Annotated in this window: 207 protein-coding genes, 3 pseudogenes, 2 CRISPR repeat arrays and 2 other annotated features (1 of these 214 cut by a window edge); of the genes and pseudogenes, 60 read left to right on the top strand and 150 right to left on the bottom strand. The window is 36.0% G+C overall.

Going from position 1 to position 230,686, the window contains the following annotated elements; all coding sequences use genetic code 11:
* From IGJ55_RS11185 to IGJ55_RS11205, 5 genes are all read left to right on the top strand, one after another.
* Nucleotides 1–80, top strand: partial view of a TrkA C-terminal domain-containing protein gene (locus IGJ55_RS11185; RefSeq protein ID WP_430606499.1) — the 3' portion only. The gene continues 556 nt to the left of window position 1, outside the view; only the last 80 of its 636 coding nucleotides appear in the window; its start codon lies beyond the left edge, outside the window; it ends in the stop codon at nt 78–80.
* A 115-nt stretch (nt 81–195) separates the two neighbouring features.
* A complete protein-coding gene (locus IGJ55_RS11190; RefSeq protein ID WP_430606500.1) occupies nt 196–1,035 on the top strand; it encodes an AraC family transcriptional regulator in 840 nt (279 codons plus the stop codon).
* Nucleotides 1,036–1,057: 22 nt separating this feature from the next.
* Nucleotides 1,058–1,429, top strand: coding sequence for a GyrI-like domain-containing protein (locus IGJ55_RS11195; RefSeq protein WP_430606501.1), 372 nt, complete (start codon nt 1,058–1,060; stop codon nt 1,427–1,429).
* A gap of 494 nt (nt 1,430–1,923) precedes the next feature.
* The gene (locus tag IGJ55_RS11200) at nt 1,924–3,114 is read left to right on the top strand and encodes a quaternary amine ABC transporter ATP-binding protein (RefSeq protein ID WP_069639775.1); all 1,191 of its coding nucleotides are present in this window, start codon (nt 1,924–1,926) and stop codon (nt 3,112–3,114) included.
* A complete protein-coding gene (locus IGJ55_RS11205) occupies nt 3,107–4,822 on the top strand; it encodes an ABC transporter permease/substrate binding protein (RefSeq protein WP_430606502.1) in 1,716 nt (571 codons plus the stop codon). The genes IGJ55_RS11200 and IGJ55_RS11205 overlap by 8 nt, the downstream gene beginning before the upstream one ends.
* Nucleotides 4,823–5,383: 561 nt before the next feature.
* Here the strand turns inward: IGJ55_RS11205 and IGJ55_RS11210 are convergent.
* The 7 genes from IGJ55_RS11210 to IGJ55_RS11240 all read right to left on the bottom strand — a co-directional run bounded on the left by IGJ55_RS11210 (nt 5,384) and on the right by IGJ55_RS11240 (nt 12,298).
* On the bottom strand, nt 5,384–6,676 hold the full coding sequence (locus tag IGJ55_RS11210; protein ID WP_430606503.1) for a glucosaminidase domain-containing protein: 1,293 nt from the start codon (nt 6,674–6,676) through the stop codon (nt 5,384–5,386).
* Nucleotides 6,677–7,107: 431 nt separating this feature from the next.
* Nucleotides 7,108–8,181 carry an ABC transporter substrate-binding protein gene (locus tag IGJ55_RS11215; RefSeq protein WP_069639773.1) on the bottom strand — a complete coding sequence of 358 codons (1,074 nt, stop codon included), beginning with the start codon at nt 8,179–8,181 and terminating at the stop codon, nt 7,108–7,110.
* Nucleotides 8,178–9,014 carry an ABC transporter permease gene (locus IGJ55_RS11220; RefSeq protein ID WP_069639772.1) on the bottom strand — a complete coding sequence of 279 codons (837 nt, stop codon included), beginning with the start codon at nt 9,012–9,014 and terminating at the stop codon, nt 8,178–8,180. Before IGJ55_RS11220 ends, IGJ55_RS11215 begins: the two co-directional genes overlap by 4 nt.
* Nucleotides 9,011–9,820 carry an ABC transporter permease gene (locus IGJ55_RS11225; RefSeq protein WP_069639771.1) on the bottom strand — a complete coding sequence of 270 codons (810 nt, stop codon included), beginning with the start codon at nt 9,818–9,820 and terminating at the stop codon, nt 9,011–9,013. Before IGJ55_RS11225 ends, IGJ55_RS11220 begins: the two co-directional genes overlap by 4 nt.
* 11 nt (nt 9,821–9,831) lie before the next feature.
* Nucleotides 9,832–10,917 carry an ABC transporter ATP-binding protein gene (locus IGJ55_RS11230; protein WP_069639770.1) on the bottom strand — a complete coding sequence of 362 codons (1,086 nt, stop codon included), beginning with the start codon at nt 10,915–10,917 and terminating at the stop codon, nt 9,832–9,834.
* 117 nt (nt 10,918–11,034) lie between these two features.
* A complete protein-coding gene (locus IGJ55_RS11235; RefSeq protein WP_430606504.1) occupies nt 11,035–11,577 on the bottom strand; it encodes a helix-turn-helix domain-containing protein in 543 nt (180 codons plus the stop codon).
* Between the two features lie 202 nt (nt 11,578–11,779).
* The gene (locus IGJ55_RS11240; protein ID WP_083244333.1) at nt 11,780–12,298 is read right to left on the bottom strand and encodes an FUSC family protein; all 519 of its coding nucleotides are present in this window, start codon (nt 12,296–12,298) and stop codon (nt 11,780–11,782) included.
* Nucleotides 12,299–12,576: 278 nt separating this feature from the next.
* Between IGJ55_RS11240 and IGJ55_RS11245 the strand changes: the two genes are divergently transcribed.
* From IGJ55_RS11245 to IGJ55_RS11260, 4 genes are read left to right on the top strand one after another with little or no spacing between them, the layout of a single operon-like run.
* The gene (locus IGJ55_RS11245; protein WP_069639768.1) at nt 12,577–13,569 is read left to right on the top strand and encodes an oxidoreductase; all 993 of its coding nucleotides are present in this window, start codon (nt 12,577–12,579) and stop codon (nt 13,567–13,569) included.
* A gap of 16 nt (nt 13,570–13,585) precedes the next feature.
* The gene (gene coaB, locus IGJ55_RS11250) at nt 13,586–14,356 is read left to right on the top strand and encodes a phosphopantothenate--cysteine ligase (RefSeq protein ID WP_430606505.1); all 771 of its coding nucleotides are present in this window, start codon (nt 13,586–13,588) and stop codon (nt 14,354–14,356) included.
* Nucleotides 14,356–14,898, top strand: a complete 543-nt coding sequence (gene coaC / locus IGJ55_RS11255; RefSeq protein ID WP_069639766.1) for a phosphopantothenoylcysteine decarboxylase — start codon at nt 14,356–14,358, stop codon at nt 14,896–14,898. The genes coaB and coaC overlap by 1 nt, the downstream gene beginning before the upstream one ends.
* 16 nt (nt 14,899–14,914) lie before the next feature.
* Nucleotides 14,915–15,559, top strand: a complete 645-nt coding sequence (locus tag IGJ55_RS11260; RefSeq protein ID WP_069639765.1) for an ECF transporter S component — start codon at nt 14,915–14,917, stop codon at nt 15,557–15,559.
* Nucleotides 15,560–15,601: 42 nt separating this feature from the next.
* On the opposite strand, the gene IGJ55_RS11265 is transcribed toward IGJ55_RS11260, so the two are convergent.
* Both IGJ55_RS11265 and IGJ55_RS11270 read right to left on the bottom strand, forming a co-directional pair.
* The gene (locus tag IGJ55_RS11265) at nt 15,602–16,807 is read right to left on the bottom strand and encodes an aminoacyltransferase (protein WP_430606506.1); all 1,206 of its coding nucleotides are present in this window, start codon (nt 16,805–16,807) and stop codon (nt 15,602–15,604) included.
* A gap of 160 nt (nt 16,808–16,967) precedes the next feature.
* Nucleotides 16,968–17,474, bottom strand: a complete 507-nt coding sequence (locus tag IGJ55_RS11270; protein ID WP_429949186.1) for a QueT transporter family protein — start codon at nt 17,472–17,474, stop codon at nt 16,968–16,970.
* A gap of 219 nt (nt 17,475–17,693) precedes the next feature.
* Between IGJ55_RS11270 and IGJ55_RS11275 the strand changes: the two genes are divergently transcribed.
* Nucleotides 17,694–18,653: a diacylglycerol/lipid kinase family protein gene (locus IGJ55_RS11275; protein ID WP_069639762.1), complete on the top strand. Its 960-nt coding sequence runs from the start codon at nt 17,694–17,696 to the stop codon at nt 18,651–18,653.
* Between the two features lie 48 nt (nt 18,654–18,701).
* Here IGJ55_RS11275 and IGJ55_RS11280 read toward each other — a convergent pair whose 3' ends face one another.
* The 3 genes from IGJ55_RS11280 to IGJ55_RS11290 all read right to left on the bottom strand — a co-directional run bounded on the left by IGJ55_RS11280 (nt 18,702) and on the right by IGJ55_RS11290 (nt 23,334).
* Nucleotides 18,702–19,817: a PLP-dependent transferase gene (locus tag IGJ55_RS11280; RefSeq protein ID WP_430606507.1), complete on the bottom strand. Its 1,116-nt coding sequence runs from the start codon at nt 19,815–19,817 to the stop codon at nt 18,702–18,704.
* A 276-nt stretch (nt 19,818–20,093) separates the two neighbouring features.
* Nucleotides 20,094–22,673, bottom strand: coding sequence for an SF1B family DNA helicase RecD2 (gene recD2 / locus IGJ55_RS11285; protein ID WP_430606508.1), 2,580 nt, complete (start codon nt 22,671–22,673; stop codon nt 20,094–20,096).
* Between the two features lie 34 nt (nt 22,674–22,707).
* Nucleotides 22,708–23,334 (bottom strand): histidine phosphatase family protein, encoded by a 627-nt coding sequence (locus IGJ55_RS11290; RefSeq protein WP_429949182.1) that lies wholly within the window; start codon nt 23,332–23,334, stop codon nt 22,708–22,710.
* 196 nt (nt 23,335–23,530) lie between these two features.
* Between IGJ55_RS11290 and gloA2 the strand changes: the two genes are divergently transcribed.
* Nucleotides 23,531–23,911: an SMU1112c/YaeR family gloxylase I-like metalloprotein gene (gene gloA2, locus IGJ55_RS11295; protein WP_069639758.1), complete on the top strand. Its 381-nt coding sequence runs from the start codon at nt 23,531–23,533 to the stop codon at nt 23,909–23,911.
* A gap of 79 nt (nt 23,912–23,990) precedes the next feature.
* Here the strand turns inward: gloA2 and trmL are convergent, their stop codons facing one another.
* Together trmL and IGJ55_RS11305 are read right to left on the bottom strand one after the other, a co-directional pair.
* Nucleotides 23,991–24,497, bottom strand: a complete 507-nt coding sequence (gene trmL / locus IGJ55_RS11300) for a tRNA (uridine(34)/cytosine(34)/5-carboxymethylaminomethyluridine(34)-2'-O)-methyltransferase TrmL (protein ID WP_430606509.1) — start codon at nt 24,495–24,497, stop codon at nt 23,991–23,993.
* 241 nt (nt 24,498–24,738) lie between these two features.
* Nucleotides 24,739–25,584, bottom strand: coding sequence for a methyltransferase domain-containing protein (locus IGJ55_RS11305; protein ID WP_069639756.1), 846 nt, complete (start codon nt 25,582–25,584; stop codon nt 24,739–24,741).
* Between the two features lie 139 nt (nt 25,585–25,723).
* Here IGJ55_RS11305 and IGJ55_RS11310 point away from each other — a divergent pair, with 139 nt between their 5' ends.
* A complete protein-coding gene (locus tag IGJ55_RS11310; RefSeq protein ID WP_069639755.1) occupies nt 25,724–26,356 on the top strand; it encodes a copper homeostasis protein CutC in 633 nt (210 codons plus the stop codon).
* A gap of 107 nt (nt 26,357–26,463) precedes the next feature.
* On the opposite strand, the gene mgtE is transcribed toward IGJ55_RS11310, so the two are convergent.
* Genes mgtE through IGJ55_RS11330 form a run of 4 tightly spaced genes read right to left on the bottom strand, consistent with a single transcriptional unit; the run spans nt 26,464 to nt 30,233 of the window.
* Nucleotides 26,464–27,825: a magnesium transporter gene (gene mgtE, locus IGJ55_RS11315; protein WP_069639754.1), complete on the bottom strand. Its 1,362-nt coding sequence runs from the start codon at nt 27,823–27,825 to the stop codon at nt 26,464–26,466.
* Nucleotides 27,826–27,844: 19 nt separating this feature from the next.
* A complete protein-coding gene (locus IGJ55_RS11320) occupies nt 27,845–28,738 on the bottom strand; it encodes an RluA family pseudouridine synthase (RefSeq protein ID WP_069639753.1) in 894 nt (297 codons plus the stop codon).
* 6 nt (nt 28,739–28,744) lie between these two features.
* Entirely contained in the window at nt 28,745–29,542 is a 798-nt protein-coding gene (locus IGJ55_RS11325) for an NAD kinase (RefSeq protein WP_069639752.1), read from the bottom strand.
* 10 nt (nt 29,543–29,552) lie between these two features.
* The gene (locus IGJ55_RS11330) at nt 29,553–30,233 is read right to left on the bottom strand and encodes a GTP pyrophosphokinase (protein WP_069639751.1); all 681 of its coding nucleotides are present in this window, start codon (nt 30,231–30,233) and stop codon (nt 29,553–29,555) included.
* A 195-nt stretch (nt 30,234–30,428) separates the two neighbouring features.
* On the opposite strand from IGJ55_RS11330, the gene IGJ55_RS11335 reads away from it, so the two are divergent.
* Nucleotides 30,429–31,013 carry a CYTH domain-containing protein gene (locus IGJ55_RS11335; RefSeq protein WP_069639750.1) on the top strand — a complete coding sequence of 195 codons (585 nt, stop codon included), beginning with the start codon at nt 30,429–30,431 and terminating at the stop codon, nt 31,011–31,013.
* 117 nt (nt 31,014–31,130) lie between these two features.
* Complete coding sequence (locus IGJ55_RS11340) at nt 31,131–31,781, top strand: ClpXP adapter SpxH family protein (RefSeq protein WP_069639749.1); 651 nt, start codon at nt 31,131–31,133, stop codon at nt 31,779–31,781.
* Nucleotides 31,782–31,841: 60 nt separating this feature from the next.
* Here the strand turns inward: IGJ55_RS11340 and pepF are convergent, their stop codons facing one another.
* The 4 genes from pepF to spxA form a co-directional block, all read right to left on the bottom strand.
* Nucleotides 31,842–33,659 (bottom strand): oligoendopeptidase F, encoded by a 1,818-nt coding sequence (pepF, locus tag IGJ55_RS11345; protein ID WP_430606510.1) that lies wholly within the window; start codon nt 33,657–33,659, stop codon nt 31,842–31,844.
* A 36-nt stretch (nt 33,660–33,695) separates the two neighbouring features.
* Entirely contained in the window at nt 33,696–34,886 is a 1,191-nt protein-coding gene (locus IGJ55_RS11350; protein ID WP_430606511.1) for a competence protein CoiA, read from the bottom strand.
* 93 nt (nt 34,887–34,979) lie between these two features.
* Entirely contained in the window at nt 34,980–35,630 is a 651-nt protein-coding gene (locus IGJ55_RS11355) for an adaptor protein MecA (RefSeq protein ID WP_069639654.1), read from the bottom strand.
* Nucleotides 35,631–35,884: 254 nt separating this feature from the next.
* A complete protein-coding gene (spxA, locus tag IGJ55_RS11360; RefSeq protein WP_010760718.1) occupies nt 35,885–36,283 on the bottom strand; it encodes a transcriptional regulator SpxA in 399 nt (132 codons plus the stop codon).
* 364 nt (nt 36,284–36,647) lie between these two features.
* Here spxA and trpS point away from each other — a divergent pair, with 364 nt between their 5' ends.
* Complete coding sequence (trpS, locus tag IGJ55_RS11365) at nt 36,648–37,664, top strand: tryptophan--tRNA ligase (protein ID WP_207120834.1); 1,017 nt, start codon at nt 36,648–36,650, stop codon at nt 37,662–37,664.
* 36 nt (nt 37,665–37,700) lie between these two features.
* Here the strand turns inward: trpS and IGJ55_RS11370 are convergent, their stop codons facing one another.
* Nucleotides 37,701–39,416: an ABC transporter ATP-binding protein gene (locus IGJ55_RS11370; RefSeq protein ID WP_069639652.1), complete on the bottom strand. Its 1,716-nt coding sequence runs from the start codon at nt 39,414–39,416 to the stop codon at nt 37,701–37,703.
* Between the two features lie 1,065 nt (nt 39,417–40,481).
* On the opposite strand from IGJ55_RS11370, the gene IGJ55_RS11375 reads away from it, so the two are divergent.
* Nucleotides 40,482–40,997: a hypothetical protein gene (locus IGJ55_RS11375; RefSeq protein WP_430606512.1), complete on the top strand. Its 516-nt coding sequence runs from the start codon at nt 40,482–40,484 to the stop codon at nt 40,995–40,997.
* A 536-nt stretch (nt 40,998–41,533) separates the two neighbouring features.
* Here IGJ55_RS11375 and IGJ55_RS11380 read toward each other — a convergent pair.
* Entirely contained in the window at nt 41,534–41,827 is a 294-nt protein-coding gene (locus IGJ55_RS11380) for a hypothetical protein (RefSeq protein WP_429949164.1), read from the bottom strand.
* A gap of 303 nt (nt 41,828–42,130) precedes the next feature.
* On the opposite strand from IGJ55_RS11380, the gene IGJ55_RS11385 reads away from it, so the two are divergent.
* Nucleotides 42,131–42,841, top strand: coding sequence for an HAD family hydrolase (locus tag IGJ55_RS11385; RefSeq protein WP_207120833.1), 711 nt, complete (start codon nt 42,131–42,133; stop codon nt 42,839–42,841).
* A gap of 59 nt (nt 42,842–42,900) precedes the next feature.
* Here IGJ55_RS11385 and IGJ55_RS11390 read toward each other — a convergent pair whose 3' ends face one another.
* From IGJ55_RS11390 to IGJ55_RS11405, 4 genes are all read right to left on the bottom strand, one after another.
* A complete protein-coding gene (locus IGJ55_RS11390) occupies nt 42,901–46,098 on the bottom strand; it encodes an SNF2 helicase associated domain-containing protein (protein ID WP_430606513.1) in 3,198 nt (1,065 codons plus the stop codon).
* A gap of 17 nt (nt 46,099–46,115) precedes the next feature.
* Nucleotides 46,116–49,259 (bottom strand): AAA family ATPase, encoded by a 3,144-nt coding sequence (locus IGJ55_RS11395; protein WP_430606514.1) that lies wholly within the window; start codon nt 49,257–49,259, stop codon nt 46,116–46,118.
* A 1-nt stretch (nt 49,260) separates the two neighbouring features.
* A complete protein-coding gene (locus IGJ55_RS11400; RefSeq protein ID WP_430606516.1) occupies nt 49,261–50,400 on the bottom strand; it encodes an exonuclease SbcCD subunit D in 1,140 nt (379 codons plus the stop codon).
* A gap of 159 nt (nt 50,401–50,559) precedes the next feature.
* Nucleotides 50,560–51,180, bottom strand: coding sequence for a lysophospholipid acyltransferase family protein (locus IGJ55_RS11405; RefSeq protein ID WP_429949158.1), 621 nt, complete (start codon nt 51,178–51,180; stop codon nt 50,560–50,562).
* A gap of 169 nt (nt 51,181–51,349) precedes the next feature.
* Here IGJ55_RS11405 and IGJ55_RS11410 point away from each other — a divergent pair, with 169 nt between their 5' ends.
* From IGJ55_RS11410 to IGJ55_RS11420, 3 genes are read left to right on the top strand one after another with little or no spacing between them, the layout of a single operon-like run.
* Nucleotides 51,350–51,766, top strand: coding sequence for a GNAT family N-acetyltransferase (locus IGJ55_RS11410; RefSeq protein ID WP_083244328.1), 417 nt, complete (start codon nt 51,350–51,352; stop codon nt 51,764–51,766).
* Nucleotides 51,767–51,786: 20 nt separating this feature from the next.
* Nucleotides 51,787–52,521: a tRNA1(Val) (adenine(37)-N6)-methyltransferase gene (locus IGJ55_RS11415; RefSeq protein WP_429949155.1), complete on the top strand. Its 735-nt coding sequence runs from the start codon at nt 51,787–51,789 to the stop codon at nt 52,519–52,521.
* Nucleotides 52,511–52,801: a GIY-YIG nuclease family protein gene (locus IGJ55_RS11420; RefSeq protein ID WP_069639644.1), complete on the top strand. Its 291-nt coding sequence runs from the start codon at nt 52,511–52,513 to the stop codon at nt 52,799–52,801. The genes IGJ55_RS11415 and IGJ55_RS11420 overlap by 11 nt, the downstream gene beginning before the upstream one ends.
* A gap of 269 nt (nt 52,802–53,070) precedes the next feature.
* On the opposite strand, the gene IGJ55_RS11425 is transcribed toward IGJ55_RS11420, so the two are convergent.
* From IGJ55_RS11425 to IGJ55_RS11445, 5 genes are all read right to left on the bottom strand, one after another.
* Entirely contained in the window at nt 53,071–53,619 is a 549-nt protein-coding gene (locus IGJ55_RS11425; RefSeq protein WP_429949154.1) for a cysteine hydrolase family protein, read from the bottom strand.
* 31 nt (nt 53,620–53,650) lie between these two features.
* Nucleotides 53,651–54,343: a 5'-methylthioadenosine/adenosylhomocysteine nucleosidase gene (locus IGJ55_RS11430; protein ID WP_429949152.1), complete on the bottom strand. Its 693-nt coding sequence runs from the start codon at nt 54,341–54,343 to the stop codon at nt 53,651–53,653.
* A 16-nt stretch (nt 54,344–54,359) separates the two neighbouring features.
* Complete coding sequence (gene macP, locus IGJ55_RS11435) at nt 54,360–54,656, bottom strand: cell wall synthase accessory phosphoprotein MacP (protein ID WP_430606517.1); 297 nt, start codon at nt 54,654–54,656, stop codon at nt 54,360–54,362.
* Nucleotides 54,653–55,237: an NUDIX domain-containing protein gene (locus tag IGJ55_RS11440; RefSeq protein ID WP_069639640.1), complete on the bottom strand. Its 585-nt coding sequence runs from the start codon at nt 55,235–55,237 to the stop codon at nt 54,653–54,655. The genes macP and IGJ55_RS11440 overlap by 4 nt, the downstream gene beginning before the upstream one ends.
* Before the next feature lie 229 nt (nt 55,238–55,466).
* Nucleotides 55,467–56,165: a hypothetical protein gene (locus IGJ55_RS11445; RefSeq protein WP_069639639.1), complete on the bottom strand. Its 699-nt coding sequence runs from the start codon at nt 56,163–56,165 to the stop codon at nt 55,467–55,469.
* A gap of 275 nt (nt 56,166–56,440) precedes the next feature.
* On the opposite strand from IGJ55_RS11445, the gene IGJ55_RS11450 reads away from it, so the two are divergent.
* Nucleotides 56,441–57,112: a 5-bromo-4-chloroindolyl phosphate hydrolysis family protein gene (locus IGJ55_RS11450; protein ID WP_207120825.1), complete on the top strand. Its 672-nt coding sequence runs from the start codon at nt 56,441–56,443 to the stop codon at nt 57,110–57,112.
* A gap of 100 nt (nt 57,113–57,212) precedes the next feature.
* Nucleotides 57,213–58,400 carry a toxic anion resistance protein gene (locus IGJ55_RS11455; RefSeq protein ID WP_207120824.1) on the top strand — a complete coding sequence of 396 codons (1,188 nt, stop codon included), beginning with the start codon at nt 57,213–57,215 and terminating at the stop codon, nt 58,398–58,400.
* A 44-nt stretch (nt 58,401–58,444) separates the two neighbouring features.
* Here IGJ55_RS11455 and IGJ55_RS11460 read toward each other — a convergent pair whose 3' ends face one another.
* From IGJ55_RS11460 to IGJ55_RS11485, 6 genes are all read right to left on the bottom strand, one after another.
* A complete protein-coding gene (locus IGJ55_RS11460; RefSeq protein ID WP_429949148.1) occupies nt 58,445–59,596 on the bottom strand; it encodes a mannitol-1-phosphate 5-dehydrogenase in 1,152 nt (383 codons plus the stop codon).
* Nucleotides 59,593–60,027 (bottom strand): PTS sugar transporter subunit IIA, encoded by a 435-nt coding sequence (locus IGJ55_RS11465; RefSeq protein ID WP_429949146.1) that lies wholly within the window; start codon nt 60,025–60,027, stop codon nt 59,593–59,595. Before IGJ55_RS11465 ends, IGJ55_RS11460 begins: the two co-directional genes overlap by 4 nt.
* A gap of 1 nt (nt 60,028) precedes the next feature.
* Nucleotides 60,029–62,107: a BglG family transcription antiterminator gene (locus IGJ55_RS11470; RefSeq protein WP_207120822.1), complete on the bottom strand. Its 2,079-nt coding sequence runs from the start codon at nt 62,105–62,107 to the stop codon at nt 60,029–60,031.
* A 34-nt stretch (nt 62,108–62,141) separates the two neighbouring features.
* On the bottom strand, nt 62,142–63,587 hold the full coding sequence (locus tag IGJ55_RS11475; protein WP_429949144.1) for a PTS mannitol transporter subunit IICB: 1,446 nt from the start codon (nt 63,585–63,587) through the stop codon (nt 62,142–62,144).
* Nucleotides 63,588–63,886: 299 nt separating this feature from the next.
* A complete protein-coding gene (locus tag IGJ55_RS11480) occupies nt 63,887–64,201 on the bottom strand; it encodes a CHY zinc finger protein (RefSeq protein ID WP_239574239.1) in 315 nt (104 codons plus the stop codon).
* A 1-nt stretch (nt 64,202) separates the two neighbouring features.
* Complete coding sequence (locus IGJ55_RS11485) at nt 64,203–64,748, bottom strand: biotin transporter BioY (RefSeq protein WP_207120820.1); 546 nt, start codon at nt 64,746–64,748, stop codon at nt 64,203–64,205.
* Nucleotides 64,749–65,103: 355 nt separating this feature from the next.
* On the opposite strand from IGJ55_RS11485, the gene IGJ55_RS11490 reads away from it, so the two are divergent.
* Both IGJ55_RS11490 and IGJ55_RS11495 read left to right on the top strand, forming a co-directional pair.
* Nucleotides 65,104–65,931, top strand: coding sequence for an NUDIX domain-containing protein (locus IGJ55_RS11490; protein WP_069639631.1), 828 nt, complete (start codon nt 65,104–65,106; stop codon nt 65,929–65,931).
* Between the two features lie 39 nt (nt 65,932–65,970).
* A complete protein-coding gene (locus tag IGJ55_RS11495; protein ID WP_069639630.1) occupies nt 65,971–66,492 on the top strand; it encodes a GNAT family N-acetyltransferase in 522 nt (173 codons plus the stop codon).
* Between the two features lie 71 nt (nt 66,493–66,563).
* Here IGJ55_RS11495 and IGJ55_RS11500 read toward each other — a convergent pair whose 3' ends face one another.
* The 7 genes from IGJ55_RS11500 to IGJ55_RS11530 all read right to left on the bottom strand — a co-directional run bounded on the left by IGJ55_RS11500 (nt 66,564) and on the right by IGJ55_RS11530 (nt 76,291).
* Nucleotides 66,564–68,435: an acyltransferase family protein gene (locus tag IGJ55_RS11500; protein ID WP_429949142.1), complete on the bottom strand. Its 1,872-nt coding sequence runs from the start codon at nt 68,433–68,435 to the stop codon at nt 66,564–66,566.
* Nucleotides 68,436–68,816: 381 nt separating this feature from the next.
* Nucleotides 68,817–70,073 carry a threonine ammonia-lyase IlvA gene (gene ilvA, locus IGJ55_RS11505; protein ID WP_069639628.1) on the bottom strand — a complete coding sequence of 419 codons (1,257 nt, stop codon included), beginning with the start codon at nt 70,071–70,073 and terminating at the stop codon, nt 68,817–68,819.
* A gap of 116 nt (nt 70,074–70,189) precedes the next feature.
* A complete protein-coding gene (ilvC, locus tag IGJ55_RS11510; protein WP_207120817.1) occupies nt 70,190–71,185 on the bottom strand; it encodes a ketol-acid reductoisomerase in 996 nt (331 codons plus the stop codon).
* Nucleotides 71,186–71,240: 55 nt separating this feature from the next.
* Nucleotides 71,241–71,723 (bottom strand): acetolactate synthase small subunit, encoded by a 483-nt coding sequence (gene ilvN / locus IGJ55_RS11515; protein ID WP_069639626.1) that lies wholly within the window; start codon nt 71,721–71,723, stop codon nt 71,241–71,243.
* Between the two features lies 1 nt (nt 71,724).
* Complete coding sequence (ilvB, locus tag IGJ55_RS11520) at nt 71,725–73,419, bottom strand: biosynthetic-type acetolactate synthase large subunit (RefSeq protein WP_207120816.1); 1,695 nt, start codon at nt 73,417–73,419, stop codon at nt 71,725–71,727.
* Between the two features lie 13 nt (nt 73,420–73,432).
* The gene (gene ilvD / locus IGJ55_RS11525) at nt 73,433–75,124 is read right to left on the bottom strand and encodes a dihydroxy-acid dehydratase (RefSeq protein WP_429949139.1); all 1,692 of its coding nucleotides are present in this window, start codon (nt 75,122–75,124) and stop codon (nt 73,433–73,435) included.
* Nucleotides 75,125–75,775: 651 nt separating this feature from the next.
* Complete coding sequence (locus IGJ55_RS11530; protein WP_069639623.1) at nt 75,776–76,291, bottom strand: hypothetical protein; 516 nt, start codon at nt 76,289–76,291, stop codon at nt 75,776–75,778.
* Nucleotides 76,292–76,506: 215 nt separating this feature from the next.
* Between IGJ55_RS11530 and IGJ55_RS11535 the strand changes: the two genes are divergently transcribed.
* The 3 genes from IGJ55_RS11535 to IGJ55_RS11545 all read left to right on the top strand — a co-directional run bounded on the left by IGJ55_RS11535 (nt 76,507) and on the right by IGJ55_RS11545 (nt 78,349).
* Nucleotides 76,507–76,983 (top strand): TM2 domain-containing protein, encoded by a 477-nt coding sequence (locus tag IGJ55_RS11535; RefSeq protein WP_069639622.1) that lies wholly within the window; start codon nt 76,507–76,509, stop codon nt 76,981–76,983.
* 154 nt (nt 76,984–77,137) lie between these two features.
* On the top strand, nt 77,138–77,734 hold the full coding sequence (gene clpP / locus IGJ55_RS11540) for an ATP-dependent Clp endopeptidase proteolytic subunit ClpP (protein WP_069639621.1): 597 nt from the start codon (nt 77,138–77,140) through the stop codon (nt 77,732–77,734).
* Between the two features lie 93 nt (nt 77,735–77,827).
* A complete protein-coding gene (locus IGJ55_RS11545; RefSeq protein ID WP_429949137.1) occupies nt 77,828–78,349 on the top strand; it encodes a DsbA family protein in 522 nt (173 codons plus the stop codon).
* Between the two features lie 18 nt (nt 78,350–78,367).
* On the opposite strand, the gene IGJ55_RS11550 is transcribed toward IGJ55_RS11545, so the two are convergent.
* The 7 genes from IGJ55_RS11550 to uvrB all read right to left on the bottom strand — a co-directional run bounded on the left by IGJ55_RS11550 (nt 78,368) and on the right by uvrB (nt 87,480).
* On the bottom strand, nt 78,368–78,610 hold the full coding sequence (locus tag IGJ55_RS11550; RefSeq protein ID WP_429949135.1) for a hypothetical protein: 243 nt from the start codon (nt 78,608–78,610) through the stop codon (nt 78,368–78,370).
* A 6-nt stretch (nt 78,611–78,616) separates the two neighbouring features.
* The gene (gene whiA, locus IGJ55_RS11555; protein ID WP_069639618.1) at nt 78,617–79,552 is read right to left on the bottom strand and encodes a DNA-binding protein WhiA; all 936 of its coding nucleotides are present in this window, start codon (nt 79,550–79,552) and stop codon (nt 78,617–78,619) included.
* A 27-nt stretch (nt 79,553–79,579) separates the two neighbouring features.
* The gene (locus IGJ55_RS11560; protein ID WP_429949133.1) at nt 79,580–80,578 is read right to left on the bottom strand and encodes a gluconeogenesis factor YvcK family protein; all 999 of its coding nucleotides are present in this window, start codon (nt 80,576–80,578) and stop codon (nt 79,580–79,582) included.
* Nucleotides 80,575–81,459 carry an RNase adapter RapZ gene (gene rapZ, locus IGJ55_RS11565; RefSeq protein WP_429949132.1) on the bottom strand — a complete coding sequence of 295 codons (885 nt, stop codon included), beginning with the start codon at nt 81,457–81,459 and terminating at the stop codon, nt 80,575–80,577. The genes IGJ55_RS11560 and rapZ overlap by 4 nt, the downstream gene beginning before the upstream one ends.
* 430 nt (nt 81,460–81,889) lie before the next feature.
* The gene (locus IGJ55_RS11570) at nt 81,890–82,096 is read right to left on the bottom strand and encodes a hypothetical protein (RefSeq protein WP_069639615.1); all 207 of its coding nucleotides are present in this window, start codon (nt 82,094–82,096) and stop codon (nt 81,890–81,892) included.
* 433 nt (nt 82,097–82,529) lie between these two features.
* Nucleotides 82,530–85,346 carry an excinuclease ABC subunit UvrA gene (gene uvrA, locus IGJ55_RS11575; protein WP_429949130.1) on the bottom strand — a complete coding sequence of 939 codons (2,817 nt, stop codon included), beginning with the start codon at nt 85,344–85,346 and terminating at the stop codon, nt 82,530–82,532.
* A gap of 139 nt (nt 85,347–85,485) precedes the next feature.
* Complete coding sequence (gene uvrB, locus IGJ55_RS11580; RefSeq protein ID WP_069639613.1) at nt 85,486–87,480, bottom strand: excinuclease ABC subunit UvrB; 1,995 nt, start codon at nt 87,478–87,480, stop codon at nt 85,486–85,488.
* Between the two features lie 448 nt (nt 87,481–87,928).
* Between uvrB and IGJ55_RS11585 the strand changes: the two genes are divergently transcribed.
* From IGJ55_RS11585 to IGJ55_RS11595, 3 genes are all read left to right on the top strand, one after another.
* Complete coding sequence (locus tag IGJ55_RS11585; RefSeq protein WP_430606518.1) at nt 87,929–90,076, top strand: amino acid ABC transporter substrate-binding protein/permease; 2,148 nt, start codon at nt 87,929–87,931, stop codon at nt 90,074–90,076.
* A 1-nt stretch (nt 90,077) separates the two neighbouring features.
* A complete protein-coding gene (locus IGJ55_RS11590) occupies nt 90,078–90,815 on the top strand; it encodes an amino acid ABC transporter ATP-binding protein (protein WP_069639611.1) in 738 nt (245 codons plus the stop codon).
* Between the two features lie 130 nt (nt 90,816–90,945).
* Complete coding sequence (locus IGJ55_RS11595; RefSeq protein WP_429949126.1) at nt 90,946–92,049, top strand: SLC13 family permease; 1,104 nt, start codon at nt 90,946–90,948, stop codon at nt 92,047–92,049.
* A 55-nt stretch (nt 92,050–92,104) separates the two neighbouring features.
* Here IGJ55_RS11595 and IGJ55_RS11600 read toward each other — a convergent pair whose 3' ends face one another.
* Together IGJ55_RS11600 and IGJ55_RS11605 are read right to left on the bottom strand one after the other, a co-directional pair.
* Nucleotides 92,105–93,046: a rhodanese-related sulfurtransferase gene (locus IGJ55_RS11600; RefSeq protein ID WP_069639609.1), complete on the bottom strand. Its 942-nt coding sequence runs from the start codon at nt 93,044–93,046 to the stop codon at nt 92,105–92,107.
* Between the two features lie 259 nt (nt 93,047–93,305).
* Complete coding sequence (locus IGJ55_RS11605) at nt 93,306–93,677, bottom strand: VOC family protein (protein WP_069639608.1); 372 nt, start codon at nt 93,675–93,677, stop codon at nt 93,306–93,308.
* Between the two features lie 108 nt (nt 93,678–93,785).
* Here IGJ55_RS11605 and IGJ55_RS11610 point away from each other — a divergent pair, with 108 nt between their 5' ends.
* Complete coding sequence (locus tag IGJ55_RS11610; protein ID WP_069639607.1) at nt 93,786–94,595, top strand: MBL fold metallo-hydrolase; 810 nt, start codon at nt 93,786–93,788, stop codon at nt 94,593–94,595.
* A gap of 77 nt (nt 94,596–94,672) precedes the next feature.
* On the opposite strand, the gene IGJ55_RS11615 is transcribed toward IGJ55_RS11610, so the two are convergent.
* The 10 genes from IGJ55_RS11615 to IGJ55_RS11660 all read right to left on the bottom strand — a co-directional run bounded on the left by IGJ55_RS11615 (nt 94,673) and on the right by IGJ55_RS11660 (nt 102,818).
* On the bottom strand, nt 94,673–96,064 hold the full coding sequence (locus IGJ55_RS11615; protein WP_069639606.1) for an L-cystine transporter: 1,392 nt from the start codon (nt 96,062–96,064) through the stop codon (nt 94,673–94,675).
* 226 nt (nt 96,065–96,290) lie between these two features.
* Complete coding sequence (locus IGJ55_RS11620) at nt 96,291–96,677, bottom strand: DUF1149 family protein (protein ID WP_069639605.1); 387 nt, start codon at nt 96,675–96,677, stop codon at nt 96,291–96,293.
* A 133-nt stretch (nt 96,678–96,810) separates the two neighbouring features.
* A complete protein-coding gene (locus IGJ55_RS11625) occupies nt 96,811–98,154 on the bottom strand; it encodes a PFL family protein (RefSeq protein WP_429949124.1) in 1,344 nt (447 codons plus the stop codon).
* Nucleotides 98,155–98,325: 171 nt separating this feature from the next.
* On the bottom strand, nt 98,326–98,595 hold the full coding sequence (locus IGJ55_RS11630; protein ID WP_069639603.1) for an ACT domain-containing protein: 270 nt from the start codon (nt 98,593–98,595) through the stop codon (nt 98,326–98,328).
* Nucleotides 98,596–98,802: 207 nt separating this feature from the next.
* A complete protein-coding gene (locus tag IGJ55_RS11635; RefSeq protein ID WP_069639602.1) occupies nt 98,803–99,234 on the bottom strand; it encodes a hypothetical protein in 432 nt (143 codons plus the stop codon).
* 496 nt (nt 99,235–99,730) lie between these two features.
* On the bottom strand, nt 99,731–100,132 hold the full coding sequence (locus IGJ55_RS11640; RefSeq protein ID WP_207120808.1) for a DUF3224 domain-containing protein: 402 nt from the start codon (nt 100,130–100,132) through the stop codon (nt 99,731–99,733).
* An 87-nt stretch (nt 100,133–100,219) separates the two neighbouring features.
* On the bottom strand, nt 100,220–100,750 hold the full coding sequence (locus tag IGJ55_RS11645; protein WP_430606519.1) for a hypothetical protein: 531 nt from the start codon (nt 100,748–100,750) through the stop codon (nt 100,220–100,222).
* A gap of 350 nt (nt 100,751–101,100) precedes the next feature.
* Nucleotides 101,101–101,766, bottom strand: a complete 666-nt coding sequence (locus IGJ55_RS11650; RefSeq protein WP_429949118.1) for a hypothetical protein — start codon at nt 101,764–101,766, stop codon at nt 101,101–101,103.
* Nucleotides 101,750–102,454 carry an ATP-binding cassette domain-containing protein gene (locus tag IGJ55_RS11655; RefSeq protein WP_430606521.1) on the bottom strand — a complete coding sequence of 235 codons (705 nt, stop codon included), beginning with the start codon at nt 102,452–102,454 and terminating at the stop codon, nt 101,750–101,752. The genes IGJ55_RS11650 and IGJ55_RS11655 overlap by 17 nt, the downstream gene beginning before the upstream one ends.
* Nucleotides 102,447–102,818: a GntR family transcriptional regulator gene (locus tag IGJ55_RS11660; protein ID WP_083244365.1), complete on the bottom strand. Its 372-nt coding sequence runs from the start codon at nt 102,816–102,818 to the stop codon at nt 102,447–102,449. The genes IGJ55_RS11655 and IGJ55_RS11660 overlap by 8 nt, the downstream gene beginning before the upstream one ends.
* 288 nt (nt 102,819–103,106) lie before the next feature.
* Here IGJ55_RS11660 and IGJ55_RS11665 point away from each other — a divergent pair, with 288 nt between their 5' ends.
* Together IGJ55_RS11665 and IGJ55_RS11670 are read left to right on the top strand one after the other, a co-directional pair.
* On the top strand, nt 103,107–103,721 hold the full coding sequence (locus IGJ55_RS11665) for a Crp/Fnr family transcriptional regulator (protein WP_429949114.1): 615 nt from the start codon (nt 103,107–103,109) through the stop codon (nt 103,719–103,721).
* 228 nt (nt 103,722–103,949) lie between these two features.
* Complete coding sequence (locus tag IGJ55_RS11670) at nt 103,950–104,915, top strand: endonuclease/exonuclease/phosphatase family protein (RefSeq protein WP_429949112.1); 966 nt, start codon at nt 103,950–103,952, stop codon at nt 104,913–104,915.
* A gap of 137 nt (nt 104,916–105,052) precedes the next feature.
* On the opposite strand, the gene IGJ55_RS11675 is transcribed toward IGJ55_RS11670, so the two are convergent.
* Genes IGJ55_RS11675 through IGJ55_RS11690 form a run of 4 tightly spaced genes read right to left on the bottom strand, consistent with a single transcriptional unit; the run spans nt 105,053 to nt 107,567 of the window.
* Nucleotides 105,053–105,307, bottom strand: a complete 255-nt coding sequence (locus IGJ55_RS11675) for a metal-sensitive transcriptional regulator (RefSeq protein WP_069640224.1) — start codon at nt 105,305–105,307, stop codon at nt 105,053–105,055.
* Entirely contained in the window at nt 105,297–105,602 is a 306-nt protein-coding gene (locus IGJ55_RS11680) for a rhodanese-like domain-containing protein (protein ID WP_207120801.1), read from the bottom strand. The genes IGJ55_RS11675 and IGJ55_RS11680 overlap by 11 nt, the downstream gene beginning before the upstream one ends.
* Entirely contained in the window at nt 105,595–107,253 is a 1,659-nt protein-coding gene (locus tag IGJ55_RS11685; RefSeq protein ID WP_429949109.1) for an FAD-dependent oxidoreductase, read from the bottom strand. Before IGJ55_RS11685 ends, IGJ55_RS11680 begins: the two co-directional genes overlap by 8 nt.
* On the bottom strand, nt 107,253–107,567 hold the full coding sequence (locus tag IGJ55_RS11690) for a rhodanese-like domain-containing protein (RefSeq protein WP_069640221.1): 315 nt from the start codon (nt 107,565–107,567) through the stop codon (nt 107,253–107,255). The genes IGJ55_RS11685 and IGJ55_RS11690 overlap by 1 nt, the downstream gene beginning before the upstream one ends.
* A 237-nt stretch (nt 107,568–107,804) precedes the next feature.
* Between IGJ55_RS11690 and IGJ55_RS11695 the strand changes: the two genes are divergently transcribed.
* From IGJ55_RS11695 to IGJ55_RS11710, 4 genes are all read left to right on the top strand, one after another.
* Nucleotides 107,805–108,374 carry a glycoside hydrolase family 73 protein gene (locus tag IGJ55_RS11695; protein ID WP_207120799.1) on the top strand — a complete coding sequence of 190 codons (570 nt, stop codon included), beginning with the start codon at nt 107,805–107,807 and terminating at the stop codon, nt 108,372–108,374.
* Between the two features lie 121 nt (nt 108,375–108,495).
* On the top strand, nt 108,496–109,140 hold the full coding sequence (locus tag IGJ55_RS11700) for a response regulator transcription factor (RefSeq protein WP_069640219.1): 645 nt from the start codon (nt 108,496–108,498) through the stop codon (nt 109,138–109,140).
* A complete protein-coding gene (locus IGJ55_RS11705; protein ID WP_429949106.1) occupies nt 109,124–110,530 on the top strand; it encodes a sensor histidine kinase in 1,407 nt (468 codons plus the stop codon). Before IGJ55_RS11700 ends, IGJ55_RS11705 begins: the two co-directional genes overlap by 17 nt.
* A 329-nt stretch (nt 110,531–110,859) precedes the next feature.
* Complete coding sequence (locus IGJ55_RS11710; RefSeq protein WP_430606522.1) at nt 110,860–113,193, top strand: glycoside hydrolase; 2,334 nt, start codon at nt 110,860–110,862, stop codon at nt 113,191–113,193.
* A 233-nt stretch (nt 113,194–113,426) separates the two neighbouring features.
* Here the strand turns inward: IGJ55_RS11710 and IGJ55_RS11715 are convergent.
* From IGJ55_RS11715 to IGJ55_RS11735, 5 genes and pseudogenes are all read right to left on the bottom strand, one after another.
* Nucleotides 113,427–114,317, bottom strand: a pseudogene (locus tag IGJ55_RS11715) (IS3 family transposase); the annotation flags it as partial.
* Nucleotides 114,305–114,835, bottom strand: a complete 531-nt coding sequence (locus IGJ55_RS11720) for a helix-turn-helix domain-containing protein (RefSeq protein ID WP_430606523.1) — start codon at nt 114,833–114,835, stop codon at nt 114,305–114,307. The pseudogene IGJ55_RS11715 and the gene IGJ55_RS11720, both read right to left, overlap by 13 nt.
* A gap of 78 nt (nt 114,836–114,913) precedes the next feature.
* Entirely contained in the window at nt 114,914–115,990 is a 1,077-nt protein-coding gene (locus IGJ55_RS11725) for a hydrolase (protein ID WP_069641067.1), read from the bottom strand.
* A gap of 96 nt (nt 115,991–116,086) precedes the next feature.
* The gene (locus tag IGJ55_RS11730) at nt 116,087–116,491 is read right to left on the bottom strand and encodes a MerR family transcriptional regulator (RefSeq protein WP_069641066.1); all 405 of its coding nucleotides are present in this window, start codon (nt 116,489–116,491) and stop codon (nt 116,087–116,089) included.
* Nucleotide 116,492: 1 nt separating this feature from the next.
* Nucleotides 116,493–117,344 carry an SDR family oxidoreductase gene (locus tag IGJ55_RS11735; protein ID WP_429949100.1) on the bottom strand — a complete coding sequence of 284 codons (852 nt, stop codon included), beginning with the start codon at nt 117,342–117,344 and terminating at the stop codon, nt 116,493–116,495.
* Nucleotides 117,345–117,746: 402 nt separating this feature from the next.
* Between IGJ55_RS11735 and IGJ55_RS11740 the strand changes: the two genes are divergently transcribed.
* Nucleotides 117,747–118,118: an iron chaperone gene (locus IGJ55_RS11740; RefSeq protein ID WP_430606525.1), complete on the top strand. Its 372-nt coding sequence runs from the start codon at nt 117,747–117,749 to the stop codon at nt 118,116–118,118.
* A 1,503-nt stretch (nt 118,119–119,621) separates the two neighbouring features.
* On the opposite strand, the gene IGJ55_RS11745 is transcribed toward IGJ55_RS11740, so the two are convergent.
* The 4 genes from IGJ55_RS11745 to IGJ55_RS11760 form a co-directional block, all read right to left on the bottom strand.
* Complete coding sequence (locus IGJ55_RS11745) at nt 119,622–120,008, bottom strand: GNAT family N-acetyltransferase (protein ID WP_430606526.1); 387 nt, start codon at nt 120,006–120,008, stop codon at nt 119,622–119,624.
* Complete coding sequence (locus IGJ55_RS11750) at nt 120,005–120,205, bottom strand: hypothetical protein (protein WP_242551059.1); 201 nt, start codon at nt 120,203–120,205, stop codon at nt 120,005–120,007. The genes IGJ55_RS11745 and IGJ55_RS11750 overlap by 4 nt, the downstream gene beginning before the upstream one ends.
* A gap of 35 nt (nt 120,206–120,240) precedes the next feature.
* Nucleotides 120,241–120,951, bottom strand: coding sequence for a DNA alkylation repair protein (locus IGJ55_RS11755; protein ID WP_430606528.1), 711 nt, complete (start codon nt 120,949–120,951; stop codon nt 120,241–120,243).
* 319 nt (nt 120,952–121,270) lie between these two features.
* Entirely contained in the window at nt 121,271–121,846 is a 576-nt protein-coding gene (locus tag IGJ55_RS11760) for an HAD hydrolase family protein (RefSeq protein WP_430606529.1), read from the bottom strand.
* 154 nt (nt 121,847–122,000) lie between these two features.
* Here IGJ55_RS11760 and IGJ55_RS11765 point away from each other — a divergent pair, with 154 nt between their 5' ends.
* Nucleotides 122,001–122,369 (top strand): MerR family transcriptional regulator, encoded by a 369-nt coding sequence (locus tag IGJ55_RS11765; RefSeq protein ID WP_069641061.1) that lies wholly within the window; start codon nt 122,001–122,003, stop codon nt 122,367–122,369.
* 113 nt (nt 122,370–122,482) lie between these two features.
* Here IGJ55_RS11765 and IGJ55_RS11770 read toward each other — a convergent pair whose 3' ends face one another.
* From IGJ55_RS11770 to IGJ55_RS11815, 10 genes are all read right to left on the bottom strand, one after another.
* Entirely contained in the window at nt 122,483–122,611 is a 129-nt protein-coding gene (locus IGJ55_RS11770; RefSeq protein ID WP_010765698.1) for a hypothetical protein, read from the bottom strand.
* A 1-nt stretch (nt 122,612) separates the two neighbouring features.
* Complete coding sequence (rlmD, locus tag IGJ55_RS11775; RefSeq protein ID WP_430606530.1) at nt 122,613–123,983, bottom strand: 23S rRNA (uracil(1939)-C(5))-methyltransferase RlmD; 1,371 nt, start codon at nt 123,981–123,983, stop codon at nt 122,613–122,615.
* Between the two features lie 108 nt (nt 123,984–124,091).
* Entirely contained in the window at nt 124,092–124,733 is a 642-nt protein-coding gene (locus IGJ55_RS11780) for a deoxynucleoside kinase (RefSeq protein ID WP_430606532.1), read from the bottom strand.
* A 329-nt stretch (nt 124,734–125,062) separates the two neighbouring features.
* Nucleotides 125,063–126,121, bottom strand: a complete 1,059-nt coding sequence (locus IGJ55_RS11785) for a diacylglycerol kinase (protein ID WP_430608161.1) — start codon at nt 126,119–126,121, stop codon at nt 125,063–125,065.
* A 16-nt stretch (nt 126,122–126,137) separates the two neighbouring features.
* The gene (gene gatB / locus IGJ55_RS11790; RefSeq protein ID WP_207121552.1) at nt 126,138–127,568 is read right to left on the bottom strand and encodes an Asp-tRNA(Asn)/Glu-tRNA(Gln) amidotransferase subunit GatB; all 1,431 of its coding nucleotides are present in this window, start codon (nt 127,566–127,568) and stop codon (nt 126,138–126,140) included.
* Nucleotides 127,568–129,037: an Asp-tRNA(Asn)/Glu-tRNA(Gln) amidotransferase subunit GatA gene (gatA, locus tag IGJ55_RS11795; RefSeq protein WP_430606533.1), complete on the bottom strand. Its 1,470-nt coding sequence runs from the start codon at nt 129,035–129,037 to the stop codon at nt 127,568–127,570. The genes gatB and gatA overlap by 1 nt, the downstream gene beginning before the upstream one ends.
* A complete protein-coding gene (gatC, locus tag IGJ55_RS11800) occupies nt 129,037–129,342 on the bottom strand; it encodes an Asp-tRNA(Asn)/Glu-tRNA(Gln) amidotransferase subunit GatC (protein ID WP_430606535.1) in 306 nt (101 codons plus the stop codon). The genes gatA and gatC overlap by 1 nt, the downstream gene beginning before the upstream one ends.
* 229 nt (nt 129,343–129,571) lie before the next feature.
* A complete protein-coding gene (ligA, locus tag IGJ55_RS11805; protein ID WP_069641055.1) occupies nt 129,572–131,629 on the bottom strand; it encodes an NAD-dependent DNA ligase LigA in 2,058 nt (685 codons plus the stop codon).
* 43 nt (nt 131,630–131,672) lie between these two features.
* On the bottom strand, nt 131,673–133,913 hold the full coding sequence (pcrA, locus tag IGJ55_RS11810; protein ID WP_429950025.1) for a DNA helicase PcrA: 2,241 nt from the start codon (nt 133,911–133,913) through the stop codon (nt 131,673–131,675).
* A gap of 170 nt (nt 133,914–134,083) precedes the next feature.
* Nucleotides 134,084–134,588: a CRISPR direct-repeat array (repeat unit 33 nt; unit sequence ATTTCAATCCACTCACTCAATAAAGAGTGAGAC).
* 255 nt (nt 134,589–134,843) lie between these two features.
* Nucleotides 134,844–136,349, bottom strand: coding sequence for an alpha-amylase (locus tag IGJ55_RS11815; protein WP_429949087.1), 1,506 nt, complete (start codon nt 136,347–136,349; stop codon nt 134,844–134,846).
* A gap of 185 nt (nt 136,350–136,534) precedes the next feature.
* On the opposite strand from IGJ55_RS11815, the gene IGJ55_RS11820 reads away from it, so the two are divergent.
* From IGJ55_RS11820 to IGJ55_RS11835, 4 genes are all read left to right on the top strand, one after another.
* Complete coding sequence (locus tag IGJ55_RS11820) at nt 136,535–137,287, top strand: DeoR/GlpR family DNA-binding transcription regulator (protein ID WP_069641053.1); 753 nt, start codon at nt 136,535–136,537, stop codon at nt 137,285–137,287.
* The gene (gene pfkB, locus IGJ55_RS11825; protein WP_069641052.1) at nt 137,284–138,198 is read left to right on the top strand and encodes a 1-phosphofructokinase; all 915 of its coding nucleotides are present in this window, start codon (nt 137,284–137,286) and stop codon (nt 138,196–138,198) included. The genes IGJ55_RS11820 and pfkB overlap by 4 nt, the downstream gene beginning before the upstream one ends.
* Nucleotides 138,199–138,265: 67 nt before the next feature.
* The gene (locus IGJ55_RS11830) at nt 138,266–140,188 is read left to right on the top strand and encodes a PTS fructose transporter subunit IIABC (protein WP_430606537.1); all 1,923 of its coding nucleotides are present in this window, start codon (nt 138,266–138,268) and stop codon (nt 140,186–140,188) included.
* 213 nt (nt 140,189–140,401) lie between these two features.
* A complete protein-coding gene (locus IGJ55_RS11835; protein WP_069641050.1) occupies nt 140,402–141,148 on the top strand; it encodes an SDR family NAD(P)-dependent oxidoreductase in 747 nt (248 codons plus the stop codon).
* Between the two features lie 165 nt (nt 141,149–141,313).
* Here the strand turns inward: IGJ55_RS11835 and IGJ55_RS11840 are convergent, their stop codons facing one another.
* From IGJ55_RS11840 to IGJ55_RS11865, 6 genes are all read right to left on the bottom strand, one after another.
* Nucleotides 141,314–142,645, bottom strand: a complete 1,332-nt coding sequence (locus IGJ55_RS11840; protein WP_430606539.1) for a hypothetical protein — start codon at nt 142,643–142,645, stop codon at nt 141,314–141,316.
* Nucleotides 142,646–142,918: 273 nt separating this feature from the next.
* A complete protein-coding gene (gene allB, locus IGJ55_RS11845; RefSeq protein WP_430606541.1) occupies nt 142,919–144,286 on the bottom strand; it encodes an allantoinase AllB in 1,368 nt (455 codons plus the stop codon).
* Between the two features lie 50 nt (nt 144,287–144,336).
* The gene (allW, locus tag IGJ55_RS11850) at nt 144,337–145,794 is read right to left on the bottom strand and encodes an allantoin permease (RefSeq protein WP_430606543.1); all 1,458 of its coding nucleotides are present in this window, start codon (nt 145,792–145,794) and stop codon (nt 144,337–144,339) included.
* Nucleotides 145,795–145,947: 153 nt separating this feature from the next.
* Nucleotides 145,948–147,168 carry a dicarboxylate/amino acid:cation symporter gene (locus tag IGJ55_RS11855; protein WP_430606545.1) on the bottom strand — a complete coding sequence of 407 codons (1,221 nt, stop codon included), beginning with the start codon at nt 147,166–147,168 and terminating at the stop codon, nt 145,948–145,950.
* A gap of 72 nt (nt 147,169–147,240) precedes the next feature.
* Nucleotides 147,241–148,518, bottom strand: a complete 1,278-nt coding sequence (locus IGJ55_RS11860) for an MFS transporter (RefSeq protein ID WP_207121560.1) — start codon at nt 148,516–148,518, stop codon at nt 147,241–147,243.
* A 212-nt stretch (nt 148,519–148,730) separates the two neighbouring features.
* On the bottom strand, nt 148,731–149,939 hold the full coding sequence (locus tag IGJ55_RS11865; RefSeq protein WP_069641045.1) for a pyridoxal-phosphate-dependent aminotransferase family protein: 1,209 nt from the start codon (nt 149,937–149,939) through the stop codon (nt 148,731–148,733).
* Between the two features lie 456 nt (nt 149,940–150,395).
* On the opposite strand from IGJ55_RS11865, the gene IGJ55_RS11870 reads away from it, so the two are divergent.
* Complete coding sequence (locus IGJ55_RS11870) at nt 150,396–152,036, top strand: PucR family transcriptional regulator (RefSeq protein WP_429949077.1); 1,641 nt, start codon at nt 150,396–150,398, stop codon at nt 152,034–152,036.
* 57 nt (nt 152,037–152,093) lie between these two features.
* Here IGJ55_RS11870 and arcC read toward each other — a convergent pair whose 3' ends face one another.
* The 8 genes from arcC to allC form a co-directional block, all read right to left on the bottom strand.
* On the bottom strand, nt 152,094–153,032 hold the full coding sequence (gene arcC, locus IGJ55_RS11875) for a carbamate kinase (RefSeq protein WP_069641043.1): 939 nt from the start codon (nt 153,030–153,032) through the stop codon (nt 152,094–152,096).
* A 12-nt stretch (nt 153,033–153,044) separates the two neighbouring features.
* A complete protein-coding gene (locus tag IGJ55_RS11880; RefSeq protein ID WP_429949075.1) occupies nt 153,045–153,893 on the bottom strand; it encodes a DUF2877 domain-containing protein in 849 nt (282 codons plus the stop codon).
* Between the two features lie 13 nt (nt 153,894–153,906).
* The gene (locus tag IGJ55_RS11885) at nt 153,907–155,175 is read right to left on the bottom strand and encodes a DUF1116 domain-containing protein (protein WP_430606547.1); all 1,269 of its coding nucleotides are present in this window, start codon (nt 155,173–155,175) and stop codon (nt 153,907–153,909) included.
* Between the two features lie 136 nt (nt 155,176–155,311).
* Nucleotides 155,312–157,069 carry an acyl-CoA synthetase FdrA gene (gene fdrA, locus IGJ55_RS11890; protein ID WP_429949073.1) on the bottom strand — a complete coding sequence of 586 codons (1,758 nt, stop codon included), beginning with the start codon at nt 157,067–157,069 and terminating at the stop codon, nt 155,312–155,314.
* 119 nt (nt 157,070–157,188) lie between these two features.
* Complete coding sequence (allD, locus tag IGJ55_RS11895) at nt 157,189–158,238, bottom strand: ureidoglycolate dehydrogenase (protein ID WP_430606548.1); 1,050 nt, start codon at nt 158,236–158,238, stop codon at nt 157,189–157,191.
* Nucleotides 158,239–158,534: 296 nt separating this feature from the next.
* The gene (allD, locus tag IGJ55_RS11900) at nt 158,535–159,602 is read right to left on the bottom strand and encodes an ureidoglycolate dehydrogenase (protein WP_430606549.1); all 1,068 of its coding nucleotides are present in this window, start codon (nt 159,600–159,602) and stop codon (nt 158,535–158,537) included.
* Between the two features lie 23 nt (nt 159,603–159,625).
* Nucleotides 159,626–160,411, bottom strand: a complete 786-nt coding sequence (gene allE / locus IGJ55_RS11905) for a (S)-ureidoglycine aminohydrolase (protein ID WP_429949072.1) — start codon at nt 160,409–160,411, stop codon at nt 159,626–159,628.
* A 21-nt stretch (nt 160,412–160,432) separates the two neighbouring features.
* The gene (allC, locus tag IGJ55_RS11910; RefSeq protein WP_430606550.1) at nt 160,433–161,659 is read right to left on the bottom strand and encodes an allantoate deiminase; all 1,227 of its coding nucleotides are present in this window, start codon (nt 161,657–161,659) and stop codon (nt 160,433–160,435) included.
* 263 nt (nt 161,660–161,922) lie between these two features.
* Between allC and IGJ55_RS11915 the strand changes: the two genes are divergently transcribed.
* Nucleotides 161,923–162,786 (top strand): alpha/beta hydrolase, encoded by an 864-nt coding sequence (locus IGJ55_RS11915; protein ID WP_430606551.1) that lies wholly within the window; start codon nt 161,923–161,925, stop codon nt 162,784–162,786.
* Between the two features lie 76 nt (nt 162,787–162,862).
* On the opposite strand, the gene tig is transcribed toward IGJ55_RS11915, so the two are convergent.
* The 7 genes from tig to IGJ55_RS11950 form a co-directional block, all read right to left on the bottom strand.
* A complete protein-coding gene (gene tig, locus IGJ55_RS11920; RefSeq protein ID WP_069641035.1) occupies nt 162,863–164,146 on the bottom strand; it encodes a trigger factor in 1,284 nt (427 codons plus the stop codon).
* A 306-nt stretch (nt 164,147–164,452) separates the two neighbouring features.
* Nucleotides 164,453–165,157 carry a 5'-methylthioadenosine/adenosylhomocysteine nucleosidase gene (locus IGJ55_RS11925; protein ID WP_430606553.1) on the bottom strand — a complete coding sequence of 235 codons (705 nt, stop codon included), beginning with the start codon at nt 165,155–165,157 and terminating at the stop codon, nt 164,453–164,455.
* Nucleotides 165,154–166,020, bottom strand: coding sequence for a MetQ/NlpA family ABC transporter substrate-binding protein (locus IGJ55_RS11930; protein WP_430606554.1), 867 nt, complete (start codon nt 166,018–166,020; stop codon nt 165,154–165,156). The genes IGJ55_RS11925 and IGJ55_RS11930 overlap by 4 nt, the downstream gene beginning before the upstream one ends.
* A 33-nt stretch (nt 166,021–166,053) precedes the next feature.
* Nucleotides 166,054–166,527: an S-ribosylhomocysteine lyase gene (locus IGJ55_RS11935; protein ID WP_429949067.1), complete on the bottom strand. Its 474-nt coding sequence runs from the start codon at nt 166,525–166,527 to the stop codon at nt 166,054–166,056.
* Nucleotides 166,528–166,551: 24 nt separating this feature from the next.
* Nucleotides 166,552–167,673: a 5-methyltetrahydropteroyltriglutamate--homocysteine S-methyltransferase gene (locus IGJ55_RS11940; RefSeq protein ID WP_430606556.1), complete on the bottom strand. Its 1,122-nt coding sequence runs from the start codon at nt 167,671–167,673 to the stop codon at nt 166,552–166,554.
* A 64-nt stretch (nt 167,674–167,737) separates the two neighbouring features.
* Nucleotides 167,738–167,994, bottom strand: a binding site (T-box leader).
* A gap of 99 nt (nt 167,995–168,093) precedes the next feature.
* Nucleotides 168,094–168,684 (bottom strand): hypothetical protein, encoded by a 591-nt coding sequence (locus IGJ55_RS11945; protein WP_430606557.1) that lies wholly within the window; start codon nt 168,682–168,684, stop codon nt 168,094–168,096.
* Between the two features lie 1,369 nt (nt 168,685–170,053).
* Nucleotides 170,054–170,224, bottom strand: a complete 171-nt coding sequence (locus IGJ55_RS11950) for a hypothetical protein (protein WP_429949061.1) — start codon at nt 170,222–170,224, stop codon at nt 170,054–170,056.
* Between the two features lie 149 nt (nt 170,225–170,373).
* Between IGJ55_RS11950 and IGJ55_RS11955 the strand changes: the two genes are divergently transcribed.
* Nucleotides 170,374–171,279, top strand: a complete 906-nt coding sequence (locus tag IGJ55_RS11955; protein WP_430606558.1) for a helix-turn-helix transcriptional regulator — start codon at nt 170,374–170,376, stop codon at nt 171,277–171,279.
* Between the two features lie 67 nt (nt 171,280–171,346).
* A complete protein-coding gene (locus IGJ55_RS11960; RefSeq protein ID WP_430606559.1) occupies nt 171,347–171,889 on the top strand; it encodes a ClbS/DfsB family four-helix bundle protein in 543 nt (180 codons plus the stop codon).
* A 288-nt stretch (nt 171,890–172,177) separates the two neighbouring features.
* On the opposite strand, the gene IGJ55_RS11965 is transcribed toward IGJ55_RS11960, so the two are convergent.
* The 9 genes from IGJ55_RS11965 to IGJ55_RS12005 all read right to left on the bottom strand — a co-directional run bounded on the left by IGJ55_RS11965 (nt 172,178) and on the right by IGJ55_RS12005 (nt 180,422).
* On the bottom strand, nt 172,178–172,675 hold the full coding sequence (locus IGJ55_RS11965) for a hypothetical protein (protein WP_430606560.1): 498 nt from the start codon (nt 172,673–172,675) through the stop codon (nt 172,178–172,180).
* Nucleotides 172,676–172,707: 32 nt separating this feature from the next.
* Nucleotides 172,708–173,307: a hypothetical protein gene (locus IGJ55_RS11970; RefSeq protein WP_207121573.1), complete on the bottom strand. Its 600-nt coding sequence runs from the start codon at nt 173,305–173,307 to the stop codon at nt 172,708–172,710.
* Nucleotides 173,308–173,460: 153 nt separating this feature from the next.
* Nucleotides 173,461–174,429 (bottom strand): DUF1002 domain-containing protein, encoded by a 969-nt coding sequence (locus tag IGJ55_RS11975; protein WP_069641024.1) that lies wholly within the window; start codon nt 174,427–174,429, stop codon nt 173,461–173,463.
* A 241-nt stretch (nt 174,430–174,670) separates the two neighbouring features.
* A complete protein-coding gene (locus IGJ55_RS11980; RefSeq protein ID WP_069641023.1) occupies nt 174,671–175,909 on the bottom strand; it encodes a dicarboxylate/amino acid:cation symporter in 1,239 nt (412 codons plus the stop codon).
* Nucleotides 175,910–175,926: 17 nt separating this feature from the next.
* Nucleotides 175,927–176,649, bottom strand: a complete 723-nt coding sequence (locus tag IGJ55_RS11985; RefSeq protein WP_069641022.1) for an aspartate/glutamate racemase family protein — start codon at nt 176,647–176,649, stop codon at nt 175,927–175,929.
* A 22-nt stretch (nt 176,650–176,671) separates the two neighbouring features.
* A complete protein-coding gene (locus tag IGJ55_RS11990; protein ID WP_069641021.1) occupies nt 176,672–177,583 on the bottom strand; it encodes an ABC transporter substrate-binding protein in 912 nt (303 codons plus the stop codon).
* Nucleotides 177,584–178,063: 480 nt separating this feature from the next.
* Complete coding sequence (gene ptsP, locus IGJ55_RS11995; RefSeq protein WP_069641020.1) at nt 178,064–179,791, bottom strand: phosphoenolpyruvate--protein phosphotransferase; 1,728 nt, start codon at nt 179,789–179,791, stop codon at nt 178,064–178,066.
* Nucleotides 179,791–180,057 (bottom strand): phosphocarrier protein HPr, encoded by a 267-nt coding sequence (locus tag IGJ55_RS12000; RefSeq protein WP_010760596.1) that lies wholly within the window; start codon nt 180,055–180,057, stop codon nt 179,791–179,793. The genes ptsP and IGJ55_RS12000 overlap by 1 nt, the downstream gene beginning before the upstream one ends.
* Before the next feature lie 173 nt (nt 180,058–180,230).
* Complete coding sequence (locus IGJ55_RS12005) at nt 180,231–180,422, bottom strand: hypothetical protein (RefSeq protein WP_069641019.1); 192 nt, start codon at nt 180,420–180,422, stop codon at nt 180,231–180,233.
* Between the two features lie 330 nt (nt 180,423–180,752).
* On the opposite strand from IGJ55_RS12005, the gene IGJ55_RS12010 reads away from it, so the two are divergent.
* The 4 genes and pseudogenes from IGJ55_RS12010 to IGJ55_RS12025 form a co-directional block, all read left to right on the top strand.
* A complete protein-coding gene (locus tag IGJ55_RS12010; protein WP_069641018.1) occupies nt 180,753–183,008 on the top strand; it encodes an ATP-dependent Clp protease ATP-binding subunit in 2,256 nt (751 codons plus the stop codon).
* 204 nt (nt 183,009–183,212) lie between these two features.
* Nucleotides 183,213–183,527 (top strand): DUF1827 family protein, encoded by a 315-nt coding sequence (locus IGJ55_RS12015; protein WP_069641017.1) that lies wholly within the window; start codon nt 183,213–183,215, stop codon nt 183,525–183,527.
* 209 nt (nt 183,528–183,736) lie between these two features.
* A complete protein-coding gene (locus tag IGJ55_RS12020; RefSeq protein ID WP_429949422.1) occupies nt 183,737–184,267 on the top strand; it encodes a helix-turn-helix domain-containing protein in 531 nt (176 codons plus the stop codon).
* Nucleotides 184,255–185,145, top strand: a pseudogene (locus IGJ55_RS12025) (IS3 family transposase); the annotation flags it as partial. The gene IGJ55_RS12020 and the pseudogene IGJ55_RS12025, both read left to right, overlap by 13 nt.
* Nucleotides 185,146–185,493: 348 nt before the next feature.
* Here the strand turns inward: IGJ55_RS12025 and IGJ55_RS12030 are convergent.
* Both IGJ55_RS12030 and IGJ55_RS12035 read right to left on the bottom strand, forming a co-directional pair.
* Nucleotides 185,494–186,921, bottom strand: a complete 1,428-nt coding sequence (locus IGJ55_RS12030; RefSeq protein ID WP_069641015.1) for a 6-phospho-beta-glucosidase — start codon at nt 186,919–186,921, stop codon at nt 185,494–185,496.
* A gap of 34 nt (nt 186,922–186,955) precedes the next feature.
* A complete protein-coding gene (locus IGJ55_RS12035) occupies nt 186,956–188,842 on the bottom strand; it encodes a beta-glucoside-specific PTS transporter subunit IIABC (RefSeq protein WP_069641014.1) in 1,887 nt (628 codons plus the stop codon).
* A gap of 188 nt (nt 188,843–189,030) precedes the next feature.
* On the opposite strand from IGJ55_RS12035, the gene IGJ55_RS12040 reads away from it, so the two are divergent.
* Nucleotides 189,031–189,726, top strand: coding sequence for a GntR family transcriptional regulator (locus IGJ55_RS12040; RefSeq protein WP_069655535.1), 696 nt, complete (start codon nt 189,031–189,033; stop codon nt 189,724–189,726).
* Nucleotides 189,727–189,958: 232 nt separating this feature from the next.
* A pseudogene (locus tag IGJ55_RS12045) lies at nt 189,959–191,256 on the top strand (ISL3 family transposase).
* Between the two features lie 152 nt (nt 191,257–191,408).
* On the opposite strand, the gene IGJ55_RS12050 reads toward IGJ55_RS12045, so the two are convergent.
* The 3 genes from IGJ55_RS12050 to IGJ55_RS12060 form a co-directional block, all read right to left on the bottom strand.
* Complete coding sequence (locus IGJ55_RS12050; RefSeq protein WP_111247004.1) at nt 191,409–192,986, bottom strand: peptide chain release factor 3; 1,578 nt, start codon at nt 192,984–192,986, stop codon at nt 191,409–191,411.
* A 379-nt stretch (nt 192,987–193,365) separates the two neighbouring features.
* Nucleotides 193,366–194,742: a hemolysin family protein gene (locus IGJ55_RS12055; protein WP_069641009.1), complete on the bottom strand. Its 1,377-nt coding sequence runs from the start codon at nt 194,740–194,742 to the stop codon at nt 193,366–193,368.
* A 166-nt stretch (nt 194,743–194,908) separates the two neighbouring features.
* The gene (locus IGJ55_RS12060; RefSeq protein WP_430598176.1) at nt 194,909–196,045 is read right to left on the bottom strand and encodes an AI-2E family transporter; all 1,137 of its coding nucleotides are present in this window, start codon (nt 196,043–196,045) and stop codon (nt 194,909–194,911) included.
* 395 nt (nt 196,046–196,440) lie between these two features.
* On the opposite strand from IGJ55_RS12060, the gene IGJ55_RS12065 reads away from it, so the two are divergent.
* Complete coding sequence (locus tag IGJ55_RS12065) at nt 196,441–196,875, top strand: GNAT family N-acetyltransferase (protein WP_069641007.1); 435 nt, start codon at nt 196,441–196,443, stop codon at nt 196,873–196,875.
* Nucleotides 196,876–197,105: 230 nt separating this feature from the next.
* Here the strand turns inward: IGJ55_RS12065 and IGJ55_RS12070 are convergent, their stop codons facing one another.
* The 4 genes from IGJ55_RS12070 to recX all read right to left on the bottom strand — a co-directional run bounded on the left by IGJ55_RS12070 (nt 197,106) and on the right by recX (nt 206,592).
* The gene (locus IGJ55_RS12070; RefSeq protein ID WP_430606563.1) at nt 197,106–200,717 is read right to left on the bottom strand and encodes a Cna B-type domain-containing protein; all 3,612 of its coding nucleotides are present in this window, start codon (nt 200,715–200,717) and stop codon (nt 197,106–197,108) included.
* Nucleotides 200,718–201,601: 884 nt separating this feature from the next.
* Nucleotides 201,602–202,135: a biofilm phosphatase Bph gene (gene bph / locus IGJ55_RS12075; protein WP_010773241.1), complete on the bottom strand. Its 534-nt coding sequence runs from the start codon at nt 202,133–202,135 to the stop codon at nt 201,602–201,604.
* A gap of 609 nt (nt 202,136–202,744) precedes the next feature.
* A CRISPR array of direct repeats spans nt 202,745–204,462; the repeat unit is 33 nt; unit sequence ATTTCAATCCACTAGCTCTAAACAGAGCTAGAC.
* A gap of 164 nt (nt 204,463–204,626) precedes the next feature.
* Entirely contained in the window at nt 204,627–205,802 is a 1,176-nt protein-coding gene (gene mutY / locus IGJ55_RS12080) for an A/G-specific adenine glycosylase (protein ID WP_069641005.1), read from the bottom strand.
* Nucleotides 205,792–206,592 (bottom strand): recombination regulator RecX, encoded by an 801-nt coding sequence (gene recX / locus IGJ55_RS12085; RefSeq protein ID WP_430606564.1) that lies wholly within the window; start codon nt 206,590–206,592, stop codon nt 205,792–205,794. The genes mutY and recX overlap by 11 nt, the downstream gene beginning before the upstream one ends.
* A 163-nt stretch (nt 206,593–206,755) precedes the next feature.
* Between recX and rlmD (IGJ55_RS12090) the strand changes: the two genes are divergently transcribed.
* Nucleotides 206,756–208,126, top strand: coding sequence for a 23S rRNA (uracil(1939)-C(5))-methyltransferase RlmD (rlmD, locus tag IGJ55_RS12090; protein WP_430606566.1), 1,371 nt, complete (start codon nt 206,756–206,758; stop codon nt 208,124–208,126).
* A gap of 70 nt (nt 208,127–208,196) precedes the next feature.
* On the opposite strand, the gene IGJ55_RS12095 is transcribed toward rlmD (IGJ55_RS12090), so the two are convergent.
* The 4 genes from IGJ55_RS12095 to IGJ55_RS12110 are packed head-to-tail and all read right to left on the bottom strand — an operon-like array spanning nt 208,197 to nt 211,579.
* On the bottom strand, nt 208,197–209,621 hold the full coding sequence (locus IGJ55_RS12095; protein ID WP_430606567.1) for a glycoside hydrolase family 1 protein: 1,425 nt from the start codon (nt 209,619–209,621) through the stop codon (nt 208,197–208,199).
* Between the two features lie 17 nt (nt 209,622–209,638).
* Nucleotides 209,639–209,980 (bottom strand): PTS lactose/cellobiose transporter subunit IIA, encoded by a 342-nt coding sequence (locus IGJ55_RS12100; protein WP_069641001.1) that lies wholly within the window; start codon nt 209,978–209,980, stop codon nt 209,639–209,641.
* 4 nt (nt 209,981–209,984) lie between these two features.
* Nucleotides 209,985–211,238: a PTS sugar transporter subunit IIC gene (locus tag IGJ55_RS12105; RefSeq protein WP_430606568.1), complete on the bottom strand. Its 1,254-nt coding sequence runs from the start codon at nt 211,236–211,238 to the stop codon at nt 209,985–209,987.
* A 20-nt stretch (nt 211,239–211,258) separates the two neighbouring features.
* Complete coding sequence (locus tag IGJ55_RS12110) at nt 211,259–211,579, bottom strand: PTS sugar transporter subunit IIB (protein WP_069640999.1); 321 nt, start codon at nt 211,577–211,579, stop codon at nt 211,259–211,261.
* Nucleotides 211,580–211,794: 215 nt separating this feature from the next.
* Between IGJ55_RS12110 and IGJ55_RS12115 the strand changes: the two genes are divergently transcribed.
* A complete protein-coding gene (locus IGJ55_RS12115) occupies nt 211,795–213,693 on the top strand; it encodes a BglG family transcription antiterminator (RefSeq protein WP_430606569.1) in 1,899 nt (632 codons plus the stop codon).
* A gap of 75 nt (nt 213,694–213,768) precedes the next feature.
* On the opposite strand, the gene IGJ55_RS12120 is transcribed toward IGJ55_RS12115, so the two are convergent.
* The 7 genes from IGJ55_RS12120 to IGJ55_RS12150 all read right to left on the bottom strand — a co-directional run bounded on the left by IGJ55_RS12120 (nt 213,769) and on the right by IGJ55_RS12150 (nt 217,691).
* The gene (locus IGJ55_RS12120) at nt 213,769–214,011 is read right to left on the bottom strand and encodes a GlsB/YeaQ/YmgE family stress response membrane protein (RefSeq protein ID WP_010765775.1); all 243 of its coding nucleotides are present in this window, start codon (nt 214,009–214,011) and stop codon (nt 213,769–213,771) included.
* Between the two features lie 213 nt (nt 214,012–214,224).
* On the bottom strand, nt 214,225–214,488 hold the full coding sequence (locus IGJ55_RS12125; protein WP_069640997.1) for a hypothetical protein: 264 nt from the start codon (nt 214,486–214,488) through the stop codon (nt 214,225–214,227).
* A gap of 154 nt (nt 214,489–214,642) precedes the next feature.
* Nucleotides 214,643–215,008, bottom strand: a complete 366-nt coding sequence (gene rplL / locus IGJ55_RS12130; RefSeq protein WP_025872833.1) for a 50S ribosomal protein L7/L12 — start codon at nt 215,006–215,008, stop codon at nt 214,643–214,645.
* A 62-nt stretch (nt 215,009–215,070) separates the two neighbouring features.
* A complete protein-coding gene (gene rplJ, locus IGJ55_RS12135; protein WP_069640996.1) occupies nt 215,071–215,571 on the bottom strand; it encodes a 50S ribosomal protein L10 in 501 nt (166 codons plus the stop codon).
* Nucleotides 215,572–215,698: 127 nt separating this feature from the next.
* Nucleotides 215,699–215,826: a sequence feature (ribosomal protein L10 leader region), on the bottom strand.
* A gap of 79 nt (nt 215,827–215,905) precedes the next feature.
* Complete coding sequence (rplA, locus tag IGJ55_RS12140) at nt 215,906–216,595, bottom strand: 50S ribosomal protein L1 (RefSeq protein WP_069640995.1); 690 nt, start codon at nt 216,593–216,595, stop codon at nt 215,906–215,908.
* A gap of 111 nt (nt 216,596–216,706) precedes the next feature.
* Nucleotides 216,707–217,129: a 50S ribosomal protein L11 gene (gene rplK / locus IGJ55_RS12145; protein ID WP_010760576.1), complete on the bottom strand. Its 423-nt coding sequence runs from the start codon at nt 217,127–217,129 to the stop codon at nt 216,707–216,709.
* 253 nt (nt 217,130–217,382) lie between these two features.
* Nucleotides 217,383–217,691: a hypothetical protein gene (locus IGJ55_RS12150; protein ID WP_069640994.1), complete on the bottom strand. Its 309-nt coding sequence runs from the start codon at nt 217,689–217,691 to the stop codon at nt 217,383–217,385.
* 204 nt (nt 217,692–217,895) lie between these two features.
* On the opposite strand from IGJ55_RS12150, the gene sdaAB reads away from it, so the two are divergent.
* Nucleotides 217,896–218,564, top strand: a complete 669-nt coding sequence (sdaAB, locus tag IGJ55_RS12155; protein ID WP_069640993.1) for an L-serine ammonia-lyase, iron-sulfur-dependent subunit beta — start codon at nt 217,896–217,898, stop codon at nt 218,562–218,564.
* Nucleotides 218,565–218,588: 24 nt separating this feature from the next.
* Nucleotides 218,589–219,461, top strand: a complete 873-nt coding sequence (gene sdaAA, locus IGJ55_RS12160) for an L-serine ammonia-lyase, iron-sulfur-dependent, subunit alpha (RefSeq protein WP_429949033.1) — start codon at nt 218,589–218,591, stop codon at nt 219,459–219,461.
* Nucleotides 219,462–219,504: 43 nt separating this feature from the next.
* On the opposite strand, the gene IGJ55_RS12165 is transcribed toward sdaAA, so the two are convergent.
* From IGJ55_RS12165 to IGJ55_RS12175, 3 genes are read right to left on the bottom strand one after another with little or no spacing between them, the layout of a single operon-like run.
* Nucleotides 219,505–220,347: a M55 family metallopeptidase gene (locus IGJ55_RS12165; RefSeq protein WP_069640991.1), complete on the bottom strand. Its 843-nt coding sequence runs from the start codon at nt 220,345–220,347 to the stop codon at nt 219,505–219,507.
* Nucleotides 220,348–220,362: 15 nt separating this feature from the next.
* A complete protein-coding gene (locus IGJ55_RS12170; protein ID WP_430606571.1) occupies nt 220,363–221,448 on the bottom strand; it encodes a M42 family metallopeptidase in 1,086 nt (361 codons plus the stop codon).
* Nucleotides 221,449–221,459: 11 nt separating this feature from the next.
* Nucleotides 221,460–223,079: a peptide ABC transporter substrate-binding protein gene (locus tag IGJ55_RS12175; RefSeq protein ID WP_430606572.1), complete on the bottom strand. Its 1,620-nt coding sequence runs from the start codon at nt 223,077–223,079 to the stop codon at nt 221,460–221,462.
* Between the two features lie 87 nt (nt 223,080–223,166).
* On the opposite strand from IGJ55_RS12175, the gene IGJ55_RS12180 reads away from it, so the two are divergent.
* Entirely contained in the window at nt 223,167–223,865 is a 699-nt protein-coding gene (locus IGJ55_RS12180) for a MurR/RpiR family transcriptional regulator (RefSeq protein WP_430606573.1), read from the top strand.
* Nucleotides 223,866–224,118: 253 nt separating this feature from the next.
* Here IGJ55_RS12180 and IGJ55_RS12185 read toward each other — a convergent pair whose 3' ends face one another.
* The 5 genes from IGJ55_RS12185 to rpmG all read right to left on the bottom strand — a co-directional run bounded on the left by IGJ55_RS12185 (nt 224,119) and on the right by rpmG (nt 226,288).
* Nucleotides 224,119–224,283 (bottom strand): LacI family DNA-binding transcriptional regulator, encoded by a 165-nt coding sequence (locus tag IGJ55_RS12185; protein ID WP_239574115.1) that lies wholly within the window; start codon nt 224,281–224,283, stop codon nt 224,119–224,121.
* A complete protein-coding gene (locus IGJ55_RS12190; RefSeq protein ID WP_430606575.1) occupies nt 224,258–225,124 on the bottom strand; it encodes an alpha/beta fold hydrolase in 867 nt (288 codons plus the stop codon). The genes IGJ55_RS12185 and IGJ55_RS12190 overlap by 26 nt, the downstream gene beginning before the upstream one ends.
* Nucleotides 225,125–225,236: 112 nt before the next feature.
* Complete coding sequence (nusG, locus tag IGJ55_RS12195) at nt 225,237–225,779, bottom strand: transcription termination/antitermination protein NusG (protein WP_010773265.1); 543 nt, start codon at nt 225,777–225,779, stop codon at nt 225,237–225,239.
* 168 nt (nt 225,780–225,947) lie between these two features.
* Nucleotides 225,948–226,118, bottom strand: coding sequence for a preprotein translocase subunit SecE (gene secE, locus IGJ55_RS12200; RefSeq protein ID WP_069640986.1), 171 nt, complete (start codon nt 226,116–226,118; stop codon nt 225,948–225,950).
* A gap of 17 nt (nt 226,119–226,135) precedes the next feature.
* The gene (gene rpmG, locus IGJ55_RS12205) at nt 226,136–226,288 is read right to left on the bottom strand and encodes a 50S ribosomal protein L33 (RefSeq protein ID WP_010760564.1); all 153 of its coding nucleotides are present in this window, start codon (nt 226,286–226,288) and stop codon (nt 226,136–226,138) included.
* Between the two features lie 147 nt (nt 226,289–226,435).
* On the opposite strand from rpmG, the gene cbpA reads away from it, so the two are divergent.
* Nucleotides 226,436–227,080: a cyclic di-AMP binding protein CbpA gene (cbpA, locus tag IGJ55_RS12210; protein ID WP_069640985.1), complete on the top strand. Its 645-nt coding sequence runs from the start codon at nt 226,436–226,438 to the stop codon at nt 227,078–227,080.
* 37 nt (nt 227,081–227,117) lie between these two features.
* On the opposite strand, the gene murB is transcribed toward cbpA, so the two are convergent.
* The 4 genes from murB to IGJ55_RS12230 form a co-directional block, all read right to left on the bottom strand.
* Nucleotides 227,118–228,020, bottom strand: a complete 903-nt coding sequence (murB, locus tag IGJ55_RS12215; RefSeq protein ID WP_207120663.1) for a UDP-N-acetylmuramate dehydrogenase — start codon at nt 228,018–228,020, stop codon at nt 227,118–227,120.
* 71 nt (nt 228,021–228,091) lie between these two features.
* Complete coding sequence (locus tag IGJ55_RS12220) at nt 228,092–229,006, bottom strand: Gfo/Idh/MocA family protein (RefSeq protein WP_430606576.1); 915 nt, start codon at nt 229,004–229,006, stop codon at nt 228,092–228,094.
* A 313-nt stretch (nt 229,007–229,319) separates the two neighbouring features.
* Nucleotides 229,320–229,931: a TipC family immunity protein gene (locus tag IGJ55_RS12225; protein ID WP_429949022.1), complete on the bottom strand. Its 612-nt coding sequence runs from the start codon at nt 229,929–229,931 to the stop codon at nt 229,320–229,322.
* Nucleotides 229,932–230,558: a TipC family immunity protein gene (locus IGJ55_RS12230; protein ID WP_429949020.1), complete on the bottom strand. Its 627-nt coding sequence runs from the start codon at nt 230,556–230,558 to the stop codon at nt 229,932–229,934.
* Between the last annotated feature and the right edge of the window lie 128 nt (nt 230,559–230,686).

Below are 230,686 nucleotides of genomic sequence, written 5' to 3' on the forward strand. Positions count from 1 at the left end.
CTTCAGGTGATACGATTTATTTTGTTGGTCATGAATCAACACTACAACGAGTTCAGAATTTTTTCTATCCAAACTCTTAATTTATTTATAATCGTTTATCTTTACTTTAAAAGAAATAGCGACAATTCTTGTACAAGAATTGTCGCTATTTCCCTTCAAATGTTTGCTATTATTTTGTCATGTGGAGGAATAAAAATGAATTTTTCAGATTCAATGGAAAAAGTACTGAACTATATTGAAGATAATCTAAAAAGCACAATTGAATTAGAAACACTAGCTACATACATGCATTGTTCCGCTAATGATCTTCAACGGCTATTTTCATTAGTCTTTGGACTATCGCTCAAACAATATATCCGCAAACGCAGATTATCAGAAGCAGGAGCAGAACTTCAAAATAGTTCACAAACAATCCTTTCCCTTGCCTTAGACTATCAATACGAATCATCTACCTCTTTTACGAGAGCTTTTAAATCAATGCATGGAATAACTCCTTCAAATGCCCGTAAAGAAAAGAATAAGTTAGTTTTATTTTCCAAAATAAGATTCAATATGTCAGTCACTGGGTACCAAATACTGCATTATACGATTGTATCTAAAGATTCCTTTAAGCTTATCGGACAAAAAGAGCGTGTCACCCGTGATCAAATTCCTAAAGTTTCTCAAGCTATTATTCAAAACTTGAAATCAAAATTTTCGAACGAATTTAGTACTCCCTTAGAGATTTATCAAGGATGTAGCGCTATTCACTCAGATATCTTTGATTTTTTTGTCGCTTTAAAAGTGTCTGAGCACTATCAACTACAAAAAAACTGTCAACTAGAAGAGTTCATCATTTCAAGTGCAAGATGGGCGATTTTTTCTTTTGAATTAGACGAATTAAATCAGCTTCGGTATGTATGGGAACAATTGCTTACTACCCACTCTTCACTTAAATTTTTACCATCTGGCTTACCAGAACTTGAACGCTTTACTAAAAAAAACGAGTCTTCAAAATTCATTGGAGAAATCCATATTCCACTAAACATAATCTAATCTTACAGGTGGAAAATACAATATGGATATAACTTTTACTACAATACCACCTAAAAAAATAATTGGTCTAGCCATTACAACATGTCTAGAAAAGGATTCAGAAGTAACTAGCCAACTCTGGAGAAATTTTATAAATAGAAAAGCAACAATACAAAATCAATTAAATCAAAATAGCTTGTCCGTAAAAGTAACGGATACGCAATTTTCTTTTAAGGATTCAAAAAGCTCTTATCAAAAATTGGCCGTTGTAGAAGTATTTGATTTTTACAACATAGAAAAACCATTAGCATCAACTACTTTAGCCGGTGGACAATATGCTGTATTTACATTTAAAGGACCTGTTCAGAACTTTCCAACCGTATTTTTCAAAGTTATCAACGACAGTTTGCCCTAATCAGGTTACCAAATTGATTTAAATAGAGAACAATTTGAAGTTTTGGATGTAAATTATCATCCTTATGATATAAACGCTCAAGAAGAAGTTTGGATTCCAATAAAATAAAAATAACTACTTTTACTTAAACTATATATAAAACCGTTATGACTACTCTTGTTAGAGTGTAATTATATCGGTTTTTTACATGGGTTATCTTTAAATCTATGCTTCTTTTAGTAACTAATTGGATTAATTCCTTTGCCAATATAAGTTCCTAATTTGACAAAGTGACTACACGATGTTAATCTAGAATGGTCACTTTTTTTACAGAAAAGAAAATGATTTTCATTACATGTAAATCATGTTGTAGCATTATCTAGCTTCACATGTTAGTCTTTCGGGAAAAAGATAAAAACTGAATGAGATAACAAACGTCTCAGCCTATTTTTTACTATTTTCCTGTCAAGGCTAAATAAGCTCGTTTAGCTTTTAAAATAAGGAGGAATTTTGTTTTGCCCAAAGTAAAAGTATCGCATTTAACAAAAATATTCGGTAAGAAATCAAAGCAAGCACTGGATATGATCAAAGAAAACAAAGATAAAACCGAGATCTTGAAAAAAACGGGCGCTACCGTTGGGGTTTACGATGTGAACTTCGAAGTAGAAGAAGGAGAAATTTTCGTGATCATGGGTCTTTCTGGTAGTGGTAAATCAACGTTGATTCGTCTTTTGAATCGTTTGATCGAACCAACTTCAGGAAATATTTTTATCGACAATCAAGACATCTCAAAATTAGACAAAGAAGGACTTAGAGAAGTTCGTCGCAATAAAATGAGTATGGTCTTCCAAAATTTTGGTCTCTTCCCTCACCGCACCATCTTAGAAAATACTGAATATGGTTTAGAAGTTCGTGGTGTTCCAAAAGAGGAACGAACAGCAAAAGCCGAACAAGCTTTAGAAAACTCAAGCTTACTCGCTTTTAAAGATCAGTTTCCTAATCAGCTATCTGGTGGCATGCAACAACGTGTCGGCTTAGCTAGAGCTTTAGCTAACGATCCAGAAATTTTATTGATGGACGAAGCCTTTTCTGCTCTTGATCCATTGATTCGTCGGGAAATGCAAGATGAGCTAGTCGATTTACAAGAAAATGTGAAAAAAACGATCATCTTTATCACCCACGATTTAAATGAAGCTTTACGCATCGGTGATCGAATTGCTTTAATGAAAGATGGTCAGATCATGCAAATCGGTACTGGTGAAGAAATCTTAACGAACCCAGCTAACGATTATGTACGAACCTTCGTTGAAGATGTCGATCGTTCAAAAGTCTTGACTGCTCAAAATATCATGGTTCCAGCACTAACGACCAATATTGAAATTGACGGTCCAACCGTTGCGCTAACACGGATGCGCCAAGAAGAAGTTAGTATGCTTTTAGCTGTTGATAAAAAACGTCAACTAAAAGGTGTTGTCCGAGCTGAACGCGCTCTAGAAGCACGTAAAACAGGTAAACCATTAACTGACTATGTGGATACAGATATTACTTCTATCGACAAAGATATGCTTGTCAACGATATTTTCCCAATCATCTATGATTCACCTACACCAGTTGCTGTAACGGACAACAATAAATTGCTTGGTGTCGTCATCAGAGGTAGCGTTCTTGAAGCATTAGCAGAAACAGAGGTGAATATCAATGAATAATTATCAATTACCAGTAGCAGATTGGGTCGAAACAATTACAGAATGGATGACGAATACTTTTTCTGGCGTTTTCAGTTTCTTCCAATCAACAGGTCAAAGCTTAATGGACGGAATCACTTCCCTATTAGTTGCCATTCCTCCTGTACTATTTATTATCATTTTAACTGCCATTGCATTCTTTATTTCAAATAAGAAAATTGGTTTAAGTTTATTTACTCTGATCGGCTTGTTTTTCATTTATAATCAAAATCTATGGACAGATTTAATGAGTACTGTGACTTTAGTTTTACTTTCCAGTGTGGTTTCGATCGTCATTGGTGTGCCACTTGGAATTTTAATGGCTAAAAGTAACAAAGCACAAAGTATTATTACCCCTATTTTAGATTTCATGCAAACAATGCCGGGATTTGTTTATTTGATTCCTGCCGTTGCCTTTTTCGGAATTGGGATGGTTCCTGGAGTATTTGCCTCAGTGATTTTTGCTTTACCACCGACTGTTCGTTTTACGAATCTTGGAATACGTCAAGTACCGAAAGAACTCGTTGAAGCTTCTGATTCATTTGGTAGTACGGGTTGGCAAAAATTATTCAAACTGGAATTACCATTAGCTAAAAATACCATTATGGCGGGTGTCAATCAAACAACCATGCTAGCACTTTCTATGGTAGTTATCGCATCAATGATCGGAGCGCCTGGTCTTGGTCGTGGCGTTCTTTCTGCCTTACAACGTGCTCAAGTCGGAAATGGTTTTGTTAATGGGGTTGCTTTAGTTATCCTAGCCATTATCATTGATCGTTTTACTCAAAACTTGAATAAGAAAAAAACAACTCCAGCTAAGTCAAAATTATCTAAAAAACAAAAAATTGGTGGGACTGCTGTTGCTATTGTAGCGATTATCGCTTTGATCGCGGGCTCTACTCTTTTCTCTTCTGCAAAAAATGGAGAAAAAAACATTTCTCTTTCTTATGTAGAATGGGATACAGAAGTTGCCTCAACTCATGTTGTAGGCGAAGTATTAAAAGACGTTGGTTACAATGTCTCACTAACACCGTTGGATAATGCCATTATGTGGGAATCAATCTCAAAAGGAGAGACAGATGCAATGGTTGCCGCTTGGTTACCCGGAACTCACGGTGAGCAATACAAACAATACAAAGATAAAGTGGATGATTTAGGTGAAAATCTAAAAGGTGCAAAACTTGGTATCGTTGTTCCACAATATATGGATGTCGACTCGATCGAAGACTTAAAAGATCAAGCTGGTAAAAAAATAACTGGGATCGAACCTGGTGCAGGTGTTGTTGCAGCGGCTGAAAAAACACAAAAAGCTTATAACAACTTATCTGATTGGTCAGTTGAAACTTCTTCTTCAGGTGCCATGACTGTTGCATTAGGACAAGCCATCAAAAACAAAGAAGAAATCGTGATTACTGGTTGGTCCCCTCATTGGATGTTTGCTAAATATGACCTTAAATATTTAGAAGATCCAAAAAGCACGATGGGCAAAGAAGAAACGATTCACACAATGGCTAGAAAAGGATTGGAAAAAGAAAATCCTGAAGCCTATAACATCTTGAAAAATTTCCATTGGACAAAAGAAGATATGGAATCTGTGATGTTAGAAATCAACAATGGAACTGACCCAACACAAGCTGCTAGAAATTGGATTGATAGTCATGAAAAAGAAGTAGCTGAGTGGAAAAAATAATAAAAAGTGCTGACCATAATTTCTATGGTCAGCACTTTTTTATGTATATCTAAAGAACTAATTGGATAGATTAGACTTTTATAGTTTTAGAATATGAACCACTTCACTCACTTTCGTTCGACAAGTATTGTTCAGCATCTGCTCAGGCTTTGCCAGATTTAATACTTTTTTTCTACTTTCCCCTTTAGAACTTATCTTCCATCTTTTACTCTTGGTGACGAGATAATATGGTAACTTCGCTCACTTTCGCTCGCCAAGTATTGTTCAGCATCTGCTCTGGTTTTGCCAGTCGCAGTGATGAACATATAAATACCGCTCGGCTGGGTGACCGAGCGGAAAGGAGTTCTTTTTACTTGAGGAGTAAAAATGAAAAAGTGTTTTGTTTGGATTTGTTATTGGGTATGAATAGATAATAACCGGAAAATTTGAAGAAACTATGCCTAAATCATTTAGGTTTTCTATAGAATAGTTAAGAAAACGTTAATAGCTATCCACACCAAAGAAAATCAATGATCATACTTAGCTTTTCAGCCGAATATGATCATTGATTTTTTATTTTGCTTATTTAGGTGTTACATAAGCTAGAATATTTGCTGTATCTTTGTCGATTACTCTAAATGAAACCACGCCTAAGCCTGCAACATTCATTTCTGAGATCAAAATCGAGCCATCCTCATAAACATGTTCTACAAATGCCACATGTCCATAAGTACCATCTGCACCAGCCACTGTTGGTTGGAAGCTTACGGCAGTTCCTGCTTTAGGTTTGCTAGATACTTCATAGCCATTCGCTTTTCCTGTAACGCCCCAGTCCATTCCGTTACCCATAGTTGTTTCAACGTAACCGTCTAATTGAACGATACGGTTATAAACGTATTGCGTACAGTTTCCTGCGGCATAGGCTTCTGAACCAGAATAAGTTTCCCCTGAATATTCTCTAAAGTCGCTATCTGGATGACTGTCAGAAACAATGATACCACTTGTTGATGTGGATGGTTTCTCTTTGTCATATTCAGTTAAGTCATATTCTTCGATAAAAGCATTCAGTTTTTGATCATAGCTAGTATCCGTTGCGTAGACACCCGTTAAAGCTTTCGTCGCTTCACGATAGCTCACAGCGTTTGATTTCCATGTACCAGAATAAATCGTTTCGTTTGAATCAATGCCTTCTTTCATTAGCTTGGCATAATCTTCAAATGACTCTTTATACCCCGGATACTTCTTGAACGCGGCATCAATCGTATACCAGTTACCTGAGCCATCATCTTCTTGTGTAGAAAAGACAACTTTCTCACCTTTATACTCTCCTTTGATTCCAAAGAGATTATGATAAGGTTCTTGGCTTAAATCACTATTGCCAGAACCAGTTTCCAAAATTGCCTGAGCAATCATTACTGAAGCATATAAATCATTTTTCTGACCCACTGCTCGTGCTTTTTCACCAATTCTGCGAATAAAAGTTTCTGTCGGTTCATTTTTTACAATTTTAATTGCTTGATCCAATTGCTCTTGTGTAGGAGCATGGTCGACAGTTGACTGAACAGGTTGTTCTGGTACGGCTTCAACAGGAGCATCTGGTTGAGGTGCTACTGGTATCGCTTCATGACTATTTGAAGGCGTTACTTCTGTTGAAGACTCTGTCGTTGCACTTGTTGAATCAGTCGTTTCAGAAGTCGCCGAATCAGTCGTCGTAGTTGTCTCTTCGGTCGAAGAGCTTTCAGTTGTTTCCGATGTCCCTTCTTCAACAGTACCTGACCCAGACTGAACTAATTCATCTGCATGTCCAATGACTGGTACTAAATTCACACTAAGTAGTACACAAATCATCTGGAGCGATAATAATTTTCTTTTCATTCATTTTAGTTCCTCTCACATGTATTAAAGATCCCATCACTTGCGTCAATAGAACCCAGCACTCATTTGTTAGGTTTATTTGTTCCCTTTAGGCTATCGAGATACTTTGCCTTCAGATCAACTTCTTGTAATTTTTAAAGGACTGCATCACATGTTCAGTGGTTCCAGCTAGTAAAGCATTTGGAATGTGAATTTGATGTTTTTCCATAAAGCCACCTGCCTCTTATCTCTAAAAATCGTTTTTAACCTTCTATAAGTTGAGTTTATTTTACCATAAGTATAACGGAAAATCTGCTACTTGACTCGAAAGTTTCAAAAGTTTCGAAAAAAGTTCATGTTTCAGACAAAAAATGAGAAATTATCCGTATGAAATAGCATTTTGAACCAAAATTTTTGTTGGGTAAGATAAAATTTGCTGATAAACGTTTTATTTATTTCCGATACATCTTAAATTCAAGAAACAAGTCATTATAAATCCCCAAATATTTCGCCCCTAAATCTTCATAAACTTCTAAATGCTTGATCACTTCATCATTTGGATAAAACTGTTCATCACTAGAAATTTCCTTAGGCAATAATTTCTTTGCTGCTTTATTCGGGGTTGAATAACCAATATACTCTGCATTTTGAGCAGCATTTTCAGGTCTTAGCATGAAATTGATAAATTCATAGGAACCTTTAATATTTTTCGCTGTTTTAGGAATCACAATATTATCAAACCAAAGATTAGAACCTTCTGATGGAATCACATAATGCAAGTGCTCATTATTATCCAACATTTCAGCCGCTTCACCAGAAAACGTTACAGCTGCAGCACTTTCTTCGTTGATCATATACATTTTGATTTCATCAGCTACGATCGCCTTGACATTTGTAGTAAGTTTGTTTAGCTTATCAGTTGCTTTACGTAGTTCTTGATTGTTTTTACTGTTTAAAGAATAGCCTAAACTATTCAATGAAAGACCCAATACTTCACGTGCCCCATCAATCAACATCACGTTATCTTTTAATTCTGGTTTCCATAAATCATCCCAATGCTGAATTTGACCTTCATCAACAAATTTATCATTGTAAATGATACCTAACGTTCCCCAAAAATAAGGAATCGAATATTTATTTTGCGGATCAAAATCAAGATTTAGAAATCGTTCATCAATATTTTCCATACCCTTTAATTTAGAGTGATCGATTGGCAGCAACATTTTTTCTTTCATCATTTTTTGAATCATATATTCAGAAGGAATCGTAATATCATAGGCTGTACCACCTTGCTGGATTTTCGTAAACATCGCTTCATTGGAATCAAATGTTTCATAATTGACCTTGTAGCCTGACTCTTTTTCGAATTTACGTAATAAATCAGGATCAATGTAATCACCCCAGTTGTATATTGTTAAGGTATCAGCTCCTGCCATACCGCTGGCTTTTTCCAATTGACGAACTCCTAAAAATAAAATCAGAATGATCGCTAAAATGCCAATAAGCAAAGATTGTAGTTTTTTCATTTAAGATTCGCCACCTCACTTTGTTCACGGCGCAGTTTTTTCAGTCGTTTTGACGTATTATCTTGGCTGATAAAATAGTAGCCGATCACTAAAATCATAGAGAAAATGAAAACTAAAGCACTTAACGCATTGATCTCTAAACTAATGCCTTGTCTTGCTCTAGAATAAATCTCAACTGAAAGTGTTGAGAATCCGTTTCCTGTAACGAAAAAGGTCACAGCAAAGTCATCCAACGAATAGGTAAACGCCATAAAATAGCCTGCGATAATACCTGGTGATAAAAACGGTAAAATGATATTCTTGATGACCTGGAGATTATTCGCCCCCAGATCACGAGCTGCATCTACCATCGAGTCATTCATTTCTTGTAATTTTGGTAGCACCATCAAGACGACGATCGGAATACTAAAAGCAATATGAGACAATAACACACTGGCAAAGCCCAAACTAATAAATCCAATAGCCGTAAAAAAGATCAAGAAACTAGCACCAATAATGACATCAGGGGATACCAGTAAAATATTATTAAAACTCATTAAAGCTGTTCTCGTTTTTCTTCGTCTTGTATAATAGATCCCCATTGCACCAAATGTTCCAATGATCGTTGCTAGTAAAGCAGATAAAAAGGCCAACAAGAAAGTATTTAGCACAATGATCAATAAACGGGTATCTTCAAAAACCGCTGTATAATTGGCAAGCGTAAAACCAGTAAATTTATTCATTGTATCAGTATCATTGAATGAGTAGAAAATGAGATAAAAAATCGGCGCATACAATAAAGCAAAAACGATGATCAGATACATGTAAGACCACTTAAACTTTTTCTTTGTCATTTCGCCCGCCCCTTTTTCTTCTTCTCACCTGTCAACAACATCACGATAAACATCGCCACAATCAAAATCACACCGATTGTTGAACCCATACCCCAGTTTTGTGTCACCATAAAATGCTCTTCAATGGCCGTTCCAAGCGTAATCACTCGATTTCCGCCGATCAAACGGGTCAACATGAACAATGAAAGTGATGGAATAAACACTGCTTGAACCCCACTTTTCACACCATTTAATGAAAGTGGAAAGATCACCCGTTGAAAAGTCTCAACACTATTGGCACCAAGATCACGACTAGCACTGATCAAAGAAGGATTTAGTTCCTCTAATGCGTTAAAAATCGGTAAGATCATAAAGGGAATTTCAATATAGGTCGCAACAAATAGAAAACTAAAATCCGTAAATAAAATTTGGTGTGGTCCAATCCCAAGAAAACTTAAAAACTGGTTCACATTCCCATGGATACTAAAAATCCCAATAAAAGCATAAGCTTTCAACAACAGATTCACCCATGTAGGCAAAATCACCAACATCAACCACAATTGTTTATGCTTTAACTTTGTTAAAAAGTAGGCTGTCGGATAACTGATCAAAAACGTAAATAACGTGATCAAAAAAGCATACCAGACCGAGTTTAAGGTCATACTCAAGTATGTGCCAGAAGTAAAATACGTTTGATAATTCTCTAACGTAAAATGCCCATTCATATCAAAAAAAGATTGGTAAATAATCATTAACACCGGAGTGATCACAAACAGCAAAAGCCACATTGTATAAGGAATCGAGTAGATTCGACGCATTGTTTTCAAGATGATTCCTCCTATTCTTCGTAGCTTTCTAGACGAGCGTCAAAGTCTTCCTCTGACTCATTGAAACGCATCACATGAATATCTTCTGGTTCAAAAAAGAGTCCGACTTTTGCACCTTCTTGCGCTTTTTTCGTTGAATGGACCATCCATTCATTATGGTCTTCATCATGACAGATGATTTCATAGTGAACCCCACGGAATAATTGTGTATCCACTGTTACAACTAATTTGCCCTTATCCGCTGTCGTGATCGTCAAATCTTCTGGACGCAACATTATTTCAACAGGTTCCGCCTGACGCATTCCGCCATCCACACATTCAAAACGTTTGCCGACAAATTCAACTAAATTATCTTCGATCATCGTACCATTAACGATATTACTTTCTCCCACAAAATCTGCCACGAAATGATTGATCGGTTCATCATAAATATCTACAGGCGTACCACTTTGCACGATGTGTCCTTTGTTCATGACAAAGATTTCATCACTCATTGCCAAAGCTTCTTCTTGATCGTGGGTGACAAAAATAAAGGTGATCCCTAAACGTTGTTGCAATTCACGCAGTTCATACTGCATATCCGTCCTCAGCTTCAAATCCAAAGCAGATAACGGCTCGTCTAATAGCAATACTTTGGGTTCATTGACGATGGCGCGCGCAATCGCTACACGTTGGCGTTGACCGCCAGACATTTCACTGATTTCTCGTGTTTCATACCCTGGTAATTGAACCATCCGCAAGGCATCTTTCACTTTCTTTTCAATTTCCTGCTTCTGTATTTTTTTGATTTTCAACCCAAATGCCACATTATCAAACACATTCATATGAGGAAACAGGGCATAATCTTGAAATACGGTATTCACTTGGCGTTTATTCGCAGGAATATCATTGATCCGTTGTCCATCAAAATAAATATCGCCTTCGGTTGCATCCACAAATCCTGCTAAAATTCGTAAAATCGTTGTCTTACCACAACCTGAAGGGCCCAAAAGAGTGTAAAACTTCCCTTGTTCAATTTCAAAACTAACATTTTTCAACACTTTCTCATCATCATATTGTTTGACTACATTTTCGAATGTAATAATCTTTTTTTTCATCCGCTGATGCCTCCTCTATTAAAATTGAACTGGGTTTATTTAACACAGTAACAACGTTCTGTTTGCTATATCTTGTTTTTCTTAACATCAGCCCATTTTACTTTGATTAACGTATCATTATAAATAAGATTCTGTTGCTACGATCAATACTCGACTTTTTCCTTTTGAATGATTGATCAATTGATGGGGTTCTGCTGCTTGATAATACATTGCTTCCCCTTTTTTAGCTGAGTAAGTTGTTTCACCTAGTATTAATGATACAGAACCATCGATCACATAAATGAACGTTTCAGATAAAGAAGGCTCAAACGTTTTATACTGACCATCCTTATCAAAAGTTAAAACAATGGGTTCCATCTCTTTTTCATTTGATTCAGGTATCAACCATTTTAACTCATAGCCATTTTCTTCATCATAATACAGTGTACTATCTTCGCCTCGATAAATAATTTTTTGTTCCAGTGTTTGTTCACTGAAAAATTGTTCAGGCGTGATGCCCAACACTTCTAAAATATTAAAAAAAGTTTCCATTGAAGGGGAGCTCAAATCACGTTCTAATTGAGAAATATAGCCTTTGGTTAAGTCAGTTCGCTCGCCTAGCTCTTCTTGTGTTAAATTTTTTTGCACACGTAAATTACGCAGTTTCTCACCAATTTCCATCTGACCACCTCATTTCTATTATTTAAAATATATAAAAAGTTTGCTAATACTAAACTACAAGTTTAATTTTACCTTTTCTAGTATACGAATTTTTTGAAAAATAGCAACAATTTTTGCAAATAAATTGTTACTTTTTTAATTTTATCTCATTCTTTTATACTAGCATCGATCAAGCAATTTTAACAAAATAAAAAAGCATCTGTTATCCAGACACTTTCTTACTTTCTACACGCTTGGTAAATCGCTTATTTCCTATTTTAAGTGGAATGAAATAATTCACTAATAATGCGATCCCCATACCAATGAAGCTATCGACCACTCTAGCAAATGCATAGCCATATGAGCGGTCTGCTGGAATCATAAAGACAATTGTCAACAACGTAGCACATGCTCCAACTGTTCCTTCGTGGTACCCTAAACTCGCTAACAAGGCGATCATCAAGGTAATAATCAGTGGAATGAAAATCAACTGCACTAACTCTGTTCTACCCAGCCAATTGAACACGGCAATGACTGCTACTGACATGATTGCACCTAGCACATTACCGATAATTCGATGCTTACCGTACTTCAATGTATTTTCCATATCTTCTCTTAAAGTAAAAACCGTTGTGATCGCTGCAACCACATATGTTTCTCGCCTTAATAAGATACTGACCAAAATACAAAAAAAGACACTTAATCCTGTTTTAAATGTTCGCATACCAATTTTAAATTTCAACAAACTGAATTCCTTTCACTTTTTAGCAAAAAAATGGCTAATTATTTTCTTCTTATTGTCCAATAAAAGACATCATCTTCTATTTTAACTCATTTCTCTGCTATTAAGAAGAGGGCTTCAAGAAGAATTTGCTAAAGAAAAAAAGAGAATATGTTATGATAGTAACAATAATAATAAATTTACCTTCTTAGAAAACTTTTTTTATCATTAGGCTAAGGGGTAGGATAAGAGGATGATTTTATTGGTAAATCATCAATTGTTAATCAAGGAGGATCTATATGGAAAAGTTTTCTGGTTATATGGTAAAAAAAGAGTCTGAGACTGTCTTTGCAGCGTTAGAAAAATTGGAACTTAGTGAACTATCTGAAGGAAACGTCACAATTAGAACGGCGTACTCTTCAGTTAATTATAAAGACTCACTTGCAGCCAAACAAAACGGTGGTGTTATTCGCGATTATCCGATGATACCAGGTATTGATTTAAGCGGAACCGTTATCACCTCTCAAGACGCACGCTTTAAAAAAGGACAAGAGGTTTTAGTAACTGGTTATGGTTTAGGGGTAACACATACAGGTGGTTTTTCAGAAATTGCTCGTGTCCCAGCAGATTGGATTGTCCCAGTACCCGATGGCCTAAGTTTAAAAGACACAATGGTTTTTGGTACAGCTGGCTTTACGGCCGCCTTGTCTGTTCAGGCGCTTGAGGAACATGGCGCTACTCAAGATAAAGACGCTGCGATTTTGATAACCGGTGCTTCAGGTGGCGTAGGAAGTTTAGCAATCGCAATGTTACACCAGTTGGGCTATCGGAATATCTATGCATTAAGTCGCAAACCATCAGCAATTGATTCTTTAAAAAAAATCGGTGCTACCAAAGTGCTTTTGCTAGATGAATGGATGCCTGAAAAAATCAAGCCTTTAGCCAAACAAACCTTTGACTTTGTAATTGATACCGTTGGTGGTGAGATTACTGCTGCTTTGTTATCACAACTTAAATACGGCGGCAGCATTGCTATTTGCGGAAATGCCGCTGGAATCAAATTGACTGCCTCTGTTTTGCCTTTCATCCTAAGAGGAATCAATCTCTTAGGTATCGATTCAGTTAATGTACCTATGACACAACGATTAGTCATTTGGCAACGTTTAGCAACTGATTTGAATGTGAGCACTCATGAACTCATGAATGAAATTACTCTAAAAGAACTTCCTCAAACCTTGAATCAACTACAAGCAGGAACACACATTGGCCGCACAATCATTAAAATGAAATAAAAGGAGCTATTTATAGATGAATATCTTAATTACAGCTGGTGGAACGTCTGAAAGAATCGATAATGTCCGCTCAATTACAAATCACTCTACTGGTCGGCTAGGAAAAGCAATCGGTGAACGTTTTTTAGCCCAAGGACATCATGTTACTTATGTGACAACCCCTCAAGCTGTTCGACCTGTTAACCAAGCTAACCTATCTATTATTGAAATCGAAACAACCAAGGAATTAGCATCAACCCTACTTAATCAGTTTGAGCAACAAAGTTTTGATGGTATTATTCATGGCATGGCCGTTAGTGACTTTACAACTGAAACTACCTTATCAGAAGATATTTTTATTGAAAAACTCGCTGCTAAATTAACTAATGATAATACTTTAAATGATCTAACTAGCCTTACGGAAGCTCTTTACCATAGTTTAGATGAAATTGGGCAAACAGTTCAACAAGCAAAAAAAATTCCTTCTGGAACAGATCGTCTCTTGCTTTTTTTGAAAAAAAACCCTAAAATAATTGCTATGTTGCGCGACCACCAACCGCAAGCAGTTTTGGTTGGTTTTAAATTGCTAGTAGGCGTTTCCTTCGAGGAATTAGTTCATGTTGGAAGTGCACTACTCACCAAAAATAACTGCGATTTTATTTTGGCAAATGACCTTGAACAAATTCACGATAAGCAACATGTTGGAACCTTGATCGATGCTACAGGACAAACAACAACCGCACAAACAAAATCTGAAATTGCTCAATTAATTGTAAATAAGGTTGAAGAAAAATGGAGGAGCCAATAATGAAAACAATATTATTAGGGATTTCCGGCAGTATATCCGCTTATAAAGCTGCCGATATCACAAGCCAATTCACTAAATTAGGCTATAATGTTGACGTGATCATGACCCACAATAGTACAAGGTTCATCACACCGTTAACCTTACAATCATTATCTAAAAATCCAGTTCATACTGACGTCATGGAAGAGATTACTCCAGAAAAGATCAATCATATTGAATTAGCAAAAAAAGCAGATCTCTTCTTAGTGGCACCAGCGTCTGCCAATATAATAGCCAAACTCGCTAACGGGATTGCAGATGACATGCTTTCAACTGTGGCACTAGCCTTAAAAGAAGAAGTTCCAAAATATATTGCCCCAGCAATGAATACCTATATGTATCAAAATCCGATTACCCAACGGAATTTAACAACTTTAAAAGAAGTGGGCTACCATGAAATCGATCCCCGAGAAGCTTTACTAGCCTGTGGGGACTTCGGTCGAGGTGCTCTTGCAACGGTTGAGAGCATTGTCGCTACTATCAATGAAAGTTTAGCGAAATAATTTTGAGGAGTCATTTATGAAAAATACAAAAACATTTACGTTAACTGCTATGTTTTTAGCAATCCTAATCCTATTATCAGCCGTTCCATTCCTAGGATTTATTCCAATTGGACCTATCAATGCCACAACAATGCACATTCCTGTCATTATTGCATCCATTGTGTTAGGCCCAAAAATCGGGGCCTTTTTAGGCGGCGTTTTTGGGATCATCAGTATGATTCGTAGCACTGTAGTCTTATCCCCTTTATCTTTTGTTTTTTCTCCTTTTATACCAGTGATTGGGACAGATCAAGGGAGCTGGAAAGCGATTATTGTTGCAATGGTTCCTCGAATTTTAATTGGTATCGTTCCTTATTTCGTTTTTATGGCGTTGAAAAAACTGACGAAAAACAACCCTACTTCTCAATCATTTAGTTTGTTTATTGCGGGTTTCCTAGGCTCTGCTACCAATACAATTCTCGTGATGAACTTGATTTACTTTTTATTTAAAGATTCCTATGCTCAAAGCATCGGCGCTAGTGGTACAGCAATTTATACAGCAATTTTGACCGTAATTTTTACTAGTGGCGTTGTTGAGGCAATCGTTGCTGCTATAGCTACGGTTGGAGTTACTTCGGTGTTGTTGCGTTTGGTGAAGAATAATGCGACACAGAAATTATAAAAAAAAGATTGAGATAGTCTGCCAGGCTATCTCAATCTTTTTCTATTTCTTTTGTTTTTTTAGTTTGTAGGCATACTCACTAGCTTTGAAAAGTAAGCCATTAACAGGTAAATCAAATTCACCAATAAATTCATTCACAGTCGGGTTAAAGTTCGATTTAAATTTGATCAAACCATCATTCAAACTGCCTTCTAACCCCCCCATATTACACGATGTACAACCACGTTCAAAACATTCATTGATTGCATCAAACCACGTTGGATAAGCTGGCATATATCGTTTATAGCGATCGTCCATCCCAGCATAAAGAATCTCACTAGTCGAGCCAAACGTAATGGCTAAAGCACCTGCTACCACTGCAACATCACCAGAATGAGCAATATTTTCTTCAAGCTCAGTCATTTCACGTGTTAGAGAAAAATCAAGCTCTTCTAAATTATGACGTTTCTTCACTTGATTTTCTTTTAGATTCGCTAAGTCTTCTTTATTTTTATCAAAGCGCTGTTTAGTTTCTTCAAAGCGTTTCTTCAAATCAACCTGAGCTAACATGATAAACGAATTTTCAGGATAGATCGTTAATAGTTTTTCAAAATAATCGCTATTTCTTAGAGAGATATTTTGGCGCTCAGTCGTTAGTTCGATCACTTTAGCAAAATCGTTTACTAACTCTTTGTGTCCCATTTTTATAGTAACACCTTTTTTCTGCGCTTGTTTCATCATTTTTTTCGTGCTTTTTGATAGTTGCTCTTCACTAAAATCTTCTTTGTAAATATTCGCTTGAAAGCGTGGTTGGATCGTCGCATCCATCGCCATTGTTAAGCCTTGATGTTTTGCACCACTTGCAATCATAATATCGATGATTGGTTGGGCCGTTGGATCGATCATTTGTTCTTCTCCTAGATGGAAATCTTTATAATGGATCGTTGGGTCCATTTTTACAAATAAAGCACGTTTTTTCTTACCGAATTGCTTTAACTCTTTGAAAAAGAACGCAACAAGCTCTGAATTAGTGTAATCCATGATGGGACCTCGTGGTGTATAAAGCATTGAAAATTTCATTGGTAACGGTCTGATCAATACCAAGCTAGAGGCTACTAAAGTCCCATTTTCGTAAACACCAACAATTTCTGATCCCCAGTTATCCTTTACTTTGGCCCAAGCAGACGATTGTAATAAGTTGCATAAGGGATGGCTTTCTACAAATTTATCATGCTCTTTGGCATCGATGCCAATTTTAAATTCAAACATTATATAAAACTCCTCTACATTTTTGCTTCTGTATTACCATATCATAATTTATTAAACAGGAACAGTAAATTATTTCATGAAATTGGTTAGAAAACTTTAAGAGACTGACCCAAAACTTTTTTAGCCTCGAACCAGTCTCATATTGATAATTTCCTATTGCTTAACCTCTTTTTTCAAAATGAACGGATTTATCGATCCAGTACATCACTGGTGCGGCTAAAGCCATTGTTGCAAATTCGCTGAGTGCTAAAGTTGCATAGTTGCCCCAAAAAGCTGCTCCGCCGTTTGGCGCCAACATAAAGGCGATGATGCACATTGTCGCTGTAAAGAATAGTGTATTCAAGGCTAAACGAGCAATCACATTTGGAACTCTTTTTTGCAGCAAAGCAGTTAAGCCCAATGCAATAAACGATTGCGTGCCGCCGTATAAAGCATCAATGGCACCAAAGCCAAAGAAAAAGTTATACACAACTACTCCACCTAAAACGCCCCACATCAATTTCCGGTTGAAAACCACTAGGTGATTTAAACTTTCAGAAATTCTAAATTGAATGGGTCCTGACGAAACAGGTGCAACTAAAATCGTTAGCCCTAGATATAACGCCATCACAATGCCATTCATAGTAATTGCTTTTACACTACTGTTTGTTGTAACAGTTTTTTTCATAGTTTTCCCCACTTTCTCCGAGTTTTTTTACAAGGGATGGTTGATGAACCTTGTTGAGGATTCGTTTTCCTCAAAAAAATGATACGTAGGCATTATATCTCATAATCAATCGTTGTACAACGAAAAATAGTATTAGACAATTTTTCATTTTTCAAGCATCCAGCATTCTTAATTTTTCTGTTGTCTGTTATAATAAGACTTTGTACAAGGAGGAAACAAATGAAGAAACATTTTTATCTCGTTATCAATGAAAATGCCGGTAGCGGTACTGGGAGGAAAGCTGCTGAAAAGATCATCAAACAGATGCAGACTGCCAACATTGATTACACGACTTATTATACAGATCATGCTGGTCATGAAATAGAAATCGCACAAAAATTAGCTGAAGACACGTTGATTCCGTGGTCAGATGATTTGGAAATCGACTGTTTCCCACTTTTGGTCATTTTTGGTGGTGATGGTACCTTGCATAGTGCGCTCAATGCTTTGCAAACGTTTGATCCTAATATCCCGATTGGCTATATTCCTTGTGGCTCTGGTAACGATTTTGCCCGTGGCGTGGGGATTCCTAGACAAACAGAAAAAGCTTTTCTGCACCTACTAAAAGCAGATGTTCCAAAAGAAATTCAAGTGATCACATATACTGAATCAATCCAAGATGAGATAGGACTTGCAGTAAATAATATTGGCATTGGTCTAGATGCAGCAATTGTCAACGCAGCAAATACGTCAACATCCAAAAGGACATTGAACAAGTTTAATATGGGCTCTTTTTCTTATATTTTTTCTATTTTAAAGGTATTATTCACTCAAAAAGGCTTTCCGATTCTTGTTGAAGTTAATGGGCAAACACTCGAATTTGATCGCGCTTTTTTATGCACCATAACTAAACATCCTTATTTTGGCGGTGGTGTTTCAATCGCGCCCATGGCTGACCCACGTAAGCCTATCTTAGATTTTGTTTTAGTGGAACGGGTCAATATGTTTAAGATTTTTTGGCTGATTTGTTTATTGATTCAACAAAAACACATCCATTCAAAATACTTTCATCATTTTCAATCTAGTAAATTTCGAATCGTTTCTACTGTTCCTCAATACGTTCATGCAGACGGTGAAATTTTAGGAAAAAGAAGTACTGACCTTTCATTCGGAACAGCAACAAGATTATTTTGGTTTTAACTGTAAAAAATAAGGTTGAAAAAGGAGGTCCTTTTTCAACCTTATTTTTTATTCTAACGATGCTAAGGCCTGTTGCAAATCTGCTATCAAATCTTCACTCGCTTCAATGCCTGTCGAAATCCTTAACAAATCCGCAGTTAATCCATAAGATTCTCTTAGTTCCTCCGGAATATCCGCATGTGTTTGAGTCGTTGGGTACGTAATTAAGCTTTCTACTCCGCCTAGACTTTCTGCAAAGGTAAAAATCGATAAATTTCGCAGAAATGCTTTGATTGATTCTTGCTTCTTGATTTTAAAACTCAACATTCCCCCACGCCCAGGATACAGAACCTCTTTAATCTGTTTATGCGTTGTTAAAAAAGCAACAACAGCTTGAGCATTTTTTTCATGTCTTTCCATTCGCAATGATAAGGTCTTCATTCCTCTAATCAACAACCAACAATCAAAAGGGGATAATACGGCCCCTGTAGTATTTAAACTATACGCTAGTTTTTCTCCCACTGCTTTTGAGCGCGTGATAACCGCTCCAGCCAGCAAATCATTATGTCCGCCTAAATATTTTGTGGCACTGTGCACAACCACATCTGCCCCTAAATCTAAAGGACGTTGAATCAATGGCGTATAAAAAGTGTTATCAACAATCAACTGCGCTGCATAAGCCTTTGTTAAACGAGCGACTTTTTCTATCGAAACCTCATTCATCAGTGGATTCGTTGGCGTTTCAATGAAAACAGCAGCCGTTCGATCTGTAATGGCTTTTTCAAAGCCAATTTCATCCTCAACATAGGTAAATTGATACAGTCCTTGTTTTTCTAATTCTTTAAAATAACGATAACTACCGCCATACAAATCTCTAGATGCAACGATCTGACTTCCAACAGGAAATTGACTAAAAACTAATTGGATCGCACTCATCCCTGAACTCGTTGCCAAACCAACTGCACCATTTTCTAGAACAGCCAATGCTGATTCCACAATTTCTCGTGTTGGATTTTTCGTTCTAGTATAATCATAGCCCGTCGACTCACCTAGTGTTGGGTGCTCGTACGTCGTTGAAAAATAAATCGGCGTATTGATCGAGCCTGTTACTGGGTTTTGATGATTACCAATTTGTGCCAAAAATGTATCTGTTTGAACATCTCTTGCTTGTCCCTTTTCTTCCATTAACTTCCCTCTTTTCTACCAAAATTACGTACCTTCTTTTGTATAACAACACCTGTTGTGTTCTTTCAATTATATACATCGACCGATTCTTAAAGCAAGCAATAGTTATAGAAAGTAAAAAACTAGTTGAAAAATAAAGAGTCCAGGCAAACGGTATGAAAAAGTCAGGTGCTTCGCCACTATAAAAAACCCGTACAATGTAGAAAAAACATTGTGCGAGTTTTAGTTCAATTGCTCAATCCTAAGCAACTTTTGTCACTTCCTAGTTAGTAAATATTACATAAATTCATAAGGCGTTGTTTGATTCATACCGATCATTGGATCGATCGTTTGGGCAATGACAAGTTGCGGTGTTAATAGGCGCTCAATTTCATTTTCAATTTGCTCTGTTGTTTCTTGATCTGTTTCATTAAATAAGGAAATTGCCTCAGCTTTAGGTTTGTCTGGTATCGGCTGTACGGCTTCTTCTACCACTGGATTTTTCGCTTCCTTAACGGACTCATACAAAGCAGGTTTGTTTTCTGTATTATCCGAGAATGGAGATTCCTTATTTAAACCTTCTTCATAGGCTTCTAACTGTAATCGTATCGTTAGATTCATCTCATCTGCACTAGTGATTCTTTCTTTCAACATTGTCAAACGACTAGCAGATTCATGTGCAACACACGTATTGAAAGCTTGTACCTCACCTAATAAAATTAAAATATCTTTACTTCTTGTGACTGCTGTATACAGTAAGTTACGCTGCAACATGCGATGATATTGATGGACCATCGGTAAAATCACCATCTTAAACTCGCTACCTTGCGCCTTATGGATTGAACAGCAATAAGAAAGCGTGATTTTATTCCATTCATTCCGTTTGTAACTCACTTCGTTGTTATCGAATTGAATGACTAATTCATCTACTTTATCTTCTGAATCTTTCGCTAAAATGATTCCAACGATTTCTCCCATATCGCCGTTAAACACGTTAAGCTCAGGTGTGTTAACTAGATGAAGGACCTTATCACCAATTCGATAAACGGATTCATTCCATTTAACTTCTTTTTTTGAACCATCATTAGGGTTAAAAATTTCCTGCATCATTTTATTCAATGCATCGATCCCTGCAGCACCTCGATACATTGGGGCCAATAACTGAATATCTTGTGGTGAAAACCCTTTGGCTTTAGCTTTCGTTACGATTTGGCGGACGTAGGTCTCAATATGATAGACATCACTTGGAAAAAACGAGCGATCTTTTTGATTAACAGTGAAATCTTGTGGCAGTTTTCCTTGCTTGATTTCATGAGCTAAAGGAATGATACTTGAACCATCCCCTTGTCGATAGATTTCTGTTAATTCTTTTTGAGGAATCTCATTGATTTGAAGTAGATCATGTAAAACTTGACCTGGGCCGACAGAAGGTAATTGATCTTTATCGCCAACAAATATTACTTGCATATTAGTTGGGATTGCTTTAAATAAGGTATTGGCCAACCAAGTATCCACCATAGACATTTCATCAACGATCAATAATCCGCCTTCTAATTCTTTGGCTGTCATACTCGGATTCTTTTCACGCCCTGTCAATCCTAATAAACGATGAATTGTACTTGCTGGCAGTCCTGTCGTTTCATTCATACGCTTCGCTGCACGACCTGTTGGAGCTGCTAATAAAATTGGAAACATTTCCTGTGTATAATCCTTTACATCTAAAGAAAGACCATTTAATTCTGCAAATAATGAAACGATGCCATTGATCACTGTTGTCTTTCCAGTACCCGGACCACCAGTTAAAATGAACAACGGCGCTTTAATCGCTTCTTCGATTGCGGCTTGCTGGGAGTCACCATATAAAATGCCCAAACGTTTTTCGATCCCACGAATATTTTTTTCAATTTCTTTTTTATCATACTTGATTTCTTTTTTCCGTGACAGTAAACGTTGAATTGAGGTTCCGATTCCCCATTCGGAAAAATACAAACTATTCTCAAAAAGTTTGGTAACTTCTTGCTGGATTTTTCCTTCTTCCACCAAATGAATAATTTGTTCTGCTACCTGATCCAACGAAATTTCAACTGGTCGACTAGCTTCTAGAGTATTGATTGTTTCTCTTAACAACATCTCGGCTTCAACATAGGTATTACCAGAACGAACAGAATGCTGGAAAATTTCGTGCGTGATTGCCGCTCGCACGCGTTTATCTGAATCAGCTCCAATGCCCAGTTGCTCCGCAATATTATCTGCTCGTTTAAATCCAATTCCTTCAATATCCTCTACTAATTGATAAGGATTTTCATGTATGATATCCAACGTTTCTTCTTTATACGTTTGATAGATCGCAAATGAAAGCTGACTCCCAAAACCATAGCGATTCAATCCAACGATCACTTGCTCCATACCGTGATTCAAACGAATGGTTTCAATGATGGTCTGTCGTTTTTTTTCATTTAGTTGAGGCACTTCTTCTAAGACGTCAGGTGCTGCAATAATTCGATCAATTGCATCTTCACCTAAAATTTCAACGATTTTTTCAGCAGTTCGTTTGCCAATCCCTGGAAACTTTTCACTGGAAAGATAATTGACAACGCCACTAGCAGATGTTGGACGCTCTTGTTGATAACTGTCGACTTGAAATTGTTTGCCATAACGAGGATGATCAACGAAATGCCCAAAAAAACGATACACTTCTTCCTCTTGAATTTGACCAAAGCTGCCAGTCGTTACGATTTCTTTCTCTAAATAATCAGTATTTGTATCCGTGATTTTCACTAATAATACTTTATAAAAATTGCTAGGGTTTTGGAAAAAAATCGCTTGGACTTGACCGACGACATATTCCTTTTCCGCTTCTCCAAACAATGTCTCCATTGATGTCACCTCGCTTCTTTGTTACCATTGTCTGCTATTGTAAAAATGAATCGTCATTCCATAATTTCAATTTATATCTTTGATTGGGCGTATCAGCTGTTTCTAAAATCGATAAACTATTATTTTTTAGTCCGCCCATACTGCGTAGCTCAGCTAAGTCTTTTCCAGAAAGAGCTTGGATTGCTGCGGTCAATGATGCACCATGTCCAACAAAGAGATACGGTCCATCCCCTTTTTCTACAGCTTTTTCTACAACTGAAGAAATACGTGAAATGGCTTGTTCGATTGGTTCCCCTTGAAATACTTCTGGGTTATAGCGATCCAAACGATAGCGCATATGATCCATTTCTTCACTATATATTTTTCTCATTTCGGCGATAGATTGACCTTCTAATTTTCCTAAGCCCAATTCTTTTAATTCATCTGTGTAGCAAATATCAACTGGCTGCTTTAATTCCTGATTGATACCTTCTGCCGTTTTTTTAGCCCGAAGAGATGTACTTGAAAATATTTTTTCAAAAGGAACATCCTTGATTGTTTGACCTAATAACTTTATTTCATCATAGCTTGTTGGAAGTAACGGCGAATCTCCGGTCATTCCTTGAAAACGAAGCTCTTGATTCCATTCCGTTTTTCCGTGACGAGTAAAATATAATTTCATGTTTATGCTCCTCTGATTCTGAATTATTCCTGGCTCATTTTCATTATTTATCTTATCTAGTGTATCATTTTCACTATGAAAATTCCATTTAACGACAAATCTATCATTAGAAAATTAAAACAGTCTGATTGCGCTTCTAAAAAAAAGTACGGTATAATGAATCAGAAAGAAAATCTATCAAAGGAGGCCGCTCGCTTTGTTTTTTAAAACGATTCATCATGTGGCTATCAACTGTTCTGATTATCAAAAAACGAAAGAATTTTATGTTGAGAAGCTGGGGTTTGAAATTATTAGAGAGAACCCGCGAACGACGAGAAAAGATATCAAACTGGATCTGAGATTGGGTAGTCATGAATTAGAAATTTTTATCTCTTCTGATGCTCCAAAACGTCCAACTTATCCTGAAGCGCTTGGGCTGCGTCATTTGGCCTTTAAGGTTGACAATATTGAAGAAGCCATCTCCTTTTTAAATTCTAAAGGGATTCCCTGTGAAGATATTCGGACTGACACATTTACAGGTGAAAAAATGACATTTTTCTTTGATCCTGATGGCTTACCTTTAGAACTACACGAGTGATCAATGAAGCAATCCAGCTATCACATAAAAAAACTGTTTTCTTTAAATAATAAAGGAAACAGTTTTTTTATGATTAGGTTCAATCTATTTTGTCATTTTCATAATGATGCTTTAATTCCAACGCCGGAAAATCTTGTTGTCGTAATGCTTCATAAACGACTAAAGCCACTGTATTTGACAAATTCAATGAACGAACATGCTCGTCGTTCATCGGAATACGCAGACACTTTTCTTCATTTTCACGCATGAATGTTTCTGGTAAACCCGTTGTTTCTTTACCAAACATAAAATAATGGTCCTGATTGTCTGTATAATCGAGTTGACTGTATGTTTTATTCGCAAATTTAGTAATCAGGTGTAATGGACGATCTTCTAGATAGGTTAAAAAAGCTGCCAAATCTTTATGATACATGATATTTACATCATTCCAATAATCTAATCCAGCTCGTTTCAAATGTTTGTCATCCGTTTCAAAACCTAACGGCTCAATGAGATGTAAGGGCGAATTCGTTGCCGCACAAGTACGAGCAATGTTTCCCGTATTCGCAGGAATTTGAGGTTCAAATAATACAATATGATTTGTCATGGTTACAGTTTCCTTTCAATTGAATGACACAACTATTTATTCTTTGTTCATCAAAAAACATAAAAAAAACGTATCGCCTCGGTGTCAATCACTGCGAGTCGCTACGTTAGTGAAGCTCTTTTCACTAACTTTTATCAGAACAGGAACCTGATAAAAACCAACGAAAAAACAACTTGTATGTAATATAACACCATTACCGTAGCTTTGCAATACCTTTTAGCAAATTAACCGTTTGTAAGCGCTATTTCACTTTTCCTTTTAACATGCGAACGTCAATTGTAATGTCTGTTAATGGATTTTTTTGTAATTTTTCTTTGATCTGTTCTGTTGCTCCCCATTCTAACGGAGACATCTCCAATAAATCGAGTTGATTCTCTTTTGGAATAGCAAAAGTAAAGGTCACACGTTCATTAACTAAAATATCCATTTCGTTAGAAAACTTCGTTAAAACTTTTTCATTAGAATAATGTTGTTTTGCTTCATCTTCAGGATAAAACGCAGCTCTCAGCTCTTTTAAATAATTTGTTTCTGGAATAACTTTGATCACAGTGCCCTCTTTTTTTAAAACACGTTGAAATTCTTGATAATGAGATGGCGAAAAAATATTTAAGATCGTATCCATCGATTGATCTGCAAAGGGCAAATTCGTTAAGTCAGCTACACACCAAAAAGCTTCAACTTCCTGATTACTAGCTAAGTAAATTCCATCTTTTGAAATGTCAAAACCTATTTTTGAACCTGATAGCCCTAATTTAGAAAGTTCTAATAGGAAACTGCCTTCTCCACAGCCAACATCCAACGTATTTCCCATAAGCGGTATTATCCCGATCATCTTTTCTAATAATTCTTGATACATTCCGCTTTGAATCATATTTCCTCGGTGAACTAACATTTTTTTATTATATTCCGTCTGAATACTATGAGAAAGAAAATAAATCGTTCCTTTTTTTGATAAATCAAACTGATGATTATTTTGGCAAATTAAACTGTAATCCTTCAACTGAACTACTTCTCTACACACTGGGCAATGAAATTGGTCTTGATGTTTTTCTAAAAAACTACGAGCAAAATCAATTTTTTTCAACATACTATTACTTCCTATTCATTATAAATTCTAAAGTTCAGCAAATAAACTATCGTTATTTATCTTACAACGGGAAGAAGACTTTAGCAACTGTCAAAATTATGGTACAATGCCTGTGAAGAAAAAACAAGGAGTGGAACGAATGATTAAAGAATTTTGCGCTGAAAATTTCACCAATATTCCCACTGCCATCCGCAATGGTGCAGGACGAATCGAATTATGCGACAATCTGGCTGTAGGCGGCACAACACCTAGCACTGGTGTTATTGAAGAAGTCGTTTCCTATGCTGGTGAAAAATCAATTCCTGTAATGACAATCATCAGACCTCGTGGCGGCGATTTTGTTTATAATGATATTGAACTAAAAATCATGCATACAGACTTAATAGAAGCAAAAAAAATAGGGACAGATGGTGTGGTTTTGGGCTGCTTGACAACTGATGGCAAGCTCGATGAGGAGGCGCTAGAATTACTGATCGACACAGCTGAAGGCTTGCAGATCACTTTCCACATGGCCTTTGACGTATTAAGTAAAGAAGAGCAATTAAAAGCGATCGATTGGCTAGCTGAACACGATGTTCATCGTATTTTAACCCATGGTGGACCAGCTGGAACAAAAATCGAAGATAATTTCGATCATTTAAAAGAATTAATTGACTATGCCGATAACCGAATCATTATCTTACCTGGCGGTGGTATTTCTGATAAAAATGTAGCTGCAGTAGTCGAAGTACTACAGGTCAAGGAAGTTCATGGAACAAAAATTGTAGGATAATCAGTAAAAAAGAAACGTTCAACCTTGAAATAATTCAGGCTGATCGTTTCTTTATTATTTTTCAAATATAAAGTCACTCATGTTATTGATTGGAGCAATACTCTCCCTCAAACAAAATACTGCATAAAAAGACTGGCAATATTAAAATAAATCAAAACACTAGTCAAATCACTCAAAGTGGTAATGAATGGACCACTGGCGACAGCTGGGTCAAAGCCCAATTTATCCATCAGCATTGGAATCAAACTACCTGCCAGATTAGCGACAGTAATCGCACAGAGCATCGCCATGCCAATGACAAATCCAAGCGGGAAATTATGCTGCCAAATTCCCACAACAATAAAAATTGCCACACCTGTTACGGCACCTGTTACCAAACCAGTCAATACCTCACTGATAATCAAACGGCCAAAGTTATTATCCTTTTCATCCGTTACCGCTAGACGTCGGACCGCTACAGCTAATGATTGTGTACCAGCATTTCCAGCAGTCCCTGTGATCAATGAAATAAATACAGCCAAGATACTTGCTTCACTTACTAATTCTTCATAATGGCTAATTAAAGTAGCTGTAGACATTCCCAAAAATAATAATGTAATCAACCAAGGCAAACGCTTGGATGCTGCTTTGATTGGATTTTCACTGACTTCTTCTACATTGACCCCAGCTAATCCAGAATAATCACTAGCTGCCTCATCATCGATAACATCAATAATATCGTCAACTGTAACAATTCCTAATAAATGGTCATCATAATCGGTAACTGGCAGTGCTAGAAAGTCATAGTCACGAATTGTTTGGGCAACATCTTCCTGATCATCACCTACATGAACCGAAATCACCCGCTCACTCAGTACATCGGAAATCATTGTATCATCGTCGTTTATAATCAAATCCCGTAACGAGATAACTCCTACTAGATGGTTTTCCTGATCTACCACATACACGTAATATATTGTTTCGGCCACATCAGCTTGATTCTTCAAGACATACATAGCAGAACGAACCGTTTGATTGGCCACAATAGAGACAAACTCTGTAGTCATGATCGATCCAGCAGTATCGTCTTCATAATGCAGCAACTCTTTGATTTCACCAGCGTCTTCTGTACTCATCAAACTCAAGTATTTGGCTTTTTGACTTTTGTCCAGCATATTCAACAAATCAACTGCGTTATCCGTGTACATTTCTGATAACATTTCAGCAGCATAACTTGGCCGCATTTCAGCAATATAATCTTTCATATTCTCATTATCTTCTTCGATAACATCAAACATATCTGCCAACTCTTTTGGCGATAAATAACTGTAAATTTGTTTTCTATCTGCTTCATCAATTGATTGATAAAATTGTCCCTGTTCATAAATATGAAGTGCTAAAAATAACTCTCTAAATTCAGCCATTTGCTGTTCTTTCAACTTGTCTAACAGTAACGAGAAATGCTCTTCCATTTCTTGCCCTTCATTCACCCAAACCACTCCTTTCAATCTAAAGTTGATCTACGATTTTCTTCATATCTTCTGCTAAAGGAGAAGTTAATTCTAAACGTTGCTTTGTAAATGGATGGATAAAACTCAATTGACAGCAGTGTAATGCCTGACGCTCAATCCCTTTATTCATTTTACCACCATACATGTCATCACCCAATAGAGGACACCCAATCGCTTCAAAATGGACTCTGATCTGATGTGTTCTTCCAGTATGTAGTTGAATATTCACTAAGGCTACATCATCCTTGCCTTTCATCAACCAATATTCTGTTTTAGCTTGTTGACCTGTTTTGACGATTGTTCTTTTTATGATAGAAGATAAATCTCGGCCAATCGGTAATTGGATTGTCTCGTGTTCTTTCAAATCAGATACCCTTCCGCCAACCAAGGCCTGATAAATCTTAATCACTTCTTTTTTACGTAGTTCCTGATCTAGCATTGCATGTGCAAAACCATGTTTAGCAAACAACATTAGACCTGTAGTGTCACGATCTAAACGCGTGACCACATGAATGACCTGATCTTGATAGTTTTGTGCTTTAAGATAAGCTTTTACCCGATTAGCCATGGTCCCATTGGGGTGATACTGAGCTGGAATTGATGCAATGCCGGCCGGTTTATTGACTACTAAATAATGCTCATCTTCAAAAATAATTTCGATTGGCACATCATCGACAAGCAAGGTCTCATGTTCCTTTTCATCTGGAATCGTAATTTTGACTTGATCGCCAAAGGCTAATTTATATAACACATTCTCAACCGAATGATTAACTTCGATCTTTCCACCTTGAAACTTGATTTTTGCTAAAAGACCTTTTGAAACTCCTTGCTCTTTTAAAAAAGTTTTTACTTGCTGCGGCTCTTTTTTTTCAACTGTCCAACTAAATTCCATTTTTTACTAATCCTCACTAATAAAGGCATCTTTTACGCGATGCCAAAAATGCATATGCCGATATGAGGCAAAATGAATACGCTCATCTGCAATTCGGTAATAAATTGCCTTGATATCATCTTGGTAGATGTCTAATTGATCGACTGTAATCAAATAATCATTACTTTCTTGAAGCTTAATTTCAACCCACTCTGTATGCGCAATGACGATCGGTGAACCTAACGTCCTGAAAACTCGATTATTTAGCGAAGCAATTTCCGCTAGTTGAAAGGCATTGATACTTGGATGAAGTACAGCACCACCAATACTTTTGTTGTATGCTGTTGATCCTGTTGGCGTAGATACAGATAATCCGTCTCCTCGAAATCGTTCAAATAATTCATCTTTGATGAAAACATCTGCAACCATGGTACGATTCGCCCGTTTGATCGTTGATTCATTCAATGCTAAAAAATGCTTATCTGGTTTAGTTCCGTGGAAACTTATTTTTACATCCAACAAAGGATAACTGATACTTTTTTCTTGATGAACTAATAAACTTTGGACTAATTCTTCAAGCTCATAATCACGCCAATCTGTATAAAAACCAAGATGTCCCGTATGAACACCTAAAAAACTAACTTCGTCCAATCGATGACTGAAACGATGGAACGCTGATAACAATGTACCATCTCCACCTACAGAAATCACAAGATCTGGTTGATGGTCATCAATTTCGATTTTACTTTTCTTCAAAAGCAGGAGTAAACGGCGTGTAACTTCATTTGATTTGTGTTCATGATTATGAACGATCGCAACTTTCATCCTACTCCTCCTAATCTTTATCTAACGTCTCTTTATTATCATTGAGTTTTTGATAGTAATTATCTTTCGACTTACCTCGTCCATGCGAAAACAGATGTTGCGCTTCTTGAATTTCTTCTCGAATGGTGGACATTTCTTCGTCTAATTGGTAGGCCGCTTCAGCTGCACGTTGCAACCGTTCTTTCATTTCTTCTGGAAAAGCGCCTTGATACTTATAATTCAATGAATGTTCGATCGTAGCCCAAAAATTCATGGCTAATGTTCGAATTTGAATTTCAGCCAAAATCTTTTTTTCACCAGTTATTAATTGGACCGGATATTCAATCACCAAATGATAGGAACGATAACCGCTCTCTTTTTTATTTGTAATGTAATCTCTCTCTTGAATGATTTTCAAATCTTTACGATTGCGAATGATATCTACTACTTGCCGAATGTCTTCAACAAATTGGCACATAATCCTAAGTCCTGCAATATCTTGCATTTCTTCTTCCAAACGATCAACAGAAATATTCCGCAAGGCAGCCTTTGTTAAAATACTATCAACAGGTTTCACTCGCCCTGTTACAAACTCAATAGGTGTATGTTTATTTTGTTCTCGAAACTGCTTACGGATACCGCGCAGCTTAACTTTCATTTCTCCAACAGCCTGTTCATACGGTGCCAGAAAAAGCTCCCACTCTTTCTCCATCCTAATCCCTCTATTTCTTTGAATTTGATTCACAGCTTATTTTACCATAGAGCTGTCAAAAATAGGGTAATTTGAGAAATTGTCTATAATTTTTCGACAATAGCGAATTTTTTAACTTATAGTTCACTTTTCTTGACGTAAATAGGTAAAGTATGCAAAAATTGAATTAAATTAAAGAAAGTGGGTCAAAAACAAGTGAGCGAGAATTTAGAAATAGAATTTAAAACGTTACTCTCTATTGAAGAGTTTTCACGAGCTGTTGACTACTTTCAGCTAAAAAAAGAACATTTCTTTACACAGACCAATTATTATTTTGATTCTACCGATTTCCAATTAAGAAAACGGTACATGGGTCTGAGAGTTCGAATACTATCAAATCATGCAGAAATCACTTTGAAAATACCTGAAAAAGTTGGCTTGTTGGAAATCAACGATGCGCTTTCAATCAAGGAAGCACACTCTATCGTTGAGTCAGCGACTCTTCCAAGTTTTGGAAATGTATACAACAAGTTGAACTCTTTAGGCATCGACCAAAATGATTTGCGTTTAATCGGCGATCTAACAACTAAACGAGCAGAAAAAAAACTTCCCCAAGGTTTACTCGCGCTAGATGAAAGTTGGTACAATGAGCAGCACGATTTTGAGTTGGAATTAGAAGTAAGTGATGCAGATAAAGGAAGAAAAGATTTTCTTGTCTTATTGGATACTTTGACTATCAAAGAATCCCCTGCACCAAACAAAATCCAACGAATGATGCTAAGCTCAAAAGCAAAAGATTAAGAAGTTATTATAGGAAAAACATATCATTTCATTTTTACCTGATTTTCTGATAGATTAGGGACACTTAGTTGAGAAATGATGTCTAGTTGCAAAAGGGTCAAATTGGAGGAAGTATGAATGATTGAAATCTATCTGTTCGTTAATCCTTTGGGGGGCATTTGTCTCAACGTAGAAAAGGATATTTTAAAACTGGTTGAAACTGAGAATAAAAAAATTCAATTTCGTTTCATTCCGTTAGTTAACATGCGGACCATAAACCATCTTATAAAATTATTTGAGATTCCATCACATGATATTGAACGACGCAATCAATTGTTTGAAGATATCTATTCCGCTGCATTAGATTATAAGGCAGCTCAATTACAAGGAAAGAAAAAAGGCAGACATTTACTACTCGGTTTACAACAGGCAGTAGCAGTAGATAACATTCCTTATTCTTCAGAATTAGCTGAAAAATTAGTTGTAGAAGCTGGTGGTGACATTGATATGTTCAAAGCTGACCGACAATCTGATTTTGTAAAAGAATCTTTCCAAACAGATCAACAAATTGCACGTGAAATGGGGATTGAGAAACATCCCTCTGCTGTGGTTTACAATTATACATGTGACCGCGATTTTGGGGTACTTGTAGAAGATTGTGACTCAATGGATGAAATCAAAAGACTCTGTGAAACTTCTGAAGATAGTCTTCAATACTTTCATGAGCAATTTGAATTAAATCATTACAATGAGCCTCGTGTTCCACATGGACATTTACACTTGTTATAATCACACAATAAAGAACCTCATCTTCTAACGAATCAGAAGATGAGGTTTTTTTTCTGTTTCTTATGACTCTAAAGACAGCACAAGTTGCTCTAGTTCATTTAGTCTTGCTTCAAAAATAGTCATCGCATCTTCAATATATTGTGGCTTGGTCATATCTACTCCTGCTTTTTTCATGACTGCTATCGGATAATCACTACTACCTGATTTTAAATAGGCCAAATAATTTTGCAATGCTAAAGGTTCATTCGCTAATATTTTATTTGCTAATGCGGATGCTGCTGAAAATCCTGTAGCATACTGATAAACATAATAATTGTAATAAAAATGAGGGATTCGGGACCATTCTAATGAGATTTCCGGGTCTTTTTTCACTTGCGGACCATAGTATTTCTGATTTAGTTTTCCATAATACTCACTTAAATATTCACTCGTTAAAGGAATTCCTTTAGCATCCTCAGTATGAATAAAATGTTCAAATTCGGCAAATTGAGTTTGACGGAAAATCGTTCCTTTAAAACCGTCTAGATAATGATTCAATACATATGCTCTGATTCGCGGGTCTGTTTCCGTTTCTAGTAAATATTCTGTTAAAAGATTTTCGTTCGTTGTTGAAGCTATTTCAGCTAAGAAAATTGAGTAGTCTCCATAGACATACGGTTGATTACTTCTAGTGAAATAACTGTGAACACTATGTCCCATTTCGTGAACTAATGTGTAGAGTTGATCTAAGCTATCATGCCAGTTCATCAAAATATACGGAACTGTATCATAGGCTCCAGATGAATAGGCGCCACTGCGTTTGCCTTGATTTTCAACTACATCGATCCAACGATCTGTAAACGCCGTTTGAACTATATTTAAATATTCGTCTCCCATTGGCTTCAATGCTTCAATAGCTTTCTCTTTTGCCTCTTCATAGGAATACTTGATTGAGGCTTCTCCTAAAATCGGTGTGTACATGTCATACATATGAAGTTCATCTAGTTTTAACAAACGTTTCCTTAGAGACACATAGCGATGAAGCAACGGTAAGTTTTGATTGACTACATCCAATAAAGTATCATAAACACTTTCTGGGATATGGTTATTGCTCAAAGCGGCTTCTCGTGCCGAAGAGTATTTACGAATCTTGGCTTTATAATTGTGTGCTTTGACGTGCGAACTCAAGGTTTGAGCAAATGTATTTTTGAATTGTTCGTATACCGTGTATAACCCTTTAAATGCTTCTTCACGAACACTTCGATGCGTATTTTCCATTAATTGTCCGTAAACACCATGAGTCAACTGAATCTTTTCTCCCTGCTCATTTTCAATCACCGGAAATTTCAAATCTGCATTATTCAAAATTGAAAAGGTATTACTAGATGCTTCAAAGATTTCACCTGCGCCAGCCAACAAAGCTTCTTGATCAGCAGATAATATATGCGGCCTGTCGCTCAAAATATTTTCTATAAAATGGCGGTAGATTTCAAGCTGGCTGTTTTCGTTAAAGTACCCCCATATTTTATCGTCACTTAACGATAGTACTTCAGGTTCAAACCATGCTACCGCTTCACTTGTTTGAGCTAATAGAGAGCTTGCTCGTGCATACAAAGCTTGATAAGCCGTATTCGTCGTATCTTGATCATTTTTTAAATGAGCATATACATAAATCACTTCAATTTTACGATAGATATTTAATAGCATTTCAATACTATTTAAAAATGTATCACTATCTTTGTCTAATCTACCTTTGAAGTGCTCAACTTCTTTTAATTCATCAACTAACACTTGATACGCTTCATCAAACGCTTCATCATTTTCAAAAATTTTTGTTAAGTCCCATGTCTTTTCAATAGGTAAGCTAGAACGTTCTGGTAGTTGTTTTGCTTCACTCATTACATCTGCCCCTTTTCAAATTATTCTTATATAGATTTATCTTATCACATTTCTAATTGGAGTAGCAGTGATTATACGTTTATTTTTAATTATTTGCAGCCATGCTTTAATACTTATTGGGCTTTGATCCGGATTTCCAGCTCTCACTTCCCAACCATTTTGTACTTTGGTTAAATGCCCACACGAAATCAAATAGATAAATAGTTGATTCAAACAAATAGCTTGAATTGATTTCATCGGTACATTAGGTAACTCATAAAACAGTTCAGATGATTCTTCCAATTCTTTTGCCAAAACATTTATTAAGGCTAGATGTCCAATAACATTCTGATCAAAAAACTGTACCCATTTCCAGATTTTAACTTTTAAAAGTATGTCTGATCCTCTGCAACAAAATATACGGAGACCTGGATAATAAAACCAATTAGGTAGTTGAAGTAGATGAAAATGATTGTTATATAATTCAGCCTGGACTACTCTGATCCTTTCATCACGTACTAATAATCCTTTGTTCAACTCAAAATAATAGTTCTGTATTAATTCTCCAATTTTGATTTCTCTTTGAATATAAATTTTAGATTCCTTTGGAAAATCGAAAATTTGCTTTAATGAATGACGATAAAATGACCATGTCTTTTTTGAAGAATAAAGTCTTTTTTTCCAATCCTCTTCTATATGAAAATGTAATGACAATTCTTCTTGCTCCCAGTCTACTGCCCATAAATAAAATCCAATTTTATCAGAATAATAACATAAATTTTTAGCTAGTTCGCTTAATACTTGGTGATTTGAAAATATTTTTTTTCCGCAAATCCAAATAGGGATATAACCGTTCTTTTGATAGTTTTTAGTTCGTTCTACCAATCTTTGAATACTCAGCGGACTGCACTGAATTTCCAAAGCAATATTTCCTATTAAAAGGTCTGGACGTTGATTTAAGTCTGGTAAATATTTTTCTAATTCATAACAGATAGACTGCCTCTCACACCATTTAGTAAACATTTTTTTTAAGGTTAAATGCTCAAGGGTCTCTCCTTCAGCATGAATAGTACAAGCACTGTGACTATAATGAGAAAAATGTGGTAATTTAACTTTGCCATTTTTTATTCGAACCGGATGCTTACAGGCAGGGCAAAAATACGGCTGATCTCGCAACTGTTCTACTTCTGCTCTAGATAAATGTAATAAGGTTACAATTTTATCGTCTTTTGAATATGCATTCAACATCTTAATCACCTCATAATTAAGATACGCATAAAATTAAAAAAATCATCAAAAAAACTGAGCTAAAACGATCATCGCTCTAGCTCAGTTTTCCAACTATTCAAAGTAATATCTTGTTAATTCTAATGCGTTACGTTCCATAATACAGGTCCCATATTCATTCAATGTTTCAGGTGTCACAGCAGATAAATTAGCATATTCCAATAATTGAGCCATTTCATTTTCTACATTGTTTTTCCCTAATTCATCCAACAAGAAAATAGTTTGGAGATAATATGTTCCTTTAAATGTATATAAATTCGCTATTACAGATTGTAGGAATACTTCATTTGCCAGTTGAACCATCGTGTCAAAATCGTTAAGCTCAAAGACTAAATTTTTAACTGTGTTATCAGAAAATTCCTGTGTTTCATCAGCAAAATCCTCTTCAATTTGTTTACGAATTATATTACTTACTTCTTCTGAATTTAAATCGTTGAAGCCTTCAAAATTAGACACTTCATCGATTGATGCATTCTTACTAATAAATAGTTCTAACCCATCGCTTTTTGGCAGAACCTGAAAGGTAACAGCTTCACTGCCTTGAAATTCATCTTCCACATCAACTTCTTCTAAAATACTATAGAAAAAATTTTCTACTTCTTTATGGTTGCCTAGCAAATCTAAAAATGTGATTCCTCTATCAGCTAAATCTTCATTGCCAATCAACACACGTATGGTATTTTCATTGATATGTTCCATTTCCATGTCGCTACACCTCACTTTTGCTAATCAGGAAACTTATTCTTACGTACATTGTAGCGGAATCACGCCAAATGTAAAGGGAAAAGTCACAATCTTCCTAAATAATCTGTTGTCTTAGGATATTCCTTAAATTTCGATTCTTATACATATATGTTCTTTTTTTATAATATCCTATAAAAAAAGCAATAACTTACTATGTAGGGATTAATAGAAAAAGAAAACCTCTGTCACAAGGACAAAGATTCTCCTCTTACCTTTTATAAACCTGCCATCAATTGCGCTTGACGTAATTCCAACTGCCGAACTCCTCTTGGCAAGAAGCGTCGAATTTCATCCTCATTAAAACCAACTTGTAATCTTTTTTCATCAATCATTATTGGTCGACGCAACAATCCCGGATTCTCTTTAACTAACTCTAACAAGTCCTGCAACGGAAGTTCATCCAAATCCATATTAAGTTTTTGGAAAACCTTAGAACGAGTGGAAATAATTTCCTCTGTTCCATCTTCTGTCATTCGCAAAATTGCTTTCAATTCAGAAATATTCAATGGTTCTGAAAAAATATTTCTTTCCTTGAATGGAATCTCGTGTTCTTGCAACCATGCACGAGCCTTACGGCAAGACGTACAACTTGGGGAAGTATAAAGTGTCAACATGTGCACCACTCCTTTTTGTGACTTGGGTCACTTTTTTGAAACAGGAAATCTAACTGTTTTCCTATTTAATTTAAGTATACCCAACTTCTAATAAAAATACTAGTTCTTTTTCCAAAAAATTATATAGTTTTTCGTTATTTTACGTGTTTTTTTTTAAAAATAAAATAAAACTTGTCTTTTTACAACATAAAATTATAACGTTTTCAAAACGAATAAAACTGATACAGCTTCCATAAAATTCTACAACTGTATTAGTCTAAAAATTCTGACATTTTATTTTTTTTTAGTAATCCTGTTTTTTTTTACTTTTAGCTGTATAATGATAGCAATGAGTTTTTTATTAATTGATTAAGGTGGTTACTTTATGGAAACTATATTTTCTGGCATTCAACCCAGTGGGACACCAACGATTGGAAATTATATTGGTGCGATGAAACAATTTATTGATTTACAAAATCATTATAACTGTTATTTTTGTATTGTAGATGAACACGCTATAACAGTCCCTCAAGATCCATTGAAGTTACGGCAACAGACACGCAGTTTAGCTGCCTTATACCTAGCTGTTGGACTAGACCCTGAAAAAGCGACGATCTTCATCCAATCAGAGGTTTCCGCACATGCTGAAGCGGCTTGGATCATTCAATGCAACACAACAATTGGTGAATTAGAACGGATGACTCAATTCAAAGATAAATCACAAAAAAATGGACGGACAGGAGTTAGTGCTGGGCTTTTAACGTATCCACCTTTAATGGTTGGTGATATTGTTTTATATAATGCAAACCTTGTGCCTGTTGGCGATGACCAAAAACAACACTTAGAATTGACTAGGGATTTTGTTGAACGCTTCAATAAACGCTATGGTCAAGCGAATCAAGAAATTCTGGTCCTTCCAGAAGTAAAAATCGCCAAACAAGGCGGACGTGTGATGAGCTTACAAGATCCAACTAAAAAAATGAGTAAATCTGATTCAAATACTAAAGGCTTTATCTCTATGCTAGATGAACCTGCTGTTATACGTAAAAAGATTAAATCAGCTGTCACAGATTCAACAGGTATTATTGAGTACGATCCTGAGAATAAGCCTGGTATTTCAAATCTACTAAGTATATTTTCTTCCGCTACGGATCGTCCAGTCGAGGAAATCGCTCAAGCCTATGAAGGAAAAGGCTATGGAGAATTTAAGACTGACCTGGGGGAAGCTGTTGTGGCACTATTGGCCCCAATCCAAGAGCGTTATCATGAACTATTAGCTTCTGATGAGCTAGATAACATCCTTGATCAAGGAGCTGAACAAGCACGCCTAGTAGCAAATAAAACCTTACAACGCATGAAAAATGCGATCGGTTTAGGAAGAAAACCGCGCAAAAGAAACTAATAAAAAAACCAAGCTGAACAAATCAGCTTGGCTTTTTTACTCTCTAAACTGAGCATCATGCAAACGACGATAGTGTCCACCTTTTGCAAGTAATTCTGCATGCGTCCCTTCTTCTAATATTCCTTTATCACTAACAACAATGATCCGCGTTGCATGTTTGATTGTTGCCAAACGATGAGCGATAATCAGCGTTGTTCGACCTTTTGCTAAAGAATTTAAAGATTCTTGGATCACTTGTTCTGTCTCCGTATCCAATGCAGAAGTCGCTTCATCAAGGATTAGAATCGGTGGATTTTTTAGGAACATTCGAGCAATTGCCACTCGTTGTTTTTGCCCACCTGAAAGTTTCACACCTCGTTCACCAATTATCGTATCTAAACCTTCAGACATTTGATCGACTACTTTTTCCAAATGAGCCAACTGAACAGCTTTTTGAATTTCCGCTTCTGTTGCATCTAATTTACCATAAGCAATATTTTCTCGAATTGTTCCCGGAAATAAGAACACGTCCTGTTGAACGATACCAATTTGACTTCTTAGAGAAGCCAGTGTCATTTCTTGAATATTGATCCCGTCAATGGTAATTTTGCCTTCGGTTACTTCATAAAATCTTGGCAACAAGTTACATAATGTCGTTTTACCTGAACCACTTTGACCGACAAAGGCAACTGTTTCACCTGGTACAATAGATAAATCAATATGATTTAATACTTTTGTAGAATCCGCATAAGAAAATGAAACATCATCATAGACAATATCCCCATGTAAATGTTCAACAGCTACAGCATCGGGCTTATCTTGAATGGTTGGTTTTTTATCGATTTCTTCTGTAAACCGCTTAAATCCTGCAATTCCTTTCGGATAACTTTCGATCATGTTGTTGACTTTTTCAATTGGACGGACAAAAACATTCGATAATAAAATAAAGCCAACGAATTGCCCATCTGTAATCTCACCTCTAATTGTATAATACGCTCCGAAAATCAACGCAAATAGATTGATCAATCTAATCAAAAAGTAATTATACGCTGAGCTGATGCCCATTACTTTATAAAACAAAATCTTTGATTGACGATACGCTTGATTCAATCCTTCAAAACGTTGACGCTCAAAAGGTTCATTAGCAAACGATTGCGTCACCCGGATACCACTAACAGATGCTTCAACACCTGCATTAAAGTCACCCAAATTATCATAAATTTTTGTATTGACCTTGGTCATCTTTTTATTGAAGAAAACTAGTGCAATCGTAATAAATGGCAACACAATAAAAGTAGCTAGCGCTAACTGCACATGGATTCTTAGCATCAAATAAAATGAACCAATTATTGTCATTACTGTGATAAACACATCTTCTGGTCCATGATGAGCTACTTCAGAGATTTCAAATAAATCAGTTGTCAAACGACTCATCAATTTCCCTGTTTTTTGATTATCATAATATTCAAATGGCTGCGTTTGTAAGTGTCCATATAATTCACGACGCATATCCGTTTCAATATTTACCCCTAACTTATGACCAAAAAATACAACGATATACTGTAAAATTGTATTGAGTATATAAAATAATAGCAAACCTGCACAGGCTAACCCGATCAAACGAAAATTTCCTTTAGGCATGATTTTATCAATCACTTGATTCACAACAACTGGAAAGGCTAATTCCAACAAGCCAGCGAGAACTGCACAACCAAAATCTAAAATAAATAGGTACTTATACGGCCGATAGTAACTAAAAAATCGCTTTAACATAAACTCCCTCTTTCTTTGGACACTGTTACCATTATACGCAAAGTAAGGGAAGGATGCAAAATTGAAAACTGGTAAAAAATCGATAAAACAAGAAGCTATCACATTAGATTTCCACCGTTCATGTCTTGAAAAAATAGACACTAACTAAAATTTTATGTAAAAAACTATTCAAACAGCATGACAGAAATCTTAAAATACTTCCTATAAAGTTGCTTTTGGTGGCCAATAAGAACATCCGGTAATGATAGTTTTTTATAATAAGTGAATTTTATCTTGTATGTGGCGTTATCAGATTATTATTTTTAAGATGTTACGAAGCTTTGTCTATTGTATATGTATTATCGATTATTTTTCGAAATAATTTTTGATATTGTGGAGACCTAAAAAGAAGTAAATATTTAATTTAATTAAAAATCAATCAAATTTCAAACTTTGTTCAAGACATTCAATTCAGTTTTTTATACATTTTGAAAGTTCTAAATGCTGTTATATCAATCACTTGAAAAGATTAAAGCAATTTGTTAAATTATACATATACATGTACATCATAAAAAACACCGATGAGTTGCTTATGTCTTGGGGAAGATAGGCCTGATCGGTGTTTCTGTTTTTTATTATACTAAAAGTTATTTTTTTTACTACTTCAAAATTTTACTTTCGATCGTACTTTTTTGAAGAATAAACTAGCTAAATATGTTTTTTTATTCGCTTTCTGATTCATAAATTTCACGGTAGATGTCAAAATACTTCTAAAAATATTACTTCATATTTTTCTTATCTATTTGATGTTTTCTTATGCTAACAATATTTTAATTTCTACAAGTTACCTTATCGTTTTCTAACGGACTATATTTGAAAAATTTAAGTGTGACATCTATTCATACAACAAATTAGGCATGAATAGTTTCAACTTCAAAATAATTAGATAATACAAGTTAATATTTTGCCGATGGAATAGAAATTATCTCTGAATATCAATTTCTATCAACTTTTAATCGTCATCCCGTTGCATTAAAACTTACTTAATGTTAAAATTAAATTACTAAAAAAGGAGTGATCAATTTTATGTTAAAAAAAACTTTATTAATTCTAAGTTGTTTTGTGGGAATCGGGGTATTTGTGGGAAATAGCTCAGCTAACGCACAAGATTTAGAAACCCTCTCACCTATTACTTCTAATTTGTTACGAGGGGAACCGGTAAAAAAAGAAGCAGTCATTTCAAGTGGTCAAAAAATTGAAATTCAAGTCGGAAGCTTAAGAGCAAATGAACTTGTCTCAAAATACGTCATTAAATTTAAAGCTGAATCTGATAACAAAGAGAGTTTCCTCCTTGAAGAAGTATTTGACCATGGTTATCATTGGCAAGCTGGCCCTAAAAGATTTTTTTATACAAACACTACCGAAACAGTTAACTATAATTTGTTGGATGAGCCCGTAAAAGGCTGGACAAGCGGAACTAGAATCTTTAGACTATATAATTATTCTGCTAAACCTTTAAAAATTACCTTTGCTCTGAATTCGTCAATACATCCTAGAAGTATTGAATGTGTAAACTACAGCGACATTGATTTTACTTTATAAACTAGTTGGTGAAGATTATTCTCTCTATTGAGTTCAATTCAATATTCAGAATGATAGTTCAGCATTCTATCCAAATAATTAATAATTACTGTAAAAGTTGATTAGCGATTAGGTCGATCATTTATTGATGATCTTTTCTAAATAATCTTGAGAGTATAACTAGTTCATTCTATTTATTTACCCCAATCATTTGATCATAGAACCTGACTACAAAAAAATGGTTTTAGAAAAGGATGTAGTGACCCCAAAAAGTTAGACTTTTGGTCTAACTTTTTGGGGTCGGTTCACTTGGGGTATCTCCTTTTCTTGTATAATTATAAATCAAAATTAATGTCACTATAATCCACAATTTCTTGTGATCTCACATGTATGCCTGACGATAAGCCTATCTTTAAATTCACAGTAGTTGCAGAGGCGTTGATTACCTTGATACTCTCTTTACTAATAAAATTATTTCTAGTAGATAAATTATCATCTAGGTTTGTAAAAGTCACCGTTCCATAGGCACCATACGCTACGTAAGAACTATATCTGTTTTAATTTATTCTTGGATAGTAGCCGACTCTGTCAACAACGATTGTTTCAGGTTCACAGGTGTCCAATTTAAATTTCACTACAAATTTAGAAACCAGTGCATCACTATAGAAGCCTCCAGCATTAAATTCTAAAAACTCTCCTGATTTTAGTGTAACTTCTTGAATGTTTGGTAGCGCCCTTGTTGATAGATAATTCGAAGGACTGACAGATATTGCTTCTGCATTGCCTACATTATTTCCAGCAAATACTCCTAGAGCTATCAAACTTCCGGCTACTAATAATTTCATCTTCATAAAAAATATCTTCCTAACTTTGAGTAATTTAATAATAACATAAAGGTAAATAAAATGAAATAGATATCAAAAGTTACCTTCTCTACAAAAACTAGAGAAAAAATTTAACCATACTGATAAAAGAGGCCAATTTTTAAAACTCCTATGATAAAATTCCCTCCTTTTATGCACCCACAGCCTGTCAATGTCAGCATTCTAATCTAAATTAAAATTTTCTTTCTGTTATTTTGTGAAAAAGTTCGCTACAATGAAAAAGGATATTGAAAAATTTCCTGAAAATTATTAAGGGGTGCAATTGTTTAAATGAAAACCATTGTTTTTGATGTGGATGATACGATTTATGACCAGCAACAACCGTTTAGAAATGCGATCAAAACAGTCTTTCCTTGTGTAAAATCGGAGGACATGCATGCGTTATATATTCGCTTTCGTGTGCATAGTGATGAAACCTTTCCAAAAGTGATGTCAGATGAATGGACGCTAGAATTTATGCGTTTTTATCGCATCAATGAATCACTAAAAGACCTAAATTATCCAAGTGTTTCACAAGAAGACGGCTTATCTTTTCAAAAAACGTACGAAGATGAATTAGATAATATTGTAATGCATCCAGAAGTAACCAAGGTATTTGATTTCTTAAAAGAAAACAATATTCCTATGGGAATCATTACAAACGGTCCTACAGACCATCAATTTAAAAAAGTAAAACAACTTCAATTAGAAAACTGGGTTCCAACAGACAATATTATTATTTCTCAAAGCACTGGTTTCCAAAAACCAGAACGAGAAATTTTTGACCTTGCCGCTAAAGAGTTTAATATGGATTGCGAATGTACTTTGTATGTAGGTGATAGTTTTGAAAATGATATTGTAGGTGCCAAAAACGGCGGATGGCATTCGCTGTGGTTCAATCACCGATTAAGACAAATGCCTAGGGATGAAAAACCGCATCACATGGAAGAAGTAACTTCTTTTGAAGAGTTGCTTCCGACGATTCAATCAATATTTTCATAAAAGATACAAAAAATGCTGTACATTCCTTAATGAGAACATAAGGATGCACAGCATTTTCTTTATTCACCGATACTTAAAATCGTTCGGATATCCTCTTCAGTCATTTTGGCTAATTGTTCTTCATTTCCTTGGATTACTTTTTGAAACAACTCACGTTTTTCTTGTTGTAAGGAGTCCATCTTTTCTTCAACCGTTCCTTCTGCGATCATCCGCCAAACTTCCACAACATTTTTTTGACCAATTCGATGTGCACGTCCTGCTGCCTGTTCTTCCACCGCTGGATTCCACCATAAGTCATAAAGAATCACAGTATCTGCACCTGTCAAATTGAGACCTGTCCCCCCAGCTTTTAAAGAAATCAAAAAGACATCTTTTTCCCCGGAGTTAAACGCATCTGCCATTTCCATACGCTCTTTAGGCTTCGTGCTTCCTCTTAAATAAAATGTTGTTAAGCCAAGCTCGTGTAACTCTTTTTCAATGATTGATAACATACTTGTGAACTGAGAAAAAAGTAAGACACGTCGATTATTTTCTTTGGCAGCTACTAATAAGTCTTTGACTTGCTCTAATTTTCCTGATCCCCCTGTATAATCATCAATAAATAAACTTGGGTCACAACAAATTTGGCGCAATCGCGTTAAACCGGCCAAAATACTTAAGCGATTTTTCTTAAAGGTATCTTGATCCATTTGACTGACATCTTCTTGCATTTGTTTTAGATACGCTAGATAAACAGTCTTTTGCTCTTCAGTAAGAACACTGTACAAATTACTTTCGATCTTATCTGGTAAATCAGCCAATACTGTTTTCTTGTCTCGTCTTAAAATAAATGGTTGGATCATTTTTGCAATTTCTTCAGGTTTCATCGATCTAAATAAAGTTTTTGCCGGGAATAATCCTGGTAAAATCATTTGAAAGATCGACCATAACTCATCGATATTATTTTCGATCGGAGTACCACTCAAAGCAAAGCGTTGAGGAACCGTCAAACTTTTAAGCGCTTGAGCTGTTTTAGTACCGCTATTTTTCACCATTTGTGCTTCGTCTAAAATCAAATAACCCAAATTTAGTCCTTGGTACATATCAATATCTTGTCTTAAACTAGCATATGACGTGATCACAATATCTAGATCAGCTTGATTTGCTAATTTTTCACGTTCTGCTTTATTGCCTGCCACAACTTCTGCCTGTAACGCTGGAGCAAACTTTTTAATTTCAGCTGCCCAGTTATAAATCAAACTAGCTGGTGCAACAATCAAAGCCGCTCCTTTTTGAATCTGTTCTTCTTTTTCAGATAATAAATAGGTGATCGTTTGAAGGGTTTTTCCTAATCCCATTTCATCCGCTAAAATACCACCAAATTGATAATAACTAAGCATTTTTAACCATTTAAATCCATCAATTTGATAACTTCTAAGCGTTGCTTGAATGTTTGCAGGTAATTGCGCTTCAAATTTTTCTGGACGGGTCAAATTATCCACCATTTCTTTAAAAGAATCCGAAAAATGCGCACGGTGATTATTTCCCAACATATTTTCGATCATCAAACCTTGATTTCTTGGAACCTGTATCGTTCCTTGAACGTTTTTCATATTTTTTCTTAGCATAGTTAAGACTTCACTGGTTTGTTGAAATTCTTCTGAATCTAGTGAGAGAACCTCACCCGTTTCCAAAGTATAAAAACGATCTTTACGCAATAAACTGGCTAAAACAGCATCAATTTCTTGTTCGGCGATTCCTGTGATATCAAAACGGACATCTAGCCAGGAATCAGAGTCTGAAACTTCAATCATCGGTTGGTGATGCGCGGCATCTAAATACAGCTCCCGCAGCTTCTTGCCCATACGAACTTCTCCTAATCGACGAAACGTTGGAATTTCTGCTTTAAAAAAATAATATAAACGTTCACCTGCTGGTAATGTCTTTTCATAGCCAATTGACTCTTTTTGATAGCCAAATGCCGTTAGTTGTTCCAAAATCATTTGTTCCTTCTTAGCATCACGAACGACTTCTTGATTCGCTCCTGAGGCAATAGAATGTTCTTGATCCGTCGAAAATACAACTTCTCCATACATAAAGTCTACACGAACTTTGATCATCCCTTTGATTTTGCGAAAAATAAAGATTGTTTCTAAAGGATGATACACAACTTCCTGTGTCACCTCTTCACTAACAGTTACTGTTCCTATTTTTTTCAATAAAGGAATAACAGAGCCGAATAAGTCAGATAACTCATTTTTTTCATAGACAATCTCAGGTTTTTCCACGCGTTTTAGTAACTGTAATAATGTTGTATAGATTCCAGCTTGCTCTTGAGTAACCGTAAAAATTTTGTCTTTGCTAAAGGCCCACTGGTAATGAGATAAAAATGTTGTGAGCTGATCTGTGATCAGCAATATATAACGATTATCCGGTTGTTTACTAATATCGAAAAAGATAGGTAAGATACCTTTTGTGAACAATAAATGCCGGTATTTCTTTCCTTCATCATTTAGTTGAAAATAAGGAATTTTGTTCATTTTTTCAATTAATGATCGACCTTGATCAATCGGTAACACCAGATAGCGCTTATCAATTTTACCTTTTACTTGAATACCATTAGCTCCTAACAATTGACTCGTTTGATAAATTGCTGCTAGTTGCTCTAATAATTCTTGGTTCTCAATTGTAAACGCTTCTTTTACTAAATCAAAGTGATGTTGCTTATTGATCAAGAAGCTCCCCTGCTTTTGAAAAGTTTGAAAAAATTCTCCGATATTTTTAATGATATAGGTTTTAGGTTTGACTCCTTGATAGCCCAATCGTAAAGAAACACCTAAAACAGCTAATTCAGGATAATAACTATTGGTTTCGATCACATCAACAATATACTCCACAGTTAGCGGTGTAATCGTACTTTTCCCCTCTGCTTGGTTCAGTTTGGCAAACCCTTTTGTAAACATTTCAGAGATAGATAAAGAACGTTTTTCAAATGTAATTGGTTGATCTTCTTTTATGATGCGCGAGGTGCCTTTTTGTCTTAAAGATAGCTCCACTGCAACAGTATGCTTGCAATAGCCATGATCCTTCCAATAAGGACATTCACAAATATCATTTTCTTTTGCGGTCCCATCTAATTGGACCCGATACAGTTCATTACCTAAAACCTCGGCATGCCACATTTTCTTTTCTGGATCTTGAATGATGGACAATACTCGGCCTTCTTTCATATACTCTCTACCGCGTTCAACGATTCGTTCTGGAATACTCCATTTCATTCTCTCACCTCCTAGGCTTACGCCGTTTGATAGGTCACTTGGCTCTGACCATTTCCATTTGTTTGGATTTGTAGTTGTTGCGGGATTCTTGCTTTTAATTCACTTACATGGCTAATAATACCGATCATTCTTCCTTCGTTTTCGATTACTTCTAAAGCTTCCATTGCCATTTCTAAGGCTTCTTCATCTAGGGAACCAAATCCTTCATCGATGAATAAGGCTTCAATCAAAACACCACCTGCTTGCTCTTGAATCACTTCCGCTAGAGACAGCGCCAAGGCTAATGCGGCAATGAAACTTTCACCGCCTGATAACGTATGTGCACTGCGAGTACTGCCTGCATTATCATCGTAAACATTGATTTCAAGTCCTGTTTGATTCTTGTAACTCCCAGAATCTTGATTCAGTTCAAATTGGTAGCGATTGTTTGTCAGTAAGCCCAAACGTTGATTGGCTACCTTTAAAACTTCCTCCAAATAAGTCTGTAAAACGTATCTTTCCAAACTAGTTTTCCTTGGATTATCACCGTTGACTGTCGCAGCCAATTGGTGCAATGCGGTAACTTCTGACCACTGTTGTTCAACTGAGGTAATCAATTCTTTGACTTGTTTTTGAATGCTTTCATTGGCTTGGATTTTTTCAAGTTGTTGGTAATATCTGGCTTCTTTCGTTTGAAGTGAAATTGTCAATTGTTCAATTTCATCCGTCAAGCTGTTTGTCTCAGGTTGCTCTTTATTTTCTAACTTTTGCTCCAGTTCAGTCAACTGAAATGCTAGCTGATCCTGTTTTTTGTCGAAAGTTGTTAGTTCTTCTTTGATTGCGTCTAGTCTTGTCACTTCTTTTAACAACATTCGCACACTATTCTCATCCAGCTCGAAACTCGATTCTTGAATTGCTTTCATCAATTGCTGTTCTAATGACATTTTCTCTGTTAAATTTGTATCTTGCTCTTTCACAAGATGCTTTTCACTATTTTTTAACAATAATCGACTCTCTTTCACTTTCGCCATTTGTTCGTCGAGCTCTTGTTTTTGTTTTTCCCAGTTTATGATCTGTTGTTCAAGCTGTTGTTTTGTTGCAGTTATTTCAGCCAGGGAAAGTTGTTCATCGATCAATTGTTCAGAAATTGTTTTTAGTTTTGTCTCATTTGCTGTTTGTTCTAGTTGCTTTTCAGTGACGATTTTTTCTTGTTCCTGTACCTCTAATTGTTGCTCTTTCAATACTTTTTCTAGTTCAGTTATCTTGTTTTGGGCTATTTCAATTCGTTCTAATTCATGTTCAAGCTTAGCCGCTGTTGCCTGTAAATTCGCTGTTACTGATTCGATACCGTCAGAAGTGATTGGTGCTTTTAGAGTAATAATTTGTTTTTCTTGTAACTGTTCAAACAACGAATCAACTTTGTGTGTTTGTTCTGCCAGTTCTTGCTGCAGTTCTCGTTCAGTAAGCTTTACTTGGGTATACTGAGCTTGTAGTTTGGCAACTGTTACCTCTTGTTTTTGAGCCCTTTTTTCGATTTCATTCAGCTGATTTTCGATAGCTTGAATTTCCTCTAAAGTAAATTCTTGGTGCTCATTTTGTTTAGGATGCTCCACAGAACCGCAAACAGGACAAGGTTCACCAGCGACTAAAAATAAACTTAATCGACTAATTTGCATCTTTGCCCATTGGCTTTTTTGTTGCGCAACTTGTTCATAAATCGTCTCTTTTTCGACTGATGCTTCCTTTAGTTCAGCATCCTTAACAACTAGTTGCTCCACAATGCTATTTTTTTTGGTTTCAAGTTGTTCTTTCTTTGCCCAATTATCTATAAAAATCAGCCATTGTTCTCGATGCCGTTCTAATGTCAGTTGTTCTTTTTCGATTTGGGATTTTCCTTCTATCACGACAAGCTCTTGTTGATAGGCTTGCTCCGCATTCTGCTGCTTTTCTTTTGTCTCTGTAAGTTTCTTTGTTAAACTTTCTAACAGTAAATGATTTTTTTCAATCGTACTGTCTATACTTTCCTTTTCTTCATATAAAGGAATTTGAAATTGCAGCCTTGTTACTTGTTCTTTGGCTATTAGCATCTCAGCAGATCGTTGTTCATTTTCACTTTGTGTTTGTTCCAATTGTTGAAATAATTCTTGCTGTGTTTTTTGTTGTGATCGATTGCTTTTCAGCTCTTGCTCATAGGTAGAAATCAATTTAACTTTTTCATCGATCTTTTCAATCAAGCCTTGATGCTTTTGTACCCATTGCAGTTGCTGTTCTTCTGCTCTTAGCTCTTCGATCATCACGGCTGCTTGATCAAGTTCTTCCTTTTGTTTTTTGAGTTGATTTTGCTTGGTAAATTCATTTGCTAGCTCTTCTAAAGCAAACTTTTCTTGCTCCTTTTGTTGTTTTTGTTTTTGTAATACAGCTAATGCTGATTTTTCTATTGCTTGCTGTTTTTGCATCGTTTCTTGTTGCTGATCTAGTAACACTAATTGCTGCTCTACAACCAGTTCTTTTTGCAACGGCTCTTGCCAATAGAGTTGATCTAATTTAGCTTGGATCATTTGTTGCGTTGCCTCGATTCCTTTATTGACCGTCTTTAATTGAACTTTTAGTTGTTCATTTAAGGTTTGATATAGTTGAGTGCCAAACAGGTTTCTAAGAACTTTTTCTTTATCATTACTATTTGCAATCAAAAACGTTCTAAATTCCCCTTGAGGTAAAAGAACAATCTGAGCAAATTGATTAGCATCTAAGTGCAATAATTCTTGAATAAACGTGTCAACTTCACGGCGTTTCGTATATTCTCTAAGCTCTTTTCCGGTATGATCTTTCACAATCAATGAAATCTTAGCACTTTGAGTACGCGTTCCCTCACCCCGTTTTTTGTAAAGTTCTTGTTCTGGTTTTCTTGTGATCTCATAAAAATAGTCTCCATGAGAAAAAGTTAAATGGACTTCTGTAGGCTCCGAAGGATCAGCAAATGTCGAGCGCATTTCCTTTCCTTGACGCAACTTCCCCGAACTTTCACCAAATAAAGCATAGCTCATCCCATCAAAAATCGTCGTTTTACCTGAACCCGTCTTTCCACTTATCAAAAAGAGAGACGAATCTGCAAACTTGTTGAAGTCGATTGTTTCAGCAATATAAGGGCCAAAGTTTTTCAATGCTAATGTTAAAGGTTTCAACTTATTTCCCTCTTTCTGCTTGATAGATTTCTGCTAGATTTTCTTTGATCCACACTTGTTGTTGTCTCGTCAGTTCCTCTCCTGTTACATCAGAAAAAAATTGAGCGACTAATTCGTTTGGTGCTAACGTTTTGATTTCCTTTTTTGTTTCATTGTGTTTTTGTTGCACTTCTCTTCCAAATAAACGTTCGACACCGATTACTCGTGGATAAATTTTCCTTAGTTGATTCATCATGTTAGGAATCACTGCACGATCCGTTAATTGAATATGTAAATAATTCTCACGATCGATCGACTCGTAAAATTCTTGTGTTGTTAGTTCTTTGAAGCTACCTTCGATTTGTATCACATTTCTTAATGGTGTGATTTCTTTAAATTCAAAGGTCGTTTCGTTCGCTTTGGTATCGACGATCCAAACCCCTTTTTTCTGATTCATTTCAGATAAAGAAAATTTCAGCGGTGAACCACTATAGCGAGCATTTTCAGCTTGTAAGGCATTTTTCCCGTGTAAATGACCTAACGCTACATAATCGAATGATTCTAGTAACGATAAGGGTACTATATCCAATCCGCCTACCATTAATTTTGTTTCTGAATCAGATTTTTCACTGCCAGCTACAAAAAAATGACTGACTAAAACGTGTTTCATATCAGGTTTGAATTGTTTTTTCATTTCAGTTACAACTTCTTTCATCGCCTGTTCGATCGTCCGAATTTCTTCATTATCAAAATATAAACGAGCTGAAATTGGTTCAAAATACGGCAATAAGAAAAACTGAGTATTCTCCATCTCTACTGGCTGAAAAGCTTGATCCAAGCGAGTATTCAAATGAAAATTTGATTGAATAAACCATGGACCACCGGTTTCCAAACGTGTACTACTATCATGATTACCAGAAATCGCTAATACTGGGAATTTTTCCTGTAGATTCATTTCTATAATCATTTTATTGAAGACTTCGATCGCTTCAACTGAGGGAACTGAGCGATCATATAGATCACCTGCCACGACGATTGCATCCACTTGTTCTTTTTTTGCAATAGTCAAAATCTGCTGAAATGCATCCACTTGTTCCTCTAGTAAATCATACCCATGTAATTTTTTACCGATATGCCAATCGGCTGTATGTAAAAAACGCATTTTTCCACCACCTAAAAAAGTCCTTCTTACTATTATACCAAATTTAGGGAGAAATATATGGTTCAAACGTACAGAAATTTTCTGAAAGAAAAAAAAAGCCTGAAATATAACTCTTCGAGTTACATCCAAGCTAAAAAAATCAAAATACTTATGCGATTTCTATTCTTTCACTTCATATTTAAAATTTGGATCGATTTCTTGATCCAAGCTGTCAAAAGCCGCCTGCATTCTAAGCTCAACCTCAGCAATGCCTTCTTTATCCATCTTAGCAATATCACTGACGTCGATCGGTTCACCGAATCGAACAGTCACCCGACGCCGTTTAAATAAATCCTTTAACGTTAGTGGACCTTGATAAACAGCTGGAACAATTTTAACTTTAGCCATTTTTGCAATCAAGGCCACGCCGCCTTTTAACTCAGATGAATGACGGGTTCCGCTTGGAAACATAACTAAACTTAAATCTGTATTTTTTAACGTTTTGACAGGCGTTTTGATTGCACTTGGACCAGGTTTTTCCCGATCGACTGGAAAAGCATTGGCATGTTTTAAAATAAAACTTAAGAATGGATTTTTGAATAATTCCTTTTTCGCCATAAAACTAAATTTTTTCGGTGATCCACCGACAGCAAGGTACAAAGGCTCCCACCAGGTTCTATGAGGTGCTACTAAAATATAATTTTCATTTTGAGGAATGCGGTCTTTCTTTTCATAGTGAGCATTGCCGTTGATAATAAATAAAACGACCCGAACAACGCCACGCATAAATGTAAAAAACATGGTTTTTCTTCCTTTCTTTTCACTAGCTATAAGTATGCCGAAAACTGTTGCTTTTGACAAGTCTTTTTCACAGGTTTCTTCTAATCCTAATTGTAGTATAATATAAGGATATCTTCTGTTCCATCAAAGAGCTTTACTGTATAATTTTAGAAAATCGGAGGTTTTGTACATGATTGAGTATAAAAAACTGAATCAAGCCCAAAATGAAACACATTTGATTGCGCTACTTTCTGAAAAACAAGAAGAAGAGAAAAATATCCCCGCAGAAGAAAATACACCATTCTCTTTAGCTTTATATGATAATGATTTTTATATCGGAGGTATCACTGCCAATAAATGGATGAATGAGACACATATTTCATTACTTGCAATTAACAAAGAATATCGCGGCAAAGGCTATGGCACTGAACTACTCAAAAAAGCAGAAGACTTTGCGAGTGCATCAGGTACTAAATTAATCACAATCAATACCCAAGACTATCAAGCAAAAACGTTCTATGAACAATATGGCTATCAAGTATTTGGTCAATTAAAGGACACACCTTTCATAGGTACTACAAAATATTTTTTAGTCAAACGAATCTGAAAAAAAGGAATGAATGACACATGCTATTAAAAGGGGAACGAATCGATCAATTATTTGCAAATGATATTCAAATCATCCAAAGTAAAGAGGTATTTTCTTTTTCGATCGACGCTGTCTTGCTAGCAAATTTCCCAGCCTATCCAAAAAAAGGCAAGATTGTTGACCTTTGTGCTGGCAATGGGGCTGTTGGTTTATTTGCCAGTCGTAAAACGAACGCTCATATCACCCAAATCGAACTACAAGAACGCTTAGCAGATATGGGCAGACGAAGTATTCAATTAAATCATTTGGAAGAACAAATGACTATGCTTGAACTAGATTTAAAACTAGCAACAACTGCTGTAAAACCTGATTCTGTTGATTTAGTGTTATGTAATCCACCTTATTTCAAAGAATTACCAACAAGCCAAAAAAATCCGAATCCGCACTTAGCTATTGCTCGCCATGAAATATATACAACACTAACAGAAGTCATTGGGGTTTCTGCAAAACTGTTAAAAACTAATGGACGTTTGGCCATGGTTCATCGGCCTGACCGTTTTTTAGACATTCTACACGCAATGGAATCTGCCGATGTCGCACCCAAACGTGTTCGTTTTATTTATCCTAAAGCCGGAAAAGAAGCGAATACTTTATTGATTGAAGGGATCAAGCAAGGGAAAAAAGAAGGATTTCGTGTCTTGCCGCCATTGTTTACTTATGATGACCAAAACAATTATTTACCTGAAGTGAAGGCGATGTTATATGGAAACTAATCATTATTTTTATGTACTCCACTGCAAAGATGAGACTTTTTACGGCGGTTATACCACAGATCCAAAAAGACGTTTAAAGGAACATAATAGTGGAGTTGGGGCAAAGTACACTCGACTTCCCTCTAGACTCCCAGCAAAAATAATCCATGTTGAAAAATTTAGTAGTCGTAGTGACGCAACCAAAGCAGAGTACGCATTTAAAAAATTAACAAGAAAACAGAAAATCATTTATTTAAGAGAAATGGGGCAGATCAATGAATGGAGTGATCCGAAAATTTGATTCTGCTGATGTCACACAGGTCGTATTACTCATAGCAGTACAGATTATCCAATGGGCCAGATGGTCAAAATACACGACAGAAAAAATTTCACGGCTAAGGCATCAGTTCTGCAATTATGAAAAAAATAGAACGACAAACTCTTGTAAAAATAACTTGATAATTGTTTGTATACAACAATAATGTCACTCTTGAAGCTACCTTATAAGAGAATTCAAAAAAAGAGCTGTAAAAAAACTCATTAAGTCTTTCACAGCTCTTATAAATCAAGTTATTCAATTACTGTCGCACCTAATACTTGTTTAAAATGATTCAATGCCCATTCGTGTCCAACAGGATCGAAACTGGCAACTGCATTTTTATGAATAACAATCTTGTACCCTAAATTATACGCATCCACTGCGGTGTGCAGGACACAGATATCCGTACAAACTCCGACTAGATGAAGCTCCGTAATGCCTCTTTCACGCAGACGGATATCTAAATCAGTTCCACTAAAAGCAGAATAATGACGTTTATCAATCCAGTAAACATTGACTTTGTTTCGACTCTTTTCATAAACTTCTGCTAGTTTCCCGTAGAGTTTGCGACCGTTCGTACCAACAATGTTATGGGGTGGAAATAAATCATTTTCTGGATGCTTTGGATCATTATGATCATGGCGATCAATCGCATAAACTACAAAATCATTATTTTCAATAAACGCTTGAGTTATAGCAAGTAAAGAAGACTCGATTGCTTGCCCTGCGCCACCTGTTGTCAATGCACCATCTGCTGCAACAAAATCATTCGTATAATCAATTGAAATCAATGCTTTCATTCAAAAACCTCCATTTAAAAAGTAAGACAGATTAAACAAGATGCTCCACAAAATGGATAACCATCTGTGCTGACTTTTCTCCTGCTTCTTCAATAAATTCATCAAAAGTTTGAGATGCTTCATGATCAGCCGTATCACTGATTGCTCTAACAACTAAAAATGGAATATTAAATTGTGCAGCTGCTTGAGCGATTGCAGCACCTTCCATTTCACAGGCCAATGCTTCTGGAAATTCTGAAAGAATGTTACTCACTTTTTCCTTGTCATTGACAAAAGAATCTCCAGTTACGATCAGACCATGATGAATCGACATCCCTGTCTTCTCAGCTGCTTTTTTCATTTCAATTTTTAGATAATCACTTGATTCATAATATAACGGCATACCAGGCAATTGTCCCGGCTGATAACCAAATCCAGTAACATCTACATCAAAATAAGCTAATTTGTCTGCAATCACTACGTCACCAACAGCTAGTCCTTGTCCAATGCCGCCAGCCGATCCAGTGTTGATCACCATATTTACACCATACTGATGGATCAATAAGGTTGTCGTAACAGCTGACAATACTTTCCCGATTCCAGAACGAACAACAATCACTTCATGTCGGCCTAGCGAACCTGAGACAAATAATGCTCCAGCTCTTTCCCAAGATCGTGTATCAGATAATTTTTCTTTTAAGATTTTCACTTCTTGATCCATTGCTCCGATAATTCCAATTTTCATAGTGACTTCCTCTTCTCTATAAATTCAATACGATAAATATAACAATAGCCAACAAAATCGCAACAATAATAATCGCTTTAGTCAGCGTACTACTGCGCTCTCGGATTTTTGTTTGCTCATTTGAACGTGATTTGGTAATTTCTTTTTGCTTCTTATGTTCTTTTCGATAAAAGTTTGAGATTTCTTTTTCTTTTTCACGGTATGCTTTGTCAGCTGATTTTTGCTCTTGCGCAAATAACTTTTGTGCCTCTTTGTCAGCCTCTTCTTTTCGTCTCCGTAATTCTGTCCGAGTGACCAACGGACCTTTGCTCATTGTTTATCCTCCTTCAGCTGCTGTTTTAGCTGCTGTAGTTCCCAATACTGCACAGCAAAGATGGTTTTTGCATCACAAATCAGCCCACTAGCAATTTCTGCTTTCGCTTCATCTAATGTGATTGTATATAATTCTAAAATCTCATCATCGTCTTGCGGACGGGGATTAGGAACCTTTACTAAATCTTGCGCAAAATAAATATGAAGAAGTTCATTTGCAAAACCAGGAGAAACATACATAGACGTCACAAAAGTAAATTCATTTGCTCGATAGCCGGTCTCTTCTTCTAATTCTCGCTCTGCCGTTTCTTTTGGATTGTCCTGTTCACCAGGGTCGATTTTTCCAGCAGGAATTTCTAAAAGAACTTTTTCCATCGGTTTTCTGAATTGTTTGACCATGATCATTTTATTGTCTGCTGTTATTGGAATAATCGCAACTGCTCCAGGATGAAAAACAAGTTCACGTGTACTAGTTTCACCATTAGGTAATTGGACTTCGTCCAAAACAACCTCAATCATATGTCCTTTAAATATTTCTTTTCTGGAAATCGTCTTTTCCTCAAACTCTTCAAAGTTCATCATGCAAGTTCACCAATCTTTCTATGGATATCATACCTTAATTTTGAAATTTTATCACTTATCACTCTTTTTGTGAATCCTTTATTCACAGTATCTGGGAATTTTTGAGGTTATTTAACTATTTCTACAAAAAATGTAGCATGCTCTCATCAAAAAAGAGAGGAATAAAACTATGGCACTAGTTTTACTTCTCTCTACTATCTACAGCTTTTATCCTGCTCATCATTTAAAACTATTTATTTTCTAATTCAGCTAGAGAGTTCATGACTTTAATTAAATCTGATTCATTACTACTTTTCTTGCTATTTAAGGTCCAACTGATACATTGCAAATAATGATCTTTACCTTCTACTAAATCGTAGATGTAATAAACCTCTACTCCATCTTTACTTGCTGTAAAAGTACGGCGTTCACCTTTTAGTCCATTATAGTTGATTGCAGCTTTTTTTTCATTTGTAATCTCACCTAAATCAGACAAATCCACAGACTGTTTAAATACATCAAAACTATCAAAATCTTTTTTTGCTTCACTTAACACCATATAGTATTCTTCATTTGTAGTATTTTTTAAACTGACATCCGCATTATCACTTAATTCTTTTGCTTCAACAGATTGCCAGCCGTCTGTCATTTCTATTTTAAAGTTTCCATTCTTGGTTTTGATTACTTCGATTTTATTTTTTGAATCACTCGGTTGCTCTTTTGTCTCATCCGTTGCTACTTGGTTTTCATCTACAGTAGTGCTTGTTGTTGAGCGATCACGAGGTTCATAAAATACCTCATCATCTCCATAAGAACTTAATTCTTCCACACTCGAACTTGTTTCTTCTAAATAAGCATCGTCATCCTCTTCTTCTACGACACTACGTCCAGAACAACCCGTGACGACCAACCCCACTAATAATATAGTTATGATTTTAAATTTCTTCACAATGTTTCTCCTTTTATCCAGATCGTTGTCTTCTATTATACCTTACGTTTCTATTTTTTTCTCATCTTTCTTTTGACTTTTTTGTGAACAATTTATCTGATTCTACATCTAAAGTAGTAAAAAACCCCTTTTTCCCCTTGCCATTTCTTACATTTTCACTAAATATCAAAATCAACCTTTGGACTGATATTATTTATAGCCCAGAATGTGCTAAAATAACTTATGTAGCGGAGGTTAACAACTTTCGATGGAATGAATGATTGGAGGGAACTTAAATGAGAAAAGGAAAGCTTATCAAAATAGTTGCTTATTTATTTTTAGCAGGTTTAGTTCTACGTTTTATTACTGGTGTTCACATACCAGCAGTTGTCGTGATTCTTTTGCTTCTTGTCGTTCTGCTTTTTAATGGATCAAAAAAGAAAACTGGAAAAAAAGAAGAAGCATTGCCTAATCTTACAAAAACAAAAGAGGAACATTATGCAAATTTAGGTATGACGGATCAGGAAATCAATTTTTTCCGTGATACAATGAATACGACTAAAAAGCAAATCGTTCAGTTGCAGGAAAATATGAATGCCTCTACTAAATTAAGAGCGGTCGACTTGCGCAACGATACGTTACGAGTATCCAAAGCTCTCTTTAAAGAGTTAGTGAAAGAGCCTAAAAAACTGCATTTAGCGAATCACTTTTTATATACTCACTTACCTAATTTAGTCGATTTAACGAGTAAATACTTAGAAATCGATGACCATGAGATCAAAAATAAACAAACATATGAAAAATTGGAAGAAAGTGCTCAAATTATTGACCAAGTCTCTAAATTAATCAAAAAAGATTATGAACAGTTTGTAGCTGATGATTTAGAAGACTTAGATATTGAGATATCCGTTGCTAAAAATAGTTTAAAAAGAGATAATAGCAGTAATGAACGTAACGATGAATTTTAATTATTGTTTCACTTGATCACTCTACTTTGACTCATGTTTTATACTGTGTACTTGCATGAGCTGAAGTCTCGGTACACTTTCAAATTTAGGAGGAAATAAAATGGAAGATAAACCAAAAGATATCACCCCTGTCAATGATACTTTAGATGACTTATTGAATAACCCTTTTTCAACACCTATTGATTCATTAACAGCAACCCAACAAAGTGAGATCTCTGCTTTACAGGATCAGCAGGTTGCAACTCGATTAGTGGATAAATTGCCAGAAGATCGTCAAGCCCAAGCACGCGAGTTAGCATCTAAAATCGATGTACAAGACTCTCAAGCTGTGATCACCTATGGTTCAGCAGCGCAAACAAAGCTAGGCGAATTTTCTCAATCGATGTTAAATCACGTACAATCTCAAGATATCGGTCCTGTTGGTGATTCCTTAACAGATTTGATGTATCGATTAAATGAAGCGAACCCTGATGAATTACGAGCGGGCGAAGGGAATATTTTTCAAAAAATGTTTGGTAAAGTAAAACAATCGATTTTTGAGATCACTGCGAAATATCAAAAAATTGGTGCTCAAATTGATAAAATTGCGGTCAAACTAGAAAAAGAAAAAAATGGTCTTTTAAAAGATAATCTAATGTTAGAACAACTTTACAATAAAAACAAAGATTACTTTGATGCCTTAAATATCTATATTGCAGCCGGTGAGTTAAAGACTGAAGAACTGCAAATGAAGATCATTCCTGAAGCTATGAAGAAAGCTGAAGAAACTGGTGATCAAATGGACGTACAAATTGCGAATGACTATACGCAATTTTTAGATCGCTTAGATAAACGAACACACGATTTGCGTTTAGCACGTCAAATCACGATCCAACAAGCACCTCAAATTCGTTTGATTCAAAATACCAATCAGGCTTTAGCAGAAAAAATTCAAGCATCGATCAACACAGCGATTCCGCTTTGGAAAAACCAGGTAGTGATTGCATTGACTTTATTACGTCAAAAAGATGCTGTAACAGCCCAACGTCAAGTATCTGAAACAACTAATGATTTATTGAAGAAAAATTCTGAAATGCTTAAGATTTCTGCAATTGAAACGGCAAAAGAAAATGAACGTGGTATCGTTGATATCGATACATTACAAAAAACGCAAAACGATTTAGTTGAAACAATCCAAGAAACATTAAGGATTCAGCAAGAAGGAAAAGAAAAACGTCGTGCGGCTGAAATCGAATTAGGTCATATGGAAGAAGATTTAAAAACAAAATTATTAGAATTGACACAATAACAAAAAATACTTAACCAAGCTTTTCTCGCTTGGTTAAGTATTTTTTAGACTAACTCATGATAAGAAGTGCGAATCTTCTCAAACAATTTTGTATACGGTTTTAACCCTGTATATTGTTCAATCGTCTGATCTAAGCCTTGCTCTTTAATTGCTTTTTGAAGCGCACAAGCTTCTTCATCCGTCGGTTCTTCAAATTTCATCGCTGCAGCAATCGCAATTGCCAAAGCCTTAGGCGTTTCATTAAATGCTTCCACAAATTGTCTAGCAGGTTGAATAAATCGATCATTTTCACCTATTTTTCGGATCGGTGAGCGACCAACACGTGTTACATAATCTGAAACGTAAGGATTCTTAAAGCGCTCAATGATTTTATCAATGTAGGCTTGATGCTCGTGGTGAGAAAATTGAAACTTTTTTTCCAATAACGCTCCTGTTTCCTCTAGAGCACTTCGTACGATAAAGAGAACCTTCTCATTATGAATCGCATCTTCAATTGATTTTATATTTCTCATATGACCAAAATAAGCTGTGACTGCGTGACCTGTATTTACTGTAAATAATTTACGTTCAATGTAGGGCGTTAGGTCGGGTACATAATTTAACCCAGCAATTTCAGGTGCATTTTCTTCATTTAAAGGCTCCTCGACAACCCATTCATAAAATGGTTCTACAGTCACAGTCAACAGATTTTCATGATTTTGATTTGGAACAATGCGATCGACTGCTGAATTGGGAAAGGCTACAAATTTCTTAGCGTATTCTTTGGCTTCAACTGTTAACAATGGCAAGACAGCTGCTTGAAGAATTTCAGAACCACCAATCATATTCTCACAAGCAATAACGGTCAAGTATTCAGCAGAACCTACTCTTAGCTCAATTCCTTTAGCGATAACTTCTGCTACTCTTGGTAAAATTGTTGGTCCTACAGCAGTTGTAACTATTTTTGCTTTACTGATATATTTTGCTAATCGCTCCACTTCTTTACTGCTGTTGACAGCCTGTACCCCTTCAATCATAAATCGCTCTTGCTCTTCGTTAGCCAAAATAACTTCATATTCGCCTTGCGTGTTGATTGCCTCAACAATTTTTTCGTCAACATCGGCAAATATCACTTGGTACCCTGCTTGAACTAATAACCAGCCAATAAAGCCACGTCCAATATTTCCTGCGCCAAAATGAACTGCAATTTTTTTCATACAGTCACCTCTTCATTAAACAATTCAATAATCTGTTCTTGTGAGTCAGCTGCTACTAATTTTTCTACATTTTCTAAATCTGAACAAACTAAAGCAATCGCTGATAACAAGTCTAAATGCTCATCGTCAATTCCTGCAATCCCAATAATCAATTTCACTTCATTGCCATCAAAATCTACCCCTTCAGGTACTTGTAAAATAACGATACCTGATTTCTTGATTAGATGTTTCGATTCATCCGTGCCATGTGGAATCGCAACTAGATTTCCAATATAAGTCGTAGTTAATTGGTCTCGTTCGACCATCTTTTCAATATACTCTGGTGCTACGTAGCCCAAACTGGTCAACTGTTTTCCAGCTGCTTGGATAGCTGTTTTTTTATCAAAAAATTGCTGATTTAACGCGATATCTTCTTTCTTTAAACTAATCATTTTATCTCCTCATCTCTAAGTAATTTAATAATTTCTGAACAAAATAGGCGGATACTTCTTCATTTGTTCCATATTCTAAAATTTCAATGACTTGTCTATTATCAACAAAAAGCGTACTGATATAACTAATGATTTCCAAACCTTCTTGTGAAAATTTTTCTGGAACCAATAGTAACGCGATTCGATTGATCGCCATTTTTGTATGATCCATGGTTTCGATAAAAATCGATTTTTCTAACGAAAAAAGTTGAAAAAACGGTTCTTTTATTGATTCGTTACGTGCATGAAACAGTCCAATTTGTGTATTTGGAATACCAAAGGCTTTCTTATCCTCGTCGTTCAAAAAGATACTAACGACTGCCTCGATATCTAACTCTGCATCTTTCTCCAAAAGCTGTGTACAAATGACCCGAACCGTGTCTTCGATCGTTCCAAGATTTTCATTTAACTTAGAGTAGTTGAAATTTTTTAAAATTGCTAAAACAATCGATGTAAATCGTTGCTTTTGCTCTAAAAAATGTGTTGCTTCTAACAAAGTCAACTGAACTGCTTGTTCTTCATAGGTAATTTTTTTATGGTATTCACTATGCAGACTTTTCAAAAAGACACTGATTTGTGAAAGCTCTCTTTCTGTCAACATAGGAGATACCAAAAAATAATCAAAATCCACTGATCCTAGATCAATAGTCGAAATGATAACATGGTAATGTCCTTCTGCTTTTTTTCTACTCAGCTCAAATAAAGAGACTGTTTCTAATTTTTCTAATTGAGGAATTCGCTGACGCAAGCGAGTAACCAACATTCTAGATGTTCCTATCCCACTTGCACAGACAACTAATCCAGAAAAACGATTTTCACTCTCTAATTGTAAAAGGACCGCACCAAAGTGTAAAACTAGGTAACCGATTTCTTCATCAGGTACGTGACTTTTTTGATACACTTGGTCAAACGCTTGTCTGATAACTACAAATAAATCGGCATAATCTTGCTTGATAGAGTGAATTAAGGGATTGTAAATTCGCATTCCTTGTTGGAGGCGCCTTAATGTAGGTCGTAGATGTGCAATCAGCCCTTTGGTTAACAACTCTTTAGGTAACTCTTGTCCTAGTTTAGATTCAACTTGTTCAATCAGTTGCTTAACTAAAACCAAGACTTCTAATTCTTCATTTTCCATGAAGCCCATGTTACTTTTTGTAGTCTTCACACCTCTAAGATGTGTTGTGACATAGGCAGCTTCTCCATCTGGGACAACTTCTACTTCCATTTCAAGAATATCTGCTAACATTTGTTTTGCCACAACAAATTCTGGATAATTGATCATTTTATCATTATCTGTGTGTGCTTGAATAAAGTTTCCTGCAATCATTCGTTCTATTGAAATGGAAATATGCACAATTAAATTAGCATAAGCCTCATCACTGATTTCTTCTAGATTTTGTTTGCGCCAATTACGGACACTAAATTCTACTTTCTTCAATAATGTTTCATTGACTAAATCTAGCAAACGCCCTTCTACTCGATCATTAGTGGCTACTTCACGGGATTTTTCTTGAAAGAACTGTAATAATTGATAGTCTGGAAACTGTTGGCCAAAGAGCTCGCTCATTAAGCTTCTTTTTTGTGCTTCATCAGCTTGTAAAGAGACACCTGTGCCTCGTCTTCTTTCAATTTTTACTGTTTTAGGTAGCCGCTCTTCGATTTTAGTTAGATCATTACTAATCGTTGAAATCGTAACATTTAAATCATTTGCTAGTCCGGCAAGTTTTAAGCTTTCTTCTTTCAACAAAGTTTTGAGAATTTTCTGCTGCCGCTCTTCTGGACTAAATTCGTTATAAGACAGATCCATCAATTGCCATCGAAAATGTTGTTTATCTAAATCAACGCCTTCTAAAGATAAAATCCCTTGCTCCTTCACCAATTTAAGCTGATAAGTAGATAACGTTTCCTCTACTTCTTTTAAATCGCGTCGAATCGTCCGTTTACTAACATTTAAATCCTCTGCTAACTCATGAACAAAAACGGGACGATTATTAGTCAACAGCTGCTCCAAAATAAGTCTAACTCTTGCTGAAAGATACATGAGATTCTCCTCTCTAGAAAATGATTATTTTTATTTAAACAGATGTTTTAACAGCCAATAATTTTTCTACTAATTCATCATATTTATTACTACTTAGAAAATTATCAACTGAAACGTGATAGGCTTTTGGTAATCGCTCTTTTGCTCTCGAAGTTAAATCTTGATGTGTCACAACAATATCAGCATCATTAGGGAGTTGAGCTATGGCCGAATTGACTACTTCAATCGTTAATCCTGCTTTTTTTACTTTATTTCGTAAAACAGAAGCTCCCATGGCACTTGATCCCATTCCAGCATCACAAGCAAAAATGATTTTCTTAGTATTTGCAAGAATTTCTACTGCATTATTCATCTTTTCAGACGCAGAAAAACTTGTTACCACATCTGGATTAACTGTTTTTCGTCCTTTTAAAGCATTTGCTTTTTCAGACGCTGCTTCAATCGTTGTCTCAGTTTCTTTAGACGTTTTTAACACTACAGCTGAAATCGCAAATGATACCGCAGTTGCGACAATAATTCCCGCAAAAACACCTAAATAGCCATTTCGAGGAGTCATCGCTAAAATAGCAAAGATACTACCCGGCGATGCTGGCGCTACTAAACCAGCATTAAATAGTGAGAACGTCATAACACCAGCCATGCCACCACCAATGGCTGATAGAATCAAAATTGGTTTCATCAAAATATAAGGAAAATAAATTTCATGAATTCCACCTAAAAAATGGATAATAATTGCACCTGGTGCTGTTTGTTTTGCACTTCCGCGTCCAAAAATCGTATAGGCTAGTAAGATACCTAATCCAGGTCCTGGATTGGACTCTAATAAAAACAATACAGAACGGCCTGTTTCAGCGGCTTGTTCGATTGCAATCGGACTGATCACACCATGGTTGATGGCATTATTTAAAAACAATACCTTAGCAGGTTCAACAAAAACGCTTGCTAGCGGTAGTAGTGAGTTTTTAACTAAAAATCCTACACCTGTTGCTAAAAGATTATTTAAACCTTCTACCGCAGGACCGACGATCAAATAGGCAATGATTGCTAATATCGATGCTAAAATTCCAGAAGAAAAATTGTTGACTAGCATTTCAAAACCTGGTTTGATTTTGCCGTCTACTAATTGATCAAATTTTTTAATGCAGTATGCTCCTGCAGGTCCAACCATCATGGCGCCTAGAAACATAGGGATATCTGCTCCAGTAATCACGCCCATTGTAACCATTGCACCCACGACCCCACCGCGAATATCATAAACCAAACGCCCCCCAGTAAAACCAATCAGAATCGGTAATAAGTAAGTAATCGTTGGTCCTGTTATCTCATTTAATTGTTCATTTGGAAACCAGCCTGTAGGAATAAATAAGGCTGTTAAAATTCCCCACGCGATAAATGCTCCAATATTCGGCATAATCATTCCGCTAAGAAAGCTTCCGAACTGTTGAACTTTCACTTTTAGATCCCCTTGTGTTTGTTCCATTGTTTTCCTCCTTCTATTTAAAACAAGAAAAATTTTGAGTCATTCAATCTGCGCAGATCAATTCTCAGACAACCGCTTGGATGTCTTCTTTATTGTAATCGCTCACTTGTCACCATACAAGTGAATGAAAGCGCAAATTTGTCCAAACAATTTGGACAAATTATGAAGAAGGTTTTATTCACTTGACTTGATGCTTTTAAAATGTAAAAGAGTTGGAAGTAAAACTAAAGACTAGTTTTACTTCCAACTCTAAATTCTATTAAATCGTTTTCTACCATTCATTTTCTAAGCAAATTTATCTAACTAAAATAGATGTCACTATGTTTAGAACAGTTCGAATTAAATAACCGTCCGCAGTTCAAGCATTGTGCTTTTTTTTGATAGTCACTTACCGTCATTTCTAACTGACAAGCTCCGCAAAGAACTACTTTCGCATCCGGTTCAGTGGCAACCGGCCATGCTTCAAAATGATGTAATTCTTGTTCATCATGACATTGGTAACAAGCATAATATTTTTTACAAAGATAACATTTATTCGCAATGATATCCACAAGAGAGCTATAATGAGTACATCTACCTTCTTTATCAACCATTGAACCAAATATTTTTACCAACTCAAGACCCCCTTTTAGCAAGAGATTTCGAGATTCTTTTTGCAATAAATACTGTTAAAAATGCTTTAATGGTATCTCCAGGAATAAAAGCCAGACTGGCAAGCAAACTGTTTGATAAAGAGACATCGGATAATAGACTTACCCCAACAGCTCCACAGAAATCAATAAACAATGCCCCAAAAAGGAAAGTAATGCCAAAGCCATACATACTATTTTGATTATTTGGGTTGAATCTTTCAGTCAGCCAGCCAATCATAAATGTTGCAATAGGATAAGCAAAAAGATAACCTGCTGTGACACTAAAAAAGACGGTCATCCCTCCTCTACCACCTGCCAACAATGGAAAACCAACTGCTACAAGTAATAGAAATAACAAGGTTGCAATTGTCCCATTCTTTTTGCCGAGAAGTAAACCACTGAGCATAAACCCAGCGTTTTGAATAACAATTGGTACAGGTAAAAGGCTAATTGGAATTGGTGGAAAAAAACCTAAAACAATAATAATGCTGATCATAATGGCAATTTTAGTGATATCTTTTGTTTTCATGTGTTCCCTCCAAATGTTTAAACAAGATTTATATATTTAAAATACTATTTCAACCCACCTTTGTCAACCTTAATATAAAACAGGTTGACTTAAAAACAATAAATAAACATCTTAATGAGAAATAGACTTCTAACCGATTGATGATTAAACGATTTTTCACCATAGATCCCTTAACTTCATTCTAATCTTTTGATTAACATTCTAGTTTGAAAGAATTCAAGTAACGACTTGTAAAAATAAAGGGCGTAAGTTTATTTTTCTTATACTAAAGCTATGTCTTTAGTTGTTTTTCTTGATGAGAATGATACAATAAAGTAAAAAGTACTTTTATCTAACTTTAGGGGAGATGACTAATTTGACACGCTTTAGTTCAAAGGAAGAAGAAAAACAATATTATGAGCAACAAGCTACTGAAACTGACTTTTTAAAATGGTACCATCAACAAGAACTTCCTGAATATGAAAAACCTTCTCTGACTGTAGATATTGTTTTGATGTGCTATAACAAAGAAGAAGATCAACTGAAAATCTTGCTGATCAAAAGAAAAGGCCATCCTTATAGAAATTCTTGGGCATTACCAGGTGGTTTTGTAAATAGAAGCGAATCTACTGGGGAAAGTGTTTTGCGGGAAACACAAGAAGAAACTGGTGTCATCATTTCTAAAGATAACATCGAACAGCTTCATAGCTTCAGTCGACCTGATCGAGATCCTCGTGGCTGGGTAGTAACGGTTAGTTATCTCGCTTTCATTGGTGAAGAACCTTTGATTGCAGGAGATGATGCAAAGGAAGTTCGCTGGTTTACAATGAAGCGTAAAGAAAGCCTGCTTTCTCTTAATAACGGCGATGTGAATATTATTTTAGATTTAGATACAGGTGTTTCAACGGGAAAAGACACATTAGCTTTTGATCATAGTGAAATCATTCTAAAAGCTTTTAATCGTGTGGCGAACAAGATGGAACATGATCCACAAGTGCTGCAAGTCTTAGGAAAAGATTTTACAATCACTGAAGCCAGAAAGGTCTTTGCTAAATTTTCTGGAATCGATTATAAGACAATCGATCACTCCAATTTTAAAAAAGCTATGCTTCATCATTTTGAAGAAATTGGTGAACGTCCTGTGGGCATTGGTCGACCTTCAAAGATTTATCAGTTGAAACACGAAAATTCAAATAAAAAATAATCGTCAACAATAACTTAAACGGTAAGAAAGGCGGAGAACATGGTCGTTTATTTAAGAAGAGCTGTACCAGATGATCTTAGCACTATTATTGAAATCATTACCTACGCGCAAAAACTTCTGTATGATCAAAATATCCCTCAGTGGCAAAATAACGACGGCCCAAATCAAAAACTGTTAGAGTACGATATCAAGCTTCAGAGATGTTACGTACTCATTGTTGATCAAGCTATTGCTGGCCTAGGAGTGCTTTCATCAGAGATCGAAGAGCCCTACGAACAAATCAAAAATGGGCAATGGCAACTGACTTATGGGCATTACATGACGATCCATCGTGTTGCGTTAGCACCATTTTACCAAGGGAAAGGATTTGCATCACTTTTGATGAACTATCTCATTACCACTGCTAGATTGAATGACTTTCGAGATATTCGGATCGATACCCATCCGCAAAATACTGCGATGCAACGCCTAATAGAAAAAGTAGGTTTTAGCTATCAAGGGGAAATTTTACTACCAATTAGCAATGGGGCACGTTTCGCTTACCAAATGATCTTAACTTAAATAAAAACACGGAAACAAGTAACGCTTCAAAGCGTTTATTTGTTTCCATGTTTTTATTTAACTTCATAAATTCATTTTTCTACAATCTGCTTAGCAATAAAACTTGAGTATTTTACCTGACCGTCCACATTTGGATGAACCCGATCCTCGTAAAACCATTCTTCATGCTCATTACTATATCCATACCAGTCAATTACCACTAGATTTTTATATTTCTTTTTCATTGTTTCTAGCATCGTATTCACTTCATTTTGCCATCGACGAGTTGGTACACGAACATTGATCCAAAAGACTTTACGGTTGGAACCAATTGCTGTCATAAATTCATCGAATTGTGCTTCAGTAAACGAACCGTTCGTCCCAAGTCCCACTAATACGTTATCTTTCAATAATTTTTCTTTATCCAACTTTTCAATATTAGGCGTACTAGTATACAATTGTCTGCCGACTTCACCATCAACGATCATCTTCGGAAAAATTTCTTGGAGACCTGCTGCTGCGTCTAAAATAACTGAATCACCGAAAGCAGTGACTTCCATATTCTTGGCTTTCTTACTTTCTGCCTCAGTCAAATCAAAGTTCGTTTCGGGCGCTACATTTGTTTGATTGTTCGAATCAGTTGTTTTCCCTTCATTTTTGGCTTTTTCTTCTGCTTTTCTTTGTTCAGCTTGCTTTTTATTCGCTGCAATATTTTCTTGAAGTTGTTGTTGCTCTGCCGTAATTTCATTTGATGGTGCTACAGCCAAAGCAAAAAGTGCAAAACAAGTAAATACGACACTGATCAAAGCAGTCACTTTTGGAATCGTTAGCCAAGGTTTTCGGAAAAAATCTTTAATTGCAAACCATGTATATTGATAATAGAATTTGCCTAGCGGTTTTTCAATAAAACGATAAGAGAGCTCACTGATTCCAAGAATCAACGCAATCTCAATCAATGAGTGCAAAAATATATGATCACTTAAATTCTGAATTTTTGCTTCATAAAAAATCATGACTGGAAATTGATACAAATAAATACCATAGCTTCTTTTACCAAACCATGTAAAAACAGGATTCGTTAGCCATCGATTCAGATCAGCACCAGGATGCGCGGTCACAGCAACTAAGATCGTTGCAAATATACTGACAATAAACATCCCGCCATAGTACACAAATGCTAAATGATCAGCTAAAAATAAAAAGGAGCACACTAAGATTACTAATGAAGCAATTCCGACACCGTTCAGTAAATTTTTGGCTTTTATCGGAATCTCTTCCTTTAAACGAAAACTTGGCCAAACAAATGCTAGACTGCTACCCATCAATATTGAAAACAGTCTTGTATCTGTCCCATAATACACTCTAGTAGGATCTGCTCCAGGGGTGTATAAAACAGCCATCAAAATACCTGACCCCATAGCGAGCGCCATAATGATTCCAAAGATCTTACCACTATGTTTAACGTATTTTTTTAAAATAATAAATAACAATGGCCAAATCAAATAATTCTGTGCCTCGACAGCGAGAGACCAAATATGTGTAAATGGAGACTGTGTTGTGAATCGATCAAAATAAGAGAAACCCCTAAAAATTTGCCACCAGTTATTATAATATAGGACACTGCTGGCAACGACACTGCGTAAGTTATTTAGTAAATCTTTTTGAAAGAACACGATATATGCAGAGGATGTAATCAGCATTGCAACCAAGCCTGGATACAGCCGCTTCATCCTTCGAATATAAAAACCTTTAACATCGATTGTTTCCGTCTGAAGCCATTCTTGCCTCAGTAAGTCAGTAATCAAATAGCCTGAAACTGCAAAAAAAATAGGGACGCCTAAATAGCCCCCATGCATTATATTAGGGAACAAGTGATACAGAATCACACCAATGACCGATATTGTTCGAATCCCATCGAACCCGGTAATATAACGGCGATTTTCTAATCTTTTTTTATTATTCATTTATATTTTCCAACTTTACTAATATTCTTTTTTATATTTCGAGTAATTTTTAACAAAGGAAACATGATTTAAAAAATGACGATCGATAGAAAAAATAAGTCGCGTTTGACCAAAAAAAGGTGGCCTGTTGAAGTGTAAAAAAATTCCTATCTTGCTCATGTTCATTGACGGTCGTTGTTTTTTGACCGATTTAAAGTAGTAACTTAAATATACGTTCTTTCTACACAAATGGCAAGAACTCTCTCTTCAATTTTCGACTTTTTAAGTAAATTTTAGATATTCTTTGAGAATACAAAAATTGAGCTGAAAATCAGATTTTTTTCTGACTGACAACTCATTTTTTTTGATTTAATTTTAGACAGCTTTCAACGTAAATAGTTATTATACGAGTAGTGCATATAATGATGGATTATCACTTAAATCAATATATTTAGGATCAAATTCCGCCATTTTTGCTAATAAATTAGGAAGTTCCTCTTTTTCCTTTAATAAAATACCTAGAATAACAGGTCCTGTTCCACGATTAACTTTTTTGGTATATTCAAAACGTGTTATGTCATCATTTGGTCCTAGAATATCCGTTACAAATTCTCTTAAAGCTCCTGGTCTTTGCGGAAAATTAATAACAAAATAATGTTTTAATCCTTCAAAAATCAATGAGCGTTCTTCGATTTCTTCCATTCGATTAATATCATTATTACCACCGCTAATGATGCAAACAACATTTTTTCCTTTAATATCCTCTTTGACTAATTCTAAAGCTGATACACTCAATGCACCCGCCGGTTCGACAACGATAGCCTGTTTTGTATATAACTCTAGTATGGTTGAACAGACTTGACCTTCATCAACAGCTAACAATTCGTCGACATATTCAAGAGCATGTTCATACGTTAACGCACCTACTTGTTTTACAGCAGCTCCATCTACAAATTTTTCTACGCTATCTAGCATTACTGGTTTTCCCTCATCAAAAGCAGCCCGCATAGATTGAGCGCCAAGCGGTTCTACACCAAGGACCGCAGTTGTCGGACTACTATTTTTGGTATATGTCGCAACTCCACTGACAAGTCCACCACCACCAATAGCGGCAAGTAGATAATCCACTTGAAATTCAGATTTCTTAGCTTCTTGTAATATTTCTACTGCTACGGTTCCCTGTCCGGCCATAATATTTAAATCATTAAAAGGATCAATAAAGGCTTGATTATTTGTTTTGGCAAAGTTTTTTGCTGCTTCGGCAGAGGCGTCAAAAGTATCTCCAAACAATTTTACTGTTACTTTCTCCCCACCAAAAAATTTTACTTGAGATATTTTTTGCTGAGGAGTTGTTGTTGGCATAAAAATCGTGGCTGCTACATCCATTTCTTGACAAGTAAAAGCCACCCCTTGCGCATGATTTCCAGCGCTAGCACAGACAACACCGTTTTTTAACATCTCAACAGGTGTTTGCTTGATAGCATAGTACGCTCCTCTTAATTTGAATGAGCGAACTTTTTGCAGGTCTTCCCTTTTTAAATAAACATTACATTGATATTTTTGTGATAAATATAGATCATATTGTAGTGGTGTTTTTGTCACGACCTCTTTTAATACATCATACGCTTCTTCAACATTTTCCTTCGTAAGTTTTAACAAATACTCCCCACCTTTCTTATGTAAGTAAAAGAAGCTGAGATAAATGGTGCACTCCCATTATTGATTGAAGAAGGAATACAGCTCTTTTCTCAGCCTCTAGTTACTGAACGTATCTTTTAGTCTTCTCTTGATACAAAAGGCATCATTTTACGTAACTCTGCGCCAACTTTTTCAATTGGATGTCCAGCGTTCTCTTTACGCATTTGATTGAATTCTTTAAAGCCATTTTTATTATCATCGATGAATCCTTTAGCAAATTTGCCATTTTGGATATCAGTCAACACTTCTTTCATATTAGCTTTAGCTTCTGAGGTAACAACACGTGGTCCTGATACATAATCTCCATACTCTGCAGTATTTGAGATAGAGTTACGCATTTTTTCAAATCCTCCTTCATAAATAAGGTCAACGATCAATTTCAATTCGTGACATACTTCAAAGTAAGCTAATTCCGGTTGGTAGCCAGCTTCTGTTAAGGTTTCAAAACCTGCTTCGATCAAGCTAGTTAAACCACCACATAATACGGCTTGTTCCCCGAATAGATCTGTTTCAGTTTCTTCTTTAAAGGTAGTCTCCAGTACTCCGACACGCGTAGCACCGATTCCTTTGGCATAAGACAAAGCAACATCGCTTGCTTTTCCTGTTGCATCTTGATATACCGCAAATAATGCAGGTACTGCAAAACCTTCTGTAAACGTACGACGAACAAGGTGTCCTGGTCCTTTAGGAGCAACTAAGAAAACATCCACATCTTTTGGTGGGTTGATTACATCAAAATGAATATTGAAGCCATGACCGAATGCTAATGCATTGCCTGCTTCTAAGTTTGGTGCAATTTCATTGTCATAGAGCTCTCCTTGGATTTCATCTGGAGCTAAAATCATGACTACATCTGCTTTTTTAGATGCTTCTTCAACGGTCAATACGTCAAAACCATCGTTACGAGCTGCTTCTGCTGATTTTCCTTCACGAATTCCGATGATTACTTGATTGCCATTATCTCGTAAGTTTTGAGCGTGGGCATGTCCTTGCGAACCATAACCGATGATTGCAATTGTTTTTCCTTCTAATTGATTGTTTTCTACTGAATTATCATAATATACTTTTGCCATTTTTGAACCCTCCAAATTTTTTTATGCTTATAAGCGTATGCTTTAAGACCCTTTTTTAGTTATTGCCTCTTGTAAATCCAGTAACACCTGTTCGTGCTAATTGTTTAATGCCATATGGCGCTACAACATCGACAAAGGCACTGATTTTTTCACTAGTGCCTGTGACTTGAATCACGACGGTACGTGTACCGACATCGATCACGTTCGCTCTAAATGGATCGATCACTGAGAACAATTCAGCTCTAACAGTAGCTGGCGCATTAAGCTTGACCAATGCTAGTTCTCTTTCCAAATGTGGTTCATCTGTAATATCAGAAACTTTGATCACGTCGATTTGTTTATTCAGTTGTTTGGTCACTTGCTCTGCTTCATTTAAATCTGCTACTTGAACGATGATCGTTATCCTTGAAACATTCTCTAACTCCGTTGCTCCAACAGATATACTGTCGATATTGACTTGTCTGCGTGTCAACACACCACTAAACCGGTTTAAGACACCCGAATTATTATTGACTGTTGCGGTAATGATCCGTCTCATTTTAATCCACCCCCAGCATTTGATAGTTTGCTTTTCCAGCTGGAACCATAGGTAATACATGTTCCGTTGGTGAAACCATCACTTCAATCAATAATGGTCCTGTTTCTTTAAAGGCTTCAGTTAAATCTGCCTCGACAGTATTCGGGTCCTCTATTCTGATTCCTCTAATATGATAGGCTTCTGCCATTTTTACAAAATCTGGTTGTGTAGCAAAAACTGATTCTGAGCATCGACCGTTGAAAAAGCTTTCCTGCCACTGACGGACCATTCCTAATGACTGATTATTCAAAATCACGATTTTGATTGGAATATTGTATTCATTTAAAATTGCTAACTCTTGATTTGTCATTTGGAAGCCACCATCACCGACAAAGAGAACAACTTCTTTATCTGGACAACCCAATTTTGCACCGATTGCAGCTGGAACACCGTAACCCATTGTTCCTAGACCACCGCTTGTTATAAGCTGTTTTTCATTTTTAAATGGATAAAACTGTGCAGCCCACATTTGATGCTGACCAACATCCGTTGCAACGATGGCTTCACCCTCTGTCAATTCACCAATGAATTCAATGACCTTTTGCGGCTTGATTTCGGTCTTTTGTTCTTTATCATATTTGAATGGATGCAGTTTTTTTCGTGAAAGATTTAGTTTCTTCCAATCGCTCCAATCATTGCATTTTACTTCTGTTTTCAACATTTCTTTTAACGTTTCTTTCGCATCTGCTACGATTGGGATCTGAGTATCGATGATTTTTCCGATTTCAGCAGGATCAATATCAACATGAGCAATCACTGCGTTTGAAGCAAATTCTTTTGGTGCACTAGCCAAACGGTCGTCAAAGCGAGAGCCAATATTGATCAGCAAGTCGCAATCAGTCAATGCCATATTCGCTGCAAACGAGCCATGCATACCGCCCATGCCTAAGAACAGCTCGTTTTCTGTTGGAATTGCTCCAAGTCCTAACAGTGAACTTAGCGCTGGAACTTGATATTTATTGACTAACTCAACTAATTCTTGCCCTGCATCTGCGTGTAGTACACCTGCTCCGACTAATACCAATGGTTTTTTAGCTGTCGACAAGGCTTCCATAAGTTTTTTGATTTGTAGTTTATTTGGTTTCACAGTTGGTTGATAACTTGGTAAGTCTAGTTTTACCTCAATGTCTGCCTCAGCTTCCATAATGGTCATGTCTTTTGGTAAATCGATCACAACCGGGCCTTTTCTGCCAGTTGTCGCAATATGAAAGGCTTCTTCAATAATTCTTGGTAATTCTTTTGTTTCTCGAACTTGGTAATTATTTTTAGTGATCGGCATCGTTAATCCAATTATATCTGCCTCTTGAAAGGCGTCTTTTCCAATACCATCTGTGACTACTTGCCCTGTAAAGACAACTAAAGGAATTGAATCACTCATTGCATCCGCAATTCCAGTGATCGCATTTGTTGCACCTGGACCACTAGTTACGATAACAACACCTGGTTTACCAGTTGCTTTCGCATACCCTTCAGCTGCATGGACGGCTCCTTGTTCATGTCTCGTTAAAATATGCGGAATGTCTCCATCATATAACGCATCGTATAGAGGGAGGACTGCTCCACCAGGATATCCAAAAATCATTTCTACCTTTTGCTTCAATAACGAGTCAATTAAAAGCTTTGAACCATTTTTCATTTTTCTCTGTTTTTCTGCCATGAGCTTCCCTCCTCTAGTCTAGCAAATCTGCTGGAATCTGCATGATTCCACCTGTATGAGCTGAAGTGACCAACGCTGTATATCGAGCTAAGTATCCTGTTTTTACTTTTGCTTTGAATGTCGGCAGTTGATCATTTCTTTTCGCCAGCTCTTCTTCAGAAACATGTAATTCCAATGTCCGATTGGTTAAATCAATCTCAATTTCATCCCCATCTTCGATTAATGCAATGGGTCCGCCTGCTGCAGCTTCTGGAGAAATATGACCAACAGCGATTCCTCGAGTAGCACCCGAAAAACGCCCATCTGTGATCAATGCTACATCTTTGCCTAAACCTCGTCCTACAATACTTGATGTCGGTGCCAACATTTCCGGCATACCTGGTCCGCCTTTTGGTCCTTCGTAACGAATCACGACAACATGACCTTTTTTTACCGTATGATCATCGATTGCTGCCACAGCTTCATCATGAGAGCCAAAACATATTGCTTTCCCTACAAATTTTTTGATTGATGGATCAACCCCGCCGACTTTGATCACACTGCCTTTTGGCGCAATATTTCCATACAAAATCGATAGACCACCAACCGGACTGTATGGATTTTCCTTTGGATGGATAACTTCTTCATTTTTGATTACTGCATCTTGAACGTTTTCACGAATCGTTTTTCCTGTAACTGTGATACGATCTGGATGAATTGCATCGCCTAGATCGACCAACTCTTTCATAATTGCTGGAACACCACCTGCTTCATGGACATCGTGCATCGAATAGGCAGATGAAGGAGCGATTTTTGATAAATATGGAACACGCTCAGCAATCGCATTGACTTCTTCCAAGTTATAGTCGATTTCGGCTTCATTTGCGATTGCCAATGTATGCAAAACTGTATTAGTAGAACCGCCCATTGCCATGTCTAAAGCAAATGCATCATCGATTGCTTCTTTTGTGATGATATCTCTTGGTTTAATCTGTTTTTTGACTAGATCCATCAAATGAAAAGCAGACTGTCTAACTAATTCTCTCCGTTCATCTGATACAGCTAAAATCGTCCCATTTCCAGGTAAAGCCATTCCTAACACTTCCATCAAACAATTCATCGAATTTGCCGTAAACATTCCTGCACAGGAACCACAGGTTGGGCAAGCATTTTGCTCCATAAAATTGAATTCTTCTTCTGTCATTTTGCCTTCTTTAAATGTTCCAACTGCTTCAAACATATTCGAGAGCGTTGTAGTATGACCTCTTGGATCAACACCTGCCTTCATCGGACCACCTGAACAAAAAATTGCAGGAACATTTGTACGTACACTTGCCATCAACATACCTGGAGTGATTTTGTCACAGTTTGGAATATAGAAAACACCATCGAACCAATGCGCATTGATCACCGTTTCAGCAGCATCTGCAATAATTTCTCTACTAGGTAAAGAATAACGCATGCCGATATGCCCCATCGCAATCCCATCATCTACACCGATCGTATTGAATTCGAAAGGAATTCCTCCCGCTTCCCGAATCGCTTCTTTTGCAACATCGGCTAACTCTCTTAAATGTACATGACCCGGAACAATATCAATATAAGAATTACAAATTGCTATAAACGGCTTTTGCATGTCCTTAGCATTTTTCACTTGTCCCGTTGCATAAAGTAAACTTCTGGCGGGTGCAGCTTCAATCCCTTTTTTTATTTGATCACTACGCATTTTTCATCCACTCCAATTCAGTTATCGTCAGTAGCTTTTATTTTGCTGCTTCTGATTCAATTTTTTATTTACTCTGCTTCCTTACATTTTTTTTGAAAAAAAGACATCCCATTGAATAATGGGATGTCTTAGTAAGAATCCCATCTACGAAAGACAAACAGGACTCAAACATCTGCGAAATTTCTCAGTGTTCTAAGTCCTACACGGTAAAATAATGACTAATACGTGATTGTTTTTTGTCTTTTCCATAGTAACGGTCTCCTCATTTTTAAAAATCTATCGTAAAGATTAAAATAGCATGTGATAAATAAAAGCTTTTGTTAACTATAAACCTATTAAATGAGAATGTCAATAAAATTTGATAAAAAGATTCAGAAAATTCTAAAAACATAAGTTCTCTTTTTCTTACTTATGGTTTTTTTCTATCTAACGAATGGAAATTCAATGCTTTTGTTTTTTTCCCGTCGTTTATATTTATAGAATAATCGCTGCCACTCTTGATTTCAAATGAATGGTTAGAGCTTAATCTGGTCGAAGTAGTGTCCTTACTTTTATTTCATTGTTCATCTCATTTTAGGACATGAAAAATCCAATATACGTCTTATCATTTGCAAAAAAAAGACACTTGAAATCCTTCAAGTGTCTACTCTATTATCCTCTTTGAAAATAGTATAAAGGTTTATGTGTCAACCGTTTCATTTGTCTTTTCTTATCTTCAATGATTGAAAGTAGCTCTTCTGAAAAGCTTTCTAAAATCACACGCCCGCCTTTATAAGTACTACCACCCATTGAGATCACTTCATCTGGTGTTAAGATGACTTTTCTATGGGCGATTTTTTTGAAAAATTCTTCAATCAAATATGTTGGTAAGTAAAAATTATTTTGGGCCGAAAAAGATTCTAAATAAATAAAATCATCGATGCTGATATAACAATCGTCCATTGATATAAAATTCACCGACTTGTCTACATAGATATCTCTTTTTTGTAGAATCTCATTGATCTTCTTGTTTAGAAGGTTCAGTGTTTCTATTTCTTTAACAAAATTTTCTAATTCTCGGTAACGGACTGCCTTGCGTTCATCATAAGTGACACGAAGTGCCACGCCTATTGATACAATTACTGCACCAATTAGCACACCAGTCATACCTGCAATAAAAACCACCATTTGGATTCCCTCACTCTTTTCATTCTTGTTTTTTTAGTATAACATACTCTTTCACAAGGACAAAAAAATATGAAAAAAAATATTTATCTTACTAAACTTTTTATTTTTTTTTTAGCATTTTGTTTATTTCCTTTATTTATAGGTCTAGATTACTCATTCAATTGATGATATAATATAGCGGTAGTAATATTATTTGGAGAATTGGGGAAGTTGATATGGGGAAAAAAGTTATTAAGTTAGATTTTGATGATGTTGTTATTGCTAATGAAGATGGAAGCACAACTCGTGCTTTGTATGAGTGGTTTCATTTTAAGCCAGAAGTTGGGGATCAAGTTGATGTATTTGAAGATGGTGACGAATTGATCATCCACAAAGCAGAACAAGCTACAAATACAATAGACAATTTACAAGATAAGATCAATATTAACATTGTGAATGAAAATAACAATACACAGTCCGTTGGCGGCTATGTACAGCATGGTAGAGTTGTTAATAAATGGATTTATTTTATATTAGCCTTTTTCTTAGGTTGGATAGGCATTCATAAGTTTTATTCTGGTTTCACTGGAAAAGGCATTATGTACCTAGTATTCTCTTGGACAGCGATTCCTGCAGTTATTGCATTTTTCACTTCAATCATGACTTTACTTAAACCAGCTGATCAAAATGGAAATATTGTAGTCACTTCATAATACTCAAAAAAGCCTTAGTTTTCTAAGGTTTTTTTATTTAATTTAGTGCATTAAAGTTGACCTTTATTGACCAATACAGTATACTTTTTTTAAGCATTAAGTCTTGCTTTGTGATAAAATGATTTGAAGAGCTTTATTATAGGAGGAATATACTATGAATTTAATACCAACAGTTATTGAACAATCATCTCGTGGAGAAAGAGCATATGATATTTATTCACGATTATTAAAAGATAGAATCATTATGTTAAGTGGTCCAATTGATGATAATGTAGCAAACTCGGTCATTGCTCAGTTATTATTTTTGGATGCACAAGACTCTGAAAAAGATATCTATATTTACATCAACTCACCAGGTGGAAGTGTTTCTGCTGGATTAGCCATCTTTGATACAATGAATTTTGTTAAAGCGGATGTCCAAACTATCGTTCTTGGTATGGCAGCTTCTATGGGCAGTTTCTTATTGACTGCTGGTACAAAAGGCAAACGATTCGCATTACCTAATGCAGAAATCATGATCCACCAACCATTAGGTGGCGCTCAAGGTCAAGCAACTGAAATTGAGATCGCAGCGAAACATATTCTTGATACACGTGATCGCCTAAATAAAATTTTGGCTGAACGTACTGGTCAACCACTTGAAGTCATCGAACGCGACACCGACCGTGACAACTTTATGACAGCTACACAAGCGAAAGAATATGGTTTGATCGATGAAGTAATGGAAAATAGCAGCTCATTAAGTAAATAATGAAAAATGCCCAGAATTTTGGGCATTTTTATTTAAATTGATGATTAAAAGCGCTACACTTATAAGTATAAGAAATGAAAGGATGTTTGTAAAATGGATATTTCAGTTATTGATGCAACAAAAGTTACTACAAAAAATGGTTTAGCTATTGGAAAAGACTCGGCTCCAGTAAAGATGGTAGAATTTATGAATGTTCGTTGCCCTTATTGTAAAAAATGGTTTGAGGAATCCTTTGATTTCCTAAATGAGTATGTCAAACAAGGAAAAGTCCAACGAATTATCAAGCTATTAGACAAAGAAAAAGAAAGCCTACAACGAGGCAATGTCATGCATCATCATATCAATTATGACTTACCTGAAAAAGGGTTGGCTGATTTGAAACAAATGTATGATACCCAAGACCAATGGGGAAATCTTTCTTTAGAAGATGTCGCTGTTTTTGCACAAGATAATTTACAATTGTCTAAAAAAGAAGAACCTGCGATCATTCAAGCAGTAATTCTGGAAGCTGAAGCTGCCAATATCAAATTTGTACCAACAATTATTATTGGTGAGCATATTTTTGATGAATCGATTACTAAAGAAGAATTGATTGGTTATATAGAAGGGAAATAAAAAACGAGACCAAGCTATTTATTTAGGCTTGGTCTCGTTTTCTTTAGAGCTACGGTCAATACTCGATTCCTTAGCTGTTGCAGAATCTTGAATCTCTTTTTCAGCGTCTTCTCCAAAACTCAAAATCTTATCTACATCCTCCTTGCCAAGAAAATTTCCTAGACCTTCTCCGAGTTGCTTGATTTGCCTCATGATAAAATCTTTATCTTCTACGCCCATCATTTCCACCCAACTTTCTGCTATTCTCTCATAGCAATCCATAAAAGGTTACGCACTTTTTTCTCTTAGTTTATCTGCAAATTCATTGATTTTACGAATTCGATGATTGATTCCTGACTTTGAAATAGCACCTGATGGGATCATCTCGCCTAATTCTTTTAAACTTACTTCCGGATACTCTAATCTTAATTCAGCAATCTCTTGTAATTTCCCTGGTAAAGCCGATAAGCCAACTACACTTTCAATATACTGGATATTTTCAATTTGCTTCGAAGCTGCATCGATCGTTTTATTGAGATTCGCTGTTTCACAATTGACTAACCGATTGACTGAATTACGCATATCACGAACGATCCGAACATCTTCAAATTTTAACATTGAATTGGTCGCACCGATCAACGTTAGAAAATCAGCAATTCGTTCAGCACCTTTTAAATAAGAAATATACCCGTTGCGCCGTTCTAACGTTCGAGCATTCAAGTCATAATAGTTCAGCATCTGACAAATATCATCATTATGTTCTTCATAAATAGAAAATATTTCCAAATGATATCGGCTAGTTTCCGGGTTATTAACTGATCCAGAAGCCATAAAAGCTCCTCTTAAATAAGACCTCATTTTTTGTGCATTTCCTATAATTTCGTCCGACACATGAGTGTTAAACATCATACCATCTAAAATGTCTAAATCAGCTAATACACTTTTCGTATCTTGTTTTAATCTTACGATATAGACATTGTTCTTCTTTAGTTTCATCTTTTTTCGTACCAATAATTCCGAACGCACCTCATAATGATCTTTTAAAAGAGAATAGATTCGTCTGGCAATCGCTGCATTTTCTGTTTGAACATTCAAGACGAATTGCTGATTCACGATACTTAGTGAACCATTCATCCGAATCAACGCAGCTAATTCTGATCGAGCATGTTCCCGATGAACTTCTAAGGTCGTTAGTTCTTTTTTTACATCCGCTGCAAAAGACAATCTACCTTCCTCCTTTCTTCTTACTTTTTAATATCTTGGGCCAAATACGATACGGAATAATTCATCTACAACCTTATCCCCGTCATGAAAAACACCGCCGTCACGTAATTTCAAGAAATCTGTCGAAATCACACGACAGCCTTCATCTCTCAAACGCTGAAAATCATGCTCCACCTGAACTAGATATTCATCATAAATCTCCGGATCCATATACCCATCAGGAACATTTTCAGTATTGACCAAAACAGTATCAACAAATTTACTTTTTAAGTGTTCATGTAAAACACAAACATGATCAGCATCAGTAAAATGTTCCGTTTCGCCCTTTTGAGTCATAATATTACAGATATAAACGACTTCTCCTTTTGCATTAATGATCGCATCTCCAATTTCATTGATCACTAAGTTAGGCAAAATACTTGTAAACATGCTACCTGGTCCTAACACGATCATATCTGCCTCTTCGATAGCCTTAACGACTTTCCTAGCAGCTTTTGGTTGCTCATTATCATTCGTGTTAGTCACAAAAACATGATCGATTGTTTTTCGATCAACTGCAATACTTGATTCTCCAACTGCGATAGTACCATCTTTGAAAACGGCATGAAGCGTCAATGGTCTTTCTGATGAAGGATAAATATGCCCGTCAACATGCATCATTTTTGAAAGTAGCTGAATCGCTTCATAGGTACTCCCCCGCATTTCTGAAACAGCCGCAATGATTAAATTGCCAATTGCATGATTAGCAAAATATTTATCTGATTGATCGAAACGATATTGAAAAATATCTTCATAAAGCTGAGGCATATCTGATAATGCGACCAAAACATTACGCAAATCACCAGGAGGCGTCATGTTCATCGATTCTCGGATTTCACCGCTGCTTCCTCCATCATCCGCTACAGTTACAACTGCTGTAATATCCGCACTTTGATTTCGTAGACTTTTTAAAATAACCGGTAAGCCTGTCCCTCCGCCAACAACAACAATCTTGGGTTTTCTAATCCGATAAGTTTTCATTTTCATGAGCGATTTACCGTCTCTTTCCGTTTTCCTTTATCACGATGGGTAATATTCACATGATATTCTTGCCCTAACTCCTTACCGACACGTTCAGTCAGTGCGACTGATCGATGTTGTCCACCAGTACATCCAATGGCAATCGTAATGCTTGATTTTCCTTCTTTTTCATAGCCTGGCATCACGTTTTTCAATAAGTCGATAAAACGAGTATAGAAGCTCTCTGTTTCAGGAAAACTCATCACATAATCATAGACAGATGAATCTTGTCCGGTCAATGGTTTTAATTCTGGAATATAATGAGGATTCGGTAAAAAACGGACATCCATCACAATATCTGCATCGATCGGTAAACCGTATTTGAATCCAAAAGAAACCAACTCTACACGGAATTCGTGCGTATCTCTAGATTTAAATTCACTATTGATTCTTTCACGTAGTTGTCTAGGAGATAAGCTGGTCGTATCTATTACAACTTGAGCATCGCCTTTGATTTCTTCAAGAATTGCCCGCTCTTTCCTGATTCCTTCGGTGATTAAACCATCCATCGCTAATGGGTGCGCACGACGAGTTTCTTTGTACCTAGAAACAAGCTCTTCATCCGTCGCATCTAGAAACATGATCGTAGTATCTATTAAATTCGTATTTTCTAATTCAACCAACATATCTTGAATCTCTCTAAAGAAATTACGGGAACGTAAATCAATCACAAGCGCAATTTTCGTTACTTTTCCAGATTCTTTGATCAACTCCCAAAACTTTGGAATCAAACTTGGTGGCATATTGTCGATACAAAAATACCCCATATCTTCAAAACTTTGAATAGCAACAGTTTTTCCTGCACCACTCATTCCAGTGATTATTACTAATTGTAGATTATCGACCATTTTTAGCACTCCTTAGGAAACATTTTATTAATTATAACATCCCGGGCGTATCAAAGAAAGCTTTTCATAACATTCTTATCTGTGATTCAGACTTTCTTACGAATTAATTGGTAGGCTATATTTTATTAAATTTCAACTTTTTTTCAAAAAATTCTTCTCTTCATTCATTTTCTTTTGTATCAATAATATTCATAACAAATATTTTTTAAATATATTTATAAACTACAAAAAAAGCGTAGAAGAAAACTAATCACTAGTTATCCTTCATACGCCAAATTGAAATGTGAAATAAAAAAATGATGCACTATCTTTAAAATTGTGAAACTTTAGAACTCTGCTTATATCTCAGTGTTCATCTATTTTTTGATATATATGATTACTTATTAGAAGCAATTTAATAAGAACAAACTTAAATTTGGAAAGATCAAAATTACGCGTCTTCAATGACATTAAAGTAGTCTAGGTTTAAAATAGGATCATCACAATTTATGACTGGACGATCTGTTGGGTGACATTTTATCACTCTTACTTGTACATCATCATCTTCTTTAGAGATGGCTTCTCCTACAAAAAACCAAGAAAAATCTGATCCATGACAAACATAATGTGCGCCAATTTTTACTTCTCTTTTTTCCAAGAAAAAATCATCCTTCCATACACTTTTTGTATTTATAGGATATCATGATTTTCAATAAATAATCATTCAACTTACGTATAGATTTTTCCTTTTTTTGACTATTTTTAGATTAAGATTATTAAAAAACATATTTTTTCTTTTGTTTTATTATTTTTCACTCATTTTTATTTATTTAATTGTTTTCTTTACCCTTTATACTTATTGAAATTTATTCTTTTGATAAAAAAAAACAACCTTAAATAATTCAGGCTGTTTTCTTTTGAACGGATTATTTATAGAAGGAAAGATATATACCAATTTGGTTGAACAATATATCTATCTGAGTGTGATTCTACTTCAAGGAACGAAAAAAATCAATAGCAACAGATAATTTTACTCTAATCTTCAAACTTTCTTAAAAAAGTGTTATTCCTTTCAGATAGAGTATACCATTTTATAAAACTCGTTTGAGGTATTTTCCAGTATAACTCGTTTTGACTTTAGCAATTTCTTCTGGTGTTCCTGTAGCAACGATTGTTCCACCACCGTCCCCACCTTCAGGACCTAAATCGATCACATGATCTGCGGATTTGATTACATCTAAGTTATGTTCAATAACAAGAACAGTATTTCCCGCTTCTACAAGTCTTTCTAGTACGACTAATAAACGAGCGATGTCATCTGTATGCAATCCTGTAGTTGGTTCATCTAAAATATAGAAATTTTTACCATTGGAATTTTTGTGAAGTTCACTTGCAAGTTTCATCCTCTGCGCCTCGCCACCCGACAATGTAGTTGCTGGTTGCCCTAATGTGACATAGCCTAATCCAACATCAACGATTGTTTTCAATTTCCGATGAATTTTAGGGATATGTTGAAAGAATTCTACTGCATCTTCAACTGTCAGCTCTAGAATATCAGAGATATTTTTCCCTTTATAATGAACTTCTAATGTTTCCGAATTGTAACGTTTTCCATGACAAACTTCACAGGGAACGTACACGTCAGGTAAAAAGTGCATTTCAATTTTAATAATTCCATCCCCGCGACACGCTTCGCAACGTCCACCTTTCACATTAAAACTAAAGCGCCCTTTTTTATAACCGCGAACTTTTGCTTCGTTCGTTTTTGCAAACAAATCACGAATATCATCAAACACACTTGTATATGTGGCTGGGTTACTTCGCGGTGTTCGTCCAATTGGGCTCTGATCAATATCAATGATTTTTTCGATATGCTTATAGCCTGTGATACTTTTATGTTTTCCAGGTTTATTGGAGTTCCGATTAATTTTTTGTGCTAGAGCCTTTTTTAGGATTTGATTTACTAAGGTACTTTTCCCAGATCCTGAAACCCCAGTGACTGCGATAAATTCCCCCAAAGGAAATTCTACTGTCACATTTTTTAAGTTATTTTCAGAAGCACCGGTAACTTTTATTTTCTTGCCATTCCCTTTACGACGTTCTTTCGGGACAGGAATAACTTTATTACCCGAAAGATATTGACCAGTTAGGGAATTGGGATTTTTAGCTACTTCATCTGGCGTACCAGAAGCTACGATTTCTCCCCCTAAATGTCCAGCACCTGGTCCGACATCAATCAAATAATCCGATGCACGCATTGTATCTTCATCATGTTCAACAACAATCAGCGTATTTCCCAAATCACGCATTTTTTTGAGTGATTCAATCAATCGATCATTGTCTCTTTGATGTAATCCAATCGAAGGTTCATCTAGAATATACAATACACCTGATAAATTGGAACCAATTTGTGTTGCTAAACGAATACGTTGCGCCTCACCACCAGACAATGTTCCAGCTGCCCTACTTAGAGTTAAATAATCCAACCCAACATTTTCCAAAAAGTTCAACCGATCTTTCACTTCTTTTAAGATTGGTTTAGCAATTATTTGCTCTTGATCAGATAGAGTAAGTGTTTCAAAAAACGCCACAGCATTTTTGATTGCCAACCCTGTAACTTGACCGATATTCGTGTTGTCGATTTTAACAGATAACGCTTGAGGATTTAAACGGTAACCAGAGCAGGTTTGACACATTAGTTCAGTCATATATAGCCGCATTTGTTCGCGAGTAAAATCACTATTGGTTTCGTGATAACGACGTTTGATATTTGTTAAGACCCCTTCAAAGGGGACTTCTACATCTCGTACTCCACCAAAATCGTTTTCATAATGGAAATGAAACGGTTCCCCCTTTGACCCATTTAAAATAATATCTTGGTGTTCTTCGGGTAATTCACTAAATGGTGTATCCATATCTATATTAAAACTATCCGCTGCTTGTTCCAACATTTGCGGATAGTATTGAGAACTGATAGGGTTCCAAGGTGCAATTGCCCCTTCACGCAATGTTTTTGTTGGATCTGGAATGACTAAATCTCGATCGACTTCTAATTTTATCCCTAATCCATCACAGTCAGGGCAAGCGCCAAATGGAGCATTGAATGAAAATAATCTAGGTTCTAATTCACCTACTGTAAAGCCACAATAGGGACACGCATAGTGTTCGCTGAAAAGCATCTCTTCGCCATCAATCACATCTACCAAAGCATAACCATCCGCCAGACGCAGTGCTGCTTCAAAAGAATCAAATAAACGAGACCTGATCCCTTCTTTTACAACGATTCGGTCTATGACGATCGCAATGTCATGTTTTTTATTTTTTTCAAGTTCAGGAGCTTCTGTTACATCGTAGGTTTCTCCATCAACACGCATCCGAACATACCCTTCACGCTGAATCATTTCAAAAATCTTCTTATGTTGACCTTTTTTCTTAACGATCACAGGAGCCAATACCTGGAGTTTAGTTTTCTCAGGCAATTCTAAGACTTTATCGACCATTTGTTCAACAGATTGACTGGTGATTTCCGTTCCATCGTTAGGGCAAATGGGATGACCCACTCGAGCAAATAAGAGCCTTAAGTAATCATTGATTTCCGTTACAGTTCCTACTGTCGAACGGGGATTTTTACTGGTAGTTTTTTGATCAATCGAAATAGCGGGACTCAATCCATCAATACTATCTACATCAGGCTTATCCATTTGACCTAAAAATTGTCTGGCATATGCTGACAGACTCTCTACATATCGACGTTGACCTTCTGCATACAAGGTATCAAATGCCAATGAACTTTTCCCTGAACCAGATAAGCCAGTCACTACGACCATTTTATCACGAGGAATCGTAACATCTATGTCCTTTAAATTATGTGCGCGTGCGCCATGAATGACGATTTTATCATTTGCCATTACTACTCTCCTTTGCTGTGAAACACAGCGAGTATTATTTTGAGCGGATCTTGAACAGTGCGCTGAAAAAAAAATCTGTTAATCCGCTCTCGTTCCTAATCCATGTTTTTTACCAATCAAATGAAGCAGTCACTATACTTTAATCTCCTGCTTTTAGTTCTAAGATCGTATCTCTTAGAGTCGCTGCTGTTTCAAAGTCTAAAGCTTTCGCAGCATCTCTCATTTCTTTCTCTAGCTTCATTAATAGATCGGCTTTTTCTTGACGAGTCAACTCGTGATAGGACTTGTCAATCTTGAATGTTTCACCTTTTTCATTTGTCTTAGAAATAGAGATCAACTCACGAATTTCTTTAATGATTGTTTTTGGTACAATACCATGTTCTTCATTGTATTTTTCTTGGATCGAACGGCGACGTGCTGTCTCATCCATTGCTTTTTGCATCGAATCAGTGATTTTGTCAGCATACATAATGACACGTCCATCTGAGTTACGAGCTGCTCGTCCGATTGTTTGGATCAATGAGCGCTCACTCCTTAAGAATCCTTCTTTATCTGCATCTAAAATCGCAATTAAAGAGACCTCAGGCACATCTAGTCCTTCACGAAGTAAATTGATCCCAATCAATACATCAAATTCTCCTAAACGTAAATCACGAATAATCTCCGTTCGTTCAAGCGTCTTGATATCACTGTGAAGATATTTTACTTTGATTCCTAACTCTTTTAGGTAATCGGTCAAATCTTCAGACATTTTCTTGGTTAGCGTTGTGATAAACACTCGTTGATCTTTTGCTACTCGCTCATGGATTTCACCAACTAAATCATCAATTTGTCCCATGATCGGACGTACTTCAATTAACGGATCTAAGAGCCCAGTCGGTCGGATGATCTGTGGAATCACCGTATCTGTCTGTTCATATTCGTACGGTCCAGGAGTGGCAGAAACATATACCACTTGATGGACATGTTTTTCAAATTCTTCTAATCGTAAAGGCCGATTATCCAAAGCACTAGGCAAACGGAAACCATAGTCCACCAACATTTGTTTTCTAGCACGGTCCCCATTGTACATCCCACGGATTTGCGGCATTGATACATGGGATTCATCAATCACAAGTAGAAAATCATCAGGGAAGAAGTCAATCAATGTGTACGGTGGCTCTCCCTCTGAGCGGCCATCCATATGACGAGAATAATTTTCGATACCAGATGTATAGCCCATTTCTCTCATCATCTCAATGTCATAATTTGTCCGTTGTTCCAAACGTTGTGCTTCCAATAATTTATTTTCGCTATGCAGTACCTTTAAACGAGCATCTAATTCTTCTTGGATTTGAGAAATCGCATGCTCCATATGATCTTCATTGGTAACAAAGTGAGTTGCTGGGAAAATCGCTACATGCTCCGTCTCGCCAATCACTTCACCTGTCAATGCATCAACTTCTCTAATACGCTCGATCTCATCTCCAAAAAATTCAACTCTTAAGGCATGATCATCTCTTGAAGCAGGAAAAATTTCCACCACGTCCCCTCGAACGCGAAAGCGACCACGTTGAAAATCAATATCGTTTCGCTCAAATTGAATATTAACGAGATCTGTTAATAACTGGCTTCGGTCCATTTCCATTCCAACTCGAATAGACACCACTTGCTCACTATATTCTTTAGGATCACCTAACCCAAAAATACATGAAACAGACGCCACCACGATTACATCATTTCTTTCTAACAATGAACTAGTTGCAGAATGACGCAATTTATCGATTTCATCATTGATGCTTGCATCTTTTTCTATATATGTATCACTTGAAGGAACATAGGCCTCTGGTTGGTAGTAGTCATAATAACTAACAAAATACTCGACCGCATTATTAGGGAAGAATTCTTTAAATTCTCCATAAAGCTGTCCAGCTAAGGTCTTATTATGGGCAATAACCAATGTTGGCTTGTTCACTTCCGTTATAACATTGGAGATCGTAAATGTTTTCCCGGTTCCTGTAGCACCTAACAAAATTTGTGCTTTTTCTCCGCCTTCGATACCTTCGACCAACTTCTTAATTGCTTCTGGTTGATCTCCATCCGGCTTATATTTTGATACTAAGTCAAATGTATTGGAGGTCTCTCTTTCTATCATTTAACATCCTCCTTTTATTTAATTATTGTTCTTTTTCTATAAAAATCTCACTTTAATATAAGCTAGTGATCCAGATAAGTGATAGTCTCGGGAGCTTATCAATTCAAAGCTTCGTTTTAAACAATAAGGATTTCACAAGGTACATTTAAAAAGAAACTCTTAAAATTATTTTAACATACCGAACATATTTTCGCTAGTTATAGAGCAGTTTGCGTATACGCATTTTTTGCTAATTTACATTTTATTTAATATTTTGTTTGCCTTTAAAGGATTATCTAGAACTAGAGCTTATTAGCCATTTATATTTATTTTCTACCGCAAAATGTCATATTTCATCACATCAGATGTGAGAAAATGAGTTTTTTTTGATTTTATCATAGTGAATGACTTGTGCTTTTGCCTTTTTTTACTATATAATTATCAAATATGCAAATATAGGAGGTATTTTATGAAAAGGAAACACTTTTTACTTTCATTCATTGTAATGATGGCAAGTCTACTGACATTCTCACTTGGGCAAAATGCTCAGGCTGAAGAAAAAACATATACTATAGGAACAGATTTGACTTTTGCTCCCTTTGAATTTCAAGATTCCAAAGGAGAATATGTGGGGATCGATGTTGATTTACTTCAAGCCATTGCGGATGATCAAGATTTTAAGGTGGATTTAAAACCGTTGGGCTTTGACAGTGCAATCCAAGCCGTACAATCGAAGCAAGTTGATGGTATGATTGCCGGAATGAGTATTACAGATGAACGCAAAAAATCTTTTGATTTTTCTGAACCTTATTTTGATAGTGGCTTACAAATGGCGGTCAAAAAAGGGAACAATACTATCAAAGATTATAACGACTTAAAAGGAAAGACTGTGGCTGCTAAAGTAGGAACAGAGAGTGCAACTTTCCTAGAAAAGAATCAAGAAAAATATGACTACACGATCAAAAACTTTGACGATGCTACCGGGCTTTATCAAGCACTTGAAAATGGTGAAGCTGATGCCATTTTTGATGACTACCCTGTTTTAGGCTATGCTATCACTAATGGGCAAAAACTTCAGCTAGTTGGTGAAAAAGAAAAAGGGAGTTCTTACGGTTTTGCTGTTAAGAAAGGACAAAATAAAGAATTAATTGAACAATTCAATGCTGGTCTCAAAGAGTTAAAAAATTCAGGTAAATACGATGAAATTGTAAGCAAGTATATTTCTACTGGAGCTGAATCTGATACAACAATGAAAAAGATCCAGCCAAAAAAAAAGTCATACGTGATTGCTAGTGATTCTACCTTCGCTCCATTCGAGTTTCAAAATGCAGATGGAAAATATGAAGGAATCGATGTTGATTTAGTAAATCGGATCGCTGAATTGCAAGATTTCAATATTGAATTTAAATTTATTGGCTTTAGCTCAGCTGTTCAAGCTGTTGAATCTGGGCAAGCAGATGCAATGATTGCAGGAATGACCATCACAGATGAACGTGAAAAATCATTTGACTTCTCAACGCCTTATTTCAATAGCGGTATTCAAATCGCTGTAAAAAAAGGCAATGACTCGATCCATTCTTATGAAGATTTAAAAGATAAAAAAGTTGGCGCAAAAATTGGAACAGAAAGTGCTGATTTCTTAGAAGCAAATAAAGATAAATATGATTATTCGATCAAATACCTTGATACAACTGACGCTTTATATAGTGCTCTTGAGATTGGTGAAATCGATGCTATGATGGATGATTATCCAGTAATCGGTTATGGTGTGGCACAAAAGCAACCACTGGAAACACCGATTCCTCGTGAAGAAGGCGGAAAGTACGGCTTCGCTGTTAAAAAAGATAAAAATCCAGAATTAATCGAAATGTTCAACGAAGGGTTGGCTGAGTTAAAACGAACTGGTGAATACGATGAAATTATCGGAAAATATGTAAAAGATGGTTCTTCAGAAAGTAAAGTCGATGAATCAACCTTTATGGGTATGATCCAAAACAATTGGAAACGTCTGTTGAGTGGTTTATGGATGACGATTCAATTGACCTTGATTTCATTTATTCTTGCATTGATCGTTGGTGTGATTTTGGGATTATTCAGTGCTTCACCCTCAAAAGCGTTACGTATCCTTTCAACGATTTATGTGGATATTATCCGAGGAATTCCTTTGATGGTCTTGGCGTTCTTCATTTACTTTGGCTTACCAGGAATCTTAGGTTTCAATATTCCAGTATTCTTAGCTGGGATCATTACGTTGACCTTAAATGCTAGTGCTTATATCTCTGAAATTGTACGAGGCGGGATCAATGCTGTACCTGTTGGTCAAATGGAAGCTTCACGTAGCTTAGGTCTTTCCTATAATCGGACAATGCAAAAAATCATTTTACCACAAGCAATCAAAATCATGATCCCATCGTTCGTCAATCAATTCGTTATCTCATTAAAAGATACAACGATACTTTCGGCAATCGGTTTGATTGAATTATTGCAAACTGGTAAAATCATCGTTGCAAGAAACTTACAAAGTACGATGGTTTACTTCGTCATCGCAATGATGTACTTGATTTTAATTACTGCCTTAACGAAATTAGCTAAAGTTTTGGAAAAGAAGGTGAAATAATATGGCGGAAAAAATTCTAGTAGAACATTTAGTAAAAAAATACGGTGATAATACCGTTTTAAATGATATTAATGTATCCATTCAAGAAGGCGATGTGGTTTGTGTAATTGGTCCTTCTGGTTCTGGTAAAAGTACTTTTCTTCGTTGTTTAAATCAATTGGAAGAAGCAACAAGCGGTGACATTATCATTGATGGTGCGAATCTAACAGACAAAAATACAAATATTAATAAAATTCGTCAACATATCGGAATGGTTTTCCAGCATTTTAATCTGTTCCCTCATTTATCTATCATGGAAAATATTACCTTAGCTCCAACAGATTTAGGACGCCTTTCTAAAAAAGAAGCCGAAGAAAAAGCCCTCAAGCTTTTAGATACAGTTGGCCTAGCTGATAAAAAAGATAGTTATCCTGAATCATTATCTGGCGGTCAAAAACAACGTGTCGCAATTGCTCGAGCTTTAGCAATGAATCCAGACATCATGCTGTTTGACGAACCTACTTCAGCACTTGATCCAGAAATGGTTGGTGATGTGCTAAATGTGATGAAAAAACTTGCTAAACAAGGAATGACAATGGTCATTGTGACACACGAAATGGGCTTCGCTAAAGAAGTGGCCAATCGCGTGATGTTTATCGATGGTGGGAATTTCTTAGAAGATGGAACGCCTCAACAAATCTTTGAAAATCCGCAAAATGAACGGACCAAAGATTTCTTGGATAAAGTTCTTAATATTTGATCACTTATGCTAAAATGGATCACTCAGACTATTGAGTGATCCATTTTGTTGCTAGAGAGGTTGCTTTGTTCTTGATATTTTAGATTTTTTGAAGTAAATTTGAACAGACTATCGAAAGGAGCATTGTTGAATGAAACGAATGATTACTTTTTTTACCGATGATTTATTATTTACGATTTCTTTTGTGATTGCGATTATTAGTCTTTATTTCGGTGCGTTTTCATTGAAAACAATCGATTTTAAAGTCATTTTTTGTTTATTTGGTTTGATGCTTTTTGTAAAGAATGTTGAGAATCTTGGCATTTTAACTTTTTTTGCAGAAAAAATGATTGATTTCTCGGCGACAACTCGTAGCCTGATCAGAAATATCGTCCTATTATCGTTCTTTAGTTCAATGCTTCTAACAAACGATGTCGCGATACTGACCTTGATGCCTATTTATTTAACGATCATCAAAAAATTTCCAACAATGACAGATAAAATTGCCGGTGCTGTATTGCTAATTGTTGCTGCTAATTTAGGGAGTAGTTTTTTTCCTTTTGGAAATCCGCAAAATCTTTTCTTGTTCTCTTACTACTCGCTTTCAACGGCTGAATTTTTTGTATGGGCATCTGTGCTGCTCGTTTCTTCGCTTTTATTTCTATTGCTCTCATTTCTATTTATAAAAAAAACAACGATTTCTAATCAAAATAGTTTCCTTCCAATCATCAATAAGAAAAAAACATTTTTTTTAAGTTTGATCGGTCTATTTATTCTTTTAGGTGTATTTAATATTTTTCCTTATTTCATTATCATTCCTATTGCTACACTCATCCTTATTTTCTATGATAAAAAGACGTTTAGCAGTGTTGACTATAAATTATTGGGGACGTTTGTTTTTTTCTTCATTGCTGTGGGAAACTTTTCTCAAGTAGAAATGATTTCAACTTTTATAAAAGAGCAATTTACAACGAATACGCGTACTTTTTTTGGAAGTATCCTCGTTAGTCAAATGATCAGTAATGTTCCAGCAGCTATTCTAATAGCGCCATTCACCGTTCAATCTCAAGCACTCTTTTGGGGCGTGAATGTAGGTGGCTTAGGTACGATCATTGCTTCATTAGCTAATTTAATTGGGTTCAAATTATATAAAAAGTACTATCCTTCTCAATCAAAGCAGTTTATTTTACAGTTTACTTTAATCAACTTCGTTTTCTTGTTGTTCTTTATGCTATTTTTTATTTTTTTATTGTAAAAAAAAGTCTAAGGAAAATGAATCAATCATTTTCCTTAGACTTTATAATAGTTGTTTAATTGGCAATTGCTTCAAGCCTAGCCTTCACGTCTTGTTCTGAAAGTTCATTTCTCATCACATAACGATTCGCAGGATGATGGCGACATTCGTCTGAACAACTACCAAGATATTTTGCTTCGTTTTCTTCTGAAGCTAATATTTGTTTATTACAGAATGGGTTGGCACAATTAATGTAACGCTCACAAGGGCTACCATCAAACCAATCTTTTCCAATGATTTTTTTATCAACATGATTGATTTCAACACTAATACGTTCATCAAATACGTACATTTTACCATCCCAAAGCTCACCTCTTGTCTCGGGATCTTTTCCGTAGACCGCAATCCCACCATGAAGTTGTGCAACATCTTCAAAGCCTTCTTTTAATAACCAACCCGAAAATTTCTCACAACGAATGCCACCCGTGCAATAAGTCACAACTTTTTTATCCATAAATTGTTCTTTGTTTTCTCTGATCCATTGTGGTAATTCTCTAAAATTACGAATATCTGGGCGAACTGCACCTCTAAAGTGACCTAAGTCATATTCATAATCATTTCTAGCATCGATCACAACTGTATCTTCATCAAGTAATGCTTCTTTAAATTCAGCTGGTTCTAAATATTTCCCAGTTATTTCTAAAGGATTGACATCTTCCTCTAAGTTCAAAGAAACTAATTCTTTTCTAGGACGGACAAACATTTTATGAAAGGCATTTTCTGGCACTTCATCAATTTTGAAGTACGTATCTTTAAAACGCTCATCTGCTAACATCGCTTCCATATATGCATCTGTATCAGCAATCGTTCCTGAAAGTGTGCCATTGATTCCTTCTGTTGCGACTAGAATTCTGCCTTTTAGATTTAGCGATTTACAAAAATCTAAATGCTCCTTTGCAAATTCTTCAGGGTTTTCAATCGTCGTATATTTATAATAAAGTAATACGCGGTAATCCATTTTATCTTTCTCCTTTTTCTAAGAAACTGTTTTGCTATCTCCATAATAACTGTACAATCCCTGTTTTTTTCTTCATACATATTTAGTATATAAAAAAACAAATAAAAAAAGCGAGCTATTTGCTTGTGGAGTAATGCACATATAGAGGTGAACTTTTTTACTTCGCACTATCACCTCTTAAATTCATTATGTTTCAAAATAAAACGACCTAAGCTTTCTAAAAAAAGAAAAGCTCAGGTCGTTCATTTAAATAGGTTCCTTATTGTCCAGACACCGCAAAATAATTCTCATCATTATCAGCAAAGTTAAAAACTAATCCAGTAGGTAATTGCACTAATTCCCCTACTCGCACACCAGCATCTTTCATTTTTTTGTATAATTCTATTATATTATCCGCAAAAAACATCAATGATGGTGTATTCCCAGCAACCTCAGGTGAGTGCTGTTGAATAAATTCTAAATCGTATAAGACAATCATTGTTTCTGCCGTTTCACTTGGTGCAATCTCTACAACTAAGGTACCGTCAACTGCATCTCTTTCTTTTTCTACAAAACCAATTTTTTGCCAAAATCTACTTGATTCCTCTACATTGGTTACATATAACATAATTTTGATTTGATTTGTAAACATTATTTAACTCCTCTTCTTAGGTCATAGTTCTATCTTTCTATTATATACTTTCCATCATAGCTTATGGTATGATTTATGAAAATAATTTTGCTTCAAGAAGGAGAAAAAATGAAATTAACTGTTTTGGTGGATAATAATGTTTACATCGATCATTATTACTATGGAGAACCTGCTCTATCATTTTACATCGAAGATGGTGAGGACAAAATTCTTTTCGATACTGGTTATAGTGACATCTTTTTGAAAAATGCAGCTGGATTAGGAATTGACTTGAGTCAAGTAACAAAGTTGGCTCTCTCACATGGGCACAATGATCATACTGGCGGTCTAAGCATCATTTCTGATATCTTCACAAAACAAAAACCTGAAATTGTTGCACACCCACTAGCTTTTTTCCCGAAAAAAGAAGAAGATGTAGTAATTGGATCAGCGGTTACGTTAAGCGAACTCAAAGAAAACTATCGCGTGCGTCTTACAAAAGAACCAATAAAAATTTCTAAAAACATCACATTCTTGGGAGAAATACCCGAACTTGTCAACTTTGAACCGCGCAAACAAGTGGGGGAAACAAAAATCTCACAGAGCTATACACCTGATTATGTTTTAGATGATTCTGCTTTGGTTTTTGAAGGACAAGACGGAATTTTTGTTATTACTGGATGCTCTCACAGTGGAATTAGTAATATCTGTGAATATGCGAAACAAGTTACTGGGACTCAAACAATTAAAGGTGTGATTGGCGGTTTTCATTTGTTTGACATCAATGAACAACTAGAACAAACGATTCGTTATTTCCAGGAAAATCATATTACTTCTCTCTACCCCTGTCACTGTGTTTCTTTCCATGCTAAAGCGAAAATACAGTCTCAACTGCCGATCGAAGAAGTCGGTGTTGGTCTACATATCGAATGGTATTAAAAAAGAAGGTAAGAGCTTTATAGCTTTTACCTTCTTTTTATTTTAAACTCTCTTGGGGAAGAGAAGTGGATCACTCTTTAAACATTTTCTTCAATGACTAAACTGCTATCATTCAAGACATCACGGTCTAACTCTTTGATTCGTGAACTCGTCACGATTCCTGCTACCATACTGTCGCTGACATTAACAGCCGTTCTAGCCATATCGATCAATGGTTCTACAGAAATCACCAAACCAACGATCGCTACAGGTAAGTTCATTGCGCCTAATACGATCAACGAAGCAAACGTTGCCCCGCCACCGACACCTGCTACACCAAACGAACTAATCGTTACAATTGCAACTAGCATCAAGATAAATTCTAAACTAAAGACATTAATTCCCACAGTTGGTGCAACTATAGTAGCCAGCATAGCAGGATAAACGCCTGCACAGCCGTTTTGACCAATTGACATACCAAAACTTGCAGCGAAATTCGCTGTGGCATCATCAACACCTAAAGCTTTTGTTTGTGTTTCAATATTTAAAGGCATTGCTCCTGCACTTGATCTTGATGTAAAAGCAAAACTCAACACTGGAAACGATTTTTTCAAATAGTTTACAGGGTTTACTTTGACTGCCATTAAGATTATTAAGTGAACCAACATTACAATGATTAATGCGGTGTAGGAAGCTAATACAAATTTTCCTAAATTAAGGATTGCATTATAGTCACTTGTCGCAACAACATTTGTCATCAATGCTAAAACCCCATAAGGTGTTAAACGTAAAACCAATGTCACGATTCGCATCGTGATTTTATAAAGACTGTCGATCAAGTTTGCAAAAAATTCTGCTTCTTTTGGTGCTTTTCTTTTAATACCTAAATAGGCAATCCCAACGAATGCGGCAAAAATAACCACGCCAATCGTACTTGTTGGACGGGTGCCAGCAAAATCCGCGAAAATATTTTTAGGAATAAAAGATAAAATTTGTTGAGGAATCGATAGGTTTTCAACGGTTTCCTGTCGAGTTGCAAGTTCTGCGATCCGTGCCGTTTCTACCGTTCCTTCTGTAAATTTTGCGCCTTGTAGCCCAAATAATAAGGTTGTTCCGATTCCAACTAAAGCGGCTATAGCTGTTGTCCCTAACAAGGTTGCTAGGACGGTAAAGCTAATTTTCCCAACTTGCTTGGATTCTTTCATTTTAGTAAATGCTCCTACGATCGAAACAAAAACTAAGGGGATTACGAGCATTTGTAAAAATGCTACATATCCATTACCTACAATACTGATCCATTCCATTGCTTGCGTTGTGATTTTATCTTGTGTACCGAATGCGAATTGAATAATTGCACCTAATACAATACCAACACCTAATGCGGCAAAAACACGCGTTGAAAATTTATAGTGTTTTTTCTGCATCCGATAAAAGACGTATAACACTGCAAGAAAAGTAAGGACCACTAAAACAGTGATGAGTGTTGTCATTTTTTTCCCTCCTGTAATTTAGTTTAAATGACAAGTCCATCAAAGGAAGTAAAGGTTCCCGGAAATCATTCTTCAATGATTCCCCTAAAAATAAAGAAGCTCATTTTCAGTGATGTTCTTATTGTAACTGATTTAATGGGCCAAGGGGTATTATTTTGTTTCTATAATGATAGAAAAAAGAGTTTGTGATAGTTTAAAACTATCACAAACTCTTTTCGCTATTTTGTTATTCAGCTGCTGATTGGAAATTTAACTGGATTCCTGGTTTATCAAGGGCAATTTCAGTAATTTCATATGCCATACGTTGCACAATGCTAAATAATGGGCTTACTAACTCGTCTACTTCTTCTTGAGAGATATCTTCTTGGTTTTCAATTTTATGATTGATCACATGATTGATTTGGCTAACTGAACCTGACAAAATATATTCCTCAAAAATTAAGCGAAACTCTAAGCGCGCTGCAATGATCGAGTTTTCTTTTGGATAGTTTTCATCCGTTGATTCAATTGGTGAAAAACCAACTCTAAGATCTGTTTCTACCTCTCCCATATCTTCTGTACGCATGTCGTAATGAAAAGCTTCTACGACTTCTTGTTGACGTTTTATTTCCATTAATTAAAATCTCCTTTTTTAAGTCCAATAATTATTTTTTCTATTTTGTTATGTCTGAAAACACAATAATCAAGCTACTGTTTTATTATACCATACATCTTTTTATCACCAATACTTAGATACTCATTTTAATCTAATTTTTAAACGAGTGGATTGGAGCTGGTATTCTTCCCCCACGTAAAATGAAGTCTGTCGAAGCATAGTCATTCACTTTCATAACGGGTGCTCGACCTAATAAACCGCCAAATTCTACCATGTCACCAACTTTTGTTCCTTTTGCCGGTATGATTCGCACTGCTGTCGTTTTGTGGTTGATCACACCAATTGCTGCTTCATCAGCGATCATTGCGGCAATTGTCTCAGCAGACGTTTCTCCTGGTATAGCAATCATATCTAGACCAACAGAGCAGATTGCTGTCATCGCTTCTAATTTTTCCAAATTTAATGCGCCATTATTGACCGCATCGATCATTCCAGCATCTTCTGAAACCGGTATAAAGGCACCAGATAGCCCTCCAACATGGTTACAAGCCATTACACCGCCTTTTTTCACTGCGTCATTCAATAAAGCTAATGCTGCAGTTGTTCCATGCGTTCCCACACTTTCTAAACCCATCTCTTCTAAAATATAGGCTACACTATCCCCCACTGCAGGCGTTGGTGCCAAAGATAAATCTACGATTCCAAATGGAACATTTAAACGTTCGGATGCTATTTTCCCAACTAGTTGACCCATTCTAGTAATTTTAAAGGCCGTTTGTTTTACAACTTCAGCAACAATATCAAATGGTTCCCCTTTGACCTTTTCTAGCGCTCTTTTGACTACACCAGGTCCACTAACACCGACATTGATTACGCAATCAGCCTCACCAACACCATGAAATGCCCCTGCCATAAATGGATTATCTTCTACTGCATTTGCAAAAACAACTAATTTTGCGCAGCCCATATCAGATTTTGCTGCCGTTTCTTTGATGACATAGCCCATATGACGAACTGCATCCATATTGATTCCGGCTTTCGTTGAGCCAATATTAACTGAAGAACAGACAAACTCTGTTTCAGCTAATGCTTGAGGAATTGAATTGATTAAAATGTCATCACCGTGTTGGTAGCCTTTTTCAACTAGCGCACTAAATCCCCCAATAAAGTTCACACCAACTGCTTGAGACGCTTTATCGAGTGCTTTAGCATATTTAACGTAATCAGTATCTGAACTAGCAGCTGCAACGATTCCGATTGGTGTTACGGAAATGCGTTTGTTGATGATTGGAATGCCATATTCCGATTCGATTTCTTCTCCAACTTTAACTAAATTTTTAGCTAAACGGGTGATTTTATCATAAATCTTTTGGCAAGCTCGATCACTGTCACTGTCAATACAATCTAACAACGAAATACCCATTGTGATCGTTCTGATATCCAAATTTTCTTCTTCAATCATACGAATTGTTTCTAAAATTTGATTTGTTTCCAAAGTAGTTCCTCCCGAATTTGAAAGCTACACAGGCTCGTTTAGAGAATAATCTGTGTAGCCATAGTTTAGTATGAAACACTGAACAAGTTCGCTCAGCCTTGCCTGACGACAATCAGCTTTTAGCTTTTTTTAAATGGTCAGACGGAAAATTAGAGAATACAATATTCTATATTATAGTTTGTGCATTACATTGAAAATTTCTTCATTTTGAATACTGATTGTCACACCTAACTTTTCCCCTAATGCATTTAGTTCAGCCCGAATCTTTTCTAAGTTATTATTCTCTTTTGAAATTTCTAATACCATCATCATCGTAAAATAACTATCCATGATTGTTTGACTAACATCAATGATGTTCATATCCAGTTCTGCTAATTTTTGACTAACACCAGCAATGATTCCTACCTTATCCTTACCGATAACTGTTAAAACTGCACGCATGTAATTTCCTCCTAATTTAAACGCTTGATAACAAAAAAGCCATAAATTCAGCTTTTAAAGCAGCATAAGTTTTTCCTATTATATCATAATTAGTTCAATTATTAACGGAAAATCAGAACAAAATACTTTAGAAATATCTTATTGTTCGCTTTTCAAAATAAATGAAAAGAACCCCTGAGATTTAACAAAAACTCTCAGAAGTTATTTTTAAACTATTCTATTGAATTGTTCTTTACACGTTGAACATGTGACTTTTATTTTCCCTTTTCCTTTCGGTGCTCGTAATTGTTGTTTACACTTTGGACACTTAAAAAAGGTATAGATTTTACGCTCTTTGAATTTTTCTTTGACAGTCGCAAATCGAGATTTTAACTGTTGCATTTTTAAAACATAACGAGTATTTTCATTTGAACGTTGATAAATTCTTTTTGAGAAAAATCGATAGTTTAGCCACAGTAAAAGACCAGCTGCCAACCAACTTGCTATTGAAGTCGGTAAAAATAAGTTAAGCAGTATTAAGACGAAGCTTCCCTTCATCAAGGTACTATTCAGTTGATCCATGCGCGCATATCTGCCCTTTAATAACTTTTGAAGCTGTGCATTCCAACGAAGTAATCGCTCAAGCCAAATTTGTCTCATATGATCCCTCTTTCCCTTGCTATTATCTCAAGCAATAGTCATTGTTTCAAGAGGAATAATGAACTATTTAAAACAAATTTCTTAAAAATAGAGCTGATTGATTCTTTTGATTTCCACCTTGATTTTTTCTTTTAACTCAATTGATTTTATTATTTCAACAGCTGCACCAAGCTACTTCATCTTCTCATCCACAAGTTGAAAAATCAATATCGATATACGGTTTTACTTGCTTTTTAAATAGAGAGGGTAACTTATTAACAAGTGATGCAACACTCGCAAAATAAGCTGATCCTGTTCTTTATCGTCGACAAAAGTAACTGATAAATGGTGTGTATTCAATAAACAACTACCAGCAGCTCGTCCACTTTGAGTATATACTGGAAAAACCAAGCGTAGATAAAATATCGTTATTATGCTTGGAAAACTACAACTGAGATGCTAATAAGCTAGCTTTCGCTTTATTATGCCCTGTTAGATAATGTATAATCTGGATAAACTATTTATTGTCCTTAAAATCCAGAATCAGCTTACTATTTTCGCCGACAAAATCATATTGATAAGAACCCGTCAAGCTGTGTAATTCTCCAGTACCTTGAATAAGCATTCCTGGTGAATCAAGGGAGCCTTTATCGAAAATACCTTTTTCAGCCGCTGTAAAGGTTCCTGTTTTTCCTTTATATTGGCCTTCAAAATGAAGAAATCCTGTTATTCTTGCTGTTGCTAGATGACCATCTTCTGACTGACTTTCTAAATAATAAAGAAGATACTCGATCCACGCTTTCCCTTGTAAATCACCTTCAAGCTCATATTCTGCTTGGACTCGATTCACTGGAAACGCTATTTTTGATTCATCGACGGGTTGTTCATTCCATTTGGTTACACTAAAGGTTGCACTCATACTTATCCCTCCCTATGAATAACAGAATAGCAAACATACGTTCTTTTTGCAAGCGAACAGCGTTTATTTTTTTCATTTCATTTTTTATTAATTTAATAAAAATTCTCTGATTCTCCGACTAAATACAGTGATATTTTCCGTTTTAGACGCAGCAGTTGTGACATCCAGATATCCAGGGTCTTTTGACCAAGTGCCTGAATCGGCTGTCAAATATATACTTAATTTTTCTTCATTTTTGTGCTTGTTGATATAATCTAAAACTGCTTTTGGAGGGTCGCTTGATTGAACGGTGGATAGTATAATCACTTTATCCCATTCTTCGATTTTACTTTCACCAAGATCTTCGACAGGCTCGACTTTTAAGTAAATATTTTCATCAACTAGATTTTTTTTAAGTTCATTGATTACTTCATTTTTAAAGGCACGATCTTGTGTGTAGATAACAGCTTTATACGAATTTGCTTTTTCTTTTAACGCTTCGTTGATCTCATAACTTGAAATAACACCTTGAACTCTTGCCATGCGGTAGTAGCCTAAAAATCCAGCGGCTCCAAGAATAAGTAACACCACACTGATCACTCCATATCTAACCAGTTTATTCTCCCATAATTTTTTCATTTTTCTTCCTTCTTTCGTTTTTATTCGTAGCGTAAGGCAGTGCTTGGGTCCAGTTTGGCTACTTGATATAGTGCAAAAAAAATTCCTAATACAGCAGTGATTCCTAATGTAGCTATAGCGTTAAGTAGTGCTATTTAAATGACTTCTTTAAAACCAATCCTTGATTCGATCAGCGGATTTGCTAAAAATTGAATCAAATAGGCAAAAGTAATTGAAATAACGTTAGATAGGAACATAATATAGATTTCTTCCATAAAATTGTCTTGCCACTACCACTTGTTCCTAAAATTAGGGCGAAATCCATCGCTTTGGTTATTGCTATGATTTCATGTAAAACAGGGTCTGATTTGTTATCGATCATCGTTCGTTTGATTTCTTTCTAACCATAAATAAACAAATACGAACGTTGCTGACAAGCATGCATTTAAAATAAACGTACTTGGATAAAACTTTCCATGATTGATTGGCAAAGCAATCGTCACACTTTGAGGAAAATAGTAACGCGCAATATCATTCAAAAGTACGACCAAGCCCCACCCAATGGCTATGACAAACGTTTTTGAGAAATTTGGCAGCCATAGTTTTGCTACAACCCCTCTAAATAACACTAAGTAACTGATTATACCCGCAAGGTAAACCGCTAATTCTAAAGCTAAAAGTACTAACTCACTCAGGTTCAAAGAGATTGTTGAAAAATTAAAAATAAGATTTACTCCACCAATTAAAATCACTTGCAGATAGGACAATAAATATTTTGCAACCATCTTTTCAAAGGTCGATTGAGTAACCGTACTGGCTAATGTGCGGTGATTTGACTGAATATCCAGTTGATTGATCCGCCAAGTCAAAACGATTGCTGCAATAACTGAAAGAATGATCGGCAAACGATTCCATTGAGATTCTGGCATAGTTAGTTGAAAAACATATTTAGCAAAATAGCTGGTCAAAGTCAACAGTAGGCTACTTAAAAAGAATTTTTTGCTTTTTTCATGGTAAAAATTAAATAAACGTATCATCAGCTTCCTCCTCATAGATTTCTTTCAGCGACATACTTTTGCGTTCGCGTAAATCTTCTAAATCGATCACTTCGCAGAATCGATTGGGATTCATGAATAACACATCCGTAAATAATGTATCCATCTCTTCAATAAAATTCGTCGAAACAATAATTACTTTATTTTCTCCACTGGCTTTTCTCAACAACTGTTTCACTTGAATCCGTGATGAATAATCCAAGTAAGCAAATGGTTCATCTAATAGGAAAATGCTTGTTTCTTTGCCATATTCACAAGCTATTTTCACTTTGACTTTGGTGCCTTCAGAAAGTTCCTGCCACTTTTGTTTTGGAGAAATATGCCAAATTTCTAATTGCTCCATTGCTTTTTCTAAATGAAAACCAGGAAATAAGATCGTATACTCCAGCAGAATTTGCCGAACGGTTTCGGTAGCTTCAAAATAATCAATTGTTGAAACATAAGCTATATTTGTTTTAAATGCTGGACTGCTTTGTATTTGGTCATTATAGAGAATCGTCCCGGAGCTTATTTTCCGTTGCCCTGAAATACAGTCTAATAATGTTGTTTTGCCAGTTCCATTTTTCCCGAGAATTCCTAGAATTTGACCGTTTTCTAACGTAAAAGACAGCTCTTGAAAAATAGTTTTTTTGTATCGTTTGCTACCATTTTTTACCTGTAATTTATTCATTTGCAGTCCTCACAATCCGTTCAATGATATGGTCTCGTTCACTTTGTGTTAACTCAAACTTTTGTAATTGAATAATAAACGCTGTCAAGTGTGCCTCAATCAATCGAAAGCGTAGATCTGTAATTTTACCGACATTATGTGTCACGAATTTCCCAATTCCTCTCTGACTGATCAATATTTCTTCTTGTTCTAAAATACTGTACGCTCGTTGAACTGTGGTTGGATTTACTGCTAAATCTTCTGCTAATTGTCTGACAGACGGTACTTTTTCATTTTGCTGCCAATGACCGTTAACAATCCATTGTTCAACCTGTTCGATGATTTGTTGATAAATAGGTCTGTTGCCGTCATAATTCACCTGCATCCTCCCTTTCTTAGATAGATACTGTACTGCACAAGCCATACAGTTAGCTGGTAAACCTTATTTTAGAGGAAACAAAAAAAACAATTTATATCAATGATATAAATTGCTCTGGCTTTGGTATAAATTAGGTAAATCAAGAATAGACTCTTTTATTCCCCCTAAAAATTATGCTATACTTTTTCCACTGACTATGAATTCTCTAACTGACTGAGCTACTTGTTCAGCTTTTAAAATAAGGAGCCATGACTTATCGAATTATATAAAGAAAATACGCGCTTGATCAACTACTTGAAAAAAAAGAGACCCTTTGACTGGACAGAAAAACACTATGTAAAAAGCAATTTGATCATCGATGAATATGATAAAGCCAAAACCTTGTATTACGTTGTTTCAGGGGTAATCTGTGTCGAAATATTGAACGATGACAAACGCTATATCTCATCTTTCATTTTTCAAAATGATTTTTTTGGGTTAGATAGTTTTTCTACATTTAACCAAAAAACTCACTCCGTTCGAGTTATTAGTGAAGAGTCCACTATTTTTAGTATCCCGAAAACGATTCTCTTAAATACATTGAATGAAGTGCCAAACTATTATGAGTTGCTATTGACTAATTTTGCCGATATTTTTCAACGACATTATAGCTACTTTGAGTTCTTACATTTGCCAACTGCAGCCCGAATCAAACAAGCTCTAAGCTATTTAAGTGATCATATCGGGCATTTGACAGAAACAGAGCAAATCGAACTGCCGACATTTGTCACACAAGAAATTTTATCAAAGTTTTGTCGGACATCTCAATCTAGAGTTTCTATTTCTTTAAATGAATTAGAAAAAACCGGTTGGCTATTAAAAAAGAAAGTGCCTATCACAATAAATTCAGAAGAAGTAGAACTGGAATGAAATCTCTAATAAGCCAACTTTCATACAAAATAAAATACTTAAAGTTTACTTTTTCTTCCTTTAGATATATACTATCATTAGTTACTTATTTCTTTGGATAGTTATTGTTTTTACTGACAAGCTAAACCGAAATTACTCATTTATTTGAGTAATTTCGGATTTTTTGTATAAGAAGACAATTATCCAACTGTTTTTTAGTAACGAAATAACGCTAAAAGGAGAAAAAAGATGAGAAAAAAAGGTTATTTATTGTTTAGTATTGTTGCTACTATGATGATGGGTTGTTCAAACACAACGCCTAGTAAACAAAATACAAGTGAAACCGGTCACCAAGAGAAAGAGGAACTAATTGTCGGAACATTTAACATTGATATTAAAGCCCCAGACAATGATGTGAATGACCAAAGAAAGCTACTTTCAGATAAAGATGTTGAGATTTTTGGCATCCAAGAAGTAGACAAAAATACAATCCGTTACGAACAAAGAGCCAACTATGATCCCTTCACTGATTTTACAAAAGGACCCTATAAAGATTCTTTCTTTGGACAGTCTATTGAATTTGGTGGCGGTGGTTATGGTAATGGTATCGTTTCTAAATATCCTTTAAAAGAGACGAAAGTTGTCGAATTATACGGTATGAAAGAAGCTCCTGGAGCTGAACAAAAACAATTTTATGAGATCTACAAACATTTTGACTATAAGGATAAAACAAGCTCAGATCGTTTGATGGATATTTGGGGAGAAGGTGGTTTAGTCACAAAAGGAGCCTTGGAACCGCGTTCTTATTCTCGGGCCATTTTTGAAAAAGATAAGAAAAAAATTGCCTTTTATTCTACCCATTTAAGTGTTGAGTCATTTGAGGTGCGAACGAAACAATTAGAACAACTAAAAAAAGTTTTAGATGAGGACCCTACAGAATATAAAATTTTAGTTGGTGACTTTAATACCGATCATGGTATTAATGAATTCAATGTTTTCTCTAAAGATTACCAAATTTCTAATGGACATAACGGTGTCTGGTTGGAAACGATGGCAGAAAAAGATGTTGCAAGAGCTTCTTTAGAGACGAGTATGGCAGTAAAATTTTTAGATAATATTATTGTTTCTAAAAATTTTGAAATCACAGATGTCGACGTAATCAAAACAGATTTATCCGATCACTATCCTTTGATTACGACCTTAAAATTTAAATAGACAGCGAGAAAAATCATTTTTTGAAGATTTTCATTAACTAAGAGGGACAATTAAGCCGATTCGCCTACTGTCCCTCTTAGCTATTTTCAATGACGCATCCTTGATAGTATTTCATCTAAGTGATTCAATAGTAAAAATCATCTCGTTTTGACGATCATCTCCAGTGCTTTTGCCAATTCTTCACCCGTCAGGTCAATGTCTTTATCCTCCATACATTGTTTCAAATTTTCCGTCACCACCAGCCCAATCACTTTGTCTATACTAGAGCGAACTGCCATCAATTGGGTCACAACTTCCCGGCAATCTTTTCCTTCATCCATCATTTTTAAAATCCCTCGAATTTGTCCTTCTGAACGTTTCAAACGATTCGCTAGTTTAGGATCACAAGCCATCCACAACATCTCCTCTCCAGGCGGACATACCACCCATCACATTTGTAGCGTCATACCCTAATGAAGCAACATATTCACTCGCCATTTGTGAACGTCCGCCAGCTTGGCAAATAATATAATAAGGTTGCGTTTTATCCAATGATTCAGCTGTTTCTTGCAACGTGCTTAATGGCAAGTTTTTTGCCCCTTTAATGTGTCCTGAAAGATACTCGTCTTCCTCACGCACATCTATGATAGCTAATTGATTTCTTTTTTCTACTTGTTCAAATTCATCGATCATGATTGATTTATACATTATTAATAACCTCCTGAGGGTAAATTGTACTATATAGTTGAAAAGCACCATCTAAATTTTTCACATTAAAGCCATTATTTTTTAAGATTCGTTCGGCTAAATAGCTACGTTGCCCACTTTGACAACTTACAATGATTTCTTTATCCGTTGGAAGATCAGTTAAATGCTCTCTTAATTCATCCAATGGAATATTTTTAGCTTGAGGTAATGCACCGCTATTCGTTAGTTCTCCTGGATTCCTCACATCTAGTAAAAAAGCTCCATTTTCTATTGCTTCTTTCAATTCGTAATATTGAATAGTGTCAGAGAAGCCTTCAACAATATTGGTCGCAGCATAACCCACCATATTTACAGGATCTTTCGCTGAGCCAAATGGCGGTGCATAAGTAAATTCTAACTCTGGCAAATCCATAACGGTCAGATCTGCTTTGATTGCAGTGGCGATGATGTCAATTCGTTTATCCACACCATCTTGTCCAATCGCTTGTGCGCCATAGATTTTACCTGATACAGGATGAAATAGCAACTTCATCACAATCGGATAACTTCCAGGAAAATACCCCGCATGGCTTTTTGAAGTTGTATGCACTGCTTTAAATTCTAGATGACTATTGCGTAACTGGCGTTCACTTAAACCAGTACTGGCTGCCGCAAGATCAAACACTCGCACGATTGCAGTTCCTATACTTCCTTGGTTTTTCCGAGCTACGCCTGCGATCACATCTGCTACTTGGCGCCCTTGGCGATTTGCAGGAGATGCGAGCGCGATCAGAGCATCTTCTTCTGTGACTTGCTGTTTAACAACGATTGCATCACCAACAGCATAAATATCTGGATCATTCGTTTGGTAAGTTTCATCTACAACGATCCCTCCACGTAAGCCTATTTTCAAATCAGCTGCAACAGCTAGATCGCTAGATGGTTTGACGCCAATCGATAGCACTGTAAAATCACTTGAAATTGTTTCACCTGAACTTAATTTGATTTTCTTTCCAGCCTCTTTAAATGCCGTTGCCCCAACCTCTGTATAGACAGTAATTCCTTTTGCCTTTAATTCTTTTTCAACAAAGGCGGCCATTTCCTCATCTAAAGGTGGTAAAATTTGCGGCGCTGCTTCTACGATTGTGACATCAAGGCCAAGGTGACTTAAATTCTCTGCCATTTCTAGACCAATAAATCCTGCCCCAATCACAACGGCTTGTTTAGGTTGCTCATTTTTGACAGTTGCTACGATCTTATCGATATCTGGAACGTTTCTTAAGGTATAAATATTTGTTGCTTCGGCCAACCCTTCAATTGTCGGTATCACTGGTTGTGCCCCTGGTGAAAGAATCAATTTATCATAACTGATTGTGTTCTCTTTACCATTCGCATTCGTTAAAACTGTTTTATTTTTTCGATCGATTTTAACTGCTTCTGTTTCTGCATAAACATCAATATTAAATCTTTTTTTCAACTGTTCAGGAGTTTGTAAGATCAATTCTGAACGTTCACTGATTTCTCCCGATACATAATAGGGCAATCCACAGTTTGCAAATGAAACATAGGGGCCTTTTTCTAAAACGATGATTTCGATCTCTTCAGATAACCTTCTTAATCTAGTCGCAGCTGACATGCCACCTGCTACACCGCCAATAATCACTACTCGCATTATAATGTCCCTCCTCTGACTTCTCCACGCCAAGCACTCATACCGCCTTTAACGTTGATTGCATCGATTCCTCTAGCTTTTAATTTTTTAACAGCTTGACGACTTCTCATTCCAGATTGACAAATCACATAGACTGGTTCTTTATCTTTTTTTACATAAGAATTAATTTTACTAAGGGGTATATTTTTTGCACCCGATATATGTCCAGATGCAAATTCTGTCTTTTCTCGAACATCGATTACTTCGGGCTTTGTTGCTAATTTTTGTCGAAGTTCGCTTGTACTTACTGAATTTCCTTTAAAAAATGAAAACATTTGCTCCTCCTTTATACCCTATAGGGTATTTACATTAAATAGCATAAAGGATATTGGGAGACTTGTAAAGAAGTTTGTTTCAAAAAAATTTATCGATCATTCCATAAAAAGAAGTATATTCTTAATCAAACTGAAGTATTTCTTAAGAAAGCCAAACAAATATTAACTTCTTTGGCATATTTTTGTAACATTTAACCTCTATACTGTTTGTAACACTTAAAGAAAAGAGGTTATTACATGAATCAAGGAATTCTAAGAAGACAAAATATTTTACCCTTACTATTGATTCTACTTCTTTCATTTGCTAGTCTTTTCCTTATTTTTAATAAAGAAGAACAACCAATCCAAGATGAAGCCACTGCGTATCAGCAGATTTTTATTGATGAAATAGCATCTGAAGCGAAACTTTTACAAAAACAAACCCATCTATTTGCTAGTATTACCATAGCCCAAGCGATTTTAGAATCTGACTGGGGTCGTAGTGAACTAGCGGTCGAAGCAAAAAATTTATTTGGGATCAAGGGTGCTTTTAATGAAGAATCTAGCATTATGCCCACGGATGAGTTTATTGATGGTGAACGAATCACGATCGATGATTCGTTTAAAAAATACGAGACGATCCAAGAATCCATGGTCGATCATATGGAATTTTTAAAAGGCGGTACCTATGATGCAATTAAAACAAGTAAAAATTATCAAGAGGCAGCTGTTGCTTTGCAAAATGGCGGCTATGCAACCGATCCAGACTATGCCGAAAAATTGATTCAATTGATTGAGGAATTTAAACTTTATAAGTATGATAAATAATAAAAGCATATCATGAACGGTTCTTATCTAAACCTGCTATGCAATACGTTGATTGAATTTTGTACTAATTTATCAACTTTTCTGCCAAAAGAATAATCGATTTTTAAAAGGAGTCTTGAACATGTTTATTTTAGTTGCCGATGATAGTCCCGAAATGGTTAAGATCGTTAGTGCCTATTTAAAAAAAGACGGATTTACAGTCTATACTGCACTTGATGGTGAAGAGGCCTTAGATATTTTTTATCAAAAAAAATTAGATTTAGCTATTATTGATTGGATGATGCCTAAAATTGATGGCATTGAGGTCATTAAAACGATCAAAGCCGAAAGCTCATTAAAGGTCTTGATGCTCACAGCTAAATCAACTGGTGAAGACGAATTTCTTTCTTTATCTAGTGGTGCAGATGACTATATTACCAAACCATTTCATCCACAAGTGCTATCATTACGTGTCAAAAAATTGCTTGGTTTAACGCGTTCATTATATGTGAGAGACTTATTGATCGATCCAGCGAATTTAAAAGTTTGGAAAGAGGAACAAGCATTGGATTTAACAAAAAAAGAATTTGATTTGCTGATGATGCTGGTTAAAAATCGTGGCAGTATTTTATCAAGAGAACAATTGTTAGTCGGTGTTTGGGGTATGGATTATGATGGTGTAGCACGAACTGTGGACACACATATTAGAAGGCTTCGTGAAAAAATTGGCGATGAGATTATCACCACCAAACGAGGAGTGGGCTATCTCATTGAACAAGAAAACTAGAAAAATCAGTACAACACTCACATTGACCTTTTCACTGATTATTGTAGGTAGCTTTATCATCATGTTTCTTTTCAATAGTCTGATTGTTCCTTATTACTATTTTTCTAAAATGGATCATAAAGTCACCTCCGTTATGACAGATATTCAACAAAATACCCGATCTGAACAACAACTAGCTGAATTAGAAGAGAACAATCAAGTCACAATCATCTCACGAAGTTTAGATGGCACCTCTCTTGATGATTTTAATGAAGCCTTGAATGTAGAGTTGAATCGAAAAAAGGTCGCATTAAATCGCTTTTGGATTACACAAGAAACATTGGATCAACTACAAAATACATCTCAATCTGTCCAACGAAATTTTGACCAAGGGAAGCAGAAATCCAGTTTCTTAGTTGAGATGAGAGTAATTGATAATACTTTTTACTTAGTGGGGGTTTCTACTGTTAATTTTTCAGAAACAGCGAATCTGATCAATACTTTCAACTTTATTTCTATGAGCCTGACATTGGGACTGATTATTGTCTTAATTTATATTTCTGTTCGGAAAATAACGGATCCTTTAGTCAACTTAAAAAAAGTGGCAGAAGAAATCACCAGACTAACATTTGTAACGACCGATGACATTCCAGCCAATGAAATTGGTGAATTAGCACTTAGCATCAACAAAATGAGTTATGCTTTAGCTACTTACCAAAAAAATTTATTAGCTAAAAATGAACAACTTAAACAATTTACAGCAGACTTGACCCATGAATTAAAAACACCGATTGCTTTGATAAAAGCATATGGCTCTGGTATTGAAGATAATTTAGACGACGGAACGTATCTTGAGGTGATTTTACAACAAACCCAACGATTGAATGATATCGTTGATCAAATGTTGGACTATGCAAAATTAGAACAGCAACAGCCAATCAATAAAGTCCTGTTGCAATTGTCAGATACTTGGAGACAAACAGTAGCAGAACTTCAACCTACGATGGAAAAAGAAGACATTTTATTGCTAGAAGCAGACACAGATACTCCTCTTTCATTGATTGAAGCAGATCCGATTTTGCTCAAAAGAGTTTTTGATAATTTATTAACTAACAGTATTAAATACACCACGGACAAAGAGATCCAAGCCAATTGGCGTGAAACGGAAGAATTTATCGAATTTACGATCAGTAATCAAACCTCTCTAAATTCGGATTTTGATGTAAATAAGCTTTGGGAAGCCTTTTATGTCCATGAAAAATCACGGAATAAAAACCTTTCTGGCACAGGACTAGGCTTATCGATCGTTCAATCGATCATGCAGGAACATGGATTTACAATCGAAGCTAGATTAGTTCATCAGACATTAATTTTTATTTTACATTTCTATAAATCGGAAAAACAAGCGTAATATTTTGCGCTTGTTTTTTTAATGTTAGATTTTGGCATTTTTCTGTAACACTTGCTTGGTAAACTTTGGATATGCTATTGAGTTGAGCAAGTTTGCTCCTCGGAAAAAAGATGAACTATGTTTGAGGCAAAAAACACCTCAGTCATACTTCCCTATTTTTCTGTCGGAGCAGGACGAGCCTGCTCAGCTTTTGTATTATCTAGCTTCACAGGCTTGCTCCTCGGAAAAAAGATGAACTATGTTTGAGGCAAAAAACACCTCAGTCATACTTCCCTATTTTTCTGTCGGAGCAGGACGAGCCTGCTCAGCTTTTAAATTAGGAGGAACCTATGAAAAAAATGTCTATCTATCTTAGCTTAGCCGTAATCACACTATCCTTATCTGGATGTAATTTCAACCAAACTACTGCAACAAATAAATCAGAAAAGTTGATCGTCAACAACGAAATCGAAAAAAACAATAGTTATGCTAAAACTGATTTCTCCTTTGATGTCGATCCAGCAACTTTCACTGTCTCCATTACTGAAAATGGAGAAAGAGCAGAAGTCTCAAAACCTCAAGAAACAAAAGAAGTCTCTGACCTAAAGAAAAGCAAAGAAGAGATCAGTTGGACTTATCCGAATGAACAAATCAAGGTCAAATTAAAAAAAGAAAATAATCATCTAGCTGTGGCACTCACAAGTTTATCCGCTGAAGATATCTCTTTTATCTGGCCTAAATTAGACGCTGAAAACTATGTACTACCGATTGCTGAAGGAAAAACAATTCCTAATGATCAAAAAGAGTGGCTTGCCTACTTTAAACAAAATGAAGAATTATCAATAAGTGAAGCTTTCTCAATGAGCTTTTTTACAACAAATCAAGAAACTTTTGCTACAACCTTTGTAATGGATAACACTTTTAACAGTGATCTTTTAACAAAAACCGAGCCTCACTTAACTTTGGAAGCCAAGCATAATTTCATTGGCTTTGACAAAAATAAAACCTTGAATTACCGACTTTATGTTACCGATAATGATCCTGTCGCAATCGCCAAAACCTACCAAAGGGATCGAATCGATCTAGGGGAGTTCAAGACACTTGATGAAAAGGAAAAAGAAAATCCAGAAATTAAAAAAATGCGTGGTGCGATTCAAATTTATTACTGGAACAGCCGCATTTTAACAACAGAAGATATTAAATGGGGTAAGCTACCTCAAATGGTGGATGAACCAATTTTCCAGTGGATTGCTGAATTGTTGACTCAATATGGTGAAGATGGTTCTGAGGAATACTTAAAGGCTTTAGAAGCGTTTAAAAAAAATGAAGGCTATAACTATGAAAAAAACACCTTCTTAACATCCATCAATTATGTTCTGCTTTATCCACAATTTTATACTAAAGATATTTTCAAAAACCCGGATGCAGACGCACAAAAATTGATTGATAAAGGCATCGACAAACTAAGTGAACAGGAACGCTATACTTTGAATAAACACCTATTAGCTGGTATTTTAGGTGATCTAACCCCACCACTTGAGCAATGGGGAGCAACATCATCTGATGTCTTTAGAGAGATGAAAGACTCAGGTGTTGAAAATGCCTGGATTGGTCTGCCAAACTGGGTTAATGGCTTAATGAATCCCGAGATGGTCAAAACAGCAGCTGATCAAGGCTATCTGATTGGTCCTTATGATTCTTATCAGTCGATTCAAGAAAAAGCTAGCATCGATTGGAACACAGCTTCCTTCCCAAATAAAAACCTATACGAAAACGCAACAGTCACGAAAAAAAATGGTGAAAAAGTTGCTGGTTTCTTAGGCAAAGGACGCAAACTTAATCCAACACAAATTTTTCCTGACGTCGAAGAACGGTTTACAGGAATTATGCAGAATAAGATTCCTTTTAATTCTTGGTTCTTAGATACTGATGCTGCTGGTGAAATTTATAATGACTATAGTTCTGATCACTTAACTACCCAAAGTGAAGATGTTGCCGGCCGATTAAAACGAATGGATTATTTCAATCAAAATGGTCTAGTTGTCGGTTCTGAAGGTGGGAATGACTTTGCTTCAAAAGATATGGTTTTTGCTCACGGAATCGAAACACCTGTCATTATGTGGTCTGATCCTGATATGCGAGAAAACAAAGAAAGTGAATACTATGTAGGAAGTTATGCTACATTAGACGGCGGTATTCCAACAAAGTACAAAAAAGTCGTACCAATCAAGGAAGAGTACAAAGCGATTTATACTGATCCTGTTTATTCTCTTCCGCTTTACAAGCTTGTTTACAACCGTTCGGTGATTACTTCTCATCAATGGGAATGGGATAGCTACAAAATCAAAGATCAAGTCGGTGAACGTCGCATGAAAGAGTATTTGTATAACACTCCGCCAATGATACATATAGACAAAGCTTCTTGGCAGGAACATAAACTAGATATTTCAAAAAATGCTAAAATTTGGGTACCTTTCCAAAAAGAAGCTTTACAACATGAAATGACTGGTTTTAAAGTATTGACAGATAATCGTTTAGTTCAAAAAACTGAATTTGGTGATACCTTATCTGTGCTTGCTAATTTCTCTGATACTGATTATGATGCAGATGGTGTTAAAGTTGCTAGTCATACTGCTTTGATCATTCATGATGGGAAAGAAACGATTGTAAAAGCGGAAAGTTAATAAAAAGAGGTTGGGACAGGAGTGTTTAATCCCGAGAAATAAGAAGGGATTCACGAAAATTGCTCTTCAAATTTTTGTGAATTTCAGCTTATTTCCGAAGCCTTCAAATCTTAGTGCTTTAGCACTTAGAATTTGATGTGATCGAAGCGTAGTGATTGCTTCTGCTCCCACCGTTTATACGGATTCCTTGAGTCTGAGAGATAATGATGTGCGCCCTAAAAGTTGTACGTAGATTAACCTGTCATTCGACTGGTATGAATTCGGTATTGAACCGGACTCATACCAGTCAATTTTGCTTTTATCCGATGATGATTGTAATAATCAATATAATTTGTAACTGCTCGTTTTAATTCCTCAAAGCTAGAAAAACTACGGCCATAATATATTTCTTGTTTCATTAGACCAAAGAAATTTTCCATTAATGCATTGTCCAGACAATTTCCTTTTCGTGACATACTTTGGTATAACTTTGCTTGCTTCAATTGTCTAACATACTGTTTATTTTGGTAATGCCACCCTTGATCGGAATGGATTGTTGTTCGAAAGTTGGTCTTTTTACTTTCTTTAATGGTTGTTTTTAAAGGAATCAATACACAATCCAACGTTGGTTTTTGCTGAAATTGATAGGCAATGATTTCTCCATTAAAACCATCAAGAAAAGGACTGAGATAGGCTTTTCTTTTTAGTTTAATTCCTTCGGAATTTCGTTCAGTATAGTGGAATTCTGAAATATCTGTAAAGATTTTTTGTTTTGGAATCGTGCTAAAGAAGCGGCGATTCACCTTGTTTTTAGCCAAGGTTCCCACCAAACCTTTGTAAGATCGATACCTTCTTGAACGACGTGTAAAGCTTATACATACTAAGTTATATTTCTTCATAATTCGTCTGATTTTCTTATGATTGATTTGATAGCCCATATTCACTAAAGCCAACTTGATTCGACGATAGCCATAATTGCGATCATTCTCTTCAAAAATTGTTTGAATCAATTTCTCTATGTGAGTCATTTTTTCTTCGCTCATTATCTTTTTCCAGTAATTGAAGGTAGAACGCGGTAGCTTAATCGCTTGTAATACATGATCTTGACGATACTTTCCAATAAGTTCTATGGCTATTCTGGTTTGAACTCGTCTTTTCGCTTCGCCATAATAGTTTGTTGGAAAGTCCGTAGCTTTTTTAAATACTCGACCTCGATTCGCAAACGTTCATTCTCACGCTCTAATTCCTTTTCACGAGATAGTTTGCTTGTTTCTTGCTGTTTTTTTGTTGGTTTATTCATCCTTTTTTTGGGTCTCCCTTTTTGATTGGACAGAGCAGTTTGACCACCAGCGATGTAGTTCCTTTGCCAACGAGAAATCATCGACCCATTAGGTAGCTTGAATTGTCTTGCTGCTTCACCGAAAGAAGCATCTGTCGTTTCTATAAAGTGTAATACATCTCGCTTAAATTCACTAGTATATTTTGTCAATGAACGGTGTCTTTTGAGCCCTTCTTTCCCAAATAATTGATAGGAGTGTTTCCAATTGTAAATTAAGGCATTTGATGGGAGTCCGTATTTTTTAGCCAAGGCTCGTCCGCCCAGAGGGCCTTCTAGGTACTCTTTCACTAGCTTTAATTTGAATTCTACCTCATAATAACTCATAAAAAATAACCTCCAAAAATTGTATTTTCCACGTACAACTTTTGGGGGTCACATCATTATGTCCCAGACTCTTTTTTGTTACTTTTTCAACTTAAACGTCATCTCAACTGGATTATGATCTGAGTTTTTAAATTCAGCATCTATTACTTTCCCATCAATGTTTTCGACATTATCTGAAATGATAAATCCATCAATCAACGCTACAAATGACTCTCCTTTTTTATAAGGTTTATCTAAATTACGAACAGATGGTACTGGCGTTTTTCTTTCACTTAATGCCGCGACTTGTAAATTTTCTGGTAGTTCTTTTTTAGGAAAAGGTTGTAGCCATGTGTATTCTGCTGTTGTGTCATTTTTAAATGTCTCACTCGAAGAATTTAGTAGATCATGATTAAAATCGCCACCACAAACGACATAATTTCCTTTTTTGTATTCATTTTCCATATGATCGAATAATTTATGCACTTGCTCATTTTGGATTTTTTCGTCTTTGATGTAGGCCGATAAATGAACATTATACAGCATTAGATATTTACCGTTCTCAACTGGAATCTTTGATACAGTAAACGCACGATCTAAATCAAAAAATTTATTGAAATTCGTCTCGATTGGTAAACTATAGCGTGTGCTTGTTTCAATTTTGTTATTGCTTAAAGTCAAAATACCTGATTTGGATTTACCAATTGGATCTAGCACGGGATACATTAAGAAAGCTGAATCATAATTTGTCGCAAATACGCTAGAATAATTGGGAAACGCTTGATTGATTTGTAGTACTTCATCAACACTGTGACTGCGAGTCGCTTGTTTATCAACTTCTTGAAATAAGGCAAAATCTGGCGCTAGCTTTTTTGTCAGTTCATTCACACCGGAAATATTATCGATAACACTCTCTTTGCTCACAGCTTTTGACTGCTTACCGCCGTCCATGAAGAAAGTATAGTCTGGTGTATAAGAACCATAACCAACATTAAAGGTTGTGATTTTGTATGCTTTATTGGTAGATGCTTGATTTATTTCTGCCTTTTGAACGATTTTGACAGCTAACTCATCAGTGATTCTAGAATAACTAAAATAAACATACCCCACGTACGCTAAAATAATGATCATCAATATAGATAACATACTCAGTAAAATCTTGATTTTTCTCTTCATTCTTTCTTTTCCTCTTTCTTTTACGATAATCATTAACTAGAAAATAGACTGTACTCATTATACAATAAAATGAGTATCAGTCTATTTTTTAATGTGCTACTTTTTTTCGTGTTCTCTATTCATCTTATTGATCATTGCTGTTGTTTGAGGCAATAATTCATTGTAATAATCATCTAGCTTCCTATCGATTGTGGTCAATCGTTCCTGAAGTGATTCAATCTTTGCTGTGATTCTTTCCTGTTCTTCTTTCAACAAACATTTTCTGGCTTCGATCGTACTATCACCCAGATTCGCTAAACGGACGTACTCGATGATCATTTCTAATGTCATACCTGATGCCTTTAGTTTTAAAATCGACTGGACCCACTCAAGATCGATTGCGTCATAATCGCGAACGCCATGGATCGTTCGCGTCACAGAAGGAATCACACCGATTCTTTCATAATATCTTAACGTGTCCGCAGAAACACCTACTAATTCTGCCATTTCTTTAATCGTCATATTATTTCCTCATTTTTTTAAAATCAACTGATTTTGATAATTCTTTATATTTTTCTGTTATCTGAATTTTTTGATTCGACATATTTAATGCTAATTCATATGCATCACTTCCAACCATCAACTCTAAAGGCGGCTCCTCCATTGCAACAATTTCCATATATAAGTCAGCAACTTTTTCTGGATTTCCCGCTTGATGTCCATTCATAGCAGCAACAAATCCAAGACGCTCTTCTACAGATTTTTTATAAGGTTCGCTGATTTCTTGAGATATTGAATAGGAATTATCAGATAGAAACTCAGTGCGTAAATAGCCTGGTGCAGCATTGATTACATGAATACCAAAAGGTTTGATTTCTTCTGCAAATGCTTGAGTGATCCCATTGATTGCAAATTTCGTTCCAGCATATGTTGATTCAAAAGCCCCTGCGTAAAGCCCTGATATTGATGAGGTATTGATAATATACCCTGATTTTTGCCTTCTCATAATGGGCGCAACCGCTCTGAGCATGTTCAATGTACCAAATACATTAATATCAAAACAGGCGCGAACTTCTAAATCTGTTAAATCTTCAACAGCTCCCGCTACCATATAACCAGCATTGTTTACCAAAACATCGATTTTGCCAAACTTTTTGACAGCTAATCGAATTACCCGTTCAATATCTGCTTCATCTGTCAATGATAAATCAACTGGTAAAAATGATGCACTTTCAACTCCTATTTTTTGGATCAATAGTTCCTTTGTTCGACTCGTTGTGACTACCTGATGGCCGTTTTCCAAAAGTTTTCTTGTCAAAGTCAACCCTAAGCCTTTAGAGCCACCTGTTACGAACCAGACCTTTTTATCCTGCATACTTACTTTACTTCCTCTCTGTTTTCTGTTGTTTGATCGATCAACAAGGAAAGTATAAACCTTGGAGGTACCTCCAAGACAAGCATTTTTTCAATTATATTTCTTTATTAATTCTGCTAACTTATTGACCGTATTCGCATTTCTGATTGTCACTCTTTCATGATACGCAACTTTTTCATATTCCACTTTAGCTTCGCTTACAGATACAAAGACTTCCTCTTTAACGTCTCCTAATTAACCTGTTTACATAGATTATACCGTACTAAAAAGCTATAAAGAGAAGAATAGAACACTGAACACACACCTTATCTAATTTCTCTAAAGTAAATAGTTTCTTCAAAGGTCATCCTATATTATACTAAAGAAAATTGCAGCAATCACTTGCAGGAAAGAGGCAGTAAAATGAAAGATCTCAATGAATTTTTCTCAAGTACCAGTAAGCCTGAACATCGGTTTCGTTTAGAAGATCTCTTTGAATGGACTAAGCAAAATTATCCCCAATTCAACGTCGTGATCAAATGGAATCAACCGATGTTTACAGATCATGATACCTTTATTATCGCTTATAGTTCATCTAAAAAACATCTTTCCGTTGCTCCTGAGACTGTAGCGATTAGTGCGTTCAAAGAAGCTATTGAAAAAGCTGGCTATCAGCATACGGAGAATATCATAAAAATAACCTGGGCCCAAGCTATTGATTTCGAGCTATTAAAAAAGATTATTGATTACAATGTTCAAGAAAAAATTGCCTATACAAAATTTTGGCGTGAATAGTCTGGAGTAGTTCACTAACCATTCAAAAAAGTACTATCGATAAGAGTTTATTGAAGTAGCATTTTTAGACTAAATCTATTATGATTTAGTCATAAGAGTAATGTGTTTATCTTCCCCAAAGATAAATCAAAAATTGATCCCACCTCAGTTGAGGTGGGATTTTTTAGACAAGACATTTTTTATGGATTAAATTTTTCTATCATTACAACCATCAATTCATTGCAATATTCCCTGTGTTTAATACATCAACTGACTCTTGGTTTTCAATTTCAAATCTTAGCTTGCCCTTCTACTTCTCATCATTTTATTGAAGTTTATTTTAGTTCATAATCATTTTAAAACAGATAACGATATATTTATGTGCTTCACTTAGAATTGATGAGCCTCTTTCTAAAATACGAACACTTTATTCTAAAATCGTTGTATATACAGGAATCATGTAAGAGAAACGATTTCTGAAAAACGAACAAAAGATTAAGAATTTCTTTAGTGTCAAATTAAAAAGGCTTCTAACTATCAGCTTTCCTTTTTACTCACTTCACATTTTTTTTACTATTTCTAAAATCCCATTGACTGTACTCCTATCTTTAAGTTAAGATAATATTACAAAATCAAATAAAAAAAGGCGCTCTGCAGGAGGACAGCAAATCATCCCGCAGAGCCCTGTATTATCAGCCAGAACTAATAATACAAGTGCCTCCGTCAATAGTTTATTGACTATTTTCATTGTACTAAAAGTAAGAAAAGATTACCAGTCTTTTTTGTGCAATAAGTGAATTTAGTGAATATTTATTTAGCGAACGCTCATGGTATTAGTTGCTGACTAATACCATTTTTTGATTTTCACATTGCTATTGGTAATTAGAACGAAAAACAAAATAAACAGGCACTCTGTAAGAAGACAGCAAATCCTCTAACAGAGCCCTGTATCGTCAGCCAGAACTGACAATACAAGTTGCCTGAGTCAATGTACATTGACTTATTCATTTTACCTAAAAATTGTAAGAAATACTAGTGTTTTCTACAATTTTTAGTAATTTAGATAGTTGATGGGTATTTATTGCACTCTTGCGCGGTATTGGTTGGTGACTAATACCGCATTTTTTCGTTCTTTTTATAAATAGTAAATACCAAGTTCTCCTTTTTTCTTGACACGATTTTTCTAAAATCACTTGGTATTTACGAGCTGACATTACTAGCATCAATCACTCACCAGTTTTTTCATTCAGTCTAAAAAGGTTGCCGAGTCAATGCGTACAAAAACAAATAATTTCTTAGATCTACAACACTGAATGTTAAAAACAATGAAAGATGCCGTGTGTGTCAGTAATAGTTAGAATTTATCTGGCGGAGGAGAATTCTAACTTCCTAAAAAATAACAGGTTAGCAGAGTCTGTTATTTCAATCAGCTATTTATCAATCATGCTATTCCTTTTTAGTAAATAACCAACCCAACCATTTTACCAACATAATGATAAATAGCTGGTTGTTTTATACTTATACTCATATTTGTAGCTCCTCTATAAAATGTTCAGGATAGTTTTCCCAATAGTCTTGATAGACTCTTTCTTGATCATCATCGAAATTTAATTGGTACAATCTAAATGTGACACTGATATTTTTAAGTTGCCATTGTTCTACATAGGAATACTTGTAGCTCATTCCAATTTTTCCCATGACCTTACCTCTGGCGATGTTATGAATATCGTGGGTAGCCGTAACATACTGCCATCCCTTTTCTTTTAAAAAGTGAACAACTGCAAGACTAGCTTCTGTTATCAGCCCATTTCCCCAATACTCTTTTAACAAACCATAACCAAAATCGTGACTGTCATCCCCGCTCACAGAGATATAACCAATTGCAGGATTGTGTTCTTTAAGAATAATCATAAAATGATACCCATTATTTTTTTGCCATTAAGATTAATCTTAGCTTTGTAAAACTTTTTGGTCTCTTCTATATTTTTTACTGGATACCATGGAAGATACTTATTAACCGTTTCATCAGATAATATCTTGTACAATGCTATCATATTAACTTCAGTTTCTCTAATCTTTCGGATAGCCAAACGCTTGGTTTCTATCATAAATATTCTCCTCGTTTACGATTTCTCTGTTCTAATCAGCAAATAATTTGTTTACGCTTGATACCTAATCGATTATGATCTTTAAGCTTCTGTATTTTTGTGGCAGGATCAGGTAAGCGACATCCTCTTGTTGCCAGGGTTATTTCGATCTCTTTTATATCTGCAGCAGTTTCTAATGCTATAGCTGTTAAGCTTGTATAGTAGCTGCCTACGTAAATAATAAATTGATTCATACTGTATCTAATCTCATTAGGAGCCGTATGGATTTCTTTTTTTAACCGTTGCAAAAGTTCTTCAATCTCCACTTGAGCAATTTGATCATCGGACTGGATGGAAAGGTATTTTCCAAATGTCAGCCAACCAACATTTTGCGATTTTGAATCCGACATAGCTAGCCATTCTCGCGCTAGCTCCAGGGCAAAAGGGCTTTCTGCAGCAACGCCAGCTACAATTGTCTCATCAATTGCTGACCAGCTACTTTGCCTTAACCATGAAGTGATTTCCACCTTTGTCATTTTTTTTGAATCAATTGCAAGGCCGGCTAAATATTGCGCATCTGAATTTCCAGTAGCGAAAAGTTCTAAGCAAAGTTCATGATGATCCTTTACTTTTTTTAGCAAATATTTCTTAAGATCACCAATTTTAACGCCGTAGCAATTGGTAGGTGCACCATGTGTTCTGAACGTTTTACGTGTTTGGGCCGTTCCAAGTTTTTCTAATTCACCCATTATTTCAACCAAAGACATTTTCTATCATCTCCATTATTCATTTTTCAAGAGTGTAATTACTCCAAATTTTCCTTCAAATAATCAATCATTCATATTTACTCTCTTCAGTGTCACCAAAATTCTTCTGAATTTTTGGTTAATTTAACTTTTTCCATTAATGTGATACTAGACTTCCTGATTATTATATCAATTTTTCTGAGTAATCGCTTTTTCTTGCTCCAAGATGAAATGATTCCCTCTGTATGCTTGTATTCATTGGTTTGATAATGAATCAAAAGTCAGGTTTATCTAACTGTAGATAAACGCATATTATTTAAACTAAAGTAACAGCTTGTCTTTATAAAAAATTTTCATATACTCGTTTCAAGTAAACAATTGCTTCCATCTGATCTTGCTGATTCGTTCCTAAGACTATTGAATAAGGATCCGCACGTTTAAAGGACAGCTTTTTATGGTAAAACGTTTCATAAAGAATATCTTTTCTTTGTGTTTCATTAAATACTTTAACCTGTAGAACATTTTCTAAACTACTAAACTTAGCAACCTCGACAAATTTGCTTTCTTTATGATAATACTGGTATTCTTTGACCGTTTGATCAATGCAACTGATCTCAATTCGGTCCTCATAATACAAAGCAATCGGGTGTTTTGTATAGCTGCACAACTGAATTACATCTGTTAATTCCTCTTTAGGAAGGTAACTATTTCGGAGTATCTTATCTTGTAAAATTATTTGTTGTCCATTTAAACAGATGAATGTGTCCAATCTTAAATCAATTGATTCTTTTAAGAGCACATAAGGTAATTTACTAATAACTACTGGTAATGATTGTTGTTGCTCGAATAAATGATCAATTTGCACTTCTCGTTTGAATAGAATAGATTCATCGATAAAAATAAGTTGTTTGTTCACTAAAGTCCCACCCTTCTTGTTCTTTCAAGTTACGATAGCATTTGAAGTGCACTCCAAGTCAACTGAAATTGAACATAGCATTAATTTTCTATTTGACCTTGAGTCGACTCTAAGTGGTAAAATAAAGGAAATAATAATCAGAGAGGATTTTTTTATGACGTACAAAATCCACGAATTTTCAAAAATGACTGGCCTGACACCTTATACTTTGCGCTTTTATGAAAAAGAAGGCTTGATCACAGTGAATCGCGATCAGAATAATATTCGGATTTATGATGATCGAAACAAAGAGTGGATCGACTTTTTTCTTCATTTGAAAAAAACTGGAATGACGATCGAAGACTTGAAACAATATTTAACTTGGTGGTATGAAGGAGATTCTACGAATCAGAATCGATTAGATTTACTACAAAAGCAAAAGGAACTTGCTCTGAAAGAGATGGAACAAATCCAACAAGGAATTGAGGTTCTTGATTATAAAATCGAGGTCTATAAAAAAAGAGTAGCCGACCAAAAGAAATAACTTCAAATCACTTTAAATACAAAAAGAACCCGAAACAAAATGATTATTTCATTTTGTTTCGGGTAATAGTTCGTATAGAGCTAAAAAAAGCTCCTTCAGTTAGAATCAGTTCGTTATTTATTATAAATTTTTGGACCTTTACGCATATTTTTACGGTCATTTTTTGGCGTTTCCATTTGTTTCGAACGACCACCGCTTTGTTTTTTCTTGATTAGTTCAAGCATTTTCTTTTTTGTATCCATTTTACACCGTCCTTGTTAACAAAGTGACTGACTCGATATGAGTTGTTTGCGGGAAATTATCCACTGGTTGGACTTCTTTGACTTCAAAGCCTCCTTCAACAAGTAGGGCAAGATCACGTGCTAATGTTGCTGGATTACAGCTTACATAAACGATCCGTTTGGGCTTCGTTTCGATCAACGTTTCTACCAAACTTGCTTCTAACCCTTTACGTGGAGGATCAACGATGACAACATCTGGTTTGATGTCATTTTCGATCATTCGCGGTAAGACTTCTTCAGCTAACCCTGCTGTAAATGTCGCATTTGTGATGTTGTTTAGTTTTGCATTGCTTTCAGCGTTTTTTGCAGCTTCTTCAATGACTTCCACACCATAAACATGTTTAGCATCTTTCGCTAAAGTTAGTCCAATCGTACCAATTCCACAATAAGCATCAACCACTACTTCTTCACCCGTTAATGCTGCGTATTCTTTCACTTTATTGTACATCACTTCTGTTTGTTGGGGATTGACTTGGTAGAATGAACGAGAAGATATTTCAAATTTCAAATCAAAAATCGTATCGATCATCTTGTCTTCTCCGTGTAACAGAATCGTCTCATCTCCAAAAATCACATTTGTCTTTTTGGAATTGACATTTTGAACAATGCTGACAACTTCTGGCAAGGCTTCTAAAATATCAGGAATGATTTTACTTGTTGGGAATAATTTAGCGGTTCTCGTAATTAAAACGATCATCATTTCTCCCGTATGGTACCCACGACGAACAACGATATGACGCAAGTTACCAGTATTATCAGATTCGTTGTAAGGTTTAATACTATAACGTCTCATGATATCACGAATCTTGATGACTGCTTCATCAATGCTAGGATCTTGGATGTAGAAATGTTCTAAGGGAATCAAATCATGGCTATTTTTTCTGAAGAAACCAGTTTGCAGCTTGTCATCGATTTTTCTGACTGGAATTTGTGCTTTATTACGGTAACCCCATGGATTATTCATACCTAATGCATCCAATACTGGAACGTCTGGTAATTTTGCTACACGTTGCATCACGTTTTTCACTTGGTCTGTTTTAAATGTCAATTGAGCACCATAGGCTAAATGCTGTAATGGACTGATCCCAACTTTAGTAAAATTTGCGTCTTTAACTGGTACACGATCTTCACTTGATTTTAAGATAGTCAAAACTTTCCCGTAGCCGAAACTTTTACCGACTTTCAAGACTTTGATTTCGATTTTTTCACCTGGCAAAGCATTTTCTATAAAAAGCGGGTAGCCATCAACTTTGGCAACACCCATTCCTTCATGTGTCAGATCAATAATATCAACTTCGATTGTTTCATTTTTGTTCACTGGAAAATTATTCATAAGTCGCTCCTTCTTTAATGCACTTCTCTCATTCTAATGAAAAAATGCTAGAAAAGCAATAGAGAGATTGTTTCTACAATGAAAAGAGTTAAAAATTAATCTTTCCATTTAATTGATTTCAAGAAGTTTATTTTCGATAAGCTGGATCACCTGTTTTTTGGCTGTTTCACTCTCGATAAAATCATACTTATCTCCATCAATTTGGATTTTTGGGCTCTCATTGTATTCTTCAAACCATTTTTCATAACGGCTATTTAATTCTTTATAGTAATCATATAAAGAGGGATCTTGTTCAACTTGCTCATAGGGACGTCCACGTCTTTGAATTCGCTCCAACATTTTAGGAAACGATATTTTAATGTGCACTAATAAATCAGGACGTTTTTTATTTGCTGCATAAGGTAATTCTTGTAACATATTCTCTAATAAGGAATCGTAAACTTTTACTTCTGTTTCATTTGCTCTACCTAAATCAGCATTTAAATGAAATAATAAAGAATCTTCGTAGATTGAACGATCTAATACATTATTTTTATGAGAAAGTGCTTGTTTAATACTATCAAACCGTTTATTTAAAAAATAAATTTGTAATAAAAAAGCATATTTTTTAGGATCTGCATAAAATAGAGGTAATACTTCATTATCATCAACTGATTCATAAAAAGCCTCTGATCCTAAATATTCTGAAATGATTTCTGTTAAACTAGATTTTCCTGCACCAATGGTACCTGCTAAAACGATCACTGCCATCGAACTCCCTACCTATTGTTAATTATTTTCAGCCAATAAATCGTAACTCCTATCAAATGAAAAACCTGCTTACCTTGTTTATCATTTTTTGAGAGATGCGACTTATTTAATTTACTCTTATTTCAATTACAAGTCAATGTGAATACATCTCATTAATCGATTATGAGACATTTTTTATACAACATATCGTTTTTTTTTGATTACTAAACACTATATACAGTGTTTAGTATTTCATTTCATGATTCTTCTAACAAAAATATACGTAACCCTACTACAACAAAAAAGTATCTAAGACGCGTGTCTAGATACTTTTTTGCAGTTATCATGAATCAACCGATTTTTCCATTATTATCAATGTCTTCTTCGGTCAAACGTTCTACTTCTTTGACGAATTCTTTACTAGTTTCATGATATTCGTCCTCTTCATCTGAAGTCCCATCATAATCATCCAAGACAGAACCCATGATTGCATTAGACGGAATCGCATCAGCATTGGCAAACATTTCAATATGCTGATGTAAATTAGTGAATTCCATTGGTGCGTCTCCACCATATTCACCATCTAAATTGATCATCATACGACTATTTTCTTCAAGCGTCTGAGCATGCAGATGACTGGTTTTTGTATAGATCAAGCGATTGTCTTCTATGTGTTTTCCACCGTTAAGCATCAAGGCAGCTAAATGGAGAATTTCAAAAACATTCGCAGTTTTCACAATAATCAAAGAAAATTTTCCGTCATCTAGCTTGGCATCTGGCGCGATTTGTTCGAAACCGCCAACAGAATTCGTCAAACCTAAGAAAAACATTGATGCATTGCCTTCATAGACACCTTCATCATATTCCATTCGCATTTTGATTGGTTTGACCCGCGGCAGCATTTCAGCACCTTTTGCCAAGTATGCAAGATACCCAAAGATACTCTTCAGCTCTGAAGGAACCTCATATGTCAGTTCAGTTAAATGGCCCCCGGCAGCTATGTTGATAAAGTAACTATCTTTTGCTTTACCGATATCCATTTTAACTGTTTGATTTTTTTTGATTACTTCTGCCGCTTTGACGATGTTATCTCTAGGGATTTTTAATGCTCGTGCATAATCATTGGTTGTTCCAGCTGGTATAATCGCCATAGAGGGTCTTTTTTCTAAAGGAGCAATACCATTTACGACTTCATTGATGGTCCCGTCACCACCGGCGGCAACAATTAGATCAAACCCTAATTCAGCCACACGGTGTGCTTCATTTTTAGCGGAATTTTCAGCTGGAGTTGTCGCAAAAGCACTCGCTTCATAACCGCACTCTTCTAATACAGAAAGAATGTCAGCTAGATTTTTTTTGACTAGTTCTTTACCTGAAGTTGGATTATAAATCACTCTTGCTTTTTTCATCATCATCTGCCGCTTTCTAACGTTTTGCCAATTCTTCTTGTAATAATTTATTCACAACGCCTGGGTTGGCTTGGCCTTTCGTTGCTTTCATGATTTGACCGACTAAAAAGCCAACAGCGCGGTCTTTTCCGTTTTTAAAGTCATCGACAGATTGTTGATTATTATCCAATACTTCATTGATGATTGGCAATAATTGTGACGGATCTGATAATTGAACTAAGCCTTTTGCTTCAACGACTTCTTTGGCATCTCCACCATTTTCAATCAGCTCTTTAAAGACCTTTTTAGCGATTTTAGAACTGATTGTACCATCTGCAACTAATGTAATCATGCCAGCTAAATTGGCAGGGGTCAATTTAGTATCTGGTAATTCGATTTTTTCACTGTTCAAATAAGCAGAAACTTCACCCATCAACCAGTTAGATACTTGTTTAGCATCTGCTCCTTCATTTAGAGCGGCTTCAAAGAAATCAGACATTTCTTTTGTCAGTGTTAGAACCATCGCATCGTATTCTGGTAAACCGAGTTCTTTGATATAACGAGCACGACGAGACGCTGGCATTTCTGGTAAGCTGTGACGAACACGTTCGATCCATTCATCATCGATCGCAAAACGAGGAACATCAGGCTCTGGGAAGTAGCGGTAGTCACTTGAACCTTCTTTAACACGCATCAATAATGTTTTGTTTGTCGTTTCATCAAAGCGACGTGTTTCTTGTTGGATTTCGCCACCAGATAACAACACTTTCGCTTGACGTTTTTCTTCAAAAGCAAGACCTTTTTTGACAAAACTCATTGAGTTTAAGTTTTTAAGTTCAGCTTTTGTTCCAAATTCTTCTTGCCCATATGGACGTAAAGAAATATTGGCATCACAACGCATTGAACCTTCTTCCATTTTCACATCAGAAACGCCTGTAAATAAAATGATTGAGCGGATTGCTTCTAAATAAGCATAGGCTTCTTCTGGTGAACGCATATCTGCTTCTGAAACGATTTCGATCAGAGGTGTTCCTTGACGGTTTAAATCAACGTATGAATAACCACCATCACCGTGGATATTTTTTCCAGCATCTTCTTCTAAATGCACACGTTCGATACGGATGCGTTTTGTTTTGCCTTCCACTTCAATATCGATCCAGCCATCATGACCAATTGGTTGATCAAATTGAGAAATTTGGTACGCTTTCGGATTATCTGGGTAGAAATAGTTTTTACGGTCAAAATGCGTATCTTTCGAGATTTCACAATTTAACGCCAGTGCTGCTTTCATCCCAAATTCAAGAGCTTGTTTATTCATAACTGGTAATACGCCTGGATAACCCCAATCAATCACGTTTGTATTGCTGTTTGGTTCTGCTCCAAAGTGCGCTGGTGCAGGTGAAAAGATTTTAGAGTTTGTTTTTAATTCTACATGGACCTCAAGTCCGATGACAGTTTCAAAGTTCATTAGTCATTCCCCCCTAAGATCACAGGTTTTTTCGTATGGAAATCCGTTGCTTGTTCAAATGCATAAGCCGCTTTGTACATCGTACTCTCATCAAATTGTTTTCCGATGATTTGCAAGCCGACAGGCAATCCTTCTGAAAATCCAGCTGGTACTGACATACCAGGTAATCCAGCTAAGTTAACTGGAATCGTTAATAGATCGTTCATATACATCGTGATTGGATCGTTGATGTTTTCACCTAAACCAAATGCGACAGTTGGTGAAGCAGGACCAATGATAATATCATATTTCTCAAAAACAGCATCAAAGTCTCGTTTGATCAAGGTTCTAACTTGTCCTGCTTTTTTAAAGTGTGCATCATAATGTCCAGCACTTAAAGAAAATGTCCCAAGCATAATACGGCGTTTTACTTCTAAACCAAATCCTTCTGAACGTGAATTTACATACACATCTTCAAGATTTTTCACGTTTTCAGAGCGATAGCCATAACGAATACCATCAAAACGTTGTAAGTTTGAACTTGCTTCTGATGAAGCGATGATATAATACACAGCTACACCATATTTAGAATGCGGTAAACTAACTTCTTCTACGGTTGCTCCAAGTGCTTTAAAGGTTTCAGCAGCTTTAAGAACAGCTTCTTTAACGCCAGCATCTACCCCTTCCCCTAAATATTCTTTAGGTAAAGCGACTTTCATTCCTTTGATATCCCCAGTCAAACCAGCAGTAAAATCAGGAACTGAAGCCCCAGCCGACGTGCCATCTTTTTCATCAAAGCCACTGATTGCATTCAAAGCTAACGCATTGTCTTGTACATTTCTTGTCATTGGTCCAATTTGATCTAAACTTGAAGAGAATGCAATCAACCCAAAACGAGATACACGTCCATAAGTCGGTTTCATCCCAACGATTCCGTTAAAAGAAGCAGGTTGACGAATACTTCCGCCAGTATCACTTCCTAGAGAAACCGGAATTTGTCCTGCTGCTACAGCTGCTGCCGAGCCGCCAGAAGAGCCACCAGGTACTTTAGTGTGATCCCACGCATTTTTTGTTTTCTTGAAGTATGATGTTTCTGTACTTGCGCCCATCGCAAACTCATCCATATTCAATTTCCCAACAGGAATCATGTCTGCTTGATAGACTTTATCCATAACGGTTGCATCGTAAATTGGATTAAAATTGTGCAACATTTTTGATGCAGCTGTTGTTAAAATATCTTTGGTGACGATATTATCTTTGATCCCAATTGGAATACCCGCTAACGGATTAGATTCAGTGATTCCTTTCAGGTCGATTACTTTTGCCAACTCTAGCGCTTTCTCTTCACTGATTGTAATAAATGAATCTACATCTTTTTCTGTTTCTTTGATCCGGTTTAAGGTTGCATGTGTTAAATCAGTTGCTGTGATTTCCTTTGAGACAAGTAAATCATGCAGCTCGTTCAAGGACTTATCATATAATTTTTCCATTATGCACCAGCCTCCCCATTGTCGATAATCGCTGGCACTTTAATATAGCCATTTTCTGATTCAGGTACGTTTTTCATTAATTCATCGCGATCCATACCTGGTGTCACAACATCTTCTCTCATTACATTGATCGATTGTGCAACATTAGAGGTAAACGGAACACCTTCTGTATCAACTTCTTCTAATAATTCTACCATATCGATGATTTTGCCTAATTGATCCGTAAAGTCTTTTAATTCCTCATCGGAAAAAGACAATTTGGACAATTTGGCTACATGTTTTGCTTTTTCTTCACTGATTGCCATGGATACCCTTCTTTCCTTTAGAAAAGCTCAGACAAGCTGTAGCCCTTTCAGTTGATCGTTTAAACCAACTGAAAGACAGCTTAGATGAGTTCACTAGTTCATTTTTATACTGTTAAACGATATTTCTCGTTAAGAAACAGCTTTTTTCTTATTCTATCATAAAATTCTAAGAAATTATGATAGAGATGAAAGAAAATAGTCTGTAAATGTAAAATTTGTGCTGAAAGTTCTAGATTGTTTCATTTTCAGTTGCTTCAATGGTCGTACTATTGTCTAATGCTGTGACCATTTGTTGTTCATCCCAGACTTCAATACCAAGGTCTTGAGCTTTCGTTAACTTACTGCCAGCTTCTTCACCAGCCACGACAATATCCGTCTTTTTAGAAACGCTCCCTGTTACTTTTCCACCTAGATTTTCGATCTTTTCTTTGGCTTCTTCTCTATTATAATGGGTTAGTTTCCCTGTTAAAACGACCGTTTTATCTTTGAATGGCGATTCAACGGCTGCTAATTGAGCGGTGCGGATTCCTTTGTATTCAAAATTCACGCCCGCTTTTGTCAATTCATCCATCAATTCATGGACTTCTTCATTTTCAAAGTAAGTGACCAAACTGTCCGCAATAATTTCTCCCATTGAATCCAGCGCCACAACCTCATCTTTCGTTGCTTTACTGATTGCATTTAGGTCACCAAAATGTTCAGCTAAAACTTTAGCTGCCTTAGACCCAACATGACGAATCCCTAAACCAAAAAGCAAACGTTCAACAGAATTATCACGACTAGCAGCAATCGCTTTGTATATATTATTTGCTGACTTTTCTTTGACTTTATCTAGCGTCATTAACTGTTCCTCTGTTAAAAAATACAAATCAGCGACATCAGCGACTAACTCCTTATCGAACATTTGCTCTAAGACACGAGGTCCTAAACCATCGATATTCATCGCATTTCTAGAGACAAAGTGATTTAACCCTTCTTTGATTTGCGCCGGACATTTTGGATTGATACAGCGCAAAGCAACTTCTTCATCTAAATGAACAAGCTCACTATCACAAACAGGACAATGGGTCGGGATTTCATATGGTTGACTGCTTTCATCTCGTTTTTCCGTCAAGACTTGAGCAACTTCAGGAATGATATCGCCTGCTTTATAGATAATCACGGTATCATTCAAGCGAATATCCTTCATTGCAATAAAATCAGCATTGTGCAAACTTGCCCGACTAACAGTCGTTCCTGCTACACGAACTGGTTGCATGACAGCCGTTGGTGTCACTACACCTGTCCGACCAATCGTCCATTCGATTTCTTCTACCACTGTTTGTGCTTCTTCGGGTGGAAACTTGTATGCAATCGCCCAGCGAGGTGCCTTAACTGTAAAACCTAATTCATCTTGAATCGTAAACTCATTCGCTTTGATGACAATACCATCGATTTCGTAAGGTAAATCTGTACGCTTTTCATGATACTCTTCGATATACGCCCAAACTTCATCGATAGTTTGACATAATTGCTTTTCAGGATTCGTTCTAAAGCCAATTTCAGAAAGTTCATTTAAAGCATCAAACTGCGTCTGCGCCGTCATTGGACCAAAATCAGCTACTGTATACAAAAAGGTGCTAAGATTTCGTTTTGCAACCATACTGGTGTCCAATTGTCGTAGGCTACCTGCTGCTGCATTTCTTGGGTTAGCAAAAACATCTTGTCCAGCTTCTTCTCGCTCTTTATTCAAGTTAACAAATGACTGCTTAGGCATGTAGCACTCGCCACGCACTTCAACTGAAATCGGCTTTTTCAATTCTAAAGGAATTGATTTAACTGTTTTTAGGTTTTCTGTGATATTTTCACCCACAGTACCATCACCGCGCGTTGCACCTTGAACAAATTTTCCGTTTTCATATTTCAACGAAATCGCTAGTCCGTCAATTTTCAACTCACAACAATAACCAACAGGCTTACCTGCTAATTTTTGAACACGTTCATCAAAATCATAAATATCTTCTTTACTGAAACCATCATTTAGACTGTACATCTGCACTTCATGCGTGACTTTTTCAAATCCTTGTAAAATCTTACCGCCAACACGTTGGGTGGGTGAGTCAGAAGTAATCAAATCTGGATATTCAGTTTCTATGTCGACTAATTCTTTGTACAAGCGATCATATACATAATCTTCTACAGTGGGTTGATCCGCCACGTAATATTCATGAGAATATTGGTTTAACTGCGTCCGTAGTTCTTTCGCTTTGTCTGTCGCTGCGGCTAATGTTAATGGTATTTCCGACATGATACCCCTCCTAAATTAAAAGTTGAAAGAGCTCTCTCATTTTTTATATTTTTTCTATCGGAGCAAATGCTGCTAATAAGCGTTTGATGCCTTTTTCAGGGAAAGCAACGTCTAGCTCTAAATCCTTGGCAGTACCGCCAACTCGGACGACTGTTCCTGTTCCCCACGCTTTATGTCTGACTTTATCGCCTGCTTGCCAAGCCATCGATTCACCACCGCTAGCCACTTTATCCGTAACTGGCTGTTTAGTCGGCTGGGAATAAGCAGGTTTAAATACTTTTGGCTCAAAAGTTTTACTTGGCGCTTTCGGTGCCGCGATTGAACCTTGTAAATCTAACAATTCTTCGTCTATTTCGTCTAAAAAACGACTCGGACGGTTATATTGTGTTCTACCATATAAGGTTCGAGAAAATGCGTTAGTAATAAATAGAATTTCCTCTGCACGAGTGATTCCTACATAAGCTAAACGACGTTCTTCTTCTAATTCGCTTTCTTCCAACATTGCACGAGACAATGGAAAAACGCCTTCTTCCATCCCAATCAAAAAGACAACAGGAAATTCTAGTCCTTTAGCTGCATGGAGTGTCATCAAAGTAACTTGAGAAGTGCTTTCTTCTAAATTATCTAAATCTGAAACAAGGGCTAGATCGTTTAGGAATACTGCTAACTTTTCTTCTGGTGCATCAGCCTCTTCTTCTCCCTGACGTTCATATCGTTTGTCGAATTCTTGTGTAACCGTTAAAAATTCATCCAAGTTCTCTAAACGCGCTTGAGATTCCAAATTATTTTGTCTCACTAATTCATCTCGGTAACCGCTACGTTCTAGTACTTCTTTCACTAATTCAGTAATTGTCAGATATGGAATCATCTGAGATAGGTCTTGGATCATCATGCCAAAACTGCCTAACTCTTTGCCAGCTTTACCTGAAATATTAGCTAAGTCTACATTTTTTGAAGCTTCTAATAAAGACCAGTCGTGTATCTGAGAAAAGCTTCTTAATTTCTCGATCGAGCTTTTACCGATTCCACGTTTTGGTTCATTGACAACACGCTCAAAACTAAGCGAATCCATGGGATTTGAAATAATATTCAAATAGCCTAAGATGTCTTTAATTTCTTTACGATCATAGAATTTGTGTCCGCCAACCATCGTATAAGGAATATTGGATTTCAGCAACATTTCTTCCATTACCCGTGACTGAGCATTGGTACGATATAATACAGCGAAATCGCCATAAATTCGATCTTTTTCTCGAATTTCTTTTTGAATCTGTCCCACAATAAATTGCGTTTCGTCTCGCTCATTATCGCCCCGATAATATACAATTTTTTCTCCATCTGTATTTTCAGTCCATAATTGCTTATCACGACGATTGCTATTATTTTTGATCACATTGTTCGCCGCGTCCAAGATTTTTTTTGTTGAGCGGTAATTTTGTTCCAACAGGATCACAGCAGCATCTGGATAATCCTTTTCGAAGTCCAAAATGTTCTGCATATCTGCTCCACGCCAACCATAGATACTTTGGTCAGCATCCCCTACAACACATAAATTTTTAAAACGCGCTGCTAACATATTTACTAATGTATACTGCGCATGGTTAGTATCTTGATACTCATCTACATGAATATAGTGAAATTTATTTTGATAATAGGTCAACGAATCAGGATGTTCATTAAACAATCGAATTGTATTCATAATCAAATCATCAAAATCCATACATTGGTTATTTCTTAATTCTTTCTGGTACATCTTATAGCATTTCGCAACAACTTCTTCATAAGGAGTTCCCTGTAATTCTTCGACTTTTGCTGGCGTCTGCAACTCATTTTTGGCGTTACTGATTGTTCCTAAAATCGAGCGAGGATCATATTTTTTCGCATCGATATTCAGTTCATTCAAAATTCGTTTCATCAATGTCCGTTGTTCAGAAGTATCAATGATCGTAAAATTACGATTATAACCGATCTGATCGACATCACGGCGTAAAATTCGCACACACATTGAATGAAATGTTGAAACCCAAACATCATTTCCGCCAACTTCTAGTAATTTCCCAACCCGCTCTCTCATTTCTTTTGCGGCTTTATTGGTAAAAGTGATTGCTAAAATATTCCATGGATTAACATCTTTTTCTTCAATTAGATAGGCAATGCGGTGTGTTAATACTCTTGTTTTCCCACTACCTGCGCCCGCCATAACCAGTAAAGGCCCTTCTGTATGTAAAACGGCTTCCTTTTGTCGTGGGTTCATACCTTGGATCAAGGCGTTTTCTTGTGCCATCATCAACGTCCTCTCTCTTTTTTCAATCTTATACATTATACCAAATATAGCTGGAAAATTCTTTAATAATGATGGAATTTATAGAACATATTTTCTTTTTTTAAGTTCGTATTTTAAGAGAATAAAATGATCGTGTGTTGCTTTTTTCTTTAGTGATAGACGCGTAAGTTAAATAAAAAAACTCACTCAATAAAGAGTGAGACAAAAAAACAGTAACAACGGAAGAAGTTGTTGAAATTTCAATCCACTCACTCAATAAAGAGTGAGACAACATCGAAAATGATGGATTCAACCGTGCGATTCTTATTTCAATCCACTCACTCAATAAAGAGTGAGACCCTGTGGCCACACCACTAGGCGTGTTGATTGTTATTTCAATCCACTCACTCAATAAAGAGTGAGACATAGCTTCTGCTAAAGAATCGGCTACCTCTGACATCATTTCAATCCACTCACTCAATAAAGAGTGAGACATTTAGATGGATTCGTGATGATCGGTTCAACGATATTTCAATCCACTCACTCAATAAAGAGTGAGACCTTATAAGATTTCAAATGCTTTAAATTGTCGTATTATTTCAATCCACTCACTCAATAAAGAGTGAGACAATAATCATAGCAGAATATTTACCCTCAAAACTTATTTCAATCCACTCACTCAATAAAGAGTGAGACCGTGAAAAGACAGCAAATTTGTACCTATTTGCTCTTTTACACATTATAAATCACATTAAAATGTGATTTCGATGAGAAAAAACAACTATTTATATTGTTTTCCTCTCTAAATTTGGTGCGAATCTCCCAGAGATTTCATGCGCACTTATGGTTCGCACCGAATCTCAATGCGAACAAATGGCTTTTCACTTATATATAGTATAATCACAATCTTGTCATAAGTCACGCTCTATTTGGCTCCTAGCACCTTGATACTTATATAGATTCTTCCTTCCGATTAATCCCATTATCATACCCATTACGTAATCGTTCTACAATAGCTTCATTTACATAAATAGAAATTTCTCCACCATTCACTGGAAAATCCCCCGCACCTGCCTCATCTAAAATAACTTTTGTTGTATTATTTCCCAAAATATCAACAAATATCTTTCCAGCATGTACAGCGCTGATCGTCATCTTTTTTACACCTGCTTGCGCATTTGTCATAACAACCGCATAACCAGATTTTTCTCGGTCAAACGTACCTGTCCTAATCCAACCGATAATAGCAGGATCGTCAAAATAATCCATTTCACTCCCATATGCTAATTGTTCTCTAATTTTTAATAACAAGTCCAAATCTTCACCTACTGGCTCAACATTTTGAGAGGGAATCCCAAATAAATCGCCCCAAAAAACAATCGGTGTTCCAGCTTTACGAAGTAAGATCAGTGCGTAAGCATGAACTTTGAACCAGCCATCGACCCAGGATTCCAAGCTTTGTCCTTTTTGCGTATCATGATTATCAACAAACGTCACTGCCCATTCAGACCGTTCTTTCGCTAATGTTCCTTCAAATATATTTCGCATATCATATTGACCGTCAGAACTAGCAGCCTCGTAAAAATGATAATGTAGAGGAACATCAAATAAAGAAATCAATGTTCCAGAACTATCAATGTAATTGGTCAGTTTTTCAAGTTCCCCATTCCAATATTCACCAACGACAAACAACTCTCTTCCTTTTTCTTTTCTTCTATTTAATAACCATTCAACAAAGTAATTAAATTGAATATGTTTAACTGCATCTAAACGGTATCCATCAATATCTGTTAATTCTTGGTACCATTTTCCCCATTTATTTAACTGCTCAACGGTTTCAGGATACTCCATGTCCAAATTGCAACCCATTAAATAATCATAATTGCCATTTTCATTATCAACTTCTTGATCCCAGCCTTTTCCTTCAAAATTGAAAATACCATGATCCTTTCGTCGATTATCAAAATCAACCCCTGAAAAATTTTTCCAAGTCCAAATATAGTCATTATACTTCTGCTTTCTTCCTGGAAAAGTAAATTTTGTCCAAGCTGAAATTTCTTCTTTACCACTTAATGTTTCATTTCGGTTCTCTGGACGAGATTTAAAAGCTACAACTGTTTCTTCTTCATCGGCGCCCATGAAATGATCAAAAACAATATCTCCATATACCTCTATTCCAGCTTTCTTAAATGCTTGAATACAATTAAGATAATCAGTTTTTGTCCCATATTTAGTAGGGATCGTGCCTTTTTGATCAAATTCGCCTAAATCATACAAATCATAAGGAGCATACCCCACATCTTCCAATCCGTTTGCACCTTTATATGCTGGTGGAAGCCAGATGCCATTGATTCCTTTGTCGTGTAGTGCGACGGCCAATTTTGTCAGCCGTTGCCAATGTTTCCCATCAGCTGGCAGATACCATTCAAATCCTTGTAATATTGTACGATTATTCATGCAGATCCCTCCGATTTTACCTACCTACATTAAGCCAAAAATTAAACAACTTTGCAAATAATAAAATTTGGAAGATCGGCTGCTCAAAAATGAACGGTTAAAAACGTTAATGATCGTTTATGAACGTTTTTGATTGCATAGTGAAATAAGATGTGCTATTATATTCAATGAAAAGAGGGTTGAAAATGCTTACAGAAGAAAGACATCAAGCAATTTTACATTTATTAGACCAACAATCAGTTGTGAAATCTCAAGAATTAGCTTCACTTCTAAACGCTTCTGAATCGACGATTCGCCGTGATTTACAAGATTTGGAAGATGCAGAATTACTTGAGCGAGTTCATGGCGGAGCAAAACGAATTCTAAATTTAGGCTTTGAACAAAATATGACCGAAAAATCAAGCAAAAACACGCAAGAAAAACAAGCAATTGCTTCATTAGCCGCTCAATTTGTTCACCATGGGGATGTTATTTACTTGGATGCTGGATCAACTACTTTAGAAATGCTGCCATTCCTATCAGGTAAAAATGTTACTGTTGTCACCAATTCTGTGCATCATGCTGCAAAGCTTGGTGACCTTAATATCAACACTATGATTCTCGGTGGGGCTTTAAAGTTATCGACAAAAGCAATTATCGGTGCAACAAGTATGGAACAACTGAGTCATTTTCGCTTCAACAAAGTTTTCATGGGGATGAATGGAGCACATCTTGAGTTTGGGTTAACAACACCTGATCCAGAAGAAGCAGCATTAAAACGTTTGGCCATTACCCAAGCTGAAGAAGCTTATGTTCTGATTGATCAAAGCAAGTTGAACAAAGTAACCTTTACAAAAGTTACAGATCTTGAAGATGTCATACTTCTCACCAACCATTGTTTACCAGAATTACTTGAACAATTCCAGAAAAAAACAACTATCAAGGAGGCAGCGCAATGATTTACACTGTAACACTAAATCCTTCAATCGACTATATCGTTCATGTTGAAGAATTAAAATTAGGAAACTTGAATCGGATGACCAACGATTTTAAGTTACCTGGTGGTAAAGGCATCAATGTTTCCCGGATCTTAAAACGAATCCAAACAGAATCTACGGCTCTTGGTTTTTTGGGCGGTTTTACTGGCTCATTCATTTCTGACTGGCTAACCCAAGAACGGATTCAAACTAATTTTACTAAGGTCCGCGAAGACACACGAATCAATATCAAACTGAAATCTAAAAATGAAACAGAAATCAACGGTTTAGGTCCTGCGCTCAGCAATGAAGAACTGCAAGAATTAAAACAAGCACTAAGTTTGGTTTCAGCTGGTGACATCGTTGTTTTATCTGGAAGTACTCCAGCAACATTGCGAGAAGGCTTTTATGAAGAGCTGATTCAAATTATTAAAGATAAACAAGCTGAATTTGTGATTGATACCACTGGAAAAGATTTACTCAATGCTCTTCAAAACAAACCATTGCTTATCAAACCGAACAATCATGAATTAGCTGAATTATTTGATGTACGTTTCCAAACAGTGGATGATATTCTACCATTTGGCAACCGTTTATTAGAAGATGGTGCTCAACATGTGATCATTTCCATGGCAGGTGATGGCGCATTATTGTTTACCAAAAATGGTGTTTATCGTTCGAATGTTTTAAAACGACCATTGAAAAATTCAGTTGGTGCAGGAGACTCGATGATTGCCGGATTTGTTGGGACATTTTCTAAAAGCAATGATCCTGTAGAAGCGTTTAAATGGGGCGTTGCTTGCGGCAGTGCAACAGCATTTTCAGATGACTTGGCAACCGCTGATTTGATCAATGAATTAATTGCAGAAGTCATTATAGAAAAAATCAGCTAACTTTACAGACTTGCTTTTCAATAAAAGAGCAACAAGTCTACACAGCTTTAAATTAGGAGGAAAAACAATGAATATCAAAGACTTATTAGTCAAAGACGTTATGATCATGGATTTGCAGGCTACCGATAAAAAAGGGGCAATCGATGAAATGGTTCAAAAAATGTATGATGGCGGTAGAATTTCCGATATAGATACTTATAAGAATGGTATATTAGCTCGCGAGGCACAAACTTCAACTGGTTTGGGTGATGGTATTGCTATGCCACATGCTAAAAATAGTGCAGTTAAAGAAGCAACGGTTCTATTTGCCAAAAGTAATTCTGGTGTCGATTATGAAGCGTTAGATGGTCAACCAACCTACTTATTCTTTATGATTGCAGCCCCAGAAGGCGCAAACGATACGCATTTACAAGCGTTAGCGGCCCTTTCTCGTTTATTGATCGATCCTGATTTTGTCGCCAAGTTAAAAGAAACTACAACCCCTGAAGCTGTTCAAAATCTTTTTCAATCAGCTGAAGAGGCAAAAGAAGCAGAAGAAAAGAAGGAACAGCAGGAGCAAGCCGCTGTAAATACTCGTGATAGCACCCGAAAATTTGTAGTAGCTGTTACCGCTTGTCCAACAGGAATTGCCCACACTTATATGGCCGAAGACGCTTTAAAGAAAAAGGCCAAAGAGCTGGGGATCGATATCAAAGTAGAAACAAATGGTTCTGAAGGAATCAAAAATCGTTTAACAGCTGAAGATATTGCTCGCGCTGATGGCGTAATCGTTGCAGCGGATAAAAAAGTAGAAATGAACCGATTTGATGGCAAAGAGCTTGTTAACCGCCCAGTTAGTGATGGGATTCGTAAAACAGAAGAATTGATTCAGTTGGCCACAAGTGGAACGGCTCCGATTTTCCATAGTTCTGAATCAGATAATAGTGAAGAAGATGCTTCAGCGGATGGTTCTATCGGTTCAAGAATCTATAAAGATTTAATGAATGGTGTGTCACACATGCTACCATTTGTTATCGGCGGTGGTATCGCGATTGCTCTGTCCTTTATGATCGACCAATTTATCGGCGTTCCACAAGATCAATTAAGTATGCTTGGAAATTATAATGAAGCCGCTTCTTGGTTCAATCAAATCGGTAGCGCAGCATTCGGATTTATGTTACCCGTTTTAGCCGGCTTTATTGCTTCAAGTATCGCTGATCGTCCAGGTTTGATCGTTGGTTTTGCAGCTGGTGCTTTAGCGAATACAGGTGGTGCAGGTTTCTTAGGGGCACTGATTGGTGGTTTCTTAGCTGGCTATGTCATTGTTTTCTTGAAAAAACTTTTCAAAGGCTTACCTAAATCACTAGATGGTATCAAAACTATTCTATTCTATCCTGTTTTCGGATTGTTGATTACTGGCGGGCTGATGCTTTTAGTCAATGTTCCGATGAAAGTCATCAATGATGGGTTAAATAATTTCTTGTTAGGTTTAGATGGTACAAACGCTGCACTTTTAGGCGCCCTACTTGGCGGAATGATGGCGATCGATTTAGGTGGTCCGATCAATAAAGCTGCTTATGTTTTTGGTACTGCCTCTATTGCAGCAACCGTGACAGAAGGCGGAAGCATCATTATGGCTTCTGTTATGGCAGGTGGTATGGTTCCTCCTTTAGCAATTTTTATTGCAACATTACTGTTTAAAAATAAATTTACTCAAGACCAAAAAGATGCTGGTTTGACCAACTTAGTAATGGGTCTCTCCTTTGTAACAGAAGGTGCAATTCCTTTTGCAGCAGCTGATCCATTACGTACGATTCCAAGTTTTGTTGTCGGTTCAGCCTTAGCTGGCGGTTTAGTTGGCGGCTTTGGAATTCGTCTATTAGCGCCTCACGGTGGAATCTTCGTTGCTTTATTATTAAGTCATCCACTTCTCTATTTAGTCTTTATCGCACTTGGTGCAATTGTTTCAGCTGTAATTTTAGGTATTGTAAAAAAACCAATTGCACAATAACTGGCTTTATCTAACCTCAAATGATCGAGATTTCTTCTTGATTATTTGAGGTTTTTTCTATACAATAATATTTTTGGTCTATATCATTAGCGTAAAAAAAATATCTATATTAAACTACTATATAAGAGATACCTATTTTTTACAGGTTTAATATGTCTTTACTAGAAAGGATAAGGATAACGATTATGACATTTCATTGTAGCAGGTTTTTGTATGAATAGACTATTAGGTAAGGTAGTGTTGGTCACTGAAGCTCAAAGCAGTATTGGCGCTGCAACAGCTAGACTTGCTTCAAATAATGGAGCGATCGTTGTTTGTACCGGCAAAAGTTTAGATAAACTTGCCACTATTGTTTCAGAAATCACCCAAAAAGGGGGGACTGCTGTCTCGTTTGAACATGATATAAGTTCGTTTAAAAGTTGGCAAAAAGTAATTGCTAGGACTATCAAAAAATATGCCAAAATTGATGTTTTAGTCAATAATGCCGGGATCTCTTCTCCAAAGATACTTTTAGAGTTGTCAGCTGAAGACTGGTACAAAATCCAAACGATCGATTTAAATAGTTTTACATACGTTTTAAAAGAAGTTCTCCCGATTATGAAGAAAAATGGTGGTGGATCGATTGTCACTGTTTCTTCACTTCAAGGATTAGTAGGACTTCCAGAAAGTAGCCCTTATGTCGCAGCCAAAGATGTACTTCGCTCTCAGACCCTTGATGCAGCATTTGAATACGCTAAAGATAACATTCGCATCAATTCAATTTGTCCAGGTGTTATTCATACACCGTTAATAGAAACAAGTTTCCCAAATATCAAACCTTTGTATAAAAAATTCGTACAATTTCCTTATTTAGGAAAACCCGAAGATATCGCAAATGGAATCATTTATCTCGCTTGTGATGAAGCTAGTTTTGTTACTGGTGCTGAAATTGTGATCCATGGCGACCGAATCACTAAGTAATGAGCAATCATTTTCCACTTGACTAATCGTAGGAAGGCGTGGGACAAAACTAAAGTTCAGTTTTGTTTCACGCTCTAAATCCAAATAAACATTAAAACAAAAGCGTTTAGCTCCTTCTCATTTCTCGGAGCTAAACGCTTTTGTCGCGACTTCTTAATTATACCTCTATTCGCTAATATCTATCGTCTGATTGACATTCTCTAAATAACTAGCATCTAAAAAAACAACACGTAAATGATTCTTGGCCTTTTTCAAGTCAAACCGCGTAGATGATTCTTTCTGTTTCAAATTACTAATATTGACATCAAATAGCTTATCCCATAATGCTTCTAAAGGAATTTGCTTGATTGCTTCTTTTGGCAGATAAAAACGCAACACCGAAACAAACTCATCATATTTTTGATCTAAAACTTCAATTTCTAAAAATTGCCGGATGTAAAACTCATACGCCAAAAGTCCTTCATCAATCGCCATTTCAGGATCCACTACACGATAATTCATCATTTTTTGGCTCTTCTCATCGATCCAAGGGAAATACGCTTGTGCATTCAAGATGCCTCTAGTCCGCTTCACAATATTTTTTTGTCGAAGATTGTCATAGCTTCTAGTCACGAAATACGTTGCCTGTTTCTTTTCAACAGGTTGATAATAACTATTTTGGTATTGAACAGTTTGAACCACCTCTTCAACAAATGCATACTCAATAAATGGCGGCCTCAATACCCCAGTTCCATTGTTCCAAACCAATTGGTCATAGCCCATCTGATCTCTGAACAAACGCTGATATTTTTTATTTATAGGCAAATCCCAATTAGAAGGGTGATTGAACAAGGTTATTTTGATCAGTTGATTATCCAACTCCTCTACAGACTGCACCTGCTGTACTTCCAAAAAAATCGGTTTTGGAATAAATTGATAATACAAACTGGAATAATACATTTTCCAACAGGAAGTCAAGCATAAACCTTTAAAATAAATATCATAGCCAGCTAATTGATTACAATCAACGATCACGGATTTATCGCTATTATATCGCTTAGGTAATTGAGCAATTTCACTCTCTGTCTCAAAGTTTCTTTTTTCAATCGTTTCAACATTATTATACAAGTATTCATCTAAGGAACGAATATATCCATAGATACCATTTTTAACCATTCGAGTATCACAATAATTTTCAATCATTTTTTGCTGTGATAAAAAAATAGAGCTATCTAAAATCGTTCGTTCGTGTATGCTTAATTTTGAGATATGGAGTTGGAATTCTCCACCTTGAGCATTCACTTTGATCCATATATTTTCTTTTTCAGTAAGCATTTGGATTCGTTGTGTGAACGTCAATAAGTCAAATACCTCTGCTACTTCATCACCAAAGCAACAGCTTTCAGGTATTGTCAGTATCCGTAAAAAACTTAACCAATCAAAAATAGCTTGCTTCAACTCTTCTAAAGAAAAATCAGTCCGAGCAGCAAATATATACATTTTATTTGTTTTTTCCATTTGCCCACCTCGTTCCTTAAGATAAGTATAACGAAAATAAAGTCAGACTTCATCTAATATACTTCTAGAATAGAAAAAACAGGGATTCTTAGACTTATTCTAAGGAAATGGAGGCTCTATTTTAGTAAAATAATAGAAAAAAAGATTTTTCAATACTATAATGACAATTACATCATCGAACCGAATCAAGTGACTAAAATGCCTCGCACAAAAAAGACAGGAAAATTGCGATTTCCTGCCCTCAGCTTATTCTAAAACTAGTTATTCATATGCTCACTTTTTGATAAACTCACCGATAAAATCCTTTGAAACGCCTGATTCTTTACTATAAATCACATGTCCTCTTAAAATTGTTTGGATTACTTGGGCACCAATCTTACGGCCAATATATGGGCTGATTTTATTACGATATTCCAATTCTTCCGCTTTTAAGGTATAAGGAGCATTTGGTTTGATCAGAACAAAATCGGCATCTTTACCAAGACTGATCCGCCCCTTTTGCGCCAAATCATAACGAGCTGCTGGATTTGCCGCAATAATATCTGCAAATTGTCGCAATGACATCCCTCTTTTTTGAACCCCTTCATCAAAAAGAACATCCACGTTATTTTGCACACCAGAAATTCCGCCCCATGCTTCAAAAGCATTGTCTTTGTCTTTTAAATCAGGTGTACATGGAGAATGATCCGATGTTACAAAATCGATCTCACCTGCTAAAAGTTTTTCCCACATCCCATTTTGATTTGCTTTGTCACGAATCGGCGGTGAACATTTGACTACTGGACCGATTGTATCTAGTTCGTCAGTATCAAAATAAAGATAATGCGTACATGTTTCACACGTAACATCAACTCCTGATTTTCTTGCCTTAGTAACTTCTGCCACACCTTCTGGACAAGCAATATGGCAAATATGAATCCGACAACCCGTTTCTTTAGCAAATAGAATTGCTCTTCGAATCGGTTCAACTTCAGTGAAAACTGGTCGGCTAGCTACATAAGCTTTCAAAGTCGTTTCGCCATTTTTATAGGCAATTTCTCCTAATTTATCTGTAATTGCGGCATTCTCCGCATGTATAGCTAACACTTTTCCAGTCTTAGCCACTTGTCTCATTCCTTCATAAAGGGAATAATCATCTACGTTCATAAAATCGCCATCAATACTGCGATCACCGCACGTTGCCATGAAACACTTGTACGCCGCAACACCGCCTGTATGTAGTTCTTGAATTCCGCCACTTAAATTAAAAGGAACTACTCCTCCAAATGATCCAACATCTGATTTTAGCTTGCCGACTCCTGCATGATACTTTATTTCTAATGATTGACCATCGACAGTTGCTGGTACTTGATTTAAAGGCATCTCCATAAACGACGTTACGCCACCTTTAGCACAAGATGCCGTTCCAGTAACATATCCTTCCCATTCATCTCGATAACCGCCCCCTGGATCAGTGATATGCACATGAGCGTCCACCATACCAGGACTAACAACTAAACCTGACGCATCAATAACCTTTTCAGCCTCTCCAAGTTCACTGCCGATTGCCACGATCACACCATCTTTGACCGCAACATCTGTTTCAACCTCCCCTGAATCAAGAATAACTAAACCATTTTTGATTATTAAATCATAACTCATTTACTTTCCTCCTAAATAAAAAATGTGCGAGCTCATTCATTCTTTTTTCGCTATTTACCAAAAAAATTTCTTAATAATAAATAGGCTCCAAAAGCTGATATAAACCCGGAAATCCAAGAAATATCGGAAATTACTTTTAATGCTGGAATAAAGTTACCACTTAAACAAATGACTAAAGCTAAAACAGTCGCAACATAAGCTGGTTTATTTAACCCTTTATAGATATTATGACGATTATCTGCCTGTTGATCCATATATAACTGATCCAAATCAATCGTTTGATGCTCAACAAAATAGTAGTGTGCAATCATCGTCCCTGCAACAGGACCGAGTACAGCGCCGATCGTATTTAGAAAAATAAAAATACTATTTGCATTTTCCATCAATTTCCACGGCATGATCATGAAACTGATAACACTCGCAAGTAAGACACCTTTTTTATAATCGATCCGTTTAGGAAACAATGCGCTCAACTGATACGCTGCTGGAATGATATTTCCAGTAGCATTTGTTGAAACCGTCGTTAATAAGAATACTAGCATTGCAACAACAATTGCAAATGAATTATCCCAGCGATCCACAATATTCAAAATATTCCATTCTTGAATACCATAACGAATCGAACCACCGATCAAAATGACAACACTTGAAAATGCGAAAATCCCATAACCAACTAAAAAACTAGCTGTTTGACCAATTGTTTGATCCTTAGTTGATTTTGCATTTTGAGTAAAATCCGCCACACTTGCACCAGGTGCAGCCCACACAGCTAAAACAGAATTAATAATCATAAAATAAACAAAGACTGGCGAAATATTATGGACAGCACCGGCAACGTCATAGGATAAAATTGCTCCTAAACCGCCTGCAGCACTGATCGCCCAAATAGCCATCCCACCAAAAACTATGTAAATCAGTGGACTTAGAATCGCTGTGAACTTATTTAAAATCTCACCACCACCAAAACCAATCAGCACATTTACTACCCAAAAAATTGTAAATGCGATTAAACCTGGCATAGAAATCCCTAAAATCATTGTATTTCCGCCTAAGGTCAAAAACTGCGGCCAAATTTTACCAATTAAAATCAGTAAAGCTAATGAACCAGTATAATTCTGCAAACCAAACCACGCAATGGCCGCGACGCATCCTCTAAGAAAGCCTGGTAACTTCGCACCCATGTCGCCATAAGTTGAACGTAAATGTAGTGCAAATGGAATGCCATATTTTGAGCCCGCACGACCATTAAGTGTCATAAACAAAGCCACAGCCGTTGCACTTAACATCAATGCCAACATTATATTAATAGGAGATAGTCCTAAAAATAAAAATCCCCCTACAGCAGTATAATTCGGAATATTGTGAACTGAACCCATCCACAGTGTAAAATAATTCGATTTTCCCATTATTCTCTTTGATAGTGGCTTTGGAAGTAACGCTTCATTGTACCCACGCTCTCGAAAAGATTGAAGCTCTTCTTCTGTAATTTGATAATCTTGATTTTCCATTCATTCGCCTCCTTTAATTGGTTTTACTGCTTAAACTTAAATATTGAAAGAATCTTTTCTACTAGTATAAAATAACCCTTGAAAATTGGCTATTAACTCTAACTTTCAAGGGTTTATTTCATTTTGAGTACTATTGATCTTGTCTTTTAAAGGTTACGAGTTAAAGATCTCATAATCTAATTCTTTCTCATCAGCTGCAATGATCAACGCGACGGTTGTATCTGCATCAACATTCAGCAATGTCCGAAACATTCCAGAGAACCAGTCAATTCCTGCAAGTAGTGCAATACTTTCAGTTGGTAATCCTAGCATCGGCATAACTGTAGCTAGTGCCACTAAACCACCACCAGGCACCACCACTGTACCTAAACAAGCTAAAGTTGATAATAGCACAGCCTTAATTAATTCCCCAATCCCCATTTGAATATTATAGAATTGAGCAAATGTTACGATAGCTAGCGATAAAAACATTGCCAGACCATTACTATTCAAAGTCATCCCTAAAGGCAGAACTAATTTTGAAATTCGATCACTGATTCCCAATTTGTCTCTACCGTCTTCGATCTGAATAGGTAAAGTAATCGCTGAAGATGTTGTTGTAAACGCAACAATTGACATTCTCCACATATTTTGTGCTAATTTTTTCACACTAACTTTACAATAGAAAGCTGTTATTAATAACCAAACGATTAAAAATAATAATGCGCTGACTGCCAGTGTTAGTAAAAATTTCATCAAGGTTATCAAAACACCTGTGCCAATCGTCCCTATCACTGGAGCAATCAAGCAAAAAATACCAATTAGGGCAAGTTTCATGATCAATGTTACCATTTTCAAAATAACATTGTTAAATGCTGAAACACCATCCAGTAGAATTGAATTTTTATCTTTGTCTTTGATTAGACTCAATGCTAATCCAAATAATAAAGAAAAAATGATTACTTGGATCATATTCGCTTGTGCCATTGCTTCAATAATGTTTTTGGGAATAAAATCAATAATGATTTCTTGTAAACTCTCCGTACTCGCCTTGATTGATCCTGCTTCAAAACCACTAACTTCTAACCCTTTTCCAGGTTGAATCAATAAGCCAAACAAAACACCAATAATTGCGGCCAAAATAGTCGAACCCATAAACCAGACAAATACTTTCAAGCCAATTTTTCCAAGTTCTTTTGCTTCTAAACTACCAACTGCTTCAATAACTGCGCCCATGATCAAAACGACCACAGACATCTGAATCAATCGTAGAAACACATCCCCGATGACTTTGAATGATTCGACTTTTTCTTGAAAGATGATCCCCACTATAACCCCTAATATAGTGGCGATCATCACTTGATTTGTCATACTTATGTTGCGAATTTTTTTCATAACTAGGTTCCTCACTTTTAAGATACCAACTGATGACTTAAGACATAACTAGTTATTAGACATCATTTCGAGTTAAATTTTTTGTTTCTTATTTAAATTTGCTAATAAGAATAGAATTGTCCCAACTACCAATAGGATAACTGAAATATAAAAGCCCATTACTTTTGAACCAGTTGCATCTGAAATAGAACCTGTTAATGTTGGTGCAATAACGGATGACATCATTCCGAAAAAGTTGAATACGCCAAGTGTTGTACCAATACCGACTTTAGGTGCATTCTCACCAAGCCATGAAATGATAATTGGTTCTACTGCAAGTTTTCCTAAAAATCCGTATAAAATCAAACTAATCAATAAAAACGTTGAATTAGTCGCTTGAACTGTAAATAGTAACATTGCAGCAGCTAAAAGTTCTAAAATTACAATAAATTGAACTTTTTTATGCATGTATTTATCTGCTAAACGACTAAAGAATAAAGCGCCAGGAATTGAGGCAAACGCCACTAATGAGGCAGAAAAACCAATTGCGGCACCTTCAAACCCACGTTCTGTACCTAAGAAATTTGGTAACCAAGTAACAGTCATATAGTAACCATAACAAGTTGCAAAGTATAAAATATAAGCAAATAACATTTTTGGTGCAAATAATTTTTTAATCGATACATTTTCTTTTTCTACAACAGCTGCTTCTTCTGTCACTTTAGCAACTTCTGCCGCTTCTGCTGCTTCTGATTGTGCTAAAAATTCAGCATCTTCTTTATTATTACGAATAATTGCAATAAACGCTACTAACATCACAGCAATCAAGGCTACTGAAATATACATCATTGTTTGCCAAGGGAACTGTAATTGAACAACTAAGAAACTAGATAAAATCAATCCTAATCCTGAACCAACTGCTGAACCACTGTTTACAATAGCAGTAGAAAAGCTTCTTTTTTCTTTAGGAATATTTTGAGATGTTAATGAATAAGCTGAACCATAAAATGATCCACAACCTAAACCAGCTAAAACACTCCCAACATATATCATTGAAATGCTTGTCGCTTGCGAAATCAACAAAGCGGCTAGTCCAAAAACAATAAAGCCTGGAATTAAGACTTTTTTCTTTCCAATCTTATCAACTAAAAATCCTGCTGGAATTTGCATTGCAACATACCCGAAGAAGTAACAAGTTGAAATAAAGCCTAGTGCTGTATCCGAGATACCTCCACCAAGTGACGCATTGATTTGTGGATAGGCAGGTGATAAAGCTGAACGATATACCCAGATCGTTACCCAACCAGCACATAATAAAATGACGATTTTTTTCCAATAATCCATTCCCGAACTCTTAACTTTTGCATCCATGTCTTTTCCTCCATTTGTTATTTTTTATATAGGCAACGATAAAAATGTTTGTGCATTTTATTCTAAACTATATAAACAAACAACTTCTTAATTCATTTCAATTGTAAGCGGTAGCAAACTTTCAAGCATCATTGTTTTTCACAAACTTGTCAAAAAGTTTGTGCAAAACGAACAATCACTTGTTCTTTTACACAAACAATTTACATTTATTTCTAATTTTTATAAATCATTAATGCAGCTTTAACGGCTTCACCTTTAACAATATCCGCACCATAATAATTAAGCGCACCTTCTAAAGCCGATAATACATGAAGTACATTCGCTTTTCTGCTGCTATAGCCCATATTGCCGATACGCCAAACTTTCCCTTGAAGCGCACCAAAAGACGATGCAATTTCTACTTCGAATTCATCTAGCATCAATGAACGAACTTTTTCACCATCGATTCCTTCTGGAATCATGATTGGTGTAACTGTAGGCATTTTTGTGGATAAATCTCCATAAAAACCTAAACCCATAGCTTTGATCCCCGCAATAATTGCTTGATCATTCTGAGCATGACGAGCGTATACCTGATCCATTCCTTCCTGAATCATCATTCTCAATCCTTCATGTAAGCCGTAAATCATGCTTGTCGCTTCAGTATGATGATTGATTCGTTCTTCACTCCAATAGCGTTGTAATTGACTTAAATCAAGGTAATTACTGCTGATATGATTATCATTGCGGATGTCTTTACTTAAACCTAATTCTTTTTGATAGCGACTAGTCAATACTTTTTCTACGCGGTCGTTATAAGTGATCAAAGACAAACCAGAAGGCACACTCACACATTTTTGCGTTCCTGCAATTGCGATATCAACGCCCCACGCATCCACTTCAATAGGAACGCCACCGTATGTTGCCACCATATCTACAACGAAGAAAACTTCGTTTGCTTGGCAATATTGTCCGATTTTTTCCATTGCTTGCATTTGTCCATTTGCAGTTTCTCCATGAACCATTGCAACAATTTTTGGTTGGAATTTTTCAATTTCCTTAATCACCGTCTCTTGATCGAATGGTGCATCCCATTCTTTTTCAAGATAATGGATTTCAGCCTGAGCTCGCTCACAAATTTCTCCTAAAAGATAAGCAAATCGTCCATAAACTGGAATCAAAACCTTATCTCCTGGTTCGATCAATGCAATCAAAGCAGCTTCTAATCCAGAACGTGACGTGCCATCAACTGCAAAAGCTTGCTTATTTTTAGTACCGAAAGGAATTTTGATCATTTCTTTCACTTCATCCATAATTTTTAGAAAAGCTGGATCAAACTGTCCTAAAATCGATGCAGACATTGCTCTTAATGCCACAGGATGAGCCTCGACTGGTCCTGGTGTCATGATTGTTCTATTTGGTACTGATATTTCTGAAAACATAACTATTCCTCTTTTCCGTTTTAATTTCATCCTACCTTTATATCAAAAAAAGTCATTGGCACATTTGAATAAAAAAATTGAATTTTCGGTCATTTCGTACAAACCTTTCTTGAATCTGCATACGCTATCATTTAGAATAAAGATAGACTAAAAATACAATACGATATAAACTGATAGTTAACGTAATTTATTGATGTCATATCTAGCTTCAAGAATCACTCTATCGAAAAAAGATGAAATCCACTTGTGTCAAAAATCGACACATTCGTTTTTCCCTATTTTTCAGTCGAGTCTTTACGAGCTCATTCAGCTTTTATCTTTATCTAGCTTCAAGAGCTAGACTCTCGAAAAAAAGATGAAATACGCTTGTGTCAAAAATCGACACATTCGTTTTTCCCTATTTTTCAGTCGAGTCTTTACGAGCTCATTCAGCTTTTATTATTAGGAGGAAATCCATTGACTACTTTAGAAGATTTATTGAAAATACCAAGATTTTCCGATCTAAAATTATTAACACATCCGACAAAAGCTAATACGATTGTTGAAAGTATCGAAATTTCTGAAACGCCTGATGTGGCAGGTTTTATTCCTAAGAAAATTTTTCTTTTAACAACTGCAATGGTCTATAAAGAGAATCAAAAAGAATTGATCACCTTGATTGATTCTTTAAAAGAACAGGAAGCCGCTGGGATTGGTATTAAAGTCGGTCGCTTTATCGAAACAATTGATCCTGAGGTGGTCGCTTATGCAAATGAAGTTGATTTTCCAATTGTTCAAGTTCCAAGCACTCAGCCTTTAGGTGGTCTATTACATCAATTGCTAAACTATTTGTGGGATACAAAGACAGAGCAATTAAGCTACGCTTTAGATATCCAAAAACGCTTTTCTAATCTATTGATTCATGATGTAAGCATCGCACGTTTTGTCGCAGATTTTGGAAAAATGATCAATACACCAGTGATTTTACTTAGTCCTTATCGTAAAGTTATCGCTCATTCGAAGCACTTTACGCAAACATCAAAACCTGCAGAGTATTATGTTGAACAGCTTATTAACAAATATGATTGCTGGAGCGAGGATAGTCATGCTTCATTTGTGATCAAAGATTTAAACCAGTCTACCTTGCAGATTGCTGGATTTCCAGTGACTGTAAATAGTTATTTCCCGCACTATCTGCTCGTTCTAAACCCCGAACAAGTGCCCTATCCAATGTCAGAATTTGCAGTAGAACAAGCTGGTCTCGTTTTATCCTTTATGCTGTACAAAAACCAAAAAATCCAAGAATCGCTTGATTTTCTTAAAAGTGATTTTCTAGCTCAGCTGGTTGAATACCAACAGACACCTCATCAAACCAGACGTGATTGGCTTGATCTTGGAGCAAATTATGGTTTAAAGAAAAGTACGCAATATCAAATTGTATATGCAGTTTGTAGTCAAACCACAACAACTGCTACCAAAATCAAATACCAACAAGAAGAAAGCGATGTGGCTTTTCAATGGTTGCAAGAGACATTACCATTAAGAATCAAACATATTAGTATTTTCAAAGTAAAAAATACGAACCATCTCGCGATTCTAATTCAAAGTAGAGTGGATGATTTAGAGAAAATTTTACAAGAATTGTCTTTAGAATTATCTGAAAAATTGCCCATTACTTTAACATTTGCTTTAGGAAATTTATATGAAACGATTGAACAGATCGCTAGTTCCTTTATCGAAGCAAAAACAGCCTATGAAGAAATGCTGACGATGACAAGTAGCATACTAACGCACCGCTATCATCCCAAGGGAATGAAAAGCTTATTTGAAAAAATGAGTTTAGAAGATATTCATTATTTCTGTGAGAGTACTTTAAAAGAACTGGCCTATCCTGTTGAGGATTCGTTCATTGAACTTCGTAAAACATTACAATGTTACTTGAGTTTTCAATGCGAGATTTCAAAAACGGCGAAAGAAATGTATTTACACCGTAATACCATCAAATACAGAATCGATCACTGTGCTAAACTCCTAGGTAAAAGTATTCAAGATCCAACAAATAGCTTGAATCTACGCTTAGCGTTAGAATTGTCCGAACGATCAAATCAGCATCAATAACGAAAATAGAAGTTGGAAGAAACCAGATGATTTCTTCCAACTTCTATTTATATTTTCTTATCCTGTGATTCTTGTTCCCGCTCTACCTAATAACGCTTGATCAGCCTCTTCCAATGAGCAAATAATCGCAGTTTTTCCTTGTGCAGCAAAACCAATTGCAGCTTCCATTTTTGGTCCCATGCTGCCATCAGCAAAATGACCTTCATCCATATATTGTTGTGCTTGTTTGACAGAAATCGTTTCTAGTTTTTCTTGATTTTCTTTACCGTAATTGATATAAACATTACTCACGTCTGTTAGCATCATAAAGACATTGGCATCAACTTGTTCTGCTAGTTTTTTACCTGTACGATCTTTATCAATCACCGCTTCGATTCCTTTTAACAACCCATCTTGATCACGAACAACGGGAATTCCACCGCCACCACCTGCAATCACGATTGTATTTCGGCTTAATAAATGAACGATTGCATCTACACCATGAATCGCTTTTGGTTGCGGTGAAGGAACGACACGACGATAGCCGCGACCAGCATCTTCCATCATTACCCAGTTTTTTTCTTGTTCCATTTTTTTCGCTTCTGCTTCTGAATAAAAAATTCCGATTGGTTTGTTCGGATTATTAAAAGCTTCATCTTCAGCTGAAACCTCAGTTTGAGTAAGTAATGAGATGACGTTACTTGTTAATCCTTTTGTTTCCAACGAATTTTTCAAACTTTGTTCTAACATATAACCGATAAACCCTTGTGATTCTGCATTACAAACGTCTAAAGGAAACGGTGGAACGATATCTTTGGCTTCTTCATTTTGTCTTAAAATATTCCCAACCTGTGGACCATTCCCATGTGTTAAAACGATTTCATAATCAATTTCTTCTATTTTTGCTACCAGCTCAGCGCTGACTTTAACATTCTCTAATTGTACCTCAAGTGTTGCCTCTTGATTTGGTTTTAAAATTGCATTGCCTCCCAATGCGATCACGACACGATTTGCCATAAAAATCCTCCTTCAATTAATGCTTAGTAATTTGATTGTAGTGATTAAGCCTGCTAATAAATCAACACCAGACGTGTGTCCGACTGACAGAATTGCTTTAACGTTCTTTTCAATTTGTTCTTCGCTGCTATCGATCGTTAACGAGCCAACTAAATGAAGAACAGGTTCACTAAAACGAGCTGATAATGCGCATAACAAATAGTGCTTGCTGATATCTGTTGTTAAAGACTGTTCTGACAACAGTTCAGTAAGTAATAGATTATTCAAACTATCATTTTCTTGTTCTAATAAAAATCTTGCAGCAAGGTGGCCAACAATCATATCATCGCCAGAAGGCGTTAAGCCCATCCCTCTACCCAAAAGAAATTCTAATCCTAACTTTTGTTGTGAATCTGCTTTTGAACACAGCTGTTTTACAGCCTGGCTAAATGGCTCTTTTGCTGCTATAAACGCAACTAAAGTATTTTGACTGCCCGTTTTTTCTTCTAATTTATCTACACATGAAAATAGCTTTTCTTGACTTTCAATTCGCATATCTGCTGATTTTTGCATAACAGAAGAATAGCGCTTAGCATGCATCAAGAATAAATGATTGCGGGAAAATTGAAGTGTATTTTGACGCCAACTTATTCCTTCTCCAATGTCAATCGCTGCCAATAACGCTAAAAAGTCAGTTTTTTCTATATAAATACCATTTGGCATAAAAGGATAGTCAGTGGTCGTAATGACCACTAACTGTTTTTTCCTTTCGTCTTGTATATTGAAGCTATTTTTGTATTTACTGTGAACCTGCCATTTTTCTTGTTCAGCGTCACCTGTCACCAAGAGCGCTTGATCTATAAAACTAGCATTAATAAACAATTGTTTTCACCTTTTATTCTGTAAAACCTAATTTTTTCGCATAGGCTAAAACTGCTTTTTCAAAACAGTCGATTGGCGGCGTTACAGTGCCTGCTCCGATTTGACCTAAGCCTGCTTTTTTATTGGCGATCCCTGTATTGATTACGGGAAGAATTCCTGTTTCTACCACTTTTCGTGCATCGATTCCTAAACAAATTCCTTTAAAGTCCCATGTTGGAACTGGGAAATTTGGATTTGTATCAATACAAATTTCTGTCATCTCATTACTAGTATTCAATGCATCGTAGAATCCGCCTGAACCTACAAAACGAGTTACAGCAGGTGCTGCGATCATCGCCATACCACCAACACCAAACGTTTCAGTGATAGCACTGTCTCCCATATCAGGAGCCGCATCTGCTTCACTAAATCCAGAGAAATATAAGCCTTGAGGTGTATTGACTGGTCCTGTAAACCATTCATCCCCCATACCAGCAATACGAATACCAAACTCATATCCATTTCTACACATTGCCGTTACGATTGTTCCTTCTTGAATTTGTCTTGCACCATCCATGACAGCTTTCGCTGATGCCATCATGATGTTTAAGAAGAATTGATCGGTATCTGCTAAAAATTGAACAACTTCTTCACGCTTCGTTTGGTCAATTTCAGTCAACCCAAAGATGATTGGGGCCATTTCTTTCAAGAATGCTAATGATGCCGCAATGTTACGTTGATGGAACTCATCTCCCATAGCAATTGCTTTGGCAACTAATACATTGATGTTTAAGCCATCTTCTTTTGTTTTCAATGCTGCACTTAAAACAGGAGCTAAAGTATCTCTCATCCATCTTAAACGAGTGATTACTTCGTCAGAATATGCACCAAAACGTAGTACCGCGCCGATTCCTTCGTTCATTGTACAAAAAGCACGGTTACCGTCAGTTTTATTTTCAACAACTAAGACTGCCATGTTTCCTGAAGTGATACCACCCATTGGTCCAACCGCATTTACGTGATGACACGGAATTAATTTTACTTCACCAGATTCTAGCAATTTTCTGGCTTCTTCTTCTGTTTCACACCATTCTTCAAATAAAACTGCACCTACACAAGCGCCTTGAATTGGATCGACCATTTTATCGTAAGTAATTGGAGGACCTGCATGTAATAGGACTTTTCCTTCATTCAATTCTTCGATCACTGAATTTGCTGGGACTACATCTAATAAGAAAGGAGAACCAGCAACGATTTTTGCTGCTACCGCTTGGTTTGCCTCATCGATTGTTTTATATGCCATTTTGATTTTCCTCCGTTAAAAGCTGAATGAGCTTGATCAGCTCCGACTGAAAAATAGGAAAAATAGAATGTGGTGCTTTTTACCACAATCTATTTTTATCTTTTTTCTGAGGAGCTAGCTCAGTAAGCTGGATAATTTATTTTGCTAATGCTACTTTATTTAAGAATTGTAATGCTTTTTGCAGTGTAATGTTTCCGCCTGCAACTGGTTGCCAATCATATTGAACCACTTTACCACCATGATTGATGATGGCTTCTGAGAAGCTACGTAGGCCAACGTTGATAAATCCTTGATTTGTTAATAAAGCTAACATCGCTTCTGTTGGTTCAATTGCAACTGGATTCACTGCCGGTGCTGATTCAATTGCTTTATCTGTTTGAGTCAAGGGATGATCTAAAATAGCTAATGCTAAACGCACTGCTTGTGCATTACTATCGCAAAGGATCACACCAGCCTCTTTCATGATCGTTTCTTGTTCATGAATATTTTGGGGATCTTCGTCTGTCCCTACAATCGTACCGATCATAAATAATTCTCTTCCATCAGATGCCGCTTGAGCTTTGATCTCTTTGATGGTTGGTGCTAGTTCTTGCGCCATGTTGGCATGAGAACCATAACCTAATACAACATCTAAAAGAATGATTGCCGTTTCAGGATCTTGGCCCGCTTCTTCTAACATTTCTTTGCGTTTTGTTGGATCGATCATTGGATGAGGTTTTCCTTGTGTATAAACATCGTCACCTAAGTCAATGATTTCATGACCTTGATTTTGTAAGATAAAGCCTTCTGGTGCATGTTCGTCACCTGTTAATGCTAAACCTTCTTTGATCAACATTGCCGCTTCATAAGCAAGCGTTCCGCCAGAATATAAACCTTTAACATATTTTTGTTCAGGTTTGAAAGAATGAGCAGGAACAGTTAGTGTTTCTTTTACAGTTGTAACCGTTTCTTTATTTAATAATTGAACAGCTGTTTGAGCGGCTTCTTCTAATGTATAGGCACGATAAAGATTTTCTTCATGAGATGTTGGTTTTTCGCCTAGAAAAATCGTTACAGCAGGTTTTGAGATGCTTCTTAGAAGATTTAAGACTTCATCACGAACTTCTGGTGCAGGTGGTTTAGAGATCACAACAACCACTTCTGTATTAGGGTCTTTCTCTAATGTCATAATACTGTCTTTTAAAGTGATTCCGCCAATTTCAGCTTTTAAATCACGTCCGCCAGTCCCGATTGCATTCGTCACACCGCCACCTAATTTGTGGATGATCGTTGTTACTTCTTGAATCCCTGTTCCAGAAGCACCAACAACACCGATTTTCCCTTTACGAACAGCATTTGTAAAGGCTACAGGAATACCATTGATAATCCCAGTTCCGCAATCTGGTCCCATTAATAAAAGACCTGCATCATGTGCTTTTTCTTTTAGACGTTTTTCATCTTCAATAGCAACATTATCACTGAAGCAAAAAACATGTTTGCCTTCATCCAAAGCTTTTTCAATTTCAAGTGCTGCATGTGTTCCTGGAATAGAGAAGACAACCACGCCTGCATCTTTCCCAAGCTCAAAAGCTTTGTCCCAAGTTTTAACAACTTCTTCACCTGAGGCATCGCCGCCACCTTTTGTTTGTTCTTCTAAAAATACATCGATTTCAGTTAAAACTTGGTCGATCAATGAATCATCTTCAATATCTAACACGATTACCATGTCATTTGAAGAAGCTTTTTCTAGCTCATCTGTGTATAAACCACCTGTTTTAAAGATGTCTTTATTTGCAGGTGTCCCCATCATAACGGAAACATTGTGAACACCATCGATTGTATTTAATTTGTTGGTTAATAGCATCAATACGATTGAATCTTGATAGCTATTTGCTTTAATAATTGTATGCAGCATTGAAATTCCTCCATTTGATTAAAAGTGTAACGGACTTACTATGTTTCGACTGAAAAATAAGAAAAATCGACTATGCCGTTTTTTGTCTCATTCGGTTGCTATCTTTTTTTGCAAAAAGATTATTCCGCAAACTTATTTTTGTGATCATAACGATCATAATGAATGTCATCACTGACTAGATATTCGTAAATATCATCTACGATTTCAATTCCATTTTCTTCATAATTTTTTTCACGTGCGCGCCCTCGTTCACCTGGATAATTAACCTCAGTAAAACCAGGACTCGGGCTGATTTCTTTTAATTCATCTAACATTGTTGAAATATTCTTTTTAAATACATCTAAACCAATGAAGAAATCTGGATTGATCACAATATGAAGCTGGCCTAGTTCACGACCTTTCGATAAATCATGATACATGGAAGAAACGTGTTTGCCAAATGGCACGCCTAGTAAAATCCCTGATAGAATATCGACCATCATCATCAAACCATATCCTTTTGGTCCAGCGATCGGAAGTAAAGCATTGACCGCTGTTGAATCAGTTGTCGGATTTCCTTTGGCATCAACTGCCCATGTATCAGGGATCGCTTCTTTTTTGGAACGAGCGTGAAGGATTTTCCCCCAAGCCTGAACAGTCGTCGCCATATCGAACGTTATGACACGGTCATCATTGCTAGGTGCTGCAAAGGCAATTGGATTTGTGCCAAAGTAAGGTTCACTTCCTCCAAACGGCACAACCATTGGGTCAGATTGGCAAACAGAAAGGGCGACCATATCTTGTGCTGCGGCCCTTTCTACATAATAGGCAAGCGCTCCGCTATGAGAGATGTTACGAACTCCTACAACAGCGACACCATTTTTCTTGGCCATTTCAATCGCTAAATCCATTGCTTTTTCTGCTGCTACAAAACCAGAACCGTTATCGCCTTCAAACATACCACAGCTAGGAGCTGTTTGGTTAAAAGAAAAAGTAGGATCATTCGTGATACCGCCTTTTGCTATTCTTTCCGAATAATATTCCACGCGCATTGCACCGTGGGAATGAATTCCTCTAGCATCTGCAAAGGTTAACACATCACTTACGATTCCTGCATGTTCCTCTGATAAACCAGCTTTCTGTATTTTATCTTTGATTAGTTGATGTAAATCCGCTTTTTTTACTCTCATTTTAAAACGCCTCCTTTTATTATCGGTAACAACGTTGCGCTTCGCTACACCTTGTACTTTTTAACATCAGTTCATTTCATTCACTGTGTTTCAAAGCAAAAGCGAAGCGGGCTCGTTCAGCTTCGACAGAAAAATAGGAAAAATTGACTGAGGTGCTTTGGGCCTCATTCAATTTTTATCTTTTTTCCGAGAAGCTAGCCCGCGTAGCTAGATACCATACGACAACAATTCTCCGCTTCGCTAATACTTATACAAACCAAACAACATTTTCGTGAAGCATCATAGTTCAACAAATTTTATTTTTTCTCACCAAATGCATTTGTATTTTCATATCGATCAAAATGAAGAGTATCACTCTTTAAATAGTCGTAGATATCCTTAACGATGTCGATACCATCTGTCATTGATTTTTCATAATTGAGTTGATTGATTTCTCCTGGATAATAGACTTGTTCAAATCCATCAGCTGCGGGAATTTCATGTAACTCTTCTACCATACCGTTCACAGATTCTTTGAACATCTCTAAATCAGTGAAACGTTTTGGATCGATCAAAATATACATTTGACCCACATTACGTCCTTTGCTTATATCGTCATACATTGAAGAAACGTGTTTGCCAAATGGTAAGCCTAAAAGCATACCAGATAAAATATCTACCATCATCATCAAACCGTAGCCCTTTGGTCCAGCAATCGGTAATAAGCCATTGACTTTGTGAGGATCAGTTGTTGGTTTACCGTCTTTATCAACTGCCCAGGTATTTGGAATATCTTTATTTTTAGAACGGGCATCTAAAACTTTTCCCCATGCTTGAACAGTTGTTGCCATATCGAAAACAACTGGATCATGACCTTGCCTAGGTGCTGCAAAGGCGATTGGGTTTGTCCCAAAGTAATTTTCTTTGCCACCAAATGGGACAACCATCGGATCAGATTGGCACATTGCAATAGCTATCAAATCTTGTTGCGCTGCTTTTTTTACATAATAAGACAGTGCTCCGCTATGGCTGATTTTAGAAATCCCAACAGCCGCAACGCCAGATTTTTTTGCCATATCAATCGCATAGTCAAGTCCCACATCCGCAACAAATTGCCCTGCACCATTTTTTCCATGAACGATTCCTGAACTTGGTCCAGTTTCTTCAAACTCAATCTTAGGATCAAGCGTTACGCCGCCTTTATCGATTTGTTCTGCATAGTATTCTACCCTAACGGCGCCATGTGAGTGGATACCGCATGCATCTGCAAATACCAAATGTGTCGCCACTTCATCTGCATGTTCTGGCTTTAAGCCAGCTGTCATTAATTTTTTTTCAATCAAATCATGCAATTCTTCTGGTTTCACTACAACAATTTCATTCATTCTTAAACTTCCTCTTCATCAAATTAAATTTCTGGATCACGGTTGCAATCTTTTGAATAAACATACATTAAAGGTTCATCACGTCCTACTGCGTAAGCTGCTTGTTGCACGTATGAACTCATAAAGATATAATCTCCTTTTTCGACTGGCATCCACTCATTATCTAAGTTATACATGCCTTGTCCAGAAAGTAAATAGGCGCCATGTTCTTGATAATGCGTTTCGATATAGCCGTGACTTGCTCCTGGTTCAAATGAAAGGATGTGGAAGTTCATATCAAAACCTAGATCTTTCGGTAAGAAATCCCATAAAAGAACGTCTTTCATGCCTTCGTATTCGATTGGCTCCATGTCATTTACATTGCCGACTACTTTGTGTGCTTCATAACCTTCTAATGGTTGGTAACGTTTTTTGTATAAGAAAATTTCTGTATCAGCATCTTGACCATTTTCTAGATACATTAACGTGCTAGCTGGTAAATATGCATAGCCGCCTTTTGTTAGTTTGTGTGTTTCAGTACCATCATTGACATTTAAAACACCGTCGATCACATAAACAATTGTTTCAACACCTTCGCCACCGAAGCCACGTTGATTGTTGCCATCTTTGTGCATTGTAATGATATAATCAACAAAATTGGCTCCTAATTGTTTTGACCCTAAAATCGAACAATCACAATTTTCAAAGCCAGGAATCACATTATTTACTAACCCATCATGTGGAATCAATGCATAATTATTTTTTTTGATAACGGCTCTAGATGATAATAATCCATCAAGATAGCCCGTTTGATTATTTTTATAACCCATTTCTATTTCTCCTACTTTCTCTTATTTATAAGCTAATTCATATAATGTGCTAGCCAATACTTTTACACCATTGACTAAATCATCAATGTCAGTAGCTTCAGCTGGATTATGGCTGATACCATTGATACTTGGTACAAAAATCATTGCTGTCGGAAAGTTTGGCGCGATGATTTGAGAATCATGTCCAGCTCCACTGTGCATTACTTTGTATTTCATATTTTCAGCTTTAGCTGCCGTTTCGATTGCCGTTACGATTTCTTCATTCATTGGAACTGGCGCTTCATCCATCCATAAGTCAATGTCGATTTCTAAACCGTGTTGCGCTGCAATATCTTTCATCAATTGTTCAATTTCTTGGGTAAAGGCGTGTAGCTCACCGCTGTCTGTATGGCGGCAATCCATTGTAAATAACACTTCACCTGGAACCACATTTACTGTATTTGGTTTGGGTTCAACTTTACCGAAAGTCAATACCAGTGGATCCCCCACTTCTAAAGCACGATCGATAGCTTGTGAACAGATCTTCGCAAAAGCATACACTGCATCTTTACGATACCCCATTGGTGTTGTACCAGCGTGATTTGCTTCACCTTTTAGAACGATCGTATAACGTTTTTGACCCGCGATGTTATTAACCACACCGATTTGTAATTGTTCTTTTTCAAGGACAGTTCCTTGTTCAATGTGGATTTCTACAAAAGCTTTGATATCATCTCTAGCTGCTTTGCTTTCATCTCTAAAGTCAAAACCGTGACGTTGCATTTCTTCTACAAATTTCAACCCTTCAAAATCAGCGATTTCAATAACGTCTTCTTTTTTCGCTTCTCCGACAAAGTTTTTACTACCCCAGAATACTGTTGGGAAACGACTGCCTTCTTCTTCAGCCATTGAAATGACTTCTAAAGAACGTTTCGGTTTACCATGTGTTTCTAATAAATATTGGATTGCAACGTACGCTGCAATGACCCCAAATTGACCATCTAAGTTACCACCGTTCACAACGGTATCAATATGTGAACCTGATAAAATGGTTTCTTCTGGATGCTCTGTACCTTCTACTCTACCAAAGAGGTTACCGATCTCATCAAATGAAGCGGTCATGCCGATAGCTTCCAATGTTTCTTTCACAGATTTTTGTGCTTCCAACCAGGAATCAGAATACAATAAACGGGTCATTCCGCCTGTTGGGTCGTTGCCAATACTAGATAAGTGATCGATATTTTCTTGTAAAACTTTTTTTAAATCCATTTGATACATCTCCCTCTTTTATTATCATAACCATTGTAAGCGGTTGCCAGTTTTCATACACTATCCACATTTCACAAATCAGCTCCTATCTTTGTGCGCTTTAAACATAAAGACTAGAGCTATTTGGGTTAAAATAGAAATAAGTTCGTGAAATTTTTAAAATTTACAGGTTAATTCTTTGAAAAAATGATAAAATGCCCTTAAGAAAAAATACCTATTGCTGCAAAACAAACCTGACCAATTTTTAAATGAGGAGGATCATTATGTTAAAACAAGAATTTTGTTATAGTCAATTCGATAATTTGAAATTATTTATGACCTATTACTCAGCTCAAAACAATTGTCAAACAAAAGCTACATTACTTTACTTCCACGGTGGTGGCTTGCTTTATGGACAACGAGATGATTTACCAGAAGTTTATTGTCAGCTTTTAACAGAAAATGGTTACAACGTATTGACCATTGATTATCCATTAGCACCTGAAGTCAAACTGCCAACTATTGTTAGTTATTTAAAAGAAGCAATTGATTGGTTCTTGAAGCATTATCAAATGACACTAGGTCTAGAACATTCGGATTATTTCTTGTTTGGACGTTCGGCTGGTGGTTTTCTGTCCTATCTATTATCTGCTCGTTATCCTTTCCCAGAGCAAAAAGGACTGATTAGTTTTTATGGCTATTATGATCTGATGAATCCTTCATTTAGTCAGCCTAGCAGTTATTACAATCAATTTCCTAAAATAGCCCCTTTGGCTGCCCAAGAGTTGATCTATCCTAACCCAATCGCAGAAGTTTCAATTAATGAACGTTTTTCACTTTATTTATCTGGTCGGCAATTTGGTAACTGGTTAAGTTATCTCGTCAGCTCACCTAGTGAAAAAGAAACATTCAGTTTAACTGATACTGAGCTTGCTGAACTTCCACCGGTATTTTTGGCTCATAGTTCAGCGGACCAAGATGTCCCAGTTGAACTATCACGCATTGCTAGCAGCAAAATCCCTAATGCCACTTATGAAGAAATTGAAGCTCTTCCTCATGATTTTGATGGAGACATTACTAAAAACGAAGGACTGCAAGCTTATCAAGCGTTAATCCTATGGCTAGATAAAACATTGAGCACTACTTAATTTTAACATAATCGTTTCATTCTTTAACTTAAAAAAAGACATTCCCGATCATTCAGGAATGTCTTTTATTGTACATTTATTTTTCAGTTGCAGTTTCAGTGATTACTTCTACTGCACGTTTCATGCGAATATCATGTTTTAACATGTCTTCTGTTAAGACTTTTTTCACTTGATCGATTGGCATGTTGTATTGTTCTGATAAATCTTTGATTTCGTTATCCATATCTTCTTGAGATACTTCAATATCTTCTGCTTTAGCGATCGCTTCGATTACAAGGTTTGTTTTCGTACGAACTTCTGCTTCTGCTTCAAATTGTTTGTGCAAGTCAGCTTCTGTTGTTCCAGTTAATTGATAGTACATATCTGGAGCGATTCCTTGACGTTGCATGTTGTTTAGGAATTCATCCATTGAACGGTGAACTTCGTCATGTACCATTACATGTGGAAGGTCAACGATTTCTGCATTATCAACAGCTTGACGGATTGCAGCTTCGTCTTTTGCTTCTGTTGCAGCCGCTTCTTTAGATTCTGTTAATTCTTTACGGTATTTTTCTTTTAATTCGTCTAATGATTCTACTGAGTCATCAACGTCTTTTGCGAATTCATCATCTAAAGTTGGTAATTCTTTTGCTTTTACTTCATGAACTTTCACTTGGAAAACAGCTTCTTTACCAGCTAGATCTTCTGCTTGGTAATCTTCTGGGAATGTTACTTTTACTTCAACTTCTTCGCCAGCTTTTTTGCCAACTAATTGTTCTTCAAAGCCTGGGATGAAAGAGTTAGAACCTAATTCAAGAGAATAGTTTTCACCTTTTCCGCCTTCAAAAGCTTCTCCGTCTTTGAAACCTTCAAAGTCAATAACAACAGTATCGCCATCAACAGCTGCTTCGTCTTCTTTGATGACTAGTTCAGCTTGGGCTTCTAATTCATTTTGGATGCGTGCATCTACGTCTTCGTCTGTAACTTCACGGTCTTGTTTTTCAACTGTTAAGTTTTTGTATTCGCCTAATTTAACTTCAGGTTTTACAGTCACTTCAGCAGTTACGACCCAATCTTCCCCTTTATTCATGCTTTCAACATCAATTTTAGGTTGTGATACAGGATCGATTCCAGCTTCTTTAACAGCTGCTTCGTAGACTTCTGGTAACACTGCGTTCAAAGCATCTTCATATAATGCTTCTTCGCCGTACATACGGTTGAATACTTGACGTGACACTTTTCCTTTACGGAATCCTGGTACGTTAAGATTTTTTTTGACTTTATCGAATGCTTGTTTCAAGCCTTTTTCAATTAGAGTTTGATCAACTGAAAAAGTTAACACACCATCATTGGTGCCTTTTTTTTCAAATTTCGCAGACATTTGTTTCCCTCCGAATAACTTAATTTTATACATGAATTTATGTTATGCATACCTTTAAATAGTACACTATCACTGGATAAATGTAAACATTTTAGGTGAGAAGATGGAAAATAAAGCCATTTTATAGACTATTTGAAGCGTCTCTTTTTAATTTTAACCACTTTTAAGTTCTGTTCATTGGTTTCTATGCTCTTTAGATGTGCTTTCTATATTTCAAGATAGTAACATGTTGACATTTAAAAGCAAATAAAGCCGAGACAAATAAAGATGTTCAGCTATTAAAAGCTCAAACATCTTTACCATCTACTAATTATCTTCTACCAATACACGAATTAAGCGTTTCGTTTCTTGAAATGCATGTAGTGCAGCTTTTCCTAAATGTGTATCAAAAGACTCAGCAGCTTCAATCCCAGCAATGTCGGAAATACCGCGAATATTTATTACAGGAATAGCATAAAAACTCGCAACTTGTGCGATTGCTGTGCTTTCCATATCAGAGGCTTTCGCTTCTGGAAAACGCTCTTTCACCTGTGTTACAAACTCCGACTCACTCATAAAGGAATCGGAAGTGACGATCAATCCATTATGCAAACCATAATCTCTAGTTTTTTCCAAAGAATCAACAATTTCTAACCATTTTTGACTTAACTGGTAGTCTTTTGGCATTTGTGGCACTTGCCCAAATGCGTAATCAAAACTAGTCGCATCCACATCACTATAAGTGAGCCTTGTGCCATAAATAACATCACCAATTTCAACTTCACCTAAAAAGCCACCTGCAGAACCTGTATTAATGATCACATCTGGTCGAACTGTTTCACAAACTAAACTAGCTGAAGCTGCTGCATTGGCTTTACCGATCCCGGTTTCCACTAAAAATAAGGAATAGTCTGGCTGATCTAATACTTCCTCGATCACAGTTTTCCCTCGTTTTAAAATAGAGTGCAATTGATAAGAACCACGAAATGGTTCTAACTCTTCTTGCATTGCTGCCGCTATGACGATTTTCATTGATCTGCCTCCCACAGCTTGCCAATATCTTCTTGCACATCGACTTTTGTCCCACCAAAATGTTCTTGGATATAGTCTTTGACTGCTTGACTATGATATAGATCTGCTAGTTTTTTTAACGCTTGATCCTGTTGGCGGTCTGCTGTTGTGACTAAAACATTGATGCTTTGCTGCGTATGTTCATCGATTTCTTCTTTAAACAAAGCATCTTTCAAAACATTTAAACCACCTTCAAACGCAATTGTATTACTGATCAAAGCTAGATCAACATCTTGCAATACTCTTGGTCCCGTCGTATCATCGATCATTTTAAACTCTAAGTTTTTAGGATTTTCAATAATATCAGACGGCGTTCCTGTTCCGTTATCAAAATTCTTGGCTAGTTTGATCAAACCAGCAGTTTCCATCAATCTTAAGCCACGCGCCGTATTTGCTGGATTATCAGCGATTGCAACGACAGCTCCCTCTTTAATCTCCCCGACTGATTTGTATTTATCTGAATAAAGCCCCATCGGCTCCATATAGGTTGTTGCAATTGGTACTAATTTTTGGTCGCTATCTTGATTGAAACTACTTAAATACCCCAATGATTGAAAAGCATTCACATCAACCTGTTCTTCAACCGTTGCATTATTTAGCTGAGGACCGCCATTGATCTCTTTGACCTCTATGGCTAATCCCGCTTCCTTAGCTAACTCTGAGTCTGCAATAAAGCGCCAAATATCGGCATCACTGTCAACTGAACCTAAAACGATTTTAGTCGCTTTATGCTGTTCTTCATTTGCCTCCTCTTTATTTTGACTGTTACAACCCGTCACTAAAAATAAAGCCCCTAAAATGCCAAATCCAATCCACTTTTTCATAACAGCCTCCTTCAAATATTACTATGATTCGCCCTAGATTATTTCTCGCTCAAAAGCAGAGGTACTGATTCCTTGATTTAACACTACTTTCGCCCATTCTTTTGCGGAAAAAAGAGAGTGATCTTTATAATTCCCACAGCTTTTTGCATCTGTTCCCTGAACATCAGTCCATTGAATTTCTTCTACGATCTGAACCAATGTTTCTTTCAGAGCTTGAGCAACCTCTTGGGCTGGATAATTCCCCCAAACAATCAAATGAAAGCCTGTTCGACAACCAAATGGCGAAATATCAATAATATCGTCCAAACGATCCCGCAATAAATCAGCTAATAAATGTTCTAACGTATGAAGCGCAGCTGTTGGAATTTCTGCCTGATTCGGTTGGGCAAAACGCAAGTCATAATTCGTGATTTCGTCCCCTTTTTTCCCAACTTCTGTTGTAATTACTCGAACGTACGGCGCAATCACTTGATTATGATCTAATGTAAAACTTTCGACTTCTGCCATGATTACACACATCCTTCCAACTAATTATTTTGTTGAACCCCAAACCTCATTTGCTACATCAATAACTAACGCCAACTTTTTCCACTGGTCTTCCTCGGTCAAAACATTGCCTTCTTCTGTCGAAGCAAAACCACATTGAGGACTCAAACTCAAGCGATCTAATGGGACAAACTTACTTGCTTCTTTAATTCGCTTCACTAATGTTTCCTTCTCTTCTAACGTGCCGTCCTTACTTGTAACTAAGCCCAAAACCACTTGTTTATCTTCTAGAACAAAACGTAACGGCTCAAAATCACCTGAACGCTCATCATCAAACTCCAAGAAAAAGGCTTCGACATTTTGATTGCCTAACAACGTATCAGCAACAGGCTCATAGCCGCCAGAAGTGGCCCACGTTGAATGATAATTGCCACGACAGACATGCGTCGTTACATGTAAATCTTCAGGTAGATCAACGATTGCATCATTATTTAAACGTAAATATAACGCTTGTAATGCCTTGGTATCATATTCGCCATTAGTCATCGTGGTCCAAAAGTTCTTATCCACTAACATCCCCCACGTGCAATCATCCAATTTAATATCCCGACAACCTAAATCATATAAGGCTAAAATTGTTTCCCGATACGCCTTCGCAATATCTTGATATAATAATTCCCGATCAGGATAAAATTCATTAACCTTGTCTTCATTAGAACTGCGAACCAACTCCGCTAATAACTGGGCAGGTGCAGGAATACTTTGGCGAACAGGCGTTCCGTCTGCAATTTCCGTTAAAAATGTGTACTCTTCAAAGACCGGATGTTCTGGATTAAAGCTTATTTTTCCTGTTAAACGTGCTGAATCCGCTCTTGTTTCTTCTCCGTGAAATAAATAGCCTTGATCCATTACATTATGCTCAATTCCATTGAAGCCCCAGAAAAAATCAAGATGCCAGTAACTACGGCGAAACTCCCCATCACTGATAACGTTTAAGCCAATTTCTTTTTGTTTAGCAACTAAATCCCGAATGGCTTGATCCTCAACTGCTTTTAATTCATCTCCAGAAATCGTACCAGCTGCAAACTCTTCCCGCGCTTCTTTCAACGCTTCCGGACGTAAAAAACTGCCGACGATTTCATAATGATGTACTGAATTTTGACACATAATTAATTTCCCCCTCATTTTTTAAATAGAAAACAAAAAAATCCCTAGAAAAGTCAAAGACTCTTCTAAGGATGTAATAAACATACATGGTACCACCTTAATTTACAAAAATCTTGCGATTTCTGCCTCTACTCTAATACGCCGCTACTGCTTGATATTAGGATTCTTGCTAACGGGAATAACCGTGCATCTCTAAAATAATTTTTCGAAATGCCCACTCAAAAGCCATTTTCAAATTCGTTTTCTTCCGCCTCTTTTCAGCTACCAAGGCTCTCTTTTAGAAATTCCACAGAATTTTACTTTCTTTTTCTACGTGTTTTTTTATTTATTTTTAATCATAATAGCAGATGAGACGGTGGGTGTCAAATGGATAGGTGAAAAATTTTTTACGTTAGCGAACTTTTATAGACTTTCTCACGATTAATCTTCTAAACTATCTAATTCTTGTTCAGCCTTTAAAGTCATCGTTTTGTCAAAGCAACTGCCAAAAATGCTGTATTTAGATTCAATGACTTGGATCATCTGGCCCTTTTCTAAAATCTCAAAAAGATCGTATGGTACAGTCAGTTTATGCATTTTTTTATCCCCATCAATTTCTAGATTTAGATTACACTCTTCAACAATCACGTTAGGGCCTCCACCAGGAGGACGATATGAAGCAACCACTTTGTCACTAATTCGAGCTTCTAATTCCTGCTCTTGGACATGACAAAGCCTTGTTCGTACTAATATGAATCTAAGTACATACTCAATCCCCCAATAAATGAAAAACATCCCTGTTACGCCAAGTGCAGCCAAGGAAACCACAATTAAAGTCACAATAGCAAGCTCAAACTTATCTTCGTAGTAAGACCATTCCGTAAAATGAGTGGTCACTACTTGCCACGAATCATTTAGAAATTCAATTTTACTGATTAGCAGCCAGCTTATTAACAATGTAAATAGTAAAATTACTAGCTTGTATAGATAGAAAATTAGATAATCCCTTAGTTTATTTTTCCTTTTCAACATCATTTTTCTCCTTTTTTTATTAATACTTCTCTATTATTTTATCAGAAAAATGAACTGTTAAAGAATTTTTTGTGTTTTTAAATTTGATCAGGTCATAGCGGTTTAGCGGTCTCTATTTGCTTGTAAAGATTCCGTTTGGCTTCTTCAAAACGAGTAACTCTTTTTAAAATCTCCTCTTCGATTATATGTATTTCACAAATCAAGCGTTTCTCCTGTCATCGTAGTAACTTGACACATTTCACAATATATAAAAAACGGCGTCAGTGCTCATTTACTCACTAATACATAATTTAATACAAATAACGAGAAATAATATTAATAAGAGAAGCGAATGAGAAGATTTAGAAAAAATTTTTTGTTATTTTACCTTATATATAAGGGAGAGGTTTTATAGTGTTATTTAATCGAAGAATGTCAGATTTTTTATTGCGAACTGCTATTTATTTCGGTATACTAATAGCCATAGGATAGAAATAATTAACAAGGAGAACAGCAAACTTTCACTTAGCCAGAAATGAGTGGAGTAGAGGTTGTCCCTCCTAACCATAAAAATAAATCAACGGCACTTCCTGACCTGGCTACCAACCAAACTAGAGAAGTTTTGATTAAACAGCATAACCTGCTTAAGCAAATCGCCAATAGTGTACGTCATGTTCTTATTTTTGCATTCAGTTGTCTACCAGAAGACTTTAACCCTTCTCCTTCCAAGTATAACTGAGTAAAGATACAGGTCTTTGACTTGCCTATTGTCCACGATTGCAGGGGATCTGTAATCGTTTTTTTGTTTCTATCCTATAAAATTTGAGAAAAAGAAATGACAATACGGTGACAACATTCATTTTATTCACCTTGTACTTTTCATCACCTGCTCTGTCTTATTGCCAATCGCAGTCCTTCAATTCTTAGAGCTTTAGCTTTTAGAAATTGATGAGATCTAAGCAACAGCGCAGTGATTCAAAACAAAATAGGCACTTCATTCACCGGTACCACCCAGTAAATGAAGCCCTGAATAGAAAGCATAACCTATCTATCCAAGTTGCCTGATTACTAGTACCGTAGCACTAGCTTCTTTATTGTACCTAATTTTTGTAAGAATTTCTAGACACTTTTGGAAATTTTTTTAAATAGGTAAAGAAACTTGCTACAGTCTGTTAGTCACCCCAACGATAGAGGCGGCCATCTCTATCGTTTTTTCTTTTTCTCAATTGTTGAATGTTGCTTGAAACTAACTTTAAAATTTCTAGAATCGCGTATTCGTCCTGCAAAAAAAGAAAAAATTCAAGATAAAAGTACAAAATCACCAAATCTATAATAATAAAAAGGACTATATGAGTCAGCCTCCAATTATAATTACTGTTTCTGCTACCTATTATTTCTCAATCAAACCTCTAAAAACGTGATCATACTTATTCATAAAAAAATCGATATCATCAGAAAATTCTTTTAGAGATAGCATTTGGATAACTTCATTAGGTAATGACTTACTATTTGTATTGTCCAGTTTTCTCAGATTTTTAGATTTGCTTATTTTATCAGTCATATTTTATTCCTCCTTGTCCTTATTTCGTATAACACTAAAAAATAGCTGTCTATTAAAACTACACTCTTCCAAGTTTTCTGACTTCAAAAAAACGTTTCCCTTCATGATATAATAACCTTAAATAGTCTAAAACAAGAAGGTGATCTATCATGAAACTAAACAGAATGTTCGAAATCGTCTATCTGCTACTCGAAAGAAAAAAGCTTACCGCAAACGAATTAGCGAACCATTTCGAAGTCTCAAAAAGAACGATTCTCCGTGATATAGAAGCCTTATCTATCGCAGGAATCCCAATCTACACCTCTAAAGGAAAAGGCGGCGGCATTTCACTACTTGAGAACTATGTATTAGACAAAACCATTATTTCAGCAGATGAACAAGACCAAATTCTCTTTGCCCTTCAAAGCTTAGCTGCCACACCTCCCTTACATTCTGAAACTATTTTATCCAAACTGCAAGCTCTATTTAGTAAAACAGACACGAGCTGGATTGAAGTGGATTTTTCTCGTTGGGGTAAAACTGATCCAGACAATAAAAAATTTGAACAGTTGAAAACAGCTATTCTTACCGAAAAAGTCATTTCTTTTACTTATGCAAATTCTTATGGAGCAACAAGCTTGAAAACAGTTTATCCACTAAAATTACTTTTCAAATCGAAAGCCTGGTATCTTCAAGCTTATTGCCCCACTAATCAAGCGGATAGAACCTATAAACTCAATCGAATGACCGACTTAGCTATAGATACTGACGTTTTTTCTAAAAAAGATTTTACAGTTCCAGCGATTGAAGTAACAGACAGTCCAGCTCTATTAGACTTAACCTTTTTAATCTCAAAAGAGCGTGCTTATAGAGCATACGATGAGTTTGATATCCGTGATAGCCAAAAAAATGAAGATGGTTCCCTTCTTGTAGATACACAATTGCCAGAAGATGAATGGTTGTATTCCTTTCTCCTATCTCTAGGCGCTTCAGTTAAAGTTATCTCACCGCCACATGTGGAAAAAAAATTACTCACTTATATTGAAGAAATGAAAAAGAATTATATGGAGCCATAAGGTGACAGATAGTTGTCACCTTAACTATGCTATTATGAAGTTACCACTATGAAGGAGCGTGAACATTATGCCTAGACCTACAACAAAAATAGATTTGATCACAACCGCAGACGAGCAGTTTTCAAAGTTATGGCAACTGATTGATTCGATGGATGATCAAAAACAGAATGCACCATTTGCTTTTAGTGAAACATTTTTACAAAAAAGAACAGAAGCCCACTGGCAACGAGATCAAAATTTACGAGATGTCTTGATCCATTTATATGAATGGCATCAGTTACTCTTAAACTGGGTAACATCGAATCAAAAAGGAGAAGCCCAGCCCTTTCTACCTGCTCCATATAATTGGCGAACTTATGGAAAACTGAATGAAGAATTTATCGAAAAACACCAAAATACATCTTTAGACGAAGCAAAGCAACTTCTTAACAATAGCCATGCTGACGTTTTAAACATGATTGAAGCTTTTACAAATGAAGAGTTATTCGCTAAAAATACACTCTCTTGGACTGGAACCTCTACACTGGGAAGCTATTGTGTTTCCGCAACGTCTAGTCATTATGAATGGGCGATTAAAAAAATGAAGCAGCATATCAAATCGTTAGAATAATCATTGGATAAAAATAAACTACGCTTCAAGAGTAGCATCATTCGTTGATGAATTTACCCTTGAAGCTTAATTCTATTGTCTGCTCATTTTCTTTTGATTGAAGGCGCCGCTTTTAATACTTTATCTACTGCATAAATTGCCTGGTCATTCGTAATTAGAACGCCTATTTTAAAGAAACACTTCAATTCTCTTTCTTATCCTATTTCAATGACACACTCAATTTATAATCAACTAAAGAGAATACGAGGCTTCGCTTCCAATAACTAAAATTGCTCTAACAACTTTAACCTATTGTTTTTTAGCTGGTTCAAACTTCATGAGTTTTTTCACTGCATAAATCGCTTGATCGTTCGTAAAATGAAATTTCCCAATTGTAGTGTAAATAATCAACTTAGTATTTTCAACTTTACCGCCACGACGTAATTTATTTGTCACTGCCTTCGCTTTGACTTTTTTTATTTGCTCTTTTTTGATCTGTATTTCTTTTCCATTTATCCAAATGGTTAAATCATTATGCCCTTGAAAAATTTTGACTCGTTTAGAAAATAGTTTTTTGTATAGTTTTCTCAATAAATAATCAAAAATAACCCAACTTATCAAAAAGCTTATAGAAAAAGCAACTGCCTCATACCCGGTGTTTAAAAAGAAATACGCTGTTTTAATTCCTATGGAAAAAATCAATATGGCCCAACACACTACAAACAAAACAATCGCTGCTTTCTTCACAATACTATATTTCGAATAATTAAAATCAGCTTCTAAAACAAATTTCATCTGCTTGCCCATCTTCATTTCTCCTTTATCTCGTGTCCAAATTTTCACTCACCGATCTGAGGTTCAACGAATAACTTTCCATCCTCTAAATAAAAGTATAAATGTCGATTACTGTTTTTATCAACCTTGTACTCATATTCTGTTGTTTCGTCATCGAATAAGGATTTTTTTGAGGTGTTGATAAATGAAGGAATCCCTATATTTTCTAATACTTTTTCTGAAACCTTCTCATCAAGCGTCATTTTATTTGCCCGTTCAATGATCGACTCTTCTGCATAAACTGTGGGATCATTGAAAATAATATACTTAGATGTAATTTTTCTTTTTGTATACTCAAAAGATAACTGAGCTAGCTTCTTTTTCCCGCGAGTTATCTCCCACCGTAGCGTTTTGACATCAGAGGGTTTGACTAATAACTTTCGTGAATCTAAATTGGGCTCTCCAAATTCGGCCGTAAATTCCTTTTCAAGATCTGGTACAATTTTGTTTAACAACCGAATTTTCTCATAATAAACCATACAATATTCATAATCGTTCAGTGCTTTTGTCTCTACTTTTGCTTCTGGTTTCACAGTAAAGTACAATACTATACCTAACACAATACACATAAATCCACCTAACAACATTCCTTTTTTCACTTTCACTCGTAGCTACCCCTTTTTTCCTATTTATTTTAGATATACATTAAGTTTACAGGAAAAATACATAAAAAAAAGAGGATTTAGCTAAAATATGTAACTATTTTTAGCTAAACCCACTTTATTATTTGCATATAAGTAAACTTATCCTAGACTAGCTTATTTACCAGTAATAGAATCCCAAATTCCGCTAAAGAATCCTTTGATATTTTCCCAAAGACCCTTAGATTTTTCCTCGATTTGTTCTTTTGTTTTAGACAAATCGAGTTGTCCAACAAAGTCCTCAAAGATATTTTTATCTTTCATATCGCTCATCAAAGTCGTCAATTCTTTCACTTGATCTGATGACATCACATCTTTGATTCCTTGACTTTGTAATGCACCTTCAACAGTTTTTTGAATATCTGCTTGGGTCAAATTTTTGCCATCAGCAGTTTTGGCAGCCAATTCTTTTTTCGCTTGCTCTTGCGCTGCATTTAAGGCTTCGTCAGTATAACCATCTTTATCTTTATTCTCTTCTGTGATCTTAGATAGTACATCCATTTCGTCTTGAGCGACACCTACACGGTCTCGATTGATAATGCCGCCAGATTCTTCAACGATTTTATAGACACCTGCTAACGCTCCTGAACCATCGATCGGAACAGCTGATGCAACAGTCAACTTCGCATCTGTAATCCCAGCTGTTAACGCCGCATTTTGGTATTGGGCTTCTGTGATTTTCGTAATATTTTTAGGTGTAGCAATATCTACAGAGATTCCTGCACCTTTTTTCTGTGTTTCCATTCGAACTGAACTATAAACAGCCCATTCTGGTGTGAAGCCACCATCAGGGATAAAACTCATCAAATCTTGTCCTGTTGTTGTATATTGTGGTGTTTCACCTTTGATACCTAATTCTTTTAAAGTAAAGTCCTTTTGCTCTTGGGTCAGTGCATTGCCTAAAGCGACTGCGTTTATTTGTAGATTCTTCTCAGAACTTTGAGTTGTTTCTGTATTACTAGCATTTACTGAAGTACTTTCAACCGTGCTACTTTGTGTAGCAAATGCTGTTTTTCCATTTGATAAACCTGTAGAAACCAAAAGAACTGTCATTGCTACAGCCAGTGTTGTCTTTGTCTGTTTCATAGTAACCTCCTAAAGATTTACTTGTTCATTACTATACAACAATACTTTTAGTTAGTCCCTAAGTATGCTCCGTTTTAAGAAAATTTTAGTATCTTGACCTTTTAAAAAATACGTTTCCTTTCCTAAGTGAATCAACTCTATACTCAGTTTTTCCAATAAAAAAGAACAAAAGCAACCACTTTTAGCGGTTGAATGCTTTTGTCCTAATTTTCTACAAACTATATACTCGTAATGACTCATTTTAGTTAGTACTGGATTCGAATACGTTTCTATCAAATTCACCTGTTTTAATTCCAACAATAATTGATGAGTAAACATTCCCCATTACGTTCAATGGTGCTCGTGTTAAAGAATAAAAATAATCCAAACCTGCAAAAATAGCTACTCCTTCAACTGGAATACCAATCATTTGAAAAACAATCGCCATAGATACAATTCCGCCACCTGGAACACCTGGATTCCCAAAAGATGCAACAACTGAGAATACGCCTAATAAAATAAGATTTTGTAATGTAAATTGGATGTCAAATACAGATGCACAAGCCACAGCCGAAACAATATTTGAAATTGGCGAGCCATTTGTATTTAATGCATTTCCTAAAGGTAAAACAAAATCAGATATTCGTTCTTTAACGCCCATCTTTTTAGGCACATCCTCTAGAGATACTGGTAAAGTTATCGCTGAGGAAGTAGTCGTTACAGCTATAACCATAATATTTAGACTATTTTTAAGAAGCGTAACAATGCTTAATCGATATCTGATAGCTACATAAAGTGTATAGAGCACAAAGAAAATAATATCGAGTATACTCACGATTACAATGACCTGAACAAGTGATTTCAATGCATCTACTCCACTTGTGCCAATAACACCAGCAAGCATCGCTGAAATCCCAATTGGTGCATAGACCATCACAATAGAGACGATTTTCATTATTACTTTTCTTAAACCTAATATTAACTCATAGAGTGCGTTTACACTTTCAAAACTATCCTTCATAATATTTACAGAAATACCAAACAATGCTGCAAAAACAATGATTTGGACAATAACTCCTTCTGCAAGTGCCCCAACTGCGTTATCTGGAATAAAATTTACAATAGTTTCTTGTATATTACCACCCGCAACCGTTCCTTTATATGCATCTGATCCAGGAGCAGTCAACGTTAAATTGATTGGAATGATTTTTACTGCAATAATTGACAAAACTGCCGCCAAAGACGTACTAACAAAAAATACCCCCAATGTTTTCAGTCCAACAGTTTTTAATTCTTTTAACGGTAAAGAGGCCGTTGCTTCAACAATAGAACAAAAAATTAATAAGGGGACGCACATCTTTACTGATCTTAAAAAGATATCACCTAAAAACTTTAAACTTTCAGCATTTTCTCCTAGCACAAAACCTATGATCAACCCTATAATAGATCCTACGACAATCCTCATAGATAAACTAGAGTTCTTCACTTTATTTAAAATCATTCTGCTCGTACTCCTTTTCAGTCAACAAAATAGTCGCTTATTTTTTGTGGTGGATAATTAAATTTCCCAATCTTACTCTGTGATAGATGACACTCTACAAATAATTTAGCTAATTTTACGGATACTGAAACAGGGTCTATAACTGGAACACCTATTTCTTCACTTAATGAATCCGCATACATCGCAAATCTAGCACCACCTAATACAATTGCCTCAGCACCGTCTTCTTCAATCATCTTGATGATTGTGTTTTTTAGCGATTCTTTTACGGAACTGTTTTGGTTCACATTCTCCGTATCCATTTCAATCCCTCGTACTGAGGCAAGTTTTCCTTCTAAACGTAGTAAATGTGTAAGATCTTCTTGATAAGGTATATTTTGTTTGAAAACAGTTAGAATTGAATACTTATGTCCTAACATGGTCGCAATAACTTGAGATCCTTCTGCTATTGATATGACTGGAATATCTAATGCCTCTTTTAAAGCAAAAAAACCAAAATTCCCGAATCCAGCTAATACAATCGCATCTGGGTTCACTTCTTCTGTAAAATCAAGTAACCCTCGCACAAACGACCAAACAGATTGATAATCGCCAAAAGTACAATCTATATGTTTAGAGCCTTTAGGATTGGTATATGGGATCAATTCTGTAGATGAATCATTAAATCCTTTTTCTGCTGATTTCATTAAAACTTTTGTTAATTCTGTATTACTATTTGGATTAGCAACAATAATTTTCATTTGAATCTCCTTTTTCATAAAATTAATTTATTTTAGAATATAGATATGGCCGATTATCGACTAATTTGTCGTATGCTATTTTTCTGTCTAATACATCTCCTAGTATTAAATAATCTTGCCAACGATCAACCTCTTGGGACTCAATATTTATAGTCGGAGTCCACATTCCCTCTTTTATAAACAGATCAATTGTTTTAATACCGTCTTCTACGGAAATTGTCGGCCAATTATTTTTAATAATCGAGCTGCAGGCTTTTCCTCCATGTTCTAATAAATATGACGTCCCTTTTTGAAGACCTACGGCGAATTTTTCAAATTCAACTAATTTATCTTCTATTATTTCAGGCAAACTATAGTAAACACTCCAGGGTATATTGCTTCCCTTTCTGGTTAAATCACAGAAGTTAAAACCTACTTGTCGATCGATCATGGAATGAGCTGTATCTGGTTGGACTACTATAAAGTCACCAAACCCTTTTTCAAAAAGATCGCAAATCATAGCTGTTGAAAAATCATGGATAAACCGAATTTTATTTGGATCAGCACCACCTTCTCGCGCGCTGCCAACCGTCATTAAATAATGACCTGCTCCATCGCCTCCTGATACAAGTACTCTTTTTCCTTCTAAATTTTTCCAATCAAATGATCCTGATATTTTTTCTCTTGAAAGAATAACTAATGGGCATTTGGACGCTATTTTTGCAACTGACGTGTATTTTTGAATATTCTGACAATAAATCATAGGCAGCCACATTCCACCTAACACAACATCTGCTTGACCATTTTCTAAATCATCAAGTCCTTTTGTCCAAGGATCAGGTAAATACGAACATAATTTTAGCTTTTGTTCATCAAAAAAACCTTGTTCTTCTGCGATGTATTGTGGCATGTAGTTCATTGATAATCCTGTTGCAGCAATTGTAAATGTAGTCAATTTAGAAAATCTCCTTTTTGATTATATTTAGGTTTTGATAACAATATATGCTATATGGTCTCCTATGACCTTTTATCACGAGAATGCTCTACTTGATTCGTGTGATTATTGTTTGTAGACTCAGAATCAATGATTGCTAATCTTGCTTACATGTAATCAACGTAGTTTCTTGAGTTTCACTACTTTTGAATCTTTTTGAACTATCATAAATCATATTGTAAGCGGTATCCATGTCCTTTTCATTGAACTTTTTAACATTTTATTTATATTTTTTGTTTAAAATAACTATTTATTACAAACTTTATATTAAAAACGATATAATAGATGAATAAAAATAAAGGAGTAGCAAATATACTTAAACCATTTCATTGTAAACGCCACCATATTAGTATTCATTCTAGACTTAATTACCAAACATTCACTAAAAAAAGTCTTCACCACTCAGAACAGAATCTGAATGGTGAAGACTTTAGTACTTATTTATTTCGTATAATCCTTAACCAAGTCAATAACTTCTTCCATTGTATCGCAGTCATTCAACGCACGATCCGCAAGTTCAGCCATTTTCTTAGTATCTAGACGTTTCATCAAGCTACGAGTTTGAAGAATAGATGTCGCACTCATTGAGAACTCATCTAATCCCATTCCTACCAATAATGGTACAGCCATTTGATCGCCACCCATTTCTCCACACATACCAGTCCATTTACCTTCTGCATGAGATGCGTCAATCACGTTTTTAATCAAACGTAGGATTGATGGGTTATATGGTTGGTAAAGGTAAGAAACGCGTTCGTTCATACGGTCTGCTGCCATTGTGTATTGAATCAAGTCATTTGTTCCAATACTGAAGAAATCAACTTCTTTGGCGAATTTATCCGCAATTACAGCGGCTGCAGGAATTTCGATCATGATACCAACTTGAATCGTATCAGAAACTTTTGTTCCTTCAGAAACTAATTTAGCTTTTTCTTCTTCAAAGATGCTCTTCGCTGCTCTGAATTCTTTTAACGTTGCAACCATCGGGAACATGATACGTAAGTTACCGTGAACAGAAGCACGTAATAATGCGCGCATTTGTGTACGGAACATTTCGTCACCACGTTCAGATAAGCTGATACGTAAAGCACGGTAACCTAAGAACGGGTTCATTTCATGCGGTAATTGAAGATAAGGTAATTCTTTATCTCCACCGATATCCATTGTACGAACCACGACAGGCTTGCCGTTCATGCCTTCAAGAACTGCTGTGTAAGCTGTGTATTGTTCATCTTCTGTTGGGAAATCTGGAGAATCCATGTAAAGGAATTCTGTACGATATAGACCAACAGCTTCAGCACCATTGTTGTGTACGCCTTCTAAATCTTTAGGAGTACCAATGTTGGCAGCTAACTCGATATGTTTACCATCAGCAGTCACTGTTTCAGCATTTTTTAGTTTTTCCCATTCAACTTTAAGGTCAGCGTATTCTTTGCCTTTTGCTTCAAAATCAGCTTTTTCAACATCAGTTGGGTGGATGATGACATCGCCATCGATTCCGTTAACAGCTAAGATATCGCCTTCTTTGACTTTGGCAGTGATTTCTTTTGTTCCTACAATTGCAGGAATTTCAAGAGAGCGAGCCATAATCGCTGAATGTGATGTACGTCCGCCAATATCCGTTACGAATGCTTTCACATACGTACGATCTAATTGAGCAGTATCACTTGGTGTTAAGTCATGGGCAACCACAACGACCTCTTCGTTGATCATTGAAGGATTAGGAAGAGTAACACCTAATAAATGAGCTAAAATGCGTTTTGCAACGTCACGAATATCTGCTGCACGTTCTTGCATATAGGCATTATCATCCATTGCTTCGAACATACCGATATACATATCTGTTACTTCTTTTAACGCAGATTCAGCATTTACTTTATTATCTTGAATGTTTTGTTTAATTTGACCGATCATTTCTGGGTCAGCTAAAACCATTAAATGTGCGTCAAATACTTGTGCTTCTTCTTCACCAAGGCTTTGCGCTGCTTTTTCTCTGATTGCTTGCAACTCAGTCGTAGATTTTGCTAAAGCATCGTCTAAACGGCTTTCTTCAGCAGTTGTATCCTCTACAGACTTTTTATCGAAAGACAAATCAGGTTGAACTAACAGGTAAGCTTTAGCAATAGCGACACCATCACTTGCGGCAATTCCCTTTAGCATTTCAGACATTATTCTGACAATCCTTCTTTTTGCATTGTGTCTACGATAGCTGCTAATGCATCTGCTTCGTCAACACCGTCAACAGAGATTGTTACGTCTGAACCTTGGCCAACGCCTAAAGACATAACGCCCATGATTGATTTAAGGTTAACAGATTTACCTTTGTATTCTAAGTTAATATCTGAGTTAAATTTACTTGCAGTTTGTACTAATAATGTAGCTGGACGAGCGTGAATCCCTGTTTCTGCTACGATGTGAAATTCTTTCTTTTCCATATAAATCGGTCTCCTTCGTAAGTAAAATAATTTTTTATGTTAGGGTTTTCCTTTCATGATACGTTTCAAAAGAAACTAGAATCTGGATAATACCCTTTCAATTTTTAAGATTACCATTTTTTGTGAGTAGTTACAACACTTTTCACCTATTTTTTATTGAATCAAAACATCGATTACTCTTCTTCCTTCATATAACGATATATAATTCGTCCATTTAATCCAGCTTCTCCGACAAAAGACATTCTATCAGGCAGATTTTTCCAGACTTCTCTAAAAGCGGTAAAATCCTGCGGTTCAACTGTAAATTCAGAAATTTCTCCCTCTTTCAAGGCGTTGATTTGTTCTTTAAACGAATTTTCGTTCATTAATCGATCACAGCTTTCATTTTTATTTTTAACCTGTGGTCATTGTATGACAAAATTAGATATTTGTCTAAATCCCACTGATTTCACTATAAATAAACCGGATTATTTTTATAAAAATAGAATAAATTTCATTATTGTAGATTATTACGCATAATTGATTGGAATTTCTTCTTTATTCTCTTCACTAAATCTAGAGTTCAATTGCTTGATTCTTACTAAAAAGATGCTATAATAATCTCAAAGGTCAAAAATGGTCAACAGACTACTTGACTTTATCTAAAGGACTTTGATACAAAATTAGTCTTATTTTGAAAGGACGTGTTTTATCCTATGATTTGTCAAAATTGTCAACAAAATCCAGCAACGATTCATTTATATGCCAATGTTAATGGTCAAAGAAAACAATTGGATTACTGTCAAAGTTGCTATCAAAAACTAAAAGCACAAGCAAATGATAATCAACCAACAATGTCTCAACAAGATCCATTTGGTTTTGGAAGTTTAGATGATTTATATCGCTCTTTATCCCGTCAAATGCAAGAACAACAAGGGAATCCTAATGGTCAAACACCGCCAACTCAATTTGGCGACGGTAATGGCTTTAATGGTGGTCAGCCACCAAGAGGCGGAGCTGGTCAATCAAATGGGCTCTTGGGCGAATATGGTATCAACATCACTGAAGCTGCTAGAAATGGCGATATCGATCCAGTAGTTGGTCGTGATGAAGAAATCAAACGAGTGATTGAAATCTTGAACCGCCGAACTAAAAATAATCCCGTTTTAATCGGTGAACCTGGTGTTGGTAAAACAGCAGTTGTTGAAGGTTTAGCTCAAAAAATCATTGATGGTGATGTACCGCAAAAACTATTGGACAAAGAAGTCATTCGCTTAGATGTGGTTTCACTTGTTCAAGGTACTGGTATTCGTGGACAGTTTGAAGAACGGATGCAAAAGCTGATCGAAGAAATCAAACAAGCAGAAAATATTATTTTATTCATTGATGAAGTTCATGAAATCGTAGGGGCTGGTGCTGCTGGTGACGGTAATATGGATGCTGGCAATATTTTAAAACCAGCACTTGCTCGTGGTGAATTACAGATGGTCGGTGCAACTACTTTGAATGAGTACCGTATCATCGAAAAAGATGCTGCTTTAGAACGTCGGATGCAGCCAGTTCGTGTTGATGAACCAACCGTAGATGAAACGATTGCCATCCTTAAAGGGCTACAAAAACGTTACGAAGATTACCATCATGTAAAATACACAGACGAAGCAATCAAAGCAGCAGCAACTTTATCCAACCGGTACATTCAAGACCGTTTTTTACCGGATAAAGCAATCGACCTATTGGATGAATCAGGTTCTAAAATGAACTTAACGATCCAAATCGTCGATCCCAAAACAATTGAAAAAAAACTAGCAGATGCTGAAAAACAAAAACAACAGGCTTCTGCAGAAGAAGATTTTGAAAAAGCGGCCTACTACCGTGATCAAATCAATAAATTACAAGCTATGAAAGAAAAACAGATCAGTGACGAAGAAACACCAGTGATCGATGAAAAAAATATCGAAGCCATTGTTGAACAAAAAACAGGTATCCCCGTTGGTGATTTGAAAGAAAAAGAACAAACACAATTGAAAAACTTAGCAGTCGACTTAAAAGCTCATGTTGTTGGACAAGACGATGCCGTTGATCGTGTTTCAAAAGCGATTCGCCGTAACCGTGTTGGTCTAGGCAAACAAAACCGACCAATTGGTTCTTTCTTATTTGTGGGACCAACAGGTGTTGGGAAAACCGAATTGGCTAAACAATTAGCTTACGAGTTATTTGGTTCAGAAGATTCGATGATCCGTTTTGATATGAGTGAATACATGGAAAAACACAGTGTCTCTAAATTGATCGGTTCACCCCCTGGTTATGTGGGCTATGATGAAGCAGGACAATTAACTGAAAAAGTCCGTCGTAATCCATACAGCTTGATCTTATTAGATGAAATTGAAAAAGCTCATCCTGATGTATTGCACATGTTCTTACAAATTCTGGATGATGGTCGATTAACAGATGCCCAAGGTAGAACAGTCAGCTTCAAAGATACAATCATTATCATGACAAGTAACGCTGGAACTGGTAATGTCGAAGCCAATGTTGGGTTTGGCGCTGCTCGTGACGGTCTAACAAAATCTGTTTTAGGACAGTTGAATAATTTCTTTACACCTGAATTCTTGAACCGTTTTGATGGGATCATTGAGTTTAAAGCATTGAGTAAAGAAAACTTGATGAACATCGTTAGCCTCATGTTAGATGATGTCAACGACTTACTTGCTCATCAAAAAATTCACATTGATGTCCCAATAGATGTGAAAGAAAAACTTGTAGATTTAGGCTACGATCCTGCAATGGGCGCTCGCCCATTACGTCGCACGATCCAAGAACAAATCGAAGATGGTATCGCCGAATACTTCTTAGACCATCCTGAAGAGCATCAATTGCTGGCTAAACTAGACGATGATGGTAAGATCATTGTGACAGGTGAGATAACATCAGATCCTAGTGATATCAGCACAGAAACTACTGAAACAGAATAAAAAGTGAAGTCAATCAGGCAAACTGATTGACTTTTTTGTGCTTTTTAAGACAAATTTCTTTTTATTTAAGCTAAAAAAATTTATAATTAAGATGAATAAGGATTATATCAAATTTGAAAAAGACTATTTCAGCTTTTTTGAGCTGTGAATATTCTGTTTTTTATTATCAAAGTCAAAAATAAAGAATCGAATGAGGTGAAAAACATGAAACTAGTCAACGTAACTAATAGTTATAAACGGTTAGTCAATAAACAACTAGAAAATACCGATGCATACTTTGTTAAAGTTTATTCAGCGGGTAATACGACCGTCGTTTATACAGAAGCTACCCAACATGCCGAAATATTGATTGTGAACAAAAAACGTGCTGTTCGAAAAACGGAAATCAATGAAATTCTAAAGTATCTATTAAAACGGATTCCTAAGGATAAATATGACCACGATCAAATTTCAATCATTGAGTTAAAAGATGTCATTGAAATTTCGATCCCAATCTCTTCCGCACTTGTGGAGAATTAAACAAAAGGAGGTTGGGACAGGAGTGTTTAATCCCGAGAAATAAGAAGGAATTCACGAAAATTGCTCTTCAAATTTTTGTGAATTTCGGCTTATTTCCGAAGGGATTGCTTCTGCTCCCACCGTTTATACGGATTTTTTGAGTCTGAGATATAATGATGTGACCCCCAAAAGTTGCACGTGAAAAATACAATTTTTGGAGGTTATTTTTTATGAGTTATTATGAGGTAGAATTCAAATTAAAGCTAGTGAAAGAGTACCTAGAAGGCCCTCTGGGCGGACGAGCCTTGGCTAAAAAATACGGACTCCCATCAAATGCCTTAATTTACAATTGGAAACACTCCTATCAATTATTTGGGAAAGAAGGGCTCAAAAGACACCGTTCATTGACAAAATATACTAGTGAATTTAAGCGAGATGTATTACACTTTATAGAAACGACAGATGCTTCTTTCGGTGAAGCAGCAAGACAATTCAAGCTGCCTAGTGGGTCGATGATTTCTCGTTGGCAAAAGAAATATATCGCTGGTGGTCAAACTGCTCTGTCCAATCAAAAAGGGAGACCCAAAAAAAGGATGAACAAACCAACAAAAAAACAGCAAGAAACAAGCAAACTATCTCGTGAAAAGGAATTAGAGCGTGAGAATGAACGTTTGCGAATCGAGGTCGAGTATTTAAAAAAGCTACGGACTTTCCAACAGACTATTATGGCGAAGCGAAAAGACGAGTTCAAACCAGAATAGCCATAGAACTTATTGGAAAGTATCGTCAAGATCATGTATTACAAGCGATTAAGCTACCGCGTTCTACCTTCAATTACTGGAAAAAGATAATGAGCGAAGAAAAAATGACTCACATAGAGAAATTGATTCAAACAATTTTTGAAGAGAATGATCGCAATTATGGCTATCGTCGAATCAAGTTGGCTTTAGTGAATAGGGGCTATCAAATCAATCATAAGAAAATCAGACGAATTATGAAGAAATATAACTTAGTATGTATAAGCTTTACACGTCGTTCAAGAAGGTATCGATCTTACAAAGGTTTGGTGGGAACCTTGGCTAAAAACAAGGTGAATCGCCGCTTCTTTAGCACGATTCCAAAACAAAAAATCTTTACAGATATTTCAGAATTCCACTATACTGAACGAAATTCCGAAGGAATTAAACTAAAAAGAAAAGCCTATCTCAGTCCTTTTCTTGATGGTTTTAATGGAGAAATCATTGCCTATCAATTTCAGCAAAAACCAACGTTGGATTGTGTATTGATTCCTTTAAAAACAGCCATTAAAGAAAGTAAAAAGACCAACTTTCGAACAACAATCCATTCCGATCAAGGGTGGCATTATCAAAATCAACAGTATGTTAGACAATTGAAGCAAGCAAAGTTATACCAGAGTATGTCACGAAAAGGAAATTGTTTGGACAACGCATTAATGGAAAATTTCTTTGGTCTAATGAAACAAGAAATGTATTATGGCCGTATTTTTTCTAGCTTTGAGGAATTAAAACGAGCAGTTACAAATTATATTGATTATTACAATCATCATCGGATAAAAGCAAAATTGACTGGTATGAGTCCGGTTCAATACCGAATTCATACCAGTCGAATGACAGGTTAATCTACGTACAACTTTTAGGGCGCACATCATAACTCGTAAAGTTATGTCCCAGACTCCTTTCATTTGCTTTATTCCAAAATCTTTTTTTGTATTTCTACCAAACAATTGATTTATTTTCCCCAAAAACCACAATTCTAATCTGCAACTCTTCAATTAGTTAGTTTTTGTACAAAATAAAAAGTTCTTTTCCACCAAAAATACTTGACAAAGAGCCTTTTTAAATTACCTAGATATGCTTTTTATCCCATCCCAAAAAACACCCTGACTCTCTTTGATACTAAGTCACCAAAACCTAGTACAAAAGGAGATTCAAGGTGTCTCTCTCTCATAATAATGGATTAAAACTACCTATTTTAATCCATTATTTTCGATAACTTGGCGATACCAAGCAAAAGAATCTTTTTTATAGCGCTGCATTGTACCGTTTCCTGCATTATCACGATCTACATAAATCATTCCATAGCGCTTTTTCATTTCTCCAGTTGTAAATGAAACTAAATCAATAATTCCCCAAGGCGTATAACCTAAAAGTTCTACACCATCATAATCAACTGCTTTTTCTAACGCCTCAATATGTTTGCTTAAATACTCAATTCTAGTTTCGTCATGTACTTTTCCGTTTTCCAACTCGTCAATTGCACCAAACCCATTTTCTACGATAAATAGAGGTAGTTGATAACGATCATATAAACGATTCAATGTAAAACGTAGTCCTTCTGGATCAATCGCCCAACCCCAATCAGTTGATTGGATATGCGGGTTTTCAACACCATTAGCAAGTCCACCATTGACGATATTATTGTCGACATCATTTCTAGCATCTGCTTTTACTACTGTCGACATATAGTAGCTAAATCCAACATAATCGACTGTTCCAGCTTTCAAAACGGCTAAATCTTCTAAACGTATGTCTATATTGTATCCTTCCCGTTCAAACTCTTTTAACGCATAGTTTGGATATTTTCCACGAACATGTACATCAGCAAAGAAAAACCTTTGACGATTCGCTTCTTCAGCTGCCATAATATCGGCTGGATTACATGAATAAGGATAGATAGGTACATGAGAAACCATACAGCCAATTTGAAACGCCGGATTAATTTCTTTCCCGATCATCACAGCTTTAGCACTGGCAACTAGTTCGTTGTGAGCCACTTGATACATCACTTCTTTAGCATTTTCGCCTTCTTCAACCAAAACACCTGAATTCGTCCATAAGAAAATCGGATTATTAACATCCATTTGATTATTGATTTCGTTAAACGTCATCCAGTATTTCACTTTGTCTTGGTACCGTTCAAACACTACTTTGGCAAACTTAGCAAAAAAATCAATCACTTGACGATTGCGAAAACCACCGTATTCACGCGCTAAATGTAAAGGCATTTCAAAGTGAGATAATGTAATGACTGGCTCAATGCCGTTTTTCAGCAATTCATCAAAAACATCATCATAAAATTTCAATCCCGCTTCATTCGGTTTAGCTTCATCACCTTTAGGAAAAATCCGCGTCCACGCAATCGAGGTACGTAAACACTTCAAACCCATTTCTGCAAACAGTGCAATATCTTTCTTATATTCATGATAAAAATCAATCGCAACTTGATTTGGATAAAATTTATCCGCTTCAATTGTTGACGTAATCTCTCTTGCAACGCCATGTTCTCCTGCAGTCATTACATCGATTACGCTTGGGCCTTTACCACCAGCATCCCAACCACCTTCAAATTGATGGGCAGCTAAAGCGCCACCCCATAAAAAATCTTTTTGTACCATTTTCTTATTCCTCCAATTGTTTAATTGTGTTTATTTAGTTAAAGTCTAAAATTATATCGTTTCGATCTACATGAGTCTTTTCTGTAATTAACATGTCTTTTAGTTCATTACTATTCGGTACCACAACAATCGTTGTTGCTACATAACCTGCAGCTTGAATTTTTTCACTGTCAAAACTTAACAGTAGCTCTCCGACTTGAATTTCTTGATCCTGTTTCACAAAATAGTCAAAGCCTTCACCATGCATATTCACTGTGTCCAACCCAACATGAATCAGTAACTCTACACCTTCCTTAGATGTTAAGCCCACAGCATGTTTTGAATCAAAAACAGCGCTAACCGTTCCCGAAAATGGTGCATAAATTTTGTTATCGCTCGGTTCAATGGCAACTCCATTGCCCATAACACCGCTAGCAAACACTTCATCTGGCACTTGACTCAACGGTACAACGTCCCCTGCTAAGGGTGCTAAAATAGGAGTTTTTGGTCCATCTACTGTCATCATAGGTTCTCCAGTCGCTAGCTCCTGGGTTAATTCTTGATCATCTGCTCTGGTTTCACCAGTGCCAAAAACCTGAGCTAGGACAACTGGTCCTACTAATGCAATTAATGACCCGATTACAATCCCGATAAACGAACTTGGATTATCCTTACTAATCGCATTAACGGTTGTTAAGACACCCGGTAACCCTGCATAAGCATAGTAATACGGATTAAAGAAACTAGCTACAATGGCTCCGATACCACCAGAAATGCAACCGTAAATGAACGGTTTTTTCAAACGTAAAGTGACACCGTAAATAGCTGGCTCAGTAATACCAAAAATCCCAGTGATAAAAGCTGATAAAGAAACACCTTTCATTTCTTTATTACGTGTTTTTAAGAAAACAGCTAAAGCAGCTCCGACTTGCGCAATCACAGCAATAGTTTGAAATGCTTGGAAAGAGTCCCGACCATACAAATCAAAGTTAGCTAGAACCATCGGCGTAACACCCCAATGAACCCCAAAAATTACAATGACTTGCCAGATACTCCCAATAATTCCAGCTGCTAAAAACGGCACATTTTCCGCTAAGAAGTTATAGCCATTTGCAATCGCTGTTGCTGCACCTGATGAAATCGGTCCGATGATCAAAATAGTTAAAGGTACCATAATGATTAGACAGATCAATGGTACAAACAATGAACGTACTACACTTGGAATTCTTTTTTCAATAAAATGCTCCAAATAAGATAAGAGCCAAACCAAAATCAGTGGCGGTAAAACTGAAGATGTATAAACAGTTTCAGATAAAGGAATGTTAAAAAAAGTAATTGCTTGACCTGAAGCAATCGTACCTGCCATCTCAGCCCAAGTCGGCGAAACTAATGCCGCACAACAGGCAATGGCTATATACATATTTGACTTAAAATGGCGAGAAGCTGTTACTGCAATAAAGATAGGTAGAAAGGTAAATGGAGCCCAAGAGATAAAACTAAATACTTGATACGTACCTGTTTCCGCAAACGTTGGAAATGCCAAATTCACTAAAATCAAAATCCCTTGTAAAATTCCTGCTGCCGCTAAAACATAAATGAACGGGGCAAAAACAGCTGACATTGTCGCAACAAGGCGATTTAAAATGGATCCTTTCGGCGCATCATCACTTGATAGATTTTCCACCTCTCCTAGCTTAATAAACGCATCGTAAACCTCCCCAACATGAGTACCGATTACAATTTGCATTTGACCACCAGACTCAACCGCAGTAATCACACCTGTTAATTGAGATAATTGCTCTTTCATCTCAGGTGTACTCGCTTTCAATACAAGTCGCAGACGCGTGGCACAACGAGCAACACTCACAATATTATCCGCTTTTACGATAGTCAAAATATCACTTGCTAATTTTGAATAATCCCTGACTTTTCCGCTCAACATTAAAAACTCCCTTTTTTTATAAATTATACATTTACATTTCAATTGTATGGGTATAATATAAATGTAACCAAACAATTTGTCAATAACTATTTTTATTTACAAATATTCTTTTACTGATAAACTTAACTAGAAAACCTTTTAAAATTAACTGATCTATTGAAATCAGAAAATCTTTATCGGAGGAACTTATGCTGAAATATCAAGAAGTCGCACAACAAATTGAATCTAAAATCCAAACTGAAAATCTTCCTCAAGGAACAAAATTACCTAGTGTTAGTGAATTAGTCACCGAATATCAGGTTAGCAAAAATACAATTTTACAAACATTAAAAGTGTTGGAATCACGTAGCGTCATTTATCAAGTTCAAGGTAGCGGTATTTTCGTGCGCCGAAGAAAGCGCAAAGGCTATATCACTTTGTTAGAAAATCAAGGATTTTCAGGAGATTTGACTTATTTTGATGTTGTTTCAAAAGTAATTAACGTGACAATTGTCAAAGCAACGGAAGAAGTGGCAAATAATTTGCATTGCACGCTTGATGATGATGTATACCTAGTAAAACGTGTTCAATCGATTCGGGGACAAATATTATGTGTAGAAGAATCTTATTACAAAATGAGTGTTGTCACTTTTTTGAATGAATCGATTGCAGAGGACTCAATATTCCACTATTTAGAAAAAGCCTTAAATATTCATATAGGCTTTTCTGATAAATATTTAAGTGTTCATAAAACAAAGGGGGAAATCTCCCGGTATTTAGAACTACCAGAAGATTCCCCCGTACTATTAGTAGAGGAAATATATTATACAAATACTGGCGATCCCTTTGATTTCGCCAAAAATTACTATCATTATGAACACTCTCAATTCTTCTTACAAGGCTAAGTGATCAGAATATCTCTCAAAATTTTACGAATTATTCTGCAACAAGATCCTAATTAAAAAAAGGCAAAAAAACTCTTGAATTTTCCTAACATTTAAAACAGCAAAAAAGGGCTCTATACTTTCTGATGTTTGAGAGCTCACCAGCATCTTTTTAATACAAAATAATAGAAAAGACACCCTGATATCCTTTAGAATTAAGTCGTCTAAAACCATTCAAAAAGGAGAAATCAAGATGTCCTATACAAATCTTATCAAAAATACCTTAGATATTCTAGACTTAAATATTACTTTTAATGAAAATTCTTTAAAAAAGGAACGAATCAAAGGACGAATCTGCCACGTATTTTCTGGTACATTGGATTATTTCGCTCACTCCTATCATCATTGTGGTGCCAAAGAAAACGGTTCGATTATTCTTTGGAGCTTTACAACGTGTCTGATTTTACTGAATGATGTCTCTGAGGTTCAAACGTATTCATGCTTATAGAAACAACCTTTCTTCTGTCATTCTTGTGATAGAACGTTTGTCGCTTAAACAAATCTGATTGAAAAGTGTTGCTCAATCTCGAAGAAAGTCAAGCTTTCGATTGCCGAGCGTCTACGAAACACTACGTCTATAAGCGAAATTGCCTGTCAAAAGAAGGTCTCTGTTTCCTCTTTTTATCGCGTATTGAAACAGTTTTACGAACCAAAAAAAATCAATCGGCTCACATTGCCAGAAGTTCTTTGTTTTGATGAATTTAAATCAGTGAAACAAGTCGCTGCTTCTATGAGCTTTATCATGATGGACGGGCAAAAAGGCAATTAATTGATGTCATTGAAAATCGGCAGCTTTCTTTTTTAGAACGTTATTTCTCACGATTTTTTTCTCTGTTCGTGAAGGGGTAAAATACATTGTTTGCGATATGTATGCGCCTTATTTTTCTTTAATTAAGAAACTATTTCCAAAGGCTCAGATTATTCTTGATCGCTTCCATATTGTGCAACACATTGGGCGAACGTTCTTAAAACACCGAATTCAACGAATGAATACCTTTCTTCATAAGGGAAATGGAGAGGCAAAAAAATATCGTCATCTAAAGAAATACTGGAAACTGCTTCAAAAGAATCAATCGAAGCTCAATTTTGAAAAACGCCAGTGGCGTCCTTCTTTCCGTGCCTATTTAACAGAAATAGAACTCGTGGATCGGTTACTTGCTTATGATGAAGAATTGAGAGCTGGCTATACCTGTTATCAGAAGTTTCTCTATGCCATACAAACAAGAGATTACGACAGTTTCATGCGTTATTAGAACAAGATTATTCTAGGCTTCCAGCTTATTATCAAACGACCATTAATACCTTTAAAAAAGTTCAAACGGGCATTAAAAATGCGTTGGATTTGCCTTATTCCAACGGACCGTTAGAATGCTTGAATAACCATATCAAAGTATTAAAGAGAACTACGGCTTCCGTAACTTCTATAATTTTAAATTGAGAATTACTTTATGTTTTGGTTCTGTTCTTTTTCAACCACAGAGAAAAACCTAGAGGAATTTCCCTCTAGGCTTCGTCATTGATTTAATTCTTTGGATTTTCTTCACCAACATTAGTTGACAAAGAATCACTTTTTTTATAACTTCATTTAATAATCAATAGTTTTAGCAACAACTCAAAACCATTGTCGTTTCCTATTGGTCATCCTACATCAAACTCTTCAATTCAACATCAGGATACTTATCTGCAAACCAACGCATAGCAAATTGATTTTCAAATAAGAACAGCGGCTGATCAAAGCGATCTCTAGCTAAGATATTCCGACTAGAGCTCATTCGTTCATCAAGATCGGCTGGATCGATCCATCGAGCTATTTTTGAACCCATTGGAGTCATGATCACTTCAGCATTATATTCATTCAGCATACGATGTTGGAACACTTCAAATTGTAATTGCCCAACGGCCCCAATGATATACTCTTCCGTTAAATACGTTTTATATAACTGGATCGCACCTTCTTGAACCAACTGATAAATGCCTTTATGGAATGATTTTTGTTTCATCACATTTTTGGCACTGACTTTCATAAACAACTCTGGTGTAAATGAGGGTAATTCTTCGTACTGAACTTTTAATTTCCCTTCAAATAACGTGTCTCCAATTTGATAATTCCCTGTATCATAGATCCCGATAATATCACCAGCTACAGCTTCTTCGACATTTTCTCTAGCATCAGCCATAAATTGTGTTACATTACTTAACTTGATTTTTTTACCGGTTCTTCCAAGTGTAACGTCCATGCCACGCTCAAAGGTTCCTGAACAGATACGAACAAAAGCAATACGATCTCGGTGAGCTGGATTCATATTTGCTTGGATTTTAAATACAAAGCCTGAAAATTCTTCTTCATAAGGGCTGACTTCTTGCCCTTCTTCTGTCTTATGTCCATATGGTGATGGTGCAAATTGCAAGAAAGTTTCCAACATTGTTTGGACTCCAAAGTTAGTTAATGCTGAACCAAAGAAGACTGGTGTTTGATCACCGCGAGCAATTTTCTCCGTATCAAACTCGTCACCTGCTTCAACTAACAATTCAACTTCTTCTAATACTTGTTGGTAAACACTATCCTTATGCAATGGCAAATCACTTGGAATGTCACCATCCACTAATGGAATGAAACGTTCGCCATTATTGGTTTCGGGACGGTAAACTTCTACACGCTTATTGTAGATATCATATAATCCTTCCAACCCTTTTCCCATACCAATCGGCCAATTCATTGGATATGATTCAATATCTAGCAACTCTTCTAATTCTTCAAGTAACTCTAACGGTTCTCGACCATCTCTATCTAATTTATTGATAAACGTAAAAATTGGAATCCCACGTTTCTTTACAACTTGAAATAATTTTTTGGTTTGGGCTTCGATCCCTTTGGCACTATCGATTACCATAACAGCGCTATCCACAGCCATCAAAGTCCGGTACGTGTCTTCTGAAAAATCCTCGTGTCCAGGTGTGTCCAAGATATTTACGCGTTTCCCATCATAGTCAAATTGCATCACTGAACTGGTTACAGAAATTCCTCTTTGTTTTTCGATTTCCATCCAGTCAGATTTCGCAAAATTTCCTGTTTTCTTTCCTTTTACAGTTCCAGCTTGGCGGATTGCGCCTCCAAATAGTAAAAGCTGTTCTGTAATCGTTGTTTTACCAGCATCCGGATGGGAAATAATGGCAAACGTGCGGCGGCTATCTACTTGTTCTTTTAAATGCGGATTATTCATTCGTTGCTCCAATCTATCATTTTTTCTTGAAAAGACTTCATTTATTTATCTTGGTTTATTTAAAGGCTATTTACATTGGAAAATTCTCCCTGCTCTTTATTCTTCAACTAATGTAGTATATCATGGAATTACCCTAGTTTTCAAAGTCTTTAACTAAGTTTCTAAAAAAATTGCAGAGACTAAATGAACACGCAACGAATTTAAGTCTCACTCCTAACTAGATGTAATAAAGCCTTAATATTCGCTTTTGATTATTTATCCGTTCATAAAATCATTGAAACGTTCTCTTACGTTGATTTTTCCTATATAACAGTTTACAGTGAGTTAAATAAAAGAAGGAACATGAGTAGCTTTCACTACTTCTGTTCCTTCTTTTGGTTTATCTTCTTGGCTCGTCATCTTCCATTTCTTTACGGAAAAAACGACGGTATTCTTCAGGTTCTTCATCAACGATTTCTTCGTCATGGAAAACAACTTTTAATGCTAAAACTCTCGTTCCTTCCATTTCTTCAGAAGTCAGTGTAATGTTGCCAACATCAAATGACAATTTCTCCCCTTCATCAGGAATCGTACCTAAAGCGGTTATCAGATAACCTGCCATTGTATCGACATCACTCATGTGCAAATCTGTGCCAAATGCTTCGTTGAATTCATCAATCAGCATTCTACCTTGAACTAAATACTCATGCTCACTGAGCTTATCATACAAGTTCTCTACTTCATCCGTCTCATCATCGATTTCTCCAACAATTTCTTCTAATAAATCTTCTAACGTAGCCAAACCAACGACACCACCATATTCATCCAATAGGATCGCCATCTGATTTTGAGTTCGTTTTAGTTCATATAATAAATCATCAATAAAAATCGTTTCTGGGACAAATAATGGTTCTTGGATAATATTTTTTAATTCAATTTTGTCAAAGCCTAATTTATGGGCTGCTTTTAATAAATTTTTAGTATGAAGAACACCGATAATTTTATCTTTGTCTTCGTTATAAACTGGGATTCTCGAATAGTTTTCGGATAAAATAGCATTAATATTCTCTTGAATATCATCTTCAATATTGATCATAAAAGCATCGGTTCGTGGAACCATAACTTCACGAGCAACTTTCGTATCTAATGAGAAGACACCTTGAAGCATTTCTAATTCATCATTATCTAAAACACCTTCTGATTCCAACATATAACGCATTTCGTCACGTGTCATTTTTGAATCAGCATCATCAAATGTCATTGGTGTAATTTTTGAAAGTAAGTCTGTTGAAGCAGATAACAACCACACAAATGGTCGAGCAATTACGCCTAATACTCGCACGAATCCAGAAGTTGCTTGCGCTACTTCTTCTGATTTGTTCATGGCGATTCGTTTTGGATATAATTCACCAAAAACAATGGAAACATAGGTCAACATAGCTAAAATAATAATATTTGCTATGCTTTTTGCAGCAGCTCCGCCACCAAGAACAGGTGCCAATCTTGCTGATAAAGTATCAGCTAAAGATGCTCCAGACAAGATATTAACTAACGTGATACCGACTTGAATCGTTGATAAAAAGCTCGTAGGATCTTGTAGAATCTTTAATAACTTCTTCGCTTTCGCGTCTCCTTCTTCTGCTTTTTGTTCGATACGATTCTTGTTGACTGAAACTACTGCTATCTCCGCTGCAGCAAGAAACGCATTGATCAATGTTAAAACGATCAATAATAAAATTTGCGCGATAAGCGACTGACTCTCGGGGTCAGCATTCATAATGTGCACTCTCTCCTCTTAAAATTATTCGAAAAACGTTGTATTTCGTTTTCCAATTTCATTTAGTAATAAACTGTTTACTAATCCATTTGATAAAAAACGTGACCACTATAAGTAGTCACGCTAAAATCGTATCACAAACATCGATTAATTTCAATAATCGATGTCATTTTTCTTTCATTGTTATCTCATTTCCTTCACCAGACAATACAATTTTTTCACTTTTGCTTTCTCGAATCATTCCCATTACATGAATCACTACGGTTTTTACAATCGCATAAAATGGAACGCCTAAGAAAATGCCCAATAGTCCCGCGATGTTTCCAGCAACTAGTAAAACAATGATGATCGTTAATGGATGGATCTGTAAAGATTTTCCAATTACATTCGGATAAATGATATTGCCATCGATTTGTTGGACAATTAAAACAACAACACAACAAAATACGGCTTTGATCGGTTCATCAAAAACAGTTACAAAAACAGCTGGCGCCAGTCCTAGATAAGGACCAAGATACGGGATCAGATTGGTGAACCCTGCAATTACACCGAATAAAAAGGCATAACGAACGCCAATCAAAGAATAACCAATTGCAGTAAAAGTACCGACAAATAAACATTCAATCGCTTGCCCGCTAATATAATTTGCCAATGTTTTGTTGATTTTGTTTAACAAATCAGCGATGCTTTCTTGGCGTTTTTCAGGTAAAAAACGCTCGATCGATGGTACTAATCGGTCCCCATCTTTTAACATATAAAATAAAATAAACGGTGCTGTGAAAATAACGATTGTCGTCGAAGCCACTGTGGACACAACTGAACCTAAGCTATTTGATAAGCCACTTAAAAACTGTTGAATAATCGTTCCATATGATATATCCAATTTCTCTATATAACTTGTTAAATCAACCTCTTTAAATAATGGTAGCTCAGCCATTCGGTAGACCCAAGCTTCTACATTACTGAAAACAGTCGGCATACTTGAAGCTAAACTAGCAAGCTGAGATGCTAACTTAGGAATCACACTGACTAGTATCAACACAATAGCTACTACTAATATCAATAAAACAAGAAGAACTGCAAAAATTCTTTTCATTTTCGTTTTCATTAGTAAATTGACAATTGGATTTAAGATATAATACAAAAATCCTGCTACTAATACTGGTGCAAATAAGGTTGAGAAAAATGTTCCGATTGGTGCAAATACAAAATTGATTTTACTTGAGACAAAAATCAACGTTGCAATTACTAGTAATTCTGCTGACCAAAAAAATAATTTTGACTGTCTTAATTTTTCAAACAAAGAAGATCCTCCCTTAACATTAAAAATTGTGCTTTTTTATTTTATTCATGAAATAATAATTGCTCCTTAATAGATTTTAGCATAACCTCTCCTAAATAACATAGCAATACTTCTTTGTACCTATTTTTATTTAAAGTATTGAATCAAATTTACAGAAGATTATTTTTATGCTCTTCAAAATAATATTTGGCTTTTTCTAAGTTCCCTTTACCGATTACGTCTTTGATTTTTTATACGATTTCATCTGTAATCCTTGTAAACATGACCTTTCGAATTTTTTATTTATACTGCAAACTGCTTACGCCATAAAAAAAATAACCTTTCATTTTTAGTAATGTTCTACTGTCTGCTTATTTGATGTATAATAAATAAAATAATTATAATTGAGGTGCTATATGAAAATCGTCCACACTAGAGATACTATGAGTACTATCTATTTAGATGCAGTGAAAATTCGCCGTCACGTTTTTATGTTGGAGCAAGGCGTTCCTGGTGAGATTGAACTCGATAAATATGAAGCAGCTTGTATTCATTTTGTTTTATATGATGATGATAATGAAGCAATTGCAACTTGCCGTTTATTACCCCTTGAACAGAATCTTATAAAATTACAACGAATGGCTGTCAAAAAAGGCTACAGAGGAAAAGATTACGGGCGGTTGATCGTAAAAAATGCTGAGCAGTTCTCTAAAGAACAAGGATATAATACTATGACTTTAGGCGCTCAAATAACTGCGCTTGGTTTTTACGAACGTATGGGTTATGTCAAAGAAGGGGACATGTTCCTAGATGCGAATATCGAGCATTATCAAATGACTAAATCTTTGTAATTATGAAAAATCTTGGGATCGATACATCCTTCAGGTATGTTTTCAATTCATCGACAAAGGGTAAACTCAATATTTTTCTAACTGAAATTAATACCTATATAGGAAATAACTTAGATTTTTGTATACCTTTTAAATATCAGAAAATCCAGATGCCAATCAAATTGACTGGTATCTGGATTTTCTTTTAGAACGTATGCCCCACGTCAATTGAGTAACTAGACTATCTCATTTTAGCGGCGTTTGTTCCGTAAATATAACCCACTAGCCAACATCAGCACTACAATTCCAAAAAGTATTGACCCTATCGTCGTGACTTCTCCTAATGAAGGTATTATTGTGCCAATCTTCTTCGTCGGTTTAGTTGGTATTTCTTTCTCTGGCGAATCTGGGGTAGGAGGATCTGATGGATACGTATTAGTCAAAAGGATTCCATGCTTGGTCGCATCATTCATTGTCGCAGTATACCCTTCAGGAATATCCACTTCTTTGATTGTGTAGTCAATTTCTTTTCCTGCTACTTTTTCATCTAATTCCGTCCAAGAATACTGCCAGTTATTTGCGGAAGAAAGTGTTACAATTTCTCCGTGTTTTTCTCCATTCGCATATAGCTGAACGCTAATTTTTTCTGGTCTTTTTTTCGCCTGATCATCAGCATCGTCCCAAGCTTTATTTACTGTTACACTTGTTTTCCCAGGAGTATAACGGTTTATTAAATCGATGCCGACAATTTCAGTTGAATACTCAGGCACTTGATTTTCCATTACCGTATAAATAATTTCTTTTCCATTATTATACTTAGGTAAGTTCGTAAACGTGTATTGCCAATTGTTTGCCGCGGTTACGTCTTGCTCATTTACTGGCACCCCATTTGCCAATAAGAGAACTGTAATGGACTCTGGACGTTTACCGTCTTGGTTATCTTTATCTTCCCATGTTTTTGTACCTGTCAGCTCAATTGTTTCGGGTACGTGAGAGTTTGTAATGATGACATTGCCAAGATCTTCACTGTCGATTGTTATTCCATACTCTTCATCTATTGAAGTTTCTTTTACAGAATAAATAATATCTTGTCCATTGGCTTTTTCATCTAATTCTGTCCATGTGTGTTGCCATAAATTTTTGTCGCTCAAGCTAACAGGCTCTCCCTGTTTCTTCTCATTGGCATACAATTGAACCGTAATATTTTCTGGTCGTTTGCCATCTTGATTGTCAGCATCATTCCACGCTTTCGTCACAGTTACACTAGTTTGGCCCGGTGTATAATGATTGATCAAATTGGTGCCGTCGATTTCTACAGAATATTCTGGTACATGATTCTCTGTCACAGTATACTGTATTTCTTTCCCCTCTTTATATTTAGGGAGGTCTGAAAAAGCATATTCCCAATTGTCCGCTTCTGTCACCACTTTTTCGGCTACCTTTTCTCCATCAGCCAGTAAGTTTACCGTTACTTCCTTAGGACGAATGCCATCTTGATTATTTTTATCCTCCCAGGTCTTTGTTCCGGTGATCACTATTTTTTCTGGTACATGCGTATTTTTTATGATGATATTTCCTATGTCGCTTGTATCCACCGCCATATCATAGCCATCAATCACATCTAATTCTTTCACAGAATAAATGATTTCTTTTCCATTTGCTTTTTCATCTAGCTCTGCCCAAGTATGTTGCCATTGATTTGCAGTATTCAATTGAACAGGAGCTCCGAGTGCTTTTCCATCAGCATAAAGTTGAACCATGATGCCATTCGGCCGTTTACCATCTTGGTTATTTGCATCATCCCATGCTTTTGTTACTGTTACACTAGTTTGTCCTGGAGTATAACTATTTTTTATCGAAGTCCCATTGATCTCTGTGGAATAATCTGGCACATGGTCTTCTGTCACTGTATAGTGAATCAATTTACCCTCTTTATATTTTGGTAAGTTTGTAAATTCGTAGTTCCATTTATTATCTGCAGTTACTGTTTTTTGATCAATTTCTATGCCATCCGCTAATAGATTTACGATTATTTTTTCCGGTCGTTTGCCATCTTGATTATTTTTGTCATCCCACGTTTTTGTGCCTGAAACCTTTGTCGTCTCAGGTGTATGTGTATTTGTTAAAACGATTGTACCCTCTTTATCTACCTTTGTAGTTGTTTGGTATCCTGAAACATTAGATATTTCTTTAACCGTATAAGAAACTAATTGTCCATTAGCTTTTTCATCCAAGTCAACCCATTCATACTTCCACTGATTAGAGTCATTTAATATAACAGGATCACCAACAGCTATATTATTACCATACAATTGAACAGTGATACTTTGTGGTCTTTTACCATCCTGATTATTTTGGTCGTCCCAGACTTTGTTTACCGAAATAGCTGTTTTTGTCATTTCTGGTTCGTTTTTAAATGCTCCAATATTTTTGTAAGTAATGGATTGGTTTGGTTCCATTAAATCTTTTGATTCAATGGTAAAATATAAGTTATCTTTTGATTGTTCATATCCTGACGGAGCCTGTATTTCACTAAAATAATAATCACCGGTTGTTAAATTGTCTACTTTGACTTTACCATCTGTACCAGAGGCGATGTTACTTTTTACCTTAGTATAATTCCCAGTGATATTTTTTTTATACAAATCAAAAACTGCTGAGCCCAATCCCTGATTAGTGGTTCCATCAACTTTTTGAAATTCAACTCCTGCTGTTTTCCCGGTAATGGTCCCCTCAGCCACGTTGTACATTTGAGACTCAGATAATTTCCAAACTTTTTCAGAATTATCATTATATACAATGGTAATAGTCGCATCATTTGTAAATTCTGTGTCTTCCAATACTTCATTCAATGGTGTCGTATAATATTCTAATTTATATTGTTTAAATTCAGAATTGTTGTCTTGTGCAAGTTTTTCATATTTTTGAACAGTTGGTAAAATATCTGTTTTAAATCCAGAATAATATGTATTCAGTGGATCACGCATCAATCCCATTTTTTCTTGACTTACACCACCATATTCCCACGGTAGAGAGGTGAAAAATCCTCCTTCAAAAGCATACGAACCAGCCCACCCTGGTGAAATGTCTCCGAAAGAAACCATTTTTTGATCGTAGGGTGTATCTTCAATATAAATATGTTTAATTTCATCAAAAGAGCTTGCTTTGCCTAATAGCGTATTTCTCCCCAAACCAATATTCCAATTGAACACTGTACTTGTCTCATTCGGACTTTCTGGCAAATTCGCTAAAATAGCATCCCCTTCTTTTTTGTTCCAGTTTGTATCTCCCGCTCCTACACCAGTGCCCCCACCAGGAGTTCCTTCATCAGGTTTAGGTACATGGACCACTATTTCTTTATCCGGTAAAACAATTGTATTATCTCCATCTGTTTGGATGTATTTCTCATTTAATACATAACTCAAATTAAATGTTCCAGAAACTTCTGAATGCGTTTCAACATAATTCGTAGTAAACTGCATCTTGATATAATATCCAGCATCTTCGTTCCCTAAAATAGTGACGCGAGCCACTTCATTTCCATCCTTATACAAATTAAATTTAAAATTTTGTACAATTTTAAATTCTTTTGGAATAGAAAATTCTAAAATATCTCCATTTTTATACGTATTATCCGGAATACGCCACTCGTAATCTAAGTTATAAATTTCATTTATTTCCATAGTACCATTGTTTCCGATAATGGTACTTGAACTATCGGTGATTTGCGTATTTATCACATACTTGTCTCCGTTGTATTCACTCTTAGCAAAAATTGCTGATGTATTAAAGAAATAACACGTAACGGATAATAAGATTGATAGTAAGCTTATTGTAGAAAGTACATATTTTTTTTTGCTCATTTTGTTAATCCTCCTCTTTCCTACTATAGTTTTTCGCTAGAATAATTGTGGAAAAGTTAATTTACTCATTTAGTTTTTTATAACAACAGTCTAAAATGATACTTGACAACAATTGTTATTAAAATTCTCAACACTTCAGAGTAAACAAACTTAATGTTTTTTTAAATTAACTAAATATATTTATAATATTAATATGATACATTCTTTTAATTTTTTCATTCCAAAGATTACAAAATGGAGCCGTATTTTATAGAAGATTTGTCTGTTAGGTTAAGAAGAAATTATAAGACTTATGTAATTGAAAATAGATATTTTACGAACAAATTAAGAAAACGACTGAGAATGTCCTTATAACATATCTCTTCAAGTCGATTTTTCAGAACTAAATATCCTTTTTAAAGCAGTTTATCAAATGATCACTACAGCTTATTAAACTGATTTCTCATCCTGAATTTTTAATTGATTTCAAAAAAAAAAATGCTAAATTCATTTTTACTTGAATTTAGCAAGAAGTGCTCTTTGATTGAAATATTAGGTTGCATATACATAGATAAAATCGTCTTTAGTATCATTTTTTGAAAAAAAAGATATCTTGATAGTGAAAAGTAAAAGAGCACTAATCTGAAAAAATCTGAATAAGCTCATTCAGAATGATCGCCCTACTTTTTCGAACTGATAGCTAACGTTTTAAAGAAGAAAAACGTGGTTCATCATATAATTTTAACTAAAAAAACATGCTTGTTTATTTTTGTAGTTCCTTTTATTTTAACAAGAGGTTCTATTTTTGTATAAGAAAAATCCAGATGATAATCAAGTTGACTAACATCTGGATTTATCTAGGACTTACGTCCCAAGCTCTTTTTTGACTTCACATCTTACAATGGCTATTTCTTTGATAGCTCTTGGTAACGCTGATACCAGATATCTACATAGGCTTCAGAGAATGGGCCTTTTTCGTTATTAATCCAATCTACTAACGTCTTAACATTTTCTTTTAGAATAAAATCAATATCTTCTGGATAATCCATAATTTTACTGTGAAATTCGTATTCGTCCACATCCAATAACCGTTTTTCACCATCAGGAAAAACTTTGATATCCAGATCATAATCAATGTACTTCAATGCTTCATCATCTAAAAGATACGGTGACGCCAGATTGCAGTAATAAGAAACCCCCTTTTCTCTAATCATCGCTATTATGTTGAACCAGTATTTTTTATGGAAATAAACTATAGCTGGTTCACGAGTAACCCAACGACGCCCGTCAGACTCTGTTACCAATGTATGATCGTTGACACCGATTAAAGAATACTCGCTCGTTTTTAATACCATAGTATCTCGCCATGTTCGATGCAAATGCCCATCGTGTTTGTAACTTTGGATTGTTACAAATTCACCTTCTTTTGGAATTGCCATAGTCCCCCAACTTTCCCTAGTACGAAAAATCGCTTCTAAAAGCTACTAATTTCTCGTTTGGGTGTTCATTACACCGATATCAACATAATTATATCATAATTTTCAACTTTGCATACTAAGTAGTTTGGTTTCTTACAGTAATGAGAACTATCTTTTAAAATAAATCGTTCGATTTTAGTTTTTGGAGGCTGACATTGGAATAGATTTTAAGAAGGTCTAGCTCTAAACAGAGCTAGACCTACGCTTTGTTTCCGAAAAGCGATAATTCACTAATATTTCAATCCACTAGCTCTAAACAGAGCTAGACGCGGGGCAATCACCACTAACAATGTAAACAACTTTATTTCAATCCACTAGCTCTAAACAGAGCTAGACAAACTAAAAACACCACACACTTCTTTCCAGTTTTATTTCAATCCACTAGCTCTAAACAGAGCTAGACCATTTGATCAAGTCGAAGCTGTTTCCGTGAAAATATTTCAATCCACTAGCTCTAAACAGAGCTAGACCTATCCGGTTGTAACGGGTCAGCTAAAACAACAATTTCAATCCACTAGCTCTAACAGAGCTAGACATAACCACGCCGCTTCAAACGCAGTTTGTAAAAGCATTTCAATCCACTAGCTCTAAACAGAGCTAGACGTATAACCTCAAATGCTCAAATTATGAAGTTTGATATTTCAATCCACTAGCTCTAAACAGAGCTAGACCGATAGTTGTTGTAACACCTTGTTTTTCCATACCATTTCAATCCACTAGCTCTAAACAGAGCTAGACATTCTACTAACAGGATTAAATAATGTTCTTTTGTAAATTTCAATCCACTAGCTCTAAACAGAGCTAGACGTCAGTAACAGTGAGAGATTTAGACTACCCGAGTGATTTCAATCCACTAGCTCTAAACAGAGCTAGACATCAATATGGCGGTAACAACTACCAACAATAACAAGATTTCAATCCACTAGCTCTAAACAGAGCTAGACGCTAATAAAATTTATTATTCTTGGGACAATCCAAATTTCAATCCACTAGCTCTAAACAGAGCTAGACAAGAAACACTATTTCATTCTAGGTATAAATACCATATTTCAATCCACTAGCTCTAAACAGAGCTAAACGAGGTTCTAGGAATATTCCGACAATTACAGTAAAATTTCAATCCACTAGCTCTAAACAGAGCTAGACAAGAAACACTATTTCATTCTAGGTATAAATACCATATTTCAATCCACTAGCTCTAAACAGAGCTAGACGAGGTTCTAGGAATATTCCGACAATTACAGTAAAATTTCAATCCACTAGCTCTAAACAGAGCTAGACGATAAACATTGCGGATTGTTAGGATTGGATAAAAAATTTCAATCCACTAGCTCTAAACAGAGCTAGACCAGGTAAATGGACAGACTAGAGGAAATGATGCAATTTCAATCCACTAGCTCTAAACAGAGCTAGACCTAATTCTGCTTTTCAAGAGTGTTGATAAAGACTTATTTCAATCCACTAGCTCTAAACAGAGCTAGACCGTATCATCCTTTGATATAGCTACATTCTTATTTTTATTTCAATCCACTAGCTCTAAACAGAGCTAGACTCACTAGGATAACGTTCACCATTATAAATCGTGTGAATTTCAATCCACTAGCTCTAAACAGAGCTAGACTATAAACAATTACAGCATAAACATATAAATTCAATATTTCAATCCACTAGCTCTAAACAGAGCTAGACACTTTAAAGCTTTATTTAAACCTTCTGTAGTGTGTGATTTCAATCCACTAGCTCTAAACAGAGCTAGACATGATTTTCTCTTTTATCATATTCTAAATCTTTAATTTCAATCCACTAGCTCTAAACAGAGCTAGACGGTAAAACGTTTACGTTTAAAACTTATTTATTAATTTCAATCCACTAGCTCTAAACAGAGCTAGACCTTTCTATATTATGTTTTCAAGGGTCTAAACGTATTTCAATCCACTAGCTCTAAACAGAGCTAGACTGTGTTACCTCGTCTATTGTGCTTCCGTCGTATATTTCAATCCACTAGCTCTAAACAGAGCTAGACGTCACAAGGTAAATTAAAGAATAAACTAGTGATATTTCAATCCACTAGCTCTAAACAGAGCTAGACCTAAAATCAAGCGAAACAACAGAATCTCCGCAAATTTCAATCCACTAGCTCTAAACAGAGCTAGACCCAGTAAATTGTATATAGTTGCAAACACTCATAATTTCAATCCACTAGCTCTAAACAGAGCTAGACAGTATAAGATATACCTTTTAATAGTCCCTCTTTTATTTCAATCCACTAGCTCTAAACAGAGCTAGACCGTGAAAATAGTGGAAATACATGACATATTTCCACTATTCCATCACTAAACACAGTATAACATTAAATTAAAATGAGAAAAAGTCTATTTCTTAACTAAAATCAGTAAAATTTTGGTGCGGATCCCCTAGAGATTTTATGTCCACTTGGGGTTCGCACCAAAAATTATTCTGTAGTTCCAAATTCTTCTTTATATAGTTCTACCATTTTTTGTTGTGGTTTTGGAAAAACATAATTTGAAAATTCGTCTTTTGTTGCCCAAGCTTGATTTTCATCAGTAATAGTTTCTCCTATTTTTCGTCCATAGAAAACTAAAATATGCCATTTTAAATGGCTGAAAATATGTGTTACTTCTCCTAATACTCGTTTTTGCCAAACTACATGAGAATATTGGTCAAAAATTTCTGGATTTTCTTCCGCAACTAACAATGATTCCTCAAAATCAAGTGATAATTGCTTTTCTTCTTTCACACCAGTTTTTTGCAGAAATTCAAAACGTTCTTTGCTGACTTCTTCTATCGGAAATAGCCACATATTTGCTAACAGCCCTTTAGCATTACGTTGCTGTAATAAAAATTCCTGCTGTTTATTTTCAATGATGCCACCGATATAGTAAACATCTTTAGGTTTTAACTTTTTAGATTTGACTGGATAATTCGTCATTGTATTGTTCTTATAACTTAAACAATATGATTGAATCGGACACTCTTCACATTTTGGAGATGTTGGTGTACAAATCGAAGAACCAAGATCCATCATCGCTTGATTAAAGTCTCCAGGACGATGTTGATCGATGATTTTATACATTGCTGCTTCAAAAACCTTACGACTACTAGGCTTGGCAATGTCATCACTGATTTCAAACAAACGGCTGACAACCCGCATCACATTACCATCAATCGCAGGTTCAGGAATATGAAAAGCGATGCTTCCGATTGCACCTGCCGTGTATGGACCAATCCCTTTTAATTGACGAATTTCTTCAATTGTTTCTGGCATCTGACCATCAAATTCTGTCATGATCTGCTGCGCGGCAACTTTTAAATTTCTTGCTCTAGAATAATAGCCTAAACCTTCCCACGCTTTTAATAACTTATCATCTGGCGCTTCAGCCAAATCCTTGATTGTCGGAAACCACTCCATAAAACGATAGTAATAATCGATCACCGTATCAACACGAGTTTGTTGTAGCATGATTTCTGAAATCCAGATACGGTAGGGATCTAGATTAACACGCCAGGGTAAATTTCGTTTCTCTTTTTCATACCAAGCAAGAAACTCTTCTTGAAAAGCTTGAAGCTGTGCTTCACTCCAAGTCTCCCAATATTTTTCATTCTTCATCCTCTAATTCCTTTTCGTCAAAATATTGCTGAATCAAATCTGAGTCAAATCGTTTTTGGAATAGTCCTTGTTTGACTTTCATCAAGCGTTTATAAGTATCTAGCTTACGGTGTTTCTCCCATAGCTTATCACCCTCTTTTTTGATCACATCTAATTCTTGTTCTTCATCTTTTTCAAACGATAACTCATCAAGAGCTAAATCGATCACTTCTCTATTAAAGCCTTTTTGCATCAAGTGCATTTGAACTTTTTGGACAGCCTCTTTGAAACTTTTCGTCCGATACCGTCTCATCGCTTTTTCAGCCGTTGCTTTTGCTACTTCTACTTGATCATCCATTGTATAAAAAGTTAACCCATGTTGAATGTCTTCATCATTCAAGCCTTTTCGTTTTAGTTGTTGTTCGATCATCTTGGGCCCTTTATCACTTGTCCGCATCAGTGTTCGAACATAGCTTTCACTAAAAATTTTATCATCCAAAAGGTTCATTTCTTCTAAGCGGATCACGATTGTTTTGCGATCTTCGGGTAGAATTTCTTTTTCTTTCAAATAATCTAAAATTTCTTTTTTTGAACGTAATTGATAGCTTAGATAATTCAATGACATCTGTAAGCCAACATCATATGAACCCGATTTTTTAATTTGCTCGATTTCAGCTGTCGTTACTTCTTGTCCTTTTAACAAGCGTTGGCGAACTAACGTATCCTCAGACACACGCAGTTTTTCTCCTGAAGAGAGCCAGATAAGATAAAACTGTCCTTTGTCTTTAGTGATTTTTGCGATTGTTTCCATCTCTCTCCGCCTTTCTAGTGAGAACATATATTCTACTATAACATATATTTAGCAGAAGCTAAACCAAGCAAATTGTGCTAAAATAAGAAATGACAAAACAGTGGGACAACATTTGAACAAGTCCCAGCATATTTATAAATCTACGGATCAAAAGGATGGAATTATGGCCACACAACAATTAAAAGAAGGACAAACGATTCCTTTAAAAATAAAACGCCTAGGGATCAATGGTGAAGGGATCGGTTATTATAAAAAAACGATTGTTTTTGTGCCTGGTGCTTTACCAAAAGAAGATATTTCAGTCGAAATCACAAAAGTTTCCCCTCGTTTTCTGGAAGGTCAATTGAAAAAAATTGTCAAAGCAGCACCAGAACGAGTTATTCCACCATGCCCAGTTTATGAAGCATGTGGCGGCTGTCAACTGCAGCATCTTGCTTATCCTGCTCAGCTACTCTTTAAAAAAGACTTATTAAAGCAATCGTTAAATAAATTCAGACCAAGAAACTTCGAAAACTATTCATTACTTAAAACAATTGGGATGAAAAATCCTTGGAATTATCGGAATAAGGCCCAATTTCAATTACGTAAAATCGATGGCGAGGTTGAAGCAGGTCTATATCAAGCGGACTCTCATCGTTTAGTGCCGATTGATGACTGCCTTGTTCAACAACCAGCCACAACAAAAGTCATGAATGCTTTAGTTGAACTGCTAAACAAATATCAGCTACCTATTTACAACGAACGAAAAAATAGTGGGATCTTTCGAACACTAATGGTTCGTGTTGGCGTAAAAACAAATGAAGTCCAAGTTGTTTTTATTACCCAATCTGTAAAATTTCCGCAAAAAAAAGCCTTAGTTGACGAAATCACACAACAATTACCTGAAGTGGTTTCCATCATGCAAAACGTTCAAAACAAACGAACCTCCATCGTTATGGGGGATGAAACGATCCATGTATGGGGCAAAGAAAGCATTGAAGAGCAAATCAATGAAGTCACCTTCGATTTGTCGCCTAGAGCCTTCTTTCAGCTGAATCCAGAACAAACAGAAGTTTTATATAGCGAAGCTTTAAAGGCCTTAGATATACAACCAAATGAAACTGTCGTTGATGCTTATTGTGGTGTCGGTACAATTGGTTTAAGTATTGCCAAACAAGCGAAAGAAGTTCGTGGTATGGACATCATCCCTGCTGCAATCGAGGATGCTAAAAATAATGCGGAACGCTTAGGTGTAAGTAATACGCATTACGAAGTAGGAACGGCAGAAGAACTGTTGCCTAAATGGCTTCAAAGCGGTTTTAAACCCGATGCTATCATTGTTGATCCTCCTAGAACCGGATTGGATCAAAAACTACTGAAAGCAATCTTAAAACAGCCACCGAAAAAGATGGTGTACATCTCTTGCAATGTATCAACGTTGGCAAAAGATTTAGTTGATTTAGCGAAAGTATTTGATGTTCAATACTTACAATCAGTCGATATGTTTCCCCAAACTGCGCGATGTGAAGTCGTCGTGAAATTGACCAAAAGATGATACTAAAGCAAAAGAATCCAGCAGCTAGTTTCCATCCTAGTTACTGGGTTCTTTTTATACAAAAAAATTGTTATAAATCTTCACCATTGCTTGCAATAACCTGCTTCATCCAATGATAACTATCTTTTAGATATCGTTTTTGACTCCCTTGACCATAATCGTCTTGATCAACATAAATAAAACCATAGCGCTTGCTCATCTCAGATGAAGAACAACTGATAATATCGATTGGTCCCCAAGCACAATAACCTCTTAGGTCCACACCATCTTTGATTGCCTCTTTCATTTGCTCAATATGAGCCTTATAATAATCAATACGATAATCATCATGCACAGTTCCATCCTCTTCCAAGCGATCATAACAACCAATCCCATTTTCCGTAATATAAATTGGGCATTGGTAGCGATCATAAAATGAATTCAATAATGTTCGTAGCCCCAACGGATCGATCGTCCAGCCCCAAGGATTTGCGGGTAATGATTTATTCCGATAAGGTTCCGTGTGCCCAGCATCACAAATTCGTGTGTAATAGTAAGAGAATGACAGATAATCAGCTGTATTTTTCAAAATTTCCTCATCGTCTCTTGCAAATTCCAACTTAATATCATGTTCTTCGAAATAACGAAATGCATAACCTGGATAATACCCTCTTAGTAATACGTCAGCAAAAAAATACTCCATCTGATTGATTTTCAGGGTTGCTAATACATCTTCAGGTTTGCACGTTGCTGCATATTCTGGACCACCGCAAAGCATCATCCCTATTCTATACTGTTCATCTACTTGATGAGCATACTCCGTTGCTAAGGCCGATGCTATCATCATATGATGAACTCCTTGATATTTTGCTTCTTGCAGATTATCCACTTTATCTTCTGCAATACCTAAATGATTGAATGATTCATGTCCGATCAAATTGATTTGGTTGATCACGATCCAATAGTTGACTTTGCCTTGATAACGGTCAAAAAGAACCTTGCAATAATGAACAAAGAAATCAACGACTTCTCTTGAATACCACCCTTTATACTTCAAAGTCAAATTTAGTGGCATCTCATAATGAGAGAGCGTGATCATCGGTTCCATGCCATTTGCGATGATTTCATCGATCAATTTATCATAAAATAGCAATCCTGCTTCGTTTGGTTCAAGCTCATCTCCATTTGGGAAGATTCGCGACCAGTCGATGGATGTTCTAAAAAGTTTTAAGCCCATATCTCCTAATAATTTTAAATCTGCTGGATATGTTTCTTTAAAATTAATGCCCCATCTTTTTGGAAATACTCCTGTTTTACTATTTAGCGCTTCTTCAATGTAATCAGTAGAAATTTCCGCATTCGCTCTCTTTTCTAGAGGCAGATCAGCTCGGAACTCATTGATGTCCGCAATGCTTGTACCTTTCCCTTCATATTCAAATGCCCCTTCACACTGATTAGCAACAACTGCTCCGCCCCATAAAAAATCCTTTGGAAACCCATTTGGTACTTGATACATTTACTTGCCCTCTTTTCTTATTTTTCTATATTTTTTAAACGTTCATCTAGTTGTTTGGCTATTTTAATTAAATGATTCGCAATATTTATTTCGCTATAGATCGTCATCAACGTATCTTGTGCGTGAGTGAATAGTAATGAGTGGGGCTTTGATTTTGAGTCTTCGCCCATCTCATTTTGAATGGCTTCTGTTTGAACTTTGTGTGCTTCTGTGATATTTTTCTTCGCCGCTTTCATTTCTGCTGTAGCTTTTTCAAAATCATTTTTTTCAGTTGCCGTAAGTGCATTTTTACAATTAACTCTGGCATCTCCTGCAAATAAAATAATTTTCATTGCGTTTTGTGCCAATAAATCATCCATATCATTAAGCCTCCTTCAATAGTTGGTTTTCTGCTTTTGTTTCTTGGTCATCATAGGCTTTGAAAAATGGATACCAAATAGCAGTCGACAGCGCAAAAATAATGAGCATCAAAAGAATGCCAGTAATGGTTCCTGTTGTAACCCAAGTAGCAAATGGAAACGGACAGTACCACAACTCAAACTGAACTTTTGGAATTGGAGCAAATGGAATTACCTTCGTAAAAATATAAATCACAGCAGGTAAAATAATTCCTTGCAACCACATCGGAATCATTAATAAAGGATTCCAAGCAACAGCACCAAAAATCACAGGTTCATTGATATTAAAAATCGACGGCACGATACAGGCTTTACCTAAAGCACTGATTTTCTTGGAACGTGCCCGCATCATCATCAATACAAGCGGCATAGTACAACCAATCCCACCGATCCAAAGATACGCAGAATATAACGTACTACTCGTCACCAAGTTCAGCGTTTCTACAGAAGCTGTGCCATTTTGGACAAGGGCAATATTTTCAGCAATCGCTTTTAATAAGACTGGCTGAACCACTGGCGTCAAAACCCAAGTCGAAATGCCCATTGAATAGAGAAAACAAATCAAGAACATCATGCCGATAAAACCGCCTGGTGATTCCATAAAACTAGACAATGGCATAAAAATACTTAAAACAATATTGTATAAGTCCACTTTCATGATCAACACAACAACCCAGCCAAAAATAATAATCAGACCAATCGGCAGCATTGAATCAAACCAAGCTCTTACAAAGTCAGGAATAACTGATTCTTCTTTGAAGAAAGAAAATTTTCCTAATGTAACAAGAACAAAACCTGCAATCAAGCCTGCTACAATCGCAACAAACATTCCACCAGCACCTAATGCATCATGACCAAATCCGATTACTTTATCTTTTTCGATTTGAGGCGAAATAATCATCAAAAATAAGACTAATCCGCTCATTCCAGCAACGATCCTTTGCTTCCGTAATCGTTTTTTCTCCATTAAATTAAACGGAATCAAGAAAGCAACAAATAGTGAAATCTTCCCCATAGTCCAACCGAACGGTACCCAAAAACTTGGTAATGCGGGAAAATATTCATTTAAAATCGCTAACATCGAAAAAATTGAACCTAAGAAAATAAACGGCAAGGTCTGCATGATCGAGTCTTTGATACTAACGATCCAAGGGTTATTATTTACTTTATTCATTTTGGGTGAGAAGCTATTTTCCAACCAAAAGATTAGCTTATTCATCTTTTCATCTCCTTTTTTCCTTATCCTGCTTCATTGAATTCGCTTAGTAAATGGTCGATGGCAGCATCTCCATCCAGTGTTGCATAATACTCTTTTTTCATTAAAATGACCTTTACTGGAAACCCATGAATGATTTCATCAATCTCGTCAAGGATATACTCCAGATGGGGCCCTACCATTAAAGCATCGATCTCCTCAATATAATTTTCGATTTCAGATTCGCTTCTCGCTACGATACTCATGTCCAAATTTTTCGTTTTTGCGGCTTTGCGCATATTAGCGGCCATAAAACCACTACTGGCACCTGATCCACAGACTAATAGTACGTTTAATTCACTCATATTTCTTCTCCTCTCTATTAAAAAACATTATAGGCTAGTCAATCAAATCTGATTTGCCCGCCCAATTAGTACACTCTTATCTTCTATATTTTGGAGCCCTTTATCAAATACGTTTCTTTCCTCATCTTGTTAGGTTGGCGGAAAAAAATGTACTTGCTTTGTTTTTCAAAAGAACGAATAATAAAAGCTATAAAAAGTGGAGAGGAGCGGAAAATGTGTCCTTAAATAAGAAAGAAACTGGATTGATCAAGTTATTGATGCGCGAAGATAACTGGCTATCTGCAAAAGATCTAGCGAAAGCGTTATCTACATCGACCAGAACGATTCGTAATTATGTCGCTAGGATCAATCAAGATACTAAACTTGAAATAATCCAATCTTCTAGACAAGGATATAAGATCGACAGTAATACCCGCATCGAAGATTTCGTTTCCCATAATAAACAAGAACTGAATACACCAAAAGATCGCATAAATCACCTGATGAATTTATTGATTAAGCATAAAAATATTGATTATTTTGATGTCGCTGATACCTTATTTGTCAGTATTCCAACGATCGAAAAAGATATTCTTCGACTACGCAAAAAAATGACCAAGTATGAATTAAAAATCGTTAAGACTGGAAATACTCTAAGCCTAGAAGGAGAGGAAACCAATTTCAGAAAACTTACCGGTGACATGCTTCAGGATGAAACTTTACAAAACTTCCAATCTGTAGATTATATTCAAACGATCTTCCCAGATATCTCAATTGAAACCATCCAACAAATCGTCATCGATCGATTAAGTAGTCAACACCTGTATATCAATGGTTATGCGATCAATAGCTTATTGCTCCATATTGCAATTGCGATTAATCGTCTCTTGCATCATCAGCGTTCTGAATTGAACCTTGTAACCGAATTATTCTCAAAAAATCAAATTGAATACAAGCTAGCTACTCAAATCGGAAAGGATATCGATCAGTCTTTTGCCGTGGAAATGGATCTCTATGAAATCAATAATTTAACTCTCTTACTAATGACTAAAATTTCCCCATCAAATGATGCTTTTTTAAAAAATTATATGGGAAGTTCAATCTACACATTTATTTCAACTATGATGGAAACTGTTGCTGAAAAATATTTCATTACCCATATATCGAACGAATTAGTATTAAATTTAGCCCTGCATGTTTCCAATTTGATTGCTCGTGCTAAAAATGCGAAACAAGTCTACAATCCTTTATCCGATGAAATCAAACAATCCTACCCCTTTATTTATGAAGTCGCAGTTTTTATTGCCAAGCACATTCAAAAACAAATTAATATTCCGATTTCAGACGATGAAATTACATTCATTGCGTTACATATTGGTTCATATTTTGAGGAAAAATTTGAAACAGAAAATAAATTAAATTGCGTGATCTATACGCCTGAATATTATGACATGCATAAACGTTTGATTTATAAAATTGGTGATACATTCAAATCTAACTTGAATATTTCAGGAAGCTTTTATCAATTGAATAGTGAAAGTTTAGCCGAAATGGAACAAGCTGATCTTGTTTTATCCACGATTGAAATGAAAGATTTCGACCATATGATTCAAATTTCTCCATTTTTATCAGTCAAAGATATTGAAAAGATTCAAAAAATGATCCAAGTCGTTAAGCAAGAAAAATTAGTAAAAACTTTAAAGGAAAGCGTTCAAACTTATCTAACACCTGAACACTTTAAACGAAATATTTATTTGAATTCACCTAGTTTATACATTGAGCATTTAGGCAGACAGCTAGTTGAAGCAGATTATATTGATCCTCATTTTATTGAATTGATCAAAGATCGTGAAAAAATGTCAGCGACTTCCTTTAACAACTCGGTGGCTCTGCCTCATGCTATTGAAATGAGCGCGAAGAAAACAGGCATTGCTATTGTCTTAAATGATCGACCTATAAAATGGGAAAATCAAGATGTTCAGGTTATTATTATGATTGTTATGAATCAAAAAGACATGAAAAAATTTCGGCAATTATTTGATTTTATGATTGATACTTTTTCAAATCGAGCAAAATTGAATAGGCTTTTGAATGTTACACATTACGAAGGATTTATTGAGGAATTATTTACATGAAATTGTGACTTATAAGTCTAATCTAGCAAAAAAGAGCTTGGAGATTTAGCTCTCCAAGCTCTTTTTTTTAAGATATTAATTTTTACCAACAAAAAATGATACTACTGCGACTAAAATTACAGCGCCGATAATTGAAGGAAATAGTGCCATTCCAGCAACTTGCGGTCCCCAACTTCCTAAAAGTGATTGACCGATCGATGAGCCGACAAGACCTGCAATAATATTGAAGATCCAACCCATTGATTTTCCTTTACTTGTGATTGCACCAGCGATTGCGCCGATAACACCACCTACGATTAAAACCCATAACCAATGCATAATGTAACCTCCTTGATTTGATGCTGAACAAGCTTATTGACTCCAACTGAAGAATAAAAAAGTGTGCGAATTTTCTATTTTTCACAAGCCGTAAGCTCGTAAAGCTAAATAGAATAAATGTAATAATGATTACTTGATTATGCTAACAGATTATTTGTTTTCATGCGAAATAAATGCTTATAAAGTCTATTTTATATTATTTAATTTTCATTTTTATCTCATTTCTTCTGTCACTAGGATAACCACATGATTTTTAGTTTGGCAATTCTCACATACATAGTGTAGATTTATTTCCTCTCCAACTATGGTATCCTCGCAAATCAATTCAATTTCATGTTCTGAAAGCTTTAATTCACCTAAGGGAATATTGACTCTTTGCTGATTTGATTTATCAGTTCTTGTATTTAATAAGAATTTCCCTAACTCTTCTTTCCCACATTTCTTACATGTTACAGCAACGCTGATTTCTCTTTCCATTGTCATTGCTCCTTCATATCATGATCGATTACTATATATGTATAATTTTAAACGCATAGCACAAAAAATTTGATTGATATGCTTTTAAATTTTATGGCAATAAAAAAAGCTAGAGTCCAAATGGATTCTAGCTTGAAATTTAATCTTAAAAAGATTATTTTACTGTTACTGAAGCGCCAACTTCTTCTAAAGCAGCTTTTAAAGCTTCTGCTTCATCTTTAGAAACGCCTTCTTTAACTGGTGCAGGAGCGCCATCAACTACTGCTTTAGCTTCTTTCAAGCCAAGGCCAGTTGCTTCACGAACTGCTTTGATAACTTTAACTTTTTGGTCTCCAGCTGCAGTTAATTCTACAGTGAATTCAGTTTGTTCTTCGCCAGCTGCTGCTGGTCCTGCTGCTGCTGCTACAGGAGCTGCTGCAGATACGTCAAATTTTTCTTCAATAGCTTTTACTAAATCGTTTAATTCTAAAATAGTTGCGCCTTCTAATTCTGCAACAATGTTTTCAATGTTCAATGCCATTATGGTTTCCTCCGTTTTAATAATTCATTATTTTTTTAGTTTAGTTTGTTACTAGGCTGCAATTATGCAACTTCGTCTTCTTTTTCTGCCACTGCTTTGACAGCGTAAGCCACTTGTCTGACTGGCGCTTGTAATACAGATAATAGCATAGAAAGTAGTCCATCGCGACTTGGAAGTTTTGCTAAAGATGTCATTTCTTCTACTGAAGATACTTTACCTTCAATAACGCCACCTTTAATTTCCAATGCTTTGGCAGTACTTGCAAATTCGTCGATGATTTTAGCAGGTGCTACTACATCGTCGTTACTGAAAGCGACTGCTGTAGGGCCTGTAAATACTTCATCTAAACCTTCTAGTCCAGCTTTTTTGGCTGCACGTGAAAGAATAGAGTTTTTGATAACTTTCATTTCAACATTTGCATCACGCAATTGTTTACGTAAGTTCGTCACTTCTTCTACAGTTAAACCACGGTAGTCAACGATGACTACAGAAGCTGCTGCTTGGAATTTAGCTGTTGCTTCTTCGACTAGGGTTTCTTTTTTAGCGATTGCTGCTTCACTCATTTATTTTCACCTCCTGATGATTGATGGTGGAGTTTGGTTTACCATATGTTAGTTAAAAGCTTCTAAAGAAACTTCGCTCACTTTGTTCGCCAAGTATTGTTTTACATCGTCTTTTTTTCAAAAAGTCGTGTAAAACAACAAAACTCCATGCCACCGTTGACATAGAGGGACGTAATTGTATGTATCAACAATTGTCCTCGGTAGGAAATTAAGACTTACGTCACCTACTGTCTTCGGTACAGTTAATTATTAACCTCAACTACCTTACCATGGGAAAGGTAGTTGAGTCAAGTAAAATTTCTAATTGTCTAGTTTCATGAACTAGCTTTGCTAATTAAAATGAAGCTTGGTCAACGTGGATTCCAGGTCCAAATGTAGTTGTTACTGAAATGTTTTTGATATATTGACCTTTTGCTGCTGATGGTTTAGCTTTCAACAATACATCGTTGATTGTGTTGAAGTTTTCTAGTAATTTTTCATTATCAAATGAAACTTTACCGATTGGTACATGGATGTTTCCAGCTTTATCAACACGGTACGTTACTTTACCAGCTTTTACTTCATTAACAGCTTTTGTTACGTCCATTGTTACAGTACCAGTTTTAGGGTTGGGCATAAGGCCTTTAGGACCTAAGACACGACCTAATTTACCAACTTCAGCCATCATGTCTGGAGTTGCTACTACTACGTCAAATCCAAACCATCCACCTTGGATTTTTTGAACCATGTCAGCGTCACCTACGTAATCAGCACCAGCTGCTTCAGCTTCTTTGGCTTTATCGCCTTTAGCGAAAACTAAAACGCTTTGTGTTTTACCAGTTCCGTTTGGTAATACTACTGCACCACGGATTTGTTGGTCTGCTTTTTTAGGGTCTACATTTAGACGGTAAGCAACTTCAACAGTTGCGTCAAATTTTGCAATATTTGTATCTTTAGCCAAAGCGATCGCTTCTGCTACAGGGTAAACTTTTGTTGCTTCAACTTTTTTTAATGCATCTTGCATTTTTTTGCTTTTTTTAGCCATTTTGTTTCCTCCTTGATTGTGGTTATAACGGTCGAACCTCCCACGTAATTCATATCTTTGAATATGAAATAAACTGAGAAGCTACTTCTTTGGGTTCCTTAGAATAAAAAATTATCCTACAGTGATTCCCATGCTTCTTGCAGTTCCTTCAACCATGCGCATAGCCGCTTCAACGTCTGCTGCGTTTAGGTCTGCCATTTTAAGTTCAGCGATTTCTTTCACTTGTTCTTTAGAAACATTCGCTACTTTATTTTTGTTTGGCTCACCAGAACCTTTTTCGATTTTTGCAGCTTTTTTCAATAATACTGCAGCTGGTGGTGTTTTCGTAATAAATGTAAATGAACGGTCTTCATATACAGAAATTACTACTGGAATGATTAAACCAGCTTGATCAGCTGTACGAGCGTTGAATTCTTTAGTGAATCCCATAATGTTGATACCCGCTTGACCTAATGCTGGACCTACTGGTGGAGCTGGTGTTGCTTTACCTGCAGGAATTTGCAATTTAACTAATTTTTCTACTTTTTTTGCCACGAGACATACCTCCTTGGGTCCGTGATGTGGTTAATTGGAGATGAAGATTTCTCCTCCCACGTCATTCTTTGACGAATCAAAGAAATTCTGCATGCAAAAATGCACACTTAATTATTATACTCTCTCTCTTTTGATTTTTCAAGTATTCTATTATGAAATAGTATTTTTGTTATTCAACTCAAATAAACCTTGCAAATGAGAACAAAAAAAGCCAAAGGAATTTCTCCTTCAGCTTTTTCTATGGTTGTTACGCTTATTGGATGTGCCCACTATATTTAGCATACCACTCAGTAGCACCTGGTAATTTATGATATTCTTTTCTAGTTAAGAAGCCAGTTTTGCCACCTTTGGTATGTTGAATGATCAGCGGCGGAACTCCTGTCGTAGTCGTTTCATGAATAACATATTCTGGCTCTTTATTACCGCTCGCCCAACCTGGAATTTCAATCGATCCTTCAATATCGAAAATATTCCAGCGACTTGCTGCCTGTGCTGTTTTTGGTACTGCGAAAAGACTGACTAGCGTTGCACTTACAAATAGCGATCCAATTATTTTTTTCATTTAAACATCTCCTTCTTATATCAATATTATTTATTCTAACATATTGTAATTTAAAAGGCAATTAACGTTAGCTTTTTATTTTTCGATTCGTCAACTCTAAAAAAATGTTCGCTTACTTTCTCTCTTCAACTTTTCTGTAGTTTCTTATAGGCAATTGTGATAGACTTTTGTTAGTTTCAAATAAGAAAATAGGTGAAATAGATAATGGAAAGTTTACGTTATAAAAGTGTTTTTGACATCATCGGTCCAGTTATGATCGGACCAAGCAGTTCTCATACGGCTGGCGCTGCTCGCATCGGAAAAATCGTCCGGAGTATTTTTGGGGAGCAGCCTGACACGGTTGACATTTATTTATATGAGTCCTTTGCAAAAACGTATCGTGGTCATGGGACAGATATTGCCTTAGTTGGCGGTTTACTGGATATGGAACCTGATGATGAGCGTTTGGCTGATTCTTTGAAAATTGCGCATGAACAACATATGGAAGTTCTCTTTGTTCCCTTAAAAGAAAAAGCGGAGCATCCAAATTTAGTTAAGCTGCTTGTTTCTAAAGGTGAGCGTAAGCTTTCTGTCACGGGGATTTCTATTGGCGGCGGTAATATTCAAATTTCTGAGCTGAATGGTTTTAAAATTTCTCTGACAATGGGTACGCCAACATTCATTATCGTTCATCAAGATGTACCTGGTATGATCGCTAAAGTCACAAATTTATTATCTGACACAAACATCAATATTGGAACCATGACAGTCACTCGGGAATCTAAAGGAGAAAAAGCAATCATGATCATTGAGATCGATCATGCTGATATTGGTGATATTACAATGAAATTGGTGCAGATTCCCCATATTTATAGTGTAAATTATTTTGATTAATCTACTTAAAGGAGCAAACTTGTTATGTTTCTATCCATAGAAGAATTAGTAAAACAAGCCGCAGATTTTCCTTCAGTTGCTGAATTAATGATTGCAACAGAAATTGAAAACCATGGGCATAGTCGAGAGCGAATCCTCGAAACAATGGAACGAAACCTTGCTGTGATGAAACAATCCATCGAAGAAGGTGTGAACGGTGTGACTTCAGTTACTGGAATTACAGGTGGTGACGCCACTCGTATGAATCACTATATTCAAGCGGGTAATTTTTTGAGCGGTGAAACGATTCTGACGGCTGTTAGAAATGCTGTCGCTGTCAATGAAGTCAACGCAAATATGGGATTGATTTGTGCCACACCAACAGCAGGCAGTGCTGGAGTGGTTCCAGGTGTTTTAATGGCAGCTATCGAAAAACTACAGTTAACCCATGAACAACAACTTGATTTCCTATTTAGTGCTGGTGCTTTTGGTTTAGTGATCGCTAATAATTCTTCAATCAGTGGTGCTGAGGGCGGTTGTCAAGCAGAAGTCGGCTCGGCTAGTGCGATGGCCAGTGCTGCTTTAGTTTGTGCAGCAGGTGGTTCAGCAGATCAAGCCGCTCAAGCTATTGCGATTACGTTGAAAAATATGATGGGGTTGATTTGTGATCCTGTTGCCGGACTTGTGGAAGTTCCTTGTGTGAAACGTAATGCCTTGGGCTCTTCCCAAGCATTCATTTCTGCTGATATGGCCTTAGCTGGAATTCGCAGCGTGATTCCACCAGATGAAGTGGTAGCCGCAATGTACCAGGTTGGTCGTCAAATGCCACAGATTTTCAAAGAAACGGCAGAAGGCGGTTTGGCCGTATCACCAACTGCTAAAAGACTAGCTAAAGAGTTAGCCAGTCAGCAAAATTAAAAAAATGCACCCGTCTAGCTCAACAGTCAGACAGGTGTATTTTTTAATATGTTGTTCCTCCTAATCCTACAATCCCAACGATACCATTCATTATATCTTTCATTGATTCACCAGAAAATTCAACTACTCTGCCATCAATACGCTTCACAGTTGGGAGCATTTCGATTCTATCTGCCTGAGCCGTAGTAACACATTGTAACTGAACAACAGCTGGTGTAGCGATTTTATATTTTTTTAATTGATCAAAATCACTATTCATAACAGTTATTGTTTCTTGGATAATCTCCGCTTTAACTTTTTTTATGGGATAATTTTTGATTGCATAACGACCTAGTGATTGTTTAGTCGTAACATATGAAACCCAGGGCAACATCCCTTCATCATGAAGTTGTTCTTTTAAGCCAGACTCTCCAATAATCAAGCCTACTGGAACACCACGTTCGCTTGCATAAGCTGCATTGATTGTCGTTTCATTCATATATTGACCATTAATTTTCAAATCATACGCAACACTTGCACTGTACCCATGATCCATATTTCCATGCAACTTTCCAATTCCCGCATGATAGCCTAAAAACATAACTAAATCATAACTTTCATCTAAACCGCTCATCATATAGTCTTCACGAGGAAATCCACTGATCAAAGAAATCCGATCGTCAATTTCAGCAAGTCGACTAAAAGAAAGGTTAACACCACGACTATGAGAATCGGAAATAGTAATTTCTTCAATTTCAGACTGCCGTTCACTTTTTTGAATCCCTTCAATCAACCAAGCAACATGGTTATGATATAATTCTCTAAAAAGCAGTGTGTCTTCTTTTTCCATATCAAAAGTAGCAATGCCTGCCAATCCTTCAATATCACATGAAATATAAATTTTCATTTTATTCCTCCTCATTTATAACGGATGAGTCAATGCTTCTATTTTTTGCCAGTCCAATGATTTTATAATTTCCACCACTAAATCCTTTGCATGTTGATAATCTTGATAATCAACATAGCCATGATGTGTGTGAGCATATCGAACTGGAATTCCAACGATGATAGTCGGAGCTCCTTTTACTTGGTTTATCACAGCACCATTCGTTCCACCACCGCTTCTAACAGAAACTTGAACGGGTATATTGTGCTCCTTGGCGATTTCTAGCGCATATTGTTGAAATTCAGGACTTGTAATCATTGATACATCAAAATACCTAAGCATTGGTCCTTTTCCTAAAGCTGTTTGGATTAAGTAATTTGGTGCAGCAGTATCATCCGCTGGACATCCCTCAAATACAATTGCTAAATCGGGATTCACTTGTTTGGCTGCGACAAGCGCTCCTCTCAGACCAACTTCTTCTTGTGAGGTCAATGTCGCAACTAGGTCAACTTCAAGTTTTTCTTTATTTAGTTCATCTAAAACATCCACCATGCAAGCACAACCAATGCGGCAGTCAAAAGCTTTTCCTAAGAATTTATTCGTTTTTTCATCATATTCACAAGTTACAGCTGGTACAACTGGTGCTCCTATATCAATTTTGTAAATTTCATTAATTTCAGCTTCTGAAATAGCACCCACATCAATGAATAAATCTTCTACTTTCAAAGTTTTATTGCGTTCTGCTTCTGACATAAAATGTGGTGGCTTACTTGTAACAGTCCCTGTAATGTATTCACCAAAACGATTTCTCACTCTAACTTTTTGAGCAGCAATATTACTTGGAATCCAACCGCCTAATGGTAAAAAATTTAGTAATCCATTTGTTTGGACTGCTTGTATTATAAATCCAACTTCGTCACTATGGGCATCAAATTGAACTAGGTGTCTTTCACCAGTATTATTCTGACTTTCTATATAAAGATTTTTCATGCCATCAGTTTTTTGAGAGCCAAGCTCTTTGGTGGCTTTTTGAACAATCTTGACAACTTCATTTTCAAAGCCAGATACTCCATTTGCGTCTGAAAGTTGGGTAATTAATTTTACGGCTTGATCTTTTTTCACTTATTTCCCACCTACTCTTCAATGTAAACATTTTTATAATAAACAGAACCTAGAGGTCCAAACGGTAACTCTTTCACTCGATCATTGATCAAATATGCTTCTGATAATTGATACAAAGAAACCAATGGCACTTCTTCTGCAATCAATTGGTCTGCTTTTTTCATTACATCCCATCGTTTTTCATAATCATTTGCATAAGTTTTGTTCGCCTCGCTTAATAACTGATCATACTCTGTACTTGACCATTTCCCAAAATTGTTAGAATTTTCAGTTTGTAATAAACTTAAAAAATCAATGGGATCAGCATAAACAGGTGTCCAACCACCAAGTACAATATCAAAATCTCCGCTACGACTCTTTTCTAAACGATTATTGAATGGCACTGCTGAAACATTAACAGTCAATCCATCAAGCGTTTTATCCAGAGAACCTTGAATGTATTCACTAATTTTTTTAGCGTTTTCTGAATCAGAGCACAAAATCGTTACCTCAGTTTTTTCAATTCCTAACTCTTTCTTTGCCGATGCCCACAGTTCTTTTGCTTTCGCTTCGTCTGTAGGATTAATATCTCCGACCTCTTCTGCAAAATCTTTTTCAGATGCTTGATTGATAAAGCCCGTTGGAACAAATCCTAATGCTTTTTTTGATCCGTCATTTAATACATTTTCTGCTAGTTTTTTTGAATCTAATGACAAGGCAATAGCTTTTCTTGCGTTTAAATTAGCAAAAATATCTTTTTTTGTGTTTAATTGGATATAATAAGTTCCTGGTACTTCTCTTATTTTAAGAGCCTCATTGCCTTTTTCTTGCGCAACGATTTCTCCAGTGATTTTTACTTCGTCCAGTTGGCCGTCATCAAATAGGTTTTTGGCCGTCGTGATTTCTTTGATAACTTGAGCTTCAACTTTGTCAAGTTTGACTGCGTCTTTATCCCAATACTCTTTGTTTTTGACATATGACCATGTATTATTAGTGCCATCCCAACCTTCCATTGTAAAGGGGCCATTATACAAGGTATCTTCTGCAGTTGTCCCATACTCTTTGCCCGTTTTCTCTACAAACTTTTCATTTAATGGAAAAAAGGCAGGAACCGCTAATAATTGTTGGAAATAACTCATCGGATATTCTAAATTAACTTCTAACGTTAGATCATCAACAGCTTTGACCCCAAGTTCGCTTTTATTTTTTTCCCCATTGGCAATTGCTTTATAATTCTTGATTCCTTCGAAATAATAGGCTTGTGGTGACGCTGTTTCAGGATCCACGGTTCTTTTCCATGAGTATTCAAAATCTTTCGCTTTGATTGGATCCCCGTTGCTCCATTTTGCATTATCTCGTATGGTAAAGGTATAGGTTAAACCGTCTTTAGATGGCTCTACTTTATCCGTTGCTAATGCTGGAACTGCTTCTCCCTTTTCGTCAAAAGAAAACAAGCCTTCTCCAACTTGACTCATCACACTGCAAGCGGTATTATCCATTGTCAATGAAACATCCGCTGTTGATAATTCTGAATCGATACCCACTCGAAGCACTTGTTCTTCTTTTGTTGCCGCATCTTTTCCACCTGAACATCCCGCTAAAGTTAAAAGTACCGCACTTACTAATAACATCTTACTTTTTCTGATTTTCATTTTAAAACACCTCATTTTTTTGATTTATCAACACAAAACACTTTTTTCTGCTAAAATTATTTATATTCTTATTAAGGGGGTTACACCATGAATTTACATTACCTGAAAGAAATGTACAATTTAACCAAAACAGAACTTCAAATTCTTGTATACTTAGATGAACAATGCGGAAATACACGTGATCTCAGTATTCGTAAAGTAGCTAAAGATTGTTTTACCTCCCCTACCTCTATTGTTCGTTTAGCTAAAAAATTAAATTTATCTGGATACAACGAACTAGTATATAAAATTAAAGAATCGCATTTACCAACTCCTATCGTAAATGAAATACTGCCTTCTACAACTGAAATCGATCAATTTTGCATGCTAATTGAAAAAAATCGTAAAAACTTAGTAGTCGTTCTCGGTGAAGGATTTTCTTCTCACATTTCTAGTTATATTAGTGAGGTTTTGAATTTCCACTCGATTCCTAACATTACTACCTCTCACACTCAATTAATAAATAATCAGAATAATCAAAACATTCTTTTTATAGTTGTTTCTCATTCCGGTGAAGAAGAGTCATTAAGAAAAACAGTAGAACTAGCTAGAAAAAAAAATAACACGATTATTGCTTTTTTAGGTAACAAAAACACGGCTATCGCTGTTGCTGCTGACTTAATATTTTCTACTGATTCATATAGTCCCTTTTCAACAAATATTGCTCAGCCACAACTGTTTTTCGGAAGAACCCTGGTAATATTTGAGTCATTGATATCCGCATGTATCAACTCAAAAAGAAATTAAATAATTTAAGTCATTATATCTGATAAAAAAGGAATGTCTAGCCTAAAAATATCAAATGGTACGTATTCCTCTTTTTAAGGAACACGTACCATTTTACTTTTTATTTTTTTAGTATTTAAAAACAGCTCTTTCTATCAGTCTATGTTTCTATTTTCAAGATTAGGAACAACAACCCCTATGGTTTGTGAAGCATTTTTAGCAAGACGTTGGGCCGCTATATTTGAGATATAGTTAAATTCTTTTGCGATTGCTTTTATTTTCTGCTTCTTTTTTCCGGAATTCTAGATGGTTTATCATTTAATACCAAAGAAACCGCAGCTTCAGATACATTAGCCATTTTCGTAATGTCTTTCATTCTGACTTTCATCGTTCCATCCACTTGACTTAATCCTTTATTGCCATAAAAAATCTGCAACAAGTTGATCTACTTCCGTATTTTCATGTAATTTACTATGCTGGGCAGCTTTTCCGTAGAATATTTTTTCTTGTACCTCATTCCCATGTGTTTGAAATAGCGCGACAACACTTACTGCATCCGCAACAGGAACTGCTTCATCACTTAAACTGCCATCTTCTACATCTCCTGCAACAATCATGACTTTCATCCCTTTGGACACTTTGTCGATTCCATTGACATAATCTGAATAGCGCTCACTTTGAATTGCAGGACCATTTTGTAAAACATCGTCAAGCGTCTCTCCATTAGATAATTCTACGAAATCATTGAATGGTGCCGCTATGCCTACAAATTTGTTGATTTTCGGTAAATTGTTATCCTCACCAAATGTTGTCAAATAACGTAAAGTGCTAGCGGCACCCATAGAATGTCCTACCAAGTTGACTTGGGTGATTCCATAATTGCTCCCAATGAATTCCAGACAATTCTTGATCCACTCTGCTTGATTCCATTCATTATTTTTATTATCTTCAAAAAGCACTTGAACACTAGGATTATTTTCTTTGCCAGTAAGTTCGCCTTTAGCTTGGACTTTTCCAGCCACACTAACAGTCAAAATTAACTCTTTTTTGGTACGGTGGTTTCCTTCCAATCGTTTGATCATACGACCAAAGGAATTATTTCCACCACCATAGCCATGGATAAATAGTGTCGGAACAGATGTCTTTTGTACATTCTCGCTAGTGTCTGTTTGTTTACCGATCTGCTGCTTTCCATTATCCGCTCCTTTTTTATTCGCGCAACCAGCAAAAAATAACACGATACAGACTATTAGAATGACGTAATCCTTCTTATTTTTCATTTTATCACCTTTTCAATTATCGCTATAGTAAGAAGAGAGCAGGACAAAACTATGATTAGTTTTGTTCCACTCTCTCCATGCCAAAACCATTATGCCTCAGCTCTTTATTTTTTTAGATTGAATCTACTTGTTCAAAATCTAACTCGGTACTTGTTTCACGACCGAACATGTCGATGTTCACTTTTAATTTTTGGCGCTCTTCATCAACTTCTGTTACTTCACCTTCAAGGCCAGAAAAGGCCCCTTCAATAATACGAACGGTGTCACCTAGTGCAACATCCAAATCAGATTGACGTGTGCTCATACCGATTGAACGCAAGATGTGATTGATTTCTTCTTGCAATAACGGCGCTGGCTTGCTTCCCGCACCATGTGAACCAACAAACCCAGTAACACCTGGTGTATTACGCACTACATACCAAGAATCATCAGTCATTGTCATTTCAACTAAGACATAACCAGGGAACGTTTTATGCACGATTTCTTTTGATTTGCCATTTTTTACTTCTGTTTCTGTTTCTTCTGGAACGACTACTCGGAAAATAAAATCTCCCATGCCCATACTTTGTGCTCGCGATTCAATATTCGCTTTCACTTTGTTTTCGTACCCTGAATAGGTATGCAGTACATACCAATTTTTTTCAAATGATTCCATTTCTGCTTCGGCTCCTTTAGGTTTATATAGTGATCATACAATACATTAAGAGTATCAACTATTTCTTGAAACTGCTTTTTTTCGTCTGAAAATAAAAAAACCTCAGTTCCCCGAAGTTTTTCCTCACAAGTTATTATAGCACCATTTTTAATGAAATACTAGTTTGAATTACTTAAGAATCCAGCCAAATGCAGTTTGGATCGCTGTATCCATCACAAAGAATAATGCTGCAAAAATGATCGATGTTTCGATAACCACCAACGTGTCTTTGCGTAATTGTTTTTTAGATGGCCATGTAACTTGTTTCATCTCATCTTTAACACTACGTAAAAATTTCATTTGAACTCCTCCAATATCTACTTCGTCTCTTTATGTAACGTGTATTTTTGACAGTATTTACAGAATTTTTTGATTTCTAACCGTTCTCCACGTTTTCCTTCACTGACGGCTTTAGAATAGTTTCTGGAGCCACAATCTGAACAAGCAAGTGCTGATTTTTTTGTTGCCATTGTTCAACCTCCTCTATTCACAAATTTACTCAATAACATTATCATTCTTTTAATAAAATGTCAATGGATACTCAATAAACTATGGTTTTCTTTCAAATTATGTTATCATTACCCTGTTAGAAGAATTTAACCTACGGGAGGATTAACATGTTATTAAAATCCGTTGTTATCAAAAAGAAAAATCTTACAACCGTCAATGAATCTTGTACTCTGGAAGAAGCACTGACGATCCTTGAAGATTCAGGATATCGTTGTGTACCGATCCTAGATGAATCGGAAAAGATTTTTAGAGGAAATATCTATAAAATGCACATCTACCGCCACAAAGCAAACGGCGGAGACATGAGTCTACCAGTGACCTATTTGTTGAAAAATGCAACAAAATTTATTTTTGTGAACACGTCATTCTTCAAAGTCTTTTTTACAATCAAAGAATTACCGTATATCGCTGTGTTGGATGAAAATAATCATTTCTATGGTATTTTAACTCATAGTACATTATTGAATATCCTTGCTCAGTCTTGGAATATAGAACGTGGCAGCTATGTATTAACAATTGCTACGACTGGTAAACAGGGTGACCTTGCTGCAATGACAAAAATCATTGCCAAACATAGCAGTATCGCCAGCTGTATTACCTTGGATATCGGGGAAGATGAATTCATTCGTCGTACTTTGATTACATTACCAGCAGAAACTACTGAAGAAACTTGTGCTTTGATCGTTGAAAATTTAGAGCGTAAGAATCTTAAAGTTGTTGAAATTGAAGATTTACAAGCGAACGCTGAATAAGAAGAAAAAAGAAGCCTTCCTGCTGAAAGGCTTCTTTTTAACGTTCTTCTCCAATAATGCGGACTTCTGTTTCTAATACAACATCAAATTTTTCTTTGATCACTTGCTGGATATGCGCAATCAATTCTACATAATCAGTAGCCGTAGCATGATCGATATTCACAATAAACCCTGCATGCTTTTCTGAGATTTGAGCGCCGCCCCATTGTAATCCTTGTAAGCCAGCATCTTGAATCAATTTCCCAGTAAAATGTCCTTCTGGTCGTTTAAAGACACTGCCACAAGATGGGTACTCCAATGGTTGCTTCGATTCTCTTAGTGCAGTCAACTCAACCATCTGATCTTTGATTACGCTATTTTCCCCTTCTTTTAAAGAAAAAGTCGCTTCTAATACAATACAGTGCATATCTTGAATCGCACTATGACGATAAGAAAATGCCATCTCTTCATTTGTAAAGGTTTGAATCGTCCCGTCTTCCAACAACACATCAACACTTGTGAAAACGTCTTTAATCTCTCCACCGTAAGCACCCGCATTCATATAGACAGCGCCGCCGATACTTCCAGGAATCCCACAAGCAAATTCAAAACCAGTCAAATCATGCTCCAAAGCAACATAGGTTGTATCGATCAATTTTGCTCCTGCTTCCACAATGATCTGGTTTTTAGAAACAGAGATTTGTTTCATATTTTCCAACATAATTACCATTCCGCGAATACCGCCATCTCGGACAATCAAGTTACTGGCATTTCCTAGGACAAGCCAAGGGATTTCATGACTTTTGCAATATTCGACTAATGTCGCCACTTCCGCTTTTGATTTTGGAAAAGCTAGAACATCCACAGGTCCACCTGTTTTAGTAAACGTAAAATTCATCAAAGGTTCATCAAATAGTAAGGTTATATCTGTTAATTCATTCATCATTTCAATTTTATTCATCGAAAGTCGTTCCTTTCTTTCAAACATCCTTTTTATTCTAGCATGTCAAAGAGAAACTTTCTAGTCTGACTCTATAAAATATGTTCTTGATGCTTACGCAACATTTGCGCACATAGTTCATGACTTGTAAAGACTTTTTCTTGTTTTAAATACGTGACATCATTTGTTTGAACTGCTTTGATAAATTCCTCCACCATTTGTTGAAAGCCACGTTTTTCTACTGTTGTTGTCCAATCGCCAAATTTTTGTTGTTGTGTCCCTAACGAGTTTTGGCTAGTTAAATCTGTTAGATTTTCCAATACTAACGTTCCTTCTGGACTTGTTACTTGGTAAGTTTCTGTATTTGCTCCTGCGTAGAGATTCATTGAAGCAATGGCTGTCGTAGTTTCTGTTTCTACGTGAAGAATCGCTCTTTTTAGTAAGCCATCTTCCTCAATGATTTTGGTTTGAACCTGGCGGATATCATCATCAAGGAGATAGACAAGTGTATCAGCTACATGTAAGAATAAATCGTAAATTACAAAATTAGCTGTAGATTCCGATGCTATTCGATTTTTTTGGATCAGCAGCATATTTTTATTGTCAACTGCTTTTAATTCGTCCACAAACGGTGCAAAACGGCGATTGAAGCCTACCATCAAAATCAGCTTTTTTTCTGCTGCTAGAGCTTGGATTTCTTTGACTTCTGCTAGGTTTTCACTTAACGGTTTATCGACGAAAACATGGATGCCCGCTTCTAGTAGTTGTTTTACTAGTTGACCGTGCACTTTGGTTGCGGCATGAACAAAACAAGCTGCTATTCCAGTCTGAATCAATTCTTCTGTTGAAGCAACCATTTCGTTGAAGCCGTATTTTTCACTGATTTCTTTTCGGGTTTGTTCATTTCGGGTGGATAATATAAACGTTGCTTGGTCTCTTAGTTGAGAGTACACAGGTAGATATGCTTTTTGCGCGATATTTCCTAAGCCGATGATTCCGATTTTCATATGAATTCCTCACAATCAATAGTTGATACGATTATTATACTATTGATTGGGAGGAAATGTCTGAAATTAAAGTACTTTATAATAAAACCAAATTGAAATCATGATTCTATTTCTGTACGCCCCTAGTTCCGATTAAAAATTAAGTTCTTTATTTTCAATTCAGAAAATCCAGTTGCTTTTTGTTTTTGAATATCTTTAATTTCGGTGTAATACATCTCATCAAATACATTTTTGACTTACAGATACTCCAAACCCTTGCAAATGGTCCAAATGGTTATCAAAAGTATAAAATCACGATTAATTTTTTCTTCGTCTATTTTAATAACTGATCTCTTTCAATAGTAACTTCACCTATATCCGTTACTGTATATGAGCTATCATAACTTTCCACCCAATTTTTTATCACAGTGTTATATAAAATTTCATTAGATTTATCCTTTAAAAAATCTTTTGATATCTGATGTTTATCAAGATATCTTTCTATCTCTTTATTATTAGTTGGATCTAATTCATCTACACCCGATAAGGTAACGTTCACTTTCTCTTTTAACAACTTTTCTTTTACAAAATAACTATAGCCCATTTGCAAAAAAATACCGTTATCTATCTTCTTTGTATACACAAAAGATAATATTTTGTCTGTATATCCAAAATGAAACGTCAGATTTTCGTCCTGTTTCAAAAACTCCTTCTTATATTGTTCATTTATTATGGTTAAATCATCAAATGTTTGTACTTTTTTTCTATCCCAGCTTTTGATTTGTTTCATTTTAGGAAATCCGTTTGCTGTCTGCTTTTTCATATCTTTAATTTCAGTGTAATACATCTCATCGAATACATTTTTAATTTTCAAATACTCCAAACTCTTGTACCCGACCCAAATAGTTATCAAGAGTATGAAAACAATGATTAATCTTTTCTTCATCTACTTCAAAAACTCATCTTTTTCAATGTCAACTTCGCCTATATCTTTTAGAGAAAAATGATTAGGATAAGTATTTAACCAATCTTTGATTACAGTGCGATATAAAACCTCATTAGATTTATCCTTTAAAAAATCTTTTGATATCTGGTATTTATCAAGGTATTTTTCTATTTCCCGAGGATTAGTTATTGTGTATGTATCTTTTGTCTCATCAAATATAACAACATTTTGTTTTAATAGTTTCTCTGAAATAGAGTAAGAGAAATCGATTCTGTATAAAAGCTCCGATGTTATGGTCTTCGCAAAACTAATTAATAATCTCTTTTCAGAGAAATCAAACCCAAATGTAAGCGACTCATTTTTTCCTAAAAAATTACTTTTATACCTTTCAATAACAGGTCCTACACTATTTTTTAAATCAGCATTTTTTCTATCCCAATGTTCGATTTGCTTCATATTGGGTAATCCCTTGCTCTCTGAATAATTTAGTTCTTTCCATTCTGAATAATACATCTCATCAAAAACATTTTTAACTTGCATTGATTCTTTCAATTTTATTCCTCCTAAAATACAAACCATAATAATTACAGAACTTATAACAATTGTTGCTATCGTTTTCTTTTTCATTAAAATGCCCCTAATATATTGGTCTTATTTTCAAGATTTTTAATAAATTGATATGCATCTGGTTGCTTTTGCTTTAATTCTTCCACTGTGTTTATATTTAAATCAGCTAGTATTTGTTGTTTTACATC

The sequence above is a fragment of the Enterococcus sp. AZ170 genome (assembly GCF_050545135.1).
In the GTDB taxonomy this organism is placed as follows: domain Bacteria; phylum Bacillota; class Bacilli; order Lactobacillales; family Enterococcaceae; genus Enterococcus_L; species Enterococcus_L ureilyticus.

Coding starts and splice junctions, on each gene's coding strand:
- IGJ55_RS11865 (WP_069641045.1), bottom strand. CDS start 149,939: ATGTTTTCAGAAATATCAGTACCAAATAGAACAATCATGACACCAGGA.
- IGJ55_RS11950 (WP_429949061.1), bottom strand. CDS start 170,224: ATGACTGATAAAATAAGCAAATCTAAAAATCTGAGAAAACTGGACAAT.
- IGJ55_RS11595 (WP_429949126.1), top strand. CDS start 90,946: ATGAAACGAATGATTACTTTTTTTACCGATGATTTATTATTTACGATT.
- ilvB (WP_207120816.1), bottom strand. CDS start 73,419: ATGGCAGAAAAACAGAGAAAAATGAAAAATGGTTCAAAGCTTTTAATT.
- IGJ55_RS11780 (WP_430606532.1), bottom strand. CDS start 124,733: ATGGCAGTGATCGTTTTAGCAGGTACCATTGGTGCAGGAAAATCTAGT.
- IGJ55_RS11280 (WP_430606507.1), bottom strand. CDS start 19,817: ATGGAAGAAAAGGGACAAGCAAGAGATGTTCAAACAGATACATTTTTG.
- IGJ55_RS12020 (WP_429949422.1), top strand. CDS start 183,737: ATGAGTTATTATGAGGTAGAATTCAAATTAAAGCTAGTGAAAGAGTAC.
- uvrB (WP_069639613.1), bottom strand. CDS start 87,480: ATGATAGAAAGAGAGACCTCCAATACATTTGACTTAGTATCAAAATAT.
- IGJ55_RS12010 (WP_069641018.1), top strand. CDS start 180,753: ATGATTTGTCAAAATTGTCAACAAAATCCAGCAACGATTCATTTATAT.
- mutY (WP_069641005.1), bottom strand. CDS start 205,802: ATGAAGAATGAAAAATATTGGGAGACTTGGAGTGAAGCACAGCTTCAA.
- IGJ55_RS12000 (WP_010760596.1), bottom strand. CDS start 180,057: ATGGAAAAGAAAGAATTTCACATCGTAGCAGAAACAGGGATTCACGCT.
- IGJ55_RS11695 (WP_207120799.1), top strand. CDS start 107,805: ATGAATCAAGGAATTCTAAGAAGACAAAATATTTTACCCTTACTATTG.
- IGJ55_RS11685 (WP_429949109.1), bottom strand. CDS start 107,253: ATGCGAGTAGTGATTATTGGCGGTGTAGCAGGTGGCATGTCAGCTGCG.
- IGJ55_RS11940 (WP_430606556.1), bottom strand. CDS start 167,673: ATGTGTCAAAATTCAGTACATCATTATGAAATCGTCGGCAGTTTTTTA.
- IGJ55_RS11450 (WP_207120825.1), top strand. CDS start 56,441: ATGAGAAAAGGAAAGCTTATCAAAATAGTTGCTTATTTATTTTTAGCA.
- IGJ55_RS11670 (WP_429949112.1), top strand. CDS start 103,950: ATGAGAAAAAAAGGTTATTTATTGTTTAGTATTGTTGCTACTATGATG.
- IGJ55_RS11190 (WP_430606500.1), top strand. CDS start 196: ATGAATTTTTCAGATTCAATGGAAAAAGTACTGAACTATATTGAAGAT.
- allD (WP_430606549.1), bottom strand. CDS start 159,602: ATGAATGAAATTGTTGTAGTGAAACCAGAAGAATTGCATGATTTGATT.
- arcC (WP_069641043.1), bottom strand. CDS start 153,032: ATGGCAAATCGTGTCGTGATCGCATTGGGAGGCAATGCAATTTTAAAA.
- IGJ55_RS11830 (WP_430606537.1), top strand. CDS start 138,266: ATGAATATCAAAGACTTATTAGTCAAAGACGTTATGATCATGGATTTG.
- IGJ55_RS11500 (WP_429949142.1), bottom strand. CDS start 68,435: ATGAATAATAAAAAAAGATTAGAAAATCGCCGTTATATTACCGGGTTC.
- sdaAA (WP_429949033.1), top strand. CDS start 218,589: ATGTTTCTATCCATAGAAGAATTAGTAAAACAAGCCGCAGATTTTCCT.
- IGJ55_RS11390 (WP_430606513.1), bottom strand. CDS start 46,098: ATGAAATGGAGTATTCCAGAACGAATCGTTGAACGCGGTAGAGAGTAT.
- IGJ55_RS11980 (WP_069641023.1), bottom strand. CDS start 175,909: ATGATTTTAAATAAAGTGAAGAACTCTAGTTTATCTATGAGGATTGTC.
- IGJ55_RS12150 (WP_069640994.1), bottom strand. CDS start 217,691: ATGAAAAAAATAATTGGATCGCTATTTGTAAGTGCAACGCTAGTCAGT.
- secE (WP_069640986.1), bottom strand. CDS start 226,118: ATGAAATTTTTACGTAGTGTTAAAGATGAGATGAAACAAGTTACATGG.
- IGJ55_RS11930 (WP_430606554.1), bottom strand. CDS start 166,020: ATGAAAAAGTGGATTGGATTTGGCATTTTAGGGGCTTTATTTTTAGTG.
- gatB (WP_207121552.1), bottom strand. CDS start 127,568: ATGAACTTTGAAACTGTCATCGGACTTGAGGTCCATGTAGAATTAAAA.
- IGJ55_RS12015 (WP_069641017.1), top strand. CDS start 183,213: ATGAAACTAGTCAACGTAACTAATAGTTATAAACGGTTAGTCAATAAA.
- IGJ55_RS11265 (WP_430606506.1), bottom strand. CDS start 16,807: ATGTTTGAATTTAAAATTGGCATCGATGCCAAAGAGCATGATAAATTT.
- IGJ55_RS11305 (WP_069639756.1), bottom strand. CDS start 25,584: ATGTTGAAAAAAATTGATTTTGCTCGTAGTTTTTTAGAAAAACATCAA.
- allD (WP_430606548.1), bottom strand. CDS start 158,238: ATGAGAGTAAAAAAAGCGGATTTACATCAACTAATCAAAGATAAAATA.
- IGJ55_RS11260 (WP_069639765.1), top strand. CDS start 14,915: ATGAAAAATACAAAAACATTTACGTTAACTGCTATGTTTTTAGCAATC.
- IGJ55_RS12030 (WP_069641015.1), bottom strand. CDS start 186,921: ATGGTACAAAAAGATTTTTTATGGGGTGGCGCTTTAGCTGCCCATCAA.
- ilvD (WP_429949139.1), bottom strand. CDS start 75,124: ATGCGTAGTGATCAAATAAAAAAAGGGATTGAAGCTGCACCCGCCAGA.
- uvrA (WP_429949130.1), bottom strand. CDS start 85,346: ATGGCAAATGATAAAATCGTCATTCATGGCGCACGCGCACATAATTTA.
- IGJ55_RS11630 (WP_069639603.1), bottom strand. CDS start 98,595: ATGCGTGCAGTTTTAACAGTTATCGGTAAGGATAAGGTAGGAATCATT.
- IGJ55_RS11340 (WP_069639749.1), top strand. CDS start 31,131: ATGATTGAAATCTATCTGTTCGTTAATCCTTTGGGGGGCATTTGTCTC.
- IGJ55_RS11620 (WP_069639605.1), bottom strand. CDS start 96,677: ATGGAAATAAAACGTCAACAAGAAGTCGTAGAAGCTTTTCATTACGAC.
- IGJ55_RS12125 (WP_069640997.1), bottom strand. CDS start 214,488: ATGGAAAGAGAAATCAGCGTTGCTGTAACATGTAAGAAATGTGGGAAA.
- IGJ55_RS11535 (WP_069639622.1), top strand. CDS start 76,507: ATGGGGAAAAAAGTTATTAAGTTAGATTTTGATGATGTTGTTATTGCT.
- tig (WP_069641035.1), bottom strand. CDS start 164,146: ATGTCTGCGAAATTTGAAAAAAAAGGCACCAATGATGGTGTGTTAACT.
- IGJ55_RS11945 (WP_430606557.1), bottom strand. CDS start 168,684: ATGTTGAAAAGGAAAAATAAACTAAGGGATTATCTAATTTTCTATCTA.
- IGJ55_RS11355 (WP_069639654.1), bottom strand. CDS start 35,630: ATGGAAATGGAACATATCAATGAAAATACCATACGTGTGTTGATTGGC.
- IGJ55_RS11710 (WP_430606522.1), top strand. CDS start 110,860: ATGAAAAAAATGTCTATCTATCTTAGCTTAGCCGTAATCACACTATCC.
- IGJ55_RS11275 (WP_069639762.1), top strand. CDS start 17,694: ATGAAGAAACATTTTTATCTCGTTATCAATGAAAATGCCGGTAGCGGT.
- IGJ55_RS11965 (WP_430606560.1), bottom strand. CDS start 172,675: ATGGGCAAGCAGATGAAATTTGTTTTAGAAGCTGATTTTAATTATTCG.
- cbpA (WP_069640985.1), top strand. CDS start 226,436: ATGTTATTAAAATCCGTTGTTATCAAAAAGAAAAATCTTACAACCGTC.
- IGJ55_RS11370 (WP_069639652.1), bottom strand. CDS start 39,416: ATGTTAAAGCGATTTTTTAGTTACTATCGGCCGTATAAGTACCTATTT.
- IGJ55_RS11750 (WP_242551059.1), bottom strand. CDS start 120,205: ATGATAGAAACCAAGCGTTTGGCTATCCGAAAGATTAGAGAAACTGAA.
- IGJ55_RS11245 (WP_069639768.1), top strand. CDS start 12,577: ATGGAAAAGTTTTCTGGTTATATGGTAAAAAAAGAGTCTGAGACTGTC.
- IGJ55_RS11325 (WP_069639752.1), bottom strand. CDS start 29,542: ATGAAAGTTGCGATCGTTCATAATCATGAACACAAATCAAATGAAGTT.
- IGJ55_RS11755 (WP_430606528.1), bottom strand. CDS start 120,951: ATGTCTTTGGTTGAAATAATGGGTGAATTAGAAAAACTTGGAACGGCC.
- IGJ55_RS11590 (WP_069639611.1), top strand. CDS start 90,078: ATGGCGGAAAAAATTCTAGTAGAACATTTAGTAAAAAAATACGGTGAT.
- allW (WP_430606543.1), bottom strand. CDS start 145,794: ATGGAAAATCAAGATTATCAAATTACAGAAGAAGAGCTTCAATCTTTT.
- IGJ55_RS12120 (WP_010765775.1), bottom strand. CDS start 214,011: ATGCATTGGTTATGGGTTTTAATCGTAGGTGGTGTTATCGGCGCAATC.
- clpP (WP_069639621.1), top strand. CDS start 77,138: ATGAATTTAATACCAACAGTTATTGAACAATCATCTCGTGGAGAAAGA.
- rplL (WP_025872833.1), bottom strand. CDS start 215,008: ATGGCATTGAACATTGAAAACATTGTTGCAGAATTAGAAGGCGCAACT.
- IGJ55_RS11680 (WP_207120801.1), bottom strand. CDS start 105,602: ATGTATAAATCAATCATGATCGATGAATTTGAACAAGTAGAAAAAAGA.
- IGJ55_RS11270 (WP_429949186.1), bottom strand. CDS start 17,474: ATGAAAAAAACTGTTACAACAAACAGTAGTGTAAAAGCAATTACTATG.
- IGJ55_RS11495 (WP_069639630.1), top strand. CDS start 65,971: ATGGTCGTTTATTTAAGAAGAGCTGTACCAGATGATCTTAGCACTATT.
- IGJ55_RS11455 (WP_207120824.1), top strand. CDS start 57,213: ATGGAAGATAAACCAAAAGATATCACCCCTGTCAATGATACTTTAGAT.
- IGJ55_RS11720 (WP_430606523.1), bottom strand. CDS start 114,835: ATGAGTTATTATGAGGTAGAATTCAAATTAAAGCTAGTGAAAGAGTAC.
- IGJ55_RS11815 (WP_429949087.1), bottom strand. CDS start 136,349: ATGAATAATCGTACAATATTACAAGGATTTGAATGGTATCTGCCAGCT.
- fdrA (WP_429949073.1), bottom strand. CDS start 157,069: ATGCTGCATACAATTATTAAAGCAAATAGCTATCAAGATTCAATCGTA.
- IGJ55_RS11465 (WP_429949146.1), bottom strand. CDS start 60,027: ATGATTAGTTTAAAGAAAGAAGATATCGCGTTAAATCAGCAATTTTTT.
- IGJ55_RS11215 (WP_069639773.1), bottom strand. CDS start 8,181: ATGAAAAAACTACAATCTTTGCTTATTGGCATTTTAGCGATCATTCTG.
- IGJ55_RS11425 (WP_429949154.1), bottom strand. CDS start 53,619: ATGAAAGCATTGATTTCAATTGATTATACGAATGATTTTGTTGCAGCA.
- IGJ55_RS11730 (WP_069641066.1), bottom strand. CDS start 116,491: ATGACGATTAAAGAAATGGCAGAATTAGTAGGTGTTTCTGCGGACACG.
- IGJ55_RS11615 (WP_069639606.1), bottom strand. CDS start 96,064: ATGACAACACTCATCACTGTTTTAGTGGTCCTTACTTTTCTTGCAGTG.
- recD2 (WP_430606508.1), bottom strand. CDS start 22,673: ATGGAGACATTGTTTGGAGAAGCGGAAAAGGAATATGTCGTCGGTCAA.
- IGJ55_RS11475 (WP_429949144.1), bottom strand. CDS start 63,587: ATGGAACAAACACAAGGGGATCTAAAAGTGAAAGTTCAACAGTTCGGA.
- IGJ55_RS11735 (WP_429949100.1), bottom strand. CDS start 117,344: ATGCAGGATAAAAAGGTCTGGTTCGTAACAGGTGGCTCTAAAGGCTTA.
- IGJ55_RS11650 (WP_429949118.1), bottom strand. CDS start 101,766: ATGATACGTTTATTTAATTTTTACCATGAAAAAAGCAAAAAATTCTTT.
- IGJ55_RS11785 (WP_430608161.1), bottom strand. CDS start 126,121: ATGAAAAAAGCAAGAGTGATTTATAATCCAACTTCAGGTAAAGAACTA.
- IGJ55_RS11310 (WP_069639755.1), top strand. CDS start 25,724: ATGATTAAAGAATTTTGCGCTGAAAATTTCACCAATATTCCCACTGCC.
- macP (WP_430606517.1), bottom strand. CDS start 54,656: ATGAGCAAAGGTCCGTTGGTCACTCGGACAGAATTACGGAGACGAAAA.
- IGJ55_RS12225 (WP_429949022.1), bottom strand. CDS start 229,931: ATGAAGAAAAGATTAATCATTGTTTTCATACTCTTGATAACTATTTGG.
- rapZ (WP_429949132.1), bottom strand. CDS start 81,459: ATGGTCGATAATCTACAATTAGTAATAATCACTGGAATGAGTGGTGCA.
- IGJ55_RS11385 (WP_207120833.1), top strand. CDS start 42,131: ATGAAAACCATTGTTTTTGATGTGGATGATACGATTTATGACCAGCAA.
- IGJ55_RS11745 (WP_430606526.1), bottom strand. CDS start 120,008: ATGATTATTCTTAAAGAACACAATCCTGCAATTGGTTATATCTCTGTG.
- IGJ55_RS11195 (WP_430606501.1), top strand. CDS start 1,058: ATGGATATAACTTTTACTACAATACCACCTAAAAAAATAATTGGTCTA.
- IGJ55_RS11835 (WP_069641050.1), top strand. CDS start 140,402: ATGAATAGACTATTAGGTAAGGTAGTGTTGGTCACTGAAGCTCAAAGC.
- IGJ55_RS11610 (WP_069639607.1), top strand. CDS start 93,786: ATGAAATTAACTGTTTTGGTGGATAATAATGTTTACATCGATCATTAT.
- IGJ55_RS11700 (WP_069640219.1), top strand. CDS start 108,496: ATGTTTATTTTAGTTGCCGATGATAGTCCCGAAATGGTTAAGATCGTT.
- recX (WP_430606564.1), bottom strand. CDS start 206,592: ATGGAAACAATCGCAAAAATCACTAAAGACAAAGGACAGTTTTATCTT.
- IGJ55_RS12100 (WP_069641001.1), bottom strand. CDS start 209,980: ATGGATGATTTATTGGCACAAAACGCAATGAAAATTATTTTATTTGCA.
- IGJ55_RS12005 (WP_069641019.1), bottom strand. CDS start 180,422: ATGAACGAAAATTCGTTTAAAGAACAAATCAACGCCTTGAAAGAGGGA.
- IGJ55_RS11740 (WP_430606525.1), top strand. CDS start 117,747: ATGAAAGATCTCAATGAATTTTTCTCAAGTACCAGTAAGCCTGAACAT.
- coaB (WP_430606505.1), top strand. CDS start 13,586: ATGAATATCTTAATTACAGCTGGTGGAACGTCTGAAAGAATCGATAAT.
- IGJ55_RS12230 (WP_429949020.1), bottom strand. CDS start 230,558: ATGAAAAAGAAAACGATAGCAACAATTGTTATAAGTTCTGTAATTATT.
- allB (WP_430606541.1), bottom strand. CDS start 144,286: ATGAGTTATGATTTAATAATCAAAAATGGTTTAGTTATTCTTGATTCA.
- IGJ55_RS11235 (WP_430606504.1), bottom strand. CDS start 11,577: ATGGAAATTGGTGAGAAACTGCGTAATTTACGTGTGCAAAAAAATTTA.
- IGJ55_RS12105 (WP_430606568.1), bottom strand. CDS start 211,238: ATGAATAAGCTAATCTTTTGGTTGGAAAATAGCTTCTCACCCAAAATG.
- IGJ55_RS11660 (WP_083244365.1), bottom strand. CDS start 102,818: ATGCAGGTGAATTATGACGGCAACAGACCTATTTATCAACAAATCATC.
- IGJ55_RS11405 (WP_429949158.1), bottom strand. CDS start 51,180: ATGTTTTTTACATTTATGCGTGGCGTTGTTCGGGTCGTTTTATTTATT.
- IGJ55_RS12110 (WP_069640999.1), bottom strand. CDS start 211,579: ATGAGTGAATTAAACGTACTATTAGTCTGTGGATCAGGTGCCAGTAGT.
- rlmD (WP_430606566.1), top strand. CDS start 206,756: ATGGCCACACAACAATTAAAAGAAGGACAAACGATTCCTTTAAAAATA.
- allE (WP_429949072.1), bottom strand. CDS start 160,411: ATGGGTTATAAAAATAATCAAACGGGCTATCTTGATGGATTATTATCA.
- IGJ55_RS11765 (WP_069641061.1), top strand. CDS start 122,001: ATGACGTACAAAATCCACGAATTTTCAAAAATGACTGGCCTGACACCT.
- IGJ55_RS11960 (WP_430606559.1), top strand. CDS start 171,347: ATGCCTAGACCTACAACAAAAATAGATTTGATCACAACCGCAGACGAG.
- IGJ55_RS11440 (WP_069639640.1), bottom strand. CDS start 55,237: ATGATGAACTTTGAAGAGTTTGAGGAAAAGACGATTTCCAGAAAAGAA.
- ilvC (WP_207120817.1), bottom strand. CDS start 71,185: ATGGCAAAAGTATATTATGATAATTCAGTAGAAAACAATCAATTAGAA.
- IGJ55_RS11935 (WP_429949067.1), bottom strand. CDS start 166,527: ATGGCAGAAGTCGAAAGTTTTACATTAGATCATAATCAAGTGATTGCG.
- IGJ55_RS11400 (WP_430606516.1), bottom strand. CDS start 50,400: ATGCGTTTTTTACATACAGCCGATTGGCATATCGGTAAAAAATTACAT.
- rplA (WP_069640995.1), bottom strand. CDS start 216,595: ATGGCTAAAAAAAGCAAAAAAATGCAAGATGCATTAAAAAAAGTTGAA.
- trmL (WP_430606509.1), bottom strand. CDS start 24,497: ATGACAAATCATATTGTATTATTTGAACCTCAAATTCCTGCGAATACG.
- IGJ55_RS11655 (WP_430606521.1), bottom strand. CDS start 102,454: ATGAATAAATTACAGGTAAAAAATGGTAGCAAACGATACAAAAAAACT.
- IGJ55_RS12050 (WP_111247004.1), bottom strand. CDS start 192,986: ATGAATAATCCGCATTTAAAAGAACAAGTAGATAGCCGCCGCACGTTT.
- IGJ55_RS11725 (WP_069641067.1), bottom strand. CDS start 115,990: ATGAAGAGAAAAATCAAGATTTTACTGAGTATGTTATCTATATTGATG.
- IGJ55_RS12175 (WP_430606572.1), bottom strand. CDS start 223,079: ATGAAAATCAGAAAAAGTAAGATGTTATTAGTAAGTGCGGTACTTTTA.
- IGJ55_RS11600 (WP_069639609.1), bottom strand. CDS start 93,046: ATGGATTACCGCGTATTACTTTATTATAAATATACGACGATTGAAAAC.
- gatC (WP_430606535.1), bottom strand. CDS start 129,342: ATGGCAATCAGTGAAGAAAAAGCAAAACATGTAGCCAAATTGTCCAAA.
- allC (WP_430606550.1), bottom strand. CDS start 161,659: ATGGATTTAAAAAAAGTTTTACAAGAAAATATCGATCACTTATCTAGT.
- IGJ55_RS12070 (WP_430606563.1), bottom strand. CDS start 200,717: ATGAGCAAAAAAAAATATGTACTTTCTACAATAAGCTTACTATCAATC.
- IGJ55_RS12035 (WP_069641014.1), bottom strand. CDS start 188,842: ATGTTGAGCGGAAAAGTCAGGGATTATTCAAAATTAGCAAGTGATATT.
- IGJ55_RS11330 (WP_069639751.1), bottom strand. CDS start 30,233: ATGGAGAAAGAGTGGGAGCTTTTTCTGGCACCGTATGAACAGGCTGTT.
- IGJ55_RS11860 (WP_207121560.1), bottom strand. CDS start 148,518: ATGGATGCAAAAGTTAAGAGTTCGGGAATGGATTATTGGAAAAAAATC.
- IGJ55_RS11205 (WP_430606502.1), top strand. CDS start 3,107: ATGAATAATTATCAATTACCAGTAGCAGATTGGGTCGAAACAATTACA.
- ptsP (WP_069641020.1), bottom strand. CDS start 179,791: ATGTCTGAAATGCTAAAGGGAATTGCCGCAAGTGATGGTGTCGCTATT.
- IGJ55_RS11885 (WP_430606547.1), bottom strand. CDS start 155,175: ATGGCATATAAAACAATCGATGAGGCAAACCAAGCGGTAGCAGCAAAA.
- IGJ55_RS11210 (WP_430606503.1), bottom strand. CDS start 6,676: ATGAAAAGAAAATTATTATCGCTCCAGATGATTTGTGTACTACTTAGT.
- IGJ55_RS12190 (WP_430606575.1), bottom strand. CDS start 225,124: ATGAAAAATAAGAAGGATTACGTCATTCTAATAGTCTGTATCGTGTTA.
- IGJ55_RS11320 (WP_069639753.1), bottom strand. CDS start 28,738: ATGGAATTTAGTTGGACAGTTGAAAAAAAAGAGCCGCAGCAAGTAAAA.
- rlmD (WP_430606530.1), bottom strand. CDS start 123,983: ATGAATAATTTTCCAGTGAACAAAAATGAAACAATCGAAGTTGATATT.
- IGJ55_RS11460 (WP_429949148.1), bottom strand. CDS start 59,596: ATGAAAAAAATTGCAGTTCATTTTGGCGCAGGAAATATTGGACGTGGC.
- IGJ55_RS11820 (WP_069641053.1), top strand. CDS start 136,535: ATGCTTACAGAAGAAAGACATCAAGCAATTTTACATTTATTAGACCAA.
- IGJ55_RS11770 (WP_010765698.1), bottom strand. CDS start 122,611: ATGGATACAAAAAAGAAAATGCTTGAACTAATCAAGAAAAAACAAAGC.
- nusG (WP_010773265.1), bottom strand. CDS start 225,779: ATGGAATCATTTGAAAAAAATTGGTATGTACTGCATACCTATTCAGGG.
- IGJ55_RS11415 (WP_429949155.1), top strand. CDS start 51,787: ATGCTATTAAAAGGGGAACGAATCGATCAATTATTTGCAAATGATATT.
- IGJ55_RS11230 (WP_069639770.1), bottom strand. CDS start 10,917: ATGAAAAAAAAGATTATTACATTCGAAAATGTAGTCAAACAATATGAT.
- IGJ55_RS11550 (WP_429949135.1), bottom strand. CDS start 78,610: ATGGATTGCTATGAGAGAATAGCAGAAAGTTGGGTGGAAATGATGGGC.
- IGJ55_RS11635 (WP_069639602.1), bottom strand. CDS start 99,234: ATGAGACAAATTTGGCTTGAGCGATTACTTCGTTGGAATGCACAGCTT.
- pepF (WP_430606510.1), bottom strand. CDS start 33,659: ATGAGTGAAGCAAAACAACTACCAGAACGTTCTAGCTTACCTATTGAA.
- IGJ55_RS11350 (WP_430606511.1), bottom strand. CDS start 34,886: ATGTTGAATGCATATTCAAAAGACGATAAAATTGTAACCTTATTACAT.
- IGJ55_RS11840 (WP_430606539.1), bottom strand. CDS start 142,645: ATGGAAAAAACAAATAAAATGTATATATTTGCTGCTCGGACTGATTTT.
- IGJ55_RS11375 (WP_430606512.1), top strand. CDS start 40,482: ATGTTAAAAAAAACTTTATTAATTCTAAGTTGTTTTGTGGGAATCGGG.
- IGJ55_RS11915 (WP_430606551.1), top strand. CDS start 161,923: ATGTTAAAACAAGAATTTTGTTATAGTCAATTCGATAATTTGAAATTA.
- IGJ55_RS12055 (WP_069641009.1), bottom strand. CDS start 194,742: ATGAATGCTGACCCCGAGAGTCAGTCGCTTATCGCGCAAATTTTATTA.
- IGJ55_RS11955 (WP_430606558.1), top strand. CDS start 170,374: ATGAAACTAAACAGAATGTTCGAAATCGTCTATCTGCTACTCGAAAGA.
- IGJ55_RS12095 (WP_430606567.1), bottom strand. CDS start 209,621: ATGTATCAAGTACCAAATGGGTTTCCAAAGGATTTTTTATGGGGCGGA.
- IGJ55_RS11675 (WP_069640224.1), bottom strand. CDS start 105,307: ATGGCTTGTGATCCTAAACTAGCGAATCGTTTGAAACGTTCAGAAGGA.
- IGJ55_RS12065 (WP_069641007.1), top strand. CDS start 196,441: ATGAAAATCGTCCACACTAGAGATACTATGAGTACTATCTATTTAGAT.
- IGJ55_RS11380 (WP_429949164.1), bottom strand. CDS start 41,827: ATGAAGATGAAATTATTAGTAGCCGGAAGTTTGATAGCTCTAGGAGTA.
- trpS (WP_207120834.1), top strand. CDS start 36,648: ATGGAAACTATATTTTCTGGCATTCAACCCAGTGGGACACCAACGATT.
- IGJ55_RS11420 (WP_069639644.1), top strand. CDS start 52,511: ATGGAAACTAATCATTATTTTTATGTACTCCACTGCAAAGATGAGACT.
- pfkB (WP_069641052.1), top strand. CDS start 137,284: ATGATTTACACTGTAACACTAAATCCTTCAATCGACTATATCGTTCAT.
- IGJ55_RS11690 (WP_069640221.1), bottom strand. CDS start 107,567: ATGTTTTCATTTTTTAAAGGAAATTCAGTAAGTACAAGCGAACTTCGA.
- murB (WP_207120663.1), bottom strand. CDS start 228,020: ATGAATAAAATTGAAATGATGAATGAATTAACAGATATAACCTTACTA.
- sdaAB (WP_069640993.1), top strand. CDS start 217,896: ATGGAAAGTTTACGTTATAAAAGTGTTTTTGACATCATCGGTCCAGTT.
- IGJ55_RS12165 (WP_069640991.1), bottom strand. CDS start 220,347: ATGAAAATTTATATTTCATGTGATATTGAAGGATTGGCAGGCATTGCT.
- IGJ55_RS11220 (WP_069639772.1), bottom strand. CDS start 9,014: ATGACAAAGAAAAAGTTTAAGTGGTCTTACATGTATCTGATCATCGTT.
- IGJ55_RS11410 (WP_083244328.1), top strand. CDS start 51,350: ATGATTGAGTATAAAAAACTGAATCAAGCCCAAAATGAAACACATTTG.
- IGJ55_RS11925 (WP_430606553.1), bottom strand. CDS start 165,157: ATGAAAATCGTCATAGCGGCAGCAATGCAAGAAGAGTTAGAACCATTT.
- IGJ55_RS11485 (WP_207120820.1), bottom strand. CDS start 64,748: ATGAAAACAAAAGATATCACTAAAATTGCCATTATGATCAGCATTATT.
- coaC (WP_069639766.1), top strand. CDS start 14,356: ATGAAAACAATATTATTAGGGATTTCCGGCAGTATATCCGCTTATAAA.
- IGJ55_RS11645 (WP_430606519.1), bottom strand. CDS start 100,750: ATGAAAAAATTATGGGAGAATAAACTGGTTAGATATGGAGTGATCAGT.
- IGJ55_RS11585 (WP_430606518.1), top strand. CDS start 87,929: ATGAAAAGGAAACACTTTTTACTTTCATTCATTGTAATGATGGCAAGT.
- IGJ55_RS12180 (WP_430606573.1), top strand. CDS start 223,167: ATGAATTTACATTACCTGAAAGAAATGTACAATTTAACCAAAACAGAA.
- IGJ55_RS11605 (WP_069639608.1), bottom strand. CDS start 93,677: ATGTTTACAAATCAAATCAAAATTATGTTATATGTAACCAATGTAGAG.
- ilvN (WP_069639626.1), bottom strand. CDS start 71,723: ATGAGACGGATCATTACCGCAACAGTCAATAATAATTCGGGTGTCTTA.
- IGJ55_RS11530 (WP_069639623.1), bottom strand. CDS start 76,291: ATGGTGGTTTTTATTGCAGGTATGACTGGTGTGCTAATTGGTGCAGTA.
- ligA (WP_069641055.1), bottom strand. CDS start 131,629: ATGTCGGAAATACCATTAACATTAGCCGCAGCGACAGACAAAGCGAAA.
- bph (WP_010773241.1), bottom strand. CDS start 202,135: ATGGCAATTCCAAAAGAAGGTGAATTTGTAACAATCCAAAGTTACAAA.
- IGJ55_RS12040 (WP_069655535.1), top strand. CDS start 189,031: ATGCTGAAATATCAAGAAGTCGCACAACAAATTGAATCTAAAATCCAA.
- IGJ55_RS11640 (WP_207120808.1), bottom strand. CDS start 100,132: ATGAGTGCAACCTTTAGTGTAACCAAATGGAATGAACAACCCGTCGAT.
- IGJ55_RS11855 (WP_430606545.1), bottom strand. CDS start 147,168: ATGAAAAAAATTCGCAACATAAGTATGACAAATCAAGTGATGATCGCC.
- IGJ55_RS11975 (WP_069641024.1), bottom strand. CDS start 174,429: ATGAAACAGACAAAGACAACACTGGCTGTAGCAATGACAGTTCTTTTG.
- pcrA (WP_429950025.1), bottom strand. CDS start 133,913: ATGGCACAAGAAAACGCCTTGATCCAAGGTATGAACCCACGACAAAAG.
- rpmG (WP_010760564.1), bottom strand. CDS start 226,288: ATGGCAACAAAAAAATCAGCACTTGCTTGTTCAGATTGTGGCTCCAGA.
- spxA (WP_010760718.1), bottom strand. CDS start 36,283: ATGTTGACACTTTATACTTCCCCAAGTTGTACGTCTTGCCGTAAGGCT.
- IGJ55_RS11470 (WP_207120822.1), bottom strand. CDS start 62,107: ATGTATCTTTCAGCAAGAGTTAGACTTATTTTGGAGCAGCTGTTGACT.
- IGJ55_RS11545 (WP_429949137.1), top strand. CDS start 77,828: ATGGATATTTCAGTTATTGATGCAACAAAAGTTACTACAAAAAATGGT.
- rplJ (WP_069640996.1), bottom strand. CDS start 215,571: ATGAGTGAAGCAGCAATCGCTAAAAAAGAAACCCTAGTCGAAGAAGCA.
- IGJ55_RS11985 (WP_069641022.1), bottom strand. CDS start 176,649: ATGAAAATTATTGTTGCTAATCCAAATAGTAATACAGAATTAACAAAA.
- gatA (WP_430606533.1), bottom strand. CDS start 129,037: ATGGAAAAATTATATGATAAGTCCTTGAACGAGCTGCATGATTTACTT.
- IGJ55_RS11430 (WP_429949152.1), bottom strand. CDS start 54,343: ATGAAAATTGGAATTATCGGAGCAATGGATCAAGAAGTGAAAATCTTA.
- IGJ55_RS11560 (WP_429949133.1), bottom strand. CDS start 80,578: ATGAAAATGAAAACTTATCGGATTAGAAAACCCAAGATTGTTGTTGTT.
- IGJ55_RS12220 (WP_430606576.1), bottom strand. CDS start 229,006: ATGAAAATCGGAATCATCGGCTTAGGAAATATCGCGCAAAAAGCATAT.
- IGJ55_RS11290 (WP_429949182.1), bottom strand. CDS start 23,334: ATGAAATTATATTTTACTCGTCACGGAAAAACGGAATGGAATCAAGAG.